This window comes from Mesosutterella multiformis, from assembly GCF_003402575.1.
Lineage (GTDB): Bacteria > Pseudomonadota > Gammaproteobacteria > Burkholderiales > Burkholderiaceae_F > Mesosutterella > Mesosutterella multiformis.
In genome coordinates this window covers 403,300-633,985 of the sequence record NZ_BGZJ01000002.1, presented here as the reverse complement: position 1 = coordinate 633,985, position 230,686 = coordinate 403,300, and the positions used below count along the sequence as shown (strand labels likewise).

The 230,686-nt window shown below is 56.2% G+C and carries 182 protein-coding genes and 2 pseudogenes (2 of these 184 running past the window's edge); 81 read left to right on the top strand and 103 right to left on the bottom strand.

The window, feature by feature from the left end; translation table 11 throughout:
* The 4 genes from M4NBBH2_RS11330 to M4NBBH2_RS11315 all read right to left on the bottom strand — a co-directional run.
* On the bottom strand, positions 1–1,089 hold the 5' portion of the coding sequence (locus tag M4NBBH2_RS11330; protein WP_116271058.1) for an FAD-dependent oxidoreductase. It extends 708 nt beyond the left edge of the window; the window shows 1,089 of its 1,797 coding nt (coding positions 1–1,089); it begins with the start codon at positions 1,087–1,089; the stop codon falls past the left edge of the window.
* Between the two features lie 351 nt (positions 1,090–1,440).
* Positions 1,441–2,007: a hypothetical protein gene (locus tag M4NBBH2_RS11325; RefSeq protein ID WP_116271057.1), complete on the bottom strand. Its 567-nt coding sequence runs from the start codon at positions 2,005–2,007 to the stop codon at positions 1,441–1,443.
* A gap of 164 nt (positions 2,008–2,171) precedes the next feature.
* Entirely contained in the window at positions 2,172–3,287 is a 1,116-nt protein-coding gene (locus tag M4NBBH2_RS11320) for a cation diffusion facilitator family transporter (RefSeq protein WP_116271056.1), read from the bottom strand.
* A 98-nt stretch (positions 3,288–3,385) separates the two neighbouring features.
* On the bottom strand, positions 3,386–4,117 hold the full coding sequence (locus tag M4NBBH2_RS11315) for a FadR/GntR family transcriptional regulator (RefSeq protein ID WP_118262003.1): 732 nt from the start codon (positions 4,115–4,117) through the stop codon (positions 3,386–3,388).
* 122 nt (positions 4,118–4,239) lie between these two features.
* Between M4NBBH2_RS11315 and M4NBBH2_RS11310 the strand changes: the two genes are divergently transcribed.
* On the top strand, positions 4,240–5,241 hold the full coding sequence (locus M4NBBH2_RS11310; RefSeq protein WP_116269340.1) for an IS30 family transposase: 1,002 nt from the start codon (positions 4,240–4,242) through the stop codon (positions 5,239–5,241).
* An 87-nt stretch (positions 5,242–5,328) separates the two neighbouring features.
* Here the strand turns inward: M4NBBH2_RS11310 and M4NBBH2_RS11305 are convergent, their stop codons facing one another.
* From M4NBBH2_RS11305 to M4NBBH2_RS11850, 3 genes are all read right to left on the bottom strand, one after another.
* Entirely contained in the window at positions 5,329–5,940 is a 612-nt protein-coding gene (locus tag M4NBBH2_RS11305) for a FumA C-terminus/TtdB family hydratase beta subunit (protein ID WP_116271054.1), read from the bottom strand.
* Between the two features lie 2 nt (positions 5,941–5,942).
* Positions 5,943–6,860, bottom strand: a complete 918-nt coding sequence (locus tag M4NBBH2_RS11300) for a fumarate hydratase (protein WP_116271053.1) — start codon at positions 6,858–6,860, stop codon at positions 5,943–5,945.
* Between the two features lie 82 nt (positions 6,861–6,942).
* On the bottom strand, positions 6,943–7,305 hold the full coding sequence (locus tag M4NBBH2_RS11850; protein ID WP_170135170.1) for a hypothetical protein: 363 nt from the start codon (positions 7,303–7,305) through the stop codon (positions 6,943–6,945).
* Between the two features lie 592 nt (positions 7,306–7,897).
* Between M4NBBH2_RS11850 and M4NBBH2_RS11295 the strand changes: the two genes are divergently transcribed.
* The 3 genes from M4NBBH2_RS11295 to M4NBBH2_RS11285 are packed head-to-tail and all read left to right on the top strand — an operon-like array spanning position 7,898 to position 11,549.
* Positions 7,898–8,932: an SPFH domain-containing protein gene (locus M4NBBH2_RS11295; protein WP_116271128.1), complete on the top strand. Its 1,035-nt coding sequence runs from the start codon at positions 7,898–7,900 to the stop codon at positions 8,930–8,932.
* Positions 8,929–9,609, top strand: a complete 681-nt coding sequence (locus M4NBBH2_RS11290) for a hypothetical protein (RefSeq protein WP_116271052.1) — start codon at positions 8,929–8,931, stop codon at positions 9,607–9,609. The genes M4NBBH2_RS11295 and M4NBBH2_RS11290 overlap by 4 nt, the downstream gene beginning before the upstream one ends.
* Before the next feature lie 5 nt (positions 9,610–9,614).
* Positions 9,615–11,549 (top strand): hypothetical protein, encoded by a 1,935-nt coding sequence (locus M4NBBH2_RS11285; protein ID WP_116271051.1) that lies wholly within the window; start codon positions 9,615–9,617, stop codon positions 11,547–11,549.
* A gap of 126 nt (positions 11,550–11,675) precedes the next feature.
* On the opposite strand, the gene M4NBBH2_RS11280 is transcribed toward M4NBBH2_RS11285, so the two are convergent.
* Both M4NBBH2_RS11280 and rfaQ read right to left on the bottom strand, forming a co-directional pair.
* Entirely contained in the window at positions 11,676–13,352 is a 1,677-nt protein-coding gene (locus M4NBBH2_RS11280) for an LTA synthase family protein (protein WP_116271050.1), read from the bottom strand.
* A 313-nt stretch (positions 13,353–13,665) separates the two neighbouring features.
* Positions 13,666–14,790 (bottom strand): putative lipopolysaccharide heptosyltransferase III, encoded by a 1,125-nt coding sequence (rfaQ, locus tag M4NBBH2_RS11275; RefSeq protein WP_170135169.1) that lies wholly within the window; start codon positions 14,788–14,790, stop codon positions 13,666–13,668.
* A 609-nt stretch (positions 14,791–15,399) separates the two neighbouring features.
* Between rfaQ and M4NBBH2_RS11270 the strand changes: the two genes are divergently transcribed.
* On the top strand, positions 15,400–17,163 hold the full coding sequence (locus M4NBBH2_RS11270; RefSeq protein ID WP_160117788.1) for an IS1634 family transposase: 1,764 nt from the start codon (positions 15,400–15,402) through the stop codon (positions 17,161–17,163).
* Between the two features lie 13 nt (positions 17,164–17,176).
* On the opposite strand, the gene M4NBBH2_RS11265 is transcribed toward M4NBBH2_RS11270, so the two are convergent.
* Positions 17,177–18,112: an IS1634 family transposase gene (locus M4NBBH2_RS11265; protein WP_441900437.1), complete on the bottom strand. Its 936-nt coding sequence runs from the start codon at positions 18,110–18,112 to the stop codon at positions 17,177–17,179.
* A gap of 170 nt (positions 18,113–18,282) precedes the next feature.
* Complete coding sequence (locus M4NBBH2_RS11255) at positions 18,283–20,046, bottom strand: IS1634 family transposase (RefSeq protein ID WP_160117788.1); 1,764 nt, start codon at positions 20,044–20,046, stop codon at positions 18,283–18,285.
* A 232-nt stretch (positions 20,047–20,278) separates the two neighbouring features.
* Here M4NBBH2_RS11255 and M4NBBH2_RS11250 point away from each other — a divergent pair, with 232 nt between their 5' ends.
* Entirely contained in the window at positions 20,279–21,280 is a 1,002-nt protein-coding gene (locus tag M4NBBH2_RS11250; protein ID WP_116269340.1) for an IS30 family transposase, read from the top strand.
* An 82-nt stretch (positions 21,281–21,362) separates the two neighbouring features.
* Here M4NBBH2_RS11250 and M4NBBH2_RS11245 read toward each other — a convergent pair whose 3' ends face one another.
* The 4 genes from M4NBBH2_RS11245 to M4NBBH2_RS11230 all read right to left on the bottom strand — a co-directional run bounded on the left by M4NBBH2_RS11245 (position 21,363) and on the right by M4NBBH2_RS11230 (position 27,636).
* Positions 21,363–23,015, bottom strand: a complete 1,653-nt coding sequence (locus M4NBBH2_RS11245) for an IS1634 family transposase (RefSeq protein WP_116269242.1) — start codon at positions 23,013–23,015, stop codon at positions 21,363–21,365.
* Positions 23,016–23,247: 232 nt separating this feature from the next.
* Entirely contained in the window at positions 23,248–23,832 is a 585-nt protein-coding gene (locus M4NBBH2_RS11240; protein WP_116271127.1) for a type IV toxin-antitoxin system AbiEi family antitoxin domain-containing protein, read from the bottom strand.
* 232 nt (positions 23,833–24,064) lie between these two features.
* Entirely contained in the window at positions 24,065–25,102 is a 1,038-nt protein-coding gene (locus M4NBBH2_RS11235) for a ribonucleotide-diphosphate reductase subunit beta (protein ID WP_116271045.1), read from the bottom strand.
* 17 nt (positions 25,103–25,119) lie between these two features.
* Positions 25,120–27,636, bottom strand: coding sequence for a ribonucleoside-diphosphate reductase subunit alpha (locus M4NBBH2_RS11230; RefSeq protein WP_116271044.1), 2,517 nt, complete (start codon positions 27,634–27,636; stop codon positions 25,120–25,122).
* A gap of 749 nt (positions 27,637–28,385) precedes the next feature.
* Here M4NBBH2_RS11230 and M4NBBH2_RS11225 point away from each other — a divergent pair.
* The gene (locus M4NBBH2_RS11225) at positions 28,386–28,844 is read left to right on the top strand and encodes a peroxiredoxin (RefSeq protein WP_116271043.1); all 459 of its coding nucleotides are present in this window, start codon (positions 28,386–28,388) and stop codon (positions 28,842–28,844) included.
* A gap of 377 nt (positions 28,845–29,221) precedes the next feature.
* Here M4NBBH2_RS11225 and M4NBBH2_RS11220 read toward each other — a convergent pair whose 3' ends face one another.
* Positions 29,222–30,919 (bottom strand): IS1634 family transposase, encoded by a 1,698-nt coding sequence (locus tag M4NBBH2_RS11220; protein ID WP_116270150.1) that lies wholly within the window; start codon positions 30,917–30,919, stop codon positions 29,222–29,224.
* Positions 30,920–31,100: 181 nt separating this feature from the next.
* Between M4NBBH2_RS11220 and M4NBBH2_RS11215 the strand changes: the two genes are divergently transcribed.
* Entirely contained in the window at positions 31,101–31,829 is a 729-nt protein-coding gene (locus M4NBBH2_RS11215) for a glycosyltransferase family protein (protein WP_116271042.1), read from the top strand.
* On the opposite strand, the gene M4NBBH2_RS11210 is transcribed toward M4NBBH2_RS11215, so the two are convergent.
* Complete coding sequence (locus M4NBBH2_RS11210; protein ID WP_116269340.1) at positions 31,806–32,807, bottom strand: IS30 family transposase; 1,002 nt, start codon at positions 32,805–32,807, stop codon at positions 31,806–31,808. The genes M4NBBH2_RS11215 and M4NBBH2_RS11210 overlap by 24 nt on opposite strands.
* A 250-nt stretch (positions 32,808–33,057) precedes the next feature.
* Between M4NBBH2_RS11210 and M4NBBH2_RS11205 the strand changes: the two genes are divergently transcribed.
* From M4NBBH2_RS11205 to M4NBBH2_RS11190, 4 genes are all read left to right on the top strand, one after another.
* Positions 33,058–34,716 (top strand): glycosyltransferase family 2 protein, encoded by a 1,659-nt coding sequence (locus M4NBBH2_RS11205; RefSeq protein ID WP_116271041.1) that lies wholly within the window; start codon positions 33,058–33,060, stop codon positions 34,714–34,716.
* Positions 34,717–34,848: 132 nt separating this feature from the next.
* Positions 34,849–35,799, top strand: coding sequence for a rhamnan synthesis F family protein (locus tag M4NBBH2_RS11200; protein ID WP_116271040.1), 951 nt, complete (start codon positions 34,849–34,851; stop codon positions 35,797–35,799).
* Between the two features lie 65 nt (positions 35,800–35,864).
* The gene (locus M4NBBH2_RS11195; RefSeq protein ID WP_116269340.1) at positions 35,865–36,866 is read left to right on the top strand and encodes an IS30 family transposase; all 1,002 of its coding nucleotides are present in this window, start codon (positions 35,865–35,867) and stop codon (positions 36,864–36,866) included.
* Positions 36,867–36,914: 48 nt separating this feature from the next.
* The gene (locus M4NBBH2_RS11190) at positions 36,915–37,442 is read left to right on the top strand and encodes a rhamnan synthesis F family protein (RefSeq protein ID WP_116271039.1); all 528 of its coding nucleotides are present in this window, start codon (positions 36,915–36,917) and stop codon (positions 37,440–37,442) included.
* Here M4NBBH2_RS11190 and M4NBBH2_RS11185 read toward each other — a convergent pair.
* On the bottom strand, positions 37,415–38,416 hold the full coding sequence (locus M4NBBH2_RS11185) for an IS30 family transposase (protein WP_116269326.1): 1,002 nt from the start codon (positions 38,414–38,416) through the stop codon (positions 37,415–37,417). The genes M4NBBH2_RS11190 and M4NBBH2_RS11185 overlap by 28 nt on opposite strands.
* 99 nt (positions 38,417–38,515) lie before the next feature.
* On the opposite strand from M4NBBH2_RS11185, the gene M4NBBH2_RS11180 reads away from it, so the two are divergent.
* A complete protein-coding gene (locus M4NBBH2_RS11180) occupies positions 38,516–38,854 on the top strand; it encodes a rhamnan synthesis F family protein (RefSeq protein ID WP_269148227.1) in 339 nt (112 codons plus the stop codon).
* 135 nt (positions 38,855–38,989) lie between these two features.
* On the opposite strand, the gene M4NBBH2_RS11175 is transcribed toward M4NBBH2_RS11180, so the two are convergent.
* The gene (locus M4NBBH2_RS11175; protein WP_116270883.1) at positions 38,990–40,642 is read right to left on the bottom strand and encodes an IS1634 family transposase; all 1,653 of its coding nucleotides are present in this window, start codon (positions 40,640–40,642) and stop codon (positions 38,990–38,992) included.
* 149 nt (positions 40,643–40,791) lie between these two features.
* Between M4NBBH2_RS11175 and M4NBBH2_RS11170 the strand changes: the two genes are divergently transcribed.
* Entirely contained in the window at positions 40,792–41,736 is a 945-nt protein-coding gene (locus M4NBBH2_RS11170) for an IS30 family transposase (RefSeq protein WP_116271037.1), read from the top strand.
* A gap of 56 nt (positions 41,737–41,792) precedes the next feature.
* Positions 41,793–42,149 (top strand): lysozyme inhibitor LprI family protein, encoded by a 357-nt coding sequence (locus tag M4NBBH2_RS11165; RefSeq protein WP_116271036.1) that lies wholly within the window; start codon positions 41,793–41,795, stop codon positions 42,147–42,149.
* A gap of 321 nt (positions 42,150–42,470) precedes the next feature.
* Here M4NBBH2_RS11165 and M4NBBH2_RS11160 read toward each other — a convergent pair whose 3' ends face one another.
* The 6 genes from M4NBBH2_RS11160 to M4NBBH2_RS11135 all read right to left on the bottom strand — a co-directional run bounded on the left by M4NBBH2_RS11160 (position 42,471) and on the right by M4NBBH2_RS11135 (position 61,201).
* Positions 42,471–45,239: an autotransporter outer membrane beta-barrel domain-containing protein gene (locus M4NBBH2_RS11160; protein WP_116271035.1), complete on the bottom strand. Its 2,769-nt coding sequence runs from the start codon at positions 45,237–45,239 to the stop codon at positions 42,471–42,473.
* Positions 45,240–45,954: 715 nt separating this feature from the next.
* The gene (locus M4NBBH2_RS11155; RefSeq protein ID WP_116271034.1) at positions 45,955–50,166 is read right to left on the bottom strand and encodes an autotransporter outer membrane beta-barrel domain-containing protein; all 4,212 of its coding nucleotides are present in this window, start codon (positions 50,164–50,166) and stop codon (positions 45,955–45,957) included.
* A gap of 200 nt (positions 50,167–50,366) precedes the next feature.
* Positions 50,367–51,368 (bottom strand): IS30 family transposase, encoded by a 1,002-nt coding sequence (locus M4NBBH2_RS11150; RefSeq protein ID WP_116270501.1) that lies wholly within the window; start codon positions 51,366–51,368, stop codon positions 50,367–50,369.
* Between the two features lie 527 nt (positions 51,369–51,895).
* A complete protein-coding gene (locus M4NBBH2_RS11145; protein ID WP_116271033.1) occupies positions 51,896–53,809 on the bottom strand; it encodes an ATP-dependent DNA helicase in 1,914 nt (637 codons plus the stop codon).
* A 4-nt stretch (positions 53,810–53,813) separates the two neighbouring features.
* Positions 53,814–57,440: a UvrD-helicase domain-containing protein gene (locus M4NBBH2_RS11140; protein WP_116271032.1), complete on the bottom strand. Its 3,627-nt coding sequence runs from the start codon at positions 57,438–57,440 to the stop codon at positions 53,814–53,816.
* The gene (locus M4NBBH2_RS11135; protein ID WP_116271031.1) at positions 57,437–61,201 is read right to left on the bottom strand and encodes an exodeoxyribonuclease V subunit gamma; all 3,765 of its coding nucleotides are present in this window, start codon (positions 61,199–61,201) and stop codon (positions 57,437–57,439) included. Before M4NBBH2_RS11135 ends, M4NBBH2_RS11140 begins: the two co-directional genes overlap by 4 nt.
* Positions 61,202–61,537: 336 nt before the next feature.
* On the opposite strand from M4NBBH2_RS11135, the gene M4NBBH2_RS11130 reads away from it, so the two are divergent.
* The 4 genes from M4NBBH2_RS11130 to M4NBBH2_RS11115 all read left to right on the top strand — a co-directional run bounded on the left by M4NBBH2_RS11130 (position 61,538) and on the right by M4NBBH2_RS11115 (position 66,383).
* Complete coding sequence (locus tag M4NBBH2_RS11130; protein WP_116271030.1) at positions 61,538–62,884, top strand: glycosyltransferase domain-containing protein; 1,347 nt, start codon at positions 61,538–61,540, stop codon at positions 62,882–62,884.
* Positions 62,885–63,205: 321 nt separating this feature from the next.
* On the top strand, positions 63,206–64,861 hold the full coding sequence (locus M4NBBH2_RS11125; RefSeq protein WP_306307596.1) for a putative transporter: 1,656 nt from the start codon (positions 63,206–63,208) through the stop codon (positions 64,859–64,861).
* Between the two features lie 73 nt (positions 64,862–64,934).
* A complete protein-coding gene (locus M4NBBH2_RS11120) occupies positions 64,935–65,639 on the top strand; it encodes a CpXC domain-containing protein (RefSeq protein ID WP_116271028.1) in 705 nt (234 codons plus the stop codon).
* Between the two features lie 48 nt (positions 65,640–65,687).
* On the top strand, positions 65,688–66,383 hold the full coding sequence (locus tag M4NBBH2_RS11115) for a CpXC domain-containing protein (protein ID WP_116271027.1): 696 nt from the start codon (positions 65,688–65,690) through the stop codon (positions 66,381–66,383).
* Positions 66,384–66,467: 84 nt separating this feature from the next.
* Here M4NBBH2_RS11115 and M4NBBH2_RS11110 read toward each other — a convergent pair whose 3' ends face one another.
* Both M4NBBH2_RS11110 and M4NBBH2_RS12250 read right to left on the bottom strand, forming a co-directional pair.
* Positions 66,468–67,472, bottom strand: coding sequence for an aldo/keto reductase (locus tag M4NBBH2_RS11110; RefSeq protein WP_116271026.1), 1,005 nt, complete (start codon positions 67,470–67,472; stop codon positions 66,468–66,470).
* 44 nt (positions 67,473–67,516) lie between these two features.
* Complete coding sequence (locus tag M4NBBH2_RS12250) at positions 67,517–67,642, bottom strand: hypothetical protein (RefSeq protein ID WP_269148221.1); 126 nt, start codon at positions 67,640–67,642, stop codon at positions 67,517–67,519.
* A gap of 160 nt (positions 67,643–67,802) precedes the next feature.
* Here M4NBBH2_RS12250 and M4NBBH2_RS11105 point away from each other — a divergent pair, with 160 nt between their 5' ends.
* Complete coding sequence (locus M4NBBH2_RS11105; protein ID WP_116271025.1) at positions 67,803–68,564, top strand: CpXC domain-containing protein; 762 nt, start codon at positions 67,803–67,805, stop codon at positions 68,562–68,564.
* Between the two features lie 101 nt (positions 68,565–68,665).
* Here M4NBBH2_RS11105 and M4NBBH2_RS11100 read toward each other — a convergent pair whose 3' ends face one another.
* Positions 68,666–69,676 (bottom strand): aldo/keto reductase, encoded by a 1,011-nt coding sequence (locus M4NBBH2_RS11100; RefSeq protein WP_116271024.1) that lies wholly within the window; start codon positions 69,674–69,676, stop codon positions 68,666–68,668.
* A gap of 170 nt (positions 69,677–69,846) precedes the next feature.
* Positions 69,847–70,761: a cupin domain-containing protein gene (locus M4NBBH2_RS11845; RefSeq protein WP_170135168.1), complete on the bottom strand. Its 915-nt coding sequence runs from the start codon at positions 70,759–70,761 to the stop codon at positions 69,847–69,849.
* Between the two features lie 210 nt (positions 70,762–70,971).
* Between M4NBBH2_RS11845 and M4NBBH2_RS11090 the strand changes: the two genes are divergently transcribed.
* Entirely contained in the window at positions 70,972–71,766 is a 795-nt protein-coding gene (locus M4NBBH2_RS11090) for an ADP-ribosylglycohydrolase family protein (protein WP_116271023.1), read from the top strand.
* Positions 71,767–71,912: 146 nt separating this feature from the next.
* On the opposite strand, the gene M4NBBH2_RS11085 is transcribed toward M4NBBH2_RS11090, so the two are convergent.
* The 8 genes from M4NBBH2_RS11085 to M4NBBH2_RS11950 all read right to left on the bottom strand — a co-directional run bounded on the left by M4NBBH2_RS11085 (position 71,913) and on the right by M4NBBH2_RS11950 (position 77,461).
* The gene (locus M4NBBH2_RS11085) at positions 71,913–73,070 is read right to left on the bottom strand and encodes a porin (protein WP_116271022.1); all 1,158 of its coding nucleotides are present in this window, start codon (positions 73,068–73,070) and stop codon (positions 71,913–71,915) included.
* Between the two features lie 366 nt (positions 73,071–73,436).
* Positions 73,437–73,625: a hypothetical protein gene (locus tag M4NBBH2_RS11080; RefSeq protein WP_116271021.1), complete on the bottom strand. Its 189-nt coding sequence runs from the start codon at positions 73,623–73,625 to the stop codon at positions 73,437–73,439.
* The gene (locus tag M4NBBH2_RS11075; RefSeq protein WP_116271020.1) at positions 73,622–73,831 is read right to left on the bottom strand and encodes a hypothetical protein; all 210 of its coding nucleotides are present in this window, start codon (positions 73,829–73,831) and stop codon (positions 73,622–73,624) included. Before M4NBBH2_RS11075 ends, M4NBBH2_RS11080 begins: the two co-directional genes overlap by 4 nt.
* A gap of 478 nt (positions 73,832–74,309) precedes the next feature.
* On the bottom strand, positions 74,310–75,026 hold the full coding sequence (locus tag M4NBBH2_RS11065) for a GNAT family N-acetyltransferase (protein WP_125064676.1): 717 nt from the start codon (positions 75,024–75,026) through the stop codon (positions 74,310–74,312).
* Positions 74,933–75,643: a hypothetical protein gene (locus tag M4NBBH2_RS11060; protein ID WP_116271017.1), complete on the bottom strand. Its 711-nt coding sequence runs from the start codon at positions 75,641–75,643 to the stop codon at positions 74,933–74,935. The genes M4NBBH2_RS11065 and M4NBBH2_RS11060 overlap by 94 nt, the downstream gene beginning before the upstream one ends.
* Entirely contained in the window at positions 75,640–76,122 is a 483-nt protein-coding gene (locus M4NBBH2_RS11055; RefSeq protein ID WP_116271016.1) for a winged helix DNA-binding protein, read from the bottom strand. Before M4NBBH2_RS11055 ends, M4NBBH2_RS11060 begins: the two co-directional genes overlap by 4 nt.
* A 354-nt stretch (positions 76,123–76,476) precedes the next feature.
* Positions 76,477–77,217 (bottom strand): MBL fold metallo-hydrolase, encoded by a 741-nt coding sequence (locus M4NBBH2_RS11050; RefSeq protein ID WP_202973756.1) that lies wholly within the window; start codon positions 77,215–77,217, stop codon positions 76,477–76,479.
* 22 nt (positions 77,218–77,239) lie between these two features.
* On the bottom strand, positions 77,240–77,461 hold the full coding sequence (locus tag M4NBBH2_RS11950) for a hypothetical protein (protein ID WP_202973755.1): 222 nt from the start codon (positions 77,459–77,461) through the stop codon (positions 77,240–77,242).
* Between the two features lie 116 nt (positions 77,462–77,577).
* Here M4NBBH2_RS11950 and M4NBBH2_RS11045 point away from each other — a divergent pair, with 116 nt between their 5' ends.
* The 5 genes from M4NBBH2_RS11045 (at position 77,578) to M4NBBH2_RS11025 (ending at position 81,464) form a co-directional block, all read left to right on the top strand.
* The gene (locus tag M4NBBH2_RS11045) at positions 77,578–78,456 is read left to right on the top strand and encodes a LysR family transcriptional regulator (protein WP_116271015.1); all 879 of its coding nucleotides are present in this window, start codon (positions 77,578–77,580) and stop codon (positions 78,454–78,456) included.
* A 198-nt stretch (positions 78,457–78,654) separates the two neighbouring features.
* Positions 78,655–79,161 (top strand): GNAT family N-acetyltransferase, encoded by a 507-nt coding sequence (locus tag M4NBBH2_RS11040; protein ID WP_116271014.1) that lies wholly within the window; start codon positions 78,655–78,657, stop codon positions 79,159–79,161.
* Between the two features lie 533 nt (positions 79,162–79,694).
* Positions 79,695–80,204 carry a hypothetical protein gene (locus M4NBBH2_RS11035; protein ID WP_116271013.1) on the top strand — a complete coding sequence of 170 codons (510 nt, stop codon included), beginning with the start codon at positions 79,695–79,697 and terminating at the stop codon, positions 80,202–80,204.
* A gap of 192 nt (positions 80,205–80,396) precedes the next feature.
* Positions 80,397–81,104 (top strand): type 1 glutamine amidotransferase, encoded by a 708-nt coding sequence (locus tag M4NBBH2_RS11030; protein ID WP_116271012.1) that lies wholly within the window; start codon positions 80,397–80,399, stop codon positions 81,102–81,104.
* Between the two features lie 87 nt (positions 81,105–81,191).
* The gene (locus M4NBBH2_RS11025; protein WP_116271011.1) at positions 81,192–81,464 is read left to right on the top strand and encodes a DUF1902 domain-containing protein; all 273 of its coding nucleotides are present in this window, start codon (positions 81,192–81,194) and stop codon (positions 81,462–81,464) included.
* Between the two features lie 129 nt (positions 81,465–81,593).
* Here the strand turns inward: M4NBBH2_RS11025 and brnQ are convergent, their stop codons facing one another.
* Entirely contained in the window at positions 81,594–82,925 is a 1,332-nt protein-coding gene (gene brnQ, locus M4NBBH2_RS11020) for a branched-chain amino acid transport system II carrier protein (RefSeq protein ID WP_116271010.1), read from the bottom strand.
* A 593-nt stretch (positions 82,926–83,518) separates the two neighbouring features.
* Here brnQ and M4NBBH2_RS11015 point away from each other — a divergent pair.
* Positions 83,519–84,016: a MarR family winged helix-turn-helix transcriptional regulator gene (locus M4NBBH2_RS11015; protein ID WP_116271009.1), complete on the top strand. Its 498-nt coding sequence runs from the start codon at positions 83,519–83,521 to the stop codon at positions 84,014–84,016.
* A gap of 219 nt (positions 84,017–84,235) precedes the next feature.
* Positions 84,236–85,444: a restriction endonuclease gene (locus M4NBBH2_RS11010; RefSeq protein WP_116271008.1), complete on the top strand. Its 1,209-nt coding sequence runs from the start codon at positions 84,236–84,238 to the stop codon at positions 85,442–85,444.
* A 62-nt stretch (positions 85,445–85,506) separates the two neighbouring features.
* Here the strand turns inward: M4NBBH2_RS11010 and M4NBBH2_RS11005 are convergent, their stop codons facing one another.
* The 7 genes and pseudogenes from M4NBBH2_RS11005 to M4NBBH2_RS12430 form a co-directional block, all read right to left on the bottom strand.
* Positions 85,507–86,262, bottom strand: a complete 756-nt coding sequence (locus tag M4NBBH2_RS11005; protein WP_238691410.1) for a GntR family transcriptional regulator — start codon at positions 86,260–86,262, stop codon at positions 85,507–85,509.
* A gap of 132 nt (positions 86,263–86,394) precedes the next feature.
* Positions 86,395–87,819, bottom strand: coding sequence for a DASS family sodium-coupled anion symporter (locus M4NBBH2_RS11000; RefSeq protein ID WP_116271007.1), 1,425 nt, complete (start codon positions 87,817–87,819; stop codon positions 86,395–86,397).
* Positions 87,820–87,951: 132 nt separating this feature from the next.
* Positions 87,952–89,310 carry an adenylosuccinate lyase gene (purB, locus tag M4NBBH2_RS10995; protein ID WP_116271006.1) on the bottom strand — a complete coding sequence of 453 codons (1,359 nt, stop codon included), beginning with the start codon at positions 89,308–89,310 and terminating at the stop codon, positions 87,952–87,954.
* Between the two features lie 211 nt (positions 89,311–89,521).
* A pseudogene (locus M4NBBH2_RS10990) lies at positions 89,522–90,418 on the bottom strand (IS256 family transposase); the annotation flags it as partial.
* 34 nt (positions 90,419–90,452) lie between these two features.
* Positions 90,453–91,700, bottom strand: a complete 1,248-nt coding sequence (locus M4NBBH2_RS10985) for an IS256 family transposase (protein WP_116269216.1) — start codon at positions 91,698–91,700, stop codon at positions 90,453–90,455.
* 50 nt (positions 91,701–91,750) lie between these two features.
* Positions 91,751–92,122, bottom strand: a complete 372-nt coding sequence (locus tag M4NBBH2_RS12245) for a transposase (protein WP_125064675.1) — start codon at positions 92,120–92,122, stop codon at positions 91,751–91,753.
* A 21-nt stretch (positions 92,123–92,143) separates the two neighbouring features.
* A complete protein-coding gene (locus M4NBBH2_RS12430) occupies positions 92,144–92,449 on the bottom strand; it encodes an Eco57I restriction-modification methylase domain-containing protein (RefSeq protein WP_441900434.1) in 306 nt (101 codons plus the stop codon).
* A gap of 83 nt (positions 92,450–92,532) precedes the next feature.
* Between M4NBBH2_RS12430 and M4NBBH2_RS10970 the strand changes: the two genes are divergently transcribed.
* Complete coding sequence (locus tag M4NBBH2_RS10970; protein ID WP_116271002.1) at positions 92,533–93,780, top strand: IS256 family transposase; 1,248 nt, start codon at positions 92,533–92,535, stop codon at positions 93,778–93,780.
* Here the strand turns inward: M4NBBH2_RS10970 and M4NBBH2_RS10965 are convergent.
* From M4NBBH2_RS10965 to M4NBBH2_RS10955, 3 genes are read right to left on the bottom strand one after another with little or no spacing between them, the layout of a single operon-like run.
* On the bottom strand, positions 93,777–96,005 hold the full coding sequence (locus tag M4NBBH2_RS10965; protein WP_116271001.1) for an N-6 DNA methylase: 2,229 nt from the start codon (positions 96,003–96,005) through the stop codon (positions 93,777–93,779). The two genes, M4NBBH2_RS10970 and M4NBBH2_RS10965, sit on opposite strands and share 4 nt — an antisense overlap.
* A 9-nt stretch (positions 96,006–96,014) precedes the next feature.
* Complete coding sequence (locus tag M4NBBH2_RS10960; RefSeq protein WP_116271000.1) at positions 96,015–98,807, bottom strand: SNF2-related protein; 2,793 nt, start codon at positions 98,805–98,807, stop codon at positions 96,015–96,017.
* A gap of 20 nt (positions 98,808–98,827) precedes the next feature.
* Positions 98,828–104,047, bottom strand: a complete 5,220-nt coding sequence (locus M4NBBH2_RS10955) for a DEAD/DEAH box helicase family protein (RefSeq protein WP_116270999.1) — start codon at positions 104,045–104,047, stop codon at positions 98,828–98,830.
* A gap of 54 nt (positions 104,048–104,101) precedes the next feature.
* On the opposite strand from M4NBBH2_RS10955, the gene M4NBBH2_RS10950 reads away from it, so the two are divergent.
* Both M4NBBH2_RS10950 and M4NBBH2_RS10945 read left to right on the top strand, forming a co-directional pair.
* Positions 104,102–104,623, top strand: a complete 522-nt coding sequence (locus M4NBBH2_RS10950; RefSeq protein WP_116269329.1) for a hypothetical protein — start codon at positions 104,102–104,104, stop codon at positions 104,621–104,623.
* Positions 104,602–105,693 carry an IS3 family transposase gene (locus M4NBBH2_RS10945; RefSeq protein ID WP_116270888.1) on the top strand — a complete coding sequence of 364 codons (1,092 nt, stop codon included), beginning with the start codon at positions 104,602–104,604 and terminating at the stop codon, positions 105,691–105,693. Before M4NBBH2_RS10950 ends, M4NBBH2_RS10945 begins: the two co-directional genes overlap by 22 nt.
* A gap of 433 nt (positions 105,694–106,126) precedes the next feature.
* On the opposite strand, the gene M4NBBH2_RS10940 is transcribed toward M4NBBH2_RS10945, so the two are convergent.
* On the bottom strand, positions 106,127–107,065 hold the full coding sequence (locus M4NBBH2_RS10940; RefSeq protein WP_116270998.1) for a DMT family transporter: 939 nt from the start codon (positions 107,063–107,065) through the stop codon (positions 106,127–106,129).
* A 184-nt stretch (positions 107,066–107,249) separates the two neighbouring features.
* Between M4NBBH2_RS10940 and M4NBBH2_RS10935 the strand changes: the two genes are divergently transcribed.
* Positions 107,250–108,107, top strand: coding sequence for a DMT family transporter (locus M4NBBH2_RS10935; RefSeq protein ID WP_170135166.1), 858 nt, complete (start codon positions 107,250–107,252; stop codon positions 108,105–108,107).
* A gap of 111 nt (positions 108,108–108,218) precedes the next feature.
* On the opposite strand, the gene M4NBBH2_RS10930 is transcribed toward M4NBBH2_RS10935, so the two are convergent.
* Positions 108,219–108,491, bottom strand: coding sequence for a hypothetical protein (locus tag M4NBBH2_RS10930; protein ID WP_118131824.1), 273 nt, complete (start codon positions 108,489–108,491; stop codon positions 108,219–108,221).
* 218 nt (positions 108,492–108,709) lie between these two features.
* Between M4NBBH2_RS10930 and M4NBBH2_RS10925 the strand changes: the two genes are divergently transcribed.
* The 3 genes from M4NBBH2_RS10925 to M4NBBH2_RS10915 all read left to right on the top strand — a co-directional run bounded on the left by M4NBBH2_RS10925 (position 108,710) and on the right by M4NBBH2_RS10915 (position 111,729).
* Positions 108,710–110,110 carry a tetratricopeptide repeat protein gene (locus M4NBBH2_RS10925; RefSeq protein ID WP_116270995.1) on the top strand — a complete coding sequence of 467 codons (1,401 nt, stop codon included), beginning with the start codon at positions 108,710–108,712 and terminating at the stop codon, positions 110,108–110,110.
* 235 nt (positions 110,111–110,345) lie between these two features.
* Positions 110,346–111,347 carry an IS30 family transposase gene (locus tag M4NBBH2_RS10920; RefSeq protein ID WP_116270994.1) on the top strand — a complete coding sequence of 334 codons (1,002 nt, stop codon included), beginning with the start codon at positions 110,346–110,348 and terminating at the stop codon, positions 111,345–111,347.
* 163 nt (positions 111,348–111,510) lie between these two features.
* On the top strand, positions 111,511–111,729 hold the full coding sequence (locus tag M4NBBH2_RS10915) for an SEL1-like repeat protein (protein ID WP_170135165.1): 219 nt from the start codon (positions 111,511–111,513) through the stop codon (positions 111,727–111,729).
* A 105-nt stretch (positions 111,730–111,834) separates the two neighbouring features.
* On the opposite strand, the gene M4NBBH2_RS10910 is transcribed toward M4NBBH2_RS10915, so the two are convergent.
* The gene (locus M4NBBH2_RS10910; protein WP_160117790.1) at positions 111,835–113,034 is read right to left on the bottom strand and encodes an MFS transporter; all 1,200 of its coding nucleotides are present in this window, start codon (positions 113,032–113,034) and stop codon (positions 111,835–111,837) included.
* 271 nt (positions 113,035–113,305) lie between these two features.
* On the opposite strand from M4NBBH2_RS10910, the gene M4NBBH2_RS10905 reads away from it, so the two are divergent.
* Together M4NBBH2_RS10905 and M4NBBH2_RS10900 are read left to right on the top strand one after the other, a co-directional pair.
* Complete coding sequence (locus M4NBBH2_RS10905; RefSeq protein WP_116270991.1) at positions 113,306–114,376, top strand: PPK2 family polyphosphate kinase; 1,071 nt, start codon at positions 113,306–113,308, stop codon at positions 114,374–114,376.
* Between the two features lie 85 nt (positions 114,377–114,461).
* Positions 114,462–114,740, top strand: a complete 279-nt coding sequence (locus tag M4NBBH2_RS10900) for a hypothetical protein (RefSeq protein ID WP_022444656.1) — start codon at positions 114,462–114,464, stop codon at positions 114,738–114,740.
* Positions 114,741–114,878: 138 nt separating this feature from the next.
* Here the strand turns inward: M4NBBH2_RS10900 and M4NBBH2_RS10895 are convergent, their stop codons facing one another.
* The 8 genes from M4NBBH2_RS10895 to M4NBBH2_RS10860 all read right to left on the bottom strand — a co-directional run bounded on the left by M4NBBH2_RS10895 (position 114,879) and on the right by M4NBBH2_RS10860 (position 121,807).
* Positions 114,879–116,147, bottom strand: a complete 1,269-nt coding sequence (locus M4NBBH2_RS10895) for a nitronate monooxygenase (protein WP_116270990.1) — start codon at positions 116,145–116,147, stop codon at positions 114,879–114,881.
* A gap of 583 nt (positions 116,148–116,730) precedes the next feature.
* A complete protein-coding gene (locus M4NBBH2_RS10890) occupies positions 116,731–117,423 on the bottom strand; it encodes an aspartate/glutamate racemase family protein (protein WP_160117789.1) in 693 nt (230 codons plus the stop codon).
* Positions 117,424–117,694: 271 nt separating this feature from the next.
* A complete protein-coding gene (locus M4NBBH2_RS10885; RefSeq protein WP_116270988.1) occupies positions 117,695–118,174 on the bottom strand; it encodes a DUF805 domain-containing protein in 480 nt (159 codons plus the stop codon).
* Positions 118,175–118,433: 259 nt separating this feature from the next.
* Positions 118,434–118,940: a DUF805 domain-containing protein gene (locus M4NBBH2_RS10880; protein ID WP_116270987.1), complete on the bottom strand. Its 507-nt coding sequence runs from the start codon at positions 118,938–118,940 to the stop codon at positions 118,434–118,436.
* Positions 118,941–119,006: 66 nt separating this feature from the next.
* Entirely contained in the window at positions 119,007–119,495 is a 489-nt protein-coding gene (locus tag M4NBBH2_RS10875) for a DUF805 domain-containing protein (RefSeq protein WP_116270986.1), read from the bottom strand.
* A 254-nt stretch (positions 119,496–119,749) separates the two neighbouring features.
* Entirely contained in the window at positions 119,750–120,025 is a 276-nt protein-coding gene (locus M4NBBH2_RS10870) for a DUF805 domain-containing protein (protein ID WP_170135164.1), read from the bottom strand.
* A 276-nt stretch (positions 120,026–120,301) separates the two neighbouring features.
* On the bottom strand, positions 120,302–121,252 hold the full coding sequence (gene rarD, locus M4NBBH2_RS10865; protein WP_116270984.1) for an EamA family transporter RarD: 951 nt from the start codon (positions 121,250–121,252) through the stop codon (positions 120,302–120,304).
* A 102-nt stretch (positions 121,253–121,354) separates the two neighbouring features.
* Positions 121,355–121,807 (bottom strand): DUF805 domain-containing protein, encoded by a 453-nt coding sequence (locus M4NBBH2_RS10860; protein WP_116270983.1) that lies wholly within the window; start codon positions 121,805–121,807, stop codon positions 121,355–121,357.
* A 586-nt stretch (positions 121,808–122,393) separates the two neighbouring features.
* On the opposite strand from M4NBBH2_RS10860, the gene M4NBBH2_RS10855 reads away from it, so the two are divergent.
* From M4NBBH2_RS10855 to fdhD, 5 genes are all read left to right on the top strand, one after another.
* Positions 122,394–125,516 carry a molybdopterin-dependent oxidoreductase gene (locus tag M4NBBH2_RS10855; RefSeq protein ID WP_116270982.1) on the top strand — a complete coding sequence of 1,041 codons (3,123 nt, stop codon included), beginning with the start codon at positions 122,394–122,396 and terminating at the stop codon, positions 125,514–125,516.
* Positions 125,517–125,539: 23 nt separating this feature from the next.
* Positions 125,540–126,433 carry a 4Fe-4S dicluster domain-containing protein gene (locus tag M4NBBH2_RS10850; RefSeq protein WP_116270981.1) on the top strand — a complete coding sequence of 298 codons (894 nt, stop codon included), beginning with the start codon at positions 125,540–125,542 and terminating at the stop codon, positions 126,431–126,433.
* The gene (locus M4NBBH2_RS10845; RefSeq protein WP_116270980.1) at positions 126,434–127,141 is read left to right on the top strand and encodes a cytochrome b/b6 domain-containing protein; all 708 of its coding nucleotides are present in this window, start codon (positions 126,434–126,436) and stop codon (positions 127,139–127,141) included.
* Between the two features lie 145 nt (positions 127,142–127,286).
* Positions 127,287–128,183, top strand: coding sequence for a formate dehydrogenase accessory protein FdhE (locus M4NBBH2_RS10840; RefSeq protein ID WP_116270979.1), 897 nt, complete (start codon positions 127,287–127,289; stop codon positions 128,181–128,183).
* A gap of 74 nt (positions 128,184–128,257) precedes the next feature.
* A complete protein-coding gene (gene fdhD / locus M4NBBH2_RS10835) occupies positions 128,258–129,154 on the top strand; it encodes a formate dehydrogenase accessory sulfurtransferase FdhD (protein ID WP_116270978.1) in 897 nt (298 codons plus the stop codon).
* A 294-nt stretch (positions 129,155–129,448) separates the two neighbouring features.
* On the opposite strand, the gene M4NBBH2_RS10830 is transcribed toward fdhD, so the two are convergent.
* The 5 genes from M4NBBH2_RS10830 to M4NBBH2_RS10810 form a co-directional block, all read right to left on the bottom strand.
* On the bottom strand, positions 129,449–129,895 hold the full coding sequence (locus M4NBBH2_RS10830) for a hypothetical protein (RefSeq protein ID WP_124944247.1): 447 nt from the start codon (positions 129,893–129,895) through the stop codon (positions 129,449–129,451).
* 48 nt (positions 129,896–129,943) lie between these two features.
* A complete protein-coding gene (locus tag M4NBBH2_RS10825; protein WP_116270976.1) occupies positions 129,944–131,452 on the bottom strand; it encodes a nuclease domain-containing protein in 1,509 nt (502 codons plus the stop codon).
* Positions 131,452–133,683 (bottom strand): McrB family protein, encoded by a 2,232-nt coding sequence (locus M4NBBH2_RS10820; RefSeq protein ID WP_116270975.1) that lies wholly within the window; start codon positions 133,681–133,683, stop codon positions 131,452–131,454. The genes M4NBBH2_RS10825 and M4NBBH2_RS10820 overlap by 1 nt, the downstream gene beginning before the upstream one ends.
* A 93-nt stretch (positions 133,684–133,776) precedes the next feature.
* Positions 133,777–135,540, bottom strand: a complete 1,764-nt coding sequence (locus M4NBBH2_RS10815; RefSeq protein WP_116270974.1) for an IS1634 family transposase — start codon at positions 135,538–135,540, stop codon at positions 133,777–133,779.
* Positions 135,541–135,558: 18 nt separating this feature from the next.
* Positions 135,559–136,560 (bottom strand): IS30 family transposase, encoded by a 1,002-nt coding sequence (locus M4NBBH2_RS10810; RefSeq protein WP_116270973.1) that lies wholly within the window; start codon positions 136,558–136,560, stop codon positions 135,559–135,561.
* A gap of 386 nt (positions 136,561–136,946) precedes the next feature.
* On the opposite strand from M4NBBH2_RS10810, the gene M4NBBH2_RS10805 reads away from it, so the two are divergent.
* A complete protein-coding gene (locus M4NBBH2_RS10805; protein ID WP_116270972.1) occupies positions 136,947–138,710 on the top strand; it encodes a hypothetical protein in 1,764 nt (587 codons plus the stop codon).
* A gap of 4 nt (positions 138,711–138,714) precedes the next feature.
* On the opposite strand, the gene M4NBBH2_RS10800 is transcribed toward M4NBBH2_RS10805, so the two are convergent.
* A complete protein-coding gene (locus tag M4NBBH2_RS10800; protein WP_116269340.1) occupies positions 138,715–139,716 on the bottom strand; it encodes an IS30 family transposase in 1,002 nt (333 codons plus the stop codon).
* Between the two features lie 167 nt (positions 139,717–139,883).
* Between M4NBBH2_RS10800 and M4NBBH2_RS10795 the strand changes: the two genes are divergently transcribed.
* On the top strand, positions 139,884–140,762 hold the full coding sequence (locus tag M4NBBH2_RS10795; protein WP_116270971.1) for a hypothetical protein: 879 nt from the start codon (positions 139,884–139,886) through the stop codon (positions 140,760–140,762).
* Positions 140,762–141,529 carry a DUF6339 family protein gene (locus M4NBBH2_RS10790; protein ID WP_116270970.1) on the top strand — a complete coding sequence of 256 codons (768 nt, stop codon included), beginning with the start codon at positions 140,762–140,764 and terminating at the stop codon, positions 141,527–141,529. Before M4NBBH2_RS10795 ends, M4NBBH2_RS10790 begins: the two co-directional genes overlap by 1 nt.
* Before the next feature lie 203 nt (positions 141,530–141,732).
* On the opposite strand, the gene M4NBBH2_RS10785 is transcribed toward M4NBBH2_RS10790, so the two are convergent.
* Entirely contained in the window at positions 141,733–142,533 is an 801-nt protein-coding gene (locus M4NBBH2_RS10785) for an aldo/keto reductase (protein ID WP_116270969.1), read from the bottom strand.
* Between the two features lie 358 nt (positions 142,534–142,891).
* Between M4NBBH2_RS10785 and M4NBBH2_RS10780 the strand changes: the two genes are divergently transcribed.
* Positions 142,892–143,233: a helix-turn-helix domain-containing protein gene (locus tag M4NBBH2_RS10780; RefSeq protein ID WP_116270968.1), complete on the top strand. Its 342-nt coding sequence runs from the start codon at positions 142,892–142,894 to the stop codon at positions 143,231–143,233.
* A 17-nt stretch (positions 143,234–143,250) separates the two neighbouring features.
* Positions 143,251–144,303 carry a DNA cytosine methyltransferase gene (locus M4NBBH2_RS10775; protein ID WP_116270967.1) on the top strand — a complete coding sequence of 351 codons (1,053 nt, stop codon included), beginning with the start codon at positions 143,251–143,253 and terminating at the stop codon, positions 144,301–144,303.
* Between the two features lie 12 nt (positions 144,304–144,315).
* On the opposite strand, the gene M4NBBH2_RS10770 is transcribed toward M4NBBH2_RS10775, so the two are convergent.
* The 11 genes from M4NBBH2_RS10770 to M4NBBH2_RS11895 all read right to left on the bottom strand — a co-directional run bounded on the left by M4NBBH2_RS10770 (position 144,316) and on the right by M4NBBH2_RS11895 (position 153,574).
* On the bottom strand, positions 144,316–144,792 hold the full coding sequence (locus M4NBBH2_RS10770; protein WP_116270966.1) for a very short patch repair endonuclease: 477 nt from the start codon (positions 144,790–144,792) through the stop codon (positions 144,316–144,318).
* A gap of 55 nt (positions 144,793–144,847) precedes the next feature.
* Positions 144,848–146,698 carry a Z1 domain-containing protein gene (locus tag M4NBBH2_RS10765; RefSeq protein WP_116270965.1) on the bottom strand — a complete coding sequence of 617 codons (1,851 nt, stop codon included), beginning with the start codon at positions 146,696–146,698 and terminating at the stop codon, positions 144,848–144,850.
* Between the two features lie 6 nt (positions 146,699–146,704).
* A complete protein-coding gene (locus M4NBBH2_RS10760) occupies positions 146,705–147,859 on the bottom strand; it encodes a restriction endonuclease PLD domain-containing protein (RefSeq protein WP_116270964.1) in 1,155 nt (384 codons plus the stop codon).
* A gap of 217 nt (positions 147,860–148,076) precedes the next feature.
* Complete coding sequence (locus M4NBBH2_RS10755) at positions 148,077–148,541, bottom strand: DUF805 domain-containing protein (RefSeq protein ID WP_116270963.1); 465 nt, start codon at positions 148,539–148,541, stop codon at positions 148,077–148,079.
* 208 nt (positions 148,542–148,749) lie between these two features.
* On the bottom strand, positions 148,750–151,095 hold the full coding sequence (locus tag M4NBBH2_RS10750; RefSeq protein WP_170135163.1) for a molybdopterin-dependent oxidoreductase: 2,346 nt from the start codon (positions 151,093–151,095) through the stop codon (positions 148,750–148,752).
* A 261-nt stretch (positions 151,096–151,356) separates the two neighbouring features.
* Positions 151,357–151,692, bottom strand: coding sequence for a hypothetical protein (locus M4NBBH2_RS10745; protein WP_116270962.1), 336 nt, complete (start codon positions 151,690–151,692; stop codon positions 151,357–151,359).
* Positions 151,693–151,777: 85 nt separating this feature from the next.
* A complete protein-coding gene (locus M4NBBH2_RS10740; protein WP_116270961.1) occupies positions 151,778–152,083 on the bottom strand; it encodes a hypothetical protein in 306 nt (101 codons plus the stop codon).
* Positions 152,084–152,169: 86 nt separating this feature from the next.
* Positions 152,170–152,454, bottom strand: a complete 285-nt coding sequence (locus M4NBBH2_RS10735) for a hypothetical protein (RefSeq protein WP_116270960.1) — start codon at positions 152,452–152,454, stop codon at positions 152,170–152,172.
* 96 nt (positions 152,455–152,550) lie between these two features.
* A complete protein-coding gene (locus M4NBBH2_RS10730; RefSeq protein ID WP_116270959.1) occupies positions 152,551–152,832 on the bottom strand; it encodes a hypothetical protein in 282 nt (93 codons plus the stop codon).
* A gap of 96 nt (positions 152,833–152,928) precedes the next feature.
* Positions 152,929–153,210, bottom strand: coding sequence for a hypothetical protein (locus M4NBBH2_RS11945; RefSeq protein ID WP_116270958.1), 282 nt, complete (start codon positions 153,208–153,210; stop codon positions 152,929–152,931).
* A gap of 97 nt (positions 153,211–153,307) precedes the next feature.
* Complete coding sequence (locus tag M4NBBH2_RS11895; protein WP_176579812.1) at positions 153,308–153,574, bottom strand: hypothetical protein; 267 nt, start codon at positions 153,572–153,574, stop codon at positions 153,308–153,310.
* Positions 153,575–154,145: 571 nt separating this feature from the next.
* Here M4NBBH2_RS11895 and M4NBBH2_RS10715 point away from each other — a divergent pair.
* Positions 154,146–158,843 carry a glutamate synthase-related protein gene (locus M4NBBH2_RS10715; protein WP_116270957.1) on the top strand — a complete coding sequence of 1,566 codons (4,698 nt, stop codon included), beginning with the start codon at positions 154,146–154,148 and terminating at the stop codon, positions 158,841–158,843.
* A 12-nt stretch (positions 158,844–158,855) separates the two neighbouring features.
* A complete protein-coding gene (locus tag M4NBBH2_RS10710) occupies positions 158,856–160,331 on the top strand; it encodes a glutamate synthase subunit beta (protein WP_116270956.1) in 1,476 nt (491 codons plus the stop codon).
* A gap of 124 nt (positions 160,332–160,455) precedes the next feature.
* On the opposite strand, the gene M4NBBH2_RS10705 is transcribed toward M4NBBH2_RS10710, so the two are convergent.
* Complete coding sequence (locus tag M4NBBH2_RS10705) at positions 160,456–161,430, bottom strand: LysR family transcriptional regulator (RefSeq protein WP_116270955.1); 975 nt, start codon at positions 161,428–161,430, stop codon at positions 160,456–160,458.
* A 130-nt stretch (positions 161,431–161,560) separates the two neighbouring features.
* On the opposite strand from M4NBBH2_RS10705, the gene M4NBBH2_RS10700 reads away from it, so the two are divergent.
* Positions 161,561–163,075: an ammonia-forming cytochrome c nitrite reductase subunit c552 gene (locus M4NBBH2_RS10700; RefSeq protein WP_170135162.1), complete on the top strand. Its 1,515-nt coding sequence runs from the start codon at positions 161,561–161,563 to the stop codon at positions 163,073–163,075.
* A 187-nt stretch (positions 163,076–163,262) separates the two neighbouring features.
* Here M4NBBH2_RS10700 and M4NBBH2_RS10695 read toward each other — a convergent pair whose 3' ends face one another.
* Together M4NBBH2_RS10695 and M4NBBH2_RS10690 are read right to left on the bottom strand one after the other, a co-directional pair.
* Entirely contained in the window at positions 163,263–163,760 is a 498-nt protein-coding gene (locus tag M4NBBH2_RS10695) for a hypothetical protein (RefSeq protein WP_116270953.1), read from the bottom strand.
* Between the two features lie 38 nt (positions 163,761–163,798).
* A complete protein-coding gene (locus M4NBBH2_RS10690; protein ID WP_116270952.1) occupies positions 163,799–164,329 on the bottom strand; it encodes a pyridoxamine 5'-phosphate oxidase family protein in 531 nt (176 codons plus the stop codon).
* 137 nt (positions 164,330–164,466) lie between these two features.
* On the opposite strand from M4NBBH2_RS10690, the gene M4NBBH2_RS10685 reads away from it, so the two are divergent.
* Entirely contained in the window at positions 164,467–164,697 is a 231-nt protein-coding gene (locus M4NBBH2_RS10685; RefSeq protein ID WP_116270951.1) for a hypothetical protein, read from the top strand.
* A 55-nt stretch (positions 164,698–164,752) separates the two neighbouring features.
* Here M4NBBH2_RS10685 and M4NBBH2_RS10680 read toward each other — a convergent pair whose 3' ends face one another.
* Entirely contained in the window at positions 164,753–165,175 is a 423-nt protein-coding gene (locus M4NBBH2_RS10680; RefSeq protein WP_116270950.1) for a hypothetical protein, read from the bottom strand.
* 60 nt (positions 165,176–165,235) lie between these two features.
* Positions 165,236–166,351, bottom strand: coding sequence for a M20 family metallopeptidase (locus M4NBBH2_RS10675; RefSeq protein WP_116270949.1), 1,116 nt, complete (start codon positions 166,349–166,351; stop codon positions 165,236–165,238).
* 237 nt (positions 166,352–166,588) lie between these two features.
* Here M4NBBH2_RS10675 and M4NBBH2_RS10670 point away from each other — a divergent pair, with 237 nt between their 5' ends.
* From M4NBBH2_RS10670 to M4NBBH2_RS10650, 5 genes are all read left to right on the top strand, one after another.
* A complete protein-coding gene (locus M4NBBH2_RS10670; RefSeq protein ID WP_238691409.1) occupies positions 166,589–168,145 on the top strand; it encodes an FAD-dependent oxidoreductase in 1,557 nt (518 codons plus the stop codon).
* 85 nt (positions 168,146–168,230) lie between these two features.
* The gene (locus M4NBBH2_RS10665) at positions 168,231–168,590 is read left to right on the top strand and encodes a cytochrome c3 family protein (protein WP_116270948.1); all 360 of its coding nucleotides are present in this window, start codon (positions 168,231–168,233) and stop codon (positions 168,588–168,590) included.
* Between the two features lie 307 nt (positions 168,591–168,897).
* A complete protein-coding gene (locus M4NBBH2_RS10660) occupies positions 168,898–170,562 on the top strand; it encodes a sensor histidine kinase (RefSeq protein ID WP_116270947.1) in 1,665 nt (554 codons plus the stop codon).
* 148 nt (positions 170,563–170,710) lie between these two features.
* Positions 170,711–171,922 (top strand): type III PLP-dependent enzyme domain-containing protein, encoded by a 1,212-nt coding sequence (locus tag M4NBBH2_RS10655; RefSeq protein WP_116270946.1) that lies wholly within the window; start codon positions 170,711–170,713, stop codon positions 171,920–171,922.
* Between the two features lie 36 nt (positions 171,923–171,958).
* Positions 171,959–172,603 carry a response regulator transcription factor gene (locus M4NBBH2_RS10650; protein WP_238691408.1) on the top strand — a complete coding sequence of 215 codons (645 nt, stop codon included), beginning with the start codon at positions 171,959–171,961 and terminating at the stop codon, positions 172,601–172,603.
* 91 nt (positions 172,604–172,694) lie between these two features.
* Here the strand turns inward: M4NBBH2_RS10650 and M4NBBH2_RS10645 are convergent, their stop codons facing one another.
* A complete protein-coding gene (locus tag M4NBBH2_RS10645) occupies positions 172,695–173,018 on the bottom strand; it encodes an immunity protein Imm33 domain-containing protein (protein ID WP_116270945.1) in 324 nt (107 codons plus the stop codon).
* A gap of 201 nt (positions 173,019–173,219) precedes the next feature.
* On the opposite strand from M4NBBH2_RS10645, the gene M4NBBH2_RS10640 reads away from it, so the two are divergent.
* Together M4NBBH2_RS10640 and M4NBBH2_RS10635 are read left to right on the top strand one after the other, a co-directional pair.
* Positions 173,220–173,534: an ArsR/SmtB family transcription factor gene (locus tag M4NBBH2_RS10640; RefSeq protein WP_116271123.1), complete on the top strand. Its 315-nt coding sequence runs from the start codon at positions 173,220–173,222 to the stop codon at positions 173,532–173,534.
* 107 nt (positions 173,535–173,641) lie between these two features.
* On the top strand, positions 173,642–174,526 hold the full coding sequence (locus tag M4NBBH2_RS10635; RefSeq protein WP_116270944.1) for a radical SAM protein: 885 nt from the start codon (positions 173,642–173,644) through the stop codon (positions 174,524–174,526).
* Positions 174,527–174,602: 76 nt separating this feature from the next.
* On the opposite strand, the gene M4NBBH2_RS10630 is transcribed toward M4NBBH2_RS10635, so the two are convergent.
* Positions 174,603–174,830 (bottom strand): type II toxin-antitoxin system RelB/DinJ family antitoxin, encoded by a 228-nt coding sequence (locus M4NBBH2_RS10630; RefSeq protein WP_116270943.1) that lies wholly within the window; start codon positions 174,828–174,830, stop codon positions 174,603–174,605.
* Positions 174,831–175,029: 199 nt separating this feature from the next.
* Between M4NBBH2_RS10630 and M4NBBH2_RS10625 the strand changes: the two genes are divergently transcribed.
* The 5 genes from M4NBBH2_RS10625 to M4NBBH2_RS10605 all read left to right on the top strand — a co-directional run bounded on the left by M4NBBH2_RS10625 (position 175,030) and on the right by M4NBBH2_RS10605 (position 180,304).
* Positions 175,030–175,785 (top strand): NADPH-dependent F420 reductase, encoded by a 756-nt coding sequence (locus tag M4NBBH2_RS10625; RefSeq protein WP_116270942.1) that lies wholly within the window; start codon positions 175,030–175,032, stop codon positions 175,783–175,785.
* Positions 175,786–175,882: 97 nt separating this feature from the next.
* A complete protein-coding gene (locus M4NBBH2_RS10620) occupies positions 175,883–176,632 on the top strand; it encodes an ABC transporter permease (protein ID WP_116271122.1) in 750 nt (249 codons plus the stop codon).
* Positions 176,632–177,384, top strand: coding sequence for an ABC transporter ATP-binding protein (locus M4NBBH2_RS10615; RefSeq protein ID WP_116270941.1), 753 nt, complete (start codon positions 176,632–176,634; stop codon positions 177,382–177,384). Before M4NBBH2_RS10620 ends, M4NBBH2_RS10615 begins: the two co-directional genes overlap by 1 nt.
* Positions 177,385–177,451: 67 nt before the next feature.
* Positions 177,452–178,396: an ABC transporter substrate-binding protein gene (locus M4NBBH2_RS10610; protein WP_116270940.1), complete on the top strand. Its 945-nt coding sequence runs from the start codon at positions 177,452–177,454 to the stop codon at positions 178,394–178,396.
* A gap of 147 nt (positions 178,397–178,543) precedes the next feature.
* Positions 178,544–180,304: a carboxylesterase family protein gene (locus M4NBBH2_RS10605; RefSeq protein ID WP_116270939.1), complete on the top strand. Its 1,761-nt coding sequence runs from the start codon at positions 178,544–178,546 to the stop codon at positions 180,302–180,304.
* Positions 180,305–180,580: 276 nt separating this feature from the next.
* Here M4NBBH2_RS10605 and M4NBBH2_RS10600 read toward each other — a convergent pair whose 3' ends face one another.
* The 3 genes from M4NBBH2_RS10600 to M4NBBH2_RS10590 all read right to left on the bottom strand — a co-directional run bounded on the left by M4NBBH2_RS10600 (position 180,581) and on the right by M4NBBH2_RS10590 (position 182,331).
* On the bottom strand, positions 180,581–181,264 hold the full coding sequence (locus tag M4NBBH2_RS10600; RefSeq protein ID WP_116270938.1) for a YczE/YyaS/YitT family protein: 684 nt from the start codon (positions 181,262–181,264) through the stop codon (positions 180,581–180,583).
* 97 nt (positions 181,265–181,361) lie between these two features.
* Complete coding sequence (locus M4NBBH2_RS11720) at positions 181,362–181,661, bottom strand: type 2 periplasmic-binding domain-containing protein (protein ID WP_125064673.1); 300 nt, start codon at positions 181,659–181,661, stop codon at positions 181,362–181,364.
* Between the two features lie 139 nt (positions 181,662–181,800).
* The gene (locus M4NBBH2_RS10590; RefSeq protein ID WP_116270936.1) at positions 181,801–182,331 is read right to left on the bottom strand and encodes a LysR family transcriptional regulator; all 531 of its coding nucleotides are present in this window, start codon (positions 182,329–182,331) and stop codon (positions 181,801–181,803) included.
* A 65-nt stretch (positions 182,332–182,396) separates the two neighbouring features.
* On the opposite strand from M4NBBH2_RS10590, the gene M4NBBH2_RS10585 reads away from it, so the two are divergent.
* From M4NBBH2_RS10585 to dsbI, 3 genes are all read left to right on the top strand, one after another.
* Complete coding sequence (locus M4NBBH2_RS10585) at positions 182,397–184,169, top strand: aryl-sulfate sulfotransferase (protein WP_116270935.1); 1,773 nt, start codon at positions 182,397–182,399, stop codon at positions 184,167–184,169.
* 192 nt (positions 184,170–184,361) lie between these two features.
* A complete protein-coding gene (locus tag M4NBBH2_RS10580) occupies positions 184,362–185,021 on the top strand; it encodes a thiol:disulfide interchange protein DsbA/DsbL (RefSeq protein WP_116270934.1) in 660 nt (219 codons plus the stop codon).
* A gap of 74 nt (positions 185,022–185,095) precedes the next feature.
* Entirely contained in the window at positions 185,096–185,707 is a 612-nt protein-coding gene (dsbI, locus tag M4NBBH2_RS10575; RefSeq protein WP_202973754.1) for a protein-disulfide oxidoreductase DsbI, read from the top strand.
* Between the two features lie 125 nt (positions 185,708–185,832).
* On the opposite strand, the gene M4NBBH2_RS10570 is transcribed toward dsbI, so the two are convergent.
* Positions 185,833–187,320 (bottom strand): lyase family protein, encoded by a 1,488-nt coding sequence (locus M4NBBH2_RS10570; RefSeq protein ID WP_116270933.1) that lies wholly within the window; start codon positions 187,318–187,320, stop codon positions 185,833–185,835.
* A gap of 192 nt (positions 187,321–187,512) precedes the next feature.
* On the opposite strand from M4NBBH2_RS10570, the gene M4NBBH2_RS10565 reads away from it, so the two are divergent.
* The 7 genes and pseudogenes from M4NBBH2_RS10565 (at position 187,513) to M4NBBH2_RS10530 (ending at position 200,143) form a co-directional block, all read left to right on the top strand.
* The gene (locus tag M4NBBH2_RS10565; protein ID WP_116270932.1) at positions 187,513–188,475 is read left to right on the top strand and encodes a LysR family transcriptional regulator; all 963 of its coding nucleotides are present in this window, start codon (positions 187,513–187,515) and stop codon (positions 188,473–188,475) included.
* Positions 188,476–188,654: 179 nt separating this feature from the next.
* A complete protein-coding gene (locus M4NBBH2_RS10560; protein ID WP_116270931.1) occupies positions 188,655–189,782 on the top strand; it encodes a porin in 1,128 nt (375 codons plus the stop codon).
* 23 nt (positions 189,783–189,805) lie between these two features.
* Positions 189,806–191,191, top strand: a complete 1,386-nt coding sequence (gene dcuC / locus M4NBBH2_RS10555; RefSeq protein WP_116270930.1) for a C4-dicarboxylate transporter DcuC — start codon at positions 189,806–189,808, stop codon at positions 191,189–191,191.
* Positions 191,192–191,960: 769 nt separating this feature from the next.
* A complete protein-coding gene (locus M4NBBH2_RS10550; RefSeq protein ID WP_116270929.1) occupies positions 191,961–192,212 on the top strand; it encodes a hypothetical protein in 252 nt (83 codons plus the stop codon).
* Between the two features lie 450 nt (positions 192,213–192,662).
* Positions 192,663–196,279: pseudogene (locus M4NBBH2_RS10545) on the top strand (autotransporter outer membrane beta-barrel domain-containing protein).
* A gap of 297 nt (positions 196,280–196,576) precedes the next feature.
* The gene (locus M4NBBH2_RS10535; protein WP_125064672.1) at positions 196,577–197,545 is read left to right on the top strand and encodes a hypothetical protein; all 969 of its coding nucleotides are present in this window, start codon (positions 196,577–196,579) and stop codon (positions 197,543–197,545) included.
* A 12-nt stretch (positions 197,546–197,557) separates the two neighbouring features.
* Positions 197,558–200,143 carry an autotransporter outer membrane beta-barrel domain-containing protein gene (locus M4NBBH2_RS10530; RefSeq protein ID WP_125064671.1) on the top strand — a complete coding sequence of 862 codons (2,586 nt, stop codon included), beginning with the start codon at positions 197,558–197,560 and terminating at the stop codon, positions 200,141–200,143.
* A 156-nt stretch (positions 200,144–200,299) separates the two neighbouring features.
* Here M4NBBH2_RS10530 and M4NBBH2_RS10525 read toward each other — a convergent pair whose 3' ends face one another.
* The 11 genes from M4NBBH2_RS10525 to M4NBBH2_RS10475 all read right to left on the bottom strand — a co-directional run bounded on the left by M4NBBH2_RS10525 (position 200,300) and on the right by M4NBBH2_RS10475 (position 216,726).
* A complete protein-coding gene (locus M4NBBH2_RS10525) occupies positions 200,300–200,842 on the bottom strand; it encodes a glutathione peroxidase (RefSeq protein WP_116270924.1) in 543 nt (180 codons plus the stop codon).
* A 368-nt stretch (positions 200,843–201,210) separates the two neighbouring features.
* The gene (gene pstB, locus M4NBBH2_RS10520) at positions 201,211–201,987 is read right to left on the bottom strand and encodes a phosphate ABC transporter ATP-binding protein PstB (protein WP_238691419.1); all 777 of its coding nucleotides are present in this window, start codon (positions 201,985–201,987) and stop codon (positions 201,211–201,213) included.
* Between the two features lie 54 nt (positions 201,988–202,041).
* Entirely contained in the window at positions 202,042–202,845 is an 804-nt protein-coding gene (gene pstA, locus M4NBBH2_RS10515; protein WP_116271120.1) for a phosphate ABC transporter permease PstA, read from the bottom strand.
* 131 nt (positions 202,846–202,976) lie between these two features.
* The gene (gene pstC / locus M4NBBH2_RS10510; protein WP_116270923.1) at positions 202,977–203,912 is read right to left on the bottom strand and encodes a phosphate ABC transporter permease subunit PstC; all 936 of its coding nucleotides are present in this window, start codon (positions 203,910–203,912) and stop codon (positions 202,977–202,979) included.
* Positions 203,913–203,994: 82 nt separating this feature from the next.
* Positions 203,995–205,044, bottom strand: coding sequence for a phosphate ABC transporter substrate-binding protein PstS (pstS, locus tag M4NBBH2_RS10505; protein ID WP_370685646.1), 1,050 nt, complete (start codon positions 205,042–205,044; stop codon positions 203,995–203,997).
* A 1,200-nt stretch (positions 205,045–206,244) separates the two neighbouring features.
* On the bottom strand, positions 206,245–207,528 hold the full coding sequence (locus M4NBBH2_RS10500; RefSeq protein ID WP_116270922.1) for an arsenic transporter: 1,284 nt from the start codon (positions 207,526–207,528) through the stop codon (positions 206,245–206,247).
* Between the two features lie 106 nt (positions 207,529–207,634).
* On the bottom strand, positions 207,635–209,812 hold the full coding sequence (gene arsA / locus M4NBBH2_RS10495) for an arsenical pump-driving ATPase (RefSeq protein ID WP_116270921.1): 2,178 nt from the start codon (positions 209,810–209,812) through the stop codon (positions 207,635–207,637).
* A 50-nt stretch (positions 209,813–209,862) separates the two neighbouring features.
* Positions 209,863–210,219, bottom strand: coding sequence for a metalloregulator ArsR/SmtB family transcription factor (locus M4NBBH2_RS10490; RefSeq protein ID WP_116270920.1), 357 nt, complete (start codon positions 210,217–210,219; stop codon positions 209,863–209,865).
* Between the two features lie 134 nt (positions 210,220–210,353).
* A complete protein-coding gene (locus M4NBBH2_RS10485; RefSeq protein ID WP_170135160.1) occupies positions 210,354–212,192 on the bottom strand; it encodes a TRC40/GET3/ArsA family transport-energizing ATPase in 1,839 nt (612 codons plus the stop codon).
* Positions 212,193–212,485: 293 nt separating this feature from the next.
* A complete protein-coding gene (locus M4NBBH2_RS10480; RefSeq protein ID WP_116270918.1) occupies positions 212,486–214,675 on the bottom strand; it encodes a TRC40/GET3/ArsA family transport-energizing ATPase in 2,190 nt (729 codons plus the stop codon).
* 563 nt (positions 214,676–215,238) lie between these two features.
* Positions 215,239–216,726, bottom strand: coding sequence for an FAD-dependent oxidoreductase (locus M4NBBH2_RS10475; protein WP_116270917.1), 1,488 nt, complete (start codon positions 216,724–216,726; stop codon positions 215,239–215,241).
* A 234-nt stretch (positions 216,727–216,960) separates the two neighbouring features.
* On the opposite strand from M4NBBH2_RS10475, the gene M4NBBH2_RS10470 reads away from it, so the two are divergent.
* Positions 216,961–217,353 (top strand): TFIIB-type zinc ribbon-containing protein, encoded by a 393-nt coding sequence (locus tag M4NBBH2_RS10470; RefSeq protein WP_116270916.1) that lies wholly within the window; start codon positions 216,961–216,963, stop codon positions 217,351–217,353.
* 326 nt (positions 217,354–217,679) lie between these two features.
* Entirely contained in the window at positions 217,680–218,969 is a 1,290-nt protein-coding gene (locus M4NBBH2_RS10465; protein WP_116270915.1) for an amidohydrolase, read from the top strand.
* A gap of 219 nt (positions 218,970–219,188) precedes the next feature.
* On the opposite strand, the gene M4NBBH2_RS10460 is transcribed toward M4NBBH2_RS10465, so the two are convergent.
* The gene (locus tag M4NBBH2_RS10460) at positions 219,189–219,461 is read right to left on the bottom strand and encodes a putative hemolysin (RefSeq protein WP_116270914.1); all 273 of its coding nucleotides are present in this window, start codon (positions 219,459–219,461) and stop codon (positions 219,189–219,191) included.
* A gap of 196 nt (positions 219,462–219,657) precedes the next feature.
* On the opposite strand from M4NBBH2_RS10460, the gene M4NBBH2_RS10455 reads away from it, so the two are divergent.
* Positions 219,658–220,377, top strand: a complete 720-nt coding sequence (locus M4NBBH2_RS10455; RefSeq protein WP_116270913.1) for an AlkZ-related protein — start codon at positions 219,658–219,660, stop codon at positions 220,375–220,377.
* A 121-nt stretch (positions 220,378–220,498) separates the two neighbouring features.
* Here the strand turns inward: M4NBBH2_RS10455 and M4NBBH2_RS10450 are convergent, their stop codons facing one another.
* Positions 220,499–221,920, bottom strand: coding sequence for an MATE family efflux transporter (locus M4NBBH2_RS10450; protein WP_116270912.1), 1,422 nt, complete (start codon positions 221,918–221,920; stop codon positions 220,499–220,501).
* A gap of 491 nt (positions 221,921–222,411) precedes the next feature.
* Here M4NBBH2_RS10450 and M4NBBH2_RS10445 point away from each other — a divergent pair, with 491 nt between their 5' ends.
* Positions 222,412–223,371, top strand: a complete 960-nt coding sequence (locus M4NBBH2_RS10445; protein WP_116270911.1) for a C40 family peptidase — start codon at positions 222,412–222,414, stop codon at positions 223,369–223,371.
* A 154-nt stretch (positions 223,372–223,525) separates the two neighbouring features.
* Here the strand turns inward: M4NBBH2_RS10445 and M4NBBH2_RS10440 are convergent, their stop codons facing one another.
* Complete coding sequence (locus M4NBBH2_RS10440; RefSeq protein WP_116270910.1) at positions 223,526–224,011, bottom strand: hypothetical protein; 486 nt, start codon at positions 224,009–224,011, stop codon at positions 223,526–223,528.
* Positions 224,012–224,267: 256 nt separating this feature from the next.
* On the bottom strand, positions 224,268–225,704 hold the full coding sequence (ppk2, locus tag M4NBBH2_RS10435; protein WP_170135159.1) for a polyphosphate kinase 2: 1,437 nt from the start codon (positions 225,702–225,704) through the stop codon (positions 224,268–224,270).
* A gap of 479 nt (positions 225,705–226,183) precedes the next feature.
* Here ppk2 and M4NBBH2_RS10430 point away from each other — a divergent pair, with 479 nt between their 5' ends.
* From M4NBBH2_RS10430 to M4NBBH2_RS10415, 4 genes are all read left to right on the top strand, one after another.
* Positions 226,184–228,709 (top strand): excinuclease ABC subunit UvrA, encoded by a 2,526-nt coding sequence (locus M4NBBH2_RS10430; RefSeq protein ID WP_116270909.1) that lies wholly within the window; start codon positions 226,184–226,186, stop codon positions 228,707–228,709.
* 758 nt (positions 228,710–229,467) lie between these two features.
* The gene (locus M4NBBH2_RS10425; RefSeq protein WP_116270908.1) at positions 229,468–230,097 is read left to right on the top strand and encodes an MFS transporter; all 630 of its coding nucleotides are present in this window, start codon (positions 229,468–229,470) and stop codon (positions 230,095–230,097) included.
* A gap of 143 nt (positions 230,098–230,240) precedes the next feature.
* Entirely contained in the window at positions 230,241–230,669 is a 429-nt protein-coding gene (locus tag M4NBBH2_RS12240) for an MFS transporter (protein WP_116270907.1), read from the top strand.
* Positions 230,647–230,686: the 5' end (the start) of an MFS transporter gene (locus M4NBBH2_RS10415; RefSeq protein WP_170135158.1), read on the top strand. 770 nt of this gene lie beyond the right edge of the window; 40 of the gene's 810 nt are visible here — the first part of the coding sequence; the start codon lies at positions 230,647–230,649; its stop codon lies beyond the right edge, outside the window. Before M4NBBH2_RS12240 ends, M4NBBH2_RS10415 begins: the two co-directional genes overlap by 23 nt.

The window sequence follows — 230,686 nt, the reverse complement described above, 5'->3', positions numbered from 1 at the left end:
GAGACCGGTGTATTTGACGAGCGGGAAGAGGGGAGAGCGGGGCGTCCAGTGAATGTAGTTTGTCCTCACACCGACGAGCGGGCGCTTGCGGAGGCTCCCGTTCCGGTCCATCGCCTGGTTCGCCGCGCCCCAGAGCGACGCGCCGATCGCTACAGCCGCGAGTTCCCCGGACCCATCCTGAGGCGAATATTCACCCGCGGCGCAGGCGATTTCTTCAGTGAGTCTCGGATCGAAGATGCGGCGGAAGTTCACGTTCCCGGAGTTGCCGCCCGTCGCGACGACCACTGCCTTATTCGCGTGCACCGTCACTTCCTTCGCGGTGGTGTCAATGTTCCCGTCCGTGAGGAAGCTCTTCAGCGGTTCTTTCGTCGTCGGATTGATTTTCGGCGTATAGGACGCGCGGATACCGATCACGCGGCCCTTCTCATCCCGGAAGAGCTCATCCATGTGGTGATTGAGGATGAATTTCACGCCCTTCGCGCGGGCGGACTTCTCAAGACCTCTCATCAGGTCCGTGCCGCCGGCACCCGCGGGGCTTTCAGCCGACTGCCCTTCAGCCCAGATGCAGTGATGCTCACGCTTCGCGCTGAGGCCGACCGCGTGGCCGCCCACATTGTCCGGTGCCTTGTCGACAAACTTCACGCCGTTCTTCAGCAGAAATTCAAAGGTCGGAGCCTCGTTATAGGCGAGCGCGTGCTGCACCGCGCGGTCGTTATAGCGGTAGTCCGGCTGACCGCCGCTCTCCACGATGCTCCAGTCCGTCAGATCCTTGAAGAGCGTTTCCGGATCATCCTTGATTCCGTACTTCTTCTGGAAGGAGGTGCCGCCGCCAAGCGGCACATTGCCGCCAGACGTAATCGCGTGGCCGCCGATATCGTAGTTCGTATCGATCACGAGGACGGAAAGACCCGCGTCACGGGCTCCGATCGCGGCCGGGAGTCCGGTCGCGCCGGCACCGATCACGACGACATCCGCGGTGTAGTCCCACTTCTCGGGAAGCTTCTGGGGTTCCGAAGCGAAGGTCGGGGCGATAGCGCCAAACAGCGCGCCGCCGATGCTGCCAGCCAGAAATTCACGACGATTTGCCATAGTTCTCTCTCCTATTCGACAAAAACGGTGAAGGAAAAATAGGAACGAACCTATAGTTCCTGAATTCCATATTACCCCGGTGGAACTACTTAAGATCTACCTAAAATTGCTTATATTTTCGGTAATACCTATAAAAACCAGAATTTCTGTGGTCTTTTTATTTATTAATCCCTGTTGGATGAAAGCTATTGGGGCGGGAATAACGAAATTTTTGGATTTAGTAGACAAAGAAGGCCATAAAACCGCGTTTCGCGGAAACAAAAAGGGACCTCGGCAGGGTCCCTTGTCTTTGGATACGGCAAACAGTCACTCAGAGTTTTTCATTCCCGGCTGACCCCGGACTCTCCGTCCTTACCAGTCGCGCAGCTTATATTTCCCGTCCGAATCCGCGGTGAGGCTCTGTCTTGTCACCGGGTTGTAGTAGGCGGGTTTTCCGTTCACTTCGCCATTGGCGCGGAACTTGCTGTTCTTGATCATCTCTTCAAGCTTCTGCTGATTCTCTTCCGCCTGCTTTTTCAGCTGCTCCAGCTGATACTCCGGAGTCCGCGTATAGGCGGTGCCTTGGATGTAGCTTTCGTTCCAGTACCGGCGTCGCGCGGCGGTGAGGCGGACATTCTTATCGTGAATACCGCCGAATTTATCGTACGTCGTGATGGTTTCGTATTTGTCGTCGAGGCAGCAGCTTGAGGAGGGCTCCCGATACTGAATCCGGAAGTTCTTGATGCTCGCGGTGTCCCACCTCGGATAAGCGACATTCAGGTATGTCCGTTTCTCCGGGGCCGGCGCTTTGTAACCGCCCATCACGCCCCGGGCGGAATCAAGCAGCGAATACGCGTCGTAGCCCTTCGCGAGCGCGGTCTCTGCCGGCGTGAGGCTCACACCGAGCAGCGCGGCGCTTAAGAGAATCCAGGGTTTCATGACGCGGAGCCTCCATGAAGAAAAACATGCAGGTGGGATGAGGGCAGAGCGCCCAGGTATCCCTTCCTTTATCTCCATTATAAAAATAAGAACAGAGAGAATCGGTTCCGCTTCTGTACGACAGGCGTTCCGTAACGAAAGGTGTTCTCTTTTGTAATGATGCTCTATTTAGAGACCGAGACATCCACGTCCGGCGTGATCTGGAAGCTGTACTCGGGGTAAGCGGAGCGCATCTCGTCATAAATCTCGCGCAGCCCGTCCTCCGGCTTGATATCAAAACTCATCACCACATCAAACCGGATCGCTTTCTTCGCTTCATCGAGGTAGAACCCGTGGCTCTGCACAACCCAGGGGTGAGCGGCAAGGCGCTTCCGGATATCGTCCCGGATCCGTTTCGCCTTGTCGTCATGAGTGTTGTACGAATAGACGCCGACACCGGCGAGCAGCACGCCCGTTTCTTTCATCACCCGGGATTCGACGCGGCGTGTCAATGCGTCCACTTCCTTCACGGTCATCGTGTCGGGAAGCTCAAGGTGGACAGAGGCGAGATTCTTGCTCGGGCCGAAGTTATAAACCACGAGGTCATACGCCCCATGTACCTTCGGTTCCTCGCAGAGGATCTTCGTGATCTGATCGGTAACCTCGGAGTTTTCACGTTTCCCGAGGATGTCGTTCAGCGTGTCCACGATCATCCCGATACCGGCCTTGATAATGACAAGTGAGATCACCGCGCCCACATAGGCTTCAAGCGATATCCCGGTCGCGATGAAGAAAAGGGCGGAAGCGAGGACCGAGGCCGAGAGCACCGCGTCAAACATGGCGTCCGCCCCCGAGGCTTTCAGCGCCCCGGAGTTCACCGATTCCCCCTTCGCCTTAACGTAGCGCCCGAGGAAGATTTTCACCGCGATCGCGACCGCGATAATGAGGAGCGACACCGCGCTGTAGTCCGGCGTCGCGGGATTGATGATTTTCTTAACGGATTCGACGGCTGACGTGATACCGGCGTAGAGCACGAGCCCCGCGACGATGAGCGCGGTGAGGTATTCGACACGCCCGAACCCGAGCGGGTGCGCTTTATCGGGCTTCCGGGCGGAGAGCTTCGTGCCGCCGATCGTGACAATCGATGAGATCGCGTCCGTGAGATTATTCACGGCGTCGAGAATCACGGCGATCGAATTCGCGGTGAGTCCCACGGCGGCCTTGAAGGCCGCGAGAAGGACATTCACGACGATCCCGACAATCCCGGTGCGGACAATAACGGCTTCTCTATTCATGCTCATGCAGCGCCCTTCTTTTCAATCACTTCCGTATTGTCTCGGCATTGTAGCGAGCGGGGGGCGGCGTGACCAGATTTTTGGGGATGTCGGGGGAAAATCCGCTATTCAGCCGCCCCAAGCGTCTTTTCGCGCTCGGTGAGCCGCTGCTTCGCGTTCGCGAGGTGACGCTGCATCAGATTCCTGGCGTCATCCGCCCTCTGATCCCGGATCGCGTCAAAGATCGCCTGATGGAAGGTGAGCGATTCTTCCCTCCGCTCCGGGCTCCAGAGCGTGAGGCGGCGGGACGCTTCGAGGAGCTCCGCGAAGAAGTGCCAGAGAATGATGAGGAGGCGGTTCCCCGCCATCGCAGCGATTTCCTGATGAAACCGGTGAGAGGCTTCTTCAGCGGACTTCTCATCCCTAATGGAGGCATTCAGCAGGTCGAGTGACGCCTGAAGCGTCTTAAGATCCGCGTCGGTCCGGTTTTTCGCGGCGAGTTCCGCCGCGTACCCTTCGAAAAGAATCCGGAGGTCGAAGAGTTCGGAGAGGGTCGCGGCATCCGGCGGCGCGAGGAACGGCCCGATCTTCGCGAGGACTTCGCCCGGATCCGTCTTCTGCACGAAAACGCCTTTCCCCCGCACCTGTTTCACGATCCCGAGGTACTCAAGCGACTTCATCGCTTCGCGGACCGGGATGCGGCTGACGCCAAGCGACTCCGAGATATCGCGTTCGCTCGGGAGCGCGTCTCCGGGTTTATATTCGCCGGTCACGATTTTCTCGCGCCAGATCTCCGCGATCTGACGGTACAGCGTGTCGCTCTCGCGGTGCAGAGCGGGTGTGGCGGTGTCACTCATGGTTGTTACTCTCTTATTTTTTATCTGGCGAATTATCACTTCAAGTGCAAAGCCTGAGAAAAGAATAGTGGCCCATAAAGCTTCCATAATAGAGATTGTCAAGATAACTATAGAGGGAGCTCATGAGCCACTATCATCATCTTACTCTTCGGGACAGAGTATTTATTTCGGCTTTAACGATTTCAGGCAAATCCCTGTCTGAAATTGCATGTGCGATTGGGAAAAATGTTTCTACGATCTCCCGCGAACTGAAGCGAAACAAGGCTGTATCGGCCCAGGATGGGGCTTCAGCTGCCTATGATCCCTGTGCCGCGCAGGCCCGATATCAGAGACAGAGAAAGCATTGCGGAAAGAGAAACATTCTGAAGTCTGACTCGTTGCTGACAAGGATTGTCTCAAATCTGCTGGTTAAGAAATTCTGGTCTCCGGAGCAGATTCAATACCGTCTCAGAAAGGAGCTGCCGAATCTAAGGATCAGCGCCACGACAATCTACCGAGGAATCAATTCTGGCTTTCTGGATCGCTTTGTGGATGGCCGAAAGATGTCCCGACACCTGCGACACCACGGTAAAACGCGTCACCGTAAAGGCATGACCGAGAGGCGAGGAAAGATCCAGATCACTCACAGCATTGAAGAGCGACCCCTGGAAGCTCAGAACAGATCTCGCCTGGGGGATTGGGAAGGCGATACCGTCATCGGAAAAAAGGGCGGAGCCTGCCTCACGACTCTGGTCGATAGGAAGTCCGGCTTTCTCTGTGGCGGGAAAACCGCTTCCAAGACTGCGGCCGATGTGTCTGCCGTAATTGAGAAATCTCTGTCAGATAAGGATCTGCGTACGATTACCGTAGATCGCGGAAAAGAATTTTCCTGGGCTGAAAAACTGGAGAAAGATCTCAGAACCAAAGTGTATTTCTGCTTGCCTCATCATCCATGGGAGAAAGGAAGTAATGAAAATACAAACGGACTTCTTAGAGACTTTTTCCCAAAAGGAATGAGTATCGATAAAATTTCTCAGGCAGAAGTTCAGAAACGGTTCAATGCTCTGAATTTCAGACCCAGAAAACGTCTCAATTGGAAGTGTCCGGCTGAAGTCTTTTATTCAGTAACTTTGCACTTGATTTGATAATTCACCCTATAAAAAAGCCCGGCTTCTTTGGGGTGGTCCAAAGCGTTTGCCGGGCTTTCCTTTGTCCTTCCTCAGAAAGTCATTCTAAGAGGAGAACGGCGGCCAGAGCGTTTTGAGGATTTCTTCCTCAACCGCCTGGGCGTGCGCCTGCACGTCGTCATAGCGGCTCTTCCCGTAAGAGTCCATGGTGATCAGGAACGGGCCGAAATGCTTCGTCTGAAGCGGCCACATGGCTTCCGGCATCCCGCACTCGTACCAGTACGGATCCTTCGTGCCGGTCACGCCCTTCGCGAGCACCACGGCGCAGCCAGGAACCGCCTGCGCGTAGACCTGCTTATATTTCTGCATCGCCTTCCGGGTGCCTTCCGCCATGCCGCCTTTGCCGATCAGGATCTTCACGCCGATACGGCCGATGAAGTCCGCGTACGGTTCCATACGGATGGAGGTCGTGGGGCCGATCACGGAGAGATACCAGTGACCCGCCTCATCCTTCTTCATCACGGGGCCGGCGTGGAAGATCGCCGCGCACTTCAGGTCCTCGGGGAAAGGCTTTCCTGCTTCATCCAGCGCCTTAAGCCGCAGGTGCGCCTGATCGCGCGCCGTACAGACCTGGCCATTCAGATAAATGATGTCGCCGACATGCAGCTTCTCAATCGTCTCGTTATCAACGGGGAGCGTCAGTTCATACACTGCCATTTTTATTCTCCAACCTGAAAGAGTTCTTCCGTGTGACCGTCCGGGTAGAAGCGGATGCCGAAGCGCCGCGCGACCCAGCAGTGGAAGTTGATGACGACAGGGAGAATGGCGGTGTGGGTGGAAGCCCAGCCGATCTTCACGGCAAGCGCCGACGTGTCGCCGCCGATGCCCGCGGGGCCGTTCCCGAGCTTATTGATGTCAGCGAGCAGCTCCTGCTCAAGTTCATCAAAGAGCGGATCCGGGTTGTGGTCAAGCCAGTTGCGGGTCGAGATGGCTTCACGCGAGAGCTTCGCCGCGACGTCCATCTGGCCGCCGAGACCGATACCAAGCGAGAACGGCGGGCAGGGGTAGCCGTGGGCGCCCACCTGGCCCCGGGCTCCGGTGACCGTGTCAAGCACCAGCTGCTTCAGGCCCTTGAAGTCTTTCCCGAGCGTCGCGGGCGTCAGGATCTTCGCGACATTCGGAAGCTCCGCGCCGCAGCCCTTCGCGCTCACGATGATTTCGCAGTAGGGGAGGTCCTTCTCGTAGCGGAGCTCGTAATTCGGAACGCCGCGGCCCGTGGAATCGCCCGGGTTGAAACGGGTGAGCGGATGCACGATCGAGGGGCGGATGTAGCCCTGCTTCGTCGCGTCGACGACGGACCGCGTGATGTTATCGATGAGGTTCGAGAGGTTCGGCTCATAGGCTTCGCCCCAGCGGATCCAGACAGACGGGTATCCAGGCGACTGGCACACCGGCTTATCCTCGATCCCGGCGAGGCGTTCGTTCTCCACCATCGTTTCGAGGAACGTCTTCGCCGCGGGGTTCGTTTCCTTCTTCGCTGCTTCCGTGAGCAGGTAAAGGACGTCCGGCGAAATGCGGGTGCACATCTTGTGAGTCAGGTCGAAGACCTGCTCGTACGGCAGTTCTAATTTAGCCATAGTGTCTCTTCTAGTTGGTTATGAGGCTTGTCAGCGGAGCTGAGAGGAGGTGTGTGACTCCGGTCAGCGTGTTTCTCCTGCCTCAGAAGGCCAGCGTGTGAATCAGGGCCGCAGGCTCTGAGACCGCTGTCCGGTTCGTACGCCCGGACAGGCTTAAAGCACAGAATACACAGACTTCCCGTCGCCGGTATGCCTGTTTTTTCCCTTTATGGGATACCGGTATACCAGTTGGCGCACGTTCAATATAGCTCGAAAGGATTAGAAAATCCAGACCGAAAGAATGATATGAGAACGGAAAATGTGACTTTGTATAGCGTTGATCCCTGAAAAACAGGGGTTTCAGACGAATGAAGATCGTTCTCAATCCGTTTTGCGTAATACAGAAGAAATCCGTCTTCTGAAACTTTTTGAAACGGAAAAGAAGCGGGGGCAGCTGGCGGCTCACAGGAAGAGGGGATGAGGCTGAGGGAACCGGTTTCTGTATTACATCAACAACTTCAGTTATCAAATAATATTTGATAACTGAAGTTTGCGACTTAAATAACAGACTGAAATTGAACACGAACCCGGAATCCATTTTCGTTAGCGGAAAACCGATTTTCGTTAGCCCGTAGACCGAAATACAAAAGAGCGCGAAAACGTTATTTCCGCGTCCGTTACTGAACTGAATATCAGGGTCAGATTACGAAATCAATTCTATTAGTTATGTCTCGATCTCGGATGAAGAGCCGCGAGGAACGGGGAGGAGTTTTCTCTCGTTTTGAGTGACCGCGGAAGACCCCGGAATTACGATGGTTTCCGTGAAATGTAACAAATTTTAAACACCGTCAATCGGGTTAAAATCGCAGGGTAAGTTATACCGAGTTCCAATCTATCCGACGCACGCAGGAACCGACAGAGACGGGGGTGGAATGTCTCCCGTTCTGGTTCCTGAAAGATGTGATAATCAGTACTAACCGGAGTAGCATTGGAATACGGCTCCGGGATCATCGTTCCCGGACCCGATCAACCCCTTTTCATTGAAGCTGAAACCGAAAATGATTATCGACTTAGTCAAGTGGGACACACGAAACCCGAAGCTTCTCGCGTGGAAATTCCCGTCACAGGAACTCTCCACATGGACGCAGCTGATCGTTAACGAGACGCAGGAAGCGTATCTCGTCAGCGGCGGCGTCTACGAGGGGCCGTATGAGGGAGGCCGCCACACCCTCTCGACGCAGAATATCCCGATTCTCCGGAATCTCCTCGGGATCCCGTTCGGAGGGCAGTCGCCCTTCACGGCTGAGGTCTGGTACATCAACAAAGCCGCGATCCTCGACCTCAAGTGGGGAACGCCGGACCCGATCCAGCTGAAGGATCCGCTTTACGGCGTGATGGTGCCGGTGCGGGCGTTCGGGCAGTACGGTATCCGGATCCGGGACGGGAAGAAGTTCCTCCTGAAACTCGTGGGAACGCTCCCGAGTTTTGACGCCGAGTCACTCAACAACTACTTCAAGGGCATCTTCATCCGGAAAACGAAGACCCTGATCTCTGAAACGATCATTCAGAAAAAGATCTCAGTGCTCGATATCTCGATGTATCTCGATGAGATCTCGGATAGCCTCCGGAATCTTTTCGCGGAAGAGCTTGATCAGTACGGGATTGAGATTGTCCGGTTCGACGTGATGTCGATCAGCGTGCCGGAAGATGACCCCTCTGTGATCTCGCTTAAGGCTGCGCTCGCCCGCAGGGCCGAGCTCGGGATCCTCGGGAACAACTATCAGCAGGTCCGGAGCTTTGACGTGCTGGAAGCCGCGGCGAAGAACGAAGGGACCACGGGAGCCTTTGTCGGGATGGGACTCGGAACGGGTCTTGGCGGCGCGATGAACCCGATGGCGCAGGGTTCCGGTGCCGGCGCGGTGATCAACACGAATCCGCCTGCGGCTCCTGAAGCCGCTCCTGCCGCTCCTAAGGCTGAGACGATCAGCTTCAAGGAAAAGATTGAGATGCTGAAGCAGCTCGGGGAACTGCGCGCCCAGGGCGTGCTGACCGAAGAAGAGTTTGCGACTGAAAAGAAAAGGATTCTGGGATGAACGACATCAAGCTGAAGTTCGTATTTCTGTCGATCCTCGCGTTCGTCGCGGTGATCTTTATTCTCGCGGTGCTGGTGCCCTCTGACCTTCGGAACGGGTACTTCTACGCCGCGGCGTTCCTCACGGCGCTGAGTGTCGCGTATCTCTTCATTATTTCGACCTGCCCGGGGAAGAAGGGGATGGATTCCGCGCTCGCGGGGCTCGGGATTGGGATTTTCTTTGGCGGGCTGCTCGCGGCGGTCGCGCTGCTCTCACTTGTCTTTTCGCTCTGCGGGTTCCTGAAGCTGTCGCTCGCGACCGACGCTCTCTGGGTGCTCGGGCTCGGCTGCCACTTCGTGTTCAGCAATGTCACGATGAAGCAGGTGTCCAAGCTCGCCGAGGAAACGAACGCGTTCCCGTGGAATAAGCAGGTCGCGTCTGAACTCCGCACGATTCAGGCGAAAGCGAAGGATGACGAGGATAAGAAAATCCTCGAGCGCCTGATTGACGCCGCCGCGTTCTCGAACCCGAAGCAGTATCCGGCGTCCGAATCGCTTGAGAAGCAGATCGTCGCAGCTGTGGGCGAACTCGAATCGAGCCTCGGCGACGCGAAGGCCCTGAATGATAAGGCGCAGGCCCTCTTCCGGCTCTTCAATCAGCGGAACATTCTCGTCAAAAACGAATTCAATAAAGGCTGAGTGACATGGCTGACTTGAAAATCCGCTGCGACAAATGCGGATCCGAACTCACTTATAAGCCCGGCACCGAGACGCTGGTCTGCGCGTACTGCGGGAATACGGTGAGAATCCCGACTCAGGTCGTGAATCCGGAAGATATTACGGATACCGACCTCATCATCCCGCTTCAGATCCAGGGGGACGCCCTTACGAACGCCACCCGTGTCTATATGACACAGGGCCAGTTCACGCCGGATGATCTCGTGCAGAAAGCGACGATCACGAAGCAGTGGCTGAAGTACGTGCCGTTCTACCTCTATCACGGCGAATTCCACGCGAACTGGACCGCGTCCTTTGGCTATAACCGGCGCGAAGGGTCCGGGAGCAACAGCCGCACCGTGACGGACTGGCGTCCGGCAAGCGGCACCGTGAGCGGCCCCTTCAGTCTCCTCGGCTACGCGGGGAACGAGGTCGACAGGAACTGCGCTGATCTTCTCGCGGATCAGGACCGGTCGAAACTCGTGCCGTATGACGCCAAATTCATGACGGGGTTCCCGAACGACAAATTCGCGCTTTCGGAGCGTGAAGCCTATCAGACGTATGTCGAAGATCGGGTTGCCGCCCTGGTGGCCTCTGAAGTGAAGGCCAACGCGCAGGGCGACGAGCAGAAAGACTGGCACTGGAGCGGCTCTCAGTCTTACGAAACGAAAACGCTTTATCTCCCGGTTGGTCTCAGTGTCTTTGAGTACGAGGGGAAGGAGTACAAGGTCTGGGTGGACGGCGTGGATCCCACACGGTTCACGGGAGATCCTCTTCCGGTAGACGATAAGAAGCAGAAGTCGTCTTACTATGGCTGGATCCCGTTTGGTCTCACTCTGGTCTTCTCGATCGCGTATCTCTTCGGGAAAGACGCCGCGCACGCCTCAGGCTGGATGGGAGCCGCTCTCCTTCTTACCGCGCTTTATGCCCTGATCCGGAAGTTCGTGATGAGCTCCTACTCGAAGAAACTCCGGAAAGCGTTTCTCACGCAGGTTCAGGCGGCGGATATTGATACGTCGCACGCTACTCAGGAGCAGCTTGCGGAAATCTCAAAGAGCTACAAGCTCCCCGAGAAGCCGTTCATCGCGAATACGGCGAACGACAAGTTCATTCTCCCGATTCTTTCAATCGCGGGCCTTGCCTGTATCGTGGGACCTGGAGCGGTGGAAACGACGGGGAGTGGTCCCGCAGTGACGGCGTCCGCTCCGGCGCGCGCACCGAAAACCGCTGCGCTAGCCGAAACCGCGAGCTCTCCCGCTGTTTCCGAAAGCGAGAAGCCTTCGGAAAGCGACTCGGCTCCGCAGCCTGAGCAGGCGACTGTGCGGCTTGCCCCGAATGTCGCGGAGGCCATCGCACCGTATCCGCTTGCTGAGACGTCAGGGAATGTCGCGAAGATGCTGGGGAGCATGAGTGAAGGGTCTCCGTTCGTTCAGACCTACGCGAACCAGATCCGCGAGCTGCCCCTTCCTCCGAAGGGGGACCGGAAGACCGCGCGGGCCCTGAACGCCGAAGGTCTGAAGCTTGTTCATAGTGGAGACGCCAGCGCCGCGGTCGATAAGTTCGCGGATGCCGTAAAGGCGGATCCGACCGATGTGGAAGCGGTCGAGAATCTCGGTTTCGCGCTCATGAAAGACAATCGGGCAGGGGAGGCCGCTTACGTTCTGATCGCCGCTCTGGCGCTCGACCCGAATCGGGCCACGGCCTGGTTTAATTTCGGTGACGCGCTCGCGCGGGATGGTCACGAATCTGACGCGCCGTACGCCATGATGGTTGGCTACAGGTACTGCAACGCCGCCCGTCAGCAGAAGACGAAGCAGCTCTGGAAACGGCTGATCTCGGATCCGGGTACCAGCCCGGAAGTGGCGGGAGCCATGAAGGCCGCTCTCAGCATGATTCAGCAGCGTGAAAGCGGTCAGCAGTAAAAGAAGTCAAAGACCGCACTCTTAGCGGTCCGCGTCAGAAAAAAGCCCTGAAGAATCTCTTCAGGGCTCTTTTGTCTATGGGGAAATTCGGCGAGGACTGAATTCCCGCCTTGTTTACGGCGAATCTCAGTTAGTGAAGCGGTAAATCTTTTGGAACTCCGCATCTTCTTTTTCGGGGCTGATGATGTATTTCCCGCGCTCGTTTGCGGAGATGCGGAAAGAATCAGTGCCTGCCGCGAAATGATGCATCAGACGGCTGCTTCTCTCATCGCACTGGGTTTCAAAGAGCGAGCACCCGAGGAAATACTGTTCCGTCTTTCGGATTCCCAGCACGTCAAGAAGCGTCGGGGCAAGGCTGATGCTGGTTGTGCCTTTGGCGTCCACAATCTGCGGCTTCACCATCTTTCCATACAGAATGAGTGGAATCTCAAAATTCGAGTGCTCAGTCTTCTGATGGAAGGACCGCCGGTATTCGGGGGTCGGAATCACGACTCCATGGTCTGAGGTGATGACGAGAAGCGTGTTGTCGTAATACGGGCTCCTTTGGAACCAGGCAATAAAGTCCCCGAGCCAGTGATCGAGGTTATGGAATTTGTTGTAGTAGCTGTTTGACCCATCGCCGTACGTCAGGTCCGGGCTGTCAACGCCATGATGCGTGCCGGCGGTGTACATGCCGATAAAGAAGGGCTTATCGCTCTTGTACTTCGTGAGCACCTGCTTCAGGCTCTGGAAAGCGAATTTATCACTCCGCGGGGGATCTCCCGTCCAGCCTAAGTCATCAGCGCCGTACACCCGGGTGAAAGCGAAAGTCTTTAAGTACGAGGTCATGTTGCCCGTACGGAGTTCGTTTGACAGGAAGTACGTATTGAAGTGATGCTGATTCAGAATTTCAGGCACTGACACCAGACCGGAATCAGTCAGTTTATGAATCTTCTCGTGATCCATCTGACCGAACCCCTGGTTACCGACGTCCGGGTAAAAACCCGCTTTATATTGCCATAACGAATACAGCTGCCCCCGGAGTCCTCGGTAGGTGGCATAGGTGTGGTTGTAATAATGATCAAATGCCAGGCTGTTTTTATACAGCTGGTCATACGTGGGGGTCAGATTGCGGGATGAATGATTTTTATAATCCACGACCTCAGCTGAAAATCCCTCAACAAAAATCACAATGACATTTTTGATCGGTGTGTCAGGTGAGAAATAATCCGCCCCGGCGGTCTCGAGCTGGCTCTGGCTGACGACAGCGGGTTTCCGATATTGCTCACGGATGGCGGCATTTTGTTTGGGGACGAAATAAACGTCGTGAAGAACGGCTTTAGCGAGATGCTTGGTGTTCTTCAGGACGCTGTTCTGAGTGAATGCCAGAGTGATCATCAGTACGCCGACCACGGATCCGGCCGCCATGTAGATATTCTTCTTCACTTTCACGTTTTTCGTGGAAAAAATGGCGAAGAAGGAGGGGAAAAACACGATGGCGAAAATAAAAGCGAGCCAGATCTGCGCTTTAACCCCGATCGCGTTGTGGGACGACAGGTTCATCACGGTGAGCGGCACGATATAGATGCTGGTTGACACGATAGAGCACATCTGAAGGGCGACGATGAACTGAAAGATGCCCCAGAGCGCGGTGCGGATGATGAACGGGAAGAGCAGAACCGCCGCGTACACCAGGGTCGACTCAGCGCAGTATTTGGCGAAGTGGAGGTCAGTTCCTGAAAGCTTGAAAACCGCCAGGACCGTGAGAAGCGTGACAATTAAGGGAAGCAGCAGCCTCGCGCAGATTTCGGATCGAAGAGACATGAGTGAAGCAGATGATCAGAGATCATGAAGTGAACGGTAGAACAAAACGCTAGATAATAAGTCGTTATGAAAAAAATGTAAATGATCAATATGACTGGGGGTCGGATAATTTTCGCTTTGGCTGATTCGGAATCAGTGGATCCAGGCTTTCTGAAGATGAATTGGCTTTGAAGAGACAGAAAATCAGTATCGACAGAGTCTGGCGGAATGACTCGTTTTCGGCATTACTAATTTGGATCATTAAAGCAGGCATTAAAAACCCCGGAGGTTTTCACACCTTCGGGGTTCACTGTTAGATTTTTTTGATTTGAAATCAGGAATAGGTCGGGAAGCGATCGTTCGGTCCGTAGACCGTTTTCCGATAGGCGTCCGGAATATCGCGGTGCTCAAGGAGTTCATTCACCGCTTCCATGACGTCCTCAACCCGGATTTCCCGCATGCATTCACTGATCCCGCAGCGGCCGCATCCGCGCTGTTCGCAGAAGTGGCAGCGCCCGGGGCTGATCACGACGCGGCTCGCGTCGTTTTCCCACGGTCTCCAGCGGCCAGGGATCGTCGCGCCGAAGAGAATCACTTCAGGGGTCTGGAGGGCTGCCGCCATATGAGCCGGCGCGGAGTCAACCCCAATGAGGAGCTTCGCGTCATCAATCAGCGCGGCAAAGGTCTTCATGGAAGGGGTCTTGCCGATCAGAACAATCGGCTTCGCGACTTTAAGAAGCGAGACGATCTTTTCAATCATCGTTCGTTCTTCGTCTGACGGCCCCGAGGTGATGACAATCTTTTCACCCTGGCTCGCGAGGCGATCAAGCATCTCGGCGGTCCGTTCCTCGGTCCAGCACTTGAAGAAGAACCGCGCCGCTGGGTGGACGAGCACATAGCCTTTGAGCCCACCGACGAGTTTCGCGGCCTCAGCGCGGGCTTCATCCGGGATCGTGAGCTTCAGGCCCGGCACTTCTTCCTCCGGCACCACGACACCGAGCGCCCGAAGGTGATCCATGTTGAACTGCGCGATGTGGCGCTCACGCGGGAGCACAAGGCTCGCCATGTGGGTGAAGCTCTTGTTATAGAAGTTCAGCCCCCCGAAGTGCTTCGGGCAGGAGATGCTCCGCTTCGGCTTCAGGATGCGGGCGAGCCACATGCCGCGGTTATGCGTCGTGAGGTGAAGGAGCGTGTCGTAGTGATTCGCTTTCAGCGTCTTCAGAAGATTGATTTCGGCTCCGAGCTGCTTCTTCACGCCCATCTTCTTCCACTTCTGATCGATCGTGTAGACGTTATCGAGATCCGGGTTCCCGGTCAGCATCTCACGCGTGCTGTGATACACCAGAGCGTCGATTCTCGCGTTCGGGTACTTCTTCCGCAGAAAGCCGATGAGCGGCGTGGTGAGGAGGACGTCTCCAAAGTAGCGGAGTTCCGTAATCAGTATGCGTTCGAGTTCCACAGCGGTGCGGTCCGGATTGATAAGAAAGAGGGACGGCGGGGCAGGAGAGATTTTTGGTTTCTTCTCTGTCCGCAGAGTCCCCCGATTTTAATAGATACGGGAAAGAGTGACGGCGGATATGGTACCGCGCTTCTCTCGTCAATAGATGGTCATTGTCCAAACAATGAGGGCTAGAAGATTATTTATGCCATACACCGCAAATGAAAATTGTTTGTTTAATAGGATCAGATCAAGGTTAGAAGCTCTCTGATGCTGTTAATGACATCCAGATAACCTAAATTCCCGCTCTGTTAGCTGTATTTTTTAACAAAAGTCTATTGATTTTCCAAATAGAAAATTTAAAAAAAGGGTTGATTTATAGGTAAAACATACGTATAATATAGACATATATAATCTCTTTTGCAGCCCTTGCGATATGACTGATCACAATCCGATCCTTCCCGAAGATGCGCGTATTGTCCGAATCAAAGACACAGAGTATCTAAATTAGTCTCAGGGAATCCGTAGGAACCGATTTTTCTTAAGAAAATATAGAAAAATCAGTTCTTTTTTACTTGCATAATACGTATTCATATGATATAATAAATACGTATGAATAGAGAGGTTTATATGCCTACTAAAAGCTCGCTCCCTGATCCTCAGAATGTAGCTGATTACCCGGATAACCCCAAAGCAGTCATGGTCTCTGCCCGCGGAGTTATCCGCGTGGTTGAACGTCTGTATTACTGGGATAAGGAAAAGCATCGGGGATGCGAGAAACGAAATTATCTGGGCTACGTTGTCGGCAATCAGTTTTATTCCAATGATGATTACCACCGGCTCTTTAAGCGCGGCGGTGTTAAGCGGCTGGTTGAACAGGACGATGAATCCGTTAAATCTGGTTCACTCTCGCTGGATCAGCTGGGCTCTTTGGAAACAAAGCTGGCTGCAGAGTTTCCCGTTTATCACGCAATCGCCCAGGAGATCGGACTCACGGAAGATCTGGCTGCGGTTTGGGGTAAAGACAAGGCCAATGCGGCGCTTTCTATCGCGTACCAATGGCTTCATACCGGATCCAATGCTGCTTACCTTTATGAATCCTGGTCAGTCAATAAGCTGCTGCCTTATTCCAGGGGTATTTCCAGTAAGGAAATGAGTGAGTTCTTCGCCAGTCTGACAGAGGTTTCGGGCTGGAGAAAGGACTTCTTCAACGCCCGTATTTCAAGACTGCCAGACAAAGAAATGCTGTCGTTTGACGCAACGGAAATCGCTGCCGAAGCCGCTGAGATTTCCTATGCTCAATACGGCATGGGAAAAGAAGGAGGGTACCAGCGCCAGCTCGGATTGATTCTCCTGGTTGGTCATGAGTCGCATATGCCGGTGCTCTTCAGAGTGCTTCCTGGAAACATTACCGATGTGACTACGGTTCAGGACATGCTGTTCCGGTTTGATGAGATTACCGACAGCCGCAGAGTCTTTGGGGCGGTTGTTGATCGCGGTTATTTCTCTCTGGCCAATCTGGCCCGGTTTGTCGATGCAGGCAGCCGCGTCATTGTTGCGGCCAAGACTGATTCAATCTGGATTCAGGATGCCATTGAAACCGCTATGGAACACCTCTGGAGTAATGCCGCCCGTATTCCAGGCGAACATTGCTGGGGCTGGACGGTTCCCGTCCACCCCGGTTTTGAAGACGGGGGCAATCGTAAACTCTGGGTTCATGTTTATCGCAGTGACTCGAAATCTCACACTGAAAATACAGCCTTCTACGACGAACTGGAATCGTTTCAGAAAGAGTGGCTTCGGTGGCGGCCGAACCACGAGGGTGACAGCTCGGAAACGTGTCCTCTTCTCAAGAGCCGGTGGATGAAATATTTCAAGCCGGGGATTGGCATCCCCGGCAGGACGCCTCTTGAACAGGATAACGACGCGGTTGACGCTGCTACACGCTACTTCGGTATCTTCTGCAATGTCACCACGATGGAGTGTTCTGCCCGCGAAGCCATGACAACATACAGAGTTCGTGATCTCATTGAAAAATCATTCAAGGGCGGCAAGACAAATATTGAATTGGATGTCGTGAGAGCTCATGGCGAGGCAACGATGGAAGGACGGTTCATCATCGGCTTTGCTGCCATGTCGATTCTCAACCGGCTCTATGTTTTGATGAAGCAAAAAACGTATACCGAAACCAAGAGCGGACTCAAAGAAATGCCGGCGCTTGCAGACGAAATGACATTTAACGAGCTGAAAAACCGACTGGCCACGCCGCGGGTTATCTTTGACAGGAACGGGGTCGGTCATTGGCTTGAGGTTACCAAGCGGCAACATGGCATTGCCGCTCGGCTTGGGTTCCCTGATTTGTATACGATGATCCCAGATTGGGCTGAAAAATAACCGAAACTATCGACTACGTATTTTTCCAGCCCAATTTAGATTCAAAGGTTACCAAATCAGATAAAAATTTATCCTGCTCATTATTTGCAACTGCAAGACTGTAATAGATGTACACCCAAACACTACATGATTTTGGGTCCTCTTTCGTGCCTGGTATTGTGACCTGGGTTTGAACAGCGGTCAGGTTGTGACCGCGAACGTTGTTCGTCATATCCCAGAAAGCGGGAAGATTATCTTCGATGGCGTCCCTGATGAAGGAGTGATCAGTTTTGGCAGCCATGATGAAGTGATGCTTGTTCTTGCAGAGCAGCCGAAGATTCTCACGGCTGCAATAGCCCCGATCAAAAATTGAGATAATTTTTTTACTGACTCCGATGTTTTCCCATCGAGTCAGAAGGTCATGCATAGTGACTATATCTGGCACGTTTCCGGCGAATCGCCTGAACATCAGGGGAACACCAGAATTATGACCGTAGAGGAGCGCCAAACCAATCTGGTTTTCGTAGCCTCCGCGTTTACTAATTCCTTTTCGTACATCTGTCAGAGATCGGCTTTCAGACGCGATTCGTGTGCTGTCGAATGATAAATATTCTGTTTCAGGAAGACGCTTGGCCCGAAGAGCAAAGAGCCGATTTAATGAAGCTGTATCTGAGCCAATATCCTGCGATAACTCACTTAGTCTTTGAGACTCGATATTGTCTGGAAGACCGGCTGGCAAGGCGTTAGTATCAGAAAAAATCTTGAATCTATGCTGTGAAGTAGTGTTTTTGATGATTTGATATGCCGCCAGGCTTACCATCATGGCGGCCTTCCCCTCACCATAAACTTTCTTCAAATCATCAGTTAAACCCGAGGTTTCTGCTGCTTGAGTAAGGAGTGCGGTTGTTCCGAACGTTTTGTCATGATCAAATTTCTGACGCTTATCAGTGGTCTTTTTGACACGGGTCAGCTTCAGCTCTGCCGCATAAGCTGCGTTCGGAACAAATTTTCCATCAACAAGCTTGCCAATATATCGCCTTTTTTGTTGGCCCCGCTTTTTTTCTTTATCCCACCAATACTTATGGATTGCAACGTACTCTTCTAAATTGGGCTGGAAAAATACGTAGTCGATAGTTTCGGTTATTTTTCAGCCCAATCTGGGATCATCGTATACAAATCAGGGAACCCAAGCCGAGCGGCAATGCCATGTTGCCGCTTGGTAACCTCAAGCCAATGACCGACCCCGTTCCTGTCAAAGATAACCCGCGGCGTGGCCAGTCGGTTTTTCAGCTCGTTAAATGTCATTTCGTCTGCAAGCGCCGGCATTTCTTTGAGTCCGCTCTTGGTTTCGGTATACGTTTTTTGCTTCATCAAAACATAGAGCCGGTTGAGAATCGACATGGCAGCAAAGCCGATGATGAACCGTCCTTCCATCGTTGCCTCGCCATGAGCTCTCACGACATCCAATTCAATATTTGTCTTGCCGCCCTTGAATGATTTTTCAATGAGATCACGAACTCTGTATGTTGTCATGGCTTCGCGGGCAGAACACTCCATCGTGGTGACATTGCAGAAGATACCGAAGTAGCGTGTAGCAGCGTCAACCGCGTCGTTATCCTGTTCAAGAGGCGTCCTGCCGGGGATGCCAATCCCCGGCTTGAAATATTTCATCCACCGGCTCTTGAGAAGAGGACACGTTTCCGAGCTGTCACCCTCGTGGTTCGGCCGCCACCGAAGCCACTCTTTCTGAAACGATTCCAGTTCGTCGTAGAAGGCTGTATTTTCAGTGTGAGATTTCGAGTCACTGCGATAAACATGAACCCAGAGTTTACGATTGCCCCCGTCTTCAAAACCGGGGTGGACGGGAACCGTCCAGCCCCAGCAATGTTCGCCTGGAATACGGGCGGCATTACTCCAGAGGTGTTCCATAGCGGTTTCAATGGCATCCTGAATCCAGATTGAATCAGTCTTGGCCGCAACAATGACGCGGCTGCCTGCATCGACAAACCGGGCCAGATTGGCCAGAGAGAAATAACCGCGATCAACAACCGCCCCAAAGACTCTGCGGCTGTCGGTAATCTCATCAAACCGGAACAGCATGTCCTGAACCGTAGTCACATCGGTAATGTTTCCAGGAAGCACTCTGAAGAGCACCGGCATATGCGACTCATGACCAACCAGGAGAATCAATCCGAGCTGGCGCTGGTACCCTCCTTCTTTTCCCATGCCGTATTGAGCATAGGAAATCTCAGCGGCTTCGGCAGCGATTTCCGTTGCGTCAAACGACAGCATTTCTTTGTCTGGCAGTCTTGAAATACGGGCGTTGAAGAAGTCCTTTCTCCAGCCCGAAACCTCTGTCAGACTGGCGAAGAACTCACTCATTTCCTTACTGGAAATACCCCTGGAATAAGGCAGCAGCTTATTGACTGACCAGGATTCATAAAGGTAAGCAGCATTGGATCCGGTATGAAGCCATTGGTACGCGATAGAAAGCGCCGCATTGGCCTTGTCTTTACCCCAAACCGCAGCCAGATCTTCCGTGAGTCCGATCTCCTGGGCGATTGCGTGATAAACGGGAAACTCTGCAGCCAGCTTTGTTTCCAAAGAGCCCAGCTGATCCAGCGAGAGTGAACCAGATTTAACGGATTCATCGTCCTGTTCAACCAGCCGCTTAACACCGCCGCGCTTAAAGAGCCGGTGGTAATCATCATTGGAATAAAACTGATTGCCGACAACGTAGCCCAGATAATTTCGTTTCTCGCATCCCCGATGCTTTTCCTTATCCCAGTAATACAGACGTTCAACCACGCGGATAACTCCGCGGGCAGAGACCATGACTGCTTTGGGGTTATCCGGGTAATCAGCTACATTCTGAGGATCAGGGAGCGAGCTTTTAGTAGGCATATAAACCTCTCTATTCATACGTATTTATTATATCATATGAATACGTATGATGCAAGTAAAAAAGAACTGATTTTTCTATATTTTCTTAAGAAAAATCGGTTCCTACGGATTCCCTGAGACTAATTTAGATTTATAAGGCGAATTATCACTTCAAGTGCAAAGCCTGAGAAAAGAATAGTGGCCCATAAAGCTTCCATAATAGAGATTGTCAAGATAACTATAGAGGGAGCTCATGAGCCACTATCATCATCTTACTCTTCGGGACAGAGTATTTATTTCGGCTTTAACGATTTCAGGCAAATCCCTGTCTGAAATTGCATGTGCGATTGGGAAAAATGTTTCTACGATCTCCCGCGAACTGAAGCGAAACAAGGCTGTATCGGCCCAGGATGGGGCTTCAGCTGCCTATGATCCCTGTGCCGCGCAGGCCCGATATCAGAGACAGAGAAAGCATTGCGGAAAGAGAAACATTCTGAAGTCTGACTCGTTGCTGACAAGGATTGTCTCAAATCTGCTGGTTAAGAAATTCTGGTCTCCGGAGCAGATTCAATACCGTCTCAGAAAGGAGCTGCCGAATCTAAGGATCAGCGCCACGACAATCTACCGAGGAATCAATTCTGGCTTTCTGGATCGCTTTGTGGATGGCCGAAAGATGTCCCGACACCTGCGACACCACGGTAAAACGCGTCACCGTAAAGGCATGACCGAGAGGCGAGGAAAGATCCAGATCACTCACAGCATTGAAGAGCGACCCCTGGAAGCTCAGAACAGATCTCGCCTGGGGGATTGGGAAGGCGATACCGTCATCGGAAAAAAGGGCGGAGCCTGCCTCACGACTCTGGTCGATAGGAAGTCCGGCTTTCTCTGTGGCGGGAAAACCGCTTCCAAGACTGCGGCCGATGTGTCTGCCGTAATTGAGAAATCTCTGTCAGATAAGGATCTGCGTACGATTACCGTAGATCGCGGAAAAGAATTTTCCTGGGCTGAAAAACTGGAGAAAGATCTCAGAACCAAAGTGTATTTCTGCTTGCCTCATCATCCATGGGAGAAAGGAAGTAATGAAAATACAAACGGACTTCTTAGAGACTTTTTCCCAAAAGGAATGAGTATCGATAAAATTTCTCAGGCAGAAGTTCAGAAACGGTTCAATGCTCTGAATTTCAGACCCAGAAAACGTCTCAATTGGAAGTGTCCGGCTGAAGTCTTTTATTCAGTAACTTTGCACTTGATTTGATAATTCACCAATAAAATTATCTTTATATTTCGAATTGGCAAGGCGCTCCAAAAAGCGCTCCATCATAACCTGAATTCCCGATTTACTTATACATAGCGGGATTCAGGAGGCAGTTTTCCAGTCCGAGTCGCTCAAAAACGAGTCTGTGGCGACCTAAAATTTCCCCGAGCCAAACTTTTCCTGTTGATGAGCTATAGAAACGGATCTGCCCCACATCTTCCAGCAGCTCCATGAGAGAATATTCGTCAAGCAGAGGTGCATAGGATTTCTTCCCTATTTTCACTTCAACACTCATGGCTTTGATGAGCCAGGAAACAATTGTGGCAGCGATGAAGGCTAACAAGAGACGTCCATTAACAGAAACGTCGGAGTGTCCCCTTGTAGTTGTAAAACCAACATCAGTCTTGATAACCCCAAAGCATTTCTCGATGCAGTCGCGCGTTCTGTAGATCTCCAGGATTTCTTTCGACTCAAGTTTTCGATCGCTGATCATTGAAAAGAATCCCATGTATCTGACCTTTTCATTGACAGCATCATTGTTTCTGATCAGAGGCTTTTTACCGGGTTCACTATCAGGTGTTTCATAGAATCTCAAAAGTTTGGAATCAGGGCTGGCTAACCCGTTAATCCAGTCTTCTTCAAAGGTTACCAAATCAGATAAAAATTTATCCTGCTCATTATTTGCAACTGCAAGACTGTAATAGATGTACACCCAAACACTACATGATTTTGGGTCCTCTTTCGTGCCTGGTATTGTGACCTGGGTTTGAACAGCGGTCAGGTTGTGACCGCGAACGTTGTTCGTCATATCCCAGAAAGCGGGAAGATTATCTTCGATGGCGTCCCTGATGAAGGAGTGATCAGTTTTGGCAGCCATGATGAAGTGATGCTTGTTCTTGCAGAGCAGCCGAAGATTCTCACGGCTGCAATAGCCCCGATCAAAAATTGAGATAATTTTTTTACTGACTCCGATGTTTTCCCATCGAGTCAGAAGGTCATGCATAGTGACTATATCTGGCACGTTTCCGGCGAATCGCCTGAACATCAGGGGAACACCAGAATTATGACCGTAGAGGAGCGCCAAACCAATCTGGTTTTCGTAGCCTCCGCGTTTACTAATTCCTTTTCGTACATCTGTCAGAGATCGGCTTTCAGACGCGATTCGTGTGCTGTCGAATGATAAATATTCTGTTTCAGGAAGACGCTTGGCCCGAAGAGCAAAGAGCCGATTTAATGAAGCTGTATCTGAGCCAATATCCTGCGATAACTCACTTAGTCTTTGAGACTCGATATTGTCTGGAAGACCGGCTGGCAAGGCGTTAGTATCAGAAAAAATCTTGAATCTATGCTGTGAAGTAGTGTTTTTGATGATTTGATATGCCGCCAGGCTTACCATCATGGCGGCCTTCCCCTCACCATAAACTTTCTTCAAATCATCAGTTAAACCCGAGGTTTCTGCTGCTTGAGTAAGGAGTGCGGTTGTTCCGAACGTTTTGTCATGATCAAATTTCTGACGCTTATCAGTGGTCTTTTTGACACGGGTCAGCTTCAGCTCTGCCGCATAAGCTGCGTTCGGAACAAATTTTCCATCAACAAGCTTGCCAATATATCGCCTTTTTTGTTGGCCCCGCTTTTTTTCTTTATCCCACCAATACTTATGGATTGCAACGTACTCTGTGTCTTTGATTCGGACAATACGCGCATCTTCGGGAAGGATCGGATTGTGATCAGTCATATCGCAAGGGCTGCAAAAGAGATTATATATGTCTATATTATACGTATGTTTTACCTATAAATCAACCCTTTTTTTAAATTTTCTATTTGGAAAATCAATAGACTTTTGTTAAAAAATACAGCTAACAGAGCGGGAATTTAGGTCATAAACAAGCGCATTAAAGTCCGAGGGTCTGCATTATTTATTTTTGCAGTATTTTGAATTCTTCCCTTAATCTGTTCCGGCGTAAATTTCATAATAGAACCTGCATATACTTCTGAATGATATTTTTTATATGAAATAACTTGGAGTATTCCATCAGCTTGTTTAGATCTTTATCTTTCCTTGCTAAATAAGCTTTCAAGACAGCGTTGAATTCCTGTATTTCAATAGAGTTTCTGCTTCTGAACAGATCACAAATTGTTCGTTCCAAATCGTACATGGGAATTTCATTTCCACAGTAGTCTTGGACAAATGTTTTTCCTATTTCTAATAGCTCTTTTTTTACTCTGTAGACTTTACACTTACCATCCGCTACGAGTCTATGTACGTTGTATCCGCTATAAATAGTCAAAGTGTGGACCATAGGTTCTCTTTCAGATAATCCATAGTGATAAAAGGCTTCGTCGTGAGAGAAAACCAGTTGAGGGCACCTCTGATAGAGAAGGTACAGTTCATCAATCCATGTTCCTTTAGGCGCATATACACCGTGACCAACCTGATCCCAATCATTTTTATGAATGAATTTATAAAAAAGGGATCTTGAAACGCCCGCCTGTTCTGCGATTTCGGGAGTCAGGTATTCGTGCTTTTTCTTCAATTTATCCAATGTTTGCATGCCATCCTCCATACGTTTGTGCTCATATTGTATTCAATATGAGCACAAACATCAAAGACAATAAACGATTGTGCTCACTTTGTAAACAATATGAGCACAAACGTTTGATGAAACGGATCTGCCTTCGCTCCTCACGGTTCTGACTCAATGGGCTGGCGCTTCCCGTCGGTGCAATAAAAAAGGCGCTGTCTCCAGGGAGGAAGACAGCGCCGTCTCGCTCTAAGCGGATGCCTTACAGGTCATCCACCAGAGCTGAGCTCTTCGCGTAAGCGGTGACTCGGGCTTCAAAGAAGTCGGTCTTCACCATGTTCGCATTCGCATACTGGCTGACCCACTGCATGGAAGCCGGTTCCTGAGCGTGGCTCGGATCGTAGGGCTCGTAGCCGAGCGTCATCCAGCGGAGATTGCCGAGGTAGTTGATGTAGTCGGTGATCATGCCGGGCGTGAGGCCGCGGACCTTGTCGCCGATCACATAGTGACCCCATTCGATTTCCTGACGGACGCCTTCCTTCAGCATCTCGAGAAGCTCGGCCTTCAGGTCGTCCGTAAACCATTCCGGATGCTCCTTTTGCAGCTCACGGAAGATATTCCGGAAGAGCCAGAGGTGCGTATTCTCATCGCGGTTGATGTAGCGGATTTCCTGCGCGGACCCCGGCATCTTCTCATTTCGGCTCAGGTTATAGAAGAACGAGAAGCCGGAGTAGAAGTAGATGCCTTCGAGGATATAGTTCGCCATCACGACGCGGATGAAGTTGTGCTCATCCGGGTGATTCAGGAACTCGTTATATTGCTCGCCGATGAAGGTGTTCCGCTTCAAGAGATGCTTATCTTCCTTCCACTGGTAGAGAATCGAGTTCCGCTCTTCAGGCGAGCAGATCGTGTCCAGCATATAGCTGTAGCTCTGCGAGTGGATGCACTCCTGGAACGTCTGGATGTTGAGGCAGAGGTTCACTTCGCTCGATGTGATGTAGCTCGAGATGTTCGGGAGATTCGCGGACTGCAGCGAATCAAGGAACACGAGGAAGCTCAGAATCTTGTTATACGCGTTCCGCTCCGGCTCCTCGAGATTCGGGTAGTCCTTCACGTCCTGCGCGAGATTGATTTCCTCCGGCACCCAGAAGTTATTCATCGCCTGGCGGTACCAGTCGGAGACCCACGGGTACTTATGGTTATTGAAGTCGTTCAGGTTCGTCGGGTTTCCGCCCACGATCTGAATCGCGCCGATATCAGTATCCCCCTGGGGGTTGAACAACGGTTTTTTCTTGAACATTTCTTTACTTCACTCCATCAGGACGAGCAGGACTCGCACTCTTCAACTTCAAGCGACTTGCTGCGGATGTAATAGATCGTCTTCACGCCGCACTTCCACGCTTCGAGGTAGAGGTTAAGGACCTTTCTCATCGTAAAGTCGTTCGTGATGTAGAGATTGATACTCTGCGCCTGGTCAATGTGACGCTGACGGACGCCGCAGGCCCGGATCGACCAGTTCTGATCGATGAGGTGCGCGTTCTTGTAGAGCCACCAGGTGTCGGACGACAGATCCGGCGCTACGCGCGGGAGCAGCCCGTTCTTCTTCTCTTCGAGGAAGTAGCGGTTCATGATCGGGTCGATGCCAGGCGTCGTCCCGGCAATAATGCTCGTGCTTCCGGTTGGCGCGATCGCCATGAGGTAACCGTTTCGCATGCCGTACTTCGCGACATCCGCCTTCACGTCATCCCAGTACGGGGTGTTGTAGCCGCGCTTCTCGAAGAACGCGCCGGTGTCCCAGTCGCTTCCCTTATACATGCCGTACGTGCCCTTGTCCTTCGCGTTGAGAGCGCTCGTCTCGATCGCGGAGTGCGCGATGCGCTCAAACACCTTGTCGACAAAGGCGAGATGCTCCTCGCTCTCCCAGCGGATGCCGTGCTTCGCGAGCATGTGGTGATAGCCGCTCACGCCAAGCCCGATCGCGCGGTAACGCTTCGACGTGATCTCGGCGTACGGGGTCGGGTAGAAATTGAGGTCTATCACGTTATCGAGCGCGCGGACGACGCTTGACGTCAGGTGCTCGAGGTACCCCGGCTCATCCACCGGAATGCGGCCGAGGTTAAGGCTCGCGAGGTTGCAGACCACGAAGTCACCCGGTTTCGTCGTGGTGACCACTTCAACCGTGCCTTCAGAGGTCTTGATCTCGCGGCTCACGCTCTGAATCGGAGCCGTGTTCTGCGCGATTTCCGTGCAGAGGTTCGAGGAATAGATGTGACCGCAGTGGGCGTTCGGGTTCATCGCGTTCACGAGGTCGCGGTTGAAGATAAACGGGGTACCCGTTTCCACCACGGACTTCAGGAACAGACGCACCAGATCCTTCAGGCTGATCTCACGCTTCGTGATGCGATTATCGTGCACGCACTCGAGGTAACGCTTCGTCCACTCCTCTCCAAAGCTGTCCTCAAGGTTGTAGCCGCGGACCTGGCTGATCTCATGCGGACACATCAGGTACCAGACACCGTTGAAGTTGTCGCGGACCTGCTGCCAGAAGTAATCCGGGACGCAGAGCGCGGGGAAGGTGTCGTGCGCCTTCAGACGGTCATCGCCGTTATTCGTCCGCATCTGAAGGAATTCGGGGATATCGCGGTGCCAGATATCGAGGTAAACCGCCACGGCGCCCTGACGGACACCGAGCTGATCCACCGCAACCGCCGTGTCATTCACGAGCTTGATCCAGCGGGAGACGCCGCCCGCCGCCCCCTTGAAACCGCGGATGTCGCTTCCGCGGGCACGGACCTTGCCGAAGTAAAGCCCCATGCCGCCGCCGAACTTGCTCACCTGAGCGAAGTTATCGAGGCTCCGGTAGATGCCGGCAAGGCTGTCAGGCACGGTATCGATGAAGCAGGACGAGAGCTGGTGGTACGGCTTACGGGCGTTCGCGAGGGTCGGCGTCGCCATCGTCACTTCGAGTTTCGAGAGCATGTCGTAGAACCGCTTCACGTACTGCATCCGGACATCTTTCTTTTCCGGCATCGCGAGGTGAAGCGCCACGCCGAGGAACAGCTCCTGCGGGCTCTCGAGGATCTCGTTATTGTGGCTCTTGATCACGTAGCGCTCGAGCACGAGCTGAAGGCCGGAGTAGTTGAAGAGCTTATTCCGGTTCTCATCGATCAGGCCCGCGGCCTCATCAATCTCTTCCTTCGTGTAGTTCTCGAGGATGTACTTCCCGTAGAGGCCGTGCTCCGTGAGGAACATGAGCTTCGTATAGAAGTCCGTGAGACCGAGGTTCTGCTCACGCTGCGCGAGCTTCCGCTTGAAGCTGTGGCAGAGCAGCCGCCCGGCGATCTGCTCGTAGCGCGGCGCGTTCTGCGTCGTGAGTTCCACGGCGGAACGGATCAGGGTGTCGAGCTTCTCGTCGACACTCGCGGTGGGCGACACCTGGGAATTGAACTTCGCGGTGAGGACTTCAAGCGAATACTCAGGCGCTTTGAAGTCATTCTGGATCTCGAAGAGGCAGCCATCGAGGTCGCTGTCACCCGTCGCGACAGAAAGCGCGAGGCGGCAGGTACGGAGTTCCGTCCGCTTCTCGCGGTACAGAATGAAGTTCTTCGCGACCTGGTAGTGGCCGCGCTGCATCAGAGCTTCTTCGACACGGTCCTGAATAGTTTCAACGGAGCAGCCCGGTGTCACGAGAATCTGCTTTTCCACGAGATCAAGCAGCTCGTCGAGATCGTCGGGTTGTTCAATGCCTGTGCTCTTAAACGCTTTCGTAATAGCAAGGGCGATTTTTTTGCGATCGTACTCTTCGGTTTGACCGCTTCTTTTAGTTATCAGCATTGAGTAACCTACTGTCAGAGTGGTTAGGATGAGAATTGGCTTTTCAGCTGTGTGTGAGTGAGCATTTTACTAGGGAATGTTAATCCGCGCTTAATAAAACCTAGATCTAGTGCTTATGGGGGCAGAGCGAACACCAACTGAAAAGGGACGGAAGAGCCGTTTTTCACTACGGATCAGAGATCGCCTGTGTGACCGGATAAGGGACGGAAAAACAGCGGGATGCAGTCCGAAACGAGACTTTCCCAGGGCGACATCTCAAAAGACATTCTCTTCACAACTGACACCGTTTCTCACCCTCCTCAAGGGGTAGAACCGAGGGGGAATTGCGGAAGTTCCGGGAAAGTGCCGGATGAATTTCAGACTACAAAAAAGCGGAAACACTGAAAAACGCGGGCAACGAAAAAGCCCCAGGGGGTAGATGTCATAGGCCATATAGGCGGACTTTTCCTGGGGCTGTTGCTGGAAGAGATGCTCGCAGTTCGAGGCTTTACCGGCCCGACTGGAGATTCTTCCGATCGCAAGAAAAGTATCGCTCTTTTCGAAGAAAACCGCATCAAGGAAAATCCGCTTTTAAGACTCGGATAAGAATGCGATAATAAAAAGATATGCTGTTGAAAATAAATAAAAATAAAGACCCGAACTGAAGCTCTCAGACTCCCCGCCTCTGCGCCATAATGGTTGAGACACAGAGCGCCCCGGAAGGCTTCTCTCTTTCGGGGCACAAAACTCACAAATTACAGGAGTCAGACATGACGAAAGCCCCGATTTTCGAGATCAATGATTCAGACGGCAAGCCCTTCAAGATGGAAGATCACTTTCCGATGGTGCTCTACTTCTATCCGAAGGACAGCACCTCCGGCTGTACTACAGAAGCGAAGGAATTCACCGCTCTGATTCCGGAGTTCCAGAAGCTCGGGTACGACGTGGTCGGTGTCTCGCGCGACTCCGAAAAGAGCCACCAGAACTTCATCTGCCGCTACACCCTCGCGATCACGCTCCTCTCTGACCCGGAAGAAAAGGCCTGCAAGGCGTACGACGTGATCAAAGAGAAGAATATGTACGGAAAGAAGGTGATGGGTGTTGTTCGGAGCACATTCCTGATCGACAAAGACGGGAACCTCGTGAAGGAATGGCGGAAAGTGAAGGCGGCTGGCCACGCCCAGGCGGTTCTCGACTTCATTAAGAATCCGGAAGCCGCGGAAGCTTAATCGCAGATAGTTTCGCTTTTCTTAAAACCCAGACGGTTCTAAAAAACCGCCTGGGTTTTTGTTTGAGTGATGTATGGATTCGCGCGGAGACTGTGCGTGAAAGGCGTTCTGAAAAGTAGCGCTATTCTTATCGTTTGTATTTGCTATTACATAAACTCACGATTATCGATTGATGTGTGATTTGTTGTAACATAATGATTTAACATTGCTATTTAAAAATATTCAAGGGTATTGAATTATATTTACGCTGATAAATACGCAAAACATAATGAAAAAATAGAGAATAGTTATTCTTGTGGTACGGAAAATAGAACATCCATTCTTGTATCCCAAAAGTTCTGCAATAGAGCCACGAAAGCCTTCGTGGCTCTGGCTCATCAAATGCCGAGCAGCTTCAGGAACAGTTGGTCGCGCTTCACGGACTCGGTGCTCCAGCGCCTCATTCCCCGCGGCGTCATCACGGAGGTCGTCTTCACGCAGTCAAACCACTCGAGGACTTGAATCAGGGACCTGGCCTCAAGCCATTTCTTGAGGCTGACTTCCAGATCGAGCTCGGCCTTCGTCTTCCCATCCTTTTCCGTGCCGAGCCGCTCCTTGATCTCGCCAATCCGCTTGGTGAGGTAGCAGTGGTAGCCGAGCGCGACAAACTGCACGAAGAGCCTGCCCTGAAGGCTGTCAGGGTGCCAGACGCGTGGGCGGCTCCCGTCCATGCCATTCTTTTGGACATTGAAGAGCTCCTCAATCTTCTCCCTCAGCCTGTAGGACTTCAGCGCCTCCTCGGCGTCCTTGACCTCATTGGAGACAAGCGCGAAGAAACCGAAATACTTCCTGGCCTCGCGGAAGGCCTCGTCTCTGAAGGCCACCTTCAGCTTCCCGCCGCGGCCCACGGTCGAACAGTGGAGGAACTTCTCCGCCTTCTTTTCGCCCGCGGGGGAGAGCTGCTCGCCAGCCTCGACGAGCCTCTTGAGCTCGAACAGGTCGTTCACCAGCCTCTGCTCGTCCTTTGTGGCGCGGTCCCTGGAATAGCAGACATGGACATAGAGCCTGCGGCTGAAGGTCTCCGCCTCGCCGGCGGCAATGCCGCCGCGGCTCCTCTGCCTGACGACGGACAGCTCCTTCATGACCATTTTCGAGGCGCAATGGACCGAAGTGTCGAACGAGCAGACGGAGGACACCGAGTCGAGCCTGTCGCGCAGCTCGTCGACGATCTCCCGAATCCAGAGGGTGGAGGGCGAGGCGAGCGTCAGGAACTTCATGCTGTTCCGTGCGAACTCCGCCATGTTCGCCTGGCTGTAGAAGCCGTTGTCCGTAACTACGACGGGCTTGTCGATGTCGAAGCACTGGAGCTGGCGGATGGCGTTCTGGATGGAGATGACGTCCGGCACGTTCCCCGGCTGCTTCGCGAAGGCGACGGGCTGGCGGTCATTCACCGAGTAGAGCGTGAGCAGCTTGACGGTGTCCAGCCCGTCGCCGTCCTTGTTGAATCCCTGGCGGGCCTCGGCCTGCCCCGAGCTGTAGGTCGAAACCGTGGTCGAGTCGAAGGCGATGCTCGGGGACGTCTCGAGCCTTGCCGCCCGGGAGGCAAAGAACTTCTGCTGCCCGTCGCCATCCTTGCCGACCTTGTCGAAGAGCTCGCTGCAGGCGCTTTCGCCCAGGCCTTCCTCGTAGGGCGTCGGGTGGCCGACCTGCCAGGCCTCCATGCGGGGGATCGCCGCGCCGTCCGTGGCGATCAGGTAACGGGCGATGGTGGCGATCTTCTGAGCCGCGGCCGTCCCGAAGGCGCTTTCAAGCCCCTTGTCGATCCCGGTTTCCCTTGCGACAAGGTCCAGGATGTCAGCCAGGCAGGCGTGCTCGATGGAGGCGGAAGCCTCCTTCTTAGACCTGCTTTTAGGCCTTGTCGGAACAATTTCGCCTGTCTCAGGGTCTAGTTTGCCCAAAAGCTTGTTTTTCAACGTGACGGTCTTCTGCGTCTCCCGGTCGTACTGCGTGTGGCGCTCGTAGACGTAGACATCCCCATTGGCGCGGGTTACGCGGCGCTGGCCGACATGGATTTTTCCGGTATAGGTGCGGGACATGGCTGGCTCCAATAATGTTATCTATATTATATATAGTAACACTAAATGGGTCAAGAAAAAAACGCAGAAAACATCCCCTTTCTGCGGTCTACTCAGCCGAAATCAACCGAACGTGTGCCTGTTGTAGAACTTTCAGGCTTGTATAATTGGCCGTCAAGATTTTGTCAAAAGCTCTCAAAAAATGACGATCAATGTTCAATGCGTCTATGGGGATGACGACATCGAGAATGTCAGAAACTGCATCATCCCAAATCTTGCTGCCGCCACAAAGGAAAAAGTTGTTTTCCTGACGATGAATTACGACGCTGCCGGTAAAAGGCTTGACTCCGGAGATCAGTACGGCTGCGAAGTCAGGGATATTCCGAAAACCACTGATCGTCGTACTGGCTTTGCCGAGAATCACAACTTTCTCTTTAAAGAGTCTGAAAAAACTCCGAGTTTTGTGCTGATCAATCCGGACTGCGTTCCACTTCCCGGAAGTATTGACCGGCTGATTGAACGGAAAACAGACAAAGTCGCGATTGTCGAGGGCCGTCAATGGCCTTTCGAGCACCCGAAGAAATACGATCAGAAGACCCTTGAAACTCCTTGGGCCAGCGGCGCCTTTGAGCTTATTGACTCCGATTTCTACCAATCCGTGGGCGGAATGGATGAGCTTTATTTTCTTTACGCCGAGGATGTCGATCTCTCCTGGAGAGCCTGGCTTAAAGGTTATCGGGTGCTTTATGAGCCGGCAGCCCAGATTATTCATTTCACAAATGGACGATTTGAACGTGATGATCTGATTTCAAACGAGCAGTACTACGGCCTTCGGAATTTCATCCTGATCTCCCGGAAATTCTTCGGTAAGAAGGGTGAGGAGTCCGCGGTTAAATCTGGTGAATTATCAAATCAAGTGCAAAGTTACTGAATAAAAGACTTCAGCCGGACACTTCCAATTGAGACGTTTTCTGGGTCTGAAATTCAGAGCATTGAACCGTTTCTGAACTTCTGCCTGAGAAATTTTATCGATACTCATTCCTTTTGGGAAAAAGTCTCTAAGAAGTCCGTTTGTATTTTCATTACTTCCTTTCTCCCATGGATGATGAGGCAAGCAGAAATACACTTTGGTTCTGAGATCTTTCTCCAGTTTTTCAGCCCAGGAAAATTCTTTTCCGCGATCTACGGTAATCGTACGCAGATCCTTATCTGACAGAGATTTCTCAATTACGGCAGACACATCGGCCGCAGTCTTGGAAGCGGTTTTCCCGCCACAGAGAAAGCCGGACTTCCTATCGACCAGAGTCGTGAGGCAGGCTCCGCCCTTTTTTCCGATGACGGTATCGCCTTCCCAATCCCCCAGGCGAGATCTGTTCTGAGCTTCCAGGGGTCGCTCTTCAATGCTGTGAGTGATCTGGATCTTTCCTCGCCTCTCGGTCATGCCTTTACGGTGACGCGTTTTACCGTGGTGTCGCAGGTGTCGGGACATCTTTCGGCCATCCACAAAGCGATCCAGAAAGCCAGAATTGATTCCTCGGTAGATTGTCGTGGCGCTGATCCTTAGATTCGGCAGCTCCTTTCTGAGACGGTATTGAATCTGCTCCGGAGACCAGAATTTCTTAACCAGCAGATTTGAGACAATCCTTGTCAGCAACGAGTCAGACTTCAGAATGTTTCTCTTTCCGCAATGCTTTCTCTGTCTCTGATATCGGGCCTGCGCGGCACAGGGATCATAGGCAGCTGAAGCCCCATCCTGGGCCGATACAGCCTTGTTTCGCTTCAGTTCGCGGGAGATCGTAGAAACATTTTTCCCAATCGCACATGCAATTTCAGACAGGGATTTGCCTGAAATCGTTAAAGCCGAAATAAATACTCTGTCCCGAAGAGTAAGATGATGATAGTGGCTCATGAGCTCCCTCTATAGTTATCTTGACAATCTCTATTATGGAAGCTTTATGGGCCACTATTCTTTTCTCAGGCTTTGCACTTGAAGTGATAATTCGCCCTCTAAAGAAAGCATTGGATCCCTATCTTTTTACGAAAATCATGGATGACTACCTCACGAATATCCGTGATCGTATTACGGATACCTATGACGGTAAGCGGGATCGCCACATCATGATCCGCGGAATCAACCAATTTGCTGACTGAGAGAACAGATGAAGATCATTGTCACGGCGGGGTCCGAAGAATCCGAAAGAGCTTTCCTTAAACGTCACGCGTTTGCAGCTGAAAGCATAGTTGTCCGGCGGAATGAAAAGTCACTCTTCGATGTCATCAACTCAATTATTGAGGGCGAAAGTGAGCCGGTACTGCTGGTTCATGATGATATCTATTTCAATTCGGATTTTGAGGACCGGGTTGAAGAGCTTCTTCAAAAGGTTTCGGATGAGGATTACGAGTGGGGTGTAATCGGGAATGCCGGAATAGCGAATAATGCATACGGCTATCGGGCGTCTAATATCATCCGTTATGTGGTTGATCCCCACGAGGGGGCAACCCTTTCGGCCCGGATTCTGCCGGTAAGAATGATTGATGGGAATACGATGCTCATTAACGCTCCGGAACTTCGAAAGCGTAACGTAAGACTGCCGTCGCTATCTGGGTTTCAGCTTTACGATCTCGCGCTTTCCATTGAATCTCTCAAGGCCGGGCTTGGTGTTTTTGTCTCCCCCGAATTGCTTTGCTATCACGACAACAAGGATAATCCAGCGTCTTTCATTTCCTTCGCGGAATCAGATGAAGCGCAGCGGTACCTTGGTGCGAATTTAAAGAATACCTATCTGGAAACGCTCAACGGCATAATCAAAGTCAGAGAGCCATCAGGAGATTTTGACTGGGTAGAGGCAACAGCCAGGATCGGCAGGAAGCAAAGCGGTATCCATGTCGCGATCGTTGTGAGAACCCAGTTTAAAAGGCCAGAGCAGCTTTTTCGGACGCTCACAAGCATCCGGTCTTTTATTGCTTCATCACAGGATGCCGATCTATTCCAGTGCCACGTTGTGACAGACGTGAATACGGGGAAAGAAAAGGAAATGTATGGTTTCCCAATTCATTATTTTCCCTGTGATCTGAGAGATTCTAGGTTTTTACTGGTCAGTGAGGCGATCAAAAATATTCTGTCTGACTACATCTGGTTTGTTGATGATGACGATTGGCTGTTCCCGAACTCGGCAGAGTGGCTTGCGAACACTATTCGTTCAGCACCTTCCGCATCAACGTTCTTTATAGGGACAGAGCACTTTATAGAAAAGAAGCTGCCTGGTTCTGAATCACTGATCCAGACGCGCGCGGTTCCCCATCAGTATTTCCCGCCGAGTGATTTGTTTAAGTCCATTTATACAAACCATATTCCTTTTTCTGGCATTATTTTCCCGAGACTGAAAATCATAGGGCGATGGTCTTCCTCAGAGGTGGAGAAAATTACGATGTTTGAAGATTGGTATCTTCAGATTCTCAATTTTCAGTCAGACAATTTCTTCCCGATCACCATTAACAAACTTTTTGTCGGAATTTCAATTCGAGGAATCGGTCAGACGGTCACGCTGAAGGATAGGACCGAATGGTATAAGTCGGAATCCACGATCTATTACGACCTGGTGAAGAAGGGAGGAATGATTTTCTCTATTCCCCGGATGCAGACAATCGCGAACGGATCTTCGCCTTCTTTATCCATTGACGAAAGAAAGGCCCTTAAGTCCTTTTATAAAGCAAAACTTCTCAAGTACAAGATTCTCTCTTTTCTGACTTTCGGTGGACCAAGGGGCAGGTATAAAGAGAGAAAGAGGAAGTATCGGGAAAAGTTCCGCAAACTCTGAAATGATGAAAATTGTTTGCCTTAATTGATGAACAGGGCATATTTCCTCTATACCTGATCTCCTCCAAAGTTAATTTCCTGTAGACAATCCTCAAGTGATTGCTCTTCGGTTGAATTAAGAGATAACCGTTAAATGAAAAGACTCGCTTTTTATACTTTTTGGGAAAAAGATGGCATTGTCAGAAAATATGTCTTGACTTACCTGAAAGGGCTTCAGGAAGTTGCGGACAAGATTATTGTCATCGTCAATGGGAAACTTTCCCTCGAGGGAAAAGAAAAGCTTGAAAAGCTTGGCATTACCATCTTGCAGCGAGCAAACAAGGGATTTGATTTCGGGGCCTGGAAAGCCGCTTTTGAGTTTCTAGGCTGGGAGGAAGTACGGAAGTTTGACGAACTTGTCCTCACAAACTGCAGCAATTATGGTCCCGTGTATCATTTCTCTGGAATTTTTAAGAGAATGGAAGATAACCCTTGTGATTTTTGGGGACTGACACAGCGTCAAGAAGTCAAAAACGCCCTGATCATTGCAGGAGACAAAGACTCTTATATTAGGCGTCACATTCAATCTTTCTTCATAGTAATCAGACAGAAAGTCATTCTGTCAGAAAAGTTTTCCTCATATTGGGATGGGCTTGTTGAGGCTGAGAACCTGAAACAAGAAATCAGTGAACACGAAACGAGGTTCACAGAATATCTGGAATCTGTTGGATTCAGCTGGGATACTGTATTTAAGCCGAAGGGAGAATTTAATCCCAGTTTTTATCAGGTAACAGAATATATAGATGCCGGATATCCTCTAGTGAAAAGGAAACTTTTCAATTGTCCCTCTTTTATCTGGACAAATCACACCGGAGGCGACACGCCTCGTAAGGTGCTTAAAAAAATTGAAGAACTTGACTATCCAATAGACGAAATTTTTGAAGACCTGCTTGCTACGTGCCGCCTAAGCGTCCTAAACAGGGATATTCATTTTAATCGGATTATTCCCTCTGATTACAGCAAAAGTATCGATGATGTGCTGAGGGATAAGAAAATAGCGGCTGTTTTCTTTGCGGCGAATTATCACTTCAAGTGCAAAGCCTGAGAAAAGAATAGTGGCCCATAAAGCTTCCATAATAGAGATTGTCAAGATAACTATAGAGGGAGCTCATGAGCCACTATCATCATCTTACTCTTCGGGACAGAGTATTTATTTCGGCTTTAACGATTTCAGGCAAATCCCTGTCTGAAATTGCATGTGCGATTGGGAAAAATGTTTCTACGATCTCCCGCGAACTGAAGCGAAACAAGGCTGTATCGGCCCAGGATGGGGCTTCAGCTGCCTATGATCCCTGTGCCGCGCAGGCCCGATATCAGAGACAGAGAAAGCATTGCGGAAAGAGAAACATTCTGAAGTCTGACTCGTTGCTGACAAGGATTGTCTCAAATCTGCTGGTTAAGAAATTCTGGTCTCCGGAGCAGATTCAATACCGTCTCAGAAAGGAGCTGCCGAATCTAAGGATCAGCGCCACGACAATCTACCGAGGAATCAATTCTGGCTTTCTGGATCGCTTTGTGGATGGCCGAAAGATGTCCCGACACCTGCGACACCACGGTAAAACGCGTCACCGTAAAGGCATGACCGAGAGGCGAGGAAAGATCCAGATCACTCACAGCATTGAAGAGCGACCCCTGGAAGCTCAGAACAGATCTCGCCTGGGGGATTGGGAAGGCGATACCGTCATCGGAAAAAAGGGCGGAGCCTGCCTCACGACTCTGGTCGATAGGAAGTCCGGCTTTCTCTGTGGCGGGAAAACCGCTTCCAAGACTGCGGCCGATGTGTCTGCCGTAATTGAGAAATCTCTGTCAGATAAGGATCTGCGTACGATTACCGTAGATCGCGGAAAAGAATTTTCCTGGGCTGAAAAACTGGAGAAAGATCTCAGAACCAAAGTGTATTTCTGCTTGCCTCATCATCCATGGGAGAAAGGAAGTAATGAAAATACAAACGGACTTCTTAGAGACTTTTTCCCAAAAGGAATGAGTATCGATAAAATTTCTCAGGCAGAAGTTCAGAAACGGTTCAATGCTCTGAATTTCAGACCCAGAAAACGTCTCAATTGGAAGTGTCCGGCTGAAGTCTTTTATTCAGTAACTTTGCACTTGATTTGATAATTCACCGCGTATTATCCGGACCTTGCAAACAGGTATCTCCCTTATATCCTGAATCTGCCGAAAACAGCGCATATTTGCTTAATTTCCTCTAGGCAGGAAACTTTGGATACATACTCTAAGCTTTTTAGAGAATTTGATCTTGATTTCGAATGCCGCATTAAACCTAATCAGGGACGTGATTTTTCGGCTTACTGCATTGCGGCAAGAGATATATATGATAAATATGACTACGTTTGCTGCCTAAAAGATAAGAAAGCTCCTCATACTTCGTATCTCGCGGCGGAGTCTTTTGATAAGCAATGTTGGGACAGCGTGCTCTTTTCCAGAGATTATGTTAATAACTGCCTCAGGCTCTTTTATGACCATCACTCTGCGGGGATGATTTTTTCACCGCCACCGAACTTTGGTCCTTATACAGCACTCGGGAATGAGATGAGCAAAGATCGGCAACATGTCTTGTATCTATGGAAAGAGTTGAAACTTCAAATTCCACAGGAAGAAAGCGATCTGATTGCTCCTTTTGGATCTATTTTTTGGGTGAATTATCAAATCAAGTGCAAAGTTACTGAATAAAAGACTTCAGCCGGACACTTCCAATTGAGACGTTTTCTGGGTCTGAAATTCAGAGCATTGAACCGTTTCTGAACTTCTGTCTGAGAAATTTTATCGATACTCATTCCTTTTGGGAAAAAGTCTCTAAGAAGTCCGTTTGTATTTTCATTACTTCCTTTCTCCCATGGATGATGAGGCAAGCAGAAATACACTTTGGTTCTGAGATCTTTCTCCAGTTTTTCAGCCCAGGAAAATTCTTTTCCGCGATCTACGGTAATCGTACGCAGATCCTTATCTGACAGAGATTTCTCAATTACGGCAGACACATCGGCCGCAGTCTTGGAAGCGGTTTTCCCGCCACAGAGAAAGCCGGACTTCCTATCGACCAGAGTCGTGAGGCAGGCTCCGCCCTTTTTTCCGATGACGGTATCGCCTTCCCAATCCCCCAGGCAAGATCTGTTCTGAGCTTCCAGGGGTCGCTCTTCAATGCTGTGAGTGATCTGGATCTTTCCTCGCCTCTCGGTCATGCCTTTACGGTGACGCGTTTTACCGTGGTGTCGCAGGTGTCGGGACATCTTTCGGCCATCCACAAAGCGATCCAGAAAGCCAGAATTGATTCCTCGGTAGATTGTCGTGGCGCTGATCCTTAGATTCGGCAGCTCCTTTCTGAGACGGTATTGAATCTGCTCCGGAGACCAGAATTTCTTAACCAGCAGATTTGAGACAATCCTTGTCAGCAACGAGTCAGACTTCAGAATGTTTCTCTTTCCGCAATGCTTTCTCTGTCTCTGATATCGGGCCTGCGCGGCACAGGGATCATAGGCAGCTGAAGCCCCATCCTGGGCCGATACAGCCTTGTTTCGCTTCAGTTCGCGGGAGATCGTAGAAACATTTTTCCCAATCGCACATGCAATTTCAGACAGGGATTTGCCTGAAATCGTTAAAGCCGAAATAAATACTCTGTCCCGAAGAGTAAGATGATGATAGTGGCTCATGAGCTCCCTCTATAGTTATCTTGACAATCTCTATTATGGAAGCTTTATGGGCCACTATTCTTTTCTCAGGCTTTGCACTTGAAGTGATAATTCGCCTGGATTAAAAGCGCGGCGATCAGAACAATGCTTTCTCATCATTGGACATATGAGGAGATGCCTGCTGAACCCATCGGTCCTGATGGAACGCTTCTGCATGGGTTGGAAAGGATATGGGCGTATGCCGCTCAGAATGATGGGTATTATCCCGTGATTGCAACGCCTACGCTATTAGGTGAAATTTATTATGGGCACGCGCTTCTGCAACTGAGAGATCTGAACGCCGCTTTATTCGAAAAATATGGAATCAACGTGCACGGACGTTTACTTGATTTGATCGGAACGCCGTCAGATCCCCCTAAAAATACGGTGGCGAATTATCACTTCAAGTGCAAAGCCTGAGAAAAGAATAGTGGCCCATAAAGCTTCCATAATAGAGATTGTCAAGATAACTATAGAGGGAGCTCATGAGCCACTATTATCATCTTACTCTTCGGGACAGAGTATTTATTTCGGCTTTAACCCTGAATTCCCGATTTACTTATACATAGCGGGATTCAGGAGGCAGTTTTCCAGTCCGAGTCGCTCAAAAACGAGTCTGTGGCGACCTAAAATTTCCCCGAGCCAAACTTTTCCTATTGATGAGCTATAGAAACGGATCTGCCCCACATCTTCCAGCAGCTCCATGAGAGAATATTCGTCAAGCAGAGGTGCATAGGATTTCTTCCCTATTTTCACTTCAACACTCATGGCTTTGATGAGCCAGGAAACAATTGTGGCAGCGATGAAGGCTAACAAGAGACGTCCATTAACAGAAACGTCGGAGTGTCCCCTTGTAGTTGTAAAACCAACATCAGTCTTGATAACCCCAAAGCATTTCTCGATGCAGTCGCGCGTTCTGTAGATCTCCAGGATTTCTTTCGACTCAAGTTTTCGATCGCTGATCATTGAAAAGAATCCCATGTATCTGACCTTTTCATTGACAGCATCATTGTTTCTGATCAGAGGCTTTTTACCGGGTTCACTATCAGGTGTTTCATAGAATCTCAAAAGTTTGGAATCAGGGCTGGCTAACCCGTTAATCCAGTCTTCTTCAAAGGTTACCAAATCAGATAAAAATTTATCCTGCTCATTATTTGCAACTGCAAGACTGTAATAGATGTACACCCAAACACTACATGATTTTGGGTCCTCTTTCGTGCCTGGTATTGTGACCTGGGTTTGAACAGCGGTCAGGTTGTGACCGCGAACGTTGTTCGTCATATCCCAGAAAGCGGGAAGATTATCTTCGATGGCGTCCCTGATGAAGGAGTGATCAGTTTTGGCAGCCATGATGAAGTGATGCTTGTTCTTGCAGAGCAGCCGAAGATTCTCACGGCTGCAATAGCCCCGATCAAAAATTGAGATAATTTTTTTACTGACTCCGATGTTTTCCCATCGAGTCAGAAGGTCATGCATAGTGACTATATCTGGCACGTTTCCGGCGAATCGCCTGAACATCAGGGGAACACCAGAATTATGACCGTAGAGGAGCGCCAAACCAATCTGGTTTTCGTAGCCTCCGCGTTTACTAATTCCTTTTCGTACATCTGTCAGAGATCGGCTTTCAGACGCGATTCGTGTGCTGTCGAATGATAAATATTCTGTTTCAGGAAGACGCTTGGCCCGAAGAGCAAAGAGCCGATTTAATGAAGCTGTATCTGAGCCAATATCCTGCGATAACTCACTTAGTCTTTGAGACTCGATATTGTCTGGAAGACCGGCTGGCAAGGCGTTAGTATCAGAAAAAATCTTGAATCTATGCTGTGAAGTAGTGTTTTTGATGATTTGATATGCCGCCAGGCTTACCATCATGGCGGCCTTCCCCTCACCATAAACTTTCTTCAAATCATCAGTTAAACCCGAGGTTTCTGCTGCTTGAGTAAGGAGTGCGGTTGTTCCGAACGTTTTGTCATGATCAAATTTCTGACGCTTATCAGTGGTCTTTTTGACACGGGTCAGCTTCAGCTCTGCCGCATAAGCTGCGTTCGGAACAAATTTTCCATCAACAAGCTTGCCAATATATCGCCTTTTTTGTTGGCCCCGCTTTTTTTCTTTATCCCACCAATACTTATGGATTGCAACGTACTCTGTGTCTTTGATTCGGACAATACGCGCATCTTCGGGAAGGATCGGATTGTGATCAGTCATATCGCAAGGGCTGCAAAAGAGATTATATATGTCTATATTATACGTATGTTTTACCTATAAATCAACCCTTTTTTTAAATTTTCTATTTGGAAAATCAATAGACTTTTGTTAAAAAATACAGCTAACAGAGCGGGAATTTAGGTTTAACGATTTCAGGCAAATCCCTGTCTGAAATTGCATGTGCGATTGGGAAAAATGTTTCTACGATCTCCCGCGAACTGAAGCGAAACAAGGCTGTATCGGCCCAGGATGGGGCTTCAGCTGCCTATGATCCCTGTGCCGCGCAGGCCCGATATCAGAGACAGAGAAAGCATTGCGGAAAGAGAAACATTCTGAAGTCTGACTCGTTGCTGACAAGGATTGTCTCAAATCTGCTGGTTAAGAAATTCTGGTCTCCGGAGCAGATTCAATACCGTCTCAGAAAGGAGCTGCCGAATCTAAGGATCAGCGCCACGACAATCTACCGAGGAATCAATTCTGGCTTTCTGGATCGCTTTGTGGATGGCCGAAAGATGTCCCGACACCTGCGACACCACGGTAAAACGCGTCACCGTAAAGGCATGACCGAGAGGCGAGGAAAGATCCAGATCACTCACAGCATTGAAGAGCGACCCCTGGAAGCTCAGAACAGATCTTGCCTGGGGGATTGGGAAGGCGATACCGTCATCGGAAAAAAGGGCGGAGCCTGCCTCACGACTCTGGTCGATAGGAAGTCCGGCTTTCTCTGTGGCGGGAAAACCGCTTCCAAGACTGCGGCCGATGTGTCTGCCGTAATTGAGAAATCTCTGTCAGATAAGGATCTGCGTACGATTACCGTAGATCGCGGAAAAGAATTTTCCTGGGCTGAAAAACTGGAGAAAGATCTCAGAACCAAAGTGTATTTCTGCTTGCCTCATCATCCATGGGAGAAAGGAAGTAATGAAAATACAAACGGACTTCTTAGAGACTTTTTCCCAAAAGGAATGAGTATCGATAAAATTTCTCAGGCAGAAGTTCAGAAACGGTTCAATGCTCTGAATTTCAGACCCAGAAAACGTCTCAATTGGAAGTGTCCGGCTGAAGTCTTTTATTCAGTAACTTTGCACTTGATTTGATAATTCACCATTAAAAAGTATTTTTCTAAAAATAAATTCGTATAGCACGTTCAATCATGAAGAAAACCATCATCGCGGCGTTCGCTCTTGGGCTTTTCGCTGCCGCCTCCGCTAACGCCGTGAGCTGGGACTGCACGAAGGCCCGCTCCTACTCTGAAAAACTGATCTGCGCGAGTCCGGATCTTTCAAAGATGGATGACCATCTCGCGATGACCTACGAAAAGGCGAAGCGAGCGACGGGAAACTCCGCGGTCTTTAAGAAGTTCCAGAACGAGAACTGGAAGCGGCGCGAGGAATGCCGGTCGATTGGCTGTGTCGTGGATTGGTACCAGACATCCGAAGCCTATTACTCGGAAATCATCCGCCGAGCGACTGGCGGCGCGTCGGCCCGAGGCCAGGCGGGACGGCCATAACCCCCCTTTCAGGCGACCCCGGGGACAGTTTTCACGTTTTATGACTGTTTTGGGGTGACATTGTCGTCCCGAAAGAGACATTTCCCGGATTTCTGTCCCTGGCGGCTCTTTTCCCGTGACTGAAACCCGGGGGTTTCAAAAATCCAGTGTCGGTTTTTCAGATTGATTGAATATCTGACTCAGCCCGCCGTTTTGTCGCCTGAGAGGGGAAACGGGTGACAAAACCGGTGGAATTGACACTTTTCGGGTGACATCCGCTATGCAGCGGGAGACAGAATGCGGGATTCTGTCCCCCGGGTCGCTTTGAGGGGTGACTCCCGGTCAGAACTTCACCCGGAGCCCCAGCTGCGCTTCAATGGCTCGGAAGGAAGACCGCCCTTCCCGGTACGCCGCGTGCCCCCAAAGGATCACGGATTTCGAGACCTCACCCTCTATTCCCGCGCGGACTTCCGCGAGGTTCCGGCTTCCCGAAATCACGCCCCGAACCCCATCCATCACGGCACCGAACGGCTTCGTGTCATGAATCCAGGAGAGCGACGCGTAAGGCGTGAGGCTGAACCCGGAGTCTTCCTGATGCATCCGATGCGAGAGGACCGCGGTCACCCGGGTCCGGAGGTTCCCGGATCCCGTGCTTTCAATCCCGGTTCCCACGGAATCCCGGTGAATCCCCGCCCTCACTCCCATCCGGATCGCCTGGAGTTCGAGTTTTCCAATGGTCTGATGGGTGACCCCGGTGTCAGAAGTCCACGCTCCCAGACTCCAGCCGTATCCGATTTCAACGGATCCCGTGAGTCCCCGGGCGTGGTAGGTCTCTTTCGGAAGTTCAGACCCCGTGACAGAGGCCGAGAAACGCTGATACTGAAGCCACGCGTCCGCGTAGGGACCGGTTCCGGCGGTGTACTGGGGGAGGAGTGAGGCGTAAACCCCGGCCGCCGCCCCGGTCACGCTGCCTTTAGAGCGGTAGCGGGTGACGTTTGACCCGGTGCGGGAACGTTCTCTTGCCGCCCCCGCGATGAGTCCCACCCGGAAAATTGAATTCTCACCTATCGGGTGTGCCGCGACATCGCCCCCAAACTGAACGACCCCCGAATTCGATCGTGTCGTGAGCTCGCCGTCCGCCATTCCAAACCGTGTGTGGCTCCCCGCGGTGCGGATCCAGAATCCAGGACCTGAAACTGAGCCGCTCCCGTCTCCCGCTCCCCTCACCCCGGTCCGATCCGAAAGCCTGTGAATGAAGAGCGTGTTCGCGGCGTAGAGGTTCGACGCGTAACCCGCCATCTCAGGGCGCACCGCGTGACGCGTGACCTGAGGGGCGGGGGATGGCGTTACTTCAGTCGGTGCCGGATCAGTCCCTAGAGCGGGATCCGGGGTCGGTGTCGTTTCCGGGTCTTCCGTATGCTCGCCCGACGGTTCTTCTCCGGTTCCGGCAGCCGGAGCAGGAGTCGAAATAATGACGGTATCCCCAGTCGGGGTTACCGGGGTCTCTTCAGACTCCGCCGGGGTCGGATCGGTCTGAGGGACTGTACCGTCCGCAGTGCTGATGAGGTACCAGTTCCCTTTTTTTGTCACCAGCGAATAGTCATACGCTCCGGCCGCCACCCGGTTCGCGAGCGTAAAGACGCCGTCAGACTTCCCTTTTACGGTGATGAGCTCAATTCCCTCCACAGTCAGCCCGCCTGTGCCGCCGGCGTTTGTGACCGTGATCGAAGTGTCACCCGTGGTGCTCCCGTTCACCACGAGGCGGTCGGTCGGTGAGTCATCCCCTCCGAGAACCGCGGTCATCGAGAGTGAGGTGTTGGACGCGAGATAGTCACCCGCCACCGTGAGCGTCGTGCCTTGGAAAGCCCCGGAGCCGGCTGCGGGGAACGCGATCCGGCTCTTATTAGCCACAAGTGTGGTGATCGCGGAATCCCCCGTCATTTGCCAAAGGCCGCCCGAGAGACTCACTTTCGCGGTGCCTGTGTCAAGGAGTGCCGCTCCTATCCAGGTACCCGAAATCCGGAGCGCGGCTTCGGCCCCGTCACTTACCTTGAGGTCCCCGGTCGCAGCTGTGCCAGTGCCGATATCGAGGTCAAGCACCGACCCCGCGCCGGACGATTGAAAGACGAGGCTCGAGCCGGTGCCAGACCCCTCGATCACCCCGGTATCCGTCAGCGTCACCTCAGCGGCTGCCCCCGATTCGGCGGTCACAGTGCCCGTGAAGGACGCCTTCCCGCTGAGCCCGAGACGGATCACGGAAACCGTGCCGGAAGCGGACAACGCGCCGGTCCCGGCCGCTGATTCATAAAGGTTTTCGGACGCTGAGGCCCCGAGTTCCGCCCGGAGGTTTCCGGTTATCTCCGCGGTTCCCCGGGCGTCAGACTCGATTGCAGAGCCGGCTCCTGTCGCAAGGCCGGACGTTACGGTGAAGGACGAGGTATCCCCCGCCGCGATATGCACCTTTCCGCCGTCCGCAGCGGAAAGGGCTCCCTCGAACGCTGTTCTCCCGGAGCCTGAGAGATCGAGGATGGAATCTGCTCCAATTGCGGATAAACCGCCGCTGACGGTACTCTTCGAATCGGTATCTGGGGTGGATATCAGGTAAACCGAACCGCCGCCCCGTGCTGCCGCGTTACCTCGCAGGATCGGACTTCGGCCGGTGAGCGTGAGGTACGCGATCGACTGACTCCCGGTCACGTCGATATTCCCCGTGACGGAGACGGTAGACGCGCTTTCCTGATCGTTCACAAAAACCGAAGCGCCGAGGGCGCTAACCGACAACGCGGCAGAAGTTCCCGAGAGGGAGAGACTTCCGGCCGAATTCACCATCAGGAGCGAACCGTCCCCCGTGACCGAGATCCCGGGGGAACCGGAGACCGAAAGCGTTCCTGAATCCGAGAGCGCGTCAATCGTGTGTGACCCGCTCTGTATCCAGACCCCGGGAGCCGCGCCGCCTTCGAGCGTCACCGAGTCCGTCGCGAGCCCGATCGGGTCCGTTTCGGACCCCGTGAGACCCGCACCCCAGGCCGGGGTGAGGAGTGAAAGAGAGGAAACCGCGGCGAAAACACACCGCGGCTGGAAAGAAAGGCAGGGAAAGAGCCTTTTCATCATCGCAGTATCCTTTCTGATAACAATATGGGTTGTACAGCCCTCTCATTATATATTTCAGAATGTAACGGCCGCAAAGCCCAAAAGACGTAACCCGGGTCCTCTCTTCTTCGTATCTCTTTTCATACCTATTGGACCTTGGGCCCAAAGAATTCGCTTTTTCCTATCGATTCATAGGATTAATGCCTCTGCCTGAAAAAAGACACCCTGTTTTGACAGTTTTTCGGGCCGTAATGACTTCCTTTTACCGGATTCCACCCTTTTCTCTGCAGCCTCGACATTCAAATTCCAGGATCGTGAGAGGTAAACGGGGATTCTTTCGTCCGGACTTAAAGTAGGTCGAAAACGGGGCTTAACCGGATCGGACTAGCACCGGGTGAACGGGTGTTCGTATCTCAGTAACGTGCCATTTTGAAAAACGTGAGGCTGATTTGTAGAGCGGAAATTCAGAGCGAAAACCCGGAATTTCAGACAGAATCCCGTCCTTATTCGATCTGTTTTTGTACCCAAAAAGGAATAACGGAATTACTGATGTACGGAAATAGAGGGACACCCGGTTTAAAAGCGCGGACTTCCCGCCGATTCCGGATTGGTCAGGATGACAGGTTCCGGTGTCAGGCTCCATGAAAAGAAAGCCCCGCGGAGACTGAATCCCCGCGGGGTTCGGGTTTGATGTGGTCAGAGTCCCGGTGCGGCCGGAACCCTCTCACCTATCCGATCAGAAGAGCGCCTTCACGCCAACCAGCGCTTCCACATTCCGGTAGCCGTGATCCCCGCCCTGGTACCCCGTGTAGGCCCAGAGGTTGAGGTTCTTCGTGATCCGGCCTTCGACCCCGAGTTTCACTTCGCCGAAGTTCCGGCCGCCGTCAATCGTGTCATGCACCCCATCCATCGCGGTGCCGAACGACTTCGTGTCGTGGACCCAGTTGAGCGTGAGGTAAGGCTTCACGGCGGTGCCCTTCGCGGTGTTCGTGAACTGATGGAAGAGCGTCGCGCCAAGCCTCGTTCTCACGTTCCCGGCACCGGTGCCCTGAACGAGCGTCCCCGTGCTGTCGATAACGTTATCCGCCCTGACGCCCATCCGGATCACCTGACCTTCAAGGCGGAGACGCGTGGCGTTCGAGACCGCGCCGTTCTGCCAATCCTTCAGCGCGAACGTGTAGCCAGCTTCCAGACTTCCGGTAAAGCCTTTCGAGTGATACGACTCTTCTTCCGCATAGTTCCCGACGGACGTCGTGTTCTTAAAGCGCTGGTACTGCAGCCAGGCGTCGACATAAGGGCCGTCCCCGGTGGCGTTCGAATTCATCCACGTCGCGTAGAGACCGCCCGAGAACCCGGAGACCTTGCCTTTCGATGAATAATCCGCCGTGTCGCTTCCGGTCTTATTGCTTTCGTGCGCGTAACCGGCCATGAGCCCCACATGCATCCGGTGCGTCCCTGAGGTGGGCCACGAGATCAGGTCACCCCCGAGCTGCACAAGACCCCAGTTCCCGCGGGTCGTGTTTTCGCCATCCGCCATCACGTTCCGCGTGTGGCCGCCCGCGGTCCGGATCCAGAAACTTCCGGCTTTCTTTCCAGCTGCCTTGATCGCGTCTGAGTACGCCGTTTCGCCGAGGCGGTCCGAAAGCTTCATCGCGAACATCGTGTTCGCGGCGTAGAGGTTATTCGCGTAGGAAGCGATCTCGGGACGGATCACGTGGGCCGAGAGATCAGAGGTCCCCGGGATCACGGTGCCCGACACGGTTTCAGGCGTCTCCACGGTGTTCATGAGGTACCAGCCGGAACCCGCCTTCCTGAGAGAATAGATATAGGCGCCGGACTTCAGCGTCCTCGGCATCGTGAATGTGGCGTTCGAGGAATCCCCCGTGACAGACACGAGTTCCACGCCGTCCGCCTTCGGTTCGCCGGTTGAGGGGAACGCCGTCACATTGATCGTGGTCGCCCCCGTCGCGGCTCCGGTGACCGTGAGGAGGTCAGAAGCGGAATTTTCGCCAGAGAGTGACGCAGACATATTGAGCGTCGCGTTCGATGCCGTATAGTCGCCGTTCACCGTAAGCGTGGTGCCCGTAAAGGATTCACCCGAAGCCGGAGTCGGGAACGAAATCGTGCCGTCTCCGATATTGAGGCCAGAGAGTTCTGAATCGCCCGTGAGGTTCCAGCTCACGTTGTCACCCTCGAAATTCACGCTGACACCGGGTGCGGGAGTGGATTCCTCTTCAGCATCCGCGGCATCGCCGGTCCCCGTGGCTTCTGTGGTGTCTGACGTATCCGTAAGGTCGTTCGACGCGGTATTCACGGCGAGAAGCCTTGCGAACCGGAGAACCCCATGCGTTGACGACGTGGATTCTGTCGTATCCGCTGTGGTTTCAGTCTTGGTTTCCGTATTGGATGATGTGTTATCCGTGATATCGACCGTGGAGTCTTCTGACGCCTCAACCACCGCGCCGTTCCACGTGCCCTTGATATTGAGGGCGACAGCGGAGCCCTTCGTCGCGGAAACGTTCCCGTTCCACGTGCCATTCATGTCAACCGTCATGATGCCGTTTGATGTGACCGAGGCACTGCCGTTCCACGTGCCGTTGAGGGCCACATCCATGCGGCCGGCGTTTGAGACCGACGCGTTCCCGTTCCAGGTTCCCGGGAGCGACACCGTGAGTTTCGACCCCGAGTCCGTGACCGTCGCGTTTCCGTTCCAGGTCTGCAGAGCGCCGACTGTCATCACGGCGGAATCCGCGACCGTGGCGCTTCCGTTCCAGACTCCGGCGTCCGTCACTTCCATCGTGGAGCCAGACCCCGTCGCTTTCGCGTCACCGGTCCACTCTTTCAGGTTACTCACCGTAAGAGAAGCGCCATCAGAAGCAGAAGCGTTCCCGCTCCAGACCCCGGTATTTGTAATACCCATCGTGGAGCCGGATCCGGTCGCCGTCGCGTCACCCGTCCACTGGTTCAGATCGCTCACCGTCACCGCGGCTCCGGATTCAGCTGTCGCGCTGCCATTCCACACACCCGAATCCGTAATCGTGAGCGTGGTACCGGAGTCAGACGCTTTCGCGTCCCCGGTCCACGCGCCTGATACATCGATTGTCATAACAGAACCTGAAGCGGCTGCTGCGCTGCCGTTCCAGGTGCCGGAACTCGTAATCGTCATCGAGGAACCGGTATCCTCGGTGCTTGCGTCACCGGTCCAGGTCCCGCTGTTATCCACCGTGAGGAGACTCGCCCCATCCGCTCTGGCGTCGCCATTCCAAACTCCGGCGTTATCCACATGGACTTCTGACGCTTTATCGTCATAGGAGTCTGTCGACACCGCGTCACCCGTCCAGACACCGGTCTCTTTAATATTGGCGTTCAGAACCGCGCCGTAATCGGATTTCGCGTCTCCTTCCCACGTACCCGCGATATCCGCTGTCAGATGAGCGTAGACCCCGTTTTCAACGTCCGTCGAATACGCGTCACCGCTCCACTTTGCCCCATCCGCGACTGAAACACCAAACGTTCCGCCGCAATAGGCCCAGCCGTCACCCGTCCATGATCCTGAACCTATGATCGAGACGGAATTTTCGCCGGTGTAGTAAGCCGTGGATTCTCCGACCCACGAGCCTGAAACGGTGACATCTCCCGTTGAATAATCCCAGGCTTCGACCATACCGTTCATCGAACCGTTGATCGTAAGGGTCAGATCCGAATGTGAAGGATTACTGCTGTTTTGGTTCGCCTCAGCGTCGCCATTCAGAGTTCCATCGACCGTGACGGTCAGGGAGGAACCATTTTCAACATCTACGCCGCCAGTCTGTGTGCCGCTGACAGTCAGAGTTGTTTCAGAATTCCCTTTCGACAGCACGTCGCCATCCAGCGTGCCGCCAATCGAAAGTTTCATCGTGGATTCGTCTTCCGCCACGAAATCGCCGGTCACCTGGGTTCCAGACTCAGTTATTTCGGTGAATGAAGACCCCGACATCGCGCCGCCCGCGACATTTTTCTCTGTGATAGACCCAATAACGGCTTTGATTTCCGTAGCTGGAGAAATAACGACGCGGACACAGGAACTACTGGTGCAGGTAAAGATCGATTCTTCTTCCCGTGTCGGGAGAGACCCATGGACAGCGGAGAATCCCGACGTCTTTTCCGGGGCCGTCTGCACGGAGTTCCCGGTGAGCGTCACGGTGGTCGTGCCGCCATCGAGCGCATAGTAACCGCCATTCAGCACGGCGTTATTCGCATTCACGGTCATCACGGAATCCGTGCCATCCGCGAGACCGGATCCGGTGACGGTCGCCGTTGACCCCGTTTTCGGATCGACATTCAGCGTAATCGCCGCACCGTCCTTCGCGTACACCTGCCCCGTGAGGCTCGAATCCGTCCCAGTGAGATTGATTTCGGCAGCGGTATTCTCGTTCTGAGTGAGGACATTCCCCGTCATCACGACCTGAGCCGCGGTCTTTTCGCCATTCACGGTGAGTTTGAGGGGTGTGTCGCTGTCCCCATTCTCGATATCGATGACCTGATTATTACCGCCCGCGGTGTTTGAGAGCGTGACTGTGCCATCTGACTCAATATCAATCGTGCCGCCCGCGGAGTAGGACGAAGGTGTTTCCGCCCAGGGATTTCCGGAGAAGTTCGAGATCGGGGCGTATTGGGAATTCGCCGTGATCGAAACAGACTCAGTCCCATCAATGAGAATGGTGTTTCCGGTTCCGGTGAGGGTCAGCGCGTGGGCATTCCCTGAATTCGTAATCGATACCGCGTCCCCGGTGACGCTCTGGGTCTCACCCGTACCCGTCCCCGCGGTCACATTGATATACGCGCCGTCTGAATTTGTTTCCAGCTCCGGGACGTCAGCCCAGGCCGGATGCATGGCAGCGAAAGCGCCTGCCACGGCAAGCGCGAGAGCGCTTCGCAGATACCGTTTTCCTTCTTTTGACTGAGGCATTGACAGTTCTCCTTTCCTCACGGTCCGACAGCGGACGTCGGAGACTGTTCGTGACAAAACACAGGTACCGCCTCTGGTACGTTTGATTCACTGCCGACCTATTCAGGGGCGCGACGGACTCCGTGTTTCGTTCCGGGAGTCGGAAGACGACCGACCTTCCGCCGTTTTCCCCGGAAAACTCACTTTTTTCCGGTGAATTATCAAATCAAGTGCAAAGTTACTGAATAAAAGACTTCAGCCGGACACTTCCAATTGAGACGTTTTCTGGGTCTGAAATTCAGAGCATTGAACCGTTTCTGAACTTCTGCCTGAGAAATTTTATCGATACTCATTCCTTTTGGGAAAAAGTCTCTAAGAAGTCCGTTTGTATTTTCATTACTTCCTTTCTCCCATGGATGATGAGGCAAGCAGAAATACACTTTGGTTCTGAGATCTTTCTCCAGTTTTTCAGCCCAGGAAAATTCTTTTCCGCGATCTACGGTAATCGTACGCAGATCCTTATCTGACAGAGATTTCTCAATTACGGCAGACACATCGGCCGCAGTCTTGGAAGCGGTTTTCCCGCCACAGAGAAAGCCGGACTTCCTATCGACCAGAGTCGTGAGGCAGGCTCCGCCCTTTTTTCCGATGACGGTATCGCCTTCCCAATCCCCCAGGCAAGATCTGTTCTGAGCTTCCAGGGGTCGCTCTTCAATGCTGTGAGTGATCTGGATCTTTCCTCGCCTCTCGGTCATGCCTTTACGGTGACGCGTTTTACCGTGGTGTCGCAGGTGTCGGGACATCTTTCGGCCATCCACAAAGCGATCCAGAAAGCCAGAATTGATTCCTCGGTAGATTGTCGTGGCGCTGATCCTTAGATTCGGCAGCTCCTTTCTGAGACGGTATTGAATCTGCTCCGGAGACCAGAATTTCTTAACCAGCAGATTTGAGACAATCCTTGTCAGCAACGAGTCAGACTTCAGAATGTTTCTCTTTCCGCAATGCTTTCTCTGTCTCTGATATCGGGCCTGCGCGGCACAGGGATCATAGGCAGCTGAAGCCCCATCCTGGGCCGATACAGCCTTGTTTCGCTTCAGTTCGCGGGAGATCGTAGAAACATTTTTCCCAATCGCACATGCAATTTCAGACAGGGATTTGCCTGAAATCGTTAAAGCCGAAATAAATACTCTGTCCCGAAGAGTAAGATGATAATAGTGGCTCATGAGCTCCCTCTATAGTTATCTTGACAATCTCTATTATGGAAGCTTTATGGGCCACTATTCTTTTCTCAGGCTTTGCACTTGAAGTGATAATTCGCCCCAAAAAAAGCTACACGGAAATCGAACCCCTAAAATAATTTACATAGATCGTAATGTACAGAATATCCACATTGACTAAATTTTACAACCTTGTTAACCCGGTTGTTATGTTCCCTTGTTTACGATTATCTAATTGATTTATATCGTATTTGAATTTCATCCCGTAAAACAAAACGACAACCGCTGTTATATCTGTCAACGCTGATTCAATATTTATAGCGACACGGTAAATAGTGAATTCCGGGACACAAAAATCAGTACCAGGAGGCTTTCGCGCCCGCTTCAGACTACGGTATACCGCAAAAGAAAACCCTTCCGGGTTTCCCCTGAAGGGTTTGATCTAAACTAAGAAAAACAACTTAGGCCTTTGGATTCATGAGCCGGCTAAATAGTTTCCGCTCTCAAAATGGCTGTATCACAAAACAGGGCGCTTAGCCGGCTATGTATTTGTATTTCAGAAGGAGGAAATCGTTAAGCCGCGACGCGAGTCCGCCGCTTCGTTTCACCTCATGCATGACCGCGCGCTTCACGGCTTTTTCAGTCGCGAAGAGCGTGAGTTCCCCTTTCTTCTCGCGGCCGTTTGAGAGCCGGGTCACCGCGGTGTAGAGAAGTTCGCGGGACCCCGCGCCTTCGTTTCCGTCGGGAAGCGTTACGGCAAGCCTCGGGTACGAAGACCCCTGGCTCTTATGAATCGTGATCGCGTAGGCGGTTTCGTGTTCCGGAAGGAGCGCGGCGGGAAGCGCCTTACGGCGGTTTCCAAACCACGCGACGATGCCGCCCGCTTCACCCGGCAGCTCCACCGCGACGTCGCCATTCGCGAGCCCAAGCGCGGTGTCGTTCCGCCGCACCATGATGAAGCGCCCCGGGTAGTGGACCGCGAGGGGGTCGGCCTTTACGGCCCGCTTCACGCGGGTCTCCATCCACTCGTTCACGGCGTCCGTGCCGTTTGTGCCTGCGTGGATCGCGGCGAGCACCCGAACGGCGTCCGCCATGGTCCAGAAGGCCGCAAGCGCCTTATCGTCCTCCGGGTCGCCTGAGGGAACCGCGGGGAAGTGATCCGCGGCACCGGGCTTGAGGAGGAAACTGAATTCCCGCTCGAGCCACGCGGCGAGTTCTTCCGTCACGAGAGCGCCGTAACGCAGCTTCTGCTCCTCATGCCACACGATCGGGTTATCGGCGTCCGTCACCGCGCCCTGCCTCAGAATCTCAAGGATCCGGGAGACCTTCGCGCGGCTCCCGTCCTCAGGCGTAATCGCACGGGAGAGACGGTAGATGTTGGAGGTCATCGAAAAGCGGTGGCTTGACGTAAAGGCGCTGATCCAGGGGGAGAGCGCCCCGTCACCGTCCGAGAGGTCTGAGAACACAGCGCCCGGCCCCACGGCCGACAGCTGATCCTTGTCCCCTAAGAGGATGAGCCGCGTGCGGCGGGGATCGAGGATCGAGAAAAGCCGGTCCGCGAGGTCAATATCCATCATCGAACACTCATCCACCACGAGGACGTCCGCGGGGAGCGGGTAGTCGCGCGAGAGCCTCTTTCCGTTCACCGGTTCCAGAATCAGGCGGTGCAGCGTTTTTGATTGGATTTTCGCTTCGTACAGCATCTCCGCGTAATCCTCGAGCTCGGGGTCCGACTCCATCCAGCGGATCGCGCCAAGGATCGATTCATCGAGGTTTGAGGCCGCCTTTCCGGTCGGCGCAGCGCCCGCGATCACGAGTCTCTCGTTATCCGCGAGGAGGGAAGCAAGAATCCGGGCGACCACCGTGGTTTTTCCGGTGCCGGGGCCGCCCGTGATGACGGTGAGCCGATGGCGGAGCGCGAGATCCACGGCTTCATCGTGGTCCGGATCCATCCGCCCGGTTCTCTCATCCGCCTCGCGGAATTTCTCCAGAGCGTCTTCCGCTCCTTCACCCGGGTCGTCAGTTGCGCTTCCTGTGTAGTCGATCACGGCGCGCGCGAGACGCATCTCTTCCGCGAACCGCCGCTGAACATAGAGCCGCTCCCCCGGTTCATCAATCACGAAGGGAGCGAAGAAAAGAGGCGTCCCCGGAGCCGCGGCGAGGTTCCCGGACGCGGTTTCCATCGGGACCGCCGCGCCGGATGCCGTCAGAATGTCGGTCAGGGCGTCAGCTGACAATACGCCCGCCTTCTCCCAGTCATCAAAGCTCACGCAGACCGAGCCGCTCGTCTCCCGGTTCTCTTCCACCGCGGCGAACGCGGCCATGGTTTGCAGCAGCGCCGCTTCCGCGTTCTCGGGAAGCTCCCCGTTTCGCTTCATCGCGGCGATGAGGAGTTTCGCCTCTCCCCGGAATCCCGCTTCCAGATCGGTTTCTTTATCAAGCGCCATGGTGTCAGTCCTCTCCGAAAAGCAGCGTATCCGCGAGCCGCACAAGCGACGCGTCGGGTTTGAGAAGGATGGAAGGCGGAGTCTCAGGCGGCGTCTTCCCGCTGTAGCCGCGGATAAAGACGTAAGCCATGCCTCCGATCCGGTTCAGGGCCTCATCCGGCGTCTCATCAAACGCCTGTCCGAGATAGCGCCTGAGGGCGACAAGATAAATCAGCGCCTGCCACCCGTACTTCTCTTCCCGCATGAGGGTCATGAGGGCTGCCGGGTTATAGTCCTCCGCCGCCCCACGGCGTTCGTCCCCTGGCTGATCAGTCTTCCAGTCCGCGAGCCAGAAGAGCCCCGAGTCCTTTTCCTCAAACATCAGGTCGATACGGCCTTCGAGGTACCCAGCGAGACTCCGCTTCGCGTCGGCCGCCGCGACCGGGACGAGCGGGAGCTGGCGGTCAGATGGGAGCTTCGCGTTCGCGGCAACCAGCGTCCTGAAGAACTGGTCCGCCGTGAGACGCCGGTTCCGGACGTGGATCGAGAACGGGACTTCAGGCAGCGCGCACCCAAGCGGCGCATTCTTTAGAGACACCGAGCCGTCGCTCGAGAACCCCGACATAAAGATCCCCCGGATCCGGTCGAAGAGCCAGGCTTCCGCCGCGTCCGATCTCACCTCGTCCCGGGTCTCGGGGTCATCCGAGCCGACCGAATCCGGGACTTTGTCAGAAAGAAGAGTGAGGAACCTCGAGTGGGTCACGAGGTCGTGGAACCGATCCTGCCCCGCTTTCTTCCCCTCGAGGAACGCGGGGTCGAGGTGGAGCCCGGCGTTCACCGCGGCTTCCAAGAGCCCATGCACCGCGTCACCGGTGTCCTTCCCGCCCCGGAGGAACGCGGGGGAATTCTTCCCCGGGTCTTTCTTCGCCCGGGTGTCCCCCACGATGTCGTAACCTTCGTCCGCGAGGTCGTCGGTCTCAAGTTCCAGCCCCCGCGTAAGCCCCGTGTAGCTCGTGAGATGCCACGAGGGGTAAAGCGGGTGCGGTGTGAGAACGGAGGTCACCGAGTCCGGCGACGCCCGGAGGTCAATCGGATCCGGAAGCTCGGGGTCCGCGGCGTAAAACTCCACGTTCACGACCTTTGCCGTGTCCTCCGGCGTCAGCGTTTCAATGCTATCGGCCGCGGCAAGCATCAGAGCCTTTTTCTCCGGATCCTCGACTTCACTCGTCGCCTTCCGGAGTTCCGCCGCCATCTCGTCCTTCAGCGTTCCGGAGGCGAATGGCGACTCGGTTTTCAGCCGCTCGCTGAACGTTTCGAGCGCCTCATTCATACCCGTTCCCTTGAACAACTTGCCCCCTGGCAGCCCGAGGAGCTCGGTCCAGACGGATATGTTGAAATTCCACTGGAGCTTCTTCTTCGCGCAGTTAGGGAGAATCGGAAGAACGAGGAGCGCGCTCGCCCGGGTCGCCGCCACATAGGCGAGGCGGTAGAGTTCGTTATCCTCTTCCGCGTTCGCTTCACTCTGCCGGTCCTCATTCGGATTGAAGAGCGCCTCCCAGTCACTCTCCCCATTCCGGAAAAACGATATCGGCTTTTTCCTATGCAATCGGTTGCTCAGACTGCCCGAGTCCGGAAGGAACACAACCGGGTATTCAAGGCCTTTCGATGAGTGGATCGTCACAACCCGAACAAGCGATTCATCACTCTCCACCCGGATCTCGCGCCCGTCTGGAGCGGACGGCTTCGGGTTCGAACCATTCACCCGCTGGACTTCGAGGTCATACCAGCGAAGCAGCCCTTCGAGATTCCGGATCCGTTCGTCCGCCGCGTGAAGCAGCTCCGCGATATGGGCCCAGTTCGTGATGCTCCGTTCGCCCCCGGTCCGACCCAGATTCTGGCGCACGGTCTCAAACGCTGAGAAGAGCCTCGTGAAAGCGGCGGAGAGCCCCCGCTTCTGATAGTCATCCGCCATCGTCCGGAATTTCTCGAGATCAGCGAGATAAAGGTCATCCGCCCCGTCCCCCATAAGATCGGGAAGAGTCCGGCCGCAGATCCGGGTCGCCCGGGCGGAATTCACCGCGGTGCGGCTCTCCGGATTCGCGGCGGCGCGGAGCACGGCAAGGATTTCGTACGCTTCATCCGTCCCGAAAACATCTTCCGGTTTCTTATGCAGTGTCCGGATCCCGAGAGACGCGAGTTTCGATTCGACCGGGTACGCGTCTTTATGGTTCTTAACGAGAAGCGCGATGTCGCCCGCCCGGATCCGGGATTCGGAGAGCGTCCTCTTCGGATCCGCGAGACGGTTCCCGACATAGACTTCACGCGCCGGATCGAGGAGCCAGGCGATGCGTCGGGCAATCAGCGACCCGTCCGTTTCCCGCATAGCAGCCGCGCTGCCGCAGCGGGGCCAGACTTCTGACGTCTCGGGCCCTTCCACCCAGCGGCCGCTCCAGAGTTCAAACGCGGGGAGCGGCTTCACCTTCCCTCGTTCCCTGACAAACAGCGGGAAGTGGTTCGCGGTGCTTTTCACCGGGCTGTAGCCGATGCCGCCCGGGAACCGTGAGTTCCCGGCGGGATCCGTGAAAAGGGTGTTCACCGCGGCGACCTCAGCCGGCGTCGTCCGATAGTTGGTTGAGAGGGTATAAGGCGGGAGGACCGCGGATGCTTCGTCCCGCGCCTTCAGATACGTCCCGATATCCGCACCCCGGAAGCCATAGATCGACTGCTTCGGGTCACCCACGAAGACCGCGAAGCAGGCCGGTCCTCCTTCTTTCTCAGACTCAATAAAGAGACGCTTGAAGATCCGGTACTGGATCGTATCGGTGTCCTGGAACTCGTCCACCAGCACCGCCTGATAGAGCGACCGCACGCGGTTCCGGAAGTCAAGGCTTTCGTACGCCGTTTTTTCCATCCGGATCAGGATGTCGTCAAACGACATGAGGGATAGCCGGTTCTTCCGCTCAACGATCTGGGACTCCAGATGCTCACTCATGTCGGCGAGCATCGGCTGCAGGGCCGGATCCGCGTCCGGGAACGTCACCGAGGCCTCCGGGTGGCTCCGCTTCCAGCGAAGGAATCCCCCGATATCGAACGCGAGGATCTGGCGCACGAGCTCGGGGTCCGAATACGCCGGATCATTCAGATACCGGCGCTTGAATTCGTCGATCGCGGCAGCCTGGACCGAGGCGTCATCCCCGATCTCCCCCTCAAAGGGGTTGCCGCCCGAGAACGCCCAGGATTCCAGCATCTTGCGGCAGAAACTGTGGATCGTGTAGATCGCGCAGCGGTCAAATTCCTCAAGCGACCGGCGCACACGGTCGAGCGCCTCTTCAAGCGTGATCCCGTCATGCGTCCACTTATCGCGGAGCTTCCCGAATTCCTTCCGTTCGGATTCCGTGAGTTTCGACTCACTCCCGGGCGAAAGCCCGAGCACCGCCCGCCCCAGAATCTCCCGCACACGGCCTGAGAGCTCGGCGGTCGCCGCCTCGGTGTAGGTCACGATCAGGAACGACTCGATCGGGATCGACTTCTCAACAATGAACCGAAGCACAAGCCGCTGCAGCGTGTACGTTTTCCCCGTTCCCGCGCTCGCCTCAATAAACATGAGGGGCGAGATCGGAGTCTCATCAAAGCGGAATTCAGGGTTTGTCATTCGATATAGTCCGTCGTGAAGGGGAGATAAGGGCTTTCATCCGGCGAGTCTTCAGAAAGGTCTGTGGCAGGTTTCCCTTCCAGACGCTCGGCCCGGGCCAAAAGCTCCAGCGCGAGCGCCTTCCCCGCGGCATTGAAGGCTGCACCGTCCTCCCGGCTGTCGCTCCCGGTTCTGAGATAACTTTCCATTTCTTTGATCAGTTTTTTACGGAGGTCTGAAGACGTCTTTTTGTCTCTCGCTCCCTCCTCACCGCGGAAGAAGGGAGAAGACTCGAACTCTGACCCCGCCGGGATCATTGCGGTCGTCTTCATGATGTCAAAGAACATCACGCAGGTCCGGATCACGAGTTCCGCCTGTTCCGCGGTCCCCGGGTAAAGAAGCGTGACGCCGTCGGGGACGCCGCCAGGCTCCGATCCCTTTTCAAGAAGCCCCGCTCCCTTCAGGATGGCGACGGCAGACGGGAACTTGCTGTCATTCAGCCCCGAAAGCTTTTTGATATCGAGAAGCACCGTGAGCGTGTCGGGTACACGGACACCGCGCACCGCGGCTCTGAGGAGCGCTTTCACCTTTTCGCCATCAGACAGAAAGCTTTCAATCGCGGCCCACCGGCCGGAAGGCGTTTTGTAAAGCCGTTCCTCCGGAAACTCCACGGTCCAGTGAGGGCTTGGGGCTCTTGGGTCATCAATCCGCATCTCGTACGGGCGAAGCGTGACGGTTTCACCGGCCGCGAGATCCGACACCAGCCGCGCCGCCCGGTAGTGCTGGCCCGACACCAGCGGCAGCGTGGTCTTCCGGACCGCTTTCGTCCCGTACGCCGGATCGAGCTCCCGGACGGCAACGAAGTTTTCGAGCGTCTCGCCCCGCGCCACGGCGTCACTCACGTCCTTCCGCATGGCCCACATGCTGAGACCGTCATTCGGGAACCCGAGCGCCGCGGCCGTCGTCCCGGAATCATCATCCCGCCTGAGCCCCACGAGTTTCATCGCGAAATTTTCCGGGGCCGAGAGGAAGTCTCCGAGATCCGAGACGGGAAGCCTGAGATCCAGGTACCCGGGAAGCGCCGCCCCGGTCCCCACAAAGGACACCGAGGCCGCGTTTCCTCCGCCCTCCCGGATCGCGTCAAAAGCGTCGACACTCGACCCGAGGAGGTGCTTCGCTTCAGCGTCTTTCGTGAAATTCCGGCGTGAGTACCGCGCGAGCGGCACCTCGGCGTCCCAGGTGTTCCGGGCGGCGGTCCCGGTCGCAAGGGCGCGGCTCGCTTCCAAATCCGCGAGGAACCCCCGGAAGTCCGTCACGACTTCAGAGGGCGGAAGCGGCCGCTCCTTCTCCGGTCCCTCGGCGTAGAAGACCGAGAACCAGCTGCGGGCCGACATAATGAGGTCAAAGAAAATGTTCCGGTTGTCCCGCCGGCTGTCGCGGTCCCCGCGGCGCTTCAGCCCCGGGAGCCCCATGAGGTCAAATTCATCCAGCTGCACCGTGCCCGGGAAGCCGCTTGCGGCATCAAGCCCCACCACGCAGATCGCCTTGAACGGAATGCCGCGGAGGGCGTCCATCGACGAAATCGCGATCGCGCCGGTCGGGCGCGCCGGGACCGACCCGCTCTTGAAGCGCCGGGTGACGGAACTCCACATCACGGGGAACGGAATCCGGATCGGCTGGGCGCGGCCGGAGCGGAGCGCCGCGTCACGCGCGGTTTCGGCCTCCCTCACCACAATCGTCCGGAGGCTCTCGAGATCCGGCGCCGCCCACCAGCTCTTGCCCTTCGGGAAGAACTGATCGAGGAGCATCTGAAGCACCGGTTTCCAGTCATCGGTCCCCTGATCCTCGAGCTCAAAAATCAGACGCTCCGCGGCGTCGAGCCCGTCCGCGAAGCGGACGAGCGCCTGGAAGAGCTCGGGGCGGCTGGTCACCCGGGTCGAGAACCCGCCGCCTGACTTCGGGCGGACATCCAGCCACGCGTCCTGCTCCGACTCCTCGTCCCCCGCCATCGCGGCGAGCGTCAGACGCTCGAGCGCCCGCATCAAGGTCCCCTCGCACCCCGTCCCGTCATCGATATAGCGGTTTCCGGGCAGCTTCGAGAGGTTCCGGATGTGAGTTTCCGAGATTCCAAGCCGGAACCCCGCGTCATCGAGCCACGAGCGGATCGTACCGAGGTCTTCGACACCAAAGCCCCAGTTTTCCGCGATCGCGGGGAGGCTGATGAGGGATGAGAACGCATTGATATCCGCGGTTCCGCAGAGGAAATTCCCGAGCGCGATATAGGCCTGGGCGGCACCTGAGGAATCAAAAAGCGACCGCCCGACAATCCCGTACGCGATCGGTTTCGGGAGCGATGAGAACACCGCGTCAAAGACCGGGGCCGCGGTCTGAAGATCCGGCGTCGCGATCAGGAAGTCAGACGACGTCAATTCCGGGTGCTCAGCTTTCAGCGCGTAAATCCAGTCCGCCGCCGCTTCCACTTCGCGCGCGAGCGTCGGGGCGGACGCGATCCGGACGGATGGCATTCCGACTTCGGGCCGGGTCCACTCGGCTAGCTCCTCGGGATCGAGATCCTCGAGGAACGCTGTGTTGTTCCGAAGCACCGCCTCATGCACTCGGTCGAGCATCGTCCCCCGCTGATCGATCGGTCTCCCCGAAATCCTCGCGAGGTCCGCCTCAATAAAGGGGGGCTCGGGGGAACTGAGGAGCTCCGCGTCCTGGATCGGGGTCGCGGGGTTAAAGGGCATCGCGTGCGTTTCCGGTTCCGTTTCTTTCGGGGACCCCACGTCATCCTCCACCACCGGGGCGCTCGAGGCCTGCGTGAATTTCCAGAGTCGGTCCACGATCGCGCGGGTCTGCCCGGCGTTGCGTCTCAGCCACGGGCACCCTGACTCCTCCGCCCCCGTCGCGTCAAACCAGTATTCAGGGGACGGATTCATGAGGTAGAGCGACACACTCCGGTGGTAACTCTGCTGATAGAGGAAGGGGAGCATGAGGGGCGGCAATGCCGAGAGCCCAAAGATATGAAGAGGCGCGGTGTCGTCTGATACCAGTGTCGGCGCGGCGAGCCGGTGCGCGAGCCGCAGGAGCTGCCCCGCTCCGTGCCAGCGGCGGTCGTCTGTCCCCCTCTCTTCCGCGAGCCACCGCCAGAGGCCTTCTTCCCACCCGGCGTTCTCGGGGTGCTCATTGAAAACCACGCGTTCCCGCTCTTCTCTTAAGTTGGGGACGCGGTGATGCTCAATCCCTTCGCCCGTCATCCAGCGGTAAATCCAGTCAAAGCGGTACGTCGCGTATTTCGCGAACGCGGCGGACACCCGGACCGCGAGTTCCATGCGGGCGGTGTCATCCTCCGCTCTCGGGTTCCCCGTGAGGGGATCGGTGAGATAGTGACGGACGTTCTCCGACCGGGGGTCGTTCAGAAAATCGTCCTCGAGCAGCCGGTTCCAGACGAGCCACTCGAGTTCCGGGGTCTGCGCGAGGCTCCCGACCTGGGCTCCGAGGAAAGGCGTCAGCCATTCGCCCGGGAGCTCGAAATTGAACCCGGCGGAGATCCCCTCTCCCGACCCCGAAGCGTACCCGCGGGAAAGGCGGTTCCCCACCGCACGGCTTGGCACAATCACCGTGATCGGCGTGAAGAGCCCGGGGAACGCGGATCCATTCCGATCCTTCGCGAGGCGCTTCCTGTCCCGCTCCGCCATCTGGAAAAAGATCTTCTCCAGCACTTCAAAGCTGTTGCTGTAAAACGTGTGGAACCGGGGTCCCCGCTGGTTTTCGTTTTCCATCTCGCTCCTCTCGCGGCCGGGACACTTTTCGCTCGCTCCCGAACCAATCCATTGCCGGTCTATCTTACACGAGGGGGAATGGGACCGAGGCAGAACGAAACGTTACTTATAACGTAATGTATAGCGGAAATATCCGCGGATTCATAGGGATCCGGACAACATTTGTTGAACCGAGTCTCACGCCGCGTTTCGATTTCCCGCCTGCCCCCTATCCGGGATCGTCGCAAGACCCCCATTCCCGTGTCTGTTTTAAACTCAGGCAGGGAAACGACGGGGGCCGTGGGTTTCCGCCCCTTCCCCGTTTTCTCATCCGTTTATCGATAAAGGACCGACGCCGTGTTCAAGTTCCTCAAAATCCAGAAAGCCATGGTGAAGCAGCTCGAAAGCCTGGAAGCGGAGCGGGACCGGGTCCGGCAGTCTGAGGCGGAAACGAAAGCGGCTCTTGCGGCGCTCACTGAGCGGCAGACCGCTTTCCGAGAGGCGCAGAAGACGCTTGAGGATGAGCTTTCGCGCCTTGAAACCGAAAAAACGGCGCTCGAAGACCGTGAAACCGCGCTCACCCGGGGGCTTGAAACCCTCTCGTCTGAAAAACAGGCGCTGACTGCCACGGTGGATACTCTCCGGGCGAGAATCGGGACGCTCGAAACGGAGAAGGCGGTGCTCGCTGCCGCTCAGTCCGACGCGATCGCGCGGCTCGAGTTTCTGGAGAAAGAGAAAATCGGCTCGTCCCGCTATTGGGACTACATGTGGTACATCAAGACGTACCACCACGATTTCACCCGGGCTCAGGCGCTCGACTACTGGTACCGCACGGGGTGGAAGCTGAACGAGAATCCCTGCTCTTTTATTGATGTGGGCGCGATCCGAAGTGTCTCCGGAAACATCAACCCCGTGATCTTCCTTCTCGGTTCCAACACCGACTGGGTGACGCACCTCACCGCTAACCCCTACGAAGACCGGATTGAAGAGCACGTCGAGCGGTACCGGGAAGCGAAAAAAGCGCGGACAAAGTGCGAAGGCGCGGTTTACACCTGCGTCACGGGGCAGTACGACAGCATGGCGCACCTGAAGTCGCACGAATACCTCGATCCGGCCTGGGACTACATCCTTTACACGGATAACGAAGCCCTTCTCAAAAACCCAACTTACGGGGCGTGGGACGTGCGGCCGCTCGAATTTTCGTCACTCGACCCCGTCCGGAACAGCCGCTGGCATAAGACGCACCCGCACGCGCTTCTTCAAAATTACGATCAGAGCCTCTGGGCGGACGGAAACGTGAATATCCTCACGGACTTCCTCTTTCAAAAGATCCGAACTGAGCATCACGACCTCCTGATCCCGCGCCACTTCGCGAGAACCTGTATTTATCAGGAGGCGGCAGCGGTGAAAGCGGCCGGGATCGATGACCCCGCGCTCGTTGACGCCGAGGTGGCGCTTGAAAAGGCCGCCGGCTTCCCCGCGAACTACGGGCTGAATGAAACGAACATCCTCTATCGCCGTCACAAAAACCCTGAAATCATCCAATTGATGGACGAGTGGTGGGCAATGATTGAGAAATACTCGAAGCGGGATCAATTGGCGCTCAGCTTCATCCTCTGGAAGCACGGGATCACGGTGGAATCGGTGTCGTTCGAGAACACCCGCCTCATGAAGGACGATTTCTTCACTCTCGCCCACCGATAGACTTGGGAGCGCGGTTTTTCGAAGGCTCCCCCTTATCTCCCCCTTCTCAAAAGCATTGCTTTCAGTCAGACTGAGAGAGACGCATTTCAGCCCGGCGGGGTGAACAGCTTCCGCCGCCCCGAAATGTAAAGAGCGGGCGATCCCTGTCCTCTGATCAAAGGGAGTGCCGATATGCCGCCGGTCTGGGACAAAACCCGCGGGATCCGGGTGTTTTCCGCGGTTCACGGAAATTCAGAGCGCCTACAATACGCGGTTTTACGGAAAAAACAGATCGTCAGATTTTGAAGGAGTGAAGTATCGGTTATGACGTGGCTTAGTGACTTGCTTTTCAATCCATCGGGTTTCAGCCACGGGATGGTGGTGTATTCGTTTGTGATCGCGCTCGGGCTGACGCTTGGCCGCATGAAGGTTTTCGGCGTGTCGCTTGGGTCGACCTGGGTGCTCTTCTTAGGCCTCATCCTCAGCTGGCTTGGGCTTCAGGTGAACCCGGACCTCATCGCGTTCTTCAAGAATTTCGGCCTCATCCTCTTCGTATTCTTTATCGGATTGCAGGTGGGGCCGTCGTTCTTCGCCACCTTCCGAAACGGCGGCTGGGGCTTAAACGGGCTCACGCTTTTCGGCGTCCTCCTCAGTCTCGCGGTCACGATCGGGCTCTTCTTCATTTTTAAGGGCGACATCAGTCTCGCGCAGATGATGGGCGTTCACTTCGGCGCGGTGACGAGCACGCCGGGTCTCGGCGCAACGCAGGAGGCGCTGCACGCCATGGGGAACCACACCGATATCACGGTGGGGTACGCCTGCGCCTACCCCGTCGCGATCATCGCGATGATTCTCGCGATTCTGTTCCTTAAGAAAGCCTTCCACGTCGATATCGCGGCGGAGGACGAGGCCTGGGCCGAGCATCAGATGAAGTTCTCCCCAGCTCCGATCTACTACCACGTGACGGTAACGAATAAGGCGCTCGACGGCCGGACGCTTAAAGAACTCCGCGACATCATCGACCGGCCGTTTATCTGCAGCCGGATCCTTCACGACGCTCTCATCACCTCCCCCACCGCGAACTGCCAGGTGCACCTCGGGGATAAGCTCCGCATTGTGTCGAACAAAGACGCTAAGCTTTCTGTCGTCTCCTTCTTCGGTGAGGAGGACACGACGATCGACCTCGCGACAGAACATTCGCCCCTCATGGCGCAGTCGATCCGCGTGACCCGGTCCGCGATGAACGGGGTCCGGATTGAGCAGCTCCATCTCTCGCATTTGGATGGCGTCAATATCACCCGCGTCACGCGCTCCGGCGTCCAGTTCTTTCCGTATAACAGCCTCCAGCTTCAGATGGGGGACAGCCTCTACTGCGTGGGGCCGAAGAACTCGCTCGCCCGTCTCGCGGATCTCATGGGAAATCAGACGAAGTCGCTTGACCGTCCGAACGTGATCGCGCTCTTTATCGGGATACTCTTCGGCGTCATTCTTGGGAACCTCCCGATCGCGATCCCCGGGATGCCGGCTCCGGTGATGCTTGGGCTCGCGGGCGGTCCGCTCATCGCCGCGATTCTTCTCAGCTACTACGGTCCCCGGATCCACCTCGTCACCTATATGACGAATTCCGCGAACCTGATGCTGCGGCAGTGGGGTGTCTCCTTCTACCTCGCGTCCATCGGGCTCTCGGCCGGCGTCCCGTTCTTCAAGGCGTTTGAGGAAGGGATCGGGTTCCTTTATATGGGGCTTGGGCTTGTCATCACCGTGATCCCGATGATCGCGATCGCGGTGGTCGGGCGGAAATTCATGCATCTTAATTTCCACACAATCTGCGGCCTGATGGCAGGTACCTCCACCAACACCGCGGTGCTCGCCTTCGCCGGTACGCTCTCCGAAAAGAGCACTGCCGTGATCGCGTACTCGAACATCTACCCCTCCGCGATGTTTCTCCGTATCATTTCGGGTCAGATTGTTCTTGTGATGCTCTGGGCATACCTCTGAATAAAAAGCTAGTATTAACGGATTGCCCTAAAGAAAAACCAACAGACCCCAAAAAGGAACCAAAGGAACTGAAATGCCGCTTACGAAAGACATCACCTTCAAGTGCCCGGAATGCGGGGAAGAAATTCCGCTCACGCTCTGGCAGTCGGTGAACACCGCTGAGAATCCGAAAGAAGCGGAGGCGCTTGCCTACGGTGATCTCTTCTATATCCAGTGCCCGAAGTGCGGCTATCAGACGATGGCGAATTACTCCCTCCTCTACCACGACGTGGAGCACGGGATGATGATTCAGTACATCGCGACGCCGGACCGTGAGGAGCGCGCGAAGGAGATGGCGGAGTACCGGAAGGCCCGCAAGGACTCGATCGAAGCGGCGAAGGCGCAGGATCCGGCGCTCGCGAAGCAGCTTTACGGCGCCGTCTTCCGCTTTGTCACGAGCCTCAACGACCTTCGGGAAAAGGCGCTCATTCTCCGCGCCGGGCTCGACGACCGCTATGTGGAACTCGTGAAGGCCTACATCATGCCGCAGGCCGCCAACATGAAGCCGGACCTCGGGATCGAATCCGTGCGGTTCTTCCTCGATAAGGACGGGAAGCAGTACCTCTACTTCTTCGATAAAGACGGGAAGGAAGCGGGCTCCTGCGACTTTGATATGGAGTCCTACAACGCGTTTAAGAACGGACTCTCACTCGTTGAGGCGGACACCGATATCATTGACACCGGCTGGGCCCGCGAAGTGATCTCTGAGATCGAGTCTCAGGACACGTTCCAGGGTTAAGACGGCCGCCGATAACAATATTTCCCTCTTCCCCCGGAGAACCCCACGATGTCTGAAGCTGAACGCATTCCTTTCAAGTGCCCGAAGTGCGGCAAAGAGTCGGAGCCTGAGATCCAGCGCTCCGTGAACACGGTGACGGAGCCCGAGGCCGCGGAACGCGTGATCTCGGGTGACCTCTTCAGTTACCAGTGCCCGGGCTGCGGCACCGACGTGGTGCTCACGTTCCCGCTCCTCTACCAGGATCTCGTGCGCCGCACGACGCTGCAGCTCGTCACCGCGAAATCTGGGCTCACGCTGGAGGACTCCGTGAAAGACGCGATCGCGGAGCGCGAGACCACGATGGCGGAACTCCGCGCGAAGCTTCCCGAGGCGGACGCGGATTTCGGGGAACACTTCCGAGTGGTCACCACGCCGGATGACCTCCGCGAGAAGGCGATGATCCTGAAGGCCGGGCTTGATGACCGCTACGTGGAAATCATCAAGTCGATGACGCTTTCGATCCAGAAGCAGGATGGCGAAACGACAGACGTCGCCTCGAACCGCTTCATGATCGATGACGAGAATAAGAACTTCATCGTTTACTTCGATGAGAACGGCGAACCGATCGGTGAGGACACCTTCCCGAAGGAGTTCTATGACGCGATCGTGGACGATATGAAGCTTGTCGATGAGCCGCCGGTGGTGGACGCCGCCTGGGCCGCGTCTTACGCCGCAAAGCTCCTTGAGCGCCTGCCGACCGACTGATCGCCGCGTCTTCGGTTCCAGAAACACAACGCCCCTGAGGGACTGTCCCTCAGGGGCTTATTTTTGCGCTTAGGATTCCCGCTCTTACCGCTTCCACTCCTTCATCGTGGACCGCTCGTTCTCGACATTCCCCCGATGGCCGTGGACCTCAACCGCGTTCAGTGCCGCTTCGAGGCTCGAGAATTCCTCATCCGTCAGCGTCACATTCCACGCCCCGAGGTTCTCGAGAATCCGCTCCTTTCGCTTGGAACCCGGGATCGGGACGACGTTCGGATATTTATGCAGCATCCAGGCAAGCGTTATCTGCGCCGGGGTCGCCTGTTTTTCCGCGGCAAACCGGTTCAGGATATCGATGATCGGCTGATTCGCGATGATGTTTTCTTTTGAGAGCTGCGGGACAAAGACCCGGACATCGTCGACCTTCTCGAACGTCGTGTCCGCCGTGATTTTCCCCGAGAGGAAGCCGCTCGCGATCGGGGAGAACGGCACGACGCCGATGTTATGCTCGAGGCAGTACGGGAAGATGTCTTTTTCGCAGTCCCGCTCCAGCATGTTGTAGAGATTCTGGACCGCGGAGACCGGCGTCACCCGATGGAACGAGTCGAGCTGCGACGCCGACACCTGCGACAGCCCCCAACCGCGGATCAGGCCCTCCTCAATCAGGCGTCCAAAGGCTTCCGCCACCTCATCCACCGGCATCTCGAGATTCACGCGGTGCAGGTAATAGAGGTCCACGTAATCGGTCCTGAGATTCTTAAGCGACTGCGTGAGGTGCTCCTTCAGGATCGGGTAGATCGGGTCGCCCGGTTTATAGGCGGTTCCCCGGAAGTGGATCTTCGTCGCGAGAACCACTTTATCCCGGACATTCTCGAGCGCCTTCCCGAGGATCTGTTCGTTATGGCCCCGGTAGTAGAGCTGCTCGCCGTACGCTTCCGCCGTATCAAAAAACGTGCATCCGAAATCGAGAGCCGCCCGGATCGCGCTCACCGCGTAGGCCTCATCCGGAATCTTTCCGTAGCCGTGCGAAAACGCCATGCAGCCCATGCCAATCGGCGAGACTTCAATTTTTCCGAGGAATCGGTTTTTCATTGGTTTTCCTTTGTTCGGGCGTCCGCCCGGTTGTTTCCGTCATTTTACGTGTTAAAACCGCCTGATTTCGGCTGACCCAGGATCGCCTTCCGACGCTTCCCAAAGAGGCCGGATCCGAACGCCGCCGCGCCGAGTCCAATCGGCTGATAACGCCATCCGTCGTAGACCATATGAACGGTGCCTCTACGCCCCTTAAAGGTTCTCCTTTCAGGGGTTTTTTCGTGTATCGGTTAAGTCTTCAGCAGTCTTTAGTTTCACGGAATTTGAAAGTAAGATTTTTTCTGTGACATTGTCACCTCGTTTTCACCCCGCAGCCCCAGGAGCTTCATCATGGCAGAGAATCAGACAATCACCCTCCGGTGTCCGAAGTGCGGCGATAAGAACCGCTTCGAAGCGCCGACCGTGATGAACGCGGGGAAAGAAGAAGACCTCCCGGCGCTCGTGAAGTTATTTGAAAGCGCTGAATCGGGGTTCAAAAAAGAAAATCCGTTCACCTTCATGTGTCCCCGGTGCGGCCACACGGAAAGCTCGATTTGGCCCGAGCTCCGCGTCTATTTCCCGTACCGCGGCTTTGACACGGAACTCTTCCTCGCCTACCCAAAACCGGATGAGACGCGGGAAGAAGCGGCGATCCGTGTCGCCGGCAAACCCACCGTCTGGAGCCGGATGTCGCGCGCGATGTTCATGGGCCGCACCCGCCGTGTCTGCTTCACGATTGAGGACTTTATCGAGCACGGCCGGATGCTTTCCGTCCACCTCTACGACCACTACGCCGCGATCACGGTCGCCCTTTGCCTCCTCCGGATGCAGGAAGAAACGGACGATAAATTCACGTACGCGAACGCCCGCTTCTCAGTCTCCAACCCCGAAGTGTTCGGGGACTACGGTCACCTCAAAAACTTCTACGTGGTATTCACGAGCGAAACCGGAAAGCGCACCCGGGTCGTCAATTTCCCGCTCGACCTCTACCTGCAGCTCGTCAATAAATCCGTGATCAGCGCGTGGGATGAGCCGCTCATCGCCGATATGAGCTGGGCGCTTCCGATCGCGGAGGAGCTCTACCCCCAGATCCGGATTCCGGAAGGATCCTGAGAGTCAGACTCCAGGGATAGAACCCTTTCCCCCTGACATCAGAAGCCCCGAGGTGAATCCCCCGGGGCTTTTTGTTTGCCGTGATGGATGACGGCTACCGATTACTTCGGATTCTTATCAAGAAGGACTATCGTCCCCGCAGGCGGATTCTTGTCGATCGCGCCGACAATCGTGTGCGGCGTGTAGGGTTCCTCGAGGTACGCGACATCATCTGCTGTCAGCTTGATCCCGAGCGCCTTCACGGCGGAATCGAAGTGGCTTGCCTTCGTCGCGCCGATAATCGGGGTCTCCACGCCCTTCGCCCAGAGCCACGCGAGCGCGATTTCGCTCATCGCGACACCGTATTTTTCGGAGAGCTCATGGACGCGCGCGATGATCTTCATATCGTCCTCTTCCGCGCGGTCGTACTTATTCTTCGCCGCGACGTCCGTGCGGCTCCGGATCGAGTCACTGTCCCAGGTCGGGCGGCAGAGGTGGCCGGCCGCCAAGGGGCTATACGGCATGAGCGACACCCCGAACTGCCGGCAGACCGGGATCAGTTCCCGCTCATCCTCGCGGTAAAGCAGGTTGTAGTGGTTCTGCATCACGGAGAACGGCGTCCAGCCGTGGTCACGTGCGACGATCTGCATGTTGTGGAACTGGTAGCCATACATCGCGGAGGCACCGAGCGCCCGGACCTTGCCGGCCTTCACGAGGTCGTTCAAAGCCTCCATCGTTTCCTCGATCGGATGCTCGTAGTCAAAGCGGTGAATGATGTAGAGATCGAGGTAATCAGTCCCGAGGCGCTTCAAGGTGCCATCAATCTCACGGTGGATCGCCTCACGGGAAAGCCGCCCCTCATTGAAATAAACCTTGGACGAAATCACCACGTCCTCACGCTTCGCGTACCGCTTCAGCGCTTTCCCGAGATACTCTTCGCTCGTCCCCGCGGAGTAGCCGTTCGCGGTGTCAAAGAAGTTGATCCCGAGGTCGAGCGCGTGCTTCACGATCGCGGCGCTCGCGTCTTCGTCGAGCGACCACTGATGCATCGTCCCCGCTTTTCCGAAACTCATCGCGCCGACACACATCTTTGAGACGCGGATATCGGTTTGACCGAGATGCGTATATTCCATTTTTCTCAATCCTCATGCTGAAGTGGCCGGGGCGGGAAGCCGGAAAATTCCGACGCCCTTCCCCGAAACGCCCTTTATCGATAGAGAATAAATTAATCCGCCGGCCCCGAATCAGCTACCCGATTTTCTTAAATACTTGGCGCTGATTCTCAAGGAAGAGAATGGATCGGTTACTCCGCCGGATCCCCCTTCCCGTTCGCGAGCGGCCCATAGGCGTCCGGGAACCCTTTCCACGTGACCGCGGTGTCACTTCCCGGATGGATCACGATCCCGGCAAAGCTGCTCCAGGGCGCGGACCCCACCCAGTGCGAGACGCCCGGTTTCGTGTAGACGACGTCCCCCGGGAGCAGCACCTCAAGCTTCCCGCCTTCCGCCTGATTGAGGCCGATCCCGTCCGTCGCGATCAGGACTTCGCCCGACTTATGGCTATGCCAGGCGCTGTACGCGCCGTGCGGGAACACGAGGTAAGTCCACTCAGGGGACTTCGCCGCGTTTTCTTTCGGGAGGAGCGTCGCTTCCTGAATGGGTTTCGTATAGTGATCCGACGCCTCGATTTTCTTCGGATGCGCGAAGAGGAAACCGTCCTTCGGTTCAGCGGCGCGGTTCGCGGCGTCCACGGGTTTCAGGGCGTCGTACTCGGCATCCGTGATCTTCCCCTTATGCGCCTCAAGCCCCGCGGGAGCTTTCCACGTCTTGTCGTACACCACGAACTGCTGGAAGCGGGAATTCTTCGTCGCTCCGTGCCAGTGGCTGACACCCGCCGGAATATGGATGACGTCTCCCGGACGCACGAGCACCGCGGGCTTCCCCCACGCCTGATAAAGCCCGAGCCCAGAGATCCCGATCACGGTCATCGCGCCGTGCGTGTGCCAGCCGCTCCGGCTCCCCGGCTCAAACGTGATCACGTTGGTCTGCGGGACTCCACCCATCGTTTCCGGCATCACGAGATCATTCCGGTGCGCGGTTCCGGTGAAAGAGGCTGAAATGTCGCGCCCAAGCGGCAGCGGCATCGGCTGCTCCGCGAGCGACACGGCGGCCGCCGCCATCAGTACTGCGCCAGTGAAGAGGCTCTTTATAAGATTCATCCGCGGTTCTCCTGGATTCTGCGGGACAGGTAAGCGACCGATCGTCACTTCCTCCGATTGATTACGGAATATACGCTGAACGCGGTTCCTCTTCCGAACCGGGAACACGCGTGAGGCTATGATTGAAATCGGAGTGTCATGACTGACTGGCGATCTCTCAACCCGGTCAAAAAATCATCGCAATCATTACTCATTAAGGACGCCGATCAAATGTACGGAGCCGCGGCTGGCGATATTGTGGGGTCGATTTACGAGATTGAGAACCTTCGCTCGAAAGACTTTCCGCTTTTCTCGGCCGGCTCCCACTTTACGGATGACACGGTCCTCACCGCGGCGATCGAAGAAGCGATTCTCCGCTGGGACGAGGGGGATGGAGAACTCGAAACCCTCGCGGTCGAAGAACTCCTTCACTTTTTTAACGCACATCCGGACGCCGCGTACGGCGGGCGGTTTATCGAATGGGCGCGCGGTCCGGAGCAGAAGCCCTACGGAAGCTTCGGAAACGGTTCCGCCATGCGGATTTCAGGGGCGGGGTTTTATGCGAAGACACTTGAAGAGGCCCAGCAGCTCGCGGAGCGGGTAACCGCTGTCACCCACAATCACCCGGACGGGATACGGGGCGCGGCAGCGGTCGCAAGCGCCATCTTACTCGCAAAGACCGGAACGCCGAAAGAAGAAATCCGGCGCTATATCGACAACAACTATTACCCCGTGATGTTCACCCTCGCCTCGATCCCAAAGGATTACGGGTTTGAGGCGGCCTGCAGCCGATCCGTTCCCCAGGCGCTTGTCGCGTTTTTTGAGTCGGACGGGTTTGAGGACGCCATCCGGAACGCCATTTCGATCGGGGGCGACAGCGACACGATCGCCGCGATCACGGGGTCAGTCGCGGAAGCCGCGTACGGCGTGCCTGAAACGATCCGATCTGAAGTCGACCGTCGGCTCACGCCGGATATCCGGGCGGTTTTCGCCGCATTCGGAAAGAAACTCGATTCCAGAAAATAGATATCCAGCTTCCCAAATAAAAACCGGGACTCGCTGTCACGCGAGTCCCGGAAAAAACTCTTTTAGCGGGTCGGATTATGTCAGTCCGCTGACTGCCCGGTACCGCCGCCGGTTCATAACGGCAGTACCGGTATTTCGTTACGTGATTAGAAGTTGTGGTCGATACCGAAGAGCGCACGGGCAAACTTCACCGTGCCGCCGTTCGTCGCGCGATCCATCTTCTGTTCACCGTAGCCGGCGGAGACATAGAAGGTCGTGCGTTTCGAGAACGGGTATTCGTAGGTCACCGTGCCGGCGGCGCGTTCAAACTCGGGGTTCCCGGTGACCGCCGTGCCGTTAGCGGTCTCAACATCCTTCACCTTGTTGTAGGTCGCGTTGAAGCCGATCTTCCCGTAGGAGAGCGGAACAGAGACGCCGGCGGACACCCCGTAGCCCTTCGCGTAGTAGTTCATCGCCTTATCGACGCCGAAGTCATCGAAGCCTGACGCGATATACCAGCTGGGGTTGCCGGCCGCGAGCGCGAGCTTCATATGGTCAAAGTAGTTGCCGGCGAGGAAGAGCTGCGCGGGGCCGAAGTCGTAATTCCCGCCCACCGTGAACTGCAGGCTGTTATCCGGGTTCCCTGCGGCGGAGGACGCCCAGAGGTGAGAGTCAACCGCGGCGAGAAGCGTCAGCGCGCCGCGCTTAAATTCGCCGGTGAGAGAGGCGTAGCGTTCAGCGCTTGCCTTATTCTCCACCGCTCCCGTTACCGTCTGATCCACGTTTCCGGAATACTGAGCGGTGAGCGCAAGGCCGCCGAATCGGGGCGAACGCCAGGCGATCGTGTTATCCATCTGGGACTGACCGGACGTGAACCACACGGAGGTTCCCGAATACGGGCCGTACCCCGGTCCGATCGCGCTGATCTGCGGACCCACGACGCACCAGGAGGAGATCTGGCCCATCGAGGTACCCATGCGCCCGAAGCCGAAGCGGCCGTAGTCCGTGTTGAGGTTCAGTGTCGCTTCACGGTGGAAGAGATGCTTGTCATCCTGCTGCTGCACACCGCTGTCGAGCGCGAACTGGTCTTCCAGAATCACCTCGACCTGCGTGCGGTCCGAGAGCTTCTCCGTCGCATGGATGCCGACGCGGGATCCGCGGTCCGTGCCCGAATCCATGGAAACGGTGTTCGTGGAACCGTGCCCCGGGGTCTTCAGGTACTGGTACGTGATCGACGCGTCCGCGACGCCATAGATCGTCACTTCAGCCTGGGCCTGAAAAGCGAGCGCGCCGAGCAGCGCGGCGACAATAAGACTCTTCTTCATTTTTCTTCTTTCCAATGATTGTGTTGATAGGTGCGGCAGGGTTTGCGGCTGCCTCCTGGCCGTTTCTCTCTTCCAGCGGTGTCCCTGGAAATCCCCCTTTCCGTACTTCCTCTTTCCTCAGGAGTACTTCCGGAATCCGCTTCTAGTTCTTTTTCATTACGACCGGCGTCAATTATTTCTAGTTATTCCTGAGCGATAAACAGCAGAAAGACAGAAACTTTGTCTCAGAAATCGATCGAATCCGAAAATAAGCCCCCTTCCACCCCCTTTTCCGAGACAAAAAAGGGGCCGGTGAAAATCACCGGCCCAGCCAAAACACCAGGAACCACATCATGAAAAACACATTTCGAACTTTGTCTTACCGCCTCATTCCTTCTTTTCCTTCTTCTTCTCCTTCTCCTCATCGTCCCGGAAGTCATCGATCGTGAAAGTCCGGCCGATAAACCAGCCGCCGCTGTTCCCGGCAAACGCCCTGTGACGCTCAGCCGTGTCGCGGAGCCAGGCCGCGTCAGCCACTTTGCTTTCGCCTTTCTTCACTTCCTTCTCTTCCGTCATTTCGTTTCTCCTTTCTCGTCCCCCGTCCCTTCTTTCGGGTCTTCCGATGAAGGACGGCTCGCCCTCATTGGCCGCAGCGGCATCGAGATAAACCAGCCGCCCGTGTCTTTCAGCAATTCCTCAATGACGTCCGACGACGCGGGCTTACTCTTTTCCGAGCCCGGGTTTGAATTGGATCTGACCCCGTCACTTTTCTTTCTCGTCATAACGCATCTTCCTTAATTTCGTTACGGTTCCCCGATCGGTTTTCCATTCAAGGTCTCGGTTCAGCCCTTCTCCCCTTCTGTCATTTCCTGTCTCCCCAAAAACACTCGGAATTCCGGACTTAAGCGTCACAATAATTCCGAAATCTGTTTCCTCACGCCGCTTTCCCTGTCGTTCCGCAAACCCAGTTCAGCCTCACTCCGGGTTAACCGAAATTCCGCACGAACCGGATTCTGCTTTTCCTGGCCGAAAAACCATGAAACTCTCTGCTTATAAAGGGATTCCCTTTCTGCCTCCTCCTTTCCCTTCACTGTTATTTTAGTCGGTACTTATTCGGGTGACGCGCGGGATTTACGGGTATTGCGATCTGAGGCACGGGAATGCGTATTGTGACGTTTATCAAACACAAAAATACCGTGCGCCATTAACTGACGCACGGTGTGTTATGGGATATTTAATTGTCTGTTTTGACTAGAGGCTTCAGTGCCGGAACCGGAGCCTCATTTCGCCAAGGAGCCGCTCCGCGTCTTTCGCTTTCTTTTCGGGGGATTCGCCCGTCTCATCCGGTGCCGGGATCGCCTTCATAAACACCCGGCAGCGGATTTCGGTGTCACCGGGCCTCAGCGCCTCAGACACTGTTTTCGACCCTGCCTCTACATACCCATGACGGTCAAAGAACGCGGTATCCGTCGCCCCATCCACCGCGGCGACGACGCGTTCCCCCTTGTAGTCCGACTCAAAGGTCTGAAGGAGTTTCGTCCCGATTCCCCGCCCCATGAGTTCGGGGTCGGTCGCGAAAAGAAGAATCTCAGCGGTCGGGACCGGAGTGACAGAAGAAACGACTTCTGACTTCGCTTCCTCAAACCACACCGCTTCGCTCCCATGAAGCTCCCGGTGGATACGCTTATAGAGCCAGTGGAAGAACGTATAGCGGGAGATCTGATAGGGCCGCCGCTCGCCCTTCCGTTCGGCGAGCAGGAACCCCGCGAGCCGCCCCTGGTAATACGCGCCGTAGAAATGCGTCGCGCGGACAAGCGCCTCGCACATCGCGTCGCGGCCAGCGGTCCAGGCCTCAAACGTGTTCTCGTTCCCCGGTTCCAGCCTCACTCCGACCGGGGCGAAGCGTTCCGCCTCATCGAGGTCATCCGCGGGGTCAAAGTACCGGATCTCCACCCGGTCCGCGACGAGCCGCTCCACTTCTTCTTTCCGCCGCCGCACTTCCCGCGTATCCCCTGCACGATGAAGGCGGAAATCGAGGACGCGAACGCCACACTCGCGAGCGCGAAGCGCACAAACTCCACCTTCCACCCGACAACGCCAAGGAGCGCGTTTGAGTAGAGACTCACGAAGAAGAGCGCGAACGCGATGCAGCCAAGTGTCAGCGACACGCAGGCTGAGATATAGCGGTTTTCTTTCCGGCGGAGGAACGGTTTCCAGGCGACGACGTACGCCCCCACCCAGGTCGCGGCCGCGGCGAGCTGCGCCGTCGCCTCATCCACCGGGTCCCCCTTCTCCCCGATGATGAGATCCGTGATATCGGAGTCCGCGAAGAGAAGCGCGGCGAAGCAGAGCACGAGAAGCCCGGCCGCCCCGCCCCGCTTCCACGATTCCGGCCACACCGCGCGCTCGATCGCGTGGCGGGCACCGAGCGCGAGCGCCATGTTGCAGACAAAGAGGAGGATCACGAGACCCGCGTTTTTCACCGAGTGACTCAGGATCCCGAGCCGGTTCCCGAGGATCAGGGCAACCGCGATGAAGGCGAGAAGAAGTACTCCCCGCACGAGTTTCTTATATAAGGTGCTCGGGTGCTTCATCGGGCGGGCTCCAGATTAAGAGAATTGATTTCAGACTCCGCCTGAGCCGACGCCTTTCCGACCGCCGAAAACGCGGTTTTCGCTTCCCGCCCCACGCTTTCCAGTTCCGCGATGAAGGCATCCGTCAGCGCGGTCCGCGCGATCCGGGCTTCCGCGTCGAGAATCGGACGGAGCAGCGACTCCGCGTACGCGCGGCCTTTGCGTGTCAATGTCACGAGTTTTTCTTTGTGACCGCAGGGGACGAGAGTCACGTTCCCCGCTTTGATTTCCTCAAGCACCGCGGTGTTCAATGTCGACCTCGGCATCCGCCACTCGTCACAGATCTCTTTTTGAGAGCGCGGCGCTTCATCGAGACACGCGTAAAGGAGCACAAAGAGGCTCTCCTTCACGCGGAGCCCGTGCATCAGGGCGGCGTATTCGCCGTCAATCGTGTTCATCGCCCGCATAAAGCGGAGAAATCGCTCCCGGTCGTTCGTCATCACTCGCTCATTCTTATCTATCAATCCGAATCCGTAATTTTACAATACGGATCCGTATTGACTGAGCATCCGACATCACGCCTTTTTTCTGCGCCATCAATTGACGCACCGTGTGATAAGTGAAGACTTCCTCCGCCCCATAAAAAAACGGGACCCGGCATTGGACGCCGGATCCCATGCAAAATCCCGGGAAGGAGAAGACTCAAACGCCTTCCGGGGATCGTTCATAGAGACACAGGTAAAAATCAAAAACACGGCCGGAGACCGGAGCCGGAGAGTGAAGACTCCGGTCCCCGCCGTCAGGCACTTCCCCGCGCTGCGAGGGGCATCGGGCGCGGGGCATGACCCTTTCCCTTACGCCTTTCTCGCCTTCTCAATCGCGAGACGCTTCATGGCGTTCGATTCCATGACATCCAGCTCCTTCACGAACGCCTGAGGGGCGACGAGCGGATGCGGGGTCGACCGATCGGTGTGCGGGAGGAGGAAACGCTTTTCCATGAGGCCGTTGCTGAACGGATGCGCCGAAAGGTGGACCGAGATCGGGTTCACCGGATCCTGCACCATCCTCCGGATCCGCTTCACGGTGTCGATATACGCTCCCACCTGATCGGGGCCAGTGATGGCGTTAAGGCCGAGACCGCCCACCGTGATCGCGCGATACGTCTTATTGCCATCCCGCACCGGGTAGACGTAGGACGCCGTTCCCCAGGTGTGCCCCGGGGTTTCAAGGACGGTCATCACGAAGTTCCCAAAGGTAAACGTGTCCCCGTCCTTCGCCACCAAATCCTGCGGAATCATCGTGAACGAGTTCCGGCCGCCCTGGTGCGTCCGCTTCGCGTCGACGTTCGCCTCATCCCACCCGCGCTTTGTCATCACAAAGCGCGCCTTCGGGGCGATTTCCTTCAGACGCTTCATCCCGCCGCAGTGGTCGAAGTGACCGTGCGTCACAAAGACCATCTTGAGGTCCGCGGGGTTCACGCCGCACGCCTTGATGTTCGCGATCAGCTGATCCACAAACGGTTCATGCACGGTGTCAATCAGCACCGGGCCCGCGGGGGTCTTGATGAGCCACGCGGACACCCAGTTCACGCCCACGTTATAGACGCCGTCAAACGCCTCATAGGGGTCGATCTTCTGAGCCCTTGGGGTCCGAGAGCCACTTCCCGAGTTTGGGGGGCATCTTCCCGGTCGACCCGAACTGCGAGAAGAGCGCGTTCACGTGTTCCGAATTCCAGACGGGGGCCGACGCGGGCTTCAGGGCGTCGGATGCGAAAGCGGGGAAAGCGACCGACGCGACGGGGGTAAGCGCGAGGGCCTTAAGAAGAGAACGGCGATCCATTGTGTTTTGCTCCTTATCGTTTTTCGTTACGTTCATGGGTGTATTATTTACCCAAAATATCGAGCGATAAAGACTTAAAAACCGCCATCATTGTTTCATTTTTTGAGCGAATCCCTATGGAAGAACTGACCGGACACCGTGTATTTATCCGCACCGCGGAGCTTTCCAGCATCACGAAGGCCGCGGAGTCGCTTGGGCTCACTCGGGCCGCGGCGAGCCGCGCCCTGATGAGTCTGGAGTCTGAGCTCGGAGCCGCGCTTTTCACGCGGACAACGCGGCATGTCGCGCTCACCGCGTTTGGTTCCCAGGTGCTCGATACGTGTAAAGAACTCGTGGGGCTCGCGGACCAATTGAAAGCGGAAGCGCTTCATCAGTCCTCCGCCCCAACGGGCACAATCCGCGTCGCCTGCAGCGTGTCCTTTGGCCAGACATACCTCGCCGGTGCCTTGAAGCGGTTCCTCGGCGAGTTCCCCTCGATCAATATGGAACTCACGCTCCTCGACCGTCCGGCGCATCTCCTCACTGACAATATCGACCTCGCGCTTGAAGTCACGAACACCCCGGAGCCAGGGCTCATCGCGCGCCGGCTCACCTCCTGCGGGTCGCTCCTCTGCGCCGCCCCGGCGTTTCTCGCCGACCGCCCTCCCGTCACCGCCCCGGCGGATCTCGCAAAACTCCCGACTCTCGTCAGCACCCGGTTCGGGAGCCGGTGGAAGTTTGAGCGGGAGGGAGAAAGTTCTGAAGTGGAAGTGAAAGGCCGGATCCGGACAAACGACACGCAGGTGATTCTGCGGGCGGCGCTTGACGGTCTCGGGATCGCGCTGCTTCCGGATCTCACGATTTCGGATCCCGTGGAAAAAGGGGAATTGACGACTCTCCTCCCCGACTGGAAAACGGAATCCGTCGGCATCTACGCTCTCTACGCGTCCCGGCGCTATCAGCTTCCTGCGGTCCGCGCCTTTATCGACTTCCTCGTCGCGGATATCCGGAAATAAGCGCTGTTCCAAATAACTCTTTTATGTCGCGGCGTTATGGTTAAAGGATCACACCCCAATTTTTATTTCGCGTCAGAGGGGTCGCCCGAATGCGTGAGGGACTTTACCCGAAGAATTAACAAATTAACGCAACTATTTGATTCTCGAAGTCTATTATTGAAGGATTGAAGGTTTTTGAAGAGAAGGAGGGAGTCACCCATGCTGACACCGGTTCTGCTCTCGTCGCATCCCGAATACGTCGGAGCGGCGCGTACGCTTTATGAGGAATCGTTCCCGGAGTCGGAGCGTGTACCGTTTGAGGCTCTCATCCGAAGCTGCACGATGGACGGGCGCTTCTATGTCTTTACGGAAGGGAAAGAAGTAAAGGCGATGGCGGCGCTCGCGGTCGGTAAGACCATCATGTCGCTTGTCTACTTCGCGGTGGTGCCGGAAGCCCGGAATCACGGGGCAGGGTCCGAGCTTCTCCGCTGGGTGCTTTCGAAGCGCGAAGGCCGCCGTCTCTTTATCGACGCCGAGGATCCGGAGCCGGGCGCTCCCGCGGACGACATCCGTGTGCGCCGCCTCGGGTTCTATCAGAGAAACGGCTTCACCTCCTGCGGTTTTGTCTCCGAATGGAACGGCGGCCGCTATCAGATCTGGTCCGCGGGCGGCCTGATCACGAAGGAAGAGCATGACGCCTTCTGGGAGAAAGTGAAGCTCGCGTAACCTGATTCCAAAACCACAGTCTTAAAAGCCTCCCTTCCCTTCTGTGAATCAAAAAGCGGGGGCAGACTAAAGCCGCCGGATCATGGGAATTTTTTCCGTGATCCGGTTTTTTTCGTCCCGGTATCCCCTCCGACCCCCAAAAATACCCGAACGGGTGACGCCAAAAGGGCTCGCCTTGCGGTACTATTTCGAAGGTTCCGGACGCGGGTCTTATTGCGAACAAAAGACACCTCTCTCCGGAAGACCGCGGGGGAAAGCCCAAGCGCTGTGGTTTTTCTTAAGAAACACGCATTTCCCGTGAATCCCCCGGCAGATAAAAATGTTTAGCAGGCGGTCCATTGGATAAGGCGGGGCCTCACAATTCCCCGATCCCCCTCACATATCCGCCTCACCCGCAGAGGAAAAGAAGAAGAAAAGCGGCCAGTCTATGGCAGCCCCCTCTTTTGATACCTAGAGAATTTAAGCAGGCCGCTCATCAAACCGCGGCCCGCCTGAAAACCTTTTGCAGTTCACTTTTTGCTGGAGCTATTGAAATGGCACTTCCCTACGACTGGGATATTGCAACAGTGGAAGAAGTTATGGAGTACTACGCGGATGTCGACGGCGTCGACCTCCCGAATCTCACCGATCGGCTGGGGGACGAAAACGCCCCGGTGCCGGTGCGCGTGGATAAGTTCCTCGACTATAACGGCACGTGGGTCGAGAAGAAGTACTACCCGGTGGAGGCCCTCAAGGTCCTCCTCTGGAAGGAACCGCTTGTCGCGGCAAGCGACCTCGAGAACTGGCTCGACATGCCGCGCGAAGAAATCGAGAAACTCCATAAGTACGAATTCTGCCGCCCGGTCGGCATCAATAAGAAGGGCGAATGGATTTTCGACGCGGACTACATGCTGAAGTGCAGGAAGGCCTGGAAGTCTGAGCAGGAAGGCGGTGACACGCGCGAGGCGCAGCAGATGACCGCCCGCCCGCGGGAAGCGGAGTCTAACTGGTTCTCGCTTGACTTCAAAGCGCGCCCCTACGACTCCGTTCCGGAAGAAGCCTGATTCCTCGAAAGGCGTGAGGGTGCCTTAAGGGGCAGATCTTCCCTTCTCCCCTTCCCCCTCATCCATTCTCTTTCAGACCGCCTCTCACGTCTTTCCGTGAGAGGCGCGCCTCACGGTCACTCTCGCCCCTCACAGAAGCTAAGATGAGGCGAAACACTTTTTCTTTTCTCCCCCGATAAAAAGAAATCGATCATGATCATTCATCTTCTGATTACGGACTGGTTTAAGGGTCTGCTCCCCGCGGATACCCCGACCCACGCGGATCTCTATAAGAACCTCTTCGCATCCGTGGTGCCGGACGCCGAGTACAGGGTGTACGCCGCGATGGAGGGCGAGCTCCCTGATCTCACGGACCCGGAACCCGGGCTTTATGTAATCACCGGAAGCCAGGCCGGAGCTTATGAAACGGACGCCTGGATCGGGACGCTGCTGCAGTGGATCCGGGACGCGAAAGAGGCCGGGATCGCGCTTTCGGGCGTCTGCTTCGGCGCTCAGGCGATCGGAGAGGCTCTTGGCGGCCGCGTGATCAAGCACCCGAACGGCTGGGGCCTCGGGCTCCGCGAGAGCCGCGTGGTCTCTGACCGCCTCCGGAAGTATCTGCCGTCCGACACCCTGCTTCTCGCCGTTAACCATGGAGACCAGGTGGTGGAGCTGCCGCCTGACGCTGAGCTTCTCGCGACAAGCGACTTCTGCGCGAACGACGCCTTCGCGATCGGGGACAAAATCCTCGCGTTCCAGGGGCACCCGGAATTCACGATCGCGTACCTTGAATTCTTCCTCACGGTGGGCGTGAAGGGACAGTCCCCGGAATTCGTGGAAAAGGTCCGCGAGAGCCTGAAGCTCGGGAAACCGCAGGGTGAACTCATCGCCCGCATGATGGTGGACTCGGCGAAAGCGTAACGATTAAAACCGCTTTCGTTCTGTCCCCAGACACGCCTTCGATCCTTAAAATCGAAGGCGTTTCTCTTTTATTAAGGAACGACTTTTATGGAATATCGGGTTGGGTCTGAAGGCTGGACCGAGGCCGCGAAAGCGGGGCTGCCTCTCTTCTGCGATGTCTCCGCGCGATGGGATCCGGAAGCCAATGTCTTCGTCGCTGAGAGCGAGGATTTCCTTCCGGCGTTCGCCTGTGTCGCTGAGTCGCCCACCTGGGAGGGACTCGGGAAAGAACTCGACGCCGTTTTTTCGGATGCCCTCGAATCCGTTTTGGGATACCAGGAATCTCTTCCCCGCCTCACGCATCGCATCCGGGCCGCGTAAAAAAGAACGTGGGGCTCTCCCGTATCCTTTCCCCATAAACAGTTCGCCCCGGAGCCTTGAAAAGCTCCGGGGCGACTTTTTATTCAGGAGTCAGGCGGCACCGACATTTACCGCCTGAAAGCCTCTTTCTTACGCGGCAGCCTTCTTCTCCGGCACCGCGGCCTTCCAGATGAGGCCGATCACGAAGCCGACAGCGGCGAACGGAATCCAGCCCATACCGAAGGTGTGGAGCGGAACGTAGGTCTGAAGCATCGTCTCAAAGGAGCCGAGGTTCACGCCGGCGGTCTCAAGCAGGTTGATCGTCGCCATCACGAAGGTGAAAGCGATGGTCCAGGCGTACACGCACTGACGGCCGCCGAAGAACTTATCGAGGAAGATAAGGCAGATCAGCGCGACGAGCAGCGGGTAGATGAACATCAGGACCGGAATCGTGGACACGATGATGGTCTTCAGACCGAAGAGGCCGACGAGGTACGAGATCACGCAGAAGATCACGGCGTAGGTCTTGTAGGAGAAGTGGCCGAGGAGCCGCATGAAGTACGCGGCGCAGCAGGTCACGAGGCCGACCGAGGTCGAAAGGCACGCGAGGAGCACGATCACCGCGAGAATCGCGGCACCGAGGTTACCGAAGAGGATCTTCGCCGAACCCGCGAGCACCGGAGCGCCGGTTTCAAGAATACCGAGCTGCGTCACGGAATCCGCGCCGATCTTCGCGATGAAGATGTAGATGAAGGCGAGGAGCGCGACAGCGATCGAGCCGGAGAGCAGCACCTGCTTCATGATCGCTTTCGGCTGCGTCACGCCGCCCTCCTTCACAAAGCTGATCACGAGCGTCGCGAAGATGAAGGACGCGATGGCGTCAAGGGTGTTGTAGCCATCGAGAATACCCTGCATCACAGCGGTGACAGGCGTCGCGTAGTTCTTCGTCGGGGCCTGGGGCGTGCCAAGCGGGGTGATGAAGGACTGCACGATGAGAAGCAGAATAACAGCGAGAAGCGCGGGGGTCAGGATCTTGCCCACACGGTCAACGAGCTTCGACGGGGTCGCCGCGAGCCAGTACGTGAGGAGGAAGAAGATGAGGAGGAAGATCGGAAGCGCGATATCAGGCGAAAAAGACCCGAGGAAAGGCTTCACGGCGATCTCGAACGACACCGTGCCGGTACGGGGAGCGGCGAAGCAAGGTCCGATCGCGAGGTATGAGACGACGGAGTAAAAGACGCCGTACCAGGGGTGAACGCGGCCCGCGGCCTCTTCAAGGTCCAGACACCCGGAGTAACCGAGCGCGGCGATCGAGATGAGGGGCAGACCCACACCCGTCACGCAGAAACCGAGCACGGCGTACCAGACGTTGACGCCGGCGTTCTGACCCATAGCCGCCGGGAAGATGAGGTTACCGGCACCGAAGAGGAGCGCGAAAAGCATGAGGCCGATCGCGATATATCTGTTATTGCTGTTTTCCATGGTTCACAGTCCGAAACCGTTCATCCGTTCCCCTTTGGTCTGGAGAACGCAGAAACAGTTCCTTTCTTTATCGAAAGAAATAAAAAGTTGCCATGCGGTGAGAAGGTTTTTCTCGCCGCCCGGACGGGATGGATTGAGGCACAGGCCGATGAGGCACCAGAAAAGCCACTGGCTTCACGGGGTAGGCGAAGCCATTCATCAGAGAGGATTGATGTCTCTCACCTTCCTGGTTTTCGCTCTCATGCGTCCTGTTTGTCGGCATGAACCGGCAGCGCCGATCGGGCGGCTGCCGAACGCGCGGCGGGTGAGCCGCGGTTATTTGATAGAGCTGGGAACTGAAGGCGGGTAACCCCCGGGTTCCAAACTGAAGTCGGGATCGAGTGCAATTAGCATCCTTGTAATCAATAGTAACACGCGGAAAATCCTTGAGTGGCGGGCGTAATCCCCTAAGTAAAGGAGGGGAGGCAGGACGCCCCCCGCAAAGCCTCTCGGAAAACGGCGTCCCGGGGTACCATAGCTGTATACATTTATTGACCCCCCTGGCGGCTGGCGGCAGTGCCCTCCGGCCTCCGGGCTACTCTGGACAGATCCCGATGGACGACGACATTTCCTTTATGAAGATTCTCGCGCAGGCGGAGCAGCTCATCCGCTTCGTGAATGATCTGATCGAGGGCGAGCTCACACGGAAAGGCGTGACCGATATCGCGCCGTGCACCGGGGACATTTTTTTCTACCTCTCTGAGCACGGGAGCTGCACGCTCACCGAAATCGCGGAGCAGACGTCGCGCGCGAAGCCGACCGCCTCACTCACGATGAAGGCGCTCGTGGGCCGCGGCTATATCGAGAAGCGGAAGTCAGAAGAGGATTCCCGCTGCTGCATGTTCTATCTCACGGAAAAAGGGCTCGCGCTCCAGCCGACCTTTGAGAAGATCCGCCGGAAACTGAACTGCCGGACGCGCTGCGGGCTGTCGCCAGAGGAAATCAGGACGCTTGAGACCCTTCTCAACAAGTCCTACATCACGCTCAGCACTCCGAAGCCCAAATGCAACTGCGGCTGCGACTGCGGCTGCAACGATCCGGATTCGCTCTGAGACGCCTCTTATATATAGAGTGACGATCTGCAAACCCGGGGCCGGACGGCTCCGGGATTTTTTTGCCTCCGGCGAGCCCCCTGGTGTTCTTCCGGGCTTCTATCGATTCGCAGCTAAAAACGCTGCTATTCTTTCTCTCAACCGCCCTTTCCCCCGCGGCGCGGCCCGCGCCGCCTGCTTTACGAGGGAGTAAGGGCCTGACGTCCTGAGAGGTCCGGCATGGAAGTTCCCTATCAAGCGCTTGAAGAGAGCGATCTTTTTGTTGACTGTGTCTATAAATCCGGTCCTTACCCGAATCTCGCGGGTGAAGTGATCACGAAGCTCGTTCCGGGGTGCCCGAATCTCGGAGGCTTCCGGAAGGTCTATAACCAGCGGACGAAGCGGATCGCTTATATCGTCCTCTACACCTCGATGTGTGAGCTCGCCTGGCCAGACTTCCTCGATACCGAAACCGGTGTCCTCCGCTACTACGGCGACAACCGAAAGGCCGGGAGATCGCTTCTCGACACCAGGGGGAAGGGGAATCTCCTCCTTCAGGAAGTGTTCGGGGAGCTCCACGCGGGTGACCGGTCTGAGATTCCGCCTTTCCTGATTTTCAAGCGCCATGGCACGGGGCGCGATATGCGTTTCCTCGGGCTCGCCGCTCCGGGCGCTGCCGGGCTGCCGCCGGACCGGGACCTCACCGCTCACTGGAGAACCGTGGACGGTGAGCGGTTCCAGAATTACGAGGCGTACTTCACGATTCTCGATACCGGGAGTCAGCCTGTATCCAAGGCGTGGCTTCGGGCTCTCTGGCACGGGGATCCGGATAGCCTCAGGCTCGCCCCGCGCGCCTGGCGGGATTTCGTCCGGGAAGGCCGCCCGGGGCTTCACCCGCTGAAGGCTCCGAGGCTTTCCGAATTCCCCTCCCCCTTTGATCAGCTGCAGAGTGACATGGAGGGGCTGCAGTGTCTCAGCCTCATTCGGGAGAGATTCAAAGATGACTCATTGGGTTTTGAACAGTGCGCGGCGGACCTCGTCTCGAAACTCGATCCTCACTTTGAAGGTTTCACCTTCAGCCGCGAGTGGCAGGACGACGGCCGGGACACCGCGGGCCGCTATCGGATCACGACGGGCGGCACGGTTCACCCGGATGTCAGACTGAGCGCCGCGCTTGAAGCCCGGTGCTATGAGGCGGAAAAAGGGGTAGAGGTGTCCGAGATGACACGCCTGATTTCTCGAACCGAGCGGCGTAACCTCGGGGTCATGGTGACGACAGGCTATATTTCGGAACCCGCCTATCGGGAAGCGATCGACGGGAAACATAAAATCCTGATTCTCACAGCCACTGATATCGCGCGGATTCTCCGGGATAGCGGGATCACGGCAAGCGGGGTGCCCGCCTGGCTCGATTCATTGGCGGAGAAATTCCATCGCGCGTCCGTCTAGCCGTACCGACCCCAAAGCGCAGCGGACGCTTCACGTTTGTTCGGCCGTGAATCGTCCACCCGCTACTTCGACTCAATCGTGAGATTGAAGGCGTAGCGTTCCCCCGGGTGATAGCTCACGGTGATGAGGATCACCTTCCCCTTTGGGTCAAAGTAGCGCCGGAGAATCCGAAGCGCGGGCTCTCCTTCTTTCGCGTGAAGGGCTTCCGCGGGTTCCGCGGGGAGCTTTGTCGCCTCAATCGTCTGACGCACCTCGGCGCACGTGTCACCGTAAACCGACTGGATAAGTTCAATCATCAGGATATCGGGGTGAGCCGGGGCCTCGGTGACGAGTTCCTGCCGATCGCGGCTCACGTATTCGCTGGTCCAGGCGACTGGCGGCTCCCCTGCCCTCTCCCCTACGCGCACCATCGTGAAGCGGATCATCGTTTCACCCGGCACCGCGTGAATCTGATCGGCTCGTTCCTTACTGATCACCACTTCCTCGATCTTGAGGATCCGGCGCTTGTTATTCGACGCGAGGCGGCCGAGGTCAGAGAGTGTTGAGAGCTGCTGCCCGAAACCCTGCGTGGAACCGCGGCTGATCACGCGTGTCCCGACATGCGGCGTCCGGCGGATGAGACCGTGGCGCTCAAGCTGCGCGAGCGCCGCCCGCACCGTGAACCTCGAGACCCCTTCCCGCTTCATCAGTTCCATTTCGCCTGGAAGGAGAGTGCCCACCGGATAGAGACCGCTCGCGATCGCGCGGGTCAGTTTATGAGCCAGTCTGTCCTTCAGCAGTACGCGGGTCATCGTCCCATCCTCTTTTCTGGTGTACATAAGAAGCCGGCTTCTATTGTAGTAGCGGAGAATTACAGGTTTGTGAAAAAAAACCGGAAGGAGCCGCTGCGGACCCCTTCCGGGAACAGAGAGAAACAGTAGAGAGTTAGTTTGGATTTCTGTAAGGTCTTCTTAGTAGAGGCCGATCAGCTTCCACCAGGCCATGCCGGTGATGAAGACGAGGAGGACGTTAAGCGTCACCACGCAGAAGTTGATCTTGTAGAAGCGCGGGCGCTCGAAGTAACCCTGACCGAAGTAGATCGGGCCCGGGCCGCCGGCGTATTCCGTAATGCCCCACATAATATTGGAGAAGATACCGAAGCAGACCGCGACCATCAGAGCCGGAGCGCCGCAGCCGATAGCCACCGCGCAGAACGGGACATACATAGCTGCCACGTGGCCGGAAGCGGTAGCGAAGATGTAGTGGAGGTAGATATAGGCGAAGCCAAGGACGATGAAGGCCACGAGCCAGTTCGTACCAACAAGCTGCGCCGCGACCGTCGCGGACATCCACTTGATGAAGCCAAGCTTCGTGAGACCGCCGGCGAGGGAGATGATGACGCCGAACCAGATCACGGTGTCCCAGGCCGCCTTTTCAGAAAGCACGTCCTTCCACTTCACAGCGCCCGAGATCAGGAGGTAAGCCACCACGCCGAGGCCGATCGCGTTAGCGTCGTAACCCGTGAGCATCGTGGTCGCCCAGCCGACGAGGGCGAGGATGAAACCGATACCGACCAGCTTCTCCTGGTGCGTCAGAGCGCCAAGCTCACCGAGCATCTTCTTGCCGAGCGCCTTCGCTTCCGGAGTCTTATTCATCGTGGGCTTCACGAGGAACTTCGTCACGTGCGGAAGAAGAACAAAGCAGATAGCGGCGGGGAGCAGAGCGGCCCAGAGCCAGGTGCCCCAGCTGATATCCACACCGAGACCTTCCTTCGCGAGGTGCGCGCAGAGCGGATTCGCGGCCATACCGGTAAGGAACAGAGCGCCCGTGATCGGTGTGACCTGAAAACACGTCATGATGAGGTAGTCACCGATCTTTTTCCCGGACTCACCAGGGGTGGAACCCATCACGTCGTTAATTGACTTCGCGATCGGGAGAATGATGCCGCCGGAGCGAGCCGTCACGGAAGGCATGGCAGGAGCCATCACAAGGTCGGCGCAGCCGAGCGAATACGCGATACCGGTGGAAGAACCGCCGAACTTCGAGAGCATCAGGTACGCGATACGGCGGCCGAGACCGGACTGGACGAAGCCAAGCGACAAAACGTACGCCGAGAAAATCATCCACACCGTGCCGGACGCGAGACCGGAGAGTGACTGGCTGAGAGTCAGCGTGCCTGAGAAGTAAGAAACCGCGAGCGCCGTCATCATCACGGCGCCGGACGGCATCGGGTTAGTCAGAATCGCGGCGATGGTGCCGAGGAAGATTCCGAGCATGTGGATCGCCTTCGGGTTAAGACCCGCAGGCACCGGGAGGAACCAGATGATGATACCGACCGCGATCGGTACGATCCAGCGCCAGAGCTGGACTCCAGAGGTTGCAGAAGCTTTTGGCATGATTTTGTCCCCGCTTTGAACGGTGATCTTTGTAGTGACGCAGTGATAGGCTGCTGAGGTACTGCTTTGCCCCAGGCGGAAGAGGATCCCGCCTGAGGCGCGGCCCCGGAAGAATCCGGGGCGGAGAAGGCGTTAGGAATTCGCCTTCTCACCGAACTCGGCTTCGACGCGGTCCACGAATTCGGGGGCGAGACCGATATAGGTGAGCGGGTTCAGCATGTGGTCGAGTTCATCCTCGGTGAACGCGGCTTCCACTTCAGGCGTACGCATCAGGACGTCCCTCAGCGGGATTTCCTTCTGATAGGCTTCCATGCAGGCCTTGTAGACAATGGAGTGAGAGGTCATGCGGCCAAGCTTCGTCGCGAGGTGCATCATCACGCATTCGCTCATCATCAGACCCTTCTGCAGGAAGAGGTTCTTCTCCATGTGCTCCGGATAGACGATCAGATTCTCAAGGATGTACTTCGACTTCGCGAGAGCGCAGCCAAGGAGGTGGCAGGCGCGCGGGATGCCTTCCCACTCGGAGAGGAAGCAGCCCCAGTCGCGCTCAGCTTCACTCACCATCGACTCGACGATCGACGGGGCGATCGAGCGGACGTTGCGGCAGAGGGCGAGAACGTTTTCGCAGACAGCGGGGTTGCGCTTATGCGGCATCGTGGAGGAACCGACCTTACCCATGAAGAACGGTTCTTCGAGTTCCAGGACTTCGGTACGCTGCTCAGTCAGCACTTCGTGAATAATGCGGCCGATGGTGCCTGCGCAGATCGCCAGCGTGCTGACAAATTCGGCCTGATTGTCACGCTGGACGTGCCAGGCGATCGTGGGGCAGCGGAGACCGAGGATCTCAAACATGCGCTTCTGGGTTTCAAGGCCCTTCTCAGGCTGAGAGGCGAGCGTGCCGACGGCACCAGCCATTTCACCGACGAAGACACGCGGAGCCATCTCTTCAAGGCGGGTGATGTCGCGGCCGAGTTCGTCAGCCCAGACAGCGGCCTTGTAGCCGAAGGTGATCGGCACAGCGTGGACAACGTGCGTACGGCCGGCCATCGGGGTGGTGCGATACTTCTTCGCGAGAGCGAGACAGGCCTTCAGGCAGGCCTTCATGTCGCGGAGAATGACCTGGTAGGCGTCGCGTTCAAGGAGGACCATGCCGGTGTCGACAATGTCCTGGCTCGTGGCGCCCCAGTGAACGAATTCACCGGCATGATCAGGAAGAACCGCCTTGAAAGCGCGGAGCAGCGGCACGATCGTGATCGAGGACTTGTAGAATTCGCCGATCGACGGGATGTCAAGGAGCTCAGCCTTCGCGTACTCATTGATCACGTCAGCCTTATCCTTCGGAATAACGCCGAGCTCACCCTGAGCCTTAGCAAGAGCGGCTTCCGTGTCGAGCCACTTCTGGGCCCAGGACTCGTCGCTCCAAATCTTGCGCATTTCGTCCGTGCTGAACATCGAACCGTGGATCTGGCTATCAATTGCGGTAGACGGCATTTTTTTGTCCTCTGTCTTACAAAGTTTGGGGGAGAAAAGCTGATTCTTTCAGCTGATCCCTTACCCGGTTATTTGGATGAGGACATTGTTCCGCTTTGTCTGGTTTCAAGCCCTGAAATCAGATATTTGAATTGATATCAGTCAATTTATAACGATTAGTAGAATTTTTTAATTGAGGGTGTGTAATTTTTTGTGGGCGGCTCGTTCAAGGTTAATCGATGTAGGGGGTGATTCGGTCACCAAATAGCACAACCAATTCTCTCATAGCGGCACTCCAGTATGGAGAAGGCCGCACCCATCTTTTCTCTACTTTCCGGATTGCCAGAAAGAGAAGTTTCAAAGCAGCCGTTTCAGTAGGGAAAGCAGCTCGGGTCTTAATTACTTTTCTTAGATCCCGATTAAGGCTCTCTATGGCATTGGTTGTATAAATAAGTCTGCGGATATTTGGGGAAAAATCAAAGAAGGGGATCACCTTATCCCAGGAATCGATCCACTGTTTGGCGATGTAAGGGTATCTGAGCCCCAGTTCCGACTGTGCAAAAGCGTCCAGTTCCTTCCGCGCATCAGCCGCGTTTACGGCCCGGTAAATGGGCTTCAGCGCGCCGGCTACGGCCTTGTAATCCTTATATCCGACGAATTTCAGACTGTTCCTGATCAGGTGAACAATGCAGGTCTGCAGCAGAGTGTTGGGAAAGGCAGCTTCAAGCGCCTCCTTCATTCCCTTGAGTCCGTCTGTGACAGCAATCAGAATATCAGACACCCCCCTGTTTTTGAGTTCAGTGAAGACCTTAAGCCAATATTTTGCGCTTTCGTTATCAGCGACCCACATCCCCAAAACTTCCTTGCGGCCCTGGGCGTTTACGCCCAAGGCAAGATGGACCGCTTTCGGGGTAACAATGCCATTATCACCTCGGATTTTGACTCGAATAGAGTCAAAGAAAACAGTTGTATAAAACGGATCCAGAGGACGGTTCTGCCATTTTTCAACCTCAGGAAGGATGGCGTCCGTAACATCGCTGATAAATTCGGCACTGGTCTCCATACCGTATTCATCATAGAGAAAGCCTTGAATTTCCCGGGTTGAGAGCCCTCTGGCGTACAAGGCGAGGGTGTGTAATTTTTTGTGGGCGGCTCGTTCAAGGTTAATCGATGTAGGGGGTGATTCGGTCACCAAATAGCACAACCAATTCTCTCATAGCGGCACTCCAGTATGGAGAAGGCCGCACCCATCTTTTCTCTACTTTCCGGATTGCCAGAAAGAGAAGTTTCAAAGCAGCCGTTTCAGTAGGGAAAGCAGCTCGGGTCTTAATTACTTTTCTTAGATCCCGATTAAGGCTCTCTATGGCATTGGTTGTATAAATAAGTCTGCGGATATTTGGGGAAAAATCAAAGAAGGGGATCACCTTATCCCAGGAATCGATCCACTGTTTGGCGATGTAAGGGTATCTGAGCCCCAGTTCCGACTGTGCAAAAGCGTCCAGTTCCTTCCGCGCATCAGCCGCGTTTACGGCCCGGTAAATGGGCTTCAGCGCGCCGGCTACGGCCTTGTAATCCTTATATCCGACGAATTTCAGACTGTTCCTGATCAGGTGAACAATGCAGGTCTGCAGCAGAGTGTTGGGAAAGGCAGCTTCAAGCGCCTCCTTCATTCCCTTGAGTCCGTCTGTGACAGCAATCAGAATATCAGACACCCCCCTGTTTTTGAGTTCAGTGAAGACCTTAAGCCAATATTTTGCGCTTTCGTTATCAGCGACCCACATCCCCAAAACTTCCTTGCGGCCCTGGGCGTTTACGCCCAAGGCAAGATGGACCGCTTTCGGGGTAACAATGCCATTATCACCTCGGATTTTGACTCGAATAGAGTCAAAGAAAACAGTTGTATAAAACGGATCCAGAGGACGGTTCTGCCATTTTTCAACCTCAGGAAGGATGGCGTCCGTAACATCGCTGATAAATTCGGCACTGGTCTCCATACCGTATTCATCATAGAGAAAGCCTTGAATTTCCCGGGTTGAGAGCCCTCTGGCGTACAAGGCCAGAACCTTGTCCTCAAACCCCGCCAGCTGGCGTTTATGCTTAGGAACGACCCTCGGCTCAAACTCTCCCTTGCGGTCTCTGGGTACGTCAATACGGATATTTCCAAGGCTGGACGATTTGAGGGTTTTCGAACTATGCCCGTTACGCTCATTTTCGGTGACACGTTTACCGCCTCTTTCGTAACCGAGATGATTGGTCATTTCACCGTCAAGCATTTGAGTCAGCAGCCGACCGAGCATATGGGCCATAAGATTTTCCGCATCCTCTGCGGTATTAATCTCAAGCCCGGATTTCTTGGCGTTTTCTAAAATCTGTCCTGCAACACTATCCAAGGGGTCTGTCTTTCGTTTCATTTGAGGCTCCTCCAAGAGCAATTATCTCAGAGTCACCCACAAAATTTTCCTCACCCTCTACAAGGCCAGAACCTTGTCCTCAAACCCCGCCAGCTGTGGCGTTTATGCTTAGGAACGACCCTCGGCTCAAACTCTCCCTTGCGGTCTCTGGGTACGTCAATACGGATATTTCCAAGGCTGGACGATTTGAGGGTTTTCGAACTATGCCCGTTACGCTCATTTTCGGTGACACGTTTACCGCCTCTTTCGTAACCGAGATGATTGGTCATTTCACCGTCAAGCATTTGAGTCAGCAGCCGACCGAGCATATGGGCCATAAGATTTTCCGCATCCTCTGCGGTATTAATCTCAAGCCCGGATTTCTTGGCGTTTTCTAAAATCTGTCCTGCAACACTATCCAAGGGGTCTGTCTTTCGTTTCATTTGAGGCTCCTCCAAGAGCAATTATCTCAGAGTCACCCACAAAATTTTCCTCACCCTCTTATCAGCAGAAGGAGGCATATTCAGGAACTCTTCTGACATCCGTCCTTCCGACATTGCTTTAATCATTCTGGCTCGAATGGCTCCAGTCTTTGCGTTGGCAACTTCCGGATAGCGGTTCTCGAACCATTTCACATCCTCTACCTTGGCTTTTTCCCAAGGAGGATTCCCCAATACACAGTCAAAACCTCCGTTTGCAAAAACAAGCGGAAATTCAAGGGGCCAGTGGAAAGCAGAAGACTCTGTACAGGTATTTGATGCAAATTGAATAACAGAATCATCCGTCTCTAAAAGAGAGGGTGAGGAAAATTTTGTGGGTGACTCTGAGATAATTGCTCTTGGAGGAGCCTCAAATGAAACGAAAGACAGACCCCTTGGATAGTGTTGCAGGACAGATTTTAGAAAACGCCAAGAAATCCGGGCTTGAGATTAATACCGCAGAGGATGCGGAAAATCTTATGGCCCATATGCTCGGTCGGCTGCTGACTCAAATGCTTGACGGTGAAATGACCAATCATCTCGGTTACGAAAGAGGCGGTAAACGTGTCACCGAAAATGAGCGTAACGGGCATAGTTCGAAAACCCTCAAATCGTCCAGCCTTGGAAATATCCGTATTGACGTACCCAGAGACCGCAAGGGAGAGTTTGAGCCGAGGGTCGTTCCTAAGCATAAACGCCAGCTGGCGGGGTTTGAGGACAAGGTTCTGGCCTTGTACGCCAGAGGGCTCTCAACCCGGGAAATTCAAGGCTTTCTCTATGATGAATACGGTATGGAGACCAGTGCCGAATTTATCAGCGATGTTACGGACGCCATCCTTCCTGAGGTTGAAAAATGGCAGAACCGTCCTCTGGATCCGTTTTATACAACTGTTTTCTTTGACGCTATTCGAGTCAAAATCCGAGGTGATAATGGCATTGTTACCCCGAAAGCGGTCCATCTTGCCTTGGGCGTAAACGCCCAGGGCCGCAAGGAAGTTTTGGGGATGTGGGTCGCTGATAACGAAAGCGCAAAATATTGGCTTAAGGTCTTCACTGAACTCAAAAACAGGGGGGTGTCTGATATTCTGATTGCTGTCACAGACGGACTCAAGGGAATGAAGGAGGCGCTTGAAGTTGCCTTTCCCAACACTCTGCTGCAGACCTGCATTGTTCACCTGATCAGGAACAGTCTGAAATTCGTCGGATATAAGGATTACAAGGCCGTAGCCGGCGCGCTGAAGCCCATTTACCGGGCTGTAAACGCGGCTGATGCGCGGAAGGAACTGGACGCTTTTGCACAGTCGGAACTGGGGCTCAGATACCCTTACATCGCCAAACAGTGGATCGATTCCTGGGATAAGGTGATCCCCTTCTTTGATTTTTCCCCAAATATCCGCAGACTTATTTATACAACCAATGCCATAGAGAGCCTTAATCGGGATCTAAGAAAAGTAATTAAGACCCGAGCTGCTTTCCCTACTGAAACGGCTGCTTTGAAACTTCTCTTTCTGGCAATCCGGAAAGTAGAGAAAAGATGGGGGCGGCCTTCTCCATACTGGAGTGCCGCTATGAGAGAATTGGTTGTGCTATTTGGTGACCGAATCACCCCCTACATCGATTAACCTTGAACGAGCCGCCCACAAAAAATTACACACCCTCCTAAAAGATTCTCAGAATCCTCAATTACCCGCCAAAGAATTTCGCTGGTAGGTACTAAATCTTGAGTTTCTTCAGTCTTGCGGCACATAAAGGCTCCGATCAAAAGATCACAGGCCTTTTTCATCCGATCATCAGAAACCGTATTCAGATACTTTTGATAGGCTTTTGCTTTCTTCTTTTCATCGTCAAGCGTTGAAGAAGGCATGGTTTCGAGAAGACTCAATAGCTGATCCTGACGAGTGTCGACAAAAAGATCCAGAGTCTCTTCTGATGCCAGTTTCTGTAGGGATTTTAGAGCGGCATTATTGCGTTTCGAAATCGCTGTACAAATTGCTTTGATATCGTTTCCCGAAGCTTTGTATGCCTCTTTAGGAATCCCGAGCTTCAGTGTTTTCAAATTCATCACGCCGACGAGAGAATTCCCCACTTTCAGATGATGATCCAGGAACGATAGCGGCTTATTTTCAGCAAAACCTTCAAGCCACAAAGCCATACGAGCGAGTTCAACAGCAAGAGGATTCATATCAACACCGTAAATACAGTGCTGAATTACTTCTCTCAAAGCATTTCGGTAAGACTGGGGTGTGACAATTCCATCCAGAGATCGGACTTTAGCGAGCTGCTCCGCAATCCGGCGGGCCGCAGCAAGCAGAAAATGGCCACTGCCACAGGCCGGATCAATAACTCGGAGAGACAGAAGGGCTTCCTGAGGATCGCTCGGATTATCAGACAGTCTTTTTTCAATAACAGGGTCCAGAGCGGTTTTAATCAGATTCTGGACTAAGGAATCCGGTGTGTAGTAGCTGCCGGTTTTCTTCCGCTCACTGGAACCAACGGTGTTGTTAAGGAAAGAAAACTCGCGGCGCTGAGGATCCGCTACCGGGACAAGCTCCAGGAGACTCTCATAGATACTGCCAAGTTCCTCAGTCCCCAGGTTTTTATAGTCAATCGCGGTGTATGTGCCATTGATGGTTGCCCAACGCATCAGCTTCATAGCGTTGAAGAACACCACGTTAGACAGCCTGGTGTCTTTAAGGTGAGGGCACTCATCAGACGCGAAGAGACCGCCAAGAGCAGGAAGAGCCAGCAATGGTTCTCCGTTATCAAGCCCCTGGAAAACGATCTTTACGGATTCCCAGGCGTCGGAATACCTGTTCCGGAAATAGGATTTAAGAGACTGATCCCGGAACCGGTGGAGCGCGTAGCCCGACAGGTATCTGGCGGTGGCTGCCTGATTTTTCTTTGAATCGTCTTTTATATTGATCAGATTCCGTTCTTCAAGACAGAAGACAAAAAGGAATCGATACATGAGACGTAGGAGCTCATGCGTATAGTCTTTGGCGGAAAGAGAGCCATCAGAAAGCGCTTTTCTTAAGGCTTCGTTTTCAGGATGGGCAATAAAACCCTGACCAAACGTCAGAAGGGCCTCAGTAATTGAGCCTCTGAGCGCCTCGCGTGCCGGCTGCCCGGCCTCTTCCCCCTCTTTGATCCACAGATCCCAGGCCGTATTTCCATCAATCAGTTCCGCTCTTGAGGCATGGAGCGCCATCCAGAGATGTAGGAATTCCGCGTAGTCGTCGTTAGCAAGAATTTCCTGGAGATTGAATTCCAAATACCCAGGGCGGGTCAGGGACATCGCGTCACGAACAAGACGAACCGCAGTGCCGTTAAACGCGAATCCCCACTTATAGCGGGTGTCCGCATTCAGAAGGTCCTGGACAAGGGTAAAAGCGGATTTCTTGGACTGGCTGCCCCCAATCACGGTGAGCTCGGGTCGGGCATCGTCCAATCCTGCCGGAGCCGACACTACCGTCACAGGGAGATTACTGACGAGAAATGCAACCGGATATTGGCGTTCATCGCATTCAATAATGGTTTGGGACTGAATGGTGTACCCGAGCACTGAGTTAAAGAAGATCCGGCCCCACTCCTTGGTGCGGCTCAGACGATCCGCTTCAGAGAGATCCGTGCGGGTCAGGGTGTCTTTAAATCGGTCCCATGAGGCTTGAGCGATACGGAAAGCGCGTGAGCATTCCTCTTTCAGGGTGAGTCCCGGGAGAATTTTGTAGTCATCGATTGACTGGCGCTTGTTTTTCCCAAGAAAAGCTTGCTGAATCTGATCTGGAAGAAAGAGAGCACCCTGAATATCGCAGCAGGTGGAATTAAATTTCTTATTGGTTTTCTTCATGGTTCAATCTCATTCTTCATCAGCAGGCATCAGTACAAAGACACCCATGACATCAATCGGGAGACAGGGGGCAACTTCCGTGACGGATCCCTCCGCTGAGTATTCCTTTACCTTCTGGTGATCCGTTTTCAGCTGCTCCGCACGTTCCTTGGCAAAGACTTCAATTGCCTCTTTCTGAGACGCAATAAAGTCCATGGCAGAGCGAATCTGCTTCTCCGCCACAACAGACGTGAAATTACCGCTCGCGCTCAGAGTAAGAAGCGACTGAGCGGTTTCAGAGGATTCCCATTTGGGATCCCGGATACCGGTCACTGCAACCGGCTGGATTTCCTCTGAAAGCAGATAACGTCTTGTCTGATTCCGGTAGGCAATGCGGATCTGGTATCGAAGACGCAGGAGATATACACGGGTCACAGCGGAGACCTCAGACGTCTGAGCAATAGCTGTCCGGGAGATCAGGCGGCTTTCTTCCCTCAGAGCTTCATCGACAACACCTTCAGAGAGGGTATTGATGAAGGGAGAGGTACGGTGCAGGGTGTCGAAGTCGATGATGTCGTTATTTTCGAAGCCCTCATCCTCAAAACGGGCGACAAGCGACTTGTTCTGCAGCGACACCAACGGGAAACGGTAGCGATTGTTCTTCAGAGGCTCAAGCTGAGCGCCGAGTGATGCGCAGGCTGACTTTGAGAACTTTTCCACGTCCGCGTGGCTGCCAAGGGCTTTTTGCTGGGCTTCCCAAAGAGGATAAATATCTTCCGGATGAATAGACTGCTGGGCAAACACAGTGCGCTGCTGCTTCATTTTTTCGAGTGCGTTCGTCCACACTGTATTCATGTCACCGAGGTCTTCTGAGGTGAAGAGCGACATCTGCTGATCATCGTAATTGAACTGTCCATTCCGATCCCTGAAGAGCGAAGCGCGGAGAAGCGCCTTATCAATCGCTTCCTTCTTTTCCGGGATCGGCACAATCACGCCGAGATCCTTCTTGATCTCCTCACTCTTTCTCAGAATGACCTTCAGGATGAAGCCGTCCACGGGGTTATTTTCGCCGTAGATCATCGAGCAGCGGACTTCCTTTGCCTTCTGACCGAAACGGTCAACGCGACCCTCACGCTGTTCGTGGCGGGTTGGGTTCCAGGCGAGGTCATAGTGAACCACAGCCGTGAAAAGATCCTGCAGATTGATACCTTCAGAGAGGCAGTCTGTCGCGACAAGTACGCGCTTCTCTTTTTCGCCGAGATCATTGACACGCTCTTCCCGCTCGCCGGGGACGAGTTCGCCCGTGACGCAGCCAATCGCGACATCATCCTCTTTCTTCAGTTCTTCCTTCAGCGCGTCGTAGACGTACTGAGCCGTTGCGACAAAGCGGCAGAAGATGACGGGATTAAAACCCTCCGCCAGCAGTTCCTTCACGTGCTTAGCGAGGAGCCGGATCTTCGGATCGTTCTTGCTTCCAGCGAGCGTCCTCGCTTCCGCAAGAAGCGTATTCAGTTCCGCTGACTCATCAAACCAGAGTGCCGGCTCAACGTCGGAGTCTGTTCCTTCATCGACGTTATCGAGGTCATTGATGATGAAATCCTCTTCCTCAACCGAATCCCCCTCCTGATTCTTCAGGCGGTTATTCAGCGCCTGGACTGCGGCGGCGGGTGAGGATGACACGCAGCGGAAGAGAGCCAGTACTGAGTACCAGATCAGCTGATTTTTCTTCCCATCGCGGTCAATCACTTTCTGGCAGTATTCCTGAACATCCGCGAAGAACTGATCCCACCTGGCAGTCAGCCGGTAATTCAGTTCTGTCGTCATACGGGTCGGGAACCCTGTCATACGGTCAGCACCGGAGACTTTCCATTCCTCAATATCTTTTCTGCGGCGCTGAACGAAGTGTTTAGCGAGATCCTGACGGAGAGGATCGTCACTCTTCACTTCACGCCCTTTCAGTCCCAGGAATTTTTCATCCAGCAGCGAGAGAAGGCTATAGAAGCCGTCCTCGTTACCGGAGTGAGGCGTTGCGGTGAGAAGGATCATGTGGCGGAAAGCATCCGACGCCAGTTTATGGAGCAGGTCGAATCGCAGCTGCTTATCCCGTGATCCAGCTTTCACGCAGGTATGCGCCTCATCCACCACGATGAGGTCAAAATTCATCGCGTAGAAATAGTCGCGGTGCTTATCGCTTTTGATGTAATCCAGACTCACGACGAGCACGGGGAAGGTGTCTGAGAGCGTATGACCATGCGGTACCTGGCGTTCCAGCCGCTGCGCGGAAGATCCGGTCAGCGCGGTCGCCTCAATATTGAAGCGATCGGAAAGCTCTGACACCCACTGCTCCACAAGATGCGGAGGGCAGAGCACCGCGAACTTCGTAATTTCGCCGCGGTCCAGCATCTCGCGGACAATGAGCCCGGCCTCAATCGTCTTACCGATACCGACGTCATCCGCGATCAGCAGGCGCACAGTTTTCTGTCGCATTGCCATGAGAAGGGGCACCAGCTGATACGAGCGCGGCTCAACCGCGATACTGCCGAAAGACCGGAAGGGACCGGCGCCGCTTCGAAGCTGGAAGCGGAGCGCGTCGTAGAGCAGCTCGGCAGAAGAATAAAGCGTTCCGAATTTCGTCGGATCGGGGAGCGGGAACTGAGCGAGTTCCACCGGTTCCCGTTCGAGCTGCGGCATCAGCTCTGTGATTTCATCATCGGCGCCTCCGATCGGGCGGAGCTTCAGCCAGTCGTCTTCAGAACCAGACTGAACAACCCAGGTGCGGCCGCGGGCCTGGACGAGATTGCCGGGAAGGAACGTATTACTCATATTTTTCTGCCGTAAATAACTTAGTTGCTGCTTTTCAGATCAGGGCGAGTGCTCATGACTGTGCCCCAGCTGTCCTCGTTACTGAGATCCAGTACATCCCAGCCGAAGTCAGCGAGACTCTCCCGCGCGTCATCACTCACAGGTGTGAACGACACGCAGCAGAGGGCGTCGGTATAAGCACCGTCAAATTTGAGACCAAGCGCCTTGAAGGTCTTCGGAATCTTATCCGGAACGCGGTATCCATATTCGACGGCCCAGACCTGGAAGTGACCCATTGGAGTATTGCTTTCGCCATTTTTGTCTGATGACGTCGGAAAAAGTTTCACGGTTTCAGGAGCCGCTGCTGTCCCTTCCGTATTCGCGAGTCCCACGAGGAACTCGAGAACCTTCGGATCGCGCCGATGGATGAGCTCATGCTCCGGCTGATTGAAGTACGTGAGAAGGCAGCTGTAGCAGCCATCCGCGCAGCTTTCCTTCGTATCCACGAGGTCTTCAACCTTCAGCCGCTTCACGTTCTTAAACTCGTAATGCATAAGGGAAAGCGCTTCGCGCGCGAGAGCCCGAAGGTAAGTCTTCGGATCCTTGCTGATCTCGCGGAGGATTCCGGCACCGCCTTCACCCGTTTCGTAAATCAGGAGGCTCTTCCGGTCCTGATTCCCCGGAAGCGGCTCGATCGAGATTTCGTTTGACTCAATTTCGAAATACTGCTCAATCGCCCGCTTCAGAGCGGCCTGCAGGGTCGCCATGAAGACCTGGCGGTCTTCACCTTCGCCGAGATCCACATTCGGCTCAAAGAGAAGGATGTTCCGGGTATCCGTCACGTAGGGGACGATCACCTGGGACTTGGCGTTTTTCTGAGCCTTGTCCTCTTTCTTGTTCTCTTTTTCTTCCGCGTCGGGACCTTCGTTCCGCCAGTAGCCGGTAAGCGGGTTGATGACAAAGCCCTTCGTCTTCTGATTCAGGCGGTACTTCCAGCCGAGATTCACACGCCAGATAGAGGCGGCCGGCGCGTAGCTGATCGTCGCGAGCGGCTTCTTCCCTTCCATCACCTCCGTCCGTTCAGGCTTCGTGTCGCCGAACCGGTAGAGCGTCTGCATGTCGAAACCCTGATTCTGGCGATTCTCATCAATCGTCGTAATACGCTGGATTTCCGTTGTTTCGACCATGGTGACGCGGTAGAGCCCCTGAATAATGTTTTCCTGATGGAGCTCGTTCCCACAGTTCTCGCATTCGTTATAGACCGTCCCATTCATGACATGGGCATAGCCGCAGTGCGGGCAGACGATCACGGAGTCAGTCGCGAGGTTATCGGACGCCGTAGCGCCCCCCGCCTGGACCGAGATCTTCAGACGGTCTACCCGATAGATTCGGCCGCGGTGATAAATCACGTTCCGGGGACCGAATTCTGCGAGACCGAGGAAGCGGGAGCGAGAAATCACCGTGGAATCGTTTCTCGATCCGCTCGGGTCCGGGATCCAGGCAAGCAGCGGCATCGCCGGGAAGTTGTACCCGGGGAGGAAGGCCTGGCTCGCGAGATACCGATACGTGTAGAAATCGTTGTTGGTCGACGTGAGTGAGGCGCTCTCAAGGAGCTCCCGCTGTTTCTGGGCATCCTGCCAGCGGCTCTTCGCGCTGTCCCTCTCTTCAGCCGTGATGCCGTAGCGCCCCAGAGTCTCGTTAACCAGCCGGATCTGCTCAAGCGTAGCCCGGTAGAGAGCCCGCCAGTTATCGAAGCTTGCCTCAAACTCCCGGGGAGCGGACTTCATCACGGATTCCACATAGGTATCCGTGTACCAGGATTGTTCAGAGAGCGAGAGCTGAGAGGCGACCGCGTTGCCAAACACGATGGCGTCCTCAGTCACACGGGGAGCGGTGAGGCTCTCCATGATCTCTTCTTTCACCGGGTAGCCGTCCTCAGGCTTAGCGAGATCGAGTACCTGGCTCACCGTGATCGGAAGATCGATACAGGCGGCCGACATCCAGATGGAATGCATGTGGCTTCGGACAAGGGCCTCGTTCCCGAGATCCATTGTCGGCGGCTTCACCACGCCCTGAACCATCTGCTCAGGCTTGTGGAAGAACCATTGATCGTGCGGGCTCATCGCGGAGCAGTAGCTAATACTGAGCGCTTGATCACCGGACCGACCGGCGCGGCCGGCACGCTGTACATAGTTTGCCGCGGTCGGCGGGATATTCCGCATATAGACGTAGTTCAGAGCCGAAATATCAATACCCAGTTCCATCGTGGGTGAGCAGTAGAGAACAGGGAGCCGCTTATAAGGCACCCCGGCGTGGAGCTCATTCCACTTCTTCTCATCCTCGGGACCGCCCCGGAATCGGATTTCAAGATCCTGACGCTCCTCCGCGGATACCTGAGCGGTATGCTCTTCCGCCTCAAAGTCAAAAAGTGCCTGACCGTCCGTCGCCATCGTGTCCGCGACATCGAGGTAGAGAGTACGGTAATAGGAATTGAACTTTTCGTCTGTCGGTTCCTTCGACTTGCTCCAGAGGACGCAGCTGTCGACAAGCTGATAGTAAGTGCCTTCTTTGGTCTGCGTCGGTTTCAGATACCCGCCCTGACAGAGCGCCTTCGTCATATCGACGAGCAGTTCATGCATGGCCTGACGGTTAGAGCGGATGACGGCGCCGGTATCGTCCTTGATCCCGTCCCAGATATCGAGCTTCCCGAGTGTCGGGATAATGCCCGACTTCTCCGTGAATTTCACGGTGCCCCCGAAGCTCCAGGCTTTCCGGTCGTTCGTATTCAGAACAAACGCGGTTCCCACCGTCTGATGGTGAGACTCAGGGGAGAGGGACGAGAAGCTCCAGCGGGGCGTGAGAAGACCGTACTCACGGGCACGGGCCGTGTCCTGCTCCTTCGGATCGAAATAGATCGACGAGATGCAGAGACGGTGCCGGACCTCATCCAGGAACCGCTTAACAAGCGTGAATCGTTTCTGGGGCCCCAATTCGAGAAGTGCTCCGTTCGAGCCGAAATTCGCGCCGTCCCTGCAGAAGTTCTCCAGCCCCTCGTAACTCACGGAAAGGAGGTGCAGCCGCTCAAGACTCGGGCTCGTATAGAGACCGCGATCCTGGAGTTCATTCAGGAGCTGGAAGGAGAGCGAGAAGCGAAGGGCGGACAGCGCCTTCGTGAGGAGCTGCCCGGTTGTGGTATCTGGTTTCAGCAAATACTCGCGTTTCGCGGCTTCGTCTTTCTCATCATTAAAGCGGAACACCGTGCAGATGGCGTCCACGATCTCGGGAAGGCGCTTTGGCTCGGTTTCATTTTCGAGCGCCCGGATGAGACCGCTTCGGAGAATCAATTGGCTCACGAAGTCATTAAAGTGCCCCGCCTGGAGCGCCGTGTCCTGACGGTTATCGGAGAAACCGAGGAGCTTCCGGAACGCCTTATGTTTGTCATCTGAAAGCGGCATGTCGTAAAGCTGCCGCAGGATCTGAAGGCTGATGATCGTGGTCGCGGAGCTGCGGCCTTCGCCGGAAAGTCCGGTGAGGCGGTGCTTATCGCGCCCGTTTGCGGAATAGGTGTGAAGGCAGTTCACGCAGATCTTGAATTTTCCCGTGAGGAGCCAGAAATCGGTGCCGATCCCAGAGCTGAAGCCTTCAGGAGAAAGCGTGAGACGCTGCGGGATATCCTTCCGACGGGAAGTCTTTACCCGCTCGGAATTTTTCGGATCCAGCCATTCATCCGGGAGATCAGTAATTTCGCCCGTGAAGAGCTGCCCCTCGGTCACCGGGCAGATGTAGCCGTAACTCGTGCTATCCCCAGCCCGCATCTCATCCATCGAGCGGGGTTTGACATTCACGACCGCGCCTTCGTTTGTGCGCGTAATCCAGACCGGGATGTATTCCTGACCGCAGTCACGGCAGAAATAAGCTTCGAAAAGCGGAATGCGCTTATTCGAGTCCTCGGGATCCGCGACAGAGGTCTGCCCGTCAAGCGTGATCGTGCGTTTGCCAGGTTCCCCAAGCGTCACATAAACCTTTCCCGGACCGCTGATGAACTGATGGAGCTTGAAGGGGAATGGATTCCGACCTTCAGGCGTTCGGATTGAGTTTTCCGTTCCGAACTGAGAGAGGAAGTGCTTCAGCGCTTTCTCCGTGGTTTCAGGGTCCGTGCCGGCGGCTTCCGACAGATGCTCCACAATCGTTGTGACTGACTGCGGCATCGCGCGGGTAAAGCGATCCGTGATGCTCAGCTTCCGCTCAAGCCACTCGGCGAGCGGGTTCTTCTTGAAGCCCTCAAAGTCGAGTGGCTTCAGGTGGGCAGACGCTGCGGATACCACTTCTCTATGCAGATCCGCCTGGCTGATTTTGTCCACTTCCACCGCGTCCGTCACCCCCTGCAGGGTTTCGTTCACGACGTGGTTTGCGTCAATCCGGGTACCGAAAATCTTCGATGCCACTTCAGACACCGCCCGGTTCTGTTCAGACCGTTCGGGGGCGGAGGACATCGTGGCGGACGTCCCGATGCAGATCAGGTGGTCCGCTTTCAGCTGCGAGCGGAGGCGGCGGACAAGGAGCGCGACATCGGCGCCCTGACGGCCGCGATACGTATGGAGTTCGTCGAGCACCAGGAACTCAAGCCCCTCGCAGTTCTGTACGATCGGGCGATCGGGAGAACGCATGAGGACGAGTTCCAGCATCATGTAGTTCGTGAGCAGGATGTCCGGCGGATTCGTGCGGAGCACCTCACGCTCGGCCTCGGTTTCCTGCCCCGTGTAGCGCGCCACGGTGAGCGGCGTCGGGTGCCCGGGGTTCGTCAGGAACTTCTCAATTTCTTCCTTCTGCGAATTCGCGAGCGCGTTCATCGGGTAGAGGATGATCGCCCGGGTGCGAGGTTTCGGATCGGTCGCTTTTTCTTCAAGGATCCGATTGATGATCGGAATAAAGAAGGCAAGCGACTTACCGGAGCCGGTGCCGGTCGTCACGATGTAAGACTCTTTCTTTCTCGCGAACTCGATTGCCTGGGCCTGATGGAGATAAAGCCTGAGCGACTTTCCGTGTTTATCTCGGAAAATCGCGCCGCACTCCGGATGCAGCACGTGATGGTCACAGAACTCCTGAACGGTTCTGTCCGTCTGGTAGCAGGGGTTGATCTGAATCAGCGGCTCAGGCCAGTAGGCCTTTAGCTCCTCATTCACTTTCTCCCGGATATCCTCGGATTCAATCTTCGTAAAACTCCGACTGAAGGATTTGTAGCTTTCAATCAAGCGGTCCATTATCTGTCAAAATAACTTTCGCCACTCTTTCAGTCTTACATGGAGTGGTAAAACATGCGATATTCGCAGGAGTTTATAGATAACCTCGTGGCCCGCATTCTGAGCAAAGAGCTTCGAATCTCTGAAGCCTCCGTTCAGTACTCGATAGGCAAATCAACAATCAGGTACTGGCTCGAGAAGGCAAAAGAGAAATCAGACTGCGTCACGCTGCCTAACACAGGAATTTCCAAGCCCATGGCCGACCTTAAGCTTCCTAAGGGTGTGACCTACCTGCAAGCCCATACCGCTGTCAACGCCAAAGCATTCCTGAGCGAGACTGACTTCGGTCAATACTGCCGTAAACACGGCTATCTCGCATCCACTGTGGACGCCTGGGCCGAATGGTTCAGCAAACACCCGGATGCCGTAGACAAGAGACAGCATGAAGCCCAGGCTTCCGCTATTACCGAGCTCAAGAAGGAAAACGCAAGACAGGCTCAGGAAATTTCCAGAAAAGACAAAGCATTGGCTGATGCTGCGACGATGCTGATGCTGTCAAAAAAAGCCGAGGCGATCTGGGGGGAAAAGGAAAACTGATCAGTGCCCAGGATCGTCAGGAAATTATTTCACTGGTCGATTTCGGTCAATCGCTGGGACTGTCGCAGAGGCTGTCCTGCGAAGCAGTTGGAATTACTCCGCGTACATTGCAAAACTGGCGGCATGCCCCTGATGGCGATGGACGGCTCGACCGGAGCAATTTTACGAGCTCCCGGCAAATCCCGGAGGATTTGCGGGAGCAGATCGTGGAGCGATTCTGTCGGGAGGATGTGCGCGATCTCAGCCTGACGCAGGCTTTCTACAAGCTTCTGGATGAAAACAAGGAGTACTGGTGTTCTCTCTCTACGCTTTACCGTCTTTTCAGAGCGCGGGGATTGAACGCGCGCCGCGCTCCCACCCGGAAAGCCCGTCTCCGCAGCAGGCCGACCGCTTACAGCGCGGAGAAGCCTAATGAAGTATGGACCTGGGACATCACCTATCTTCGCTCCAGCACTTACACGGGCAGGTTCTACTACGCGTACGTCATTGTCGACGTCTATAGCCGTATGGTTGTGAGTGCCAGGGTGTTCGACGCAGACAATGCTGATTTTGCCGTGCGCTTTCTCGGAGATGCCTTCAGAAAATATGGAATCAGGCCCGGACAGCTTGTCGTGCATTCAGACAATGGCGCGAGCATGAAAGCCGCGCCCACTATGGCTTTGCTTGAGAAGAACGGAATTATCTTCTCGCACAGCCGTCCGCGAGTCAGTAACGACAACCCGTATTCTGAGTCCTTTTTCCGTACGCTTAAGTACAGCGGCGATTGCCTGTATCCCCGAGACGGCTTTAACAGCGTCGAGGAAGCTGAACAATGGGTGCAAAGTTTTGTGGAACATTACAACGAGCACCACAGACATCGCGGCATCCGAATGGTTACACCCAGACAGCGTTACCGCTGCGAAGATGCGGAGGTGCTGCGCCGACGCAGGGAAACGATGCTGGAGGCTCGCAGAAACCACCCGGAGCGCTGGATCGGCGATTCCGTGCTGAACTGCACTCCGATCGGCAGGGTATGGCTTAACCCCGAAAATGGACAGCTTGAGGAAAAGCGTTTGCCGGGGGCTGCTTGAACAAACACTGCAACCTATTTTTTTACGAACAATTTCGGCGAAAGATCATTTGACACTCACCGCGGTCTCTGAACTCGAAAATATCCATGGTGCGGCTCCGCAGACAGAAAAAAACGTCTGCCTCGTGAAAAGTGTTTGGTTTAGGGGCGGCAGGAATACAAAACACGCTGTGGTTTTGGTCGCGGCCGCTCCAGGCTTCCCTGAGGGCAGAGTTACGGTTATTGATTCACACCGGATAGGGGCAGAATTCAGCCGCAATAGGCACTAATAGCCATCAGTGAAGGCGCAGATTCCTTATTGTCCGGCATACAGCGAACAGGATCAACTGAACACAGGAACCAGATTGAGAAAAAGCAGAGATTTTTGTTTCCCGGAAAAAATAAAAGCTGCCGGAGATTCCGGCAGCTTTTGGTGAATCAGGGGGATGAGTTTCTTAAGAACTGTGCTTCTTAACCAGCAGAATTGTCTTCGCCTGCATGAGAAGGAGGCCGGCAAGCACGAGAAGCGACCCGAAGACAAACGGCATGCCGACCGATTCTCCAAGGAGGAGCACCGAGAGAATGACGCCGAAGATCGGGGTCATGAAGACGAGCACCCCGAGGCGCGCCGCGAGGTATTGCTTCAAGAGGAAGTTCCAGACGAGGTAACTCGCGTAAGAGACGATCACCGCCTGGAAGAGGAGACTAGACCACCCGACGAGCGAATTGTGGAACGTCGTCTGTCCCGTGATAAACGCGAGCGGCGTAAGGATCACAAACGCCATGAAGAGCTGCGCGAAAAGCATGAGGGAGGGCGGCGCGTTATTCATCGAGGTTGTCCGGAGCATAATCGTCGTGAACCCCCAGGAGAGTCCGGAGCCAAGCCCAAGGATGTCTCCGAGAATCCAGCCGCTTCCTTCAAGTGTTTCTTTCGAGAGAAGCGCGGGGACGAGGAACGCCACCGCGATCCCGAGGAAAGCGGTTAAGAGCCCTGCCCACTGAATCACCGAGAGCCGTTCTTCGGGAAGCTTGATTGAGAGTCCGATCGCGGCGAAGAAAGGAGACGTGTAGAGAAGCACCGACATGTGGGCGGCGGATGTAAAGCGGAGGCCTTCTGACACAAAGAAAAATTCACCGACAAAACCGAGACCCACCAGAATCGCGTCTCGGAGCTTCACCTCATGCCCCCACTTTTCGTGAAGCCAGAAGTGATTTGTGAGGAGAAGAAGGAGGGCGGAAACGCCAGAGCGGATCCCCACCTGCAGCATCGGGCTGATATTCGGGGCAGCCGCCTTGATTGCGACCTGCTGCAGGCCCCAGGTGAAACTCAGCGCGACACAGATCAGAAACGCGCGCAGATCAATCGGACGGCGGACGGCAGGTGTGGACGGCATGGCAGATAAAACAAGTGAAAAACAGAAAGACGCTGAAGTGTAGTCCTCTGAATGGGGGGACGGGACAGCGGGTGAGGCGGGAGAGGGGATGCCATCTGAAGCGCCTGGGCAATATCTGCGATAATGGCTGGCTTAACGAAAATTAATAACTGACATGCAATCAAAGACTTTACGCGGCGTCCTGATGGCGCTAACGACAATCACGGTCTGGGGCGCGACCTATGTCGTCACAAAAGGCGTGATGTCGGAACTCACGGCGATTGACGTTCTGGTCACCCGTTTTACGATCGGCTTTCTGATTCTCGCGGCGGTCGCGAAGGCGACCGGGCAGTCGCTGATGATTCAGGAGCGATCCGACCTGAAGCTCTTCATCGCGTCCGGCGCGACTGGTGTCGCCGCTTACTTCACGCTTGAAAACTGCGCGCTTTACTTTACGCAGGCGGCAAACGTCGGGGTTATTGTGTCCCTGATCCCGATCACGAATGTGCTCGTGATGTGGTTCTTCTTCCGGGACGTGCCGCTGAAGCGCCAGTTCTTTATCGGTTCCGCGATCGCGGTCGCGGGGTCGGCGTGCCTTACGCTCGCGACCGATAAGCTGGGGGCCGTGAGTCCGCTCGGCGACCTGCTCGCCTTTCTCGCGTGTTTCGCCTGGCCGCTCTACTGCGTGGTGAGCCGGAAGCTCTCGGAACGCGGCTTCAAGATCATTCCGATGACCGCCTGGACATTCTTCTTCGGCGTTCTCATCATGCTGCCCTTTGATATCGGGTTCGGGTCGAAGATCTCACTCTCGACTCTCACGGATCCGGGAGTCTTCATGGGACTCGCGTTCCTTGGCGTGTTCGCTTCCGCGCTCTGCTACGCGACGTGGACGGGCGCTGTGGAGTCGCTTGGCATCGCGAAGACCTCTCTCTTCCTCTACGCACAGCCGCTGATCACGGTGCTTCTCTCCGTGGTGTTCCTTCACGAGACGCTCCCGCCGCTCGCGATCGCCGGCATCGTGACGATCTTTGTAGGCCTCATCGTCGCTCAGAAGGGACATTGATCCGGGCGTAAAGAACAGTCCTACAGATCCCCCAGACAAACGCAGACGGCGGAACCGCTTTAAAGGCAGTTCCGCCGTCTGTTTTTTCCATTCAGAAGTTACGGGAGGCTATCAGGGACGCTTCGGGCCCGGACCCTGCGGGCCCTGAGGGCCGTTCGGTCCCTTCGGGGGCGGGGGCGCCGGACGATCCTTCCGGTGGTGCCGCTCATGGTGATGCTTCGGGGGAGGCGGCGGCTCCGGACGATGATGCTTCCTCGGGCGCGGGGGCGGCGGGGGATTGCCGCCTGCGGGAGGAGACGGAGGGACGTCGCCCGGGCGATGGTCCTTCGCGAAGGCCGCGATCGGGGCCGCGGCGAGAATAGCAAGAAGAGCACGGCGTTTCATGATGTTTATCTCCATCACTTCTTCTGAAGGATTCAGAAGTTCTGTTGAGAAATACTCTAATGATCGGGACGCAAACTGCTGTGAGAAAAGAGCAACAGTTCACCTCACTTGTGTCCGCCCGTTTCTTCTAGGCATTTCTACGTAAAATAGCCGCTGACGGCTGTAACAATACATATCCGCGGCCGCTCGATTTTCCCCGGCTTAGAAGGAGGACGGTGATGGCAGAAGAGAACGAAAAGGCGGTTTTGGACCGCAAGGCGCAGGAGCACGAAATGAATGAGCTGAAGCGCCGGATTCACGCGGCGGCGGAAGCGATCCGCTCGAAGCTCCTGAGTGACGCGGAGAACCGGTCGTTTGAATCTGAACTTTCCGACCTCAAAGCGAAAGCGGAGTCGGGAGATAAGGACGCCGCGACGGAGTACGGCTGGAACCTGATCTCCGGGTTCGCGACCGGAACCCCGGACCCGGAAGGATGGACGTTCCTCAAGACCGCGGCGGACGCGGGTCACCCGAAGGCGCTTTTCCAGGTCGGTATCGCGTTCCTTCAGGGAATCGGGATTCCGAAGAACGGAGAGAAGGGCGTGGGGTTCATCAAGCGCTCAGCCGAAGCCGGTTACCCGAAAGGGATGGCGCTTTACGCCCGGATGCTGAAGGAAGGGAACGGGGTCGAGAAGAACGAGCCCGAATCCGTGATGTGGCTTAAGCGGGCAGAGGAAGCCGGTGACCCGGCCTCAATCCGAAACCTCGCGATCGCGCTTTCGACGGGGGATGGTGTGCCGCAGGATTTTGAGCGGGCGACAGATCTCTTCCAGAAGGCGGCACGGGCCGGTGACCTCGACTCCCGCTACTGGTACGCCCGGGCGCTCGCTTACGGGATCGGTATCCCGAAGGACGCCGTGAAGGCGGCCGCCTGGTCGATCTTTTCTGAAGCCGCGGGCGACGTCCGTGCCGGCGCGATTCTTGCCGGGCTCCGGAAGACGCTTAAAGAATCCGAGGGTGTCCGGGCGAACCGGCTTTTCGTGGATCTCCTGAAAGAAATGGGGCCCGTGCAGTCGCAGACTGAGGCGGCGGATGCCGGCATTCCGGCGGACCTCCCTGAGGCGACCCGCCGTCAGCTCGCCTCCCTCTTTACCCCGGCCCTTCAGGGGATCCCTGAATGCGCCGTGGTGCTCGGACGGGCGTACGAAACCGGCTGGCAGGTGAAGCAGGATCCGGCGCGCGCCTTCCGCTGGTACTTCGCGGCCGCTCAGGCGAAGTACCCCGAAGGCGAATATCTCCTCGGGTTCTGCTACCTGAATGGGATCGGCGTGCCGCCGGACCCGGAACTCGGTGTCTTCTGGATATCGGAAGGCGCTAAGGGCGGATTCCCGGAAGCGATGGGATTCTTCGGGAGCCTGCTTGTGAACGGGAAGCTTGGGGACGAGATGAAGAAGGACGGCATCCCGTTCCTTGAAAAGGCCGCTGAGGCGAACGATCCCTACGGGACGCTGAACCTCGGGCTCGCTTACCTCTCAGGCACCGTGATCGCTCTGGACCGCGAGAAGGGGAAGGCGCTCGTGAAGAAGGCCGCGGACCTGGGGTCTGATGACGCCGCGTCGATGCTGGAGAGCCTCGCCTAAAAAAGAAGAGGATACCGTTCCTCAGCCCAAAACCACGAAAGCACCGGAGGTCTTCTTGACCTTCGGGCTTTGCTCTTATATTGAGCCGCGCTTTGCGGCCTGTTTGCCGGGTCCTGCCATTAAAGAAGTTTATTTAATTGGCGAATTATCACTTCAAGTGCAAAGCCTGAGAAAAGAATAGTGGCCCATAAAGCTTCCATAATAGAGATTGTCAAGATAACTATAGAGGGAGCTCATGAGCCACTATCATCATCTTACTCTTCGGGACAGAGTATTTATTTCGGCTTTAACGATTTCAGGCAAATCCCTGTCTGAAATTGCATGTGCGATTGGGAAAAATGTTTCTACGATCTCCCGCGAACTGAAGCGAAACAAGGCTGTATCGGCCCAGGATGGGGCTTCAGCTGCTTATGATCCCTGTGCCGCGCAGGCCCGATATCAGAGACAGAGAAAGCATTGCGGAAAGAGAAACATTCTGAAGTCTGACTCGTTGCTGACAAGGATTGTCTCAAATCTGCTGGTTAAGAAATTCTGGTCTCCGGAGCAGATTCAATACCGTCTCAGAAAGGAGCTGCCGAATCTAAGGATCAGCGCCACGACAATCTACCGAGGAATCAATTCTGGCTTTCTGGATCGCTTTGTGGATGGCCGAAAGATGTCCCGACACCTGCGACACCACGGTAAAACGCGTCACCGTAAAGGCATGACCGAGAGGCGAGGAAAGATCCAGATCACTCACAGCATTGAAGAGCGACCCCTGGAAGCTCAGAACAGATCTCGCCTGGGGGATTGGGAAGGCGATACCGTCATCGGAAAAAAGGGCGGAGCCTGCCTCACGACTCTGGTCGATAGGAAGTCCGGCTTTCTCTGTGGCGGGAAAACCGCTTCCAAGACTGCGGCCGATGTGTCTGCCGTAATTGAGAAATCTCTGTCAGATAAGGATCTGCGTACGATTACCGTAGATCGCGGAAAAGAATTTTTCTGGGCTGAAAAACTGGAGAAAGATCTCAGAACCAAAGTGTATTTCTGCTTGCCTCATCATCCATGGGAGAAAGGAAGTAATGAAAATACAAACGGACTTCTTAGAGACTTTTTCCCAAAAGGAATGAGTATCGATAAAATTTCTCAGGCAGAAGTTCAGAAACGGTTCAATGCTCTGAATTTCAGACCCAGAAAACGTCTCAATTGGAAGTGTCCGGCTGAAGTCTTTTATTCAGTAACTTTGCACTTGATTTGATAATTCACCGATGAATTACTTGTAATAACATAGACATCTATAGAAATTACAGGTAACGGAAATTTCATTACATCTATTTTGGTATAGGAATCACTTCCTCCTTTGTTTTGGGGCACGATTGTGGTCTCGTAGTTTTCTTGCGCGAATTTCCGATAGCCTCCTTGTGAACGGGAAGCTTGGGGACGAGATGAAGAAGGACGGTATCCCGTTCCTCGAGAAAGCCGCTGAGGCGAACGACCCCTACGGGACGCTGAACTTCGGGCTCGCTTATCTCTCAGGCACCGTGATCGCGCTGGACCGCGAGAAGGGGAAGGCGCTCGTGAAGAAGGCCGCGGACCTGGGGTCTGATGACGCCGCCTCGATGCTGGAGAGCCTCGCCTAAAAAGATCTGGATCTGGAGGACGCTGTTCCTCCATCCATCCAAACGAAAACGCCTGAGATCTTTGGAGACCTCAGGCGTTTGTTTTGGGGAATCCGGGGATTCCGATCAGGCTTCTTTCTTCAGCAGCCCCATGACATTCGGAAGGAGCTTCTTAAAGAACACCGCTGCCGCGACAAGCGACACGAGGAACCCGGCGAGCGTCGTGAACTGCACGCCGATTGAGCGCTCCACAAGGCCGCCGATAAAGGCTCCCGACCCAATCCCGAGGTTATAGATCCCGGAATAGGTCGCCATAGCGATCGTGACCGCCGCGGGCGGCGCCACTTCAATCACGAGCGACTGCAGCACGAGGTTGAAGGTCATAATCGCGATACCCCAGAAAGCGCAGACCGCGATCGTCGCCGGAATGAACCAGGAGGCGGGGTAAAGCATAAAGAGCGCCGCGCCGATGCCGCAGACCGCGAAGTAGAGGAACGGCTTATGGTGCTTATCGTAGAGCTTCGTATAAAGGATGCTCGAGAGAATGCCGGCGACGCCATAAAGCACGAGCACCCAGGTCACCATCGAGTCCGGCATCCCGGCCTTGATCTTGAGGAACGGCTCCACGTAGCTGTAGCCGCAGAACTGCGCCGTGACGGTGAGCGCGGTGACCGCGAAAGTCGCGATCAGCACGGGCTGCTTCAGGACGCCCGGAATCTTCTGCGGCGCGATGTAGCTCGTGTTCGGGACGTTCGGCATGACTCTCAGCTGGAACGCGAAAATGAGGAAAGCGAGAACCGCGACGATCCCGAAGGTCCACCTCCAGCCAAGCAGGAGTCCCACCGCGCGGCCTAGCGGCAGGCCGCAGATGAGGGCGGTTGAGGTGCTCGCGGCGACGACAGAGAGCGCGAGAGCGCGCTTTCCTTCCGGCACAATCTTCACCGCCATCGGAGGCGCGATCGCCCAGAAGACCGAATGCGCGCAGGCAACACCGATTCGGCTTGCCATCAGCATCCAGTATTGGGTCGAAAGCGCGCTTCCCACGTGGCTCACCGCGAAGAGGAGCAGTACGCCTAGAAGCAGTTTCCGATAAGCCATCCGGGAGCAGAGCACCATGAGAGGCAGCGACATCAGCGCCACCACCCAGGCATAGAACGTGATGAGAAGCCCCGCCTTCGCGACCGGGATCTCAAAGTCCTTCGCGATGTCGATCAGAAGACCGATCGGCATCAGTTCAGAGGAATTAAAAGCGAATACCGCGCACGCAAGCGATAGAAGCGGCAGCCAGGGACGGATGCCGCCGGAATTTTTATTTTCTGTATCCATTATCTGAGGCCGGATGAGACTCACGGCCATTACGCTTTGTAGAAATCATTGAGTGGGCTTGCAGTATAGAAAGATTTGGAGAGTCTGGAAGGACTTTGGTCCTATTTTTTGGGGATGCTTGCGAAAGATTTTCCGTCCGACAGGAAATCCGATTCAAAAGAAAAGGAAATTTTTTGTGAACGTATGGCGGAAAGGTACGCAGCGCCGCCCGGGCGGCGGTAACCTATAGGAATCAGGATATTTTTTTCCGCACCGCTATTGGAGTCAAAGCATGAAGCTAGATATCGAGAAATTCCGGGTGAAGCCAGGCGACAAAGTGGATCTTGCCGCGATCAGCACCAAGGCGGATCCAAAGGCGGATAAGAACGAAGTGGAAAACACGCTTTTCCCGGCTCTGAAGAGTCACCTGGAGTCGCTGCAGGAAAAGCTCTGGGCTGAGAATAAGCAGTCAATCATCCTCGTCCTGCAGGGAATGGACGCGGCGGGGAAAGACAGCACCGTGCGTCACGTCTTTACGGAAGTCGACCCCGCTGGCATGTGGATCGCGTCCTTCAAGGCTCCGACCGTGATCGAGAAGGATCACGATTACCTCTGGCGTGTGAACCGTGCGCTCCCGCCCCGCGGCATGATCGGGGTCTTCAACCGGTCTCACTATGAGGACGTCGTCACTGTAAGGCTCCACAACTACATCAAAGACCGCCAGCTGCCCGACGAAATCAAAAACGACGAGCACCTCTGGGACGAACGCTTCGATCAGATCCGGAACTGGGAAAAGTATCTCCGGCAGAACGCCTTCCGCATGGTGAAGATCTTCCTTCACGTGTCGAAGGATGAGCAGCAGAAGCGGCTCACGGACCGGCTCTTTAACGAAGAGAAGCACTACAAGTTCTCGCTTTCTGACCTCGAGGAACGCCGCTACTGGCCTGAGTATCAGAAGCTCTACGCGGAAACGATCGAAGAAACCACGACGGAACATTCCCCCTGGTACATCGTGCCGGCGGATAACAAGTGGTATCTCCGCTACGTGGTCGGGACGATCGTTGAACAGACGCTTGAAGCGATGAACCCGAAGTTCCCGCCGCTTTCAGACGAAACGAAGGCGAAGCTCGGCGAACTCCGCAACCTCCTCACGCTTGCGAAAGACCTGAATCTCGACAGCAAGACGGTCGAAAAGAAAGTGATCTCACAGGTGATCGCGAAGGATGCCGCACCGGCTGAGGCGCACGCGCTCGTGGAGGCGGTGAAGGAGATCGAGGAAGTCCAGAAGGAAGAAAAGAAGGACGACAGCAAAAAGGGTGACAAAAAAGATAAGGATGGAAAGAAGGACGATAAGAAGCACTGAGGTCCGATCCTCTCTTCAGTCTCCCGTGTTCTCTCTTCCGGAACTACCATTGAGATAACAGCAGGTTGATATAGGAGTGATTCCTATGAAGAAATTTCTGGATTACGGGGCATCGATCGTCGCGGTTCTCATTATTGTCGCCGTGTGGCGCTTTGTCCTTCACTACCTCTTCGCGCCGGATGGTCCGCTTCAGTATGTGCCGAAGGACTGGGTCGCGGGGACTCAGGGCGTGGTGCTCGCGTTCCTCGTCTGCGCGCTCGCGATTTTCGCGTCTTTCTGCCTCTATCTCGGCGTGACGCACTGGATCCGGAAGGTGGGCGGGAAGTACGGCCGGTGGATTCTCGATGAGCCGGAACGCGCCTGAGAGGGGGTAAAGATCTCCTTCCGGGGATCTTTCGGAACACACATAAAAAAGTCGCCAGAAGGTTTTTCCTTCTGGCGATGCTTTTTGGATTCTGGAAATACGCCGGGCCGCGGTGACGCTGCCCGGGGTTTCAGTCGATTAGGCGGGAACCGCTTGGTCCTTCAGGGACGGGACCGCGATCTCACCGTTCTCGCTCTTCATATAGTCATTGAAGATGTGTTCGGTGGAGGGTTCGACCCAGAGACCATCAGAACCGCGGACCGACGTCTCGTGCAGCCGGCTCGCCTTCGCGCCGCAGGTCCAGACCTTGAAGTTACGCATCTGGGTGCAGAGGCAGGTCTTGCTCTGAACGCACTTCGGGGTGGGACCGTCAAAGGTGCCGCCCGCGGCGTCGAGCCACGCGGTGAGGTAAGAGCACTTGCCTTCTTCAAGAAGGTAGCCGTAGGTTTCGCAGTTCGGACGGACGGCGGAGCCGATCGCGGGCGAGTACTTCAGCATGCGCATCGGGTAGCCGGTGGTCGAAATGGTGTTCACTTCGATATCCTCAGGCTTCGCGTTGAAGTAAGCCTGCTTCACGTCATGCGGGAGACCGGATTCCTGAGCCACGGTGAAGCGGGTCGCCACCTGAACGGCGGCAGCGCCGGCCTTCATGAATTCAACGGCGTCGCTTCCTGTGAAGATGCCGCCCGCCGCGATCACGGGGATATCCGGGTGACCTTCGTTCGCGAGGAATTCCTTCACTTCCTTGAAGATCGGCATGAGGGAATAGTTCGCCCAGTCCATGCCAAAGCCCAGGTGGCCGCCCGCGAGCGGACCTTCCACGATCACATAATCCGGCATGCGGTTATGCTTCGTCGCGCGGCGAAGGAAGAGCTTCAGAGCGCGGACCGAAGACACCATGATACCGATCTTCACGTCGCGGAAGCGGGGGTTATCTTCCATGAGGGAGAGGGACGCCATATGAAGCCCCGCACCGAGCGTAATGCCGTCGATACCGGCATCCATCAGGGCGTTCAGACGAGCCTTCAGGGTGCGGAGGGGATCGTTCATCGTGAGCTTCTCCATGCAGTTCACAAAGACGAGGCCGTCACCCTTCTTCTGTTCCATGATCGGACGCGTGTAGAGGAGAGCCGCTTCGCGCAGCATCTCGCTTGAAATGACGTCCTGGCTCTTATCGATCGAATTCATATAGATCCGCTGAGCCTTCGCCTTCTTCGAGGTGAAGTTCGTCCCGAGGATCTTGTCGCAGACAGAGGGGAGCATAGCGTCGGAGATGTGTCCGATGCCGCCGAGTCTCGCCGCTTCAAGGGCCATTTCGCGGGTCGAAATGTTCACGCCCATGCCGCCGATGATGAGCGGCTTAAGTTCCTTATTGCCAAGGCGAAAGGAGAAGTCTTCGAGTTTCATGTTTTCCGTGAAGTTTCTATAAATGCAAGAGAAGCAGATACCTGAGTATCTTAAAAAGCAGGGAAGCGGAAAATGGCAGTGGAAAATAGGGATAAATCCCCTTTTTTATGCTCGTCAATGAATGCCGTTTTGGTGTATAAGCGCGAATCTGTCTTTAGGGCTTCCAGCGCCGGGTATATGTCTGTTATGAAATACCCAAGTCTTTGAACAGCATAACCCGAATTGCGAAAAATGCCATAGGGGTTCTGCCTAAAAATTAGGCACTGTGCAAAAGTTCAATGTTTCCAATGGTTTGGAAAAATAAAAATTACACTTCTTCACAGGAAATGTGGATATTTCCCCCATTCGGATGAGGGAGAGTGGCGGAGAACGGAAAACCGCCCGAAAGTCCGGTAATTATTCTATTGAACAGTTAGTTAGTGCGCAAGTACCCTGAAAAATATAAGGAAAACCGGATTCTGTGCAATTACCGGGGGCAGCGCTTTATGTCTGTTACGGTAAACAGTCGAAGAAAAGGCCTGAAGAAACGGGTTCTTCAGGCCTCGGTAACCTGCTGAAAAGCGTGTTAAAAGAGAGATAACTCTTAGTCAGAAAGGATCCGGTCAACAAGGGCGTTCACGTGGATCTGGACCCCGTCGAGCTGCGGAATGTCGGGGTACTTTGAGAACACCATCGGGAGTTCCGTGCAACCGAGAACCAGAGCGTCCGCGTCATGCTGACGCATAAGAGAGAGGGCAATCTCACGGAACGCGGCCGCGGTGTCGTCCTTCACAATCCCCTGCTCGAGCTCATTCATGATGTGGTCCGCCACCCAGTCGCGGGTCGCGGCGTCCGGCGTCACCACGTCAACCCCATCCCGAAGGAACGGTTTCTGGAAGAACCCATCCTCCATCGTCGCCTTGGTGCCGAGGAGCAGAACCCGCTTGTAGCCGCGCTTCTTCGCTTCATCGAGCGTCGCTTCGACGATGCTGACAAGCGGAATCGGGGACACTTTCTCAAGTTCCTCAAACACCATGTGCCCGGTGTAGCAGGAGAGCGCCGCGAAGTCGCATCCCGCGGCGGCAAGCGATTTGATCCCGTCAAGGAAATAGTCCACGAGTTCCTGCTTCTTCCCCGCGACACTCATCGGCACGACATCAAAGCAGCTCATGCTTTCAATCGTGATCCGCGGGAAAAAGTCGTGTCCGACGCGGTCCTTCACGCCGAAAACAATGCCTTTGTAATAAGGAACGGTGGATTCCGGTCCGACGCCGCCGATGAGGCCAAGCTTCTTCATTCGAGAGTCTCCTCCAGGAGTTAAGCGTTTATGTATTCCTGAAACCTTGATTGGGAAGCTACCAGCGCTTCCCGCTGACTTCAGGGGCATATCAGGGTGAAGTTTAGACCGGATCCGTGAATCTCCCGCGGCTTATCAGGGGGGATATTGAGCCGTGGGAGATGTCGGCTGAGAATCCGCATTTGCTGGATCGGGAAAGGCGTCTTTCAGCTTGTTTTTCAATGCCGAATTTTGAATTGCGGATATCAGCCGACGGTTGAATGAGATTTCCTTAAGGCTGGCCCATGGGCTTCGGTTCCGGCTTAAAGAAAAAAGCCCCGTTTTCAGGAACGTTGATCCCGAACTTGTTGTCCTTAGAGTCAGAAGGCCAAAGCATGATCACGAGACCAATTACTGCGACCACAATTTCGCCGACGTCCCGGAAACCGACGGAAATCAAGCTGTAAACAAAAAGGATTAATAAAATCCACCACCCAGAGATACCAATATCGTGCAGCCTTTGAATGAGAGTGAAAAATGTAAATATAGAAAAGAGAATGGTTACCGGTAAGCTGAAGCAGAGCATTAACTGGGCAGTTCTCCCTGAACCAGCATCAAGATTTAAGCCAACAATGATAGCGAGAGGAAGGATATAACCAATGGCGAACATCAGAGCGGTGAGGCAGATCCCCCATATAAAATAAGGGAGACGTCTCATCCGTCCTCGCCAGGTGAAGCAACGGAGGTTGCGAAAATTTTTCTTATCAGTCATGGTTTTAATCTCTCTAAAGAACTATGAAGTAAATGTGAAGACACTAGGTGCAACAATTCTTTTTGCATAACTTTATAGTGTTATTTTTGTAAGTATATAAATAACTTATAAGAGAATCAATACGCAATTTTTCAGATAACGCTGAAACTGAATAAAAACAATAGGTAAACAAAAACGCCTTCTTTATCGAGAAGGCGTTCCGCTTTGAGTAACGAACGATTTTTGGAAAAATAGTAATGACGACGAAATCGATCTCCGGTTAATGAGTGATCGCCACTTCATCCGCCGGTGCCGGGGCTTTTGGCTGATAGAGAAAGACGCCGTTCGCCTCGCTGTTCGGCCCGTATTTATTTTCTTCAGGCTGAGAAGGCAGAATTCCAAGCGCGAGGAGGAAGATCAGATTCACGATTGAGTCAAGCGCCGAGAAAACGCCGGTGTCGAAGACTGAATCCACAACCGCGCAGATCACGCCGAAAACCATCATGGCGATCGCCCACCAGCCGGAGAGCCCAATGTCATGCAGCCGCTGAAAGAAAATTGCGTAGCAGGCGATTACGGTTCCGACGAGTCCCGCGAAGAAGACGATCAGTAAAAAGATGCTGAGCGCCGCGCTGGAATCCGCCGCGATGAATGTCAGCGCGAGCAGCGCCCCGAGGACGCAGCACGTAAGGAAATACGGAAGGAGCCAGAACCAGAAGGGCTTCCGTCTCATGCGGCCCTTAAACGTGAAACAGCGGAAATCTCTGATACGGCGGTCGGAAGCCATGGTTAACTCCTTAAGCCAAAAAGAAAAAATGCCTGAAAGACGGGGTCTCTCAGGCAGTGTAGCGGATCAGGCGGCGGCTTTGGAAGGGTCGGGCTTCCCGTCGTCCGGCAGCCGGTAGATAAACGCTCCATTCGCGTTCGAATTCGGTCCGAACTTGTTATCTTTGGCCTGCGGCGGCCAGAAGCCGATCGCGAGCGTTCCGATGGTGCTCGGAATCCAGAGCGGAATGACGCAGCCGATCACCGCGACCGCGATCCAGATCGGAAGGAGCCACCAGCCGGAAATCCCGATATCGTGCACGCGCTGGATCAGAAGGAAGACCGAGCAGACGACGCCTGGGATCAGAACGAGAAGCCACCAGACGAGCCCCGCGTCCATATTCTCAGACCCCGCCGGCACGCTGTTATTCAGCCAATAGAGATACGCGAGCCAGATAAAGGTCATGAGACCGTAGTACGCGCCGACGCAGATGTTCCAGAGCCAGTAGGGGGCCCGTCTCATGCGGCCCCGAGGCGTGAAGCAGCGGATTTTCTGAGTGATGCTTGTTTTAGCCATGGCGCGTTTCCTTAAAAAAGCGTGATTCGCAGAACCAGGGCGGCAATCCGGATACTGAATTCCCGTTTAAGTTCTTATCTCCATTACATAAAGAATGATAACGCGAGAAGCCGGGTATATAGCATCCAGATAATGAGTTTTACAAAAATAATCGCTTTGGCTGGATAGGGAAGGGCGGAAGGGAAGGCGGATGACCGGCAACAAAAAAGCGCCTTCAGGAGAGAAGGCGCTTCGCCTGGGATCCAGATCCGCGATCAGCCGAGATACCGGCCGTTCGCGTCGGTGTCAGGACCGTAGTGGTTATCCTGATGCTCGGAGGGAAGGAGCCCGATGATGACCGTGAAAAGCATCATGAAAAGGAAGAAGAAAAGCATCCACCAGCCCGAGTGTCCCGCGTCATGCAGGCGCTGGATATGAATGAAGAAATTCGCGATATAGAGCAGCGCGTAGCAGATGAGGAAACTGAAGCCGCCATTTACCTGGGAATACGCGAGACCGGACGAAATCTCCGTGATGGTGTCAGAAAACACCGCGGTGACGATGCCGCCAAGTACTCAGAAGGTAATAACCCAGAGCCAGAAGGGCTTCCGGCGGACGCGGCCTGAGGGGTGTAAGCAACGGATAGACATGATGCTTTTTCTTTTATGAATTTCTGGCGCTCGCGGGGGTGAGACCAGAAAAAATTGCTTTAAAAAGCGGCGGAAAAGTGACGTTCCGCCGCTTCAATTCCTTTGAGCCTTACAGTCTAGATGATACGTTTCCATTTGTATCCGGGTGAGGCAGGAATTTTTGTGTCTCTGGGGGTTTTACCCGAGTTTTGGGGGCCTCAGACGGAGTGCCCTGCGGTTCCGGACAATGGAAGAGGCGAGATAAATCGCGATCCCGGACCAGATAAAGAGGAGCGGAATGAGTTCAGTCCGTGTGAGCGACTCACCGAAGAAGAGGACCCCGAGCGACGTGACAAGAATCGGGTTCAGGTACTGAATGAACCCGAGAATCAGCATCGGGAGGCGCGGAGCGGCGTAGGAGAAGGCGATCATCGGGATTGCGGTCACAAAGCCGACAAAGAGAAGCGCGAGATCGAGCTCCACACCGTGCCCATGAAGGAAGTACATCCCGCCGGCGCGCTCGAGATACATGAGGTAAAGCGCGGCGGGAATAAGCATCAGAGCGTGCTCGACCGCGAGGCTGATCCAGGCGGAAAGCGGCACTTTCTTCTTGATCGCGGAGTAGACAGCCCAGGTGCTCGAAACCAGAATCGCGATCCACGGAATTCTGCCGAGGCCCCAGATCATGATGAGAACCCCAACGAGCGGGAGGAGCACGGAAATCCATTGAATGGGTGTCAGTTTCTCGCGGAAAAACACGACGCCGAGAGCGACCGACATAAGAGGCGTGAGGAACATCCCGATCCCAAGCTCCACCACGTGCCCGGTGTTCACTCCCACGATATTCACGAGCCAGTTCGCGCTTGAGAAAAACGCGGCCCCGACGAGAAGGAGGGCGAGCGGCCTATCCGAGCGAAGTCCCCGGACCACACCGGAAAGCTCACCGAGCCGGCCTTTTGCCGCAAGGTACCCGAAGATAAAGACGAGACTCCCGATAATTCGGAGGCAGAGAATCTCAAGCGACGACGCTTCCCCGAGGAGCCGCCAGTAGATCGGCATCAGGCCCCAGATGATATAGGCGAGGACACCGGCCGCGATGCCGGCGCGGGCAGCTGCGGGACTATTCAGATCAGGAGCCTGAGTTGTCATTTTGCGTCGTCCTTCAAGTGATTTTCGTCTACTGAATATTCTCCTCTATATATATAGAGGTTTTTTATGATTTCGATTTCCGTGTGCCTGGGGGCTAAAGGGTCAGAGCTGCGGGTCAGTCGGAAGCGGTGCTGATATCGGATCACCATAGATATTGTGTGCCGGGTCGCTTGGCCGGGTGCCGAAGAAGACGAGGCCCGCGAAGGGGAGGATCATCAATGCCCCTGCGATTCCTCCAATCCGGATCCCAGCGATACCGACCGCGAGGAGCGCGTAGAACCCGAGCGCCCAAATACCGGGCCTTCCAAAATCATGCAGCCTCTGACTCATGAGGCAGGTAAGCGAATAAAGACCAGCGAGAATAGAGAGCCCGCCGAGCACCGCGAACACCGCGAAACTCACGGTTTCCGAGCCTGTCGCGCTCCGCGCTACCCCCGCGAGAAGCACGGAAACAAAGACCGCGCAGGAGAGGAGGATCAGGAGAAGCAGGACGCCGATCCAGAAGAACCGCCGCGGGAGCCGCCCTGAGGCTCTGAAAAACTGAAGCTGGTGCATGGGAAAATCCGAAATTCAGTGAATAGGTTATCTATCCCGCACTTTAACGCGTTTCGGGTCGGAAGATGGTGGGGAAAACGGGCTTTTCCTGGAGATGAACGCGGTGTTTCAGGGATTCTTAATTTTCACGCCCCATTTTTTCCTTTCTTAAGGTCCATTTCAGGCGCGAAAAGTACCCTTTTCAAAAAGTTTTATGCTAAACTAATTTCTGTAACGAGAATCATTTTCATCTAACGGTATACCGGTATCTACGCCGGTACCGGCCAAGGAACTAGGCCTTCTGACGTAGCCAAAACACGCATCCCCAATATATGGCGTGTTACGAAACTGAAGCGAAACTGAAAGAATTCCCCGAAAACATTAAAGATTTTATGTGTGCACTGTGGGGCCTTACCGTTATTCCTAAAATGAATACCGCATTGATCTCATAGCGTTTTCTTGTATCCCTCATGCACGGTATGTAGTGCTAAATCCTCCTTCGCTTAGTCCCGCCTCCCTATTGGATCTGAAAAAACTGATCCCTAGAATGCGTGACATGCCCGGCCCGAACGGGATTTACAAAAACAAAGCAAATAGGAGGCTTTTTATGGGGATCTCCCGTAGAAGTTTTTTCAAACGCAGCATGGCTCTTGGCACCAGCGGCTTTGTCGCTGCTGCCCCGTCCCTCGCGCACGCTGCCGCCGACACGGCTAAGAAGCCATACAAGCTCGTTTCAACCCAGGAATTCACGAACATCTGCTGCTACTGCGCTGGCGGCTGCGGTGTGATCTGCTCCGTTCGCAACGGCGAACTCGTGAACCTCGAAGGCGATCCGGATCATCCGGTGAACAAAGGCGGTCTCTGCCCGAAGGGCGCGACCATGTTCAACCTCCGCAACGTCGTTACGCCGGACCGCAAGGTGAAGCATAACGAGTCCCGCCTCCTGAAGCCGCAGGTTCGCCGCCCCGGCTCCGACAAGTGGGAAGACATCTCCTGGGAAGACGCCTTTAACGAAATCGCCCGTCACGTGAAGAAGACCCGTGACGAAAACTTCGTTGAGTACGAAGACGGCGTCCTCGTGAACCGCAACGACGGCATGGCCTCCATCGGCGCTGCCCAGCTGCAGACGGAAGAAGCTTGGCTCGTGCAGAAGTTCTGCCGCTCGCTTGGCTCCGTGCAGATCGATAACCAGACCCGCCCCTGCCACTCCTCCACGCCGGCCGGTTTTGCCCCGACCTTTGGCCGCGGCTCCATGACCTCCCACTGGTGCGACATCGAAAACGCCGATGTCGTCATGTCGATCGGCTCGAACAGCGTTGAGTCCCACCCGCTTTCCTCCCGCTACATCGAACGCGCTCAGCGTAAGGGCGGCACCTGGATTGTGGTTGACCCGCGCTACACCCGTTCCGCCGCTCAGGCTGACCTTTACGCCTGCATCCGCCCGGGTACCGACATCGCCTTCTTCGGCGGCATGATGAACTACATCCTCTCCAACAACCTCTGGCAGGATGAGTACGTCAAGAACTACACGAACGCCCCGTGCCTGATCAACCCGGACTTCAAGTTTGATCCGGAATCCGGCCACTTCACGGGCTACAACCCCGACACCCACAAGTATGACGACGAGACCTGGTCCTATCAGACCGCCTCTGACCGCGAGTGGGATACGAAGGGCGCGATGAACTGGGTGACGAAGCCCGGTGTCCCGAAGTTCAAGTACCCGACCGTCCATGAGCCGAAGAAGGACATGACGCTGCAGGATCCGAACTGCGTGTTCCAGATCATGAAGCGCCACTACTCCCGCTACACGCTCGATAAGGTTTCTTCCGTTACCGGTATCGATAAGGAAGTCCTCGAGAAGGTCTATCAGGTCTACACGTCCACCGGCAAGCGTGAACGCGTCGGCACGATCCTCTACGCGCTCGGCGAAACGCAGCACACCTTTGGTTCCCAGAACTGCCGCTCGATGGCTGTGATTCAGCTGCTCCTCGGTAACGTCGGCGTCCCCGGCGGCGGCGTGAACGCGCTCCGCGGCGAACCGAACGTTCAGGGTTCCACCGACATCGCGGCTACCTCTGACGGCCTCCCCGGCTACCTCAACTACCCGCGTCAGGACAAGCACGCGAAGCTCGCTGACTGGCTCGCGAAGGAAACCTATGCTGACGGCTACTACACGAATAAGCCGAAGTTCATGGTCTCCATCCTGAAAGAGTGGTACGGCGAAAACGCCACGGTCGAGAACGACTATGGCTATGACTGGATGCCGAAGCTCCCGCACGAATACCGTGACGCCTCCATGATTCCGACCTGGAACCGTATGCGCGACGGCAAGGTGAAGGGCTACTTCGTCTGGGGCATGAACCCCGCTCACTTCGCTCCGAACGCGTCGAATGCCCGCCGCGGTCTCGCGAAGCTCGACTGGATGGTTGTCTCCGATATCGTCCCGACGGAAACCTCCGACTTCTGGAAGGAACCCGGGTTCGACGTCAAGTCCTGCAAGACCGAAATCTATCGTCTGCCGGCAGCCCTGATCTACGAACGCCCCGGTTCCATCGTGAACTCCGGCCGTATGCTGCAGTGGCGTGAACAGGCTGTGCCGCCGCTCGGCCAGGCGAAGTGGGACCTTGAGATGATGTCCGAAATCTTCACCCGCGTTCAGGACCTCTACCGCAAGGAAGGCGGCAAGTGCCCCGAGGCCGTGACGAAGGTGAACTGGGACTACAAGGTTGACGGCAAGTGGAGCATGGAACGCGTTGCCCGCGCTCTGAATGGCTACAACACCGTGACCGGCAAGTTCCTGAAGACCTACGGTGACCTCCAGGCTGATGGCACCTCCGCCTGCGGCTGCTGGATCTATGTGGGTTACTGGAATAACGACGACGCTCCGCTCGATCACACGAAGCAGCCGGTTTACCGCCGCGGTACCGAGGATCCCTCTGGTCTCGGCGTGTTCCCGAACTGGGCCTGGGTGTGGCCGGCCAACCGCCGCATTCTGTATAACCGCGGCGCTGCCGACATGAAGGGCCAGCCCTGGAACCCGAAGCGTGACCTCCTGCACTGGGACGAAAAGGCTCAGAAGTGGGTCTGCTACGACGTGCCGGATTTCGTGGCTGCCAAGGACGGCAAGGGTGTTCCGCCGAACAACAAGGCCTTCATGATGACCTGGGAACAGTACTCCCGTCTCTTCCCGAATCACGGCATGGCCGACGGTCCGCTCCCCGAGCACTATGAGCCGTGGGAATCCCCGGTGAAGAACCAGATCAACGGTTCTCAGAACAATCCGTGCGCGATCTACACGAACGACCCGTCCGTGAAGCGCGCTGATCCGGATAAGTTCCCGATCGTCGCCACGACTTACTCCGTGGTTGAACACTGGCAGGCTGGCGGTCAGACCCGTAACTGCCCGTGGCTCGTTGAAATCAGCCCGCGTCCGTTCGTCGAGATGTCTGAAGAACTCGCGAAGGAAAAGGGCATCAAGAACAAGGACCTGGTCCGTGTCTGGAACAATCGTGGCGAAGTCCGCGTCCAGGCCATGGTGACGAAGCGTCTGAAGCCGGTCATGGTTGACGGCAAGCCGCATCACATCCTGGGCTGCCCGCACCACTTCTCCTTCATCGGCCGCTACGCGAGCGACCGCTGGACGATGAACGACCTAACGCCGAACGTCGGAGACCCGAATTCCCAGATTCCGGAATACCGCGGCTTCCTCGTTAACGTCGAAAAGGCCTGATCAGAGAGACTAGGAGATAAATAATGGCAAAACCTAATGATGTCGCCATCTACTTTGACTCGAGCCTTTGCACTGGCTGCAAGGGCTGCCAGGTGGCGTGCAAGCAGTGGAACGAACTTCCCGCTCCGCTCGGTCACAACGTCACGGAATTCTCTGGCTCCCTCCAGAGCCCGATGGATCTGAATGGCGATACGCGTCTTATCCAGACCTTCCACGAGGAAGAGTCCGGCAACAAGTTCCAGCCGATCAACTGGGCTATCGGCCGCCGCTCCTGCATGCACTGCACGGACGCTGCCTGCGTCGAGGTGTGCTCGAGCCACGCGCTGTTCCACGACAAGAACGGCATCGTGAACTTCGACACCGAGAAGTGCAACGGCTGCCAGTACTGCCGTACGGCCTGCCCGTTCGACGTGCCGCGCTTCCGTCCTGGCGATCACAAGATCGACAAGTGCACGGCCTGCATGGACCGTCTTGAGAAGGGCGGTATCCCGGCCTGCGTGAAGACCTGCCAGCCTGAAGCGCTCCGCTTCGGCAACCGCGATGAAATGATCGCGAAGGCGAAGGCCCGCGTTGAAGTCCTGAAGGCTAAGGGCTTCAGCAAGGCTGAGGTCTACGGTGAAACCGAAATGGGCGGTCTGCACGTGATCTACGTCTGCAAGCACGGTCACGAGGCCTATGGTCTCCCGACCAACCCGCAGAAGAAGGCTGTGTACGACTCCCACAAGCTCTTCCGTCCGCTCGGCGGCATTGCCGCGGCCGCGACCGTTGCCGGTCTCGCGCTCTCCTGGATCTCGGCTCGCAAGTATCACCGCGATGATCTGACGATCGACGAAGCGAAGAAGACCTGGACTCCGGAACAGCAGGCCAAGGCCGACGCTGAACTGAAGGCTGCCCTCGAAGAAAAGGAGGAAAAATAAATGACTCGCTATATCCAGCGCCACTCCCGTCTCGCCCGTGTGACCCACGGTGTCGCTGCGGTGTCCTGCATTTTCCTCGCTCTCACCGGCGTCGCGGTTTTCACGCCGGCGATCTCCGAGGCTCTTGGCGGAACGTTCGTCTACTGGATGCGCATGCTGCACCGTATCGCCGCGGTGCCGTTCATCCTCTTCCCGCTGATCGCTCTCGTTCGTTCTCCGAAGGGTGCCGCGCACCTCTTCAAGAACAACATCTTCGGCAAGTGGGATAAGGACGACTGGGAATTCGCCCGCAAGTTCGTGCCTTACCTCTTCAACCCGCAGAAGGTTCATATGCCTCCGCAGCACGAAGTGAAGGGCGCGCAGCGTATGGCTGACGGCGGTCTCGTGATCATGGGCATCCTGATGGCTCTCTCCGGCCTCGTGATGTGGGCTGAAGCTGGCTGGATCCCTGGTTCCACCGGTATCGCGATGTCGGCTTCCCTCATCTGGGCCGCTCACATCATCCACGACATCGGGTTCCTCGTGATCATCGTCTTCGGTCTTGGCCACATCTACCTTGGTGCCGGCATCTTCCAGCCGTACAAGGGCACTGCCAACCTCATGTGGGGTGACGGCAAGGTCTCTGAGGCTGACGCCGCCTACCACTGGGGCTACTGGGCTAACACCCGCCTCGGCACCGGTGAAGGCGTGACCACCGAAAAGAAGTAAGAAGCAGCATGCAGTAAAGCTCTAGTTTGATCAGAGCGGCAGTACCTGGGATGCGGGGGGCCGAGCGCCCCTCCTCCCAGGGACCCCTAAAGCAGTACCCGGTTTAAAAACATCAAATCCAATAACTTAAAAAGAGTTTCAAACCATGGATAAGAATCTTGAACAGGCAGTTGAGCAGCTTTCGAAGGGCGTTGCCCCGGAGACCGTTCACGTGCTTTGGCTGACGGCTGAGACGCTTGAGAAGACCCGCGAGCTCTCGGATAGCTATTCGCTCGAAATCGTTGATCTCACCCCTGAATCCGTTGAACGCGTGAAGAAGGGTGAAAGCACGGTGCTCCAGGAGTCGCCGGTCGCGATCGACCGCGCGAGCCTCGCCGCGGTGTGCCGCGAGATTCTCTCCACGCTCCTCGGAAAGGTCGGCAAGGATATGGATCCCGAGGTCCTCAAGATGCTTGAGGGCATTGACTGGGACGCGCTCGTGGATGACCACGCGGCGACGCTTGCCGGCACCCGTCCGCAGGAGTTCCTGAATTACATCTATGACAACGCGAATGGGGCGGATCCGGATACGCTCTCGCGCTTCATCTTCCCGGTTCTCTCCTGGGCTCTCCGCGTCTTCATTGGGAACGCGGCGAAATCGAAGGCCGCGTCTCTTGACCAGGATTCGCTTGAGGACCGCAAATACGGCTACAAGCCTCACTGCCCGATCTGCGGCGGTGATCCTGTGATGGCCCGTATTTCTGAAACGAATTTCAATGGCTCGGTTCGCAGCCTCGTCTGCGGCACCTGCGGCGCTTCCTGGTACTGGAACCGCATCGGCTGCCCGTACTGCGAAACGAACGCGACGCGTGACCTCCGTTATGTCCACGATAAGGACGACCTGGATCACCGCCTCTACGTGTGCGACCACTGCGGTGAGATCCTCCCGACCGTGTTCGAGCACGAGGATGAATTTAACCGGACTCCGGACGAGCTTGAGCTCGTGAAGCTCGGTGATCTCCAGATGGCTTACGAAGCCGGTCAGGAGAAGCCCCTCAACTAAGGGGCGGCAAAGCAGCTTAAAGGAACGGAAAGACTGACCGCAGTGAGTGTCAGGGTTTTTATAAAGGAAGCGCCATGGATCTCAATCAGTGTGCAAGACCGGTAACTGCGTATAAGCGCAGCTTCGACACGTTCGGAGCGGTGCCGGATGTCGTGGCTGAGGAAGTTCCCGTGGCGCTCGTTTATAACGGGATCAGCCACGTCGTGATGATGGCGCTCCCCTCTGACCTTGAGGAGTTCGCGGTCGGTTTCTCACTCTCTGAAGGCATCATCCAGAATCGCTCCGAGATCTACGGGATGGATGTGGTTCCGGCCTGCCGCGGCGTTCGGGTGGAGCTCGAGGTGTCGAGCGAAAGCTTCATGAAGCTGAAGGAACGCCGCCGGTCACTCGCCGGCCGCACGGGCTGCGGTGTCTGCGGTCTTGAGCAGATTAATGACGTGATCCGCCCGGTGAAGCCGCTTCCCCGCACCGCGACCTTTGATCTCCAGCATCTCGATCGGGCGCTCGCCGCGATGAAGGCTTGCCAGCTTGTGGGCGACGTTACGGGCTGCACGCACGCGGCGTGCCTTCTCGATGACCATGGCGGCACGATCGGCTGCATGGAGGACGTCGGCCGCCACGTGGCGCTCGATAAGCTCCTTGGAGCCCGCGGCATGCGCGCTCCCACGGCTCCTGAGTGGAACAGCCGCGTGGTGCTGATCTCGTCCCGCGCTTCCTACGAAATGGTTCAGAAAGCGGCGAGCTGCGGCGTTGAAGTGCTGCTCGCGGTGTCCGCGGCGACTGGGCTTGCCGTCGAAACGGCGGAAAAGGCGGGGCTCACGCTGGCGGCGTTCTGCCGCCCGGGCCGCGCGACGGTCCTCACGCATCCCGAGCGTCTCACGAACGCCGGACTTCCCGCGCAGCGTGGCGTTGTTATCGATTCGGTCGCCGAGCGTACGTTCCGGCGTCCCGCAGAAGAATCCGTCTCCTAGGGCTGCGAAGTAACTTGCAGTCTTTGATTTCCCGTCCGCCAAAGCACGGGAAATTTTTAGGGATGTCAGGGCAGCGATATCCAAGACATCCCTCTTTTTCTTTTTCTCTGTATAGCTAGAACAGAGATCTTTCATACCTGGGCTTCGAGCTCAGGTTTTTTTATATGCATAGCGAGCAGAGCCGCTGTCCGCTGTTAGTAGAAAGACGCCTCCCCTGTGAAGTCCTGATAGATACCAATAGATCCTGATAGTTACTATCAGGATCTATCAGAAGCTATTAAGCGGTTTACGCCGCTATTCCACGGTTTCGCCGCACTCAGGGCACACGAGTTTTCCTTCCCGACGCCGGTAGTAGTCGGACTTCAGCGCGTTCCCGAAGAGCGAGGTCCGCCCGCAGCACTGGCACGTGAGCTTCCGCCGCACGACGTTCTCGCAGTCCTTGCAGTACAGGATGTTCCATTCGATTGGGTGCCCGTCATGATCGAAATCGGAAGCTCTGAGCACAAGATGATCGCCGCTCGCGCCGCAGACCGGACAGAGGAGCTCATCGGGGTGAGAGAAATCCGCCTCGTAATCATGCTCCAGCGCCTGAAGCCACTCGAGCACCGCTTTCGCGAGCCCGTTATTCCGGAGAAGGGTTCCGAAGTCCGCGAACGCGTGTACCCAGCCCCGGCCGTGATCCATGAGGCCAAAGTAGCTAGGACGCTCGGTTTCAGGCGTTGGGTATACGAGGAAGAGCATGTTGCGGCCATCGGTAATCTGACGGTCACGCGCTAAGCGGGCGGCTGCCTACTCCATAAATTCAGACCGGCCCCGCGGCGGAATATAGGGAGTGTCGGAGGTCTTCTGAGCCTCCTGCAGGTAGTCCTTGCGGTACGCGAGTTCCTCAAGCAGCTGCCGGCAGTCCGCGGCATTAAAGACCGTGCGGAATTTGGCGTCGAGAATGAGTTTCGGGAAACGTTTTTCAAGCCGCGACTCATCGATCAGCTCAAGCACAAAGTCCGGGCGGAAGGCGTAACGCTGCGTCCCTTGTTTCGGGAGCTCGTACTCGTAGGTAAGACGGATCCGATAGCGCCAGGAAGGATGCGTGAATTCGAGACGGATGTTATGTTCGTCCCGGATCACCCTGCGGATAAAGTCGCTCACCCAGCCGGTCGGCAGCGTCAGCTTGAACCGGGTCTGCAGAACCCGGACGAGCGTCACGAGCACCCAGCGTTCATAGAGTTCCGCGAGGCGCGTGATTCTGAAGTGGCGCGAATGCTGGAACGCATAGTGGAGACTTTCCACGGATTCAAAGCCGACGCGGTTCGAGAAGAACGCTTTCTGGGCTCGGTAGAGGTGCGAATACTTCGTATCCTGCTGGAACACCACCATGTTAAAGTTCAGCGCTTCGGTCCCGATTCCGAGCTTGATCAGGCGGTCGCGGCTCCGGCGGAGCTTCTCCCGCATGAGTTTGAGCGTCTCGGTGTCCTCGTGATCAAAGTACCGGTCTTTTACGGACTGCGGCTGATCGAGCACGAGTTCCACGAATTCGAGCGTCCGTTCGACGACAGAATGCACGAACTGATTCACGCCGCTGTTCCAGTCGTGATGAAGCTCGCGGGAGAGAAGCGTCCGGGCGTTGGGGTTGAGATACTTCCGGATCAGCGTGGCGGAGGACTGCCGGGCACGCCGCGCGGGGAGGAGATCTTCCCGGAGACCGATTTTCGCGCGAAGCGACGCCATCACGGATTCGATGGAGTTCACCAGATCGACGAGAGACTCAAACTGGTAGAGGCTGCCTTCTTTCGGTGTTCCGCTTGACTCTGTGCTCACGGCAGCGGACGCGGTGAGGGGATTTTTTCCCGCGAGAATGATCTCATAGAGCCCGTCCCGGAAGTCACGGAGCATCCGGTCAAGCGACGCCTGATCAAATGGCTCGCATTCCACGTGAAGGACAAATTCCGAGCCGTCAGTCCACGCGACGGGGAGGAATCCGACCGAGTTATAGATCGCGGAGCTGCGGAGCGTCTCGGTCTCTCCGGTCTGACGGTTCCTGTTCGTATAGAAGCAGGAGAGGAACCACCAGCGGTTTCCATCCCAATCCGTAAACGAGTCCCAGGCTTCGCTCGTATTCTCGAGCGGAACCGGGGATGCGGCCGCGTTATCGGACCGGAAGGCCGGGAGAATCAAGGACCCGTACTCGTTCCGATTAAACGCGGTCACAACGAGTTCGGTCTCAAACGAGCCGATCTTTTCCGTAATCCGGGGAGCGTTGTTTTCCCGTCTGACAAAACGGATGTAGCACGCGTGGAACATCAGAGCGCCCAGTAGTTGACCTGGTTATCGCCGTTCCGGCTCTGTTTCAGCAGGTCAGATGCCTCTACATTGCACTGCCGGTCATCGAGCACCGATTTCTCAAGGTACGCGTGGAACTTCTGAAGCGCTTCGCCCTTCGTTCCGGGGTAGCCGCGGGAAGATCCCGAATCCGCGTCAAACACCATGCGGGGGAGAATCTTCGAGCGGATCACGGCGCTGATCACGCCGTTCGGATCAAGTCCCACCTTCATCATCGAGTTCTTCAGATGCAGCGCCTGCTTGATGAGACGCATGCTGAGGTCGATATTGAGAGGGTTCGTGTACTCCCGCAGCCCAATCAGCTTCTGGATGATCGGATCCCGCATCGCCGCGCTGTCGAGATCTTCATACGGTCCCCGGATGCCAAAGGACGCCGGATCAATCCACTTTGCGTCCCCGGTGCCGGAGCACCTCTCATCATCCTTCATCGCGAACGGGTCGTCATCCATCTTCAGAACGTGAACTCGGTCAAGCACCTTCGGTGAGAACGAGTTCGTTGTCTCATCCACATTGATTGTGCCGATGAAGCGGACATTCTGCGGAATCTTAAGCGTTCGGCCGGATTTCCCGTCATCTGCGGCACCTTCCGCGATTTCAACGAGTTTCGTGAGAAGCGGCGCTTCGCCGAATTCCTTCAGAGCGCCGGCGAGAAGCCCCCGGTAATCGGGGTCCCCGAGCACATCCTGAAGTGTGACGTCTGACCCTTTGTCGCCTAGGAACGAGAGGATCACTTTGCAGACCGCGTACTGCGCTTTGCGGGGGGCTGGATCCTTTTTCTTCGGAATCCCAGGGAGCACGATTTCAGGTTCCGGAACCGTTCGGTCTTCAAGGCGGCTGAGGAAATCCGCGAAGTAGTGTTCGGGAATCGCGATGTTCATTTCGTCGAGCACAACGAGATGCATCTTTTCCGGATGCGCAGCGGCCTGGAGGAGATCGTCACGGAAGAGGGTCGACACATAGGTGCCGTTCACCGGATTGAAGTACCCGAGAAGATCCTCCGTGCTCATCCAGTTCGGTTTCACAGGAACGATCGTGACGTCCGCCCCGATTGCCTCAGCGTAACGCTGGCAGAAACTCGTTTTGCCGGTACCGGAGCGGCCTCCAAGCACCACCATGTCGTGAGTCTGCATGAGTGCCGTGAAGGTCTCAATGAGTTTCTTCGGGTATAACCCGCCGCGTTCAGCGATAAAGCCTTCAATACGCCGGATTTCAGCGTCCCAGGCTTTTTCGCCTTCAATCTGTTCGCCGTGAACAGAGAGTTCTTCGTCAGTCTCTTCGTCAGGCGCGTCCGGGTCGGTATAGAACCCCATTGAAGCAAGAGCGTCGAGCATCTGCTCCTTGGTCAGAATGTCCCGTACTTCGCGATCAGACGCATCCTCCACAGATGAATCGGAATTCTCATCGTCAGCCGCCACTTCAGCAGGCTCCGTTTCGCTTGCAGGATCCTCCGCGAAATCCGAATCATCCTCTTCGATCTCGGACTCTTCAGCCATTTCCGATGCTGTGGGCTCAGTGAGAGACACATCAGATGTCTCTTCTTCTGAATAGGTGTCAGACACCTCAGGTGTTTCATCTTCAGTGACAGGGTCTTCCGGCGGCAGTTCCTGTGGTTCAGGTACTTCTTTATGAACAGCAGGGGAGACCTTGATCTCCTCAGGCTTCGGCCCCGTAGGGAGCGGTAGTTCCTCAGGATCATTGATTTCGAAAGGAAGAGGCTGTTCTTCCGTGCGCGTATGAACGGTCTGTGTGATGTGTTCAACGTGCTGGTTCCGTTCTTTCTTCCATCCTTTTTTAACGGTGATTGTGCTTTCAGCTCTGGAAGGCTTTTCTTCCGGTTTTGTCGAGGTAACTGGCGCGGCGGATTTCGGCGCGGAAGAGAGCTTTGCCTGTTCCTCCTTTTCCTCAGACTCCTTCCGGCTGAATTCTTTCAGCAGCTCCTGGCGGATACCGTAGTTGCCAAAGGGTTTGGCATAGGCGTTTTCGGAAGGCGAGTGGGTGCTGTGCGGCTGCTCACGCAGAATCGCGGACTGAACAGAGGAGATCGGAGAGGAATAAACCTTATGCGTAATCGTCTGCGTTTTCGGCTGAACGGCTTCGATTTTCATGTTGACCGTGATGTACTCAAGGTCAGTTGCTTTGAGATAGAGCAGCGTTGTGCCGGAAAGGTTTTTGAGCGTGACATGAAACCGCACTTTGGAACCAAACGAGAATCGCCAGCAAAGCTGCGGGTCGTCGATTCTGAGATTCTAAATTGGGCTGGAAAAATACGTAGTCGATAGTTTCGGTTATTTTTCAGCCCAATCTGGGATCATCGTATACAAATCAGGGAACCCAAGCCGAGCGGCAATGCCATGTTGCCGCTTGGTAACCTCAAGCCAATGACCGACCCCGTTCCTGTCAAAGATAACCCGCGGCGTGGCCAGTCGGTTTTTCAGCTCGTTAAATGTCATTTCGTCTGCAAGCGCCGGCATTTCTTTGAGTCCGCTCTTGGTTTCGGTATACGTTTTTTGCTTCATCAAAACATAGAGCCGGTTGAGAATCGACATGGCAGCAAAGCCGATGATGAACCGTCCTTCCATCGTTGCCTCGCCATGAGCTCTCACGACATCCAATTCAATATTTGTCTTGCCGCCCTTGAATGATTTTTCAATGAGATCACGAACTCTGTATGTTGTCATGGCTTCGCGGGCAGAACACTCCATCGTGGTGACATTGCAGAAGATACCGAAGTAGCGTGTAGCAGCGTCAACCGCGTCGTTATCCTGTTCAAGAGGCGTCCTGCCGGGGATGCCAATCCCCGGCTTGAAATATTTCATCCACCGGCTCTTGAGAAGAGGACACGTTTCCGAGCTGTCACCCTCGTGGTTCGGCCGCCACCGAAGCCACTCTTTCTGAAACGATTCCAGTTCGTCGTAGAAGGCTGTATTTTCAGTGTGAGATTTCGAGTCACTGCGATAAACATGAACCCAGAGTTTACGATTGCCCCCGTCTTCAAAACCGGGGTGGACGGGAACCGTCCAGCCCCAGCAATGTTCGCCTGGAATACGGGCGGCATTACTCCAGAGGTGTTCCATAGCGGTTTCAATGGCATCCTGAATCCAGATTGAATCAGTCTTGGCCGCAACAATGACGCGGCTGCCTGCATCGACAAACCGGGCCAGATTGGCCAGAGAGAAATAACCGCGATCAACAACCGCCCCAAAGACTCTGCGGCTGTCGGTAATCTCATCAAACCGGAACAGCATGTCCTGAACCGTAGTCACATCGGTAATGTTTCCAGGAAGCACTCTGAAGAGCACCGGCATATGCGACTCATGACCAACCAGGAGAATCAATCCGAGCTGGCGCTGGTACCCTCCTTCTTTTCCCATGCCGTATTGAGCATAGGAAATCTCAGCGGCTTCGGCAGCGATTTCCGTTGCGTCAAACGACAGCATTTCTTTGTCTGGCAGTCTTGAAATACGGGCGTTGAAGAAGTCCTTTCTCCAGCCCGAAACCTCTGTCAGACTGGCGAAGAACTCACTCATTTCCTTACTGGAAATACCCCTGGAATAAGGCAGCAGCTTATTGACTGACCAGGATTCATAAAGGTAAGCAGCATTGGATCCGGTATGAAGCCATTGGTACGCGATAGAAAGCGCCGCATTGGCCTTGTCTTTACCCCAAACCGCAGCCAGATCTTCCGTGAGTCCGATCTCCTGGGCGATTGCGTGATAAACGGGAAACTCTGCAGCCAGCTTTGTTTCCAAAGAGCCCAGCTGATCCAGCGAGAGTGAACCAGATTTAACGGATTCATCGTCCTGTTCAACCAGCCGCTTAACACCGCCGCGCTTAAAGAGCCGGTGGTAATCATCATTGGAATAAAACTGATTGCCGACAACGTAGCCCAGATAATTTCGTTTCTCGCATCCCCGATGCTTTTCCTTATCCCAGTAATACAGACGTTCAACCACGCGGATAACTCCGCGGGCAGAGACCATGACTGCTTTGGGGTTATCCGGGTAATCAGCTACATTCTGAGAATCAGGGAGCGAGCTTTTAGTAGGCATATAAACCTCGGTGAATTATCAAATCAAGTGCAAAGTTACTGAATAAAAGACTTCAGCCGGACACTTCCAATTGAGACGTTTTCTGGGTCTGAAATTCAGAGCATTGAACCGTTTCTGAACTTCTGCCTGAGAAATTTTATCGATACTCATTCCTTTTGGGAAAAAGTCTCTAAGAAGTCCGTTTGTATTTTCATTACTTCCTTTCTCCCATGGATGATGAGGCAAGCAGAAATACACTTTGGTTCTGAGATCTTTCTCCAGTTTTTCAGCCCAGGAAAATTCTTTTCCGCGATCTACGGTAATCGTACGCAGATCCTTATCTGACAGAGATTTCTCAATTACGGCAGACACATCGGCCGCAGTCTTGGAAGCGGTTTTCCCGCCACAGAGAAAGCCGGACTTCCTATCGACCAGAGTCGTGAGGCAGGCTCCGCCCTTTTTTCCGATGACGGTATCGCCTTCCCAATCCCCCAGGCGAGATCTGTTCTGAGCTTCCAGGGGTCGCTCTTCAATGCTGTGAGTGATCTGGATCTTTCCTCGCCTCTCGGTCATGCCTTTACGGTGACGCGTTTTACCGTGGTGTCGCAGGTGTCGGGACATCTTTCGGCCATCCACAAAGCGATCCAGAAAGCCAGAATTGATTCCTCGGTAGATTGTCGTGGCGCTGATCCTTAGATTCGGCAGCTCCTTTCTGAGACGGTATTGAATCTGCTCCGGAGACCAGAATTTCTTAACCAGCAGATTTGAGACAATCTTTGTCAGCAACGAGTCAGACTTCAGAATGTTTCTCTTTCCGCAATGCTTTCTCTGTCTCTGATATCGGGCCTGCGCGGCACAGGGATCATAGGCAGCTGAAGCCCCATCCTGGGCCGATACAGCCTTGTTTCGCTTCAGTTCGCGGGAGATCGTAGAAACATTTTTCCCAATCGCACATGCAATTTCAGACAGGGATTTGCCTGAAATCGTTAAAGCCGAAATAAATACTCTGTCCCGAAGAGTAAGATGATGATAGTGGCTCATGAGCTCCCTCTATAGTTATCTTGACAATCTCTATTATGGAAGCTTTATGGGCCACTATTCTTTTCTCAGGCTTTGCACTTGAAGTGATAATTCGCCAATGAAAAGAAGACCGTTCCTTTTGCACAGTGAACGCTGGCTTTGGGTGAAATCTATCGATTGCAAAAACTGTTTGGGAGAACTTTTCCTGTCAAAAAAGCTACGCAAAGATGCGTCGTTAGTAATGGCAGAAATATATTCGTAACCATGCATTTTCAGTAGAATAATAAAAAAATGTTTTAAATCGGACTGGGGAAGAACAACTCATGAATTCAAATTTCACTAGGTATAAATGGTTTTTTCAGAGTGGATGCAGAAAGAACATTGGTATAAATAACGGAAATATAGAAATGTTCTTAGACACGCCAATTGAATCTCTTGGCAGAGAAATTTGTCAAAATTCAGGTGATGCAAGAAAAAATAAGAACAAGCCGGTGGAAGTAGAGTTCAAAACCTTCGAAATTAATACAGATGAACTTCCTGATATCGAAAAGTTAAGGGATGCCATTAACCGAGGGGAAGATTTTTGGAAAAGTCAAAATAACCCAAAGGCTGATAAGTTTTATGCGGCTGCAAAGGCAATAATAGAAAGCGACAAGATCACAATATTAAGGATTAGTGATCATAATACATGGGGATTATCAGGAGCGGATCAGCCGGATAATACCAATATGCCGTGGACCGCCCTTGTAATGTCAGAAGGAGCTTCATCTAAAGATGGAACGGGCGGAGGTTCGTTCGGAATCGGGAAATTTGCCGCATTTGCGAATTCTAAGATCCGTACAGTGTTTTATAGCACACTAGACTCAACAGGCAAACAAGCCAGCCAGGGATTATCAATACTGGCGTCTTTTATAGATGAAAAGGGATCAAAAACCTTTGGCGAAGGTTATTGCGGGACAATGGATTCAAAAGAATCCACTAGCCCAGTATATGATCAGATACATCTTGACGAATCTTTTAACAGAAAATCAGATGACTTTGGCACGGATATATATGTGCTGGGTTTTGATTCTTCAGGTAATTGGAAGAATCAATTGGTTGCAGCCATCCTTAATGGTTTCTTATACGCGATTGATCAGGATATGATGAAGGTGACTGTCGATGATGTTGTTATAGACAGGAATACCTTAGATGATGTTATATCGAAGTATCGCAAGGACTGCAATGACTTTACATATGATTATTATCAAATTCTTAGATCAGATAATGAATGGATCACATTTGATGATTTCGATGGAAATAAAGATTGCATGCATCTTAAGCTAATGGTAGCTCCTGGGCTCCATAGACATGTAGCTATGGTAAGGCAAACGGGAATGAAGATACTGGATAGAAATCGAATCAATGGACAGATTTATTTTGCAGGATTTTTATATGTTGACGGAGAAAAAGCAAACAAGTATCTTACTTCGCTTGAAAATCCTGCTCATAAAGACTGGTTAGTAGAACGTGATAGTAACCAAGGTCACGCTAAACAGTATCTCATCCATATGAATAGAAGAATAAGAGATGAATTGCAGAAACTAGTTAATCAGAATTTTGGAGGCGAAATTAACCTTCAGATGGACAACATGTTGCAAAGTATAGATGTTCAGGAAGGGGACAAAGAAAAACGTGATGTACTCACGGATGAGACAGAGGAAATAAAAACGCGTAAACATGAATTACGCGATAACGGAGAGCCATATGAGGCTGACGCAGAAGGAACAAATCCGGATGAAGGGGACATTGGTGAAGGTGGTGGGAAAGATCATGGAGATTCAGGATCAGGCGGACCAGGAATCGGCTATGGAAGTGGAACTGGCGGAAATGGACAGCAAGGTGGAATGAATCCCCCAGGTTCTGGGGATGATCCAGGACAAAGCGATAGAAAGAAAAACAGAGGAGTTGTTTTAAAAACCAGACGCTTAGTAGCAACAGACGTTTTAAATGGAAAATATAGTTTGGCTTTGCAGACTGAAGAAGCCTGCAGCGATTCAGTAATAGATATCGGGATAGCTGCGGAGGATGCGGTTTACTCACCGGTTCTTCTTGATGTCTCAATAAAGGGGCAGCCCAATATCTCTTTTTCCGGTAACAGAATTACTGGCGTTGAATTATATAAAGGGTGAATTATCAAATCAAGTGCAAAGTTACTGAATAAAAGACTTCAGCCGGACACTTCCAATTGAGACGTTTTCTGGGTCTGAAATTCAGAGCATTGAACCGTTTCTGAACTTCTGCCTGAGAAATTTTATCGATACTCATTCCTTTTGGGAAAAAGTCTCTAAGAAGTCCGTTTGTATTTTCATTACTTCCTTTCTCCCATGGATGATGAGGCAAGCAGAAATACACTTTGGTTCTGAGATCTTTCTCCAGTTTTTCAGCCCAGGAAAATTCTTTTCCGCGATCTACGGTAATCGTACGCAGATCCTTATCTGACAGAGATTTCTCAATTACGGCAGACACATCGGCCGCAGTCTTGGAAGCGGTTTTCCCGCCACAGAGAAAGCCGGACTTCCTATCGACCAGAGTCGTGAGGCAGGCTCCGCCCTTTTTTCCGATGACGGTATCGCCTTCCCAATCCCCCAGGCGAGATCTGTTCTGAGCTTCCAGGGGTCGCTCTTCAATGCTGTGAGTGATCTGGATCTTTCCTCGCCTCTCGGTCATGCCTTTACGGTGACGCGTTTTACCGTGGTGTCGCAGGTGTCGGGACATCTTTCGGCCATCCACAAAGCGATCCAGAAAGCCAGAATTGATTCCTCGGTAGATTGTCGTGGCGCTGATCCTTAGATTCGGCAGCTCCTTTCTGAGACGGTATTGAATCTGCTCCGGAGACCAGAATTTCTTAACCAGCAGATTTGAGACAATCCTTGTCAGCAACGAGTCAGACTTCAGAATGTTTCTCTTTCCGCAATGCTTTCTCTGTCTCTGATATCGGGCCTGCGCGGCACAGGGATCATAGGCAGCTGAAGCCCCATCCTGGGCCGATACAGCCTTGTTTCGCTTCAGTTCGCGGGAGATCGTAGAAACATTTTTCCCAATCGCACATGCAATTTCAGACAGGGATTTGCCTGAAATCGTTAAAGCCGAAATAAATACTCTGTCCCGAAGAGTAAGATGATGATAGTGGCTCATGAGCTCCCTCTATAGTTATCTTGACAATCTCTATTATGGAAGCTTTATGGGCCACTATTCTTTTCTCAGGCTTTGCACTTGAAGTGATAATTCGCCAGACAAAAAAGTTTTTATTGATTTGAGGCTTGCAGATACACGTGACTACGTATCTTTAGAGGTGAAGTGCTATGAAAATCCGCGTCAATAAAGAATTCCCGTACCCGGTACTGCGTTCTAATTCAGATGATTATGTGAATAGCAGTTTTGAGGCCGACGTCAGCGGAAGAGTCATAGGATATGAGTGTGAGCTTCATCTTAAGGCGGCGCTTTCAGATGAAGGCATTCAAAAACTTATTAATGAAAGGAAAGCTGCTCTTACCTATCATATTGAATGCTCTCAGACAGGCTATAGAAAAATACACCTTGCAGAGAGCTTTGATGAGCGTCACTGCATTTCATTAAAGAGTCTTAGAGGAAACGTCGAGGTAAATACATTTATTGTTGCAACTGAGGATATTCCAGTATATAGAAATAAGAATTTAAATGAAGACTATGCAGGTGAAGTAAAAAACATATGCAAGGGCTTTATTCTTGCTCAGGGATCTGAATTTGACTTAAATATACCGAGAAAATTCACAGACTTTAAAGAGCAAAATAATCCTTTTGTATCAGTTGTTCCAGTGCATGATGACGCATTAAAAACCATGAAGGTAGACCTGGATAAACCCAAAATAGTCATCATGGTGCCTGAGAAAGTTTCCATCAACTATGGAGTAGCTCAGCAAACTCATCAAATGAGAACGGTGCTGTACAGCATGTTTGTAGTTCCGGCTTTATACCAGGGATTATTAAGGCTGAAACGAACAAATGATGTTGATCTAGGAACCATGGAAGATCAATTATGGGTCCAATCACTTGAAGACCTATTAAAAACGAATTTTAAGAAAACGGTTGACGATATTCGGGAAACAAGTGAAGAAGATTTATACGAATTGGCACAGCAACTAATGGATTCGCCTTTGCCAGAAGCTTCAAATTACCTAGTGTCCAGAGGAGATGAAGAATAATGAAAATTAAGATCATGACGTATCAATCTTTAGAGACACTGAAGCGCAATCTGTCAAGTGATATCGAAAAGTACGGCGAAGACAGCCCGGAAGAACTTTTGTCTGGTTTAGGAAAATATCCGTTGGTAGACACAGGAATCAATTGTTCTCCGCTGAGACTAAAAGCCTCTACTGATGAAAAAGATGATTTTGAAAATGTAAAGCGTTTATACGGGACACTGAAGGACATCAGCCCAGCCATGGCTTCAGATGAGCGGCTATGGGCCGGACTGGCAATGGGGAAAAATTGCTGGCAGTACTTAAGTGCAAGGTGGAAAAAGGCTGGCTGGAATGAGAATACGGTGTTGGATCATTTTTTCTTTGCGCACAGCGGCAGACGATCGTTAACTAGAAACGGATTGGCCCGTTTATGGTGGATCGGATATTTAACCTATGATGAGAAAGGCGCGGATCCATGGCACTACACAAAATTTGCATGTACTTATCAGAGATTTATCGTTGATGTATTAGAGAGAAATACTGGCAACAGCAAGGCTCTGATCAAAGCTTGCGTCGATGCCTGCGAAATGTATGCTTTGGAGCATCCGGAAGATTCTGTCAACTCTAATATGATGAGAGACCTACAGAAATTTATGAGTATATTAGGCGGAACATATTTAATAGATATGATGGATCCGGGTACTCTTTTTGAGAAAATATTCGAAAAAATTAAAGCCCTGAAGAATGCAGGAAGTTCTACGTCTCAGAGCGTGAATGCGGCAGGCTGATGAGAATAGAAATCAAAGAATTGATTTGATTTCAATCCATATGTCCTCTATTGGGAATGGAGCGGATTGAAAAAATAGTCAGATGTCACAAGAATCCGCTCATCCGAAACTAATAGATTCTGATAGTTCCTATCAGAATCTATTAGGATCTCAATAAAACCTATGAGTGAAAAGCGGCTGGTTTTCTGCACAGGAACCGCCTTTTACCACCAGCCAAAGAGGCTCTTCGCGTTGTTGAGCGATTCAATCCGCTTCATGTCATCCGGATCGAGCGTAAACGTGAGCACATCGAGGTTCTCCTGCATGTGTTTTGCTTTGGTGGTTCGCGGAATGATCACAAAGCCAGACTGCACAAGGAACCGGAGCGCGACCTGGGCGACAGATTTCTGATGCTTCTTCGCGATCGATTCCAGAACGGGGTTCCCGAAGATCTTGTGCTCTCCTGATCCGAGAGGAGACCAGGCTTCAGGGACGACACCGGCTTCCGCCATCATCTTCCGAAGTCCTTTCTGCTGACAGAAGACATGTGCCTCAACCTGATCCACAGCGGGCACCACATCCACCTGTTTGATGAACGAGGGGAAGAGATTCTCGACAAAGTTTGAGATACCGATCGCCCGGACGTCGCCTGCCTGATAGGCTTCTTCGAGCGCCTTATAGACCCCGAGGTTATCTTCCCCCGGCCAATGGATCAGAAGCAGGTCGATCACACCGATCCCGAGCGCCCTCTGAGAGCGGGCAATCGATCGCTTCGCGTCCTCATAATCCCGCGCTCCCCAGAGTTTCGTGGTGACAAAGATCTCTTTTCTCGGGATACCGGACGCCCGGACCGCTTCACCGACCTCGGCCTCATTCTTATAGAGCTGCGCCGTATCGATATGGCGGTAACCGAGCGAGAGAGCGGTGAGCACCGCGTCCTTCGTCTGATTCACCGGAATCGCGTAGACGCCGAGCCCCACGCGGGGCATCCGGACGCCGTTATTCAGTACCACGAAGTCTTCCATATTCACACTTCCTTTTGTCACTGGGGAACGGCCTGATCACAGCCGTCCCTGAGTTGATTTTGCTCCGAAGCGTTTTTCCGCGGCAGCCTAAGCGAAGAAATGATGGAAGGAGCGGGGAGGAAAGTGTTCTTCCAAAACTATTAGGTTTTATATAGTTTCTATGCGTATCTGATAGATACCATTAGATTCTTTGTATTCCCTGATAGAAATTTTTTCCCTCAGCGGTGCATAGGCGATTTCAGCATTGGGCGGCAGAAAGCCTGCGGCGCTGTTCCTCCACGCTGCTTATAGGCAGCGAAAACTTGCTGAAAATTGACAGAAGGCAGCAATTATCAGTACACTGCGTGAGGAGGTGGCTATGAGCGAAATCGGCAGGCTGATCGAAACGAGGCGCCGCGCACTCGGGTTATCGCAGAAGGAATTGGGCAGGAGCTCAGGGCTGAGCGATACTACAATATGCAAAATCGAAAACGGCAATAGAACAACGCCCAGCTGGGAAAGTTTGTGCAGAATTGCTAAGGCTCTGAATATTCATCCCTTTGAGTTCATGCTTGCTGCCGGTTATATCACTAGAGATGACGTCATCAATCCGAAACCGGTTCTGAGGAACCTTGACAAACTGAGTGAGACGGACATCAGCTGTCTGCAGCTTCTCGTTGATTTCATGATCGCGAGAAAGGGCAGCGGAGAACGGAATTAAGCTGGAGAGCTGAAACTATGCATTTTAGATTGGGTGAACTGTTCTGCGGTCCTGGCGGACTGGCCTGGGGCGCTCTGCATGCCGACATCGGCAATCCGGATTTCCGGATTGTTCATCAGTGGGCGAACGACTACGACAAGAGCACCTGCGAGACGTACCGCCGCAATATCTGCCCGGATGATCCCGATTCCGTTTACCATGCTGATATCCGCAAGTTCGATCTGGAACAGCTGACCGGGATCGACGCCCTCGCTTTCGGCTTTCCCTGCAATGACTACAGCACTGTGGGTGAGCAGAAGGGGATGGACGGCACCTTCGGACCGCTTTATTCCTATGGCGTCAAAGCCCTGAAGATTTTCCGCCCTCAGTGGTTCCTCGCAGAGAACGTGAGCGGCCTCCAGAACGCGAATGAGGGCAAGGCTTTCACGAAGATTCTGGAAGAACTCCGCGGCGCGGGCTACAGGATCACTCCGAACCTTTACAAGTTCGAGGAATACGGTCTCCCTCAGGCCCGCCACCGAATCATCATCATCGGCATCCGGAACGATATCGATGTGGAGTACCGTGTCCCGTCCACGGCGCCTTACGCGGATATCGATAACAGCTGCCGCACGGCGATCGAAGTTCCGCCGATTCCGGCTGACGCCCCGAATAACGAGCCGACGAAACAGTCGAAGACTGTGGTTGAGCGTCTGAAGCTCATCAAGCCGGGACAGAACGCCTTCACGGCCGATCTGCCGCCTGAGCTTCAGCTGAACATCAAGGGGGCCCGGATCAGCCAGATCTATAAGCGTCTGGATCCCTCGAAGCCCTCTTACACGGTGACCGGGAGCGGCGGAGGCGGCACGCACATGTATCACTGGTCGGAGCCCCGGGCCCTCACGAACCGAGAGCGCGCGAGACTGCAGACGTTCCCGGATGACTATGTGTTCCTTGGCAGCAAGGAAGATGTCCGGAAGCAGATCGGCATGGCGGTTCCCTGCCGCGGCGCGAAGATCATTTTCGAAGCGGTGCTGAAGAGTTTTGCCGGTGTTCCGTATGAATCCGTGGAGCCGAATATCAAGCTCTGAGTGAAACGGATCTCAGGGTTCAAGAGGGAGCAGAGGGCTGTCAGAAGCCTTCTGCTCCTTTTCTTTGGCCGGAAGATTTTCCCGGATCTGCCGCGCGACCCGCTGAAGAGTGTCGTCTATCGTTTTTTTCTTCAGTTCGCACTCCCAGACCACGAGCACATGCCACCCCATCTCAGTGAGCAGCGCGGTATTTTTCCTGTCCCGCTCCACATTCCGGGTGATCTTCGGGATCCAGTAGTCCTGATTGGATGAGGGCCAGACAAAGGCCGGGCAGTCGTGCTTATGCCAGAAGCAGCCGTTCACGAAGATCACAGTGCGGTATTTCGGAAGCACGATATCGGGTTTCCCGGGGAGTTTCCGGTCGTTCTTCCGATAGCGGAACCCCAGGCGCCACAGGTACTTTCTCACCTTAACCTCGGGCTTCGTATCCTTGCCCGCGATATGCGCCATATTGAGGCTTCGTTCTTCCTTTGTGTGATTGTCCGCCACCGCGATCTGTCCTGGATTCAAAAAAGAAGCGGTTCTTCTGAACCGCTTCGGCTGATCAGCTGTCCGCTACATCGTAGTACACGACGCCGTCCGGGAGTTTGATATTCGGCACCCAGAGCGGCTTTCCGTGCCAGCCCTTCGTGCCGGTCACCTGGTACATGGTGAGAACGGTCCTGTCCCTAAACTGGCCGCCGACCGCCCAGTCGTTCGAGGACACGAGGGCGCCGGTGCCCTGCGCCACGTTTCTGTTCCGGTGGACGAGAAGAATTGCCTGCTCGCCGGGGTTATTCGAAAGCAGCGCGTCGATCACGGATTGGAAAGCCTTCAGGCGGAAATCCGGACTCGGGATGATGTGCGTGAGAATCTCCCGGATCAGCCGGAGGCTCACCTGGTAATAGGGCTCAGTGTCTGAGAACGGTTTCAGGAGCTCGGAAATCGTCTCAATCGAATCATTATCTGGATCATACGGGTAGTAATTCGTGCCGCCGATCACCGTCGCTACTTCGCTCTGATCGATGACATTCCGGCGGGTCGGGCGGATGTCTTTCGAGTAGTAGATCTTGATGTTCTTAAGCCCGCTCTCAATCTGGGACTCAATCGACTTATTCGCGGCGTTCAGTTCCGAGAAGATCTTATAGAGGCGCTTCTCGATATAAACCTTCATCAACCCCGGATCCCGGTCGTAGCCGAACATGCGGCTGTGCTGCCACATAGTGTCCGCCTGCGGATTCTTGCTTGAGCGCGTATAGAAAATGGTCTGGAGCGAGGGGAAAGTCACGCCGCGGCCAAGCGTGTTGCCGCCGACCGCGAAATTGCATCCTGAGGCGTATTCCGAGCTTTCGACATCGTATTTGCCGTTCAGCACCAGAACTTTCACGCCGCCTGGCTGCAGGAGCGCGCTGACACCGCCGAGCATCACGTCAAAACTGAGTTTCTCGGATTTCGCTGGTTTCAGTTCGTCATAGACCGGTTTCAGCCGGAGGGCAAGCTCATCCCGCGAAAGAGCGCGGAGCGCGGCGAGCTCTGACGAAATCAGATTCGCGAACTTCTGGTGGACGTTCTGACGGACACTCGGGTGGAAAACACAGTTGCAGACTTTTCCCCCGGTTCCGAGGATCTGAGCGGAAACCGCGAGATGCCGGAGAACGGCATCTTTCTCGGGGTGATCAAGTTCATCAATAAATTCAATGCATTCCGGTTTCCCTTCTGACGGGAAGAAGAATTCGCCTCCGAGATACCCGGCTCCTGGCCTGAAGGAGTAGGCGAACATCGGGTGCCAGCCCGAAGCGCTGGTCTGAAGAAAGAGCGCCTGCGGTGTTCCGGTCACCTGGAGATAAAGGCTGCTGGAGGCGGAGGATTTGATCGCTTCAAGATACTTATTGATCGACGATTGCCCGCCGCTGTTCACCTTCGTGTTGAGAGACGAGGCGTCCGCCTCATCATCCACGATGAAAAGGGGATTTCCGCGAAGGAAACCGGTCGAAAGGAAGGTATTGGCCCAAAGCCTCAGGACACGGCTGTTTTTCTTCAGCACGATAATCGCGGGCTTCCGGAGATTGTTTTCCTTGAAGAGCGTGGAATCATTTTCGCCGCAGATGCAGAAGTCACTGAGATCCCGCTGGACACGTTCGAGCGTCTGCTGCTGAAGCAGGATGTTGTCCGTCGTGAGGAGCACGAAAACCGAGAACCCGAGATCCGCTGCCTCACAGATGATGCCGAAGAGCTGGGCTGTTTTTCCTGACTGGACGTTCCCGAAGAGAAGACCGATTTCGTGCGAGAGGAACGAAAAGTTCTTCAGATGCCGGTCACCGACTTCAGACGCGGTTTTCGCGATGGAGTCCGCGAGTCCCGGGTTTCCGCGGCTTCGGATTTCATCAAGATAGTGATTGAGATGCTTCGCGGCCATGGGCTGTTATCCAATAGAAGGTTCGTCGTTATCGAATGAGAGGAGCCAGATATCCAGAAGCGTTCCGTCATCATCGAGGAACTTCTTCGCGGTCTTCTTGAAGGTCAGCTGGTTCCGGCCGTATTCCGCGAGGATTTCTTTCGTGATCATGCCGGTACGTTCCGTGTCGGCCTGCGTGTTATTCACCGGGCGGACCAGCCCGGCGGCGGCGAGCCTTCCCTTCAGCCACCGGCCCATGATGAGTTCATCGCCCACCGCGCTGAACTGCTTATTGTGGTCACTCGTCGTATGCGCTTTGAACCGATAGCCGTCATCTGTCACGACCATAAACGGCTTGTTTTTCTCAGGGTAGCCGGGGAGGGTATAGATCTTCACGCTGACAGTCAGCTGCGTCTCGTACCAGTCACGGGGCTTTCGCTTGGAGCGGGGCGCGGCGTAGCAGACGTTAATGTTGGATTTCGTGAAGTGCTTTCCGTCATCCATGTGCTTTTCACTCTCGGCCGGCACTTTGATCGGAAGCGAGAACGAGACGAGAGGAGGGCAGTCCTTGTAGAAGAGCACATCAGAGGTCGGCACCTGGTGCACGAGTTCCACGTCCTGCAGCGCGCCGTTGGTTTCCTCAATCAGACTGAAATCGCGGATTTCATCCATGTTGGCGGAGCATCGGGGTTCAGTGAGGCTCGCGATATGGCGGGCGATTTCTTCTACCCGTGCGGGATCCTCCGTGACGGCGTCGAGCTCATACTGCCTGAGGTTTGAGGCGGTCGGCTTGATAAACCCGAGGTTCGCGGAGCCGAGCATGGCGGCAAACGGCTTTCCATTTTTATAAAAGCAGTACACCTTCCCGTGGTACTTGAAAGGACGTACAAAACGGATTTCGCCCCGTCCCTCGTTCTTCCATTTGAGGTTGATGCGCTTCGTTGCGTGGAAAATGCTTTCCGGAATACCGTCTGAGTAGTACATACCGGCGATCAGCGTTACGCGGCTGATATGCAGCTCCTCGGTCAGCCGGTCAAGCTCTTCAAGCGAATCCCCCGACAGATAGCCGACAGCGATATCCAGCCTGTCCGCCTTCTGAAGCTCTGCCGTGAAACGCTCTGTGATGGTCTGCTGACCGTCCTCTGTTCCGAGAGGAAGAATGTCTGAATAAAGCAGGTTCATGCTGATCCGAATCTTTAGAGTAACGTTTGAGTAATTATATGAAGACGCCCGTGCCGGCGGGGTTTTCTTTATTCCGATCAGACGGATGCTGCGATTTTCTTCTTAAACGTTATGGGATCGAACAGAGGGCAAAAAAATAGATTCTGCCAGGAGTTAACAGAATCTATAAAAGTGAGTCTAGAGAGACCAACAATGAAACCACTGCAAAACGGAACAATCAGATCCGGAAACCCTCACTCTGTTCGGATTCCGAAAACTTTTCCTCTTCCGGCACATAGTTCCCGTAGCGGTTCTTCCGGGGTTCAGACGGCACAAAGCCAATCAGGACCACAAACGCGAATGGGACGAGAACCGTGAGGAAGGTGGGGAACGGGCGAAGCAGGTCGTACACCACCATGCCGATGAAAACGAGATAGACGAGCGCGTACCAGCCGCTCTTCCCGATGTCATGCAGCCGCTGCACCGTGATCGGCACCTGGATCGAGAGCACCATGAGCGCGGTGACGAGGTAGCAGCTGAGGATGAGGTTTAGCCGGAGTTCGGGGGTGCCAAAGCCAAGGAGACCAATCATCATGGCGATGACAGCCCCGATTCCGATCACGAGGAGCGAAAGCACATACCAGTGCCAGTAACCCTTGCGGTTAAGCCGGTCACGAAAGTCGAAACAGCGCGGCAAGATCATTTCGCACCCCCTCTGTGTGAAGGTTTTATACGTTCATTGTAGGCTAATTTGTCACCATGTAATCACAAAAATACGTTTATACCCACTATGTATAATATTTTCGTATTCAATAATTGCGAAAATGCCTTCAGAGAGAAAACTCTGAAGGCATTTTTGTCAAGATAAGTAAAGACGGGCGAAGCGCCGTCCCGCCTCGTGCGGCGGGGAATTACTTCGCGGAAGCCGAAGGCGGCGTGAAAGCCCGGATCTCAGGGATCGGTCCTACCCACTTGGTAACTTCCACATTGGCGGTAGACGCGACGTTTCCGCAGGCAAGGGACGACGTAGGGATATCCTGCGTGAGGCTGTTCGGGTTCCCGTGGACGTCGATTTCTTTGCCATCCAGCACCGCCGGATCAAACCACGCGCCGTGATGCAGCACGACGGCCCCCGGGATCACCGTGTTCTCAACGACCGCGCGGGTGAGCGCCGCACCCCGGCGGCTCCGAACGAGCACCACGTCGCCGGTTTCAATGCCGCGCGCCTCGGCGTCTTTCCTTGTGATTGTGAGCGGTTCGCGAAGCTGCGTCCCATCCGGCTCCCGGTTCGCGTATTCATCAAGCTGCGAGTGAAGGCGCTTCACGCTCTTCGGCGCGACAAGGGCGAGCGGGAACTCTTTCGTCGCCTGGGCAAAGCCTTCGGAGGGCTCAAAGTACGCCGGGTGCGGGAGGCAGTCCGCGTACCCGTAGGACTCAATCTTTTTGGACCAGATCTCAATCTTCCCGGACGGGGTCTGAAGCGGATGCCCCACGGGGTCATTCCGGAAGTCCTCAAAGTCCACGAAACGGCGTCCGGACTCGGTCGGCTCAAACTTCAGGATCCCGGATCGCCAGAATTCCTCAAAGGTCGGCACGGTGTCGAGTGACAGCTCAGCCGTTTTCGCGGCTTTTTCATACGTCGCGCGGATCCAGTCTTCGAGCGTTTTCCCCTCCGTAAAGGCGTCAAAAACGCCGATCCGGCGGGCGAGCTCAGACGTGATCCAGTAGTCATCCCGGCACTCACCCTGCGGAGGAACGAGCTGATGCATCGCGACAATCATGTTGCGGGCCTGTTCGCCTGCGCCTGAAATATCGTTCCGCTCGTAGACCGTCGTCGCCGGAAGCACGATATCGGCGTGTTTCGCGGTCGCGGTCCAGTGCGTTTCAATCACGATCGTTGCTTCAAGCTGCTCAGAGCGCCACGCGCGCTCGAGCCGCATCGTATCCGGCTGGTGCGTGAACGGATTTCCGCCGCCCCAGACGAGAAGACGGATCGTGGGGTACGTGATCTTTTCGCCATTAAAGTCGATCACCTTCCCCGGGTGCTCAATACAGTCAACGAAACGCGCGATCGGGATCACGCGGCTTCCCTGATCGGGGTGAGACGGAGGAATCGCCGGCACTTTCGGAACCGGGAGATTCGGGATATAGGGGCCCGCAGTCGCCGGGTCACCGGCTGAACCGGTGTGGTACTCCGTCTGAATGCCGCCGCCCGGGAGTCCGATCTGGCCTAAGAACGCGGCGAGCGTAAAGGCCATCCAGTGGAACTGCTCGCCGAACTGGGCGCGCTGCGCGCCCCAGCCGGTGATGAGCGTCGTGCGGTGCGTCCCGAGGTCTTCAGCGAGCGCCCGGATGGTGGCTTCCGGCACCCCGGAGATATCGGCGGCCCAGGAGGGAGACTTCGGGCACCCGTCCTCCTGCCCCATCACGTAGGCGAGGAATCCTTCCCAGCCTTCGGTGTGGGTTTTCAGGAACTCGTGATCCGCGAGATTCGCTTCTTCAAGCGCGTAGATGATCCCGAGCATCAGAGCGGTGTCCGTCCCCGGACGCACCGGCACCCAGGCGGAACCAAGCTTTTCCGCGGTGAGCGGTTTCACCGGGTTAATGCAGACCGTGCGGATCCGCGGGTGGTTGATCAGCGCGTTGTAGTAGGGGCTCGTGCCGTGCGTCGACGCGAACCAGTCGATATCGTTCGTGATCGCGGGGTCCGCGCTCCAGAAAACGATCCGCTCGGCGGATTCGAGCACCCGCTCAAAACTCTGCGGCTTCTGATACGCGCTTCCAATCACGTAAGGCAGAATTTTCCGCATCGCGCCGTTTGAGTAGTTGTTCTCTCCCTTCACGTAGCCGCCCCGGCACGCGAGCAGCCGGCGGACGAGCGTCACCGCGGACTGAATCGCGCCCGAGGACTTCCAGCCGTAGGACTGCCCGAAAACCGCGGACGGCCCATAGGTGTCGTAAACGTGGTTAATCGAGTCCGCCGCGAGATTGAGCGCCGTATCCCAATCCACCTGCACCCACTCATCCCGGCCGCGGTTCGCCGCGTTCCCGGGTTTCTTCTCGAGGAACGACTTCCGCACCATCGGATGCAGCACCCGGCTCTTCATATAGGGCTGGGCCTCAATCGCGTGGACATTCGGGCTCGGGAAGAAGTCCCCGGCAGCGGGCGTGAGCGTAATGCGGCCGTCATTCACGGCGGCGCGGAATACGCCCCAGTGGCTCGCGGTGGTGAGGTGATCAGGTGTTGGAAGTGTCATCTGAGTGAAGGGGAAAACCAAAAAAGCCAGTCAGTAAATCAATTGCGGTAAGGAGAAATTTTACCCTTCATGGAACTCATTCCTGAGGATAAAACCCCCGCTTTAACGCCCTGAATATGGGATTCCTGCGGTATTACCCGCTATTCATTTATCCCATAGGGAAGACGGAAAGCGCGTCTCCCGGGGTCAAAAAAAGGGGTGTCTCTGAGAGGAGACATCCCTTTAAGGTCTGGGGAACGGCGGACCGTTCCCAGCCGGTGATTACTTCATCGGAGCCGGAGCGGGCTGCGGGCCGGGGCCAGGCTGTCCGGGCTGACCCGGCTGCGCGTGAGGCGCCGGGGCGGGAGCGTGGCGGGCGTTCTTATGAGCGCCGCGGGGCGGCATCGGCTTCGGAGCCTTCTTCGCGTGGCGCGGTGCCGCGCGGTGCGGGGCCTTCTTCAGGTGCTTCGGCTGAGCCTTCGGAGCGGGCGGCGCTTTCTGATCCATCTGAGGACCCGGCGCGGGCGGCTGGCCTTCAGGACCAGGGGCTGCGAAAGCGGAAGCGGAAAAAGCGAGAGCGGCTGCGATCGCGGCCGCGGCAAACGTCTTCTTCATCATGATAGGAACCCTCTATGCGTTAACGCCCTCCCGGGGACTTAACCTCGGAAGGGCGGGTGAAATCAGTGAACTGAATTCAGGTGAATTACTTCATCGGCGCGGGAGCCGGAGCGGCTTCCGGAGCGGGAGCAGCCTTCGGAGCCTTCGGGGCGTGCTTCTTCGCGTGCTTCACGTGCTTCTTGTGAACGGCCTTCTTCACAGCCTTGTGGTGAGCCTTCTTCACGGCCTTAGCCTTAGCCTTCGGAGCAGCCTTGGCAGCAGGAGCGGGAGCAACAGCGGTAGCAGCCTGGTCAGCCGGAGCGGGAGCAGCGGCAGGAGCCGGAGCAGCAAACGTGGTAGCGGAGAACGCGAGAGCAGAAGCGAGAGCCAGAGCAGCAAAAGTCTTTTTCATTTGAGTCAAATCCTTGAATTTGGGTCGTCCCGGACTCCGTCTGGAGTCCGGAATTGATTCAGAGTTTCAGAGCGGCGCTCTGGAAATTACTTGGCAGCCGGGGCGGAAGCCTGAGCGGCGGTTTCCGCCTTCTTCTCAGCCTTCTTCACGGACTTCTTTTCAGCCTTTTTGGCAGCCTTCTTTTCGGCCTTCTTCTCAACCTTCTTCACGGCCTTCTTTTCAGCCTTGGGGGCAGCGGTCTTCGCGGCCGGAGCGGAAGCGGTCACAGCCTTGTCAGCCGGAGCGGAAGCGGCGGGAGCCGGGGCAGCGAAGGTGGTGGCGGAGAAAGCGAGGGCGGAAGCGAGAGCGATCGCGGCAAAAGTCTTGTTCATTTGGATAAATCCTTATTGGGTTTGTTTGGTGTTCCCCAGGGAAGCGTCCATTCAGTGTGGGACGCTTCCCGGAGAGAAATCAGTGGTTGTCAGCGATTACTTCGCGGCCGGGGTGGAAGCCGGAACGGAAGCGGCGGTTTCCGCCTTCTTCTCAGCCTTCTTCACGGACTTCTTGGCAGCCTTCTTCTCGACCTTCTTATGGGCCTTCTTCACGGCCTTCGCCTTAGCCTTCGGGGCAGCGGTCTTAGCGGCCGGAGCGGCAGCGGTGGCAGCCTGGTCAGCAGCCGGAGCGGAAGCAGCGGGAGCCGGGGCGGCAAAGGTGGTGGCGGAGAAAGCGAGGGCGGAAGCGAGAGCGATCGCGGCAAAAGTCTTGTTCATTTGGATAAATCCTTAATGGGTTTGTTGGGTGTTCCCCGGGGAAGCATCCATTCAGTGTGGGACGCTTCCCGGAGAGAAATCAGTTGTTGTCAGCGATTACTTCGCGGCCGGGGTGGAAGCCGGAACGGAAGCGGCGGTTTCCGCCTTCTTCTCAGCCTTCTTCACGGACTTCTTGGCAGCCTTTTTCGTCGCCTTCTTGGCGGTCTTCTTCACAGCCTTCGCCTTAGCCTTCGGGGCAGCGGTCTTAGCGGCCGGAGCGGCAGCGGTGGCAGCCTGGTCAGCAGCCGGAGCGGAAGCAGCGGGAGCCGGGGCGGCAAAGGTGGTGGCGGAGAAAGCGAGGGCAGAAGCGAGAGCGATCGCGGCAAAAGTCTTGTTCATTTTTCAAATACCTATCAAGGTTGGTTGTTCGTTTTTTCCCGGCCATCACCTGGACCGGGAGAAAAGCGGTCAGTGTTTTTAGTTATCGGATCGCGCGTTACTTCGCAGGAGCCGGGGCGGGAGCGGCCGCGGGGGCAGCTTTCTCAGCCTTGGGAGCGGCTTTCTTGGCGGCCTTCTTCGGGGCAGCCTTATGAGCCTTCTTCACGGCCTTCGCCTTGGGTGCGGGTTTCGCGGCGGGAGCGGGAGCCTTCTCGGTCGCCTGGGTGCCGGCGGGCTGGGAAGCAGCGGGGGCCGGGGCGGCGAAAGAGGAAGCAGAGAACGCGAGAGCAGCGGCGAGAGCCACAGCAGCAAAAGTCTTCTTCATGATTTTTCGAGAAGCTCCAAAAAGGAATTTCCTATTCCCATCCCTGTTTTCAGCAGGGCTCGGGAGCCAGGCGTTTTGATGACTCACATCAGCGTTTCTGGATGAGTGAAATATAAGCGCCGCCGTGAAAAAAAAGCTTGGGAGAAACACTCTCCCCCCACTGGGAGTTACACCCAAGGGTTTTCGCCTGACGCCTTTATTCATGGGGGTTTCCACCATATTGGACTGTGGCGTCAGCGCCTCGCGAAAGGGGGCTGTTATACCCAAAATCAGCAATTTCCGTATACGGGAATAAATAGAGCGGAAGTTATGAGAGGGTGAGCGGAATGTCGTAGTTCTCTAAAAGATTCTGCTTAAGACATACCGCCAGCCATAGATACTTCACCATAGCCTATATATGGGTAACACGAGAAAAAGCCCCGTTTTCAATTGAAAAAAGCCCATTTATAGACGCATTATTTTCAGACACGCACTTCAAAAGAACCCCGTGCACCGCACAGGTAAAAGAATGTGCCCCCAGCTTTCTCACATAAAAAAGAAAATCTTTAGGGAGACTCCAGTCATGCCTCAAATGACTTTGGAAGAAGCGCGGAAAGATGCCGCCCAGCACGGACTGTACACACCGCAGGCAGAGCACGACGCCTGCGGCGTTGGTTTCGTCGCGAATATCAAGGGCCGCGTCTCTCATAAGGTGATTGAGGACGCGCTCCTCATCCTGCATAACCTGGATCACCGCGGCGCGGTCGGGGCGGACCCCCTCTGCGGCGACGGTGCCGGTATCCTGATTCAGATCCCCGATAGCTATTACCGAAAGGAGCTCGCGAAGCAGGGCGTGTCGCTCCCGCCCCCCGGTGACTACGGTGTCGGCATGATCTTCCTCCCGCAGGAGCCCGCGAGCCGCGCGGCGTGCGAGGCGGAGATTGAGCGTGTCGTGAAGGCGGAGGGCCAGGTCGTTCTCGGCTGGCGCGATGTCCCGGTCGATCACCATATGAAGATGAGTGACACCGTGCGGGCGGCTGCCCCGGTGATCCGTCAGATCTTCATCGGCCGCGGCCCGGACGTGATGGTGCAGGACGCCCTGGAGCGGAAACTCTACGTCATCCGCAAGGAAGCCTCCCACCGCATCAAGGCTCTGAACCTGAAGCACGGGAACGAGTACTTCGTCCCCTCGATGAGCACCCGGACCGTGGTCTATAAGGGTCTCCTCCTCGCGGACCAGGTCGGGAAGTACTACCTCGACCTCCAGGCCCCGGAAGCCACCTCCGCGATTGCGGTGGTGCACCAGCGATTCTCGACTAACACCTTCCCCGCCTGGGCGCTCGCTCACCCCTACCGCTATATCGCCCATAACGGCGAAATCAACACGGTGAAGGGGAATTACAACTGGATCCGGGCCCGGGAGGCGACCTGGGAGTCTCCGGTGCTGGGGGACGACGTGAAGAAACTCGCGCCTCTGATCTACGAAGGTCAGAGTGACACGGCGAGTCTCGATAACGCCCTTGAAGTCCTCGTGATGAGCGGCTATTCGCTCGCGCAGTCCATGATGATGCTGGTCCCCGAAGCCTGGGAAAAGGCCCGCACGATGGACGCCGACCGTCAGGCGTTCTACGCCTACAACGCCCCGATGATGGAAGCCTGGGACGGCCCCGCGGCGATCGTCTTCACGGACGGCGTGCAGATCGGCGCGACGCTTGACCGTAACGGTCTCCGTCCGGCGCGTTATGTCGAAACGGATGATGACACCGTCATTCTCGCGTCCGAAATGGGCGTGCTCCCGATCCCCGAAGGCCGCATCCGCCGCAAGTGGCGTGTGGAGCCGGGGAAGATGCTGCTGATTGACACCGTTCAGGGCCGCATCATTCCGGATACCGAAATCAAGAACCAGGTGTCTCTTGCCAAACCTTACCGCGAGTGGGTGGAGCGCCTGAACCTTCGTCTTTCCGACCTCCAGAGCCCGGACGTGAACCCCGTGCCGTTCGCGGTATCCTCCGGCCGCCTCTTCGAGCTCCAGAAGGCGTTCGGGATGACGCAGGAAGATATCGATGTCATCCTCGGACCGATGATGGAGAAGGCGATGGAGCCGATCGGCTCCATGGGGAACGACGTCTCGCTCCCGGTCCTATCGAAGAAAGATAAGCCGTTCTTTAACTACTTTAAGCAGCTCTTCGCTCAGGTCACGAACCCTCCGATCGACCCGATCCGTGAGGAGCTCGTGACGAGCCTCATCTCCTTTATCGGCCCGAAGCCGAATCTCCTTGACGTGAATAACGTCAATCCGCCCCGGCGTCTTGAGGTGATGCAGCCGATCCTGACCGAACGCGATATGGCGAAACTGCACCACATCGCGGCGTTCACGGACGGGAAGTTCCGGAGCCGTGAGCTCGATATCACGTACCCCGTGAACTGGGGGAGCGAGGGTGTTGAGGCTCAGATCGCGTCGCTTTGCGCTCAGGCCGTTGACGCCGTAAAGGGCGGCTACAACATCCTCATCATCACGGACCGCGCCGTGTCGCGAGACCGCGTGGCGATCCCGGTGCTCCTCGCGACCTCCGCCCTGCACCAGCACCTCATTTCTGAAGGCGTCCGTACCGACGTCGGCCTCGTCGTCGAATCCGGCTCCGTGATCGAGACGCAGCACTTCGCGCTCCTCATGGGGCACGGCGCTGAGGCGGTGTGCCCGTACATTGCGCTCGCCACCCTCCGTTCTCTCGCCCCGAAGCGCGGCCTCACGGAAGAAACCGCGGTCGCGAATTACGTGAAGGCGATCGGCAAGGGCCTCACGAAGGTCATGGCGAAGATGGGTATTTCGACCCTGATGAGCTACCGCGGCGCGAGGATCTTTGAGGCGATTGGCCTGAAGACCGATTTCGTCAAGCGCTACTTCTGGGGGACGCCGACCCGCGTCGAAGGTATCGGCCTCTTTGAAGTCATGCAGGAAGCCGTGAACCGTCACCGCGCGGCCTACGGCATCAACCCCTCGATGCAGGGGGAACTCCCGACCGGCGGCGAATACGCCTGGCGTGCTGACGGCGAAGAGCATATGTGGACCCCTGAAGCGATCGTGAAGCTGCAGCGGTCGACTCGCGACAACAGCTTCAAGACCTATCAGGAATACGCGAAGATCATCAACGATCAGTCGAAGCGTCAGATGACGCTCCGCGGTCTTCTGAAGTTCAAGACCGCCGGGGCGACCCCGGTGCCGCTTGAGGAAGTGGAACCCGCGGCCCAGATCGTGCGGCGGTTCGCCGCGGGCGCGATGTCGATCGGCGCGATTTCCGTTGAAGCCCACGCGACGCTCGCCGTTGCCATGAACCGTATCGGCGGCAAGTCGAACACCGGTGAAGGCGGTGAGGATCCGCGGCGTTACGAAGAAGAAATGCGCCTCGGTCACTCCCCCGTGAAGGATGGCGATACGCTCGCGTCCGTGATCGGGTCGGATCGCGTGATGGCCGAAGTAAAGCTTAAGAAGGGCGATAGCCTCCGGTCCAAGATCAAGCAGGTGGCCTCCGGCCGTTTCGGCGTGACGGAAGGGTATCTCGCGTCCGCTGATCAGATCCAGATCAAGATGGCGCAGGGCGCGAAGCCGGGTGAAGGCGGTCAGCTCCCCGGTCACAAGGTGTCCCCGTACATCGCGGAGCTCCGTTACTCGGTCCCGGGTGTCGGCCTCATTTCGCCGCCCCCGCACCACGATATTTATTCGATCGAGGATCTCGCGCAGCTGATCCACGATCTGAAGTGCGCGAACGATCACGCGGACATCTCGGTGAAGCTCGTTTCTGAAACCGGTGTCGGCACCGTGGCGGCTGGCGTCGCCAAGGCGAAGGCGGACCACATCGTGATCTCGGGTCACGACGGCGGTACCGGCGCGAGCCCGGTGTCTTCCGTGAAACACACCGGCAGCGCCTGGGAACTCGGTCTCTCTGAGACGCAGCAGACCCTCGTGCTTAACCACCTCCGTGACCGTGTGACGGTCCAGGTTGACGGCCAGATCAAGACGGGCCGCGACGTGGTGATCGGCGCGATGCTCGGCGCGGATGAGTTTGGCTTCGCGACCGCTCCGCTCGTCGTTGAAGGCTGCCTCATGATGCGTCAGTGCCACCTGAACACCTGCCCTGTCGGCATCGCGACTCAGGATCCGGAACTCCGCAAGCGCTTCCACGGGAACCCGGGCCACGTCGTGAACTACTTCTTCTTCGTCGCTGAGGAAGTCCGCGAGATTATGGCGAGCCTCGGTATCCGGAAGTTTGAGGACCTGATCGGCCGCTCGGATCTCCTTGAGCAGGAAGCGGACGTCAACAACTGGAAGGCGGACGGGATTGATCTCTCCCGCGTCCTCTATCAGCCGAAGGCGGATTCGATGGAACGCAGCCACCACACGGCTCAGAACCATCACCTCGAGAAGTCGCTTGACACGAAGCTCCTCCCCGAGCTGAAGCTCGCGCTCGAGAAGGGCGTCAGGACCGAAGTGAAGACCCAGATCCGGAATATTGACCGTACGGCGGGCACGATGATCGCGCACGCCGTGGTTGAGAAGTTTGGCTCGAAGGGTCTGCCGGATGACACCATCCATATTGAGCTCGCGGGCCACGCGGGACAGTCGTTCGGCGCGTTCGCAGTGAACGGCATGACGCTCGACCTCGCGGGTGACGCGAATGACTATGTGGGTAAGGGCCTTTCTGGCGGCGTGATCATCATCCGCGCCCCGGGTGAGTTCCACGGCGACCGGACTCACAACATCATTGCCGGGAACACCACGCTGTATGGCGCGACAAGCGGCGAAGCGTACTTCAACGGTGTCGTCGGTGAACGATTCGCCGTGCGTCTCTCAGGCGCGTCGGCGGTTGTTGAAGGCACCGGTGACCACGGCTGCGAATACATGACGGGCGGCACCGCGGTGGTGCTCGGAAAGACCGGCCGCAATTTCGCATCCGGTATGTCAGGCGGCGTCGCTTACGTGCTCGACACGGATGGCGACTTTGAAAGCCACTGCAACACCTCGATGGTCGCGCTTGAACGGGTTGAAGGGTCGGACGAACAGCGCCGTACCTCGGACCCCGAGTCCTGGCACCTCGGGAGGACCGATGAAGAGATCCTGAAGGGTCTCATCCAGAAGCACGCGGACTACACCGGCTCCGCCCTCGCGCAGCACCTCCTCACGCACTGGGAGAGCTCCCGCACGCGGTTCGTGAAGGTGTTCCCGCTCCAGTACCGGGCGGCTCTGCAGGCGAAGGCCGAGAAGGCAAAGGCTGCTCACGCGGCGGCGAAGTAAGGAGAAAACGTGATGACAACCGAAAAGAAACTTCACCGCATTGAGTTTCACCATGAATCCGTGGAAGAACGCGTGAAGCACTTCCATGAGTTCAAGACCCCGCTCACCGCGGAAGAGATCCACGAGCAGGCGCTGCGCTGTCTCCACTGCGGGACGCCGTACTGCTCGTCCTCCTGCCCGCTCCACAACCGCCCCGTGGACTGGAACCGTCTGGTCCGCGAGGGGAAGTGGCGTGACGCCTGGGAGTGCCTGAACGCGACGAATAACTTCCCTGAGGTGACGAGCCGCATCTGCCCGTGCCTCTGCGAAGCGGGCTGCACGCAGTACCTGATCGAGGATTCCGCGGTCGGCATTCAGACGATTGAGCGTTCGATCATCGACCGCGCCTGGAAGTCCGGCTGGGTGAAGCCGGAAGTCCCGCTCATCCGCACCGGTAAGAAGGTCGCGGTGATCGGTTCTGGACCCTCGGGCCTTGCCTGCGCGCAGCAGCTCGCGCGTGAAGGGCACCTCGTCACGGTCTTTGAGAAGAATGACCGCGCGGGCGGCCTGATGGCGCTCGGCATCCCGGACTTTAAGCTCGAGAAGCCGCTGATTGACCGCCGTCTGGAACAGATGAAGGCGGAAGGCGTTACCTTTGAGCTCGGCACCGCGGTCGGCACCGATAAGTTTGACGAAGGGGTGCATTCCTTCGCGAAGAAAGTGATCCCCGCGGAAGACGTGATCCGGGACTTCGACGCCGTGGTGCTCGCGCTCGGCTCCGAAGCTCCCCGTGACCTCAAGGTCCCGGGCCGCGACGCGAAGGGCGTGAATTTCGCGCTTGACCTCCTGATCGGCCAGAACCGCGAGGATTCGGGCGCGGTGAAGAAGGCTCCGATCTCGGCAAAGGGCTGTGACGTCGCCATCATCGGCGGCGGCGACACCGGAAGCGACTGCGTGGGCACGGTCCGCCGTCAGGGTGCCGGCAAGGTCTACCTGATTGACGTCGGTTCAGAACCCCCGGAGCACGAAAACAAGGCGGAAACCTGGCCCAACTGGCCCCGCAAGATGCGTATTTCCACGTCGCATGAGGAAGGCTGCGAAAAGCTCTTCCAGGTGTCGACGAAGGAAATCGTGAAGGATAAGAAGGGCGAAGTGACCGCGATCCGCTGCGTGAAGCTGAAGGTTGACCGCGGCCCGGATGGCCGTCTCCGCTTCCAGGACATCCCGGGAACCGAGTTTGAGATCCCGGTCCAGCGCGTGTACCTCGCGATGGGGTTCCTGCATCCGTCCTCCACGGTGCTCGACGCCTTTGGCGTGGAGAAGGACGCCCGAGGGAACGCGAAGACGGATCGCCCGTACTTCACGAGCCGCGAAAAGGTCTTTGCCTGCGGTGACGCGCGCCGCGGTCAGTCTCTCATCGTGACCGCGACGAGTGACGGCCGTCAGTGCGCCGCGGCGGTGGACGCCTGGCTCATGGGCCGCACGGCGCTCACGGTATTCGCGAAGTAATCGCAGCTCCGGTTTAGAGGAGAGAGAAGAGGGGCGGTGCCGGGAACGGTGCCGTCCCTTTTTTCAATTCAGAAACGCAAAACCTCTTTCACGTTCCTGAAAAAAAATGATCGACGCGCTGGCTTCAGAATCGGACATCCTCGATTGGAAACCCAAAATGCCGGTACCAGTACTTCCAGGAGTCGACAAGGTGCGTATAGAAGGACTTCCGGATCACGGACATCAGTTCCCGGAGCAGCCGGTCATCCGCGTTCCGTCTCAGTACGCAGATGTGGTTATCCCAGGGCTTTCGGTGCCAGCCGGGGAGCACCGGAACGAAGATACCGGAGGCGAGCTCAGTGGGCACCAGCGCGCAGTCAATATCAAGCGCGATCCCGCGGCTCATCGCGAGCGCGGTGCGGCGCGTCACGCCGTCCCCATAAATCACATGCTTCATATCACCGATATAAAAGGCGCTGTCGCCCTTATAGAGATATTCCGGGCGATCCGTATGAATGTCTGAGCGGCTTTGCATGATGAGCGTGTGGCGCTTCAGATCTTCCGGCGTCTCAGGGGTTCCGTGAAGCTCAAGATAGTGAGATGTCGCGAGAATCAGCGGCACGTTTTTCTTAAGCGGGAGCGCGAGCAGGTCACTCTCTTCCGGGCGGTAGGAGAGGATCGCGAGGTCCACCTCCCCCGTCTTCAGCCACTCCATCCCGGCGCCTGACACAAATTCCACCCGGAGCCCGTCATGCTTCTCCGCAAAGCGCGCGACGGGATCCAGAAATGAGCTGCGGCTCATATTGGACGGGACACTTACCCGGATCACGCGGCCTGAAACCGGTGTCCTTTGCCGATCCCGGGTGAGGGAGAGAATGCTTCGCTCCGCCTTCACGATCCGCCGGGCGTAAGGGAGGATCGCCGTGAGCGCCTCGGTCGGCACCGCGGGTTTCCGGCTCCGATCAATCAGCGCGACACCGAGTTCTGTCTCCAGCTCCGAAATGAGGCGGGACGCGGCCGCCGGATCCAGCTCCATCGCGTCAGACGCCGCTTTGAGGCTCCCCGCTTTCGCGTACGCGCAGACCAGTTTCCAGACGCCGATATTCTCAGACCGTTTCATATTGACGAACGCAAGACCGTTTTTAAATTGATATTTTCGTCAAGTTTAAATGGATCATTCTGCCTGTCAATTTTTTCGCCTTTTTCGCATCATGGTGACAGACCTCATAACGCAACCAAAGGAGAACAAAATGAGGAAGCTCTCAGCAGCCGTCTGCGTACTCTCGGCCGCCGTGCTCTGTCAGACGGCGATCCAGGCGAAGGATATCGTCCCGCAGCCTTATAACAGTTCCAATTTTGAAAAGGTTTTTCCGCTTCAGTATCAGAGCTGGATCGCGTCGAAAAACGATTCGAAAACGGAGGATTACATCGCGAAATATCCGTTCCTCGCGATTCTGCGCGCTGGGACGGGCGGCGATACCGGTCCCCGTCTTCTCGGCCTGAGAGGCCACTACTACGCCTGGGTTGATGTGGCGACGATTCCGGATTCGGGCATCCCCAACGGCAAAAAGAATGAGGCGACCACGGCCCGCTGCAATGTCTGCCACAGCTCGATCGGACCTGAGGTAATCCGGAAAGAGGGTGAGCGTGAGCTGCAGTCGAATAACCTCTCGCACTTCGCCTACATGGGAGCCCATTCCGTCGGATGCATCAACTGCCACGACCCGGAAAGCATGAAGCTCAAGGTCTCGCACTCGTTCCTCGATAAGATGCTGACCAAAGCCGGTAAACCCACCTTTGAAAAGGCCGGCGCGGCGGAGCAGAAGAGCCTTGTCTGCGCGCAGTGCCACTACACGGGGTATACGGTAGAGGAGAAGTGGAAGGATAAGACCGGGAAGATTCGCACCGCGACCGTGGGGAAGACCGCCTGGAAGAATGGCTTCTCGCTTGCTGAGCAGGAAGCGTTTCTGAATGACGGAAAAAATTTCCCGGATGGGAAGCCGTTCGCTGAACTGATCCACCCGATCTCGAAGACCCCGATCATCTGGAGCATTCATCCGGACTATGAGCTCTTCAAGACCGGCATCCACGGCAAGATGGGCCTTTCCTGCACGAGCTGCCATATGCCGAAAGTGAAGGCGAAGGACGGCACGGTTTACACGAACCACAATATCGGCAATCCGATGAATACCTTCAAGGATTCCTGCGGCAGCTGCCACAGCGTGAAGGATGAGGCGAAGTATCAGGCGATCGTGAAGCAGATGAAGGACCGGGCGGAGGATCTCCGCTGGAAGTCCGGGACGCTGCTCGCGAAGGCGCACCTGGAAGCCGGCAAAGCCTGGGAAGTGGGGGCGACTGAGAAAGAGATGAAGCCCGTGCTTCAGAATATCCGCGCGTCCTACTGGCGCTTCAATTCGCTGAACCGCGGTGCCTACTTCCATAATCCTCAGGAAACGCTCGGGGAATTCGCGAACTCGATCCGCTATGCGGAAGAAGCCCGCGTGCAGCTGCGGAAGATCCTCGCGAAGCACGGAGCCGCGAACTACGTCGCGCCGAAGTTTGACACCAAGGAGCAGGCAATGGCGCTCCTCAAGCTTCCGAACCGGGCTGCCGCGACAAAGGCCAAGTGCCGCTCGATCGAAGTGGACTCCGCCCGCTGGGTGGTCCCCTCAAAGAAGAACGGGACCTACGACAAGAATTACGTCGCGCCGGATGCCGTGGAAACCTGGTACACACGTGAATGCCGTAAGCCGGTAAAGGGCTGACGGAAAAAGGTCAGAGAGGCTCCAGGGGGGTGATCTCTGAAGGGAGGGGCGGTGCCTGAAAACGGTGCCGCCCCTTTTTCTTACGATGAAGCCGAAGGTAAAGACTTTCCCAGCCGCATTAAAAAACAAAGGATGCGTAAATCAATACGCATCCTTTGTTTAATTGATCCGCGTCTGGTTCAGGAAATCAGATGCCGCCTTTTGTGATCGAGACCCGCTTGTAGTCCGGGGTGCAGGTCTTTGAGACACCGGTGACTTTGGATTCAATCGGAACCGAGATCCCGCGCGGAATCTCAATCGGGAAGGAGAGAGCTCCGGGATCCGTCACGCTCCCGCCGCAGGGGATCGAGACCTGGATCCGGGCCGGAGCGTCCGCGGCGTTTGAGCCAAGGCCGGTGAGCGTGTAGTCATACGTTCCCTGCACCGCGCCGTCCGTTCTCGAGACCTTCAGATCCTTCAGTTCGGTTCCGGGGCGGGAAAGCGTTCCGATATCCCCCTTCGCCTGGTTCCAGCCGAAGATATCGCCGAGGTTGAAGTTCACGCCGATTCCGCCGCCGCCTGAAGAGGACCCACCGAAGCCTCCGGCGTAGCCGCCCCCAAGCGTCACGCCGCTCATCTGGCAGGCAGTGAGCAGGGTGCCGAGAATCAGAGAAGCGAAGATCAGTCGGGCGGGGCGTCTTTTCATGGCGGACCTCATTAAAAATAGGTGTTCTTCAGAAAAGCTTACGCCTGTTCTCCGAAATACAGTTCCTTGTGACGAGCTTTCCCGCGGATCACCTCAATCGTGACCTTCCAGACGTCGATCGCGTCCTTCGCGTTCTCGTAATAGACCTTCGTGTTTTCAGCCCCCGCTTCCGGGGCCGTGATTTCCGTGAACTTCAGCATGATGTCACGCTTGTCGTCAGGATCTGTCACCATCGAGAGGTGACCGTAGACGGAGGCCGAGGCGTAATTGGTCGAGAACTCGGTCGGAGCGATTTCCTTTCGGCCGATAAAGAGGAGAGCGACCTTCGGGTTCACCTTGAAGATCGCTTCTTTGCGGCCGGCGTCGTGCGCGCAGTGGAAGTAGATCGCGCCGTCAATCAGAGCGGTGTTGACGGCGAACACGTACGGTGTCCCATCGGTATCCGCGACGCCGACAGACGCTTCATGCGTCCGGCGGACGATTTCATAGGCTTCTTCTTCGGAAAGAGCCCGGTCCACGCGGCGGATGGGGCAGTGGATGCTGGTCGCGCTATTCTGTTCTTCAGACATGGTGTTTTTTTCGCCTGTAAGTGAGAGAGGTTGCGGATCATTTTACCCGGGTGAGGCTGTTTCTTACTCCCATCATTCGGGGAAATGATGGTTTTTATTCCTGCCACTTTGAGGCGGTCAGAAGAGGAAAGCGAGAGATGAACGAGGGACTCAAAGCGGCGGCGTTCGAGGCGATCCGGATATTTGCGTCCGTCCTCGTTTTCTTTCTCGCGTGGCAGGGGCTCGCACTGCTTGCGGGGGACTCCAGTCCGGACGACGCGGTGACGTTCTTTATTGTCGGCGCGGTCTGCGGTGTTCTCACTTACCGGGAGTTCCCGTCGTATCTGAAAAACCTGATTGAGCGCATGAAAAAAGACGGCCGATCGTAGTTCCGATCAGCCGTCTCTTACGAGGAACGGTTTCCGCATCCAGCTTCAGAGCGGATCAGTTCCCGGTGTTTGTTTTCTTCGCGCCGGAATACTTTTTCGGGGTCGGTTTCTTCATCCCGCGGCCCTGGTTCTCGCGGGTCTGCGCGCGGTACATGCCGGCGAGCAGCCCGAGCCCGAGTTTCCACTTCTCAAGCTGCTTCTTCTCAGACTCTTTCTCCGCGAGCTTCAACTCAAAATCCGCGAGCCCGCGCGCTTTGTCGATCCGGCGGAGATCCTCTGTGATCCGCTCAGGCCGCAGCGTCTTCAGCCTTTCGCCATTCAGAATCGCGGTGCCGCGGAGCAGCCGCATCTGTTCCGCCTGAAGGGACTCCGCGGTGCGCTCGGGAGCGTGAGGCTTTTCTTTCGGTTTCGCGGGAGCCGTTTTCGGAGGCGCTTTCTCTTCCGTCTTCCCGCCCTTCAAGAAATCAAAAAGTCCCATGCCGCGCCTCCCATTGAGTGATTAATCCGCGGCCAAAAGCCAGCCGCCCCGCCATTCTAGCTAGAGAAGCGTGAGAACATTCCGGATCATCGTGATCCGTTCCTCAATCGTGTCGATCCGGAGGTATTCATTCGGGGAATGCGCGCCGCCCCCCGCCGGCCCGCAGCCATCGACCGCGGGGATGCCGGCCGCCGCCATATAAGCGGCGTCTGACCCGCCTCCCGCATCCACCCACTTGGCGTCAAACCCCGCCATTTTTGCGGCCTGGTTCACAAGCCGGATCAATTCTTCCGTTTTTTCCGTTTTCGGCATCGCCGGCCGCCCATGATCGATCGTGAGTTCAGCGGTGACCTCATCCACCCACGTTCGGGACGCGAGTTCCCGGAGCTCGCGGTCGAGCTTCTCAATCTGCTCATCACGCAGGAACCGGGTGTCGAGATAAATCTCAGAGGCGTCCGAGATCGCGTTCCGGATCGAGCCTCCCTGCATGACGGTGGGGGAGACGGAGACGCCGTGCGCGAGGTCGTTCAGTTTGTACGCTTCCAGCGTGAATTTCATGAGCGCGATATTCGCGTCTCGGCCTTCCTCCGGATGGTTCCCGGCGTGAGAGGCTTTGCCGTGGAATTTCACGACATACCCCCGGATCCCTTTCCGGGACTGGATGAGGGAGTCATCCGGGCGTCCCGGCTCACCGACAAGCGCCCGGTCACACTGCTTCGCGAGACTGGAAAGCCACTCATGCGAATAAACGGATCCCGACTCCTCATCCGGATTGCAGGCGACCGCGATCGAGAGGCGGTTCATCACATCAGACGGCAGCGTTTTCAGGGCGTAGAAGAACGCGACGACGCCTCCCTTGCAGTCCATACAGCCAGGGGCGTAAATCCGGTCCCCCTCAATCCGGAAGGGGCGCTTCACCGCGGTTCCGTCCGGGAACACCGTGTCGAGATGGGCGTTCAAAAGGATGTCGTAGTGATCCGCGTCCGGTTTATTCGTCGCGAATAGCCCGGGGCCGGCGTTCGGTCCGAGGTCGACAAATTTTGTCGCGAACCCGATCGAGTCGTAATGCCGTTTCATGATGGAGGCCGCTCTCGCGACCCCTTCAATATTCCGGCTCCCGGAGTCAAACGAAGTGATTTCTTTTAGATCCCTGATGTAATCCTCGACGAGCGCCATACGCGGTTCCTTTCTGATGAATACAGCCGATAAGGAGTTATAGCCGGGAATCGGGGCTCTGTGCGCTCCCGGTCGGGTTTATCTCAAACCGCGGTTCGCCCATTCCCGACGCGATCCTGCCAATCCGATTTTTTGATCCTTCTCACCTTACTCGAGTAATCCGAAGCGTTGAATGAGTTTCACCGGATCGAGAGGAACGAGTCCGGATTTCCGCAAATCCATTAGGAGAGAAGAATCATGATCGATATTTCACGCCGCGGCATGCTGAAGGCAGCCGCCATGAGCTCAGCCCTTGCCGCTGGCGCTTTCGCGCTTCCTGCGGAAGCCAAAGAAAAGGCGCTTGCCCTTCCGAAGAAGTGGGACCGGACGACTGAAGTCCTCGTTGTCGGTTCCGGCATTGCCGGCATGAGTGCCGCGATTACGGCGATCGATAACGGCGCCAAGGTGCTGGTGCTCGAAATGGGTAAAAACTACGGCGGCTGCGCCCGGATCAACGGCGGCATCATCGCGCTGCGGAATGACACCCCCGATCAGCTTTACGCGCACCTCACGGATCCAAAGAATGTTGAATACCGGAAAAATGATCCGGTGCTCACCCGCCGCTATGCCGAAATGTGCTGGCCGACGAAAGCGTGGCTCGAGGAGCACGGCGTGAAGTTCCTCAATACGTCGACCGCTGCCGGGAAGTACGACTCGCAGCATCACGAGAGCTACCTCCACATCTATTCCGAAGGAAAGGATGACGATATCGGCGGCATTAACCCGCAGCCGACAGGCGGTTTCCGTACGGGCCGCGGCATCATGATGCCCTTCAAGGCGTACTTCGAAAAGAAGGGAGGCGTGATCCTGATGGGTTACAAGGCCACCGATCTTTACCGTGACGCCAAGGGCCGTGTGGTCGGCGTCAAGGTCCAGACCCCGAAGGGTGCTGAGAATATCCGCGCGAAGAAGGGGGTGATTCTCGCGGGCGGCAGCTGGAAGGCAAACCCGGCGCTCCGCGTGATCACCGATCCTCGCCTCACCTCTGAAGTGGTTCCGACCGGTTACCCCTTTGTCGCGCCGGACGGTTCCGCGATCCTCGCCGGTCTTAAGGCCGGCGCCATGTATATCGGTGACCGAGGCGAAGATACGCCGCGCCTCCGCCGCATGTTCGGCACGAACCGCTATGGCTTCCAGAAGGGCTCCAAGTATGGCTGCCCCGGCATCGCGGTGAAGGGCCCGCGCTGGGCTGACATCATCTTCGTGAATAAGAACGGCGACCGCTTTGTCCGTGAGGAGGATAAGGGGAACCTCGGCGGCTACAGCTTCTACGACATGGCCTTTGTGCAGCCGGAGAAGAAGGTCTGGTGCGTGTTTGATGACGCGACCGCGAAGAAGTATCGCTGGGATACGTCTTACCCGCAGTGCGAGAAGGGTTTCGCGTTTGACGCCGCGACGCTCGCCGAACTCGCCCAGAAGCTCGGAGCGAAGGATCTCGAAGCGACCGTCACCCGCTACAACGGCTTTGTCGATAAAAAGCAGGACGATGACTTCCAGAAACCCGCGCCCCTCCTTCGGAAGAAGATCGAGCAGGGTCCGTTCCACGCGGTTCAGGTGGTGCTCTTCGCCCATAACTTCACGGGCGGCCTCCGGATCAATGAGAACGCCCAGGTGATCGATATCCTCGGAAACGTTATCCCGGGTCTCTACGCCGCGGGCGAAACCGCGGGCGGCCTCTATGTCGGGAACGGCATGCCGCGCGCCATCATGCCGGGCCGCTGGGCCGGTGAGCACGCTTCCAAAGTGAAGGCGTAAGAGAAAGTTCTCTCCTCTCCCGATCCGGCGGGGACGCACTCTCTTCTCCCCGCCGGACCGGGACTTTTTCCTGAGACCAGCCATTATGAAAACGATAAAAATGCTCATCTCGGCCGCGGTTGCCGCGGCTGTGATCGCGGCTGCCGGCCCCGCGTCCGCCGCGGATATGAAGAAGGCGGACTGCCTGCAGTGCCATGGGCCGCTTGAGAAGCTGACGCAGCTTGCCCCGATGTATCAGACCGAATCCGGGAAGGTCATCAATCCGCATAAGTTCATCCCGCATGACTCGAAGGACCCGGCGAAGTTCCCCGAGTGCACCACGTGCCATACGCCGCACCCGATGCCGCCTCCGAAGGGGTTCAAAGATAAGAGCGCGAATGTGGAGATGTGCTACTCCTGCCACCATAACTACACGTTCCAGAAGTGCAGCGCGTGTCATAAGTAATCGGGCTGGAAGGAGGAGGTGAGAGAAAAGGTTTCCTTTTCGCTTTCTGGCAATCAGAATAGAAAAACGAGAGCCTGCCGCTCTTTCCTCCTTCTTCCTTTTTATCAGACATTTCCCATGGAAAAGACGAAAAGAATCGCGAAAGAAAGACCGATATACGCGGTGCCGCTCGCGGCGCTCGCGGTCTGTCTCGCCGCGGCGCTTCTTCTTTTCGCCTATACGGAAGTGTCTCCCGGGAAGGGGCCGGGGCCCGATCTCTCTTCTGTCGCCCCCCCGTCACGCGAGAGCGCCGGGGGATCCTGTCCGGGTGGGGCTTGTGGACTTCAATTACTCGGACTCCAACGCGCGTTCAATCGACGCGTCGCTTGCGAGGCTTCGGGCCGCGGTGTCGCCGTTACCTCTTCTGGTGACCCGGTACCGGGCGGAAGACCTGGACCGTGAGGTGAAGGCGGGGCATATCGACTTCTTTGTCGCGAGTTCCGGTTTTTACCGCCGGATGGTGACTTACGGGGCGCAGGCGCTTGTGACAGAAGTGAACCGTGACAGGCCGGACCCGAATAAAAGTGACGCGGCGGTTTTTATCGTGAAGGCTGAGAGCCCTATCCGGACGATCGCCGATATGAAAGGGAAACGTCTTTCCGCGAGCTACCCGACTGCCTTCAATGGCTATCGGATCGCGATGGCAGAGCTCGCGGACCTGGGCTACGACTATGAGACGTTTTTCAGCCGGACGGTTTTCGTTGGCAGCCCGCATATTCACGCGATCATGCATCCGCTGATCGACGGGGAAGCGGACGCCGCGATTATCCCGGTCTGCACGTATGAGGAGTGGGATAAGGAGGATCAGGCGAAATTCCGGCTGATCGGCGGGAAAACGGATACCGGAATCCGCTGCGTGAGTTCAACCGCGGCGTACCCCGGGCACACGATGGCGGTGATGAATGGTGTGGAGCCTGATCTCGCGAAAAAGGTGTCTGAGGCGCTTCTCTCCATGAAGGCGGGTGACACACATGAAAGCTGGAGCGTCGCGACGGATTTTACGGCAGTGGACCGGGCGTACCGGCTCCTCAAAATCGGACCCTACGCGTATCTCCGGGAACCGACCGTAAAGCATTGGCTGCGGGAGCACCGGATGGGGGTCTTTATCGGGCTCCTTCTCATCGCGGCGCTCGCGCTTCACGCGTGGCGGTCTGATGTGCTTGTGCTCCGGAGGACAGAGGAGCTCGAAGCCGAGTCTGAAGCCCGGGAACGCTCAGCCCGGGAACTGGCGGCTATGAATCAGCGGATGGAGCAGACCCACAAGGCGACGCTTGTCGGGCAGCTTTCCAGCATGATCGCGCATGAGCTCGCGCAGCCGCTCTCTGCGATCAGCTATTACCTGGAAGGGGCGATGGAGCTCGTGAAGCGAAACCACGATGAATCGGGGCTTCTCGCATCGTCACTCGAAAAAATTCGGGTTCAGACCGATCGCATGGGCGCGATCGTCGGGAAGGTCCGGAGCTATGCAAAGTCGGATGCCAAACGGGACATCCGTGTCGATCTCTCGGGGACTTTGAAGACCGTGCTGTCCGAATTGCGGATGAAGGGCATCGGCGGCGTACAGGTGGCGTCTTCAGTCCCCGAGGGACTCGCGGTGCGGGGAGATCCTTTGGAAATTGAGCTCCTGCTCTGGAATCTCCTCAAAAACGCGACAGAGGCGGCGCTTGGCACTGGGCATCCGATGATTGAAATCGAGGGAGCGGAGAAGGATGGCGTCGTATACCTTCAGATCGAAAACAGCGGCCCGGTGATGACAGAGGAAGACGTGAAGAACCTCGACTCTCCGCTCCAGTCAAAGAAGCCAGGCGGTACCGGACTTGGGCTTCACATCGCGGAGTCGATCGCGGAAGCGACTGGAGGCGGTCTCAGTCTGAAACCCCGGACGCCGAATGGCCTCAGGGCGTCACTTCACCTGCCTTCATTTCACTCCTAAGCGGTATCTCAATGACTGCCCCGGGGTTTTGGACGGAGCCGTTTCTCACGGTATAGTGATAGGGCAGTTTTGTTCGCGGAACTGATTTACAAAAATTCATAATAAAACCCAAGATTTCAACTCTTCACCGATCCGGGAGAAACGCTCGATGACTGACACGAAAGAAGACCTTGCCCGACGCGAAGCCCCGTGCTTCATTTATGAAAAAGAGGAAATTGTCCGCCGCTGCGGGATTCTCAAAGCCGCGCTGCCGGACGTGCAGTTTCTGTATTCCGTTAAGGCGAATCCCTTTGACCCCGTGGTCCGGACGATCGCGGGGGAGGGGTTTGGGAGCGACGCGGCGTCGTCTGACGAAGTGCAGAAATCGATCCGCGCGGGCGTGCCGCTTGATCGGATCTTTTACTCCGCCCCGGGTAAGACGGACTTCGATATCCGGTCGTCCCTCGGGTTCTGCGTCTTTATCGCGGACAGCATCGGAGAGGTCGGCCGGATCGCCGCGATCGCGGATAAGGCGGGTGTCCGTCAGAAAATCGGGATCCGCGTGAACCCGGCGTTTGGAATCGGGGGAGCGGCCCCGGCTCCGTCCAAATTCGGGATTGATGAGGAGCAGCTCCCGCTGCTCTTCCAGATCGTCCGGAATCTGAAGAGCGTGGAAGTGACGGGGATCCACATTCACCTGAAGTCTCAGATGCTCGACGCCGGACTGATCGCGGACTATCACCGGAAGTGCTTTGATCTCGCGGAACGGATCGCGAAGGACTACGGGATCACGGTGGAGTTCGTGAATTTCGGAAGCGGCATCGGAACGGTCTATAACGACGACGAGGAGAAACCGGTGGATCTCACCGTACTCTCGAAAGCCTTTACTGAGATCGCAGCGAAGAACCGCGAGACCCTTAAAGCGGCCCTCTATATCGAGACCGGCCGCTTTCCGACCTGCCGCGCGGGGACATACTACGCGCGCGTGGTCGATAAAAAGACGTCCCGCGGTGTCACGTACCTCGTGGTCACAAGCGGCCTGAATGGCTTTATCCGTCCGGGGTTCGCCGCGATGGCGGAACGGATTGCCGCAAACGGCGCTGCCTCGGGGCTTGAGCCCTTCTACACCACAAAGAACGAATTCCGGATCGAGGCTCTGCCCGCGCACCCCGTGGGAACGAATGAAACCGTGACGATCGTGGGGAATCTCTGCACAGCGGTTGACGTGATCGCGGAGGGGATTACGCTTCCGACGCTTGAAGTCGGGGATCTTGTCGCGGTGACGAACGCTGGCGCCTATGCGGCGACCCTTTCCCCAACCCGGTTCTCGAGCCATCCGGCTCCTCAGGAATTCCTTTGGGAAGGAAGCCGGAGAAACTAAACTCTCTCGTTTAGGGGAAGTGAAGGAGAACATTTCGTGACTGAGGATGAGAAGCAAAAGGTTCTGATCCGGATCGTGGATGACGATCAGGCGGTGCGGGACGGAAGCGAATTCATGCTTTCCTGCAAGGGCTGGAAAGTGAAGTCCTACGCCTCAGCGCGCGATTTTCTTGTCTCAGACACCCCGAGCGTCCCGGGGTGCCTGGTCCTGGATATCCGAATGCCCGGCATGAGCGGTCTTGAGCTCCAGGACGAGATGCGAAAGCGGGGAAGCACGCTTCCTATCATTTTCCTCACGGGGCACGGGGATATTCACGCGGCGATCCGAACCTTCAAGCGGGGCGCGGCGGATTTTCTCCTGAAGCCGGTTGATAATGCGACGCTGTTCCGCGCAATTGAGCGGTCGGCCGCGGATTCACTTGCGAGGTCAGACGGCGGGCTTACGGGAAGTGAGGCGCTCGATGCCCTTAAAGAGATGAGTGACCGGGAAACCGAGATCCTGGGGCTGATCCGTGAGGGGATGCAGAACCGCGCGATCGCGGAGCGTCTCGCGCTTTCCGAACGCACGGTCCAGGGGCATCGGAACAACATCTACCATAAGCTTCGGGTCCATACGGAGGCGGAACTGCTCACGTGCCTCGCCCGGGCAGAAGAGCGAAAGGCCGCCGATCAGGAAATCTGAAGGCTCTGAACAACGGCCACACCGTATCAACAAAAACCGCCGCCCGAGGTTCACCCTCCGGCGGCGATAGTTTTGAAGAGAATGCTTTTTCCTAGCGCGTCACAATCATCCGTTCAAACCACCCTTCGGGGTTCCGCTTAAACGTGGAGCAGGGCGGGGCGAAGGCGATTGCCGCGACCCGCGGGTCCTTTTTGAAAACGAGGTCGAGAAGACACGCCTCAAACTCCTCTACGCCCCAGAAGTCGTCCGGCGCGGTGCCGGCCGCTGAAAACCGCCATCCGGAGTCCCAGGACCCGGCCGGGGCCTCCCGGAAGCAGAAAATAATTTTGGATTTCCCCGAGAGGACCGAGGCGGATGCGAGACACCCCTGCCCCCGGTGAAGGCTCGAAAACGGTCTTTCTGTGCTTTTTGCCATAAGTGTTGTCGCCGTTCCGTCAGTAAATCAGGGCTTCCCGCGGCGGGAAAGGAGAGTTTCCGTGTCGCTTCAGTCCTGTTCTGTAATATCATCACATTCAATATTTTTCGTCAATCCCTTAAACAACTTAGACAACTTTCTCTAAAGTTGTTCTATTTTCGTTTAATTGACATATCGATAAATATAGATATAATGACCGGCATGGAAACCGTCGATATCTTCAAAGCGCTCGCGAACGACACGAGGCTCACGATTCTCATGTGGCTGAAGGAGCCGGAAAAGTATTTCCCGCCCCAGGGGATTCATATTCCTGAGGGTGATTCCTTTGATCACAGCGTCTGCGTCGGGGCGATCTGCGACAAAGCGGGGATTTCTCAGTCCACCGTGTCGCATTACCTCGACATGCTGCAGCGGGCGGGGCTCCTAGAATCGCGCCGCTACGGGAAGTGGACGTATTACCGGCGGAATGAGGAAAACATCCGGAAACTCGCGGACTACATCGCGACCCGGATCTGATCCCAGGAATAGAGAGGCTGGAGCAAAGCTTCCGGCCTTTTTTAAGACACTTTTATATCGATATTTATCGATATATCTATTTAATAACAACAGAGGCAAATACCAAAATGCATTTCAGCGGACCGATTGTGAGACCGCAGACCGACGCGGACAGTCTCTTTATTGAGGTGACGGTGGGCTGCACGCATAACAGCTGCCGGTTCTGTAATTTCTACGAAGGCGTCCCCTTCCGGATGGCGAAGCTTGAGGATATCGAGTCGGACCTGAAAGAGGCGAAAGGGTACCTGCCGACCGTCCGTAAGATCTGGGCGAACGGCGGAAACCCGTTTGTGATGTCAACGGAAAAGCAGATCCGGGTGTGGGAGCTCATCAAGCGCTATTACCCGGAAGCCCGCCTCTCCACCTACGCGATCATCACGGATTTCAGAAACAAGACGGTGGACGATATCCGGCGGATCAAGGCGAGCGGCCTTGATGACCTCGTGATTGGGATCGAGAGCGGGGATGATGAGGTACTCGAAGCGGTCGATAAGGGGTATAAGTCCGACGAAATCATCGAGGCCTGCCGGAAACTCGATGAAGCGGGGCTCGACTACCGCATGATTTACCTCGGCGGCCTCGCCGGGGCGGGGAAGCTTGAAGCGAGCGCGAAGAAGAGCGCTGCAATCATCAATCAGATCCACCCGTACTACATGTACCTCACCACGGTTTCCGTGCTTCCGGGGACGCCGCTTTACCGCGACATGATGGAGGGGAAGTTCAAGGAGGCGACCGAGAAAGAGCGCATTAAGGAAATGCGTGAGCTGATCGCGGACGTGAATATCCCGATCACCGTGAATTCAGAGAACGCCGCGAGCAGCGTGAACTTCACGGTGGATCTGCCGACTGAAAAACCGCTGATCCTAAACGAGCTCGATAAGTTCCTAGCGAATTTCTCGGATGACGCGGAAAAAGCGATGAGCCGCCGCCGTCACTACATGCGGTCGGTCTGATAGCCGGAACGAATCGGCAGCCGGGAAAGGGGGACGCTTCTGGACTTGGGGGGCGTCCCGCTTTCTTTTATTTATCTCAGGCTTTCTTCGGGTCAGCCGCTTTCTCTTCTGTCACCGCAGCTTCAGCGTCTTTTGCCGGAGCCACGGTCGGACGGAACGGAAAACCGCCGTCCCGGATTGACTGCCGCACAAACATGCTGACCGCGGTGTTGAGGGTCAGCCCCATTTCAGAAAAAAGCGCGTCCGCTTCAGCTTTGACCTTAGGATCGAGCCAGAAAGTCACATTGACAGGCTGATTCGGCATGGTGAAAAACTCCGTGTATCGGAATTGCGCCGATATAACGCAAAACCCTTGTTATCGTTAATTTAAATGTGCGGCGAATTATAAGTGCGGTCTACGACTTTGGAAGGGCTTTTGGATCAGTAAAGATACCTAGCTCACGGAATTTCTTTATCGGGATCACAATGGAACCCTGATCTACAGAAAAGGCGGAGACGTCATCATGAAAATCGGCGTCATCGGAATCGGAAATATCGGCGGGACACTCGCGAGGAAGTTCGCGGCTTCCGGCCACACGGTGCGGGTCGCGAATTCCCGCGGAGCGGACGCGGTGAAGGATTTTGCCGCGTCGATCGGGGCGGAGCCGACAGACGTCTTCGGCGCGGCGTCCGGGGTCGACGCCGTGATTCTCGCGATACCGCTTCCCGCAGTCGCCGCTCTCCCCGTGGATCTCTTCACCAGTCTCCCCGCCGCGGTCCCGGTGATTGACACGAGTAACTACTACCCTGACCTCCGCGATCCCCATATTGAGGAAATTGATGAGGGGATGCCGGAAAGCGTCTGGGTAACCGAGACACTCCATCACCCGGTGATCAAGGCCTTTAATAATGTGCTCGCCGATACGCTCGCCGCGGGCGGCCGGCTCCCGGGTGACCCGAACCGGCTCGCTTCCGCAGTGGCGGGCGACAACGACACCGCGAAACGCACCGCGATGAAGCTCGTGTCAGAGGCCGGCTTCGATCCGGTGGATGACGGGCTCCTTGAAGACTCCTGGCGTCAGCAGCCGGGGACCCCGGCCTACTGCTGCGACTGGAAGGCGGACGAAATGAAGGCCGCGCTTGCCCGCGCGGTCCCGAGGCGGGCTCCTTTGGTGCGGGATTCGCTCTACAGCCGCTTCGCGGGGCTCGGGCCGAACCCGACGCACGAGGCCGTCATCCGGATGAACCGCGGCGTACACGAGGAACCCTTCGCTCCGTAAGAGTGACCTGAATCCCCCGAATGGCGGGTGCGGAGAGACAAAAGCGCCTCCTATAATGGATCGCGTTCGGTTCCTTTACGTCCTATTTTCCACACTGATGCGCTGGCTCCAATATCTCGCGCTGCCCCTCATTCTCTTCGCCCTCTGGGCGGGAGTGTCCTATACGGGACGGGTGCCGGCGATTCTGCTTCCGACACCGGGCGCGGTGTGGGATTCCTTTGTGAGTCTCACGGTCTCGGGGGACCTTCTGCATCACACACTCGCGTCAGGCTTCCGGTCGCTCGCCGGCTTCGCGATCGCCTCGGCCCTGGGGCTCGCGCTCGGGCTCCTGAATGCCCGATCCGCGGTGTCGACTCGGGTTTCCTACCTCCTTCTCGAGGCGGCCCGCGTGACCCCGCCTCTCTCCCTCATTCCGCTTCTGATCCTGTGGCTTGGGATCGATGAAGCGCCGAAGATCGCGATCGTGTTTCTCGCGAGCTTCTTCCCGATCTACATGAATGTCGTGACCGCGGTGAAGGCGGTGGATCCGAAGCTAGAAGAAGCGGCGAAGCTCCTCCGGTTCACGAAGTCGGAACGCCTTCGCTACCTCACGCTGCCGTCGTCCCTCCCCGGGATTCTCACGGGGCTTCGGCTCGGGTTTGGCTACAGCTGGCGGGCGCTTGTCGCCGCCGAACTCATCGCCGCGAGCTCGGGTCTCGGCTTCCTCATCAGCGATTCCGCCGAGTTCGCGAAAACGGACACCGTCTTTGTCGGCATCATCACGATCGCGGTGGTGGGCGTCATCGCGGATCGGGTGCTTTATGCCGCCTTTGAAGCGGTCGGCCGCCGGGTCGGGAGGGCTGTCTGATGTGGACGATTGAAGTCGATCAGGTGAGCAAAGCCTTCGCGTCGGACCGGGGGCGCGTCGTGACGGCTGATGGCCTCACGTTGACCGCGGCGGCAGGAGAGATCACCGCCGTGATCGGCGAAAGCGGCTGCGGGAAGACGACGCTCCTTCGGATGATCGCGGGGCTCGAGACGCCGGACTCGGGTTCGATCCGGTTCACGAACCCCGAGAAACCCGATACCGCGCCCCGGATTTCGGTTGTCTTTCAGGAGCCGCGGCTCTTCCCCTGGATGACCGTGCGGGAAAACGTGTCGCTCGCGGTGCGGGAACTGCCGGGCTCGGAAAAATGGGGTCGGACGGATGAGGCGCTGAAGGCTGTGCGGCTCTGTGACGCCGCGGACGCCTTCCCGAAGGAACTCTCAGGCGGCATGGCGCAGCGGGCTGGGTTCGCGCGCGCGATCGCGCAGTCGCCTGACATATTGCTGCTCGACGAAGCCTTTGGGGCACTTGACGCGCTCACCCGCACCGTGCTCTATCAGGAGTTCCAGGCGCTGCAGAGCGAGCGCCGGATGACGGTGCTTCTGATTACGCACGATGTGCTCGAAGCCGTGATGCTATCCCGCACGATCCTCAGGCTTCGCGGCGGCGTGATCGATGAATCTTTTGCGGTGCCGTTCCCTTACCCGAGGTCACTCGCCACCCCGGGAGCTGGTGACCTTTCTCACCGGATCTACGGAACGTTTTTTACGGGCGAAAAAGAAGAAATTAAATAGCAGTTCGGATAAACCGGGCCCTTCAAAGATCAGAAGGCCCGTTGTTTCAAAGAGGAGCTAAGACACTATGAATTTCATCAAAGCGGTGGCGATCGCGATTTCAGCTGTCATTGCCTGCGGCGCGGCCGAAGCGAAGATGCCGAAAGAAGTGAACATCGTCTACGTGAAGGCGCCGTTCAATCTCCAGAACATGGTGATCAAGGATCAGAAGCTCCTTGAAAAGGCGTTCGCGAAGGATGGCGTGAAGGTGAACTGGAAGACGATCACGTCCGGCGCCCAGCAGAGCCAGGCGATGGCGGCAGGCTCAGTCGACGTTTCAGCCGTGATGAACACCGCCTCGCTCCTTCTCGCGAACGGCGCGGGGAACCCGGTCCAGATCGCGACTGGGGTCGCCCATCCTTCCGAAAACTTCGCGATCGTCGTGAAGTCAGGCTCGATTAAATCCATTAAGGACCTGAAGGGGAAGCGGGTCGCGGGGCCGCGGGGCACTGTCCTTCAGCAGCTGCTGCTCGCCGCGCTCGCAAAGAACGGGATGAAGGCGACAGACGCCCAGTTCATCTCCATGGGGATCCCGGAGTCGCTCGCCGCGGTAACATCAGGCCGCGTGGACGCGGCGCTGCTCGCCGCAAGCGCCGTGGTGAAGGCGGAAGAGTCCGGCTGCCGGGTGCTGACGACCGCGAAAGGTCTTGTCGACGTGAACCTCGTGATGACCGCCCGTAAGGGGTTCGCGGATGAGTCGCCCGAAGCGCTCGCCACGATCGTGAAGGTGAACCGCGAGTCGCTGAAGTGGATCAAGTCTCACTGGAAAGAAGCGATCGCGATCGGCGCGAAAGAGCAGGGGATCAGTGTGAGCCAGGCGGAAACGCTTGCCCGCCGCTCCCACTATTACGATGTCCTCACCCAGACCGATATCAAGGGCCTCGAAGCCGATCAGAAGTTCCTCGTGGAATCCGGTCTGATGGCGCATCCCGTGAATGTAAAGTCTCTGATCCTTCCGGGCGCGATGAAGTAACACGCGTAACTAAGGGTTATTGAGATCCAGATTTACGAGCCTTCCGGGGGTTTTCCCTCCGGAAGGTTTTTTATTGCCGGCGGATAATCCATTTCTCAAGGTTTCGAACGCATCCCGCTATCGGTTTTTGATCAGGATTTTCCCATTATGAAGCGACGCGCATTTCTTATTTCCGCCGCAGCGACACTGGCCGGTTTATCCGTGCCCGTGTTTTCGACTGTGCTCGGAAAGTGCTCGCTTCGCGGGGCGTTTCCGGATCGCGAGCTGACAGTCGATACGACTGAAGGCCCGGTGGTTGGGTCCCAGGCCGCCGGCCGGCGCGCCGAAGCCTATATCGGGATCCCGTACGCGAAGACGCCGGTCGGGGCGAAGCGCTGGAAAGCGCCGGAACCGCCCGCGGCGCGCGACCGCGTGCTCTTCCTCGGGAACCGCGCCCCCAAGGGAACCTCGGGGACGCCTCTTACGCTTTCCATCTGGCGGCCTGAGGGGAGCGCCTCAAACCTCCCCGTGGTGTTTACGCTTGAGGACGGGAAATACGATGGTGACGCGGATCACGCGTCGATCGACGGCGCGTCGCTTTCCGCGGCATTAAACGCCGTGGTCGTCGTCGCCCGGACTCGCCCCGGGCTCTTTGGCTTTGTGTCGCTTCCGGCGCTCCGCCACGGAACGAAACTCGAAAATTCCGGGAACTTCGCTCTCCTCGACGCCCGAAAGGCCCTCCTCTGGGTGAAAAAGAACATCGCGAAATTCGGCGGGAGCGCCGCGTCCGTGACCCTTGTCGGGACGTCCGGCGCGGGCCGCGACGTGATGGCCCTGATGGGGAGTCCAGTTTTTTCCGGGCTCTTCACCCGCGCGATCGTGATTTCCGGGGGCGGCGCGTTAACGAAACCTGACCCAGCCGCGAGAATCGACGCGGATAGCCTGGCGCGCCTCGCTTTTGAAGACCGTAAGGCCGGCACCGTGGGACTCGCGGCGAAGTGGATTGGGGCGGATAGCCCTGAAGTCCGCCATTGGCTTTCGACTCTTGAAACCTCCCGGATTCTCAATCTCACGCGCGGCGCTTCGATCCGTGACACCTCGTACCCGAGGCTCTTCGCGGACGGGGCGTTCCTGCCCGCGTCTGGCCTCGACCGTGCCGGTCCTCCGGATCCGAAGGCGTCGCGCGACTTCCCGGTGCTGCTCCTTTCCGGGGCGTCTGAAGCGAACGCTCTGGTGTCCCGCGACCCGTATTTCGCGGCCGCCCTGAAGGATTCGAGTCTCCTCACGAACCCCGCCTCTCAATCTGAATTCGCGTTCGCGTCCCGCTACGGGAGCAGTCTGATGCTGTGGGCGAACACCGCGGAAGCGGCGGACCGCGCGTACCGCTTCGGGAACCATCAGGTGTTCGCCGGAATTTTCCGCTGGGGGGATGATGAGGCGGTGGTCGGAGCCGCGGCGAAGGCGCTGCATGGGGCGGCGTCTGACGTGCCGTCCGCCTTTATCTTCGGACCCTCGAAAAACTTTGACGCCCGCTATGGCGGCGCGGTCCGGACTGCCGGAGGCCAGGAGCTCCTCTCGATCACCCGCTCTTACGTGAAGAACTTCATCCGCACCGGAAACCCGAACGGTGAAAACCTCGTCACCTGGGCCCCGTGGGGCGAAACCGGAAACGCGCTGGTGCTCGACGCCGATCGAACCAAGGCCTGGGCCGATACCGAAGCGTCCCGCGTCGATCTCGCGGCGACCTTCCGTCAGATGGATGACGATCAGACCGTGACCCCGGACGCGAAGGCAAAACTCATCTGGGATGTGCTCTCTGGCTACGCCTGGAGTCAGCCGCTCGAAGCGAAATTCGGCGTCCCGAATGATCTTTTCGCGGGCACCGTGCCGAAGTACGACACACCGGCTTCTGAGGACGACGCGGCATAAAGTCCCGGAAAGCGCGGAATTCCATCCGAGAGGGGCCTCCATTACGGACGCCCCTTTTTTATTTTTTACGGTTGGGAGAGGAGAGGGACCCGGCCCCGGTCTCTCAAAACAGGAACCGCCTGATTCTCAGGGCGGTTAAACCCAGAAAACCAGGCGGTTGGGACACAGCCGACTGCACACAAGAAAGCCGGCTGCTCGGGATCTATTCTAGCGGGTGAGCCGAGTGTTTTGGGGCGGCTCACGCCTTTACGGACGGGGCTTCAGACGATTTTCGCTTCACGCCATCGCCTTTTCTTCCGCGACCCGAGGTTCCGGGGCCTTCGGCATCGGCCAGAGTTTCAGGAACTGTTTCGCGAAAAGCCCGACGCAGAGCGCCGAGACAAACGTTCCCTCGCGGACCCCGATGATGCCGCCTGTGAAGATGAGAGCCACGATGCACGCGATGATCACAAGCGACCAGTCGTTCACGACTTTCATGGTCCCAAACGGGTGACGGAAGAAAACGGACTCCGCGAGCACAATGCCTTCTCCCGGCTGCACGATCGTCCGCGAATGGATCTGCATCACGATTCCAAGCGCCAGAATGGCGTTCCCGAGGAAACTCACGATAAACCGCGGGATGTAGCCTGACGGCATTACGGCGGCGGCCGGCGTCATCGTGAAATCGATAAACGCGCTGAACACAAAGACCACCGGCACCTGAAAGCACATGAAGGCGTGGAAGACGCCGCGTTTCTTCAGGAGCAGCCACTCAATCACGAAGAACACGACATTCACGATAAAGGTCGTGGTGCCGAAGGTGAGCCCCGTGAGCCCGGTGATGGTGTAGGGGAGGGAACTGATCGGGGTGGTCCCGAGATGCGTCTGCGTAATCAAAGAAATGCCGGACGCGGCGACAAACATGCCGAGCGCGAGAAGCGCCCAGCGCTTCCCGTAATCAATTAACTTTTCTGAATTCAACCTCTTTCTCCGATTTATCCGTGCGGGATCCAGCAGGACACCCGCGCGAACCTGACCATTCTAAGAGGGTCAGAGAAGGCCGTCGGCCAATCTCAGCTTATGAGTCCTTTGAAATGTTTTTGGCCCAGTCTTTGATCAGCCCTCTGAACCAGACGGCGGAAGGGTCATCATGGATCGCCTGCGACCAGACGAGAGAAAGCCAGGGATTGTCAGTTTCTGAAGGCGGAATCTGAACGCAGGAGAGCCAAGGAACCAGCTTGATCAGATACTGAGCGCCTGTAAAACCGCAGATTGCCAGCGCATCGGTTTCCTTCAGGACGCCGAGTGCCGTGGCAATGCTGTAAACACGGAGCATGGCGGAGTCCTGAATGGATTCCGCAAGGAGTCCGGAATCCATGCTTGGGAAGTCTCGCTCCTCAAATCGGCTGACAGATACCGTCGGATGTTTTTTCAGAATCTGCGGCCAGTGTTCGGGCGTTTCTCGCAGTTCGGAGAGTGAGGGATGATCTGCCCGGCAGAGGATGACCCGCTTCAGCTCAAAAAGCGGAGTGGAGCCCATCAGGAATCGTTCCTGAAGGCATAAAGGCGAAATCGAGGTCCCGATTCAAAAGCGCCTGTCCGAGTTTCGGATACTCGCCCCGGAACACCAGTCTGACGTGCGGAGCTTCTATTTCGAGACGCTTTACAAGTTCGGCGAGAAGAGATTCCGTCGCGATTGAAAAGCTGGAAATCCGGAAGGTTCTTGTCGACTCCGCTGGATCAAAAGGAATTCCGGCCCGAAGACTTTTGATTTCAGCCACGATGGGTCGGAGACGGTCCCCGAGATTAATCGCGAAATCGGTTGGTTGCAGCCTTCCGCTGACAACCACGAACAGCGGATCGTTGAAATGAACGCGGAGTTTATCGAGCATCCGCGATGCTCCTGATACCGAAAGATCAAACCGCTCGGCAGCCGCGCTGAGGCTTTCCCCCTTCTCCAGCAGATCCAGCAGAAATTCCAGTGCCCAGAATTTGAAGGGGTCGTTTGTTTGCAAGATCTGAAACCTCCGTGTACCAGCTTCTGCCATTGAGTCAATAGAATTAGGTCGCCAGAATTAGTTCATACACATTCTGTATCACTGGAGAGTTTACGATGAAACTGAAAACCCTGACAATTGTGGCTTGCATGGTGACGGCCTCGTTTGCCTGTTTGTCGACTGCACAGGCAGCGGATGACGCCAATAAAAATCCAACATTTACAAAGTACGCACCATGGAAGGGCCAGGGGCAGCTGGGTTCCGTTTACGTTAACCCGTATGGGAATACGCCCCTCACAGCGATTATTGATCGAGGCAGTAAAAACATTACTGGGGTTGTCGTTACGGTACACGGAAAAGGTGCGAAGGGTGTCACGATTTCCTATCCCGTCTCAGACAAGGCCGTTATGAATCATGACGGCATTCCGGTGTTCGGTCTTTACGCGGACACCCTGAATCAGGTGACCGTGAGCTATAAGCTCGATGGCAAGCCTGTTACCGAAAACTACCGGATCCAGACAAGCGGTATTGATTTTCCGGTCGCTGATATGAGCATCCGTCCCCATCCTGAGGCAGAGGTGGTCGTGAATACTGGCAAGATGAATGGGAGCCTCTACCTCATCAACTCGCTGGGACAGATGCCGAACGCGAACGAAATCATCTGGGCCCGAGGCGGCGCTGCGCAGTATAACAGCGTGCCGGTCAATGTGATTTTCGATACAAACGGTGATATCCGCTGGGTTCTGAAGCCGGACGCTTTCACGAATTACGATTTCCGCAATCTTGATCGCCGCGGCAACATGATGGCAGTCACCCAGGTGAAGGACGGGGATTTGATTTTCGCGCAGGGACTCAGGCACTTCAAGATGGATCTGGTGGGTCTCGTGAAGCGTGATCAGCGGCTTCCGAGAGGCTACATCGACTATTCCCATGACCAGATTCAGATGCCGAACGGCGACCTCCTGCTTCGTGTCGGCAAGAGAAACTACAAGCGTCCGGATGGCGTCGTTGTCAATACGATCCGCGATCAGATCATTGAAGTGAATGCCGATGGGGATCTGGTGGATGAATGGAATCTCCCCGAGATTCTGGATCCTCTTCGCGATAACCTTCTTCGCGCTCTTGACCAGGGAGCGGTCTGCATTGAGATTGATCCGAAGAAGGCCGGTCAGACCGCGGAGGCCCGTCCCGATGCTCCGCTTATGGACATTCCCGGTATCGAAGTCGGCCGCAACTGGGCCCACGTGAATTCGATTGAGTACGATCCGAAGGATGACTCCATCATCCTCTCCATCCGACATCAGGGCGTCATCAAGATCGGCCGCGATAAGCAGGTGAAATGGATTCTCGGCACGCCTGCGGGGTGGTCCGCGAAGTTCAAGGACAAAGTCCTGAAACCGGTGGACAGCCACGGCAAGGCGCTTACCTGCGATAACGCCGGGTGTGAAAACACCGACTTCGACTGGCCGTGGATGCAGCACGCCGCAAGTCTGACCTCGCGCGGCACACTCATCGTTTTTGATAACGGTGATGCCCGTCACCTCGAACAGCCTGCCCTCCCGACTATGAAATATTCCCGCGGTGTGGAGTATCGGATCAATGAAAAGGACATGACAGTCCAGCAGGTCTGGGAATACGGGAAAGACCGGGGATTCGCTTGGTACGCGCCGGTCACCGGAAATATCCGTTACGACGGATCGAAGGACGTCATGCAGATCTTCGCTTCGTCGACTGGCATTTTCGATAAGTCGAAGAAGGCCATCGAATCGACCTTTGATGTCATTGACTACAAGACAAAGAAGATCGAGCTCGAGATGAAGATCAAGATGATGGGGAAGAAGAACATGCCCTATCGCGCTGAAAAGATTGATCCGAAGATCGCTTTCTGACGCTCCCTCAGACTGATTCATCGGAGACCGCCTCTCGCGCTTCCCGCTGACCGATCCCGGTCTCCGATCCAACCCTAAACCAATGAGGAATTTCCCCGGCACTGACCAGGCTCTGTTTTTGTCAGGCCGGCGGGACATTCCGAAAAGAAACCCCGCGGAGCAACTGCTCCGCGTTCACTGGAGTCATTCATCATGCAACGCCGTACTCTTTTCTCTGCTGCCTTTGCCGCTGCCGCCTCTTTCTCCCTTCCCGCTCTCGCCGACAATTTCAAGGAAGGCACGGATTATGTCCGTCTCAGCAAGCCGATCGCCAGCCGCAAAAATAATGTGATCAAGGTCTTCTCTTACGACTGCCCGTTCTGCTACCGCTATGACATCGGTGTGGATCCCAAAGCGATCCCGATGATTGAGAAAATGGGGATGACCTTTGAGCCGCGCCATCTCGAAACCAAGGGCAAGTATGGCCGCACAGCCTCTGAATTTTTCGCAATGTGCATTCTTCGTGACCAAAAGGCCGGAAGGAGTCTTGAGGCCAAGGATTCTCTTTTCAAGAAGGCAAAGGACGCTGTCTACCACGCTTATCACCGGAAGGGAGAACGCTGGACCAAGGGCGAAGCCGCCTTTATCGAAACCCTCACAGGATCCACGGGGATCAGCGCGGATGAATTCGCCAAGGAAAGAAAGACTGCCGCTGTGCAGAATCTCGTGAATTCCTGGAAGTCCGTCTATGACGTGGCAAAGATTCAGGGCATCCCGGCTTACGTCGTGAACGGGAAGTGGCTCATCATGACAAAGAGCATTCAGAGCATTGATGGATTCGTCGCCCTGATTCAGAAGCTCTCCAAGATGTAAGGGGAGGAGCTGATATGAAATGGTTCAATCAGCTGCGGCAGGATCCTATCGGGACGATTGCCGACTGGTAGGATATGCGGTGGCCCTGGATTCTGATGGCAGCGGTCTGTGTGCTTCTCGTCCTGGTGGCCCACTACATGTTCCAGGTGTGGCTCTATATGGCCCCTTGTGAACAGTGCGTGTACATCCGGTTCGGTTTTCTTGTGATGGCGATCGGCGGACTGCTCTGTGCCATCAATCCGAAGAATCTGATCCTGAAGGTGCTGGGATACGTTTTTGCTTTTGCCGGCGCGATCTACGGTCTGAAGTGCTCGGTGAAGCTTGCTGCTATCCATCACGCCATTCATAGTGACGATCCGACCGCGATGTTCGGCATGCAGGGCTGCTCAACCGCCCCTCATTATCCGTTTGATCTTCCGCTCGCACAGTGGGCGCCGGATTGGTTTAAGCCGACGGGTGACTGCGGGTACGACCTCGCGGTGGTACCGGATGGAGTCCAGCTCTCGAGCCTGCAGCAGTGGTTTATCGATATGTATAACAGCTCGGATTCCTGGTACCTAATTCCGAAGTGGAAGTTCCTCAGCATGGCGCAGTGCTGTGAGCTGGCCTTCGGTTTCATGTTCCTAGTGCTGGTCATCATGGCAGTGTGCTTTGTCTGGAAACGCTTTATCCGCAAGGCAGCCTGAGAAACCATAAACAGTCAGGTGTAAAAATGGGCAGTTCCTTCCCCGGCTATCTCTCCTCGGGTTTAGGAACTGCCGATTCTTCTACGGATTCCGACGGATCTGAAAGAGAAGGCGGAATGCTGGGGTCAGTCTTCCAGAGCCTTGAACGCTGAATTGAGCTTGATTTCCGCGTCGCGGAGGAGCTTCACTTTCGACTCCAGCCATGCGGTATCGGTCTCGAGCGACTGTTCCGCCGCTTTGAAGAGTCGATCGAGCTCGGGCTTCTGCGGGCCGCCCTCGGACCGCCGGGCTTCCACGATCGATTTCGGGTCGAGAAGCGACCGGAACGCGGATTCCGTGAACGGGAAGTTGGACGGAATATGCGAGAGTCCTTCTTTCTTCACCATCGTTTCGTAGAGCGACTTCGCGTCTTCATACGGAAGCGTAATCGGCGTGTACTCATGCGCTCTCGCGAACGTCACGAGCTCTGACGAATAGTGGTGCCCTTCCCGGAACGGGATCCCGAACTCCTGCATCATCACGTCCGCGATATTCTGGCTCGCGGTCCAGTCGAGATTCAGTTCCTCGAGCGCCCGGTCGGGGTTCACCTTCAGAAGCCCGATCACTTTTCCGAACGCGTCAAAGACCGACGCCGCGTCAGAAAGCAGTGTCGCGTTGCTTCGCTGATCCTTCGCGTCGTACATCCCGGGCGCGAGGTCGTGGGCCCGGAAGATGATGCCCGAGATTTCGCCGAGCACTTCGTTCGCGTCGCGGCGCACATCGATCAGGGCGCCGGGGTTCCGTTTCTGTGGCATCGCGGTGGAAGCGTAAGTGGCGGAGACAAGGATCCAGGGACGCGGCTGCGCGTACTGCGTCATCACGTCCTGAATGAACTGCGTCACGTGAAGGAGCGGCTCGACGAGCTTCAGCTCCGCTTCAATCGCGACGTCCGTCCCCGCGATCTGCCCCGCGTCGTACGCGTTATCAATGATCCCTTCAAACCCGAGAAGCTTTGCCATCCCGTGACGGTTGAGCGGCCAGGGGGTGCCGTTAAGCACGGTGGTCCCCATGGGGGAGAGATTGAGACGCGCCCAGAATTCCTTCAGGTTCTCGATATCGCGGCGGAACCCCTCAAGGTGCCCGAGCCAGGTGTGGCCGAGGCTGTTCGGCTGCGCCGCGACCCCGTTTGTGTAGCAGGGGGCGATGGTGTCCCGGTTCTGATCGGCAAGTGTGAGGAGCGCGGATCGCGCGGCGTTCAGATTCCGGATAATCCGCACGATCTGATCGCGGATCATCGCGCGCTGAAACGTGGCATGCATGTCCTGGGACGAGCGCCCGGCGTGAATGAGGGTCACCTCGATCCCAGCCTCCTTGATAAGGAGCGGTTCGTAGCGCACATACATCTTCGGGCGCGGATTCCCGGGGGTGTTCCCGGTTTCGATTACCCGCTCCTGCGCCTTGCACCAGGTACCGACCGACTTTCGGTCGAGGAGCCCCGCCGCGGTATTCGTCACAAAGGTGGCTTTATTGATTTCGGAGAGCCAATAAAACTCGTCCCGCGGGGGTGTCCCGCTCCAGGGCTCCAGATCCGCTTTCTTTCCGGCTTCGCCGACTGACGGTACGCCAAGCGCCATGCTGTGTTCTCCTTCTCCAAAAATTCACGATGTCTCACACCGGGTCTTTCCGCCCGGGTTTGAGGACAGTATGGAGAAGATTTGTTTTGTCTTCTATGACAAGTATTGCAAAAAGAATTTGCTTTTTTCTACAATCAAGGCCATCCGCCGGACACTTGCCCGGCCTGAAGCGGACGGAAAAGGACTTCCCCGATGAAACGCGATCTCAATCTTGAAAGCTGGAAAGTGTTTGCCGCGGTGGCGCGGACCGGAAGCATTACGGAAACAAGCGCGGAGCTTGAGATGGACGCCCCAAGCATCAGCCGCATTGTGTCGGGGCTTGAGAAGTCGCTTGGCGGCATTTCGCTCTTTGACCGGAGCTCGCTCCCGCTCACTTTGACGGACAACGGCCGCTTCGCGCTGGAGTACGCGACAAAGATGATCACGCTTCACGATCAGCTGGTGACGGGCCTTGCCGCGAACACCGACGCGATGTCGGGGGTGCTCCGGGTCGGCGTGCCGCCCGCGCTCCTTCAGGGGTTCCTGATGCCGTTTTTTGTCTCATTCGGCCGCCGGTACCCGGAGATTCAGCTTGAGGTGAGCGAGTATCTCGGCGGGATTCCGATTGATTTCTCATACCCCGCGGGGTCGCTCGATGTCGTGATGTCATACGGCCCGGACCCCACGCACTCGAACTTCGTCCAGATCCGGTACGGAGACGCCGGATTCATCTGCTGCGCGTCACCCACCTACATCGCCCGCTACGGAATGCCGAAGACGCCTGAGGATCTCGCGGACCATGTGGGGATCCGGTTTAAGAGCCCGCTCAGACTCGGCACCGTGGGGCAGCAGCTGATGCGGGGGAGCGAACACCGAGCGGTGCGCTTTAAGCGGGATATCGTCTTCAGTTCGGCACTCTCCGCGAAGTCCGCGACGCTGATCGGCGCCGGTATCGCTCCGGATCTCGGAGACCTTCACTGCTACCGGGAACTCGCTAAAGGAGAACTGATCCCCGTGCTCCGCGACTGGAGTTATCCGCGTCAGGCCTGCTACATCTACACGCGGCCCGACCTCGTGAAACTGAAGCGCGTCCGTACGTTTATCGACGAGTACCGCGCGAATGTGGAGCCGCTCCTCGCCGAATGCGCCGAAGTGATCCGGAATGTGATGGAGTAGGGCGGGAATCGGGCGTCCGTTCACCGTTCTGTGCGGTTTTGTTCTTTTTTACAAAGAAACTTTAATCCGATTGCCATTGTTGCAAAGCGGAAAATCCTCGATCCTTAAGAGCATCCGGACTAGGTCGTTCGGAAGAGAAAAACGATTCTTCAGCTACCCAGAAATAAGGAGAGAGTTTTATGAACCGCACTGCGCTCACCGCGGCGTTCGCTGCCGCCGCTTCTGCCGCTTTCGTGTCCGCCCCGGCGCTTGCCGCGCCGAGTGTCACGCTTTATGGCCTCGTTGATATGGGGCTTTCCGTTTCCCGGTCGTCCGGCGACGCGTCGAACGCGAATGACGGAAAGGCTCTTTTCCAGCTGAAGAGCGGGCAGAGAAACGGCTCCCGCTTCGGCCTGAAAGGCGTTGAGGATCTTGGGAGCGGCAATAAAGTCGGCTTTATTCTCGAGGATCAGTTCAAAGCGGACGACGGCACGCTCCAAGACTCGAGCTTCTGGGCCCGAGAGTCTTCCCTCTGGGTGTCCGGGCGGTATGGCCGTGTGACGGTCGGCAAGGTGGGGCAGCTGAAGAGCCCGGTCGGGTCCACCGCGCTCGCGGGCACCGCCATGTATCCCTTCGGGACGCTGATGAGTAACTTTATCGGGGGTCTTAAGTACATCACGACGGGGAATTACCTCACGGTCGATAACTCCGTCACCTACGTGTCCCCGAACTACCGCGGCTTCACGTTCCACGCGCAGTATTCATTCGCGATGTCGGGTCAGGAAGGCACCGGAATGAACGACAAGGACCGCATGATGGCGGCCGCCGTCCGCTATAAGCAGGGCGCGCTCACCGCGCTCGCGCTTGCTGACATGATTCATCTGAATACGGCGGATTCGAAGCTTTATGACGATCCCTGGACCGTGAACCTCGCCGCGAACTACGACTTCGGCTTTATCAAGCCCTATATCTTCGCGCAGTACTTTAAGCACAGCGCCTTTAATACGGTGGGTTCCGACTATCAGACCCGGATCAGCTCAGGCACCGGGAAGAAATACAACGGTTTCAGCGTCCTCGCCGCGGTCCAGTGGCCGATTTTCGGCGGCAAAGCGAAGGTCGGCGCGGGCTACGCGAAGGGTGAGGGGGATGGCTCGAACACGACAGACGTCGTCCGCTATTCCGCCCACGTGGGCTACGACTACGCGCTCTCCAAACGCACCGACCTCTACGCGGACCTCGGCTGGGTCCGCCAGGATCTGAAGAACACCCTCGACCGCTCGAACCTCACCGGCACGGAACTCTCTGCCGGCATCGTTCACCGTTTCTGATTTCCATTCGGAGGTAACTCGTCATGCATGACATCATGCCGTATCTCGCGCTTCTCGTCGTGATTCTGACTGGCGTCGGAATCGTGAAGAAGCTGCAGGTGAATATTCTTCTGCTTTTCGCCGGCATCGCCCTTAACCTCATCGCGATTCTCGGGGGCGTCACCGATCTGATGCCGAAGGGCGCCCACGGCACCGGCTTTATCGGTTTTGACCTCTTCGGGCTCCTCTCCGCGCTTTCCCGCCATCAGGCGGCGACGACCGGTTTCATCATTCTCGTCGCGGGCGGCTTCGCGGCCTATATGGATCAGATCGGGGCGACGGATAAGCTCGTCGCCGTGTGCCTCAAACCCCTTCAGCGGCTCCGGAATCCGTACCTCATCATGGGCGCGGTTTTTATCCTCGGAAACTTCCTCGGGCTCGTGGTGACCTCCGCCGCGGGCATGGCGATGCTGCTCGCGGTGTCGGTCTACCCGCTGCTTATCGGTATCGGGATTTCCGGGGTCGCCGCGGCCGCCGTGATCGGCAGTGTCCTCGTGATCAGCTACGCGCCGAGTTCCGCGATCGCGGTGCTTTCCGCTCACACCGCGGGTGTCGACCCGATGACGTACCTGATTCAGTATCAGCTGCCGGTCGCGATCCCCGCGATTCTTGTCACCGCTGTGGTCCACGTGATTGTCCAGAATTACCTCGATAAGCGGGATAAGGCGACCGGGTCGCTCCTCTCGATCGACCCGAAGGTGGTTGAGGAGAAGACCCGCCGCGCGGCGAACCTCCCCGGGTACTACGCGCTCCTCCCGCTCGTGCCGCTTGTCCTTCTCTTCATCTTTAACAAGATGGTCTATAAGACCGTGGTGCTCGATGTCGCGATTGCGATGTTCATCGGCTGGGTGTTCGGGATCCTCGTCGACCTCCTGCACCGCCGGAACCTCCAGGCGTGCTTCCAGGACGGTTTCGCGATGTTCAAAGGCATGGGCCACATGATGCAGAGCGTGGTGGGTCTTATCTTTGTCGCGGCGCTGTTCGCGGACGGTCTAAAGAACGCGGGTCTTGTGGGCCTCATGATTGACGCCGCAAAGTCCGCGGGGTTCGGAATGATGGGCACGGGTCTCGTGCTTTCCGCCGTGATCGGCATTGTGACGGTGCTCACGGGGTCTGGTGTCGCGTCCTTCACGGGACTCGTCCCGATCGCGCCGACCGTGGCAGCTGGGTTCGGCGGCGACCCCACGGTGCTCGCCATGATGCTGCAGCTCGCAAGTGAATTCCTCCGCCCGGTGTCGCCTGTCGCTGGAGTGATCATTATTGTCGCGGGCTTTGCCGGGGTGTCGCCGCTCGCCGTGGTTCGCCGCACCTGGATCCCGTGCTTCGCGGGGCTCATTGTGGCGCTTGCCGCAACCGTGATTCTCTTCTGAGGGTCAGAACACGATCCAGATCCTTTGGAGTCTGAAGCGGATTCCCTGGACATGAAACTCTTCTGAATGTGGAATCCGCTTCCTTTTCTCTTCCTGCCGGGGCTCACGCCCCGGCTTTTTTTGTCCCGGTGGGGAGAGAGGCGGTTTTCGTCCTTCCATTTCTCTTTACTCTTTTCCGATCTTTTGACGGCGGATCATCGCAGATCCCGGCTGATTGATGATTTTTATCAAAGAGACGCTTTCAGGCTCCGGGCGATTACGGTAAACTCAGGCGGCTGTTAACTGCCCCGTTTCGGTTTTCTGCCGTAAAGGGATCAGACCCGAAGTTTCCGGTTCTGACGGAAAACGCCTGATTTCCCCCATAAGACCTAGTAATTAAGCCTGCGTTGAAAATCAGTATCGGCCCATTCCCGTTGTTTGATTGATTGACATCTTTAGTTAACTTGTTCTGTTAACTCCTGTCAACTTTTATCGTTTGTGAAACACAAATAAAAGTCTTTCGAGATCTTTTGTTAGTAAGGGCTTATACCATATATGGTCGTCTGGTATTGAAAAACAGGAAGATTGGAAAATAATGCAATAAAAGAATGTTTATTTTCGTGTCGATGACACCGCTTCGAAGTTATGAAATATTGTCAAGCAGGATGACATATTTCAAAATTTGTGAAGCAAAAGTCACCCCTCCGGAACGCAGACCGGGGGGAGGCTGTCAGAAGGTGTCAGCGTTCATGAAAAACAAAGCCAGATAGATAAAAAGAACGAGAAAACCATGAGACACACAGATACCATCAGGCTGTCTCAAAAGACAGCCGCTGCCGCGCCTCCCGCGGCGGCTTCAGGCTCCACCCGGCTTACCGGGTTCCAGGAGATCCTTGCTGACACGGTCGATGCCGCGTCGCTGATCTCCGGCGGCAGCCCCGCCCCCATCCTTTCCTCCCTTCGCCCTGGTGCCCGGACTTTCGGCACCTACATCGCGGCGAAATCCCGTTTCCGGGCCAGGCGGCTGAGGCTTTTCCCTTGAAGAAGCCCCAGGACCGGCGGTCTTTCCCAATCCTCATGGCAGAAAAATATCCGCAGTGGGTCTTTTCACTACGGATTTGTCATTAAGGGTTTTGGGAACGTTTTTCTTCAGTTGTCTCAATCTGTAGCGTAAAAGCAACAAATTAATGGGGTTTGCTACCCAAAAATCATTACAAGATATTACAAATGAATTGCTATTTGATAATTTCGAATTGAAATTTGTAATTATTTACGCAATTTTTACGCGCCTCGGATCTTTAAGAATTCCGAACATTTCGGAGAACGCGGTGTTTCGCGGATCGGGGTTCTGAGAGTCCCTCGCGCGGGGCGGATTGACTGACTTGCAGGCCTTTTAACCATTTCCCGGTGTCAGCGCGGTTTACCGGCACGGGAACAGAAATCGGATCAGGTTCTTGACAGAACCGATCCTTACTTATAAGAGAGGCAGACCATGACAGAGCAGAAACCGTACGCAAAAAGACAGGCAGTCGCGCTTGCCGTTGCTGCGGCGCTCCTCGCCGCTTCAGGCGCGGCGGCCGCGGATCAGGTGAATTACGATCGGATCACCGAATCTATCGATAGTCCCACGACCGACGCGGTTGTGACATACACAGATCAGACTGCTGACACTTTTGTCACACAGCCTCCGGTGATGCCCGAGGATCGCGATGCTCAGGCGACCGGCATGACGCTGACACTTAATTCCCTCACCGTTACCAATGAGACGACGGAAGGCTACTCCACTTCCGGCTCGCGTAATGGCCTTGGAATCACCACTAACGGAGGATTTGTGGGGACCTCCGCCTGGAAAGATCCGTCAACGGGCGGCGTACATCTGGCTATCACAGGTGACGTGTCCGTTACCGCGCGGGGGAACGCCCTTCAGGTATCGAATAACAACAATATCGACGGCACAATCGGCGGCAATCTGACCGTGAAAACAACGCCTGGTGGCGGTGGAGTGGGGCTCTATGCATCTGCGGGAGAGCACGACGCGACCATTGACCGTGGCATTCTCCTCACGCTTAATGGCGGCGAAGCCTCAATTACTACGGATGGTTTCGGTATCGAGACGGATTCGTCGTCCGCTACAGTGAAAATTGAGGGGGCTTCCAAGACCACGATTTCTTCTACATACGTCGCCATCGCTAACTACGCAGGTGAAGTGGATATTTTCGGCTCCGGGAAGGGCGGCGCGGGCGGCAGTGTGGTTGTTGAAAGCACGGGAGTGGGCACTCCTTATGCCGTTATGTCAATGGGTAGCGGAATGGTTGCCCTTCAGGCCGGGAGCGTGAAGGTTCAAAACCTTAATCAAACTTCTGACGCCGTCGCCGCTATAGGTGGCAATGTTGTCCTGACCTCTCTAGACGCGAATGGAACTGGGGTTCAGGTATACAGTAACGCGCCCGCCTCAGATAATCTCAATGCGCAGGTTCCCACTATCTATGCGGGGCAAAAGGGCGGTGTTACGATCCAGGCGCAGAACAGCCCGATCGAGGTCCTCAATCAGGCGGGCGGTCAGGTAATTACGACCAGCGGGGAGAGCAGCGTTGCCATTAACCCCTCGCAGATGGCTACTGGCGTCCGGGTGAACGGCAATGTCACCAATGATGACAAAAGCAGTGTCGGTATTTATGAAACCGGAACGGGTTCTTACCTGAAGGCGGATAAGATCACCACTACGGCTTCGAGCTCAACCTACGTTGTGCTGCATGGCGACGCGGCTTACACGTCGCTCAGCGGCGGGACTTCGGAAGCGACGGTCGACGGGCAAGAGAGCTACCTGGTGATTCAGGGGGCTGATACGGGGAAGGCGCTCGCGAATGTGACCACAACCCAGGGTGCCTTATCCGGTCTTTCCTTTGCGGGCAATTCGACTCTGACCGGTAATCTGAATTCTTTTGGGATCGCGCCCGGGTATGAATCGAAAGACGACGATATGACCCGGAGCTGCATCACGCTGTCGCTCTATGAGAACAGCGCCTATAAAGGCACGTCGACCGTGACGGATGGCGGTCATATTTACGGAACCTTCTCAGGCGCTGCCACGATGGAAGGCGATGTGAATGTTTCAGGCCGGTCATCAGGGGATATTCCGTCAACCTGGAATTTCAATGGCAGCGGCACAGGATCCTTTACCGGCAACATGAGTCTCTCTGACGGCGCCATGGCTGAGCTCTGGGTGACCGATACGGTGAAGGCTGACGGCGACTTTACCGCGAAAGACGATAAAACGCTGCTCTATCTGATGGGGTCGGGTGAAAGCGTCCTCACGGGTAATGTTGACGCGTCTGCCGGCGCGACGGCAGCGGTCTACCTCGGGGACACAGCGATCCTGAATGGTGATGTGACGGCCACCGGAACGGGCACCAAAGTGACGGAAGTGTTTTACCCCGGCACCACGGTGAACGGGGATCTCACGTCGTCTGACAGCGCCGCGGTGACAACGCAGCTCGGCGGTACCTGGAACGGCACATCGACGATCTCTGGCGGCACGACGGATCTGGAATTCACGGACGCGTCCGCGGTGTGGAATATCGCCGCGAATTCTGAAGTCACGAGTCTCAAGCAGTCTTCCGGCACGATCAATTTCCCGGCGGCTCCCTCGACCGGCTTCACGGGCACCACGCTTACGATTGACGGCGATTACTCCGCTGACGGCGGTACCGTGAACATGAGCACGGTGCTCCAGGGTGACACGTCGCCGCACGACAAGATCGTCGTGAACGGGAACACGTCCGGCACCGCGAACCTCGTGTTCACGAAGGTGTCGGGGTACGGCAGCCAAACGATTGAAGGCATCAAGGTGGTCCAGGTGGCGGGGACCTCTGACGCGGTCTTCACGAAGCCGGACTCGAATCGCCTCACGGCCGGTGCCTATATCTACGATTTGAAGAAGGTCGGTAACGACTGGTACCTCACGAGCGAGCGGGATCCGAACGCCAAAACGGTTATGCTTCCGCACACATACTCCAATACCACGGACAATCCGTCCGTGACACCGACCGATGATCTGTCCAATAATTCGGCGTCTGGCGATGATGTGCTGCCGGATGTGCTGCCGGCGACCGACCCCACTGATCCGACCACGCACATCGTGAAGCCGGAGCTCGGGAGCTACGCCGCGAACCTCTATGGGTCGAACACGCTCTTCACGATGTCGCTTTACGACCGCCTTGGCGAGACGCGGTACTCAGACGCTCTGAAATCCCAGAAGAAGTCCGGGAACGTCTGGATCCGGATGCAGGGCGAAAGAACCATACCAACATGTACGACGATCAGCTGACGAACCGCGGCACGTATGGAATCGTGCAGGTGGGCGGCGACCTCGTCACGTGGCCCGGTTCCGGTGACCACCGGTTCCATGTGGGTCTCATGGGCGGCTATGCGCATCAGAGCACGAAGACCCGGTCAAGCGACATCGGGCTCACGTCGAAGGGGAAGCTTTCCGGCTATTCGGCCGGCTTCTACGCGACCTACATGAATGACAAGCCGGAAGCGACAGGGCCTTACGCCGACCTCTGGGTGCTCTATCAGCACTTCACGGATAAGGTGAATCCGAGCAACGCGAGTGAGGAAAGTTACCACTCGAAAGGCTGGACCGGTTCTCTTGAAGCAGGCTACACGTTTGGTCTGAAGGACTGGGTGAGCGCGAGCGGTACGCAGAACGCGACCCGCCTCCAGCTCCAGGCTCAGGTGATCCGCATGGGGGTCCGCGCCGATGAACATATCGACGCCGAAAACTTCACGGTTCAGGGAACCGGTGCCGGGAACGTCCGCACCCGCATCGGCGCGACCGCGTACCACCTCTTCACGAACCCGAAGACTGGACGCGCGATCAAGCCTTATCTCACCCTCAACTGGTACCACGACACGAAGAACTTCGGGGTTGTGTATGACGGCGTGAAGGACCGGATCGAAGGAACGCGGAACTTCGGCGAAGTGAAGTTCGGGATCGAAGGGAAGGTCTCTAAGAACGTCAACCTCTGGGGTGCGGCCCTTTACCAGGCTGGTTCTCACAGCTACTGGAACGCCGGTGCCTTTATCGGGGCAAAGGTGCTCTTCTGACCTGAGAAGAGGGCAGGGTGTCTGGTGCCCCGGCTGCCCGGTCCTCTTCAGAAAAGGAGGCGCTTCGGTGATTTCGATCGACGCCTCCTTTATGACATCCATCAGTCTTCCGGCCAAAGAGCGGTCAGTTCCGCGATGTTTTCCGATTCTGAACCGGCCGCGCGGTTTCATTCAGCGCGGATGAATGGCTGAGAGATCAAAACCGTGAATCCGTTTCAGACAGCCATCTGAACGGAGACTGAGAAAAGGATTCCATTGATTTCAGAAACGGATTCCGAAAAACAGAGGAAAAAGACCATGAGACACGCAGAAACCATCATACTGACTGGGAAAGCCGTGACCGCGGCGGTCGCTGCCGCGCTTCTCGCGATGGCGTCAGGCGCGGGCGCGGAAACTCTCACGCGGATATCCACATCAATAAATGAGCCAGACACGGATATTGAGATTCACTACACCAGTGATACACCCGCCTCCGATGTGATCCACGCCCCGGTCGAACCGGGAGCGGAGGGCGGCATCACGGTGACCGCGAAATCTCTCACCATCACGGATGATGGCACCTCCGATTATCTGTATCAGACTTACAGCGGTATCGCCACAAACAGCGCTTACCCGGGGTCTGACATTACGCTTAATATCGCGGGTGATCTGTCTGTCACGGTCCCGAGAGTCGCGATCAAAACGAGTTACGGTTCTTCCGTGACCGCGACGATCGGGGGAGATCTGACGCTGACAACCTCGGATGGCAATGGTTCGACGATCCAAGCTACTGATACTGGAGAACACGGATCAGATGATGCCACAGCAGGATCCAATGTGACCCTGAAGCTGAATGGCGGGAAGGCGGTGATCCAGTCCCTCGCGGGAGCTCCTTCCGGGAACGCGATTGACCTTGAGTCTGCCCCCTCTGTGCTCAGGATAGAGGGGGCTTCCGAAACCGTCATCTCTTCCATGGCGTATGGAATTTACGTTAATGAAGGAAGAGTTGAAGTATCCGGTTCAGGCGAGAACGGAAGTGAAGGCAGTATCTCTGTGGTTTCGCACGGTATCGGGACCGCGGGAATTTATACGTACGGAGGGTCTGTAACGCTTCAGGCCGGCAGCGTCAAAGTCTGGGGGGATGGCGAAGAGAATGATGCTATGGAAACGAAGGGCGGTGGTTCCATATATGCCTTTGGCGGTTCTGTCCACATCACATCACTCGACCCCAACGGAACTGGCGTTCAGCTGCTGAGCTTCAATGGTAATCAATACCCTAACGGATAAATTCCGGTGATCATGACGATGGATGACGGCAGCGGGAATGCCGGTTCCGTCACGATCGAGGCCAGAAATAGCCCAATCGAGATACTGAATGACGCCGATCTGTCCTCCATTATGGCCATGGGCGGCAATGTCTCGGTCAACAGCGGTCAGATGGCGACAAGCGTCAAGGTAAACGGAGACATCACGGCGAGCCAGGCGAGCTACGTGGGGATTTATGAAACCGGCACCGGCTCATATCTCAAAGCGAATAACGTGAAGAGCGAAGGCGGGAGTTCTGTCGCGATCACGCTTCACGGCGACGCGGTGATGGGACCGATCGCCGCGGACCAGGACAAAACCAGCGTGGTGTCGCAGGATTTCCGGAGTTTTGTCGTGGTTCAGGCACAGGACACGGCGTCAGTGACCGCGGACTTTACGTCTTCCGGAGGCGCGTCCACGTCGCTTTCGCTTGCCGGGAACTCGACCCTGACCGGCGATCTTCATGCGACCGGCATCGCGCCGGATCACGAGTCGGATCAGAACGACAACTACCGAAGCCTTATTACGTTTACTTTCACCGAAAATTCAACATATACCGGTGACTCAACAGTCGAGGATGGCGGTCATATCTACGGCGTCTTCGAAGCGGCTTCCGCTATGAAGGGGAACATCACCGTTACCGGCCAGTCCTCAGGCGGCGTTCCCTCAACGTTCAGCATGAATGGCAGCGGCACCGCATCCTACACAGGAAATATGAATGTGTCAGGCGGCGCGTTAGGCGAGATCGCGGTCAGTGATTCGGCGACCGCGACAGGCGACTACACGGTGAAAGACGCGAATTCCATACTTTACCGGGTCGCTGAGGATGAAGGCGTAATCAATGGAACAACGACGGCGTCCGCGGGCGGCACCGCCGGGCTTTTCCTCATGGGTTCCGCGGTCCTGAATGGCGATGTGTCGGGGACCGGCTCTGGCACCAAGGTGATTGAGTCCTTTGAACCGGGCACTACGGTGAACGGGAATCTTACCTCTTCAAACGGCGCGGCGGTCACTACGTCGCTCGGCGGCACCTGGAACGGCACCTCAACGCTTTCCGGCGGCACAACGGATCTGGAATTCACGGACGCGTCCGCGGTCTGGAATATGGCGGCGGCGTCCGAAGTCACGACCCTCAAGCAGTCGTCCGGCACGATCAACTTCCCGGCGGCCGCGTCGACCGGCTTCACGAGTACTACGCTCACGATAGACGGCGATTATTCGGCTGACGGCGGTACCGTGAACATGAGCACTGTGCTTCAGGGTGACGCGTCGGCGCATGACGAAATCACCGTGAACGGAAACACCTCCGGCACCGCGAACCTCGTTTTTACCAAGGTGTCCGGCTGGGGAAGCCAGACGGTTGACGGCATCAAGGTGGTCCAGGTGGCGGGAACGTCTGACGCGGTCTTCACGAAACCGGAATCGAACCGCCTTACGGCCGGCGCTTATATCTATGAGCTGAAGAAGATCGGAAGCGACTGGTACCTCACGAGTCAGCGGGATCCGGACGCCGCGAAGATCATTCTTCCGAAAACGATTGACGATCCCGATCCGGTCCAGCCGGATGTCATTCCGGCAGTGGATCCGACGGACCCGGCCGTTCACTATGTGAAGCCTGAACTCGGAAGCTACGCCGCGAATATGCTCGCGTCGAACACGCTCTTCACGATGTCGCTTTATGACAGGCTGGGTGAAACGCGGTACTCGGACGCACTGAAGAGCCAGAAGAAGTCCGGAAACGTCTGGATCCGGATGCAGGGCGGGAAGAACCACACCACCATGTATGACGATCAGCTGACAAACCGCGGCACGTATGGTGTCGTGAAGGTGGGCGGCGACCTCGTCACGTGGCCGGGTTCCGGCGACCACCGGTTCCATGTCGGTCTCATGGGCGGCTACGCGCATCAGAGCACGAAGACCCGGTCAAGCGACATCGGGCTCACGTCGAAGGGGAAACTCTCCGGCTATTCGGCCGGCTTCTACGCGACCTACATGAATGACAAGCCTGAAGCGACAGGTCCGTACGCGGATCTCTGGATGATTTACCAGCACTTCACGGATAAGGTCCACGCGAGCAGCGCGGCGGAAGAAGAGTATCACACGAAAGGCTGGACCGGTTCTCTTGAAGCGGGCTACACGTTTGGGCTTAAGGATTGGGTGAGCGCGAGCGGCACGCAGAACGCGACGCGGCTCCAGCTGCAGGCTCAGGTTATCCGCATGGGAGTCCGAGCCGATGAACATGTCGACGCCGAAAACTTCACCGTTCAGGGAACCGGTGCCGGGAACGTCCGTACGAGAATCGGCGCGACCGCGTACCACCTCTTCACGAACCCGAAGACCGGCCGCGCGATCAAGCCGTACCTCACCCTCAACTGGTACCACGACACGAAGAACTTCGGGGTTGTGTATGACGGCGTGAAGGACCGGATCGAAGGAACGCGGAACTTCGGCGAAGTGAAGTTCGGGATCGAAGGGAAGGTCTCTAAGAACGTCAACCTCTGGGGCGCGGCGCTCTATCAGGCCGGCTCCCACAGCTACTGGAACGCCGGGGCGTTTGTCGGCGCGAAGATCCTCTTCTGAGAGTGGAAAAGCGGGTTCCGGGCTGAGCCCCGGAGCCCGGCATCTCAAGCTTCATGGCGCAAAAAAGGGGAACCGGTTGATTAGTCCGGTTCCCCGTCCTTTCCCGGTTAACGGGAAGGTCCCACCACAGAGATCTTTCTTACTTCAAGCCGCGCTTCAGAGCAGCTTCTCAATTTCAGGCGCGATCGCGGAAGGCACCGTCGTCGGCTCAAACCGATCCACGACGTTCCCCTCGCGGTCGATCAGGAACTTCGTGAAGTTCCATTTGATACCGTCCCCTTCGAGATACTCGGGGAACTTTTCTTTAAGAACCCCTTCGAGGATCTTCGCGATCGGATGGCTTTCATCAAACCCCTTGAAGCCCTTCTGTGACGTCAGCCACTTAAAGAGCGGCTGGGCGTTTTCACCCCGGACGTCACCCTTTCCGAATACCTGGAACGTCACCCCGTAATTCAGCTGGCAGAACTCATGGATTTCGGCGTCCGTCCCCGGATCCTGCTCCGCGAACTGGTTGCAGGGGAAACCGAGCACTTCAAGACCCCGGTCCTTGTACTTCAGGTAGAGGTCTTCGAGCTCCTTGAATTGCGGCGTGAAACCGCATTTGCTCGCGGTGTTCACGATGAGAAGGACTTTCCCTTCGTAGTCGCGGAGCGACTTTTCACCCTTCGGGGTTTTGCCGCTGAAGTCATAGACGTTCATGCTCAATTCCTTTTCACATAGACGGAGCGGCAGGGGAGGCGGGAAGAGAGGGGTTTCCCGGGCAGCTCCTCCGCCGCTCCGCGAGGAGTATCTGTCCACTGTTAATATCGATTATAGGCGTCGGTTTAAATAATGCGAGGCTTTTTTATTGTTGCAATTTCAATTGTTTAAGCATTATTTAAGAATCGGTTTTATTCGTTTTATGAGTGACTTTTGATACACGGAAAAACGCACCGGGACGCCCGGAAAATGGGGAAAGAAGGGGTTCTGACCGGTCCCCGAAACGAGGAACCCGGAAGGACTCGCGTCCTTCCGGGTTCCAGGGCCGCACTCCTGCGGCAGGGCTCCTCTCAGCCGAAACCGGTTGACTAGCCGAAGCGGCCGCTCACGTAGTCATCCGTTTCCTTCTGGCGCGGATGATTGAAGACCTGGTTCGTCTCGCCGTACTCGACGAGGCGTCCGAGGTACATGTAAGCGGTGTAGTCCGAGCAGCGCATAGCCTGCTGCATGTTATGAGTAACGATCGCGACCGTGTAGTCACGCTTCAGTTCCGTCACGAGCTCCTCAATCTTCATCGTGGAGATCGGGTCGAGGGCGGAGCAGGGCTCATCCATCAGCAGCACTTCAGGCTTCACGGCAATGGCGCGCGCGATGCAGAGACGCTGCTGCTGACCGCCGGAGAGACCGTAGCCGCTCTGATCAAGCTTATCCTTCACTTCGTCCCAGAGGGCCGCCTTCGTGAGCGCCCACTCAATACGCTCATCCATGTCTTTCTTCGAGAGCTTTTCGAAGAGGTTCACGCCGAACGCGATGTTGTCATAGATGCTCATCGGGAACGGGGTCGGCTTCTGGAACACCATGCCGACGCGGGCGCGGATAAGCGCCGGGGGCGTCTTCGTGGTGAGGAGGTTTTCACCATCCAGCATCACTTCGCCTTCCGCCCGCTGACCCGGGTACATGCGGTACATGAGGTTGAAGATACGAAGGAGCGTCGACTTGCCGCAGCCGGACGGTCCGATGAAGGCCGTCACTTTGTTCGCCATGATCGGCATCGATACGTCGTGGATCGCGTGGAAACCGCCGTACCAGAAGTTGACGTTATTCACGGCAATCTTCACTTCTTCCTCGTCCACTTCGCCCGGCATCGCGGGGGGAACCATAGTCTGAGTATTCGTCATGTTGTCAATATCCAAATGGGTTTACTTGCGGTTCGTCTGGTTTCTGAAGAGAAGGCGGACCGAAATGTTGATTGCGAGAACAAGGAACGTGATGAGCGCGGCACCGGCCCAGGCGAGCTGCTTCCAGTCATCGAACGGCGAGGCCGCGTACTGGTAGATCACCACCGGGAGGTTTGCCATCGGGGCATTCATGTTCCAGCTCATGAACTGGTTCGAAAGCGCGGTGAAGAGGAGCGGAGCCGTTTCACCGGAAATACGGGCAACAGCGAGGAGGACGCCTGTCACGATGCCGGCTTTCGCGGCGCGGCAGATGACAGAGAGAATCATCTTCGACTTCGGGCACCCAAGAGCGATCGCGGCTTCGCGGAGGTTATTCGGAACGAGCTGCAGGAGGTTATCCGTCGTACGGGTCACCACCGGGATCACGATGAGGGAGAGCGCGATCGCGCCGGCCCAGCCGGAATAGTGACCGGACGGGGCCACAACCACGGCGTACACCACGAGGCCAAGGACGATGGACGGGGCAGACAGCAGCACGTCATTCAGGAAGCGGGTCGCCGGAGCGAGCCAGCCGCCTTTCCCGTATTCCGAGAGGTAGATGCCGGCGAGAATACCGATCGGCGTGCCGATCAGCGTACCGAAGGTCGCCATGAGGACAGAACCCACGATCGCGTTCTTCAGGCCGCCCGCGGCTCCTGGGGGAGGCGTCTCAGCCGTGAAGAGCGTGAGTGACATCGCGCCGACACCGTTCTGGACGAGGGTCACGAGGATCCACACGAGCCAGAAGAGACCGAACACCATGGCACCGAACGCGAGAATCTTCATCAGGCGGTCAGTGGCGGAGCGAAGCGGGAAAGTCGCTTCGCGCGCGAGGATCCGCTTACGGGCCTCCTCGTCACGGTTCACCGAGGCCTCGTAATTCGCGGCGCTCGTATAGTCAGTTGCGTGAGATTGCGTCATGATGCGCGGCCCTCCTTGCGGGAAAGGCGGAAGAGAAGCAGACGGGAGGCTGCGAGAACCGCCGTCGTAATAAGGAAGAGGATCAGACCGAGTTCAATCAGAGCGGACTTCTGCAGCCCAGCGGCTTCGTTGAAGCCGTTCGCGAGCGCGGAGGCGATCGAGTTCGAGGGGTCGAAGATCGAGGTGGGGAGCGCGAAGGAGTTACCGATCACGAAGGTCACGGCCATCGTTTCACCGAGCGCGCGGCCAAGGCCCAGCATGATGCCGCCCATGACACCGGCGCGGGTGTAGGGGAGCACCACATGCCAGATCGTTTCCCAGGTGGTGCAGCCGATACCGTAGGAGGATTCCTTGAGGAGCGGGGGCACCATGTCAAACACTTCCTTCATGATGGAGGCGATATACGGAATCACCATGATGGAGAGGACGAGACCGGCCGTGAAAAGACCGATACCGAACGGCGCGCCGGAGAAGAACTTCCCGATCACGGGGAGCGACCCAAGGCCTTCGATCAGCCACGGTTCCACGTACGTCTGGAAGAGCGGCGCGAAGACGAAGAGACCCCACATACCGTAGATGATGGAAGGAACCGCGGCGAGAAGCTCGATCGCGATGCTGCAGGGCTTGCGGATCCAGACCGGAGCGAGTTCAGTGAGGTAAACCGCGATGCCGAAAGACACCGGAACCGCGATGAGAAGAGCGATGGCTGAGGTGATGAGAGTGCCGAGAATCGGCGAAAGGGCTCCGTAAATATCCTGCACCGGGTCCCATTCGGACGAGGTGAGGAAGGAGAACCCATACTGATTGATAGTGTCGCGGCTCTCGAACCCGAGGGACACGAGAATCGCCGCGAGGAGCAGAAACACAAAAATGGCCGCGAACCGGGAGAGGTTCTCGAAGCCAGTGTCTGCGAGCGTGGATTTGGTAATCATAGAGATGAGAGAAGAGCCAGATACGGAAAACCGCCCCTGAGGGTCCGACAGATGCGGGTCGGTCTCAGGGGCGGATAGGGAATTACTTCACCAGCGGCTTTCCGTCAGCAGCCTTGAGGTCCGACTTCCAGATCGCGCGGATGCGGGTCGTGACAGCGGCGGGCAGCGGCACGTAGTCGAGCTTTTCAGCAGCCTTGCCGCCGTGCTTCCAGGACCAGTCGAAGAAGTTCAGGACAGCGCGGCCCTGATCAGGCTTCGTCTGGGTCTGCTGCAGGAGGACGAAGGTGGCGGAGGTGATCGGCCAGGACTTGGCACCGTCGGTGTTGGCGAGGGACACACCCATGCCCTTCACGCTGTTCCACTTGGCGTTGGAGGCGGCAGCGGCGAAGGCGTCACCGGACGGCTGCAGGAACTTGCCAGCCTTATTCTGGAGCTGGGTCCAGGCGAGGTGGTTCTGCTTCGCGTAGGCGTATTCGACGTAACCGATCGAGTTATTCAGCTGACCGACGTAAGCGGCAACACCTTCGTTGCCCTTGCCGCCCTGGCCCACCGGCCACTTCACAGCCTTGCCGGCACCGACCTTCGACTTCCAGTCAGCGGAGACCTGGGAGAGGTAGTCGGTCCAGAGGAACGTGGTGCCGGAACCGTCAGCGCGGTGGATCACAACGATCGGGGCGGCCGGGAGCTTGAGGCCCGGGTTCAGCTTCGTGATCTGGGCGTCATTCCACATCTTGATCTTGCCGAGGAAGATGTCGGCGAGAACGGGGCCGGTCAGACGGAGCTGGCCAGCCTTGACACCGGCGATGTGAACAACCGGAACCGCGCCGCCGATGACGGCCGGGAACTGCACGAGCTTATGCTTCTCAAGTTCAGCGGGAAACATCGGATCGTCAGACGCGCCGAAGTCAACCGTACCCGCGATAATCTGGCGCTGACCGCCGCCGGAGCCGATGGACTGATAGTTCACCTGGTTACCGGTAGCAGCCTTGTAGTCAGAAGCCCACTTGGCATAAACGAGGTAGGGGAACGAAGCGCCGGCACCGGTAATCGTGGAAGCGTGCGCGACGGCGAGCGTCGAGGCAGCGATAAGGGCGGCGAGAGTGACAGCTTTGAACGGCTTGAGAGTGATCATTTTCGAGTATGCAATCAATTGAAAAATTGGAAGGCCGGGATGGGACAACTCTTCACTTCCATCCCGGTACCCTGCATACTACGAGGCGATTATTTCAAGCCTGTTGCGGATTCGTGACGTGTACATGAAATTTTCATGACGGAATGATGACAAACACGATTTTTCACTGAATTCGGCTGAAATAAGGCTGTTTTGATATTTTGCAGTAGACCGGATTGCCGTTAATCCGTAGTGTGAAACTGAAAAGCGGAAGGGCAAATGGGGCCGGTCAGAGCCGGAAACTCTGCAGAAAAAAAACCGGACGGGGAGAAACCGTCCGGTGTAATAAAAGAGAGAATCTTTAAAGGTGCGAGCCTTTGAGGATTACTCGTCGCAGAACTACCGAAACGGAATTGCCGAGGAGCGGGAGAACCCCTGAGCCGGACGGACCCGAAGCCAGATTTGCAGGCGACCCCAAGGAGAAGCGGGAGAGGCTGCCGGAGGCTTTCCGTCGTTATTCCGTTTAGGAATAGCGATATTATGCGCTGAAAAAACGAAAAAAGACAGGGATCGGAGTGAAAGCGGTAAAACTTTTGACTTTATTCAAGAAAATCCCTTTTATTCTCTCGGTTTCACCCGTCGGGGGATTCCTTTTTCTGTGTTTCAGGTGACAGTTTTCGTGTCGATATGACTTTTCGGAATAGCGATACGCCCGGCGTCTCACCCTCCGGCCAAAAAAAGGTCCGCGGGATCCGAAGATCCGGCGGACTTTGAAAGGGGCCAATCACTGCAGGGTACCAAGCAGTACAAGCCAGCAGTTTCACAAGGCGTAAAAGAACTACAGGATACAAAATGTGCCGGCGGAGAAAAGAAGCCATGAACAACCGCATCAAAGGTTAAGGAGCAAAACACCGCACGGCTCCTTTCCTTCCGCCAGCATCCGGGAGGGCCCCTGTGCAGACACCACTCTGCGGAACGCCCTTGGTACTACGTCTGTAATAGTAGTTTTATTCATACTCATTGTCAATAGCAAACCAAAATCAGCGTTCCGTTTTTTTGATCCGAGGCCGCGAGGAAACCCATTTTCTGCCGGGTTTTCCTGATATTTTCCCCGGTGCGTCATGAATCTGATCCGCAAAAAATAACCCTGATTTCCAGATATTAAGATTCTGTCATTCTTATATTTAATAACGAAGATCTGAACGAACCCCGCTCACCGAGTCAGAGTGAGAGTCTCAGCGCGAGCACCGTGAGCGAAACGAAAAGCACGGGGAGCGTCATCACGACTCCCATTCTGAAATAGAAACCCCAGGAGATCCGGATCCCTTTTTCAGAAAGAACGTGAAGCCAGAGGAGTGTCGCGAGGCTTCCGATCGGCGTGATTTTCGGTCCGAGGTCGCACCCGATCACGTTCGCGTAAATCATGGCCTCCCGGATGAGGCTGGACGCAGTGCTTCCATCAATGGAAAGCGCTCCGACGAGGACAGTCGGCATGTTGTTCATGAGGGATGAGAGAAAGGCGGACAGGAACCCCGTCCCAAGTGCCGCGAGCCATACACCGGACTTTGAAAGCGCGGTAAGGGCGGAGGAGAGCAGGCTGGTCAGCCCCGCGTTCCGGAGTCCATAGATCACGAGATACATGCCAAGCGAAAAGATGACGATCTGCCAGGGGGCGTTGTTCAGCACCCGGGCTGTGTCAATCACGCGGCCCCGGAGAGCCGCAGCGAAAAGGATGAGCGCGCCTGAAGCCGGTACCGCGCTTACCGGCACGCCGAGCGGCTCAAGAATAAAAAATCCCGCGAGGAGCAGGAAAAGCACCGCCCACCCCGTGAAAAAGGTGCCGCGGTCCCGGATGACGGACGCGGGGGCGGCAAGTTTCGCGGGGTCGTATGACACTGGGATGTCCTTCCGATAAAAGAAATGAAGCACGGCAAGCGAGGCCGCGATCGACGCGAGGTCGACCGGCACCATGACCGAGGCGTATTCCGAAAATCCGAGGCTGAAGAAATCCGCGGACACAATGTTCACGAGGTTCGAGACGATGAGGGGGAGGCTCGCCGTATCCGCGATGAAGCCCGCCGCCATCACAAAGGCGATCGTGGATTTTTTTCCAAATCCGAGCGACGCGAGCATCGCGATCACGATCGGGGTCAGGATGAGTGCCGCCCCGTCGTTCGCGAAAAGCGCGGCCACCGCGGCTCCGAGGAGAACGATGAGCGTGAAGAGCCGCACGCCCCGGCCGCCGCCCCAGCGCGCGACGTGGAGCGCCGCCCACTCAAAGAACCCGGAAGCGTCGAGAAGGAGACTGATGAGAATCACCGCGACAAAGGCCCCGGTCGCGTTCCAGACGATATGCCATACCGTCTGGATGTCACTGAGATGCACAACACCGATGAGAAGCGCGAGAACTGCGCCGAGCGACGCGCTCCAGCCGATTCCAAGACCCCGCGGCTGCCAGATAACGAGAGTGAGTGTGAGGATAAAGATCGCGAGAGCAGGAAGCATGGTGGGCCCCGGCTTCAGGCGGCATCAGACCGCCTGAAGGACTTGAGTGAAGGAAAGCGCTGAGAACCGGATGAAGACGCTGCCCTTATCCGGAGAGTGAGAGGGATCAGATCGTGAGCGAGAGGAGTTTCTCCACTCCGACCGGTTCCTCAGCCTGAAGCGGGACAATCGCGGTCCGGGGGGACTCAGACTCGATCTTCCGGATTAAGGGAAGCTCAGACGTAGCCCGTTCCCTGAGAAGCGGGGACTCAGGGTCCGCGGCCGCCAGGCTGTCATTCACGATATAGCCCCAGGGGGCGATCCCCGCCCGCCTGAGATCCGCTTCAAGGCCCTTCGCTTCAAGCACCGGCGTGGTTTCAGGGAGTGTCACGATGATGACGCGGGTCATATCGGGGTTCTGAAGCAGCGTGAGCGGCGTAGTGCCGCTTCCCGTCTCTCCCATCTTCCGGACGACTTCCCGGTGATAAGCGCCCGCGGCGTCGAGGAGGAGCAGCGTGTGACCGGTCGGCGCGGTATCCATCACGACGAACCGTTTATCCGCTTCCCGGATGACGCGCGAGAACGCCTGGAACACCGCGATCTCTTCCGTGCAGGGAGAGCGAAGATCTTCTTCGAGAAGCTTCTTCCCGGCTTCATCGAGCCCCGCCCCCTGAGTCTTCAGGACGAGGGCGCGGTAATTCTCCGTTTCCTTCTCAGGATCAATCCGGGAGACCGTGAGACCGGGGACCGATCCCGCGAGCGCCGCGTCCACATGCGCCGCGGGGTCTGAGGTCGAGAGATGCACGTCGAAGCCCAGCTTCGCGAGCCGCGCCGCGATCGCGGCCGCCATCGTGGTTTTGCCGACACCGCCTTTTCCCATCAGCATGATGAGCCCGTGGTCTGTGCCTGAGAGTTCATCGATCAGATCGGAGAGCGGCTTCGGTTCCGGAGGCATAAAAGCGGTCGCTTCCGGCTTCGTCCCGGTCTCTTTTATAAAGAGCGTTCGAAGCGCGTCCACCCCCACCATATTCCGGGGCTTGAGGGAGAGGGTGTCCCGCGGGAGGCTTTTCAGTGGCTCCGGGATTTCCGTGATCGCTTTCCGCTCCCGAAGGCAGATGCTTTGCGCGAGCGCGCCTGAGGCGGACTCGGTTGCCGGCATCACGCCGTTCAGCACCAGATACTGATTTTTGATCCCGGCGAGTTCGTCAGACGTCCGCGCTGCCTCCCGGATGGAGGCCCGGTGAGCCCGCGCGACAAGGACAAGCTGCGTTTCCGCGGGGTCCGAGAGTGACCGGACGGCGGCCGCGTACTGGCTCCGCTGTTTATCGAGCCCCGAGACCGGCCCGAGGCAGGAGGTTCCATTCGGGTTCGCGTCGAGATACTGGCTCCAGGCTCCGGGGAGCTCAAGAAGCCGGATCGTGTGCCCGGTCGGCGCGGTGTCAAAGAGAATGTGGTCGTACTGAGAGGTCACCCCGGGATCCGTGAGGAGCCCCGTAAATTCATCAAACGCCGCGATTTCAGTCGTACAGGCACCGGAAAGCTGCTCCGTGATCGAAGCGACCGTTTCTTCCGGCAGCAGCCCCTGGATCGGCTGAATCAGTTTCTCCCGGTACGCGGCGGCGGCCGCCTGCGGATCAATCTCAATCGCGGAGAGCCCCGGGACAGATTGGATCGCGGTCACCTGATTCCCGATCGGCTGATCGAATACCTCGGAGACGTTGGACGCGGGATCCGTGCTGACGAGGAGCACCCGTTTTCCGAGTCCCGCGAGGGCAACAGCGGCCGCGGCCGCGACGGAGGTCTTTCCGACGCCGCCCTTCCCGGTGAAGAAGAGAGTGTGCGGCGCGTTTTCGAGGAACTTCAGCCCCGAGACCGTGTCTTTCAGGGTTGACTGAGACGACGCCTTCGGGGACTCTCCGCAGCCGCATTCCGGCCCGCAGACCGCTTCCGCGGAAATCCCGGTGCTTTTCTCAAGCTCCCTCGCCCGCTCACAGGCTGTCATCGGAATGCCGAACCACTCGGACAGCTCACTCCGGCTGGGGTACCGGCCCGAGAGCCGCTCTTCGTTATCAACGAGGATGAGGGGGAGGGCATCGGACCCCTTAGCCCTCAGGAAGGCGGACGCCTTGTGGTTCAGGACAAACGCCATCGGCTGATTCGCGAGATTCCAGCGCTCAGCGGGAACGCCGTGCGCTTTCAGCCAGTCAAAATCCGACGCGAAATCAATCAGCGCCTGATCCGGATCCGGACCGCAGACCCCGGTGCTGCAGCACATCGCCGGGTCAAAAACCGAAAGTTTCTTCATGGCGTTCTCCGTATATATTCGATAAAACAGATATGAATGAATAAAAATTTTTACCCGCAGCAGGACTTGCCGTCCGCGGTGCCGTTTACCGAGGTGAGTTTGGAGGCCAGCTTCCGGGCCGCGGTCCGATCCGCTTCCCAGGCTTCCTCAATCACCCGCGCGGCCCACGCGGGCATCTGCGGGGAAAGCCGGTAGTGCACCCATTTCCCTTCCTTCCGATCCAAAAGCACCCCCGCGTCCCGCAGCATTCCTAAGTGACGCGAGATCTTCGGCTGCGGGGCATCAAGCGCCGCGCCGATATCGCAGACACAGAGTTCTCCCATCTCGCGGAGAAGTAGCACGATGCTGAGACGTGTATCGTCAGAAAGCGTCTTGAAAAGCTGAAGCGGCGTGAGAAGAAGGATCATGGTGTGCCGGAAAACGGTAAAAGTCGGAATACAGACTTCTGACACGCGGCGCGTCAGAAGTCATATGCATTTTAGTGAATATGTTTAAAACCGCAAGGCTTTTCTGATGACCGGATGTTCCGCCGTCCTGAATTTCAGTCCTCAGGCGTTTGCGGCTCTTCCTCTTCCGTGAGCTTCAGCAGCTGTTCGGCTCCGATCGGTTTCTCGCTTTCAAGCGGCACCACCGCGTAGCGCCTCGTATTCGCGGCGACCCGGGTGAAGAGCGGCTCCTCAGCCGCGGCCCAGGTTTTAAGGATCGGGGACATCGGACCCGCGGCCGCGAGGCTCCCATTCACGATATAGGCCCAGGGGGCGATTCCCGCCCGCCTCAGGTCGTCCTTCAGGAACTTTGTTTCCCGGAGAGCGGAGGGTTCCGCCCGCGTGACGAAGATCGCGCGGGTGAGAGCTGGTTCCTGCAGGAATTCAAGCGGTGTGCGGAATGTCCGCTCGATCCCAAGACGGTTCGCGGCGGCCCGGTGATAGGTGTCCGCGGCGTCAATGAGAAGGAGGGTATGGCCTTCAGGCGCGGTATCCATCACGAGGAACCGTGTTTCCGCTTCCCGGAAGTACCGCGACACGGCGTAAAAAACCGCGGTTTCTTCGGCCCACGGCCCCCGGAGATCCTCTTCGAGAAGCGCTTTTTCGTCTTCCTTCATCGAGCGCCCGGCCGTTCTGAGCGTCAGAGCCCGGTACCGCCCGGTCTCTTTTCTGGGGTCCACGGCTGTGACCTCGAGTCCCGGAACCGTGTCCCGGATACCGGACGCCTTAAGCGCCGCGGGGTCGGTGGTCACGAGGTGGACGTCACCCCCGAGAGCGGCGAGCCGCAGCGCGATCGCGGCGGCAAGCGTTGTCTTCCCGACCGAGCGTTTGCCGACCAGCAGGATAAGGCCGGGACCCGCGTCATGGAGTTCACGCACGAGTGTCGCGAGCGTCTTCGTGCTCGGGTACCAGGCGGTGGGTTTCGGTTCCGGGGGCCGCGTGCCCCAGCGGAAGATCCCCTGAAGCGCGTCAGCGCCCGCGGCCCTCCGGGACTGCAGTGGAAGCACAGTGCGGGGAAGAGCGGAAAGCGCCTTGGGAAGCGACCGAAGGACCTGCCGCTGACGCCTGAACACCGCGGCGTCAAGCGTTCCTTCTTCCCCTGAGGCCTTCTCCATCTCGGCGTTGAGGACGAGGGAGAGGTTCCGAAGTCCGGCGTCCGCGTACTCTTCCGCGAGCCTCGCGGTCTCCCGGATCGGGCCGCGTGAGAGCGTCGCCGTGAGAATAAGGCGGGTTGATTGTGGGTCCTTCAGCGTCCGAAGCGTTTCGTCATAAAGCGCGCGGGACTGTCCGAGACCGGCGGTGAGGGCGATCGACGCCTGACCGTCCGGACGCCGCTCAAAAAACTGATTCCACGCGGCCGGGATCCCGAGGTACCGGATCGTGTGAGCGGAAGGAGCGGTGTCGAGAATCACGTGATCAAACGGCCCCTCGATTCTGGGGTCGGTTCTGAGCGCAGTAAAGCGGTCAAAGCACGCAATTTCCTCGGTGTCCGTCCCGAAAAGCTGCTCCGTGATCGCGGCGAAAGTCGTTTCCGACAGGAACCCCTTCATCGGCCGCAGCACCTTTTTCCGATAGAGGTCCGCGGTTTTCCTGGGATTCAGTTCGAGGGCGGAGAGACCCGGAACGGATTGAATCGGGGTGACGGAGCTCCCGATCGGCTCATTGAAGAGCTCCGCGAGATTCATGTCCGGATCCATGCTGACGAGAAGCACGCGTTTCCCAAGCCGCGCGAGAAGCACTGCGGTGCCGCTCGCGATCGATGTTTTCCCAGCGCCAACAGGCCCCGTGAAGACGAGATGCTTCGGGGCGTCTTTCAGGTACGCGAGGGCTGCGGCCGCGTCCCGCAGACGCTCCGCTTCTGTTTTCGGGGCGCGCGGCATCCGTGCCGCGGTCACCCGTTTCTTCTTTGCAGGCGTTTTTTCTCCCGTCCGGCGAGTTCGGCGTGAAGGGGCTCCCGCTCCCTTTCCCGTTTTCATGGCTCTCTCCGTTACTCTCCTGTCAAAACGATGTCCGTGCTTTTGTTTTTTTCAACCCGAAGGTCGTAAGACTATCGTCTGAAGGAATAGGTAGCAATGCTTTAAAACCAAATATCATAACGCCTGAAGCCGGTTTTTCAAAGCTTAAAAGAAACGCGCCCTGGATTCCAGGGCGCAGGAGAGAGGGGAGGGAGCGGAAAGCGCCGCGTCTATCAGGGGCTGGGTTCCGTGAGCTGACGGAGTTTCTCGAACCCCACGGGTTCCTCGCGGACAAGCGGCACAATCGCGAGCCGCGGCGACCGCTCACTGATTTCCTTAATCAGCGGGATTTCCGCGGCGGCCCGCTGCCTGAGGATCGGAGTGACAGGCGAGGAGGCCGAGAGACTGCAGTTCACGATATAAGCCCAGGGTTCAATCCCCACGTTCCGGAGACTCTCTTCAAGGGACCGTGCTTCCGCTACCGGGGTGGTTTCGGCGACTGTCACGTGAATCATCTTGGTGAGCGTCGGATCCTGAAGGAAGAGAATCGGGGAGCGGAAGGCTTCCGCGTCCGTCCTCCCGGCCTTCTTCTCCTGCTCCTTGCGGTAGCTTTCCGAGAGGTCAAGGAAGACCCGTGAGTGACCGTTCGGCGGATTATCCATCACGACAAACTGATCCGCCGCTTCACTGAACACCCGGGAGATCGCGGAGAGAACCGCGATTTCCTCGGTGCAGGGCGATCGGAGGTCTTCTTCAAGGAGCGCTCGTCCCGCGGCGTCGAGCCTCGCTCCCTGCGTTTCCATCACGTACGAGCGATATTCTTCCGTTTCCTTCGCGGGGTCGATCTTCGACACCGTGAGATTCGGGAGCGTGCTGCTCAGCGTCTCCTCGATATGCGCCGCGGGGTCGCAGGTGGAAAGGTGGACTTTGTGGCCGAGCGCCGCGAGCCGCACGGCGACCGCGGCCGCCATCGTGGTTTTGCCGACACCGCCTTTCCCGAGCATCATGATGAGACCGTGGCCGGAGGCCGCGATTTCGTTCACGAGATCGGCGAGCGGCCTCGGGGGCGGCGGATCAAATTCGACATCCTCAGCCGGCTCCCCGTCATCCCGAAGGAGTGACCGGATATTCTCAGGCCCCACGAGGTTCTCGGGCTTCAGCGGCAGGATATCGCGCGGCAGCGCGGGGAGCGGCGCGGGAAGATTTTTAAGGACCGTGGATTCCCACTCGTAAATCGATGTGGCGAGCGGCCCGGTTCCCGCCTCACTCTCCGGGAGCACCCCATTCAGCACGAGATTCTGATTCACGATCCCGGTGTCCCGGAGCTCATCCACGGTTCTCGCGGCCTCCCGGACAGAAGCCGCGTGAGGCCGGCAGACCGTCACAAAGCGGGTTTTTGTCGGGTTGATAAGAGACTGCATCGCGGCCTGATACTGATGGCGCTGCCGCTCAAGTTCCGAATCCGGTCCGAGATCCGGACGGTTTTGCACGCGCGACTCCAGATAGTCGCACCAGGCTCCGAGGTGCTTCAGCACGAGGAGCGTGTGTCCCGTCGGCGCGGTGTCAAAAAGCACGTGGTCGTACTGCGACGCGACCGCGGGGCTCGTGATGAGTCCCGTGAATTCATTAAACACGGCGACCTCGGTCGCGTAGGGGCCGGAGAGTTCCTCAATAATCGACGCGATCGCGGATTCGGGGAGCAGATCCCGCACGGGTTTCACGATCTGCTCGCGGTGCGCGAAGGCGGCGAGCCGAGGATCAATCTCTATCGCGGAGAGACCGGGAACCGATTTGATGGGGCAGAGGGTGTTCCCGATCGGCTGCTCAAAGATCTGGGAGAGGGAGGAGGCGGGGTCAGCGCTGACGAGCAGCACCCGCTTCCCCTCGCGCGTCAGCGCGATCGCCGCGGCCGCGGCGACTGAGGTTTTGCCGGACCCGCCTTTCCCGGTAAAGAAAAGCGTTTTCGGGGCGCGGTCGAGGAACCGGAGCCCGGTGCCGGATTCCGTTCCCGGTGTCTCGTGGATCACGGAGGGGCGGAGCGCCGCGGCGTGGTACACCCAGACGGATTGTGGTTTCCTGGGGGACGCTGCCGCGGCACAGTCTTCAGGCGTCGGCTTCAGCGAGACCCCGAACCATCCGGCAAGTTCCGCCCGTGTCGGATAGCGGCCGTAAAGCACCGGTGCACCGTTTACGAGAATGTAGGGAAGATCCTCCGCGCCGTGCCGCTTCAGAAACATCGACACCCGGTGGTTCAGCGCGAATTCCATTGGATCCGATACCAGATTCCAGCGCTCAACCGCGACCCCCTTCCGCTTCAGCCATTCGGCGTCAGACGCGAACCGGATCAGTTCCGGGACCGGAGTGGAATCGCCCGCCCCCGTGTTGTCAGCGGCTGCCGGATCGAATACCGTAAGACTCTTCATGAAGTTCTCCGGAAATCCTTAAATAGTGGAGAAATAAAAGCGAAACCGTTCCGGATTCAGCGCCCGGCGGGAACTCCAAGGTTCCCATCCCGGCACTGGCTTCTCGCGTGAGTCCCGGAAGACGTATCCCGGGAGTGAAAAAGCAGATCTGAATCAGGTTTTCTGTGTCACAGGCGGTGCTTATGCGGCCTTGCCCTGAAGCGTCCCGCGGGTCCCTCTCCGTGACATCAGGAGAAAAGCCGGTGAGTTACGTGAAAAAACACCCTGCGGCCGGATAAAGAGCGATGGTTGCGATGAAGCACGCTTTTCACGTCAAAACCCCGGAAGATCGCTGAAGATGACATCCGGATCAGATCAATTCGTTCTTTCTATTCTATCGAAATGAAATAAAAAGGATCAGGATTTTTTTGACACGAAATTCCCCAATATAGGTAGAAAATACCCGATAACTAAAATGGTTTACCCAGGGATAGGGACACGAAAAAGAGGAATCCCGGAAAACCCGGGATTCCTCTTCAAAAGTGCGATTTAAATCTCACCCCCGGAAGGGGCGGGACTTATCTTCAGAGCTTCGCGAGCTCCTCCGCGACCACATAGCCCTCGGTGTAATTGTGTCCGAGGTTGAGGCCGAAGATATCAAGCGGATAGTCCATCGATCCGTAGAAGTTGCCGGCGAGGTTCCCGATCGCGTAGAGACCCGGGATCGGCTTATCGTCCTTATCGAGGCATTCCAGGCGCTCGTTGATCTCGACCCCGGAGCAGCCGACCGTGAACCGGACGTGGCGATGGATGCCGTAGAACGGACCCGCTTCCACCGGGCAGAGGTGATCGGCCGGAACGCCGAACTCCGTATCCTTCCCGGCGTGTGCCATCTCGTTATAGTGCTTCACGGTTTCGAGGAACGCCGGAACGTCCTGAATGCGGAGTTTCTTCGCGAGTTCTTCCAGCGTATCCGCTTTCCAGGTATCGATCAGGCCTTCCATCACGCCCTTATGCTCAATCTTCTCCTCCGGCATCCAGTTCTTCAGCGACTCGGTGTCTTCCACCGGGAGTCCGAGCTTCTTAGCCTGCTCGATATAGTTCGAGTCAAAGATCTGGCAGTAGTGGCCGGCGTCTTCCTTCGAGAGAAGGAAGCAGTTCATGTATTCCATCGGCACCATTTCGCTCGAGAACCGGCGGCCGGTCGAGGCCTTCACGCGGAGGTACGGGTGACTCATCATCGTCGCGGGACCCGCGTCCATATCGTGGACCATCTTCGTGTGGCCGACGTTTTCCATGCGGCCGCCCGCCCAGACGATCATCTTCTGGCCGTCACCGTCGCGGCCCCGGCGCTTCAGCTCAAGGTTCGTGACATCCGGCAGGTAGTAATCCATCATCCGCTTATCGTTCGCGTAGTCACCGGTGGCCATCACGACACCCTTCTTCGCGTTGAAGCGGATGAATTTCCCGGCGCGGTCCTTGCCGATCACGCCCGTCATGCGGCCCGTCTCATCCTGGATCAGCTGCACGGCAGGGGTCTTGTAGTACACCTTCACAGGCAGATTCTTCTCCGCCCAGTCGGCGAGCTCCTGCACGGCGACACCCGTGTTATAGGGCTTCGGGCCGAACACGCAGGTCGTGAAATTGAGCTTATCCCAGCCTTCCTTCGCGAGGAACGCCTTATGCGGCGCGGTTCCCATATCGACCACCTGGCAGCCCGCTTTCTTCGCGCGGTCGACCATCCAGGAGACGGCGACCCCGGAGTTCTTCGCCCAGGTTTCGAGGACGCCCCGCTTCGCGCGGTAATCAGACCCCGCGACGAGGAGCGACACGCAGGCTTCAACCTGCTCCGGATCACTTTTATCGAGGAGAATGCCGGCCCCGAAGTTGCCGCAGGCGGACGCGTAGGATTCCTTCTGCAGCACCGCGACCTTCATTCCGAGCTCACCCGCGCGGATCGCGCAGGGGACACCCGGCGATCCGGCACCCACAACCGCCACATCGCATTCCACGGTTTCGTCGCACTGGGTGATCGGCTCAGGACGCTTGAAAAATTCCAATTCTTCACTCATCTTTATCTTGACTCCTCATGGACGGACGCTCACTAGATAGCATCCGTATATTGATTGGATCCCCAACACCCACCGTATAGTCTAGGCGCTTTATCGTGCTATAGCGAGGAAATTATTGTGTCAGTTGTAATCATAAAGAACGGTGAGATATCTTATTTTTACGGATACAGTTAAGGAATTTCAGGAGACGGGTAAAATTGACGGGTTAAGGTGTTTTATTTAGGAGCCGGGGCTATGAAGGGCGGCAATACTTTCTGGATTATCTGGGGCGGAGTGCTGGTCCTCTGGCTCGTCCTTCGGTACTTCGCGAAGCAGCGGATGCACCCGGTCCCCGGGATGGAAACCGAGACCTATAAGAAGGCGCAGCTCTATTCAGTCTTCGGGACGACCGCGACCTTCATGTTCGCGCTGGTGCTCGCCACGATTCTCCCGATGCAGGGATTCGCGGGGCGCGTCGCGCTCGCGGTCCTCTTTATTTTCGCTGGGCTGCAGGTCACGAAAGCCGCGGTGCAGAAGGTCTGGTCCTGCCCCGTCTGCGGAAAACCGCTCCCCGTGCAGACCGGCCTTCTCGGGGTCGTCGTGATTCCGGTTCAGAAATGCCCGCACTGCGGCACAAGGATTCCGTAACCGGGGTTCTTTCCTCAATTCATATATATCAATTGAGGGCGGTGTTCCTCCTGAAACCCGCCTGATTTTCCTTGCGAAAACGCCTCCGGAACACTCCCGGAGGCGTTTATTTATGGGCGTTTCGGTGTTTCCGCCTCTCGCCTCAGACGCCGGTTCAGCCAAAAATTTCTTTTTTGGCATTTTTCCCAAATCATATATATGAATTCGGAAACCCTCGTTTTTTGGGGTTACCCTTTGGGAAAATTTTCCGTGTCAGGAGATCTCCCGTCAGACGCCGTTCCCTCTCTCTGCCGCGGGAGATCTCCATTACGGAAAAGGAAAAGAAAATGGCTGATAACTTTGATTCGTACGTTCCTGAGATGGTGGCGACCCGCCGGAAGTTTCACGCCCGCCCGGAACTCGGCTGGACCGAGTTCGAGACGACGGCGACCGTGATCACGCGGCTTCGGGCTCTGGGGTATCAGGTGCTCTGCGGGACGCAGGTCGTGAAGCCTGAGGCGGTGCTCGGGCGTGACGAGAAACTCGTCGCCGCCGCGATTGAGCGCGCGAAGTCAGCCGGGGTGTCGGACGAACTCCTCTCCGAAATGGGCGGCTACACGGGCGCGGTCGGAATTCTCGACACCGGCCGTCCGGGTCCCACGCTTGCCTTCCGCTTTGATATGGACGCGCTCCCGATTCAGGAGCTCCAGGATCCGGCGGTGCACCTTCCCGCTAAGGAAGGGTTCGCGTCGACCTTCAAGGGCGTGATGCACGCCTGCGGTCACGACGCCCACACCGCGGTGGGTCTCGGGGTGGCCCGGTGGCTGATGGATCATAAGGATGAGCTCGTTGGCAAAGTGAAGCTCATTTTCCAGCCGTCCGAAGAAGGGACGCGCGGTTCGAGCCCGATGACCGCGGCCGGTGTCGTGGATGACGTTGATTGGTTCTTCGGCGGGCACATCGGGACCGAGTGCCATTCACACGAAGTCGGTGTCTGCCACGACGTGTTCCTCGCGACCGTCAAGTTTGATGTGGACTTTACGGGGCTGGAATCCCACGCGGGCGCGGCTCCGGAAAAGGGGCGCAGCGCGCTCCTCGCCGCCGCGAACGCCGCGGTGATGCTTTCCGCGATCAGCCGGACGTCTGAAGGCGACACCCGGATTTCGGTCGGGAAACTCGTCGCCGGTACCGGCCGCAACATTACCCCGGCGCACGCCCATATGGAGTGCGAGGTGCGCGGCACCACGTCAGAAGCCTGTGACTTCATGTGGGAAAAGGCTCAGACCGTCGTGAAGGGCGCGGCCGAGATGCTGGGGGTCGAGGTGAAACTCACGAAGGTCGGCGAAGCGACGACCCTGAAAGCCACCCCGGCCGCGATGGAAGTGGTCCGCAAGGCCGCGGCTGCCGCGAAAGACGTGAAGGAAGTGAAGGAAATCACCGCCCCGCAGGCCTCTGAAGACTGCACGATCTTCACGCGCGCCGTGGTGGCGCATGGCGGGAACGCCGCGTTCTTCCTCTACGGCTGCGAGCACCACGGTCATCACCGTCCGGACTTCGATGTCCAGGACACCGTGAATCTCGAGCCGGGTCTTGAAGTCTTTGCCGGCATCGCGAAAGAGGTTCTCGGCCGGAAGTAATCCCGACACTATTTTTCTCTCCCACTGACTTGCAGAGTCAGCGCTTGCCCCCGGTTCGGATGACGCCGGGGGCTTTTTTTTGGGGCTGCGGGGAAACGGAGATAAAGGAGACGCGGGCGGGGAATAAAAAAGGATCGGTCCCTTGCGAGACCGATCCCTTTCCGGTTTTTCGTTACTCACCAACTTCAGGTGTTACTTGAAGGCCGGAACGCCGACCCCCTATTTTTGGGGGTGATCAGCACGGAAGAGTTCCCACTCCTCAATCGAGCGGCCGTCCGGCAGATGGCAGATCGCGTATTCGCCGCCATCCTTATCCTTTTTGATTTCGAGCATCCCGTGATAATGCTTCACGCACCAGACAGAAGCGGGATTTGCCATCCCCGCCATCGGTTCAGAGGCGGGCTGATCAGAAGCGGTTCCGGGAGCGGCGCATCCCGTGAGGAGAGCGGCGGACGCGGCTCCCACGGCTCCGAGCGCTTTAAGCGGCTTCATCGTTTGTGTTCCTCAAAAGAAATGACCTATGTTCCATTTATTCTATCGGCCGGCGCGAAACCGTTTGAGGTGTCGTCCGCCGTTCCGGCTCCCGCTACACTTCTAGGTATAAAGAACCGTGCCCTTAACGCGGCCGAGAAGCCCGGGGGCAGGGCGGCAGCAGGATTCAGTTTCAAGGAAAAAGGACTCACGCGCGATGGACCGATACGGAAAAATTGAAGGAATGGAGGATATCGTCGATCTGATTGACGAACTGGGGTTCCTGCCATTCTTCCGGAACCCGATTGAAGGATGGTCGCTTGAAGAGAAGACGCCGGCGGAATTCTGGTTCAACGACGATAACGACGGGGTCTGGGAGTGGAAGGGGCCGATTATTTCCCGGACGGAATGCGCGTATGGGAAGTTTTACCGCGGGAAAGCGGTTTTTATATCGCGCGGCTGGTACCCGGATTTCCTGAATTACCGGAGGTTCCGCCGTCACCTGACCGCGGACGAAAAGTTCATCCTGGAGACACTGAAGGGCGAGGATTCACTCCTCTCGAAAGAACTCAAGGCCTTCACGGGATACACCCGGGCGAGAACGAAAGCGATTGATCCCTTTGGCGAGCGGCTCACGCATCTCGACTCGATGCTGGGCGACGATGATGGGCGGAAACGCGAAGGCTTTGAAACCGCGGTGAATCACCTCCAGATGGCGGGGTACGTGATCATTTCGGATTTTGAGTATTCGCGCGACAAGAAAGGGAACACCTACGGCTGGGGTGTGGCTCGCTACACGACGCCGGAATCGTACTTCGGTGAGTCCACGCTTCACGTGGACCGCACGCCGCACGAGTCCCGCGACCGGATCCTCGCGCATCTCCGGAAGATTCTCCCTCAGGCGACAGAGGAGCAGCTCGCGTCCTTTATCGCGTAATTCAAGGCTCGGGTCTTCGATTCCGGCCGGCGTTACCCCACGAAAAAGCGGATTCTGTTTTCATGATTCAGAATCCGCTTTTTTCATGCTTCCCGGAGGCGGGGAGGGGCCAGACCTTTCCTTATGCCTTCCCGTGCTTCAGCCACTTTCCACCCCGGAAGCGCAGCAGGAAGATCATGCCGCGGAAAATAAGCTCACCGCACATCGCGATCCAGACGCCCTTGAGGCCAAAGGTGCGGGCGAGGAGCCAGGCGGCCGGGAGCCTCACAAACCACATCGATCCAAGGTTCATGAGGCAGGGGATCAGCGTGTCCCCCGCGCCCATAAAGACACCGTAGGCGACAATCGAGGCCGCGAACATCGGTTCCGCGAACGCCTCGATCCGGAGGATCGTCGCGCCGAGATCGATGATTTCGGGGACGTTCGACATGAGGCCGATCATGATCGGGGCGAAGATGAACATCAGAACTCCCATCACGGTCATGACACCGAGCCCTGTCGCGATCGCGATCTTACCGAACCGCATCGCGAGGTTTTCGCGCCTCGCGCCGATGCATTGGCCGGTGAGGGAAGCCGCGGCGTCACTCACGCCGTAGCCCGGCATGTAGCAGAGGCTTTCCGCGGTGATCGCGAGACTGTTCGCCGCGATTGCGATCGTTCCCAAGGGAGCCACGATCATCGTTGACGCGACCTGCGCGCAGCACATCACGGTGTGCTGAAGCCCGACCGGAATCCCGATTTTGAATGCTTTTTTAAGCAGCGGAAACTCGGGGAGGAACCGTCCCTTTTCGCCCCGGATCGCGAGTTCCGGGCTCCGGGTGCAGACGTACCAGAGCATCGGGACCGCGGTGCAGAGTTCAGCGAGCACGGTCCCCAAGGCTGCCCCCGCGACCCCCATTCCGGCCCCCGGCATCGTGAACGTGAACCCGAGGAACGTCACGAGCCGCGTCGGGAAGATGAGGAAGTAGTTAAAGACCACGTCCTCCACGCACATAAAGATATTGAGGAACGAGGGAACGCGGATATTGCCGCTTGCCCGCAGCATCGATCCCGCTTCGTAACTGAGGAAGAGAAGCGGCATCGCGGCGGTGTAGATCGCGAAGTATTTCGTGCCTTCCCGCGCGACATCCGCCGAGGCACCGAGGAACCCCGGGAGCCAGGGGCTGATCATGAGCCCCACAGCGCCGAGAATCGCGCCGGTCGCGACCGCGACCGTGATGCCTTGTCTCAGGAGCTTCCGGGCCGTGGGGTACGACTTCGCCCCGATTTCCTGCGAGGCGAGCACCGAGTACCCCGTGATCCCCGCGGACCCGAGGCCCCAGAAGAGCCAGATCGTGCTCGACACAATACCGACAGCGGCAGCCTCGACCGCGCCGAGGTTACCCACCATGGCGGCATCGATGTACTGCATCAAAACATTCGCGAACTGCGCGAGGATCGCCGGGATCGAGAGCCGGATCACGAGGGCGAGTTCCTCGGCCCGCGTAAAGGACTCGCCCGACCGGATCTTTCCGATCAGCCGCTGGGAAACGCTGTCTTTCATAGATAGATGAAGTGTGTTGCTGAGTTGTTGTTTTTGTAGGGCGGGAAAGAGGAGGGGAAGGGGACTTTGTGCCCCCGGTTTCCGCCTTTCTCGGCCGCCGCGCCATTCTAAGCCAGACTGCTTAGAAGCCGGAGGCAAAACGGATGTGTTAACCCGGAGAAGGGCATGAGAGTCAAACCCGTCAAAATGGAAAGAAACCGGCGAAACGAATCATGACAAAAGGCAAACGGCTGTTCTTTTGAGAGAATTCCGCTGATCGCCTCATGAAGACGGATGATCCCGCCCGTTACCGATTTCCCTTTAGAGGGTTATTCCTAAGGATCTACCTATTTTGAATAACTATTTGAAAATACATCGTAAATTTTAACAAAACGACAAAAAAGAAAAATTCGCTTTCTTTCCTCTGCCCCAAACATGTGCATACCCTGCTATTCTGGATGACAGTTTTTCGTCGGGTACTGGAAATTAACTTGCGGACTGGGTGAATAAGAATGACGCGGACGGATGAAGAGAATCAGAAGAGAGCGAAGGCTGGCCGATGGCAGAAAAGCGTTTTTGCGCTGGCTGCGCTTCTGATGATGTCGTCCGCCTCGTTCGCTGATCTCAAAGCGCCCGAAGTCCAGGATCCGATCTACGACACGCTCACCACGCTGCAGGAGTCGACTGAAATCTCGGTTCCGAAGGCATCCCTTGGCTCCGCCCCGGAGAAGGATGGCGAGGCGAGCCTCAACTCCTCTGACCGCCCGCATGGGTTCGGTCTCCGAGTCATCAAGACCGCGGAAACCCAGCTTGGGACCCCGTACCGCGCCGGCGCTGAAACGCCCGGGCGCGGTTTTGATTGTTCGGGGCTTGTGTGGTGGGTTTATCAGCAGCAGGGGATCTCGCTCCCCCGCGACTCTGTCTCCCAGTCTCACGTCGGGACGCGGGTGGACCTCGCGGACGCGAAGGCAGGCGACATCGTCGTTTTCAAGACGAACCGGGGCCCCAACGGCTTCCACACCGGCATCATGACGGATTCCGAGCACTTCATTCACGCGCCCCGCGCGGGGGACCGCGTGCGCGAGTCCGAGCTCACGGGCTACTGGGCGCGTCACCTCTATTCAGTGCGCCACGTGGGCGGCCTGAAGCTCGCGAAGAATCGTCTGCCGTCTGACGTCGAAGTCGCTCAGGATGATCTCGAAGAAAAGATCGCGGATACCGAGTCCCGAGACGCCGCGTTTAACCCCGGCCCCGCGATTGAGTATCAGGAAAAGGCCGCTCCCGCCCGCGTCGTCGCCTCCGTCCGCCACGGAAAGAAGTCCGCGAAGGCTGAGAAGCGTGTGAAGGGGTCGAAGTCTGCCAAGGTCGCTAAGGCCTCGCGCGCCGGCAAGTCCCGCGCCGCGTCCGGGAAAAAGATTGTGGTCGCGAAGGCTTCAGGCCACGCGAAGGGCCGCCGCCACGGCCACTCCTGACCGCGCTAGAATAGCGTCACCAAATAAAGGCAAAACAGGGCCCCGGTTTCAACAGCCGGGGCTTTTATTTTGGTTTCGAGGTGCGGGGCCAATAAAAAACCGCGGTTCCGGATTCGCCGGACGCCGCGGTTATGCCTGTGTCAGAGGCTCTCGGTCAGAGCTTGATCGCGCCTGAGACAATCTTCGCGAGGAACTCGGGGAAGGACCCCGCGACATGCTTCGCGCGTTCCTCAAAATCGGGTTCCGTGCTCGTGATGACGGAGCCATCCTCGATATCGATCGCGTAGTAGTAATACTCGGGATCGGTGCAGAGGTAGATCGGGAAATGGGTGTCCCAGAAGTCCGTCACTTCCTTCGCCCACTTCTTATCCTTTCCGGCCGCGTCAAGCCCCATCAGCTCGAGCTCATTCCAGCTCCAATCGTCCTCCGTTTTCGCGGGCTTGAAGTCCGGACCCACGAGGAACCACTTGTTCCCGGTCTGATCCTCGCACTTCGCGAGTTTCCCGGCGAAGTTAAGCCAGGACTGCGGAATCGCGTGTCCGTAGCGACTGAGAACGTCCTCCGGAATCGGCGTCGCGGTTTCGGCAGGAATGACTTTCCAGTTCTGAGCGGAGAGCCACTGAATGAATTCATCAACCATTGAGGTAGCCAGCTTTTAATAAAAGAGGTCGGAAAAAAGGGGAGATCGCGGCGTCGAGCCGGTTTCAGTTCCGGGCGGGCGTCTCCCGCGCGTGGATCCCATGGATTCCGATCGAATTCTAGTTAAAGCGCCCCGGATTGCAAGAGCGGATACCATGATCCTGTAAAATTAAGCCGGACCGCCGGAAATTCCGGTGATCCGGCCCGATCTGTCACGGTCCTGTCACAGAACTGTGCTAGGGGGACAGGGATGACGGTCAGGAGAGCGAAGCGCTCTTTTCGACGGTCTTATTGGACGCAGCGGACGCGTGCGTGGCTTCGAGGCTCGCCTCCCGGGGTTCCGGGGATTTAGCGGCCGCGGTCTTCTTCTTCGACGCGGTCTTCGCCTTCGCCTTGCGGCTCCGGGACTTCGGCTTCTGGCTGTCCGCCGCCATCATGCCCTGAAGCTGACGCTCACGGAGCGACCGGAGCGCTTTAAGGGACTCCGCGGCCTCATTCATCGCGGTCGCGCGGCCGACGATCAGCGGATCAACCGGTCCCACCATCTTGTCATCCCGCCCTTCGTAGGGAATCGTGTTCAGGACATAACGCATGGCATTAAGCCGGGCGCGCTTCTTATCGTCGCTCTTCACGACGGTCCACGGGCACTCCACGGTGTCCGTCTTCTCAAACATCGCTTCCTTTGCCTTCGTGTAGTCATCCCACTTATCAAGCGACGCGAGATCAACCGGCGACAGCTTCCAGCGCTTCAGCGGATGAACCTGACGCTCCTTGAAGCGCTTCCGCTGCTCTTCGCGCGACACCGAGAACCAGAACTTGATGAGGTAGATCCCGGAGTGAACGAGGAAACGCTCAAACTCAGGCACTTCCTTCATGAATTCCTGATACTGCTCGTCCGTGCAGAACCTCATTACGCGCTCAACACCCGCGCGGTTGTACCACGAGCGGTCGAAGAGCACGATTTCGCCCGCGGTCGGGAGGTGCTTCACGTAGCGCTGGAAGTACCACTGGCCGGATTCGGCGGCGGTCGGCTTATCGAGAGCGACGAGCCGCGCGCCGCGGGGGTTCATGTGTTCCATGAAGCGCGTGATCGTGCCGCCTTTGCCTGCCGCGTCGCGGCCTTCAAAGAGAATCACGACCCGGCTTCCGGTCTTCTTCACCCAGGCCTGCAGCTTCAGGAGCTCCACCTGGAGCTTGAACTTTTCGGTTTCATAGACCTTGCGGCGAAGGTGGTTCTTATAGGGGTAGCCGCCCTTTTCCCAGTCTTCGGAAAGCTCAATATCAGGGTTCAGGCCCCGGGTGCTCACCACGCGGCCCTTCTCGTCCTTCACTTCAGCGGAGAGGAGCCCCTGCAGGATCTTCTCGCGGTCCGAGGGGGACTGGTCTTCGAGGACCACCTCGCGGATGAAGTTCGTCGTGCGGCCGACAGCGGAGCTCGAGCGGTCCGCGGTCTCAAACTTCATCGCGCCTTCAGGCGTCGTGTAGCGGACGTCACGCTCCATGCTGAGCTCATTCTTCACCGCGCCGTCCTTCGGGCTCTCAGAGACACCGAGTTCTTCCGCGGCTTCGTTCTGAAGCCTCTTACGCTCTTCCTTCACTGCCCGGGCGGAGCTTACGGCCTTCGCGGCCTGGCTCGCGGCGACCTTGTTCACGCGGTCAGAGATCGCCTTGGATTCGTTTTTCTTATCTGCCATTCAGTTACTCTCCAAAAGTTGCAACCCGTTATGTATTACTTTAGTCCGGTTCATATCTTTCGGACATAGCGTTAATTGGCATCTTGCGGAATTTGCATGTAAAGAGGCTGAAAAACCGTGATCTGTGAGGGATCGGAGGGGATTTTTGGGGCCGCGGCGCGTGAGAAAAATCTCTGAAGCGTTTTTTCCTAACGCAGAGAGCAAAATGAAATACTGTGTCTTTAAAAGGGGATTCGGACCAGGTTTTCGGTATCGAGGAGACCGGGAACCAGGCATCCCCGCCAGAGGCCATTCCGGATCCCGCGGCCGCGTGCGGTTCTTGAACTTCGTTTTCACGCTGGTATCCTGTCTTCGTAACGTGGGAACGGCGGGAGAGGGGATCGAGGCGCGCTTCTCTATATAGAGAGGAGAGGAGGCGGAGTCTCTTTTCTGCGGTTCCCATTGAAGAAACAGAATCAGAGGGGAGCGAGCGGCAGAAAATGACAGCAGCGAAAAAGGGTTTAAACACGTCGAAGACCGAGACTCCTCCGGATCATATTGAGGTGCGCGGAGCCTGCGTCCATAACCTCAAAAATATTGATGTCGATATTCCGCTCGGGAAAATCACCGGGATCGCGGGTGTCTCGGGCTCCGGAAAATCGTCCCTCGCGCTTGGGGTGCTGTACGCGGAAGGCTCCCGTCGGTATCTGGAGGCCCTCTCCACCTATACGCGCCGCCGCCTCACGCAGGCCGCGAAAGCCGACGTGGATCAGGTGCTCTACATTCCCGCCGCGCTCGCGCTCCATCAGCGCCCCGCGGTGCCGGGGATCCGGTCAACTTTTGGCACCGGGACTGAATTGCTGAACAGCCTCCGCCTCATGTTCTCGCGCCTCGCGAGTCACCGCTGCCCCCACGGCCACTATGTGCCGCCGAGTCTCGCGGTGGCGGCGGGGAAGCCCCTCGTCTGCCCGGAGTGCGGTGAGTCGTTCTACGCGCCGTCCGCGGAAGAGCTCTCCTTTAACAGTCAGGGCGCGTGCCCGACTTGCGGCGGCACCGGGATCGTGCACACCGTGGACCTCGCGACCCTCGTGCCTGATGAGTCGCTCACGATTGATGAAGGCGCGGTCGCGCCCTGGAACAGCCTCATGTGGTCACTCATGACAGATGTCTGCCGCGCGATGGGGGTCCGGACCGATGTCCCGTTCCGGGATCTGACGGACAAAGAAAAAGACATCGTCTATAACGGCCCGATGGTGAAGAAGCACATCTTCTACCGGCCGAAAAACGGCTCCAATTCCGCCGGGGAACTCGACTTCACCTATTACAGCGCGGTGAAAACGGTGGAAAACGCGCTCGCCAAGGTGAAGGACGATAAGGGAATGAAGCGCGTCGAAAAGTTCCTGAAGTTCGACGCCTGCCCGGACTGCGGAGGGAGCCGTCTATCCGAAGCCGCCCGGGCCCCGAAGCTTCGGGGGATTACGCTGGATGCCGCGTGCCGGATGACACTCACGGAACTCATCCCCTGGGTGAGGGGGGTGCCGGCGTCATTGCCACCTGAAATGCGCCCCATGGCGGAAAGCATCTGCGGATCGTTCCTCGCGGTCGCGGCGCGGCTTGTCGACCTCGGGCTCTCGTACCTGTCGCTCGATCGAGCCGGAAACACGCTTTCCACCGGCGAGCGGCAGCGGATGCAGATCGCGCGGGCGGTCAGGAACCGGACAACCGGCGTGCTTTATGTGCTGGACGAACCTTCGATCGGCCTTCACCCCTCGAATATCGTGGGGCTCACGGATGTCATCCACGACCTGATTCACGATGGGAACAGCGTGGTGCTCGTTGATCACGATGTGCAGATCCTGAAGGAATCCGACTGGGTGATCGAGATGGGACCGGTCGCCGGGGCGAAAGGCGGCAACGTGATCGCGAAAGGAACGGTGAATGAGATCGCCGGGAACAAAAATTCCAAAATCGGCCCGTTCCTCGCCGGGACCTATGAGCGCCGCATCCGGCCGGTGATCCCGAAGCCCGAGATTTTTTCGGAAGGGGAGATCACCCTCGATACCCTCCCGATCCACACCGTGAAGCCCCTTCATGTCTCGATTCCAAAGGGCCGGATGACAGTGGTCACCGGGGTCTCGGGGTCGGGTAAAACCACGATGGTGCTCGAATCCCTGATTCCAGGGCTTGAGGCGATGCTGTCCGGTGGCAAACTCCCGCCGCACGTAAAGGCGGTGGCGGCCCCCGGGATTGAGCACGTGAAACTCATCGACTCCACCCCGATCGGGATCAACGTTCGGTCGACCGTCGCGACGTACGCCGGGATCCATGATGAGCTGCGGAAGATCTATGGTCGGTCGAAAGCGGCGAAAGCCGCGGGATTCAAGGCGGGCGACTTTTCGTACAACACCGGTAAGCTCCGCTGCCCGGTGTGTGACGGCACGGGGGAAATCAGTCTCGACGTGCAGTTCCTCCCGGATGTTGACATTCCTTGCCCGGGCTGCCGCGGGAGCCGGTACTCGAAGGCGGCGGAATCGATCCGCGTCGCGAATAAAGAGGGAGTGGAGAAGTCGCTCCCCGAACTCATGGCGATGGATGTGACAGAGGCGCTCACCTTCTGCCGTGATATGAAGAACGTCCGCCCGAGGCTTGAAGTGCTTTCGCAGCTTGGGCTCGGCTACCTGACGCTCGGAGAAGAGACCCCAGGGCTCTCAGGAGGGGAGGCGCAGCGGCTGAAACTCGCGAGCGAAATGGGGCGCACGCAGGAAGACTCGGTTTTCGTGTTTGATGAGCCGACGATCGGGCTTCACCCGCTTGACGTCATGACGCTTCTCTCCGTTTTCTCGTCTCTCATCGACCACGGCGCGACGCTGATCGTCATTGAGCACGACCTCGATATCATCCGGAACGCGGACTGGATCGTCGATATGGGTCCGGGCGGCGGAGAAGAGGGCGGACGTATAGTGGCGGAAGGGACGCCGGACGACATCAAGCGCACGAAGGCGAGCGTCACCGGGCGGTTTATCTGATTGGCTTTAAGGTTCGCGGGGGCTCTTCTTCTGAAATCGCGAAGGGGAGTCCCAGGGGTTCATCTCTTTTTCCCGCCAATATATACCAAGGCAGAGCGAATAACGCGCTTTAAAACCCAGGAATAGCGTGAAATCAGTCCCTAAAGAGGGAAGGGAGTTTGGATTGTCCAAAGGTTTCCTCAGGATCGGATCTGGAGAGGTTCCGGAGGATGGCGGGATTTAAAAGTCCACGTTTCAGGAGAAGAGCGTTTGCGGCCGTTTAAGGAAGACCAAGGCGTGAATTCCGTGGATTCCGCGTCAGACGTTCTGGGCCTGGGGGCTGAGAGCATTGGTTTTCGGATGACTTTTTACAACCGCGGGGTTTTAAGCGATCCCAACGGGATTATATCCGGATGAAAGGAGCGGACCGGTATGGTTTAACGGGGCGGAAGGGAAGCGGCAATCTTACCCAGGATCGGTGTGATTGCCTGTTATGCATCGTCTTTGACCCCGGTGGAAAAGACGATACTTTGTCACGGAATAATTCATAGCAAATCACAAAATAAGAAAATCCCTGTTTTCAGCGGGAATGGAATGAAAAAAGCATGAAAATCCCATAGAAACAGGAGATAATATAAGTGAGTCTGAGTTAACTTTTGTAAATTTTCTTTGACCAATCGATATGTTTTCTGATCGGAGAAAATTGAAAACAAAGTAACTTATGTAATACATTAACGGCCCAGAGATAATCAAAAAGATGTGTTTTAAAACACTGAGAGATGAGGGAAACGAAGCGCGAAGCCCAGTCCGCGACTGCCCCGAAGGCGAAGTTCACGGACCTCCTGAAGAACCGCAACCTCCTTCTCACGTACCTCCTCGTTTTCTGCAGCCTCTACGGGTTCTTCGTGATGTGCACGTGGCTCCCGGTGTATCTCGAGGAAGTGCGCGGCATCGCGCGGTCTGACACGGGCTTCGTCTCGTCGCTGGTTGCCTGGACCTCGATCCCTGCGGCGCTGCTTTACGGCTACATCTCGGACAAAATCGGAAAACGCCGTCCGGTGGTGCTTTGCCTCCTCCCGCTCGCGGCCTGCAGCATCCTTCTGATGCTCCTCACGAAAAGCCACGCGCTCATGATCACGGCGCTCGTCTGCTACGGGTTCTTCGGCAAACTCGCCACCGACCCGCTCACCATCGCGCTCGTCGCTGATAACACGCCGCGGAACCAGCTTTCCACCGCGTTCGGGATCTTCAACTTCGTCGGGATGTCGTCCGCCATCATCGCGCCGTACGCGACGGGGCTGCTCCGCGATATCACGGGCTCCTGGAACAGCGGCTTCTACGTCGCGGTCGGGCTCCTGATCCTCGGTATCGTCGCGGTGCTCTGCATCAAAGAGAAGAAGCAGATCTGACGCCCGAGCTCTCTTAATTTCAAATAACTTTGCTCAGCCTGGCGGGAATTTCTCCCGCCGGGTCTCAGACAGGCTTTGAAAAGAAGAATGTAAAAAACCAAACACACCGCTTTTTCTTCCGATCTTTTTAGGAGGAAATCATTATGTCGCACGGTAAATCGGGGTCCGGATGGCTAGTCACCTCGCTCCTCTTCTTCCTCGGCTGGGTCTTCATGTACGCGGACCGCACTATTCTGAGTCCGGTCCAGGGCGTGATCCGGGAAGAATTTCTCCTCAGCAACGCGGAAGTCGGCCTCATCACCTCCGTCTTCTTCATCATGTACACCGCGGTCCAGATCCCGTCCGGGCTTCTCGGGGACCGCTTCGGCCGCACGAAGATCATTCTTTTTGGCTTCATGGTGTTCGGAGCCGCGACCGCGCTCACGCACTTCGCGTCGTCCTTCCTCATGCTGATCCTGATCCGCATTCTTGCGGGGTTCGGGGAAGGCTTCTACTACGGACCCCAGTACGCGATTTCAAGCGACTCCACGCCTCCGAAATACCGGGCGCTTGGCTACGCGATCAATCAATAACGGCCAGGCGGTCGGGA

Coding starts and splice junctions, on each gene's coding strand:
- M4NBBH2_RS11325 (WP_116271057.1), bottom strand. CDS start 2,007: ATGAAACCCTGGATTCTCTTAAGCGCCGCGCTGCTCGGTGTGAGCCTC.
- M4NBBH2_RS11320 (WP_116271056.1), bottom strand. CDS start 3,287: ATGAGCATGAATAGAGAAGCCGTTATTGTCCGCACCGGGATTGTCGGG.
- M4NBBH2_RS11315 (WP_118262003.1), bottom strand. CDS start 4,117: ATGAGTGACACCGCCACACCCGCTCTGCACCGCGAGAGCGACACGCTG.
- M4NBBH2_RS11310 (WP_116269340.1), top strand. CDS start 4,240: ATGAGCCACTATCATCATCTTACTCTTCGGGACAGAGTATTTATTTCG.
- M4NBBH2_RS11305 (WP_116271054.1), bottom strand. CDS start 5,940: ATGGCAGTGTATGAACTGACGCTCCCCGTTGATAACGAGACGATTGAG.
- M4NBBH2_RS11300 (WP_116271053.1), bottom strand. CDS start 6,860: ATGGCTAAATTAGAACTGCCGTACGAGCAGGTCTTCGACCTGACTCAC.
- M4NBBH2_RS11295 (WP_116271128.1), top strand. CDS start 7,898: ATGATTATCGACTTAGTCAAGTGGGACACACGAAACCCGAAGCTTCTC.
- M4NBBH2_RS11290 (WP_116271052.1), top strand. CDS start 8,929: ATGAACGACATCAAGCTGAAGTTCGTATTTCTGTCGATCCTCGCGTTC.
- M4NBBH2_RS11285 (WP_116271051.1), top strand. CDS start 9,615: ATGGCTGACTTGAAAATCCGCTGCGACAAATGCGGATCCGAACTCACT.
- M4NBBH2_RS11280 (WP_116271050.1), bottom strand. CDS start 13,352: ATGTCTCTTCGATCCGAAATCTGCGCGAGGCTGCTGCTTCCCTTAATT.
- M4NBBH2_RS11270 (WP_160117788.1), top strand. CDS start 15,400: ATGCCTACTAAAAGCTCGCTCCCTGATCCTCAGAATGTAGCTGATTAC.
- M4NBBH2_RS11255 (WP_160117788.1), bottom strand. CDS start 20,046: ATGCCTACTAAAAGCTCGCTCCCTGATCCTCAGAATGTAGCTGATTAC.
- M4NBBH2_RS11250 (WP_116269340.1), top strand. CDS start 20,279: ATGAGCCACTATCATCATCTTACTCTTCGGGACAGAGTATTTATTTCG.
- M4NBBH2_RS11245 (WP_116269242.1), bottom strand. CDS start 23,015: ATGACTGATCACAATCCGATCCTTCCCGAAGATGCGCGTATTGTCCGA.
- M4NBBH2_RS11240 (WP_116271127.1), bottom strand. CDS start 23,832: ATGCAAACATTGGATAAATTGAAGAAAAAGCACGAATACCTGACTCCC.
- M4NBBH2_RS11235 (WP_116271045.1), bottom strand. CDS start 25,102: ATGTTCAAGAAAAAACCGTTGTTCAACCCCCAGGGGGATACTGATATC.
- M4NBBH2_RS11230 (WP_116271044.1), bottom strand. CDS start 27,636: ATGCTGATAACTAAAAGAAGCGGTCAAACCGAAGAGTACGATCGCAAA.
- M4NBBH2_RS11225 (WP_116271043.1), top strand. CDS start 28,386: ATGACGAAAGCCCCGATTTTCGAGATCAATGATTCAGACGGCAAGCCC.
- M4NBBH2_RS11220 (WP_116270150.1), bottom strand. CDS start 30,919: ATGTCCCGCACCTATACCGGAAAAATCCATGTCGGCCAGCGCCGCGTA.
- M4NBBH2_RS11215 (WP_116271042.1), top strand. CDS start 31,101: ATGACGATCAATGTTCAATGCGTCTATGGGGATGACGACATCGAGAAT.
- M4NBBH2_RS11210 (WP_116269340.1), bottom strand. CDS start 32,807: ATGAGCCACTATCATCATCTTACTCTTCGGGACAGAGTATTTATTTCG.
- M4NBBH2_RS11205 (WP_116271041.1), top strand. CDS start 33,058: ATGAAGATCATTGTCACGGCGGGGTCCGAAGAATCCGAAAGAGCTTTC.
- M4NBBH2_RS11200 (WP_116271040.1), top strand. CDS start 34,849: ATGAAAAGACTCGCTTTTTATACTTTTTGGGAAAAAGATGGCATTGTC.
- M4NBBH2_RS11195 (WP_116269340.1), top strand. CDS start 35,865: ATGAGCCACTATCATCATCTTACTCTTCGGGACAGAGTATTTATTTCG.
- M4NBBH2_RS11185 (WP_116269326.1), bottom strand. CDS start 38,416: ATGAGCCACTATCATCATCTTACTCTTCGGGACAGAGTATTTATTTCG.
- M4NBBH2_RS11175 (WP_116270883.1), bottom strand. CDS start 40,642: ATGACTGATCACAATCCGATCCTTCCCGAAGATGCGCGTATTGTCCGA.
- M4NBBH2_RS11165 (WP_116271036.1), top strand. CDS start 41,793: ATGAAGAAAACCATCATCGCGGCGTTCGCTCTTGGGCTTTTCGCTGCC.
- M4NBBH2_RS11160 (WP_116271035.1), bottom strand. CDS start 45,239: ATGATGAAAAGGCTCTTTCCCTGCCTTTCTTTCCAGCCGCGGTGTGTT.
- M4NBBH2_RS11155 (WP_116271034.1), bottom strand. CDS start 50,166: ATGCCTCAGTCAAAAGAAGGAAAACGGTATCTGCGAAGCGCTCTCGCG.
- M4NBBH2_RS11150 (WP_116270501.1), bottom strand. CDS start 51,368: ATGAGCCACTATTATCATCTTACTCTTCGGGACAGAGTATTTATTTCG.
- M4NBBH2_RS11145 (WP_116271033.1), bottom strand. CDS start 53,809: ATGGCGCTTGATAAAGAAACCGATCTGGAAGCGGGATTCCGGGGAGAG.
- M4NBBH2_RS11140 (WP_116271032.1), bottom strand. CDS start 57,440: ATGACAAACCCTGAATTCCGCTTTGATGAGACTCCGATCTCGCCCCTC.
- M4NBBH2_RS11135 (WP_116271031.1), bottom strand. CDS start 61,201: ATGGAAAACGAAAACCAGCGGGGACCCCGGTTCCACACGTTTTACAGC.
- M4NBBH2_RS11120 (WP_116271028.1), top strand. CDS start 64,935: ATGCCGCTTACGAAAGACATCACCTTCAAGTGCCCGGAATGCGGGGAA.
- M4NBBH2_RS11115 (WP_116271027.1), top strand. CDS start 65,688: ATGTCTGAAGCTGAACGCATTCCTTTCAAGTGCCCGAAGTGCGGCAAA.
- M4NBBH2_RS11110 (WP_116271026.1), bottom strand. CDS start 67,472: ATGAAAAACCGATTCCTCGGAAAAATTGAAGTCTCGCCGATTGGCATG.
- M4NBBH2_RS12250 (WP_269148221.1), bottom strand. CDS start 67,642: ATGGTCTACGACGGATGGCGTTATCAGCCGATTGGACTCGGCGCGGCG.
- M4NBBH2_RS11105 (WP_116271025.1), top strand. CDS start 67,803: ATGGCAGAGAATCAGACAATCACCCTCCGGTGTCCGAAGTGCGGCGAT.
- M4NBBH2_RS11100 (WP_116271024.1), bottom strand. CDS start 69,676: ATGGAATATACGCATCTCGGTCAAACCGATATCCGCGTCTCAAAGATG.
- M4NBBH2_RS11845 (WP_170135168.1), bottom strand. CDS start 70,761: ATGAATCTTATAAAGAGCCTCTTCACTGGCGCAGTACTGATGGCGGCG.
- M4NBBH2_RS11090 (WP_116271023.1), top strand. CDS start 70,972: ATGTACGGAGCCGCGGCTGGCGATATTGTGGGGTCGATTTACGAGATT.
- M4NBBH2_RS11085 (WP_116271022.1), bottom strand. CDS start 73,070: ATGAAGAAGAGTCTTATTGTCGCCGCGCTGCTCGGCGCGCTCGCTTTT.
- M4NBBH2_RS11080 (WP_116271021.1), bottom strand. CDS start 73,625: ATGACGGAAGAGAAGGAAGTGAAGAAAGGCGAAAGCAAAGTGGCTGAC.
- M4NBBH2_RS11075 (WP_116271020.1), bottom strand. CDS start 73,831: ATGACGAGAAAGAAAAGTGACGGGGTCAGATCCAATTCAAACCCGGGC.
- M4NBBH2_RS11060 (WP_116271017.1), bottom strand. CDS start 75,643: ATGAAGCACCCGAGCACCTTATATAAGAAACTCGTGCGGGGAGTACTT.
- M4NBBH2_RS11055 (WP_116271016.1), bottom strand. CDS start 76,122: ATGACGAACGACCGGGAGCGATTTCTCCGCTTTATGCGGGCGATGAAC.
- M4NBBH2_RS11950 (WP_202973755.1), bottom strand. CDS start 77,461: ATGGATCGCCGTTCTCTTCTTAAGGCCCTCGCGCTTACCCCCGTCGCG.
- M4NBBH2_RS11045 (WP_116271015.1), top strand. CDS start 77,578: ATGGAAGAACTGACCGGACACCGTGTATTTATCCGCACCGCGGAGCTT.
- M4NBBH2_RS11040 (WP_116271014.1), top strand. CDS start 78,655: ATGCTGACACCGGTTCTGCTCTCGTCGCATCCCGAATACGTCGGAGCG.
- M4NBBH2_RS11035 (WP_116271013.1), top strand. CDS start 79,695: ATGGCACTTCCCTACGACTGGGATATTGCAACAGTGGAAGAAGTTATG.
- M4NBBH2_RS11030 (WP_116271012.1), top strand. CDS start 80,397: ATGATCATTCATCTTCTGATTACGGACTGGTTTAAGGGTCTGCTCCCC.
- M4NBBH2_RS11025 (WP_116271011.1), top strand. CDS start 81,192: ATGGAATATCGGGTTGGGTCTGAAGGCTGGACCGAGGCCGCGAAAGCG.
- brnQ (WP_116271010.1), bottom strand. CDS start 82,925: ATGGAAAACAGCAATAACAGATATATCGCGATCGGCCTCATGCTTTTC.
- M4NBBH2_RS11015 (WP_116271009.1), top strand. CDS start 83,519: ATGGACGACGACATTTCCTTTATGAAGATTCTCGCGCAGGCGGAGCAG.
- M4NBBH2_RS11010 (WP_116271008.1), top strand. CDS start 84,236: ATGGAAGTTCCCTATCAAGCGCTTGAAGAGAGCGATCTTTTTGTTGAC.
- M4NBBH2_RS11005 (WP_238691410.1), bottom strand. CDS start 86,262: ATGTACACCAGAAAAGAGGATGGGACGATGACCCGCGTACTGCTGAAG.
- M4NBBH2_RS11000 (WP_116271007.1), bottom strand. CDS start 87,819: ATGCCAAAAGCTTCTGCAACCTCTGGAGTCCAGCTCTGGCGCTGGATC.
- purB (WP_116271006.1), bottom strand. CDS start 89,310: ATGCCGTCTACCGCAATTGATAGCCAGATCCACGGTTCGATGTTCAGC.
- M4NBBH2_RS10985 (WP_116269216.1), bottom strand. CDS start 91,700: ATGAAACGAAAGACAGACCCCTTGGATAGTGTTGCAGGACAGATTTTA.
- M4NBBH2_RS12245 (WP_125064675.1), bottom strand. CDS start 92,122: ATGAAACGAAAGACAGACCCCTTGGATAGTGTTGCAGGACAGATTTTA.
- M4NBBH2_RS10970 (WP_116271002.1), top strand. CDS start 92,533: ATGAAACGAAAGACAGACCCCTTGGATAGTGTTGCAGGACAGATTTTA.
- M4NBBH2_RS10965 (WP_116271001.1), bottom strand. CDS start 96,005: ATGAAGAAAACCAATAAGAAATTTAATTCCACCTGCTGCGATATTCAG.
- M4NBBH2_RS10960 (WP_116271000.1), bottom strand. CDS start 98,807: ATGAGTAATACGTTCCTTCCCGGCAATCTCGTCCAGGCCCGCGGCCGC.
- M4NBBH2_RS10955 (WP_116270999.1), bottom strand. CDS start 104,047: ATGGACCGCTTGATTGAAAGCTACAAATCCTTCAGTCGGAGTTTTACG.
- M4NBBH2_RS10950 (WP_116269329.1), top strand. CDS start 104,102: ATGCGATATTCGCAGGAGTTTATAGATAACCTCGTGGCCCGCATTCTG.
- M4NBBH2_RS10940 (WP_116270998.1), bottom strand. CDS start 107,065: ATGCCGTCCACACCTGCCGTCCGCCGTCCGATTGATCTGCGCGCGTTT.
- M4NBBH2_RS10935 (WP_170135166.1), top strand. CDS start 107,250: ATGGCGCTAACGACAATCACGGTCTGGGGCGCGACCTATGTCGTCACA.
- M4NBBH2_RS10930 (WP_118131824.1), bottom strand. CDS start 108,491: ATGAAACGCCGTGCTCTTCTTGCTATTCTCGCCGCGGCCCCGATCGCG.
- M4NBBH2_RS10925 (WP_116270995.1), top strand. CDS start 108,710: ATGGCAGAAGAGAACGAAAAGGCGGTTTTGGACCGCAAGGCGCAGGAG.
- M4NBBH2_RS10920 (WP_116270994.1), top strand. CDS start 110,346: ATGAGCCACTATCATCATCTTACTCTTCGGGACAGAGTATTTATTTCG.
- M4NBBH2_RS10910 (WP_160117790.1), bottom strand. CDS start 113,034: ATGGATACAGAAAATAAAAATTCCGGCGGCATCCGTCCCTGGCTGCCG.
- M4NBBH2_RS10905 (WP_116270991.1), top strand. CDS start 113,306: ATGAAGCTAGATATCGAGAAATTCCGGGTGAAGCCAGGCGACAAAGTG.
- M4NBBH2_RS10900 (WP_022444656.1), top strand. CDS start 114,462: ATGAAGAAATTTCTGGATTACGGGGCATCGATCGTCGCGGTTCTCATT.
- M4NBBH2_RS10895 (WP_116270990.1), bottom strand. CDS start 116,147: ATGAAACTCGAAGACTTCTCCTTTCGCCTTGGCAATAAGGAACTTAAG.
- M4NBBH2_RS10890 (WP_160117789.1), bottom strand. CDS start 117,423: ATGAAGAAGCTTGGCCTCATCGGCGGCGTCGGACCGGAATCCACCGTT.
- M4NBBH2_RS10885 (WP_116270988.1), bottom strand. CDS start 118,174: ATGACTGATAAGAAAAATTTTCGCAACCTCCGTTGCTTCACCTGGCGA.
- M4NBBH2_RS10880 (WP_116270987.1), bottom strand. CDS start 118,940: ATGGCTTCCGACCGCCGTATCAGAGATTTCCGCTGTTTCACGTTTAAG.
- M4NBBH2_RS10875 (WP_116270986.1), bottom strand. CDS start 119,495: ATGGCTAAAACAAGCATCACTCAGAAAATCCGCTGCTTCACGCCTCGG.
- rarD (WP_116270984.1), bottom strand. CDS start 121,252: ATGACAACTCAGGCTCCTGATCTGAATAGTCCCGCAGCTGCCCGCGCC.
- M4NBBH2_RS10860 (WP_116270983.1), bottom strand. CDS start 121,807: ATGCACCAGCTTCAGTTTTTCAGAGCCTCAGGGCGGCTCCCGCGGCGG.
- M4NBBH2_RS10855 (WP_116270982.1), top strand. CDS start 122,394: ATGGGGATCTCCCGTAGAAGTTTTTTCAAACGCAGCATGGCTCTTGGC.
- M4NBBH2_RS10850 (WP_116270981.1), top strand. CDS start 125,540: ATGGCAAAACCTAATGATGTCGCCATCTACTTTGACTCGAGCCTTTGC.
- M4NBBH2_RS10845 (WP_116270980.1), top strand. CDS start 126,434: ATGACTCGCTATATCCAGCGCCACTCCCGTCTCGCCCGTGTGACCCAC.
- M4NBBH2_RS10840 (WP_116270979.1), top strand. CDS start 127,287: ATGGATAAGAATCTTGAACAGGCAGTTGAGCAGCTTTCGAAGGGCGTT.
- fdhD (WP_116270978.1), top strand. CDS start 128,258: ATGGATCTCAATCAGTGTGCAAGACCGGTAACTGCGTATAAGCGCAGC.
- M4NBBH2_RS10830 (WP_124944247.1), bottom strand. CDS start 129,895: ATGCTCTTCCTCGTATACCCAACGCCTGAAACCGAGCGTCCTAGCTAC.
- M4NBBH2_RS10825 (WP_116270976.1), bottom strand. CDS start 131,452: ATGTTCCACGCGTGCTACATCCGTTTTGTCAGACGGGAAAACAACGCT.
- M4NBBH2_RS10815 (WP_116270974.1), bottom strand. CDS start 135,540: ATGCCTACTAAAAGCTCGCTCCCTGATTCTCAGAATGTAGCTGATTAC.
- M4NBBH2_RS10810 (WP_116270973.1), bottom strand. CDS start 136,560: ATGAGCCACTATCATCATCTTACTCTTCGGGACAGAGTATTTATTTCG.
- M4NBBH2_RS10805 (WP_116270972.1), top strand. CDS start 136,947: ATGTTCTTAGACACGCCAATTGAATCTCTTGGCAGAGAAATTTGTCAA.
- M4NBBH2_RS10800 (WP_116269340.1), bottom strand. CDS start 139,716: ATGAGCCACTATCATCATCTTACTCTTCGGGACAGAGTATTTATTTCG.
- M4NBBH2_RS10795 (WP_116270971.1), top strand. CDS start 139,884: ATGAAAATCCGCGTCAATAAAGAATTCCCGTACCCGGTACTGCGTTCT.
- M4NBBH2_RS10790 (WP_116270970.1), top strand. CDS start 140,762: ATGAAAATTAAGATCATGACGTATCAATCTTTAGAGACACTGAAGCGC.
- M4NBBH2_RS10785 (WP_116270969.1), bottom strand. CDS start 142,533: ATGGAAGACTTCGTGGTACTGAATAACGGCGTCCGGATGCCCCGCGTG.
- M4NBBH2_RS10780 (WP_116270968.1), top strand. CDS start 142,892: ATGAGCGAAATCGGCAGGCTGATCGAAACGAGGCGCCGCGCACTCGGG.
- M4NBBH2_RS10775 (WP_116270967.1), top strand. CDS start 143,251: ATGCATTTTAGATTGGGTGAACTGTTCTGCGGTCCTGGCGGACTGGCC.
- M4NBBH2_RS10765 (WP_116270965.1), bottom strand. CDS start 146,698: ATGGCCGCGAAGCATCTCAATCACTATCTTGATGAAATCCGAAGCCGC.
- M4NBBH2_RS10760 (WP_116270964.1), bottom strand. CDS start 147,859: ATGAACCTGCTTTATTCAGACATTCTTCCTCTCGGAACAGAGGACGGT.
- M4NBBH2_RS10755 (WP_116270963.1), bottom strand. CDS start 148,541: ATGATCTTGCCGCGCTGTTTCGACTTTCGTGACCGGCTTAACCGCAAG.
- M4NBBH2_RS10750 (WP_170135163.1), bottom strand. CDS start 151,095: ATGACACTTCCAACACCTGATCACCTCACCACCGCGAGCCACTGGGGC.
- M4NBBH2_RS10745 (WP_116270962.1), bottom strand. CDS start 151,692: ATGATGAAGAAGACGTTTGCCGCGGCCGCGATCGCAGCCGCTCTCGCT.
- M4NBBH2_RS10740 (WP_116270961.1), bottom strand. CDS start 152,083: ATGAAAAAGACTTTTGCTGCTCTGGCTCTCGCTTCTGCTCTCGCGTTC.
- M4NBBH2_RS10735 (WP_116270960.1), bottom strand. CDS start 152,454: ATGAACAAGACTTTTGCCGCGATCGCTCTCGCTTCCGCCCTCGCTTTC.
- M4NBBH2_RS10730 (WP_116270959.1), bottom strand. CDS start 152,832: ATGAACAAGACTTTTGCCGCGATCGCTCTCGCTTCCGCCCTCGCTTTC.
- M4NBBH2_RS11945 (WP_116270958.1), bottom strand. CDS start 153,210: ATGAACAAGACTTTTGCCGCGATCGCTCTCGCTTCTGCCCTCGCTTTC.
- M4NBBH2_RS11895 (WP_176579812.1), bottom strand. CDS start 153,574: ATGAAGAAGACTTTTGCTGCTGTGGCTCTCGCCGCTGCTCTCGCGTTC.
- M4NBBH2_RS10715 (WP_116270957.1), top strand. CDS start 154,146: ATGACTTTGGAAGAAGCGCGGAAAGATGCCGCCCAGCACGGACTGTAC.
- M4NBBH2_RS10710 (WP_116270956.1), top strand. CDS start 158,856: ATGACAACCGAAAAGAAACTTCACCGCATTGAGTTTCACCATGAATCC.
- M4NBBH2_RS10705 (WP_116270955.1), bottom strand. CDS start 161,430: ATGAAACGGTCTGAGAATATCGGCGTCTGGAAACTGGTCTGCGCGTAC.
- M4NBBH2_RS10700 (WP_170135162.1), top strand. CDS start 161,561: ATGAGGAAGCTCTCAGCAGCCGTCTGCGTACTCTCGGCCGCCGTGCTC.
- M4NBBH2_RS10695 (WP_116270953.1), bottom strand. CDS start 163,760: ATGAAAAGACGCCCCGCCCGACTGATCTTCGCTTCTCTGATTCTCGGC.
- M4NBBH2_RS10690 (WP_116270952.1), bottom strand. CDS start 164,329: ATGTCTGAAGAACAGAATAGCGCGACCAGCATCCACTGCCCCATCCGC.
- M4NBBH2_RS10685 (WP_116270951.1), top strand. CDS start 164,467: ATGAACGAGGGACTCAAAGCGGCGGCGTTCGAGGCGATCCGGATATTT.
- M4NBBH2_RS10680 (WP_116270950.1), bottom strand. CDS start 165,175: ATGGGACTTTTTGATTTCTTGAAGGGCGGGAAGACGGAAGAGAAAGCG.
- M4NBBH2_RS10675 (WP_116270949.1), bottom strand. CDS start 166,351: ATGGCGCTCGTCGAGGATTACATCAGGGATCTAAAAGAAATCACTTCG.
- M4NBBH2_RS10670 (WP_238691409.1), top strand. CDS start 166,589: ATGATCGATATTTCACGCCGCGGCATGCTGAAGGCAGCCGCCATGAGC.
- M4NBBH2_RS10665 (WP_116270948.1), top strand. CDS start 168,231: ATGAAAACGATAAAAATGCTCATCTCGGCCGCGGTTGCCGCGGCTGTG.
- M4NBBH2_RS10655 (WP_116270946.1), top strand. CDS start 170,711: ATGACTGACACGAAAGAAGACCTTGCCCGACGCGAAGCCCCGTGCTTC.
- M4NBBH2_RS10645 (WP_116270945.1), bottom strand. CDS start 173,018: ATGGCAAAAAGCACAGAAAGACCGTTTTCGAGCCTTCACCGGGGGCAG.
- M4NBBH2_RS10640 (WP_116271123.1), top strand. CDS start 173,220: ATGGAAACCGTCGATATCTTCAAAGCGCTCGCGAACGACACGAGGCTC.
- M4NBBH2_RS10635 (WP_116270944.1), top strand. CDS start 173,642: ATGCATTTCAGCGGACCGATTGTGAGACCGCAGACCGACGCGGACAGT.
- M4NBBH2_RS10630 (WP_116270943.1), bottom strand. CDS start 174,830: ATGCCGAATCAGCCTGTCAATGTGACTTTCTGGCTCGATCCTAAGGTC.
- M4NBBH2_RS10625 (WP_116270942.1), top strand. CDS start 175,030: ATGAAAATCGGCGTCATCGGAATCGGAAATATCGGCGGGACACTCGCG.
- M4NBBH2_RS10620 (WP_116271122.1), top strand. CDS start 175,883: ATGCGCTGGCTCCAATATCTCGCGCTGCCCCTCATTCTCTTCGCCCTC.
- M4NBBH2_RS10615 (WP_116270941.1), top strand. CDS start 176,632: ATGTGGACGATTGAAGTCGATCAGGTGAGCAAAGCCTTCGCGTCGGAC.
- M4NBBH2_RS10610 (WP_116270940.1), top strand. CDS start 177,452: ATGAATTTCATCAAAGCGGTGGCGATCGCGATTTCAGCTGTCATTGCC.
- M4NBBH2_RS10605 (WP_116270939.1), top strand. CDS start 178,544: ATGAAGCGACGCGCATTTCTTATTTCCGCCGCAGCGACACTGGCCGGT.
- M4NBBH2_RS11720 (WP_125064673.1), bottom strand. CDS start 181,661: ATGGATTCCGGACTCCTTGCGGAATCCATTCAGGACTCCGCCATGCTC.
- M4NBBH2_RS10590 (WP_116270936.1), bottom strand. CDS start 182,331: ATGGCAGAAGCTGGTACACGGAGGTTTCAGATCTTGCAAACAAACGAC.
- M4NBBH2_RS10585 (WP_116270935.1), top strand. CDS start 182,397: ATGAAACTGAAAACCCTGACAATTGTGGCTTGCATGGTGACGGCCTCG.
- M4NBBH2_RS10580 (WP_116270934.1), top strand. CDS start 184,362: ATGCAACGCCGTACTCTTTTCTCTGCTGCCTTTGCCGCTGCCGCCTCT.
- dsbI (WP_202973754.1), top strand. CDS start 185,096: ATGCGGTGGCCCTGGATTCTGATGGCAGCGGTCTGTGTGCTTCTCGTC.
- M4NBBH2_RS10570 (WP_116270933.1), bottom strand. CDS start 187,320: ATGGCGCTTGGCGTACCGTCAGTCGGCGAAGCCGGAAAGAAAGCGGAT.
- M4NBBH2_RS10565 (WP_116270932.1), top strand. CDS start 187,513: ATGAAACGCGATCTCAATCTTGAAAGCTGGAAAGTGTTTGCCGCGGTG.
- M4NBBH2_RS10560 (WP_116270931.1), top strand. CDS start 188,655: ATGAACCGCACTGCGCTCACCGCGGCGTTCGCTGCCGCCGCTTCTGCC.
- dcuC (WP_116270930.1), top strand. CDS start 189,806: ATGCATGACATCATGCCGTATCTCGCGCTTCTCGTCGTGATTCTGACT.
- M4NBBH2_RS10550 (WP_116270929.1), top strand. CDS start 191,961: ATGAGACACACAGATACCATCAGGCTGTCTCAAAAGACAGCCGCTGCC.
- M4NBBH2_RS10535 (WP_125064672.1), top strand. CDS start 196,577: ATGAGACACGCAGAAACCATCATACTGACTGGGAAAGCCGTGACCGCG.
- M4NBBH2_RS10530 (WP_125064671.1), top strand. CDS start 197,558: ATGACGATGGATGACGGCAGCGGGAATGCCGGTTCCGTCACGATCGAG.
- M4NBBH2_RS10525 (WP_116270924.1), bottom strand. CDS start 200,842: ATGAACGTCTATGACTTCAGCGGCAAAACCCCGAAGGGTGAAAAGTCG.
- pstB (WP_238691419.1), bottom strand. CDS start 201,987: ATGCCGGGCGAAGTGGACGAGGAAGAAGTGAAGATTGCCGTGAATAAC.
- pstA (WP_116271120.1), bottom strand. CDS start 202,845: ATGAAGATTCTCGCGTTCGGTGCCATGGTGTTCGGTCTCTTCTGGCTC.
- pstC (WP_116270923.1), bottom strand. CDS start 203,912: ATGATTACCAAATCCACGCTCGCAGACACTGGCTTCGAGAACCTCTCC.
- pstS (WP_370685646.1), bottom strand. CDS start 205,044: ATGATCACTCTCAAGCCGTTCAAAGCTGTCACTCTCGCCGCCCTTATC.
- M4NBBH2_RS10500 (WP_116270922.1), bottom strand. CDS start 207,528: ATGCTTCCTGCTCTCGCGATCTTTATCCTCACACTCACTCTCGTTATC.
- arsA (WP_116270921.1), bottom strand. CDS start 209,812: ATGAAGAAACTTTCGGTTTTTGACCCGGCGATGTGCTGCAGCACCGGG.
- M4NBBH2_RS10490 (WP_116270920.1), bottom strand. CDS start 210,219: ATGATCCTTCTTCTCACGCCGCTTCAGCTTTTCAAGACGCTTTCTGAC.
- M4NBBH2_RS10480 (WP_116270918.1), bottom strand. CDS start 214,675: ATGAAGAGTCTTACGGTATTCGATCCGGCAGCCGCTGACAACACGGGG.
- M4NBBH2_RS10475 (WP_116270917.1), bottom strand. CDS start 216,726: ATGAGTGAAGAATTGGAATTTTTCAAGCGTCCTGAGCCGATCACCCAG.
- M4NBBH2_RS10470 (WP_116270916.1), top strand. CDS start 216,961: ATGAAGGGCGGCAATACTTTCTGGATTATCTGGGGCGGAGTGCTGGTC.
- M4NBBH2_RS10465 (WP_116270915.1), top strand. CDS start 217,680: ATGGCTGATAACTTTGATTCGTACGTTCCTGAGATGGTGGCGACCCGC.
- M4NBBH2_RS10460 (WP_116270914.1), bottom strand. CDS start 219,461: ATGAAGCCGCTTAAAGCGCTCGGAGCCGTGGGAGCCGCGTCCGCCGCT.
- M4NBBH2_RS10455 (WP_116270913.1), top strand. CDS start 219,658: ATGGACCGATACGGAAAAATTGAAGGAATGGAGGATATCGTCGATCTG.
- M4NBBH2_RS10450 (WP_116270912.1), bottom strand. CDS start 221,920: ATGAAAGACAGCGTTTCCCAGCGGCTGATCGGAAAGATCCGGTCGGGC.
- M4NBBH2_RS10445 (WP_116270911.1), top strand. CDS start 222,412: ATGACGCGGACGGATGAAGAGAATCAGAAGAGAGCGAAGGCTGGCCGA.
- M4NBBH2_RS10440 (WP_116270910.1), bottom strand. CDS start 224,011: ATGGTTGATGAATTCATTCAGTGGCTCTCCGCTCAGAACTGGAAAGTC.
- ppk2 (WP_170135159.1), bottom strand. CDS start 225,704: ATGGCAGATAAGAAAAACGAATCCAAGGCGATCTCTGACCGCGTGAAC.
- M4NBBH2_RS10430 (WP_116270909.1), top strand. CDS start 226,184: ATGACAGCAGCGAAAAAGGGTTTAAACACGTCGAAGACCGAGACTCCT.
- M4NBBH2_RS10425 (WP_116270908.1), top strand. CDS start 229,468: ATGAGGGAAACGAAGCGCGAAGCCCAGTCCGCGACTGCCCCGAAGGCG.
- M4NBBH2_RS12240 (WP_116270907.1), top strand. CDS start 230,241: ATGTCGCACGGTAAATCGGGGTCCGGATGGCTAGTCACCTCGCTCCTC.